Source organism: Maridesulfovibrio ferrireducens, assembly GCF_016342405.1.
Classification (GTDB): domain Bacteria; phylum Desulfobacterota; class Desulfovibrionia; order Desulfovibrionales; family Desulfovibrionaceae; genus Maridesulfovibrio; species Maridesulfovibrio ferrireducens_A.
Genome location: NZ_JAEINN010000011.1, coordinates 1 through 163,286 on the forward strand (window position 1 = coordinate 1; position 163,286 = coordinate 163,286).

General features: G+C 43.8%; 149 protein-coding genes. 73 read left to right on the forward strand and 76 right to left on the reverse strand.

Translation table 11 applies throughout. The annotated features are described in order from the left end of the window. Positions 1-208: 208 nt before the first annotated feature. Positions 209-595, reverse strand: coding sequence for a Fur family transcriptional regulator (locus tag JEY82_RS12330; RefSeq protein WP_304085852.1), 387 nt, complete (start codon positions 593-595; stop codon positions 209-211). Between the two features lie 231 nt (positions 596-826). On the opposite strand from JEY82_RS12330, the gene JEY82_RS12335 reads away from it, so the two are divergent. From JEY82_RS12335 to acs, 3 genes are read left to right on the forward strand one after another with little or no spacing between them, the layout of a single operon-like run. Then, positions 827-1,693 carry a LytTR family DNA-binding domain-containing protein gene (locus tag JEY82_RS12335; protein ID WP_092157767.1) on the forward strand — a complete coding sequence of 289 codons (867 nt, stop codon included), beginning with the start codon at positions 827-829 and terminating at the stop codon, positions 1,691-1,693. A gap of 2 nt (positions 1,694-1,695) precedes the next feature. Further along, the gene (locus tag JEY82_RS12340; protein ID WP_304085854.1) at positions 1,696-1,863 is read left to right on the forward strand and encodes a hypothetical protein; all 168 of its coding nucleotides are present in this window, start codon (positions 1,696-1,698) and stop codon (positions 1,861-1,863) included. Further along, entirely contained in the window at positions 1,850-3,733 is a 1,884-nt protein-coding gene (acs, locus tag JEY82_RS12345) for an acetate--CoA ligase (RefSeq protein ID WP_304085856.1), read from the forward strand. The genes JEY82_RS12340 and acs overlap by 14 nt, the downstream gene beginning before the upstream one ends. Before the next feature lie 105 nt (positions 3,734-3,838). Here the strand turns inward: acs and JEY82_RS12350 are convergent, their stop codons facing one another. The 3 genes from JEY82_RS12350 to JEY82_RS12360 are packed head-to-tail and all read right to left on the reverse strand — an operon-like array spanning position 3,839 to position 7,597. Further along, entirely contained in the window at positions 3,839-4,516 is a 678-nt protein-coding gene (locus JEY82_RS12350) for a DUF47 domain-containing protein (RefSeq protein ID WP_092157763.1), read from the reverse strand. A 22-nt stretch (positions 4,517-4,538) separates the two neighbouring features. Continuing rightward, positions 4,539-5,774, reverse strand: coding sequence for an inorganic phosphate transporter (locus tag JEY82_RS12355; RefSeq protein ID WP_304085859.1), 1,236 nt, complete (start codon positions 5,772-5,774; stop codon positions 4,539-4,541). A gap of 47 nt (positions 5,775-5,821) precedes the next feature. Further along, positions 5,822-7,597 (reverse strand): ATP-binding protein, encoded by a 1,776-nt coding sequence (locus tag JEY82_RS12360; protein ID WP_304085860.1) that lies wholly within the window; start codon positions 7,595-7,597, stop codon positions 5,822-5,824. A 361-nt stretch (positions 7,598-7,958) separates the two neighbouring features. On the opposite strand from JEY82_RS12360, the gene JEY82_RS12365 reads away from it, so the two are divergent. Next, positions 7,959-8,201, forward strand: coding sequence for a phage regulatory CII family protein (locus JEY82_RS12365; protein WP_092157759.1), 243 nt, complete (start codon positions 7,959-7,961; stop codon positions 8,199-8,201). Positions 8,202-8,216: 15 nt separating this feature from the next. Here the strand turns inward: JEY82_RS12365 and JEY82_RS12370 are convergent, their stop codons facing one another. Further along, positions 8,217-10,925: a cyclic nucleotide-binding protein gene (locus tag JEY82_RS12370; RefSeq protein ID WP_304085863.1), complete on the reverse strand. Its 2,709-nt coding sequence runs from the start codon at positions 10,923-10,925 to the stop codon at positions 8,217-8,219. Positions 10,926-11,091: 166 nt separating this feature from the next. On the opposite strand from JEY82_RS12370, the gene JEY82_RS12375 reads away from it, so the two are divergent. After that, the gene (locus JEY82_RS12375; protein WP_304085865.1) at positions 11,092-13,020 is read left to right on the forward strand and encodes a glycosyltransferase family 39 protein; all 1,929 of its coding nucleotides are present in this window, start codon (positions 11,092-11,094) and stop codon (positions 13,018-13,020) included. Positions 13,021-13,044: 24 nt separating this feature from the next. After that, entirely contained in the window at positions 13,045-14,082 is a 1,038-nt protein-coding gene (gene rlmN, locus JEY82_RS12380; protein WP_304085867.1) for a 23S rRNA (adenine(2503)-C(2))-methyltransferase RlmN, read from the forward strand. An 80-nt stretch (positions 14,083-14,162) separates the two neighbouring features. On the opposite strand, the gene serB is transcribed toward rlmN, so the two are convergent. Then, positions 14,163-15,374 (reverse strand): phosphoserine phosphatase SerB, encoded by a 1,212-nt coding sequence (gene serB, locus JEY82_RS12385; RefSeq protein WP_304085869.1) that lies wholly within the window; start codon positions 15,372-15,374, stop codon positions 14,163-14,165. A 174-nt stretch (positions 15,375-15,548) separates the two neighbouring features. Here serB and JEY82_RS12390 point away from each other — a divergent pair, with 174 nt between their 5' ends. From JEY82_RS12390 to JEY82_RS12410, 5 genes are all read left to right on the forward strand, one after another. Further along, entirely contained in the window at positions 15,549-16,940 is a 1,392-nt protein-coding gene (locus JEY82_RS12390) for a sensor histidine kinase KdpD (RefSeq protein ID WP_304085871.1), read from the forward strand. A 451-nt stretch (positions 16,941-17,391) separates the two neighbouring features. Beyond that, entirely contained in the window at positions 17,392-18,078 is a 687-nt protein-coding gene (locus JEY82_RS12395; RefSeq protein WP_092157747.1) for a S24 family peptidase, read from the forward strand. 191 nt (positions 18,079-18,269) lie between these two features. After that, the gene (gene panB, locus JEY82_RS12400; protein ID WP_304085873.1) at positions 18,270-19,124 is read left to right on the forward strand and encodes a 3-methyl-2-oxobutanoate hydroxymethyltransferase; all 855 of its coding nucleotides are present in this window, start codon (positions 18,270-18,272) and stop codon (positions 19,122-19,124) included. 53 nt (positions 19,125-19,177) lie between these two features. Then, on the forward strand, positions 19,178-19,447 hold the full coding sequence (locus tag JEY82_RS12405) for a hypothetical protein (protein WP_304085875.1): 270 nt from the start codon (positions 19,178-19,180) through the stop codon (positions 19,445-19,447). 6 nt (positions 19,448-19,453) lie between these two features. Further along, positions 19,454-20,419: a hypothetical protein gene (locus JEY82_RS12410; protein WP_304085877.1), complete on the forward strand. Its 966-nt coding sequence runs from the start codon at positions 19,454-19,456 to the stop codon at positions 20,417-20,419. A gap of 102 nt (positions 20,420-20,521) precedes the next feature. On the opposite strand, the gene JEY82_RS12415 is transcribed toward JEY82_RS12410, so the two are convergent. The 3 genes from JEY82_RS12415 to JEY82_RS12425 all read right to left on the reverse strand — a co-directional run bounded on the left by JEY82_RS12415 (position 20,522) and on the right by JEY82_RS12425 (position 24,333). Next, a complete protein-coding gene (locus tag JEY82_RS12415; protein WP_304085879.1) occupies positions 20,522-21,688 on the reverse strand; it encodes a hypothetical protein in 1,167 nt (388 codons plus the stop codon). Positions 21,689-21,761: 73 nt separating this feature from the next. Next, positions 21,762-22,358 carry a 3'-5' exonuclease gene (locus JEY82_RS12420; RefSeq protein WP_304086108.1) on the reverse strand — a complete coding sequence of 199 codons (597 nt, stop codon included), beginning with the start codon at positions 22,356-22,358 and terminating at the stop codon, positions 21,762-21,764. Between the two features lie 373 nt (positions 22,359-22,731). Next, positions 22,732-24,333 carry a peptide chain release factor 3 gene (locus JEY82_RS12425; protein WP_304085881.1) on the reverse strand — a complete coding sequence of 534 codons (1,602 nt, stop codon included), beginning with the start codon at positions 24,331-24,333 and terminating at the stop codon, positions 22,732-22,734. A 418-nt stretch (positions 24,334-24,751) separates the two neighbouring features. Between JEY82_RS12425 and JEY82_RS12430 the strand changes: the two genes are divergently transcribed. Beyond that, positions 24,752-25,726, forward strand: coding sequence for a hypothetical protein (locus tag JEY82_RS12430; RefSeq protein WP_304085883.1), 975 nt, complete (start codon positions 24,752-24,754; stop codon positions 25,724-25,726). A 6-nt stretch (positions 25,727-25,732) separates the two neighbouring features. On the opposite strand, the gene JEY82_RS12435 is transcribed toward JEY82_RS12430, so the two are convergent. The 4 genes from JEY82_RS12435 to JEY82_RS12450 form a co-directional block, all read right to left on the reverse strand. Beyond that, entirely contained in the window at positions 25,733-32,125 is a 6,393-nt protein-coding gene (locus JEY82_RS12435; protein WP_304085885.1) for an AAA family ATPase, read from the reverse strand. Between the two features lie 140 nt (positions 32,126-32,265). Beyond that, the gene (locus JEY82_RS12440; RefSeq protein WP_304085887.1) at positions 32,266-33,231 is read right to left on the reverse strand and encodes a nickel/cobalt transporter; all 966 of its coding nucleotides are present in this window, start codon (positions 33,229-33,231) and stop codon (positions 32,266-32,268) included. Continuing rightward, positions 33,228-33,788, reverse strand: a complete 561-nt coding sequence (locus tag JEY82_RS12445; RefSeq protein ID WP_304085888.1) for a DUF1007 family protein — start codon at positions 33,786-33,788, stop codon at positions 33,228-33,230. The genes JEY82_RS12440 and JEY82_RS12445 overlap by 4 nt, the downstream gene beginning before the upstream one ends. 199 nt (positions 33,789-33,987) lie before the next feature. Further along, a complete protein-coding gene (locus JEY82_RS12450) occupies positions 33,988-34,569 on the reverse strand; it encodes a TetR/AcrR family transcriptional regulator (protein ID WP_304085890.1) in 582 nt (193 codons plus the stop codon). Between the two features lie 273 nt (positions 34,570-34,842). Here JEY82_RS12450 and JEY82_RS12455 point away from each other — a divergent pair, with 273 nt between their 5' ends. Continuing rightward, positions 34,843-35,142 (forward strand): hypothetical protein, encoded by a 300-nt coding sequence (locus JEY82_RS12455; RefSeq protein WP_092157725.1) that lies wholly within the window; start codon positions 34,843-34,845, stop codon positions 35,140-35,142. A gap of 39 nt (positions 35,143-35,181) precedes the next feature. Here JEY82_RS12455 and JEY82_RS12460 read toward each other — a convergent pair whose 3' ends face one another. Beyond that, positions 35,182-35,802 (reverse strand): TetR/AcrR family transcriptional regulator, encoded by a 621-nt coding sequence (locus tag JEY82_RS12460; protein WP_304085893.1) that lies wholly within the window; start codon positions 35,800-35,802, stop codon positions 35,182-35,184. A 233-nt stretch (positions 35,803-36,035) separates the two neighbouring features. Here JEY82_RS12460 and buk point away from each other — a divergent pair, with 233 nt between their 5' ends. The 5 genes from buk to epsC all read left to right on the forward strand — a co-directional run bounded on the left by buk (position 36,036) and on the right by epsC (position 41,402). Further along, on the forward strand, positions 36,036-37,148 hold the full coding sequence (gene buk / locus JEY82_RS12465; protein WP_304085895.1) for a butyrate kinase: 1,113 nt from the start codon (positions 36,036-36,038) through the stop codon (positions 37,146-37,148). Positions 37,149-37,381: 233 nt separating this feature from the next. After that, on the forward strand, positions 37,382-38,218 hold the full coding sequence (gene nifU, locus JEY82_RS12470; RefSeq protein WP_304085897.1) for a Fe-S cluster assembly protein NifU: 837 nt from the start codon (positions 37,382-37,384) through the stop codon (positions 38,216-38,218). A 1-nt stretch (position 38,219) separates the two neighbouring features. Beyond that, a complete protein-coding gene (gene nifS / locus JEY82_RS12475; protein ID WP_304085899.1) occupies positions 38,220-39,407 on the forward strand; it encodes a cysteine desulfurase NifS in 1,188 nt (395 codons plus the stop codon). Between the two features lie 164 nt (positions 39,408-39,571). Then, complete coding sequence (gene cysK, locus JEY82_RS12480; protein WP_304085901.1) at positions 39,572-40,495, forward strand: cysteine synthase A; 924 nt, start codon at positions 39,572-39,574, stop codon at positions 40,493-40,495. A gap of 10 nt (positions 40,496-40,505) precedes the next feature. After that, a complete protein-coding gene (gene epsC, locus JEY82_RS12485) occupies positions 40,506-41,402 on the forward strand; it encodes a serine O-acetyltransferase EpsC (protein ID WP_304085903.1) in 897 nt (298 codons plus the stop codon). 106 nt (positions 41,403-41,508) lie between these two features. On the opposite strand, the gene JEY82_RS12490 is transcribed toward epsC, so the two are convergent. The 7 genes from JEY82_RS12490 to JEY82_RS12520 all read right to left on the reverse strand — a co-directional run bounded on the left by JEY82_RS12490 (position 41,509) and on the right by JEY82_RS12520 (position 48,265). Continuing rightward, the gene (locus JEY82_RS12490; protein ID WP_304085905.1) at positions 41,509-41,709 is read right to left on the reverse strand and encodes a hypothetical protein; all 201 of its coding nucleotides are present in this window, start codon (positions 41,707-41,709) and stop codon (positions 41,509-41,511) included. 62 nt (positions 41,710-41,771) lie between these two features. Then, on the reverse strand, positions 41,772-43,106 hold the full coding sequence (locus tag JEY82_RS12495; RefSeq protein ID WP_304085907.1) for a MerR family transcriptional regulator: 1,335 nt from the start codon (positions 43,104-43,106) through the stop codon (positions 41,772-41,774). 117 nt (positions 43,107-43,223) lie between these two features. Further along, the gene (locus JEY82_RS12500) at positions 43,224-43,631 is read right to left on the reverse strand and encodes a hypothetical protein (protein WP_304085909.1); all 408 of its coding nucleotides are present in this window, start codon (positions 43,629-43,631) and stop codon (positions 43,224-43,226) included. Between the two features lie 71 nt (positions 43,632-43,702). Next, complete coding sequence (locus JEY82_RS12505; protein ID WP_304085913.1) at positions 43,703-45,349, reverse strand: AMP-binding protein; 1,647 nt, start codon at positions 45,347-45,349, stop codon at positions 43,703-43,705. Between the two features lie 18 nt (positions 45,350-45,367). After that, positions 45,368-45,925, reverse strand: coding sequence for a helix-turn-helix domain-containing protein (locus JEY82_RS12510; protein WP_304085915.1), 558 nt, complete (start codon positions 45,923-45,925; stop codon positions 45,368-45,370). 105 nt (positions 45,926-46,030) lie between these two features. Then, entirely contained in the window at positions 46,031-47,677 is a 1,647-nt protein-coding gene (locus JEY82_RS12515) for an AMP-binding protein (protein WP_304085917.1), read from the reverse strand. Positions 47,678-47,698: 21 nt separating this feature from the next. Next, positions 47,699-48,265, reverse strand: coding sequence for a helix-turn-helix domain-containing protein (locus tag JEY82_RS12520; protein ID WP_304085919.1), 567 nt, complete (start codon positions 48,263-48,265; stop codon positions 47,699-47,701). Between the two features lie 328 nt (positions 48,266-48,593). Here JEY82_RS12520 and JEY82_RS12525 point away from each other — a divergent pair, with 328 nt between their 5' ends. Then, positions 48,594-49,346, forward strand: coding sequence for a lipopolysaccharide assembly protein LapB (locus JEY82_RS12525; protein ID WP_304085921.1), 753 nt, complete (start codon positions 48,594-48,596; stop codon positions 49,344-49,346). A 23-nt stretch (positions 49,347-49,369) separates the two neighbouring features. On the opposite strand, the gene JEY82_RS12530 is transcribed toward JEY82_RS12525, so the two are convergent. The 6 genes from JEY82_RS12530 to hisS form a co-directional block, all read right to left on the reverse strand. Beyond that, complete coding sequence (locus JEY82_RS12530) at positions 49,370-50,653, reverse strand: transcription antitermination factor NusB (RefSeq protein ID WP_304085923.1); 1,284 nt, start codon at positions 50,651-50,653, stop codon at positions 49,370-49,372. Between the two features lie 17 nt (positions 50,654-50,670). Continuing rightward, positions 50,671-51,489, reverse strand: coding sequence for a DUF116 domain-containing protein (locus tag JEY82_RS12535; protein ID WP_304085925.1), 819 nt, complete (start codon positions 51,487-51,489; stop codon positions 50,671-50,673). Positions 51,490-51,491: 2 nt separating this feature from the next. Continuing rightward, positions 51,492-52,505 (reverse strand): methionyl-tRNA formyltransferase, encoded by a 1,014-nt coding sequence (fmt, locus tag JEY82_RS12540; RefSeq protein ID WP_304085926.1) that lies wholly within the window; start codon positions 52,503-52,505, stop codon positions 51,492-51,494. After that, the gene (def, locus tag JEY82_RS12545; RefSeq protein ID WP_304085928.1) at positions 52,469-52,990 is read right to left on the reverse strand and encodes a peptide deformylase; all 522 of its coding nucleotides are present in this window, start codon (positions 52,988-52,990) and stop codon (positions 52,469-52,471) included. Before def ends, fmt begins: the two co-directional genes overlap by 37 nt. Before the next feature lie 164 nt (positions 52,991-53,154). Next, positions 53,155-54,978, reverse strand: coding sequence for an aspartate--tRNA ligase (gene aspS / locus JEY82_RS12550; RefSeq protein WP_304085930.1), 1,824 nt, complete (start codon positions 54,976-54,978; stop codon positions 53,155-53,157). Positions 54,979-54,997: 19 nt separating this feature from the next. Beyond that, positions 54,998-56,230, reverse strand: a complete 1,233-nt coding sequence (gene hisS, locus JEY82_RS12555) for a histidine--tRNA ligase (RefSeq protein WP_304085932.1) — start codon at positions 56,228-56,230, stop codon at positions 54,998-55,000. 238 nt (positions 56,231-56,468) lie between these two features. Between hisS and JEY82_RS12560 the strand changes: the two genes are divergently transcribed. Then, positions 56,469-56,939 (forward strand): DUF2628 domain-containing protein, encoded by a 471-nt coding sequence (locus JEY82_RS12560; RefSeq protein WP_304085934.1) that lies wholly within the window; start codon positions 56,469-56,471, stop codon positions 56,937-56,939. Positions 56,940-56,981: 42 nt separating this feature from the next. Next, on the forward strand, positions 56,982-57,896 hold the full coding sequence (locus JEY82_RS12565; RefSeq protein WP_304085936.1) for a caspase family protein: 915 nt from the start codon (positions 56,982-56,984) through the stop codon (positions 57,894-57,896). A gap of 1,199 nt (positions 57,897-59,095) precedes the next feature. Here JEY82_RS12565 and JEY82_RS12570 read toward each other — a convergent pair. Then, complete coding sequence (locus JEY82_RS12570; RefSeq protein WP_304085938.1) at positions 59,096-60,091, reverse strand: tRNA (adenine-N1)-methyltransferase; 996 nt, start codon at positions 60,089-60,091, stop codon at positions 59,096-59,098. A 430-nt stretch (positions 60,092-60,521) separates the two neighbouring features. Between JEY82_RS12570 and JEY82_RS12575 the strand changes: the two genes are divergently transcribed. From JEY82_RS12575 to hemW, 5 genes are all read left to right on the forward strand, one after another. Beyond that, positions 60,522-61,502, forward strand: a complete 981-nt coding sequence (locus JEY82_RS12575) for a radical SAM protein (RefSeq protein WP_304085940.1) — start codon at positions 60,522-60,524, stop codon at positions 61,500-61,502. A gap of 57 nt (positions 61,503-61,559) precedes the next feature. Then, positions 61,560-63,026, forward strand: coding sequence for an Rne/Rng family ribonuclease (locus JEY82_RS12580; RefSeq protein WP_304085943.1), 1,467 nt, complete (start codon positions 61,560-61,562; stop codon positions 63,024-63,026). A 93-nt stretch (positions 63,027-63,119) separates the two neighbouring features. Further along, complete coding sequence (locus JEY82_RS12585; protein ID WP_304085945.1) at positions 63,120-63,674, forward strand: epoxyqueuosine reductase QueH; 555 nt, start codon at positions 63,120-63,122, stop codon at positions 63,672-63,674. 112 nt (positions 63,675-63,786) lie between these two features. Continuing rightward, positions 63,787-64,623 carry a universal stress protein gene (locus tag JEY82_RS12590; protein WP_304085947.1) on the forward strand — a complete coding sequence of 279 codons (837 nt, stop codon included), beginning with the start codon at positions 63,787-63,789 and terminating at the stop codon, positions 64,621-64,623. A 31-nt stretch (positions 64,624-64,654) separates the two neighbouring features. Continuing rightward, complete coding sequence (hemW, locus tag JEY82_RS12595; protein ID WP_304085949.1) at positions 64,655-65,851, forward strand: radical SAM family heme chaperone HemW; 1,197 nt, start codon at positions 64,655-64,657, stop codon at positions 65,849-65,851. 1 nt (position 65,852) lies between these two features. On the opposite strand, the gene rnhA is transcribed toward hemW, so the two are convergent. From rnhA to JEY82_RS12610, 3 genes are all read right to left on the reverse strand, one after another. Beyond that, positions 65,853-66,317 (reverse strand): ribonuclease HI, encoded by a 465-nt coding sequence (rnhA, locus tag JEY82_RS12600; protein ID WP_304085951.1) that lies wholly within the window; start codon positions 66,315-66,317, stop codon positions 65,853-65,855. A 24-nt stretch (positions 66,318-66,341) separates the two neighbouring features. Continuing rightward, positions 66,342-66,914, reverse strand: a complete 573-nt coding sequence (locus tag JEY82_RS12605) for a TPM domain-containing protein (RefSeq protein ID WP_304085953.1) — start codon at positions 66,912-66,914, stop codon at positions 66,342-66,344. Between the two features lie 107 nt (positions 66,915-67,021). Next, positions 67,022-68,389 carry a phosphomannomutase/phosphoglucomutase gene (locus tag JEY82_RS12610; protein WP_304085955.1) on the reverse strand — a complete coding sequence of 456 codons (1,368 nt, stop codon included), beginning with the start codon at positions 68,387-68,389 and terminating at the stop codon, positions 67,022-67,024. A 265-nt stretch (positions 68,390-68,654) separates the two neighbouring features. Between JEY82_RS12610 and hflK the strand changes: the two genes are divergently transcribed. The 3 genes from hflK (at position 68,655) to glf (ending at position 71,867) form a co-directional block, all read left to right on the forward strand. Beyond that, positions 68,655-69,731, forward strand: coding sequence for an FtsH protease activity modulator HflK (gene hflK / locus JEY82_RS12615; protein ID WP_304085957.1), 1,077 nt, complete (start codon positions 68,655-68,657; stop codon positions 69,729-69,731). After that, positions 69,731-70,588, forward strand: a complete 858-nt coding sequence (hflC, locus tag JEY82_RS12620) for a protease modulator HflC (protein WP_304085958.1) — start codon at positions 69,731-69,733, stop codon at positions 70,586-70,588. Before hflK ends, hflC begins: the two co-directional genes overlap by 1 nt. A gap of 154 nt (positions 70,589-70,742) precedes the next feature. Next, positions 70,743-71,867, forward strand: a complete 1,125-nt coding sequence (glf, locus tag JEY82_RS12625) for a UDP-galactopyranose mutase (RefSeq protein WP_304085959.1) — start codon at positions 70,743-70,745, stop codon at positions 71,865-71,867. Between the two features lie 119 nt (positions 71,868-71,986). On the opposite strand, the gene JEY82_RS12630 is transcribed toward glf, so the two are convergent. From JEY82_RS12630 to JEY82_RS12645, 4 genes are all read right to left on the reverse strand, one after another. After that, on the reverse strand, positions 71,987-73,429 hold the full coding sequence (locus tag JEY82_RS12630) for an HAD-IIB family hydrolase (RefSeq protein WP_304085960.1): 1,443 nt from the start codon (positions 73,427-73,429) through the stop codon (positions 71,987-71,989). A 160-nt stretch (positions 73,430-73,589) separates the two neighbouring features. Then, positions 73,590-74,261 (reverse strand): (d)CMP kinase, encoded by a 672-nt coding sequence (gene cmk, locus JEY82_RS12635; RefSeq protein WP_304085961.1) that lies wholly within the window; start codon positions 74,259-74,261, stop codon positions 73,590-73,592. Continuing rightward, complete coding sequence (gene hisC / locus JEY82_RS12640) at positions 74,261-75,355, reverse strand: histidinol-phosphate transaminase (protein ID WP_304085963.1); 1,095 nt, start codon at positions 75,353-75,355, stop codon at positions 74,261-74,263. The genes cmk and hisC overlap by 1 nt, the downstream gene beginning before the upstream one ends. A gap of 171 nt (positions 75,356-75,526) precedes the next feature. Beyond that, entirely contained in the window at positions 75,527-75,967 is a 441-nt protein-coding gene (locus JEY82_RS12645; protein WP_304085965.1) for a universal stress protein, read from the reverse strand. A gap of 286 nt (positions 75,968-76,253) precedes the next feature. Between JEY82_RS12645 and JEY82_RS12650 the strand changes: the two genes are divergently transcribed. Then, positions 76,254-76,736, forward strand: coding sequence for a hypothetical protein (locus JEY82_RS12650; protein WP_304085966.1), 483 nt, complete (start codon positions 76,254-76,256; stop codon positions 76,734-76,736). 202 nt (positions 76,737-76,938) lie between these two features. On the opposite strand, the gene dsrP is transcribed toward JEY82_RS12650, so the two are convergent. The 6 genes from dsrP to JEY82_RS12680 all read right to left on the reverse strand — a co-directional run bounded on the left by dsrP (position 76,939) and on the right by JEY82_RS12680 (position 82,534). Further along, a complete protein-coding gene (gene dsrP / locus JEY82_RS12655) occupies positions 76,939-78,111 on the reverse strand; it encodes a sulfate reduction electron transfer complex DsrMKJOP subunit DsrP (RefSeq protein ID WP_304085967.1) in 1,173 nt (390 codons plus the stop codon). 12 nt (positions 78,112-78,123) lie between these two features. Then, positions 78,124-78,909 (reverse strand): sulfate reduction electron transfer complex DsrMKJOP subunit DsrO, encoded by a 786-nt coding sequence (gene dsrO, locus JEY82_RS12660; protein ID WP_304085968.1) that lies wholly within the window; start codon positions 78,907-78,909, stop codon positions 78,124-78,126. Then, positions 78,909-79,286 (reverse strand): sulfate reduction electron transfer complex DsrMKJOP subunit DsrJ, encoded by a 378-nt coding sequence (dsrJ, locus tag JEY82_RS12665; protein ID WP_304085969.1) that lies wholly within the window; start codon positions 79,284-79,286, stop codon positions 78,909-78,911. Before dsrJ ends, dsrO begins: the two co-directional genes overlap by 1 nt. A gap of 3 nt (positions 79,287-79,289) precedes the next feature. Further along, entirely contained in the window at positions 79,290-80,897 is a 1,608-nt protein-coding gene (dsrK, locus tag JEY82_RS12670; protein WP_304085970.1) for a sulfate reduction electron transfer complex DsrMKJOP subunit DsrK, read from the reverse strand. 62 nt (positions 80,898-80,959) lie between these two features. Beyond that, entirely contained in the window at positions 80,960-81,955 is a 996-nt protein-coding gene (gene dsrM, locus JEY82_RS12675) for a sulfate reduction electron transfer complex DsrMKJOP subunit DsrM (RefSeq protein WP_304085971.1), read from the reverse strand. A 48-nt stretch (positions 81,956-82,003) separates the two neighbouring features. Then, positions 82,004-82,534 carry an RsbRD N-terminal domain-containing protein gene (locus JEY82_RS12680; protein ID WP_092157630.1) on the reverse strand — a complete coding sequence of 177 codons (531 nt, stop codon included), beginning with the start codon at positions 82,532-82,534 and terminating at the stop codon, positions 82,004-82,006. Between the two features lie 427 nt (positions 82,535-82,961). Between JEY82_RS12680 and sfsA the strand changes: the two genes are divergently transcribed. Further along, positions 82,962-83,669: a DNA/RNA nuclease SfsA gene (gene sfsA / locus JEY82_RS12685; RefSeq protein WP_304085974.1), complete on the forward strand. Its 708-nt coding sequence runs from the start codon at positions 82,962-82,964 to the stop codon at positions 83,667-83,669. 88 nt (positions 83,670-83,757) lie between these two features. On the opposite strand, the gene JEY82_RS12690 is transcribed toward sfsA, so the two are convergent. The 6 genes from JEY82_RS12690 to JEY82_RS12715 all read right to left on the reverse strand — a co-directional run bounded on the left by JEY82_RS12690 (position 83,758) and on the right by JEY82_RS12715 (position 89,742). Then, positions 83,758-85,263 carry a catalase gene (locus tag JEY82_RS12690; RefSeq protein WP_304085976.1) on the reverse strand — a complete coding sequence of 502 codons (1,506 nt, stop codon included), beginning with the start codon at positions 85,261-85,263 and terminating at the stop codon, positions 83,758-83,760. A 405-nt stretch (positions 85,264-85,668) separates the two neighbouring features. Further along, on the reverse strand, positions 85,669-86,157 hold the full coding sequence (locus JEY82_RS12695) for an acyl-CoA thioesterase (protein WP_304085978.1): 489 nt from the start codon (positions 86,155-86,157) through the stop codon (positions 85,669-85,671). 54 nt (positions 86,158-86,211) lie between these two features. Continuing rightward, the gene (locus JEY82_RS12700; protein ID WP_304085980.1) at positions 86,212-86,448 is read right to left on the reverse strand and encodes a hypothetical protein; all 237 of its coding nucleotides are present in this window, start codon (positions 86,446-86,448) and stop codon (positions 86,212-86,214) included. A 428-nt stretch (positions 86,449-86,876) separates the two neighbouring features. Continuing rightward, positions 86,877-88,040: a hypothetical protein gene (locus JEY82_RS12705; RefSeq protein ID WP_304085982.1), complete on the reverse strand. Its 1,164-nt coding sequence runs from the start codon at positions 88,038-88,040 to the stop codon at positions 86,877-86,879. Between the two features lie 66 nt (positions 88,041-88,106). Beyond that, on the reverse strand, positions 88,107-89,180 hold the full coding sequence (locus tag JEY82_RS12710; protein WP_304085983.1) for a (Fe-S)-binding protein: 1,074 nt from the start codon (positions 89,178-89,180) through the stop codon (positions 88,107-88,109). Then, entirely contained in the window at positions 89,173-89,742 is a 570-nt protein-coding gene (locus tag JEY82_RS12715) for a hypothetical protein (protein ID WP_304085985.1), read from the reverse strand. Before JEY82_RS12715 ends, JEY82_RS12710 begins: the two co-directional genes overlap by 8 nt. Positions 89,743-90,028: 286 nt before the next feature. On the opposite strand from JEY82_RS12715, the gene ffh reads away from it, so the two are divergent. The 13 genes from ffh to smpB all read left to right on the forward strand — a co-directional run bounded on the left by ffh (position 90,029) and on the right by smpB (position 99,881). Beyond that, on the forward strand, positions 90,029-91,531 hold the full coding sequence (gene ffh, locus JEY82_RS12720; RefSeq protein ID WP_304085987.1) for a signal recognition particle protein: 1,503 nt from the start codon (positions 90,029-90,031) through the stop codon (positions 91,529-91,531). Between the two features lie 69 nt (positions 91,532-91,600). Then, positions 91,601-91,837, forward strand: coding sequence for a 30S ribosomal protein S16 (gene rpsP, locus JEY82_RS12725; RefSeq protein ID WP_304085989.1), 237 nt, complete (start codon positions 91,601-91,603; stop codon positions 91,835-91,837). 75 nt (positions 91,838-91,912) lie between these two features. Continuing rightward, complete coding sequence (locus tag JEY82_RS12730; protein ID WP_085102901.1) at positions 91,913-92,146, forward strand: KH domain-containing protein; 234 nt, start codon at positions 91,913-91,915, stop codon at positions 92,144-92,146. Between the two features lie 35 nt (positions 92,147-92,181). Beyond that, entirely contained in the window at positions 92,182-92,715 is a 534-nt protein-coding gene (gene rimM / locus JEY82_RS12735; RefSeq protein WP_304085993.1) for a ribosome maturation factor RimM, read from the forward strand. A 43-nt stretch (positions 92,716-92,758) separates the two neighbouring features. After that, positions 92,759-94,069: a tRNA (guanosine(37)-N1)-methyltransferase TrmD gene (trmD, locus tag JEY82_RS12740; protein ID WP_304085995.1), complete on the forward strand. Its 1,311-nt coding sequence runs from the start codon at positions 92,759-92,761 to the stop codon at positions 94,067-94,069. Between the two features lie 48 nt (positions 94,070-94,117). Further along, positions 94,118-94,465, forward strand: a complete 348-nt coding sequence (rplS, locus tag JEY82_RS12745; protein WP_092157606.1) for a 50S ribosomal protein L19 — start codon at positions 94,118-94,120, stop codon at positions 94,463-94,465. A gap of 147 nt (positions 94,466-94,612) precedes the next feature. After that, positions 94,613-95,281, forward strand: a complete 669-nt coding sequence (locus JEY82_RS12750; RefSeq protein WP_304085997.1) for a ribonuclease HII — start codon at positions 94,613-94,615, stop codon at positions 95,279-95,281. After that, positions 95,263-95,685 (forward strand): YraN family protein, encoded by a 423-nt coding sequence (locus tag JEY82_RS12755; RefSeq protein ID WP_092157601.1) that lies wholly within the window; start codon positions 95,263-95,265, stop codon positions 95,683-95,685. Before JEY82_RS12750 ends, JEY82_RS12755 begins: the two co-directional genes overlap by 19 nt. Next, positions 95,627-96,469, forward strand: a complete 843-nt coding sequence (rsmI, locus tag JEY82_RS12760; protein WP_304086000.1) for a 16S rRNA (cytidine(1402)-2'-O)-methyltransferase — start codon at positions 95,627-95,629, stop codon at positions 96,467-96,469. Before JEY82_RS12755 ends, rsmI begins: the two co-directional genes overlap by 59 nt. 29 nt (positions 96,470-96,498) lie before the next feature. Further along, a complete protein-coding gene (locus JEY82_RS12765; RefSeq protein ID WP_304086002.1) occupies positions 96,499-97,254 on the forward strand; it encodes a PTS system mannose/fructose/sorbose family transporter subunit IID in 756 nt (251 codons plus the stop codon). A gap of 49 nt (positions 97,255-97,303) precedes the next feature. Further along, a complete protein-coding gene (locus JEY82_RS12770; protein WP_304086004.1) occupies positions 97,304-97,621 on the forward strand; it encodes an HPr family phosphocarrier protein in 318 nt (105 codons plus the stop codon). Next, on the forward strand, positions 97,621-99,405 hold the full coding sequence (ptsP, locus tag JEY82_RS12775; RefSeq protein ID WP_304086006.1) for a phosphoenolpyruvate--protein phosphotransferase: 1,785 nt from the start codon (positions 97,621-97,623) through the stop codon (positions 99,403-99,405). The genes JEY82_RS12770 and ptsP overlap by 1 nt, the downstream gene beginning before the upstream one ends. An 8-nt stretch (positions 99,406-99,413) precedes the next feature. After that, a complete protein-coding gene (gene smpB / locus JEY82_RS12780) occupies positions 99,414-99,881 on the forward strand; it encodes an SsrA-binding protein SmpB (protein ID WP_304086007.1) in 468 nt (155 codons plus the stop codon). A gap of 100 nt (positions 99,882-99,981) precedes the next feature. On the opposite strand, the gene JEY82_RS12785 is transcribed toward smpB, so the two are convergent. Further along, complete coding sequence (locus tag JEY82_RS12785; RefSeq protein WP_170830286.1) at positions 99,982-100,140, reverse strand: hypothetical protein; 159 nt, start codon at positions 100,138-100,140, stop codon at positions 99,982-99,984. A 179-nt stretch (positions 100,141-100,319) separates the two neighbouring features. On the opposite strand from JEY82_RS12785, the gene JEY82_RS12790 reads away from it, so the two are divergent. From JEY82_RS12790 to JEY82_RS12815, 6 genes are all read left to right on the forward strand, one after another. Then, the gene (locus JEY82_RS12790; protein WP_304086009.1) at positions 100,320-101,198 is read left to right on the forward strand and encodes a LysR family transcriptional regulator; all 879 of its coding nucleotides are present in this window, start codon (positions 100,320-100,322) and stop codon (positions 101,196-101,198) included. Between the two features lie 20 nt (positions 101,199-101,218). After that, positions 101,219-102,607, forward strand: a complete 1,389-nt coding sequence (locus JEY82_RS12795; protein ID WP_304086011.1) for an FAD-binding oxidoreductase — start codon at positions 101,219-101,221, stop codon at positions 102,605-102,607. Next, positions 102,607-103,743, forward strand: a complete 1,137-nt coding sequence (locus JEY82_RS12800) for a (Fe-S)-binding protein (protein WP_304086013.1) — start codon at positions 102,607-102,609, stop codon at positions 103,741-103,743. Before JEY82_RS12795 ends, JEY82_RS12800 begins: the two co-directional genes overlap by 1 nt. Positions 103,744-103,821: 78 nt before the next feature. Then, complete coding sequence (secA, locus tag JEY82_RS12805) at positions 103,822-106,335, forward strand: preprotein translocase subunit SecA (RefSeq protein ID WP_304086014.1); 2,514 nt, start codon at positions 103,822-103,824, stop codon at positions 106,333-106,335. A 92-nt stretch (positions 106,336-106,427) separates the two neighbouring features. Continuing rightward, positions 106,428-107,027, forward strand: coding sequence for a MarC family protein (locus JEY82_RS12810; RefSeq protein WP_304086015.1), 600 nt, complete (start codon positions 106,428-106,430; stop codon positions 107,025-107,027). A 30-nt stretch (positions 107,028-107,057) separates the two neighbouring features. Then, positions 107,058-107,279 (forward strand): hypothetical protein, encoded by a 222-nt coding sequence (locus JEY82_RS12815; protein ID WP_304086017.1) that lies wholly within the window; start codon positions 107,058-107,060, stop codon positions 107,277-107,279. A gap of 106 nt (positions 107,280-107,385) precedes the next feature. Here the strand turns inward: JEY82_RS12815 and JEY82_RS12820 are convergent, their stop codons facing one another. From JEY82_RS12820 to sat, 13 genes are all read right to left on the reverse strand, one after another. Continuing rightward, positions 107,386-107,877, reverse strand: coding sequence for a YfcE family phosphodiesterase (locus tag JEY82_RS12820; protein ID WP_304086018.1), 492 nt, complete (start codon positions 107,875-107,877; stop codon positions 107,386-107,388). 6 nt (positions 107,878-107,883) lie between these two features. Further along, entirely contained in the window at positions 107,884-108,816 is a 933-nt protein-coding gene (locus tag JEY82_RS12825) for a VacJ family lipoprotein (protein WP_304086019.1), read from the reverse strand. 17 nt (positions 108,817-108,833) lie between these two features. After that, positions 108,834-109,484, reverse strand: a complete 651-nt coding sequence (locus JEY82_RS12830; RefSeq protein ID WP_304086022.1) for a phospholipid-binding protein MlaC — start codon at positions 109,482-109,484, stop codon at positions 108,834-108,836. A gap of 39 nt (positions 109,485-109,523) precedes the next feature. After that, entirely contained in the window at positions 109,524-109,970 is a 447-nt protein-coding gene (gene mlaD / locus JEY82_RS12835) for an outer membrane lipid asymmetry maintenance protein MlaD (RefSeq protein ID WP_304086023.1), read from the reverse strand. Between the two features lie 19 nt (positions 109,971-109,989). Next, a complete protein-coding gene (locus JEY82_RS12840; RefSeq protein WP_304086025.1) occupies positions 109,990-110,829 on the reverse strand; it encodes an ABC transporter ATP-binding protein in 840 nt (279 codons plus the stop codon). A 9-nt stretch (positions 110,830-110,838) separates the two neighbouring features. Further along, positions 110,839-111,651 carry an ABC transporter permease gene (locus tag JEY82_RS12845; protein WP_304086026.1) on the reverse strand — a complete coding sequence of 271 codons (813 nt, stop codon included), beginning with the start codon at positions 111,649-111,651 and terminating at the stop codon, positions 110,839-110,841. Between the two features lie 216 nt (positions 111,652-111,867). Further along, positions 111,868-112,482, reverse strand: a complete 615-nt coding sequence (locus JEY82_RS12850; protein ID WP_304086028.1) for an HD family hydrolase — start codon at positions 112,480-112,482, stop codon at positions 111,868-111,870. A gap of 65 nt (positions 112,483-112,547) precedes the next feature. Continuing rightward, positions 112,548-113,732, reverse strand: a complete 1,185-nt coding sequence (gene argJ, locus JEY82_RS12855) for a bifunctional glutamate N-acetyltransferase/amino-acid acetyltransferase ArgJ (protein WP_304086030.1) — start codon at positions 113,730-113,732, stop codon at positions 112,548-112,550. 158 nt (positions 113,733-113,890) lie between these two features. After that, entirely contained in the window at positions 113,891-115,795 is a 1,905-nt protein-coding gene (locus JEY82_RS12860; protein ID WP_304086031.1) for a SurA N-terminal domain-containing protein, read from the reverse strand. A gap of 104 nt (positions 115,796-115,899) precedes the next feature. Beyond that, positions 115,900-117,816 carry an aconitate hydratase gene (locus tag JEY82_RS12865; protein ID WP_304086032.1) on the reverse strand — a complete coding sequence of 639 codons (1,917 nt, stop codon included), beginning with the start codon at positions 117,814-117,816 and terminating at the stop codon, positions 115,900-115,902. A 70-nt stretch (positions 117,817-117,886) separates the two neighbouring features. Beyond that, positions 117,887-118,147, reverse strand: coding sequence for a hypothetical protein (locus JEY82_RS12870; RefSeq protein ID WP_304086033.1), 261 nt, complete (start codon positions 118,145-118,147; stop codon positions 117,887-117,889). Beyond that, entirely contained in the window at positions 118,107-119,810 is a 1,704-nt protein-coding gene (locus JEY82_RS12875) for a chorismate mutase (protein WP_304086034.1), read from the reverse strand. The genes JEY82_RS12870 and JEY82_RS12875 overlap by 41 nt, the downstream gene beginning before the upstream one ends. 181 nt (positions 119,811-119,991) lie before the next feature. After that, entirely contained in the window at positions 119,992-121,269 is a 1,278-nt protein-coding gene (gene sat, locus JEY82_RS12880) for a sulfate adenylyltransferase (RefSeq protein ID WP_304086036.1), read from the reverse strand. 890 nt (positions 121,270-122,159) lie between these two features. Here sat and aprB point away from each other — a divergent pair. The 11 genes from aprB to JEY82_RS12935 all read left to right on the forward strand — a co-directional run bounded on the left by aprB (position 122,160) and on the right by JEY82_RS12935 (position 135,723). After that, entirely contained in the window at positions 122,160-122,645 is a 486-nt protein-coding gene (gene aprB / locus JEY82_RS12885; protein ID WP_304086038.1) for an adenylyl-sulfate reductase subunit beta, read from the forward strand. Positions 122,646-122,712: 67 nt separating this feature from the next. Further along, complete coding sequence (gene aprA, locus JEY82_RS12890; protein ID WP_304086040.1) at positions 122,713-124,704, forward strand: adenylyl-sulfate reductase subunit alpha; 1,992 nt, start codon at positions 122,713-122,715, stop codon at positions 124,702-124,704. A 162-nt stretch (positions 124,705-124,866) separates the two neighbouring features. Then, entirely contained in the window at positions 124,867-126,105 is a 1,239-nt protein-coding gene (locus JEY82_RS12895) for a CoB--CoM heterodisulfide reductase iron-sulfur subunit A family protein (RefSeq protein WP_304086042.1), read from the forward strand. A gap of 6 nt (positions 126,106-126,111) precedes the next feature. Continuing rightward, entirely contained in the window at positions 126,112-128,412 is a 2,301-nt protein-coding gene (locus JEY82_RS12900; RefSeq protein WP_304086044.1) for an FAD-dependent oxidoreductase, read from the forward strand. A 14-nt stretch (positions 128,413-128,426) separates the two neighbouring features. Beyond that, positions 128,427-129,647, forward strand: coding sequence for a quinone-interacting membrane-bound oxidoreductase complex subunit QmoC (gene qmoC, locus JEY82_RS12905; protein ID WP_092157550.1), 1,221 nt, complete (start codon positions 128,427-128,429; stop codon positions 129,645-129,647). 21 nt (positions 129,648-129,668) lie between these two features. Further along, positions 129,669-130,349 (forward strand): hypothetical protein, encoded by a 681-nt coding sequence (locus tag JEY82_RS12910; protein WP_304086047.1) that lies wholly within the window; start codon positions 129,669-129,671, stop codon positions 130,347-130,349. 573 nt (positions 130,350-130,922) lie between these two features. Continuing rightward, entirely contained in the window at positions 130,923-131,678 is a 756-nt protein-coding gene (locus JEY82_RS12915) for an ABC transporter ATP-binding protein (RefSeq protein ID WP_092157546.1), read from the forward strand. A 27-nt stretch (positions 131,679-131,705) separates the two neighbouring features. Next, complete coding sequence (locus JEY82_RS12920) at positions 131,706-132,839, forward strand: branched-chain amino acid ABC transporter substrate-binding protein (protein WP_304086051.1); 1,134 nt, start codon at positions 131,706-131,708, stop codon at positions 132,837-132,839. Positions 132,840-132,905: 66 nt separating this feature from the next. Then, positions 132,906-133,808 (forward strand): branched-chain amino acid ABC transporter permease, encoded by a 903-nt coding sequence (locus JEY82_RS12925; RefSeq protein ID WP_092157542.1) that lies wholly within the window; start codon positions 132,906-132,908, stop codon positions 133,806-133,808. A 28-nt stretch (positions 133,809-133,836) separates the two neighbouring features. Further along, positions 133,837-135,006, forward strand: coding sequence for a high-affinity branched-chain amino acid ABC transporter permease LivM (livM, locus tag JEY82_RS12930; protein WP_304086110.1), 1,170 nt, complete (start codon positions 133,837-133,839; stop codon positions 135,004-135,006). Positions 135,007-135,009: 3 nt separating this feature from the next. Next, positions 135,010-135,723 (forward strand): ABC transporter ATP-binding protein, encoded by a 714-nt coding sequence (locus JEY82_RS12935; protein ID WP_304086053.1) that lies wholly within the window; start codon positions 135,010-135,012, stop codon positions 135,721-135,723. A 124-nt stretch (positions 135,724-135,847) separates the two neighbouring features. Here the strand turns inward: JEY82_RS12935 and JEY82_RS12940 are convergent, their stop codons facing one another. Further along, positions 135,848-136,291 (reverse strand): hypothetical protein, encoded by a 444-nt coding sequence (locus JEY82_RS12940; protein ID WP_304086055.1) that lies wholly within the window; start codon positions 136,289-136,291, stop codon positions 135,848-135,850. Between the two features lie 399 nt (positions 136,292-136,690). Here JEY82_RS12940 and JEY82_RS12945 point away from each other — a divergent pair, with 399 nt between their 5' ends. Next, entirely contained in the window at positions 136,691-136,882 is a 192-nt protein-coding gene (locus tag JEY82_RS12945; protein ID WP_092157534.1) for a ferredoxin, read from the forward strand. A 51-nt stretch (positions 136,883-136,933) separates the two neighbouring features. Here JEY82_RS12945 and JEY82_RS12950 read toward each other — a convergent pair whose 3' ends face one another. After that, entirely contained in the window at positions 136,934-137,689 is a 756-nt protein-coding gene (locus JEY82_RS12950) for an ATP-dependent sacrificial sulfur transferase LarE (RefSeq protein ID WP_304086058.1), read from the reverse strand. A 200-nt stretch (positions 137,690-137,889) separates the two neighbouring features. Between JEY82_RS12950 and JEY82_RS12955 the strand changes: the two genes are divergently transcribed. The 6 genes from JEY82_RS12955 (at position 137,890) to JEY82_RS12980 (ending at position 142,990) form a co-directional block, all read left to right on the forward strand. Then, positions 137,890-139,080, forward strand: coding sequence for a hypothetical protein (locus tag JEY82_RS12955; RefSeq protein WP_304086059.1), 1,191 nt, complete (start codon positions 137,890-137,892; stop codon positions 139,078-139,080). Between the two features lie 29 nt (positions 139,081-139,109). Further along, positions 139,110-139,274: a hypothetical protein gene (locus tag JEY82_RS12960; RefSeq protein WP_304086061.1), complete on the forward strand. Its 165-nt coding sequence runs from the start codon at positions 139,110-139,112 to the stop codon at positions 139,272-139,274. 28 nt (positions 139,275-139,302) lie between these two features. Then, a complete protein-coding gene (gene fliJ / locus JEY82_RS12965; protein ID WP_304086063.1) occupies positions 139,303-139,740 on the forward strand; it encodes a flagellar export protein FliJ in 438 nt (145 codons plus the stop codon). Beyond that, positions 139,697-140,341: a MotE family protein gene (locus tag JEY82_RS12970; protein ID WP_304086065.1), complete on the forward strand. Its 645-nt coding sequence runs from the start codon at positions 139,697-139,699 to the stop codon at positions 140,339-140,341. The genes fliJ and JEY82_RS12970 overlap by 44 nt, the downstream gene beginning before the upstream one ends. 101 nt (positions 140,342-140,442) lie before the next feature. Next, the gene (gene truA / locus JEY82_RS12975; protein WP_304086067.1) at positions 140,443-141,246 is read left to right on the forward strand and encodes a tRNA pseudouridine(38-40) synthase TruA; all 804 of its coding nucleotides are present in this window, start codon (positions 140,443-140,445) and stop codon (positions 141,244-141,246) included. After that, positions 141,194-142,990 carry a hypothetical protein gene (locus JEY82_RS12980; protein WP_304086069.1) on the forward strand — a complete coding sequence of 599 codons (1,797 nt, stop codon included), beginning with the start codon at positions 141,194-141,196 and terminating at the stop codon, positions 142,988-142,990. The genes truA and JEY82_RS12980 overlap by 53 nt, the downstream gene beginning before the upstream one ends. On the opposite strand, the gene JEY82_RS12985 is transcribed toward JEY82_RS12980, so the two are convergent. Together JEY82_RS12985 and JEY82_RS12990 are read right to left on the reverse strand one after the other, a co-directional pair. Next, the gene (locus JEY82_RS12985) at positions 142,991-144,940 is read right to left on the reverse strand and encodes a FapA family protein (RefSeq protein ID WP_304086072.1); all 1,950 of its coding nucleotides are present in this window, start codon (positions 144,938-144,940) and stop codon (positions 142,991-142,993) included. A gap of 142 nt (positions 144,941-145,082) precedes the next feature. Further along, positions 145,083-146,324, reverse strand: coding sequence for a BPL-N domain-containing protein (locus tag JEY82_RS12990; RefSeq protein WP_304086074.1), 1,242 nt, complete (start codon positions 146,322-146,324; stop codon positions 145,083-145,085). Positions 146,325-146,518: 194 nt separating this feature from the next. Between JEY82_RS12990 and JEY82_RS12995 the strand changes: the two genes are divergently transcribed. The 4 genes from JEY82_RS12995 (at position 146,519) to JEY82_RS13010 (ending at position 152,505) form a co-directional block, all read left to right on the forward strand. After that, positions 146,519-149,173, forward strand: coding sequence for a valine--tRNA ligase (locus JEY82_RS12995; protein WP_304086076.1), 2,655 nt, complete (start codon positions 146,519-146,521; stop codon positions 149,171-149,173). Positions 149,174-149,204: 31 nt separating this feature from the next. Next, complete coding sequence (cobA, locus tag JEY82_RS13000) at positions 149,205-150,719, forward strand: uroporphyrinogen-III C-methyltransferase (RefSeq protein ID WP_304086078.1); 1,515 nt, start codon at positions 149,205-149,207, stop codon at positions 150,717-150,719. 178 nt (positions 150,720-150,897) lie between these two features. Beyond that, complete coding sequence (gene purN, locus JEY82_RS13005) at positions 150,898-151,581, forward strand: phosphoribosylglycinamide formyltransferase (protein ID WP_304086080.1); 684 nt, start codon at positions 150,898-150,900, stop codon at positions 151,579-151,581. An 18-nt stretch (positions 151,582-151,599) separates the two neighbouring features. Then, a complete protein-coding gene (locus JEY82_RS13010) occupies positions 151,600-152,505 on the forward strand; it encodes an aminoglycoside phosphotransferase family protein (RefSeq protein WP_304086082.1) in 906 nt (301 codons plus the stop codon). 14 nt (positions 152,506-152,519) lie between these two features. Here JEY82_RS13010 and amrA read toward each other — a convergent pair whose 3' ends face one another. The 4 genes from amrA to JEY82_RS13030 are packed head-to-tail and all read right to left on the reverse strand — an operon-like array spanning position 152,520 to position 155,799. Then, positions 152,520-153,077, reverse strand: a complete 558-nt coding sequence (gene amrA, locus JEY82_RS13015; RefSeq protein WP_304086084.1) for an AmmeMemoRadiSam system protein A — start codon at positions 153,075-153,077, stop codon at positions 152,520-152,522. Continuing rightward, positions 153,074-153,331: a cysteine-rich small domain-containing protein gene (locus JEY82_RS13020; protein WP_304086086.1), complete on the reverse strand. Its 258-nt coding sequence runs from the start codon at positions 153,329-153,331 to the stop codon at positions 153,074-153,076. The genes amrA and JEY82_RS13020 overlap by 4 nt, the downstream gene beginning before the upstream one ends. 1 nt (position 153,332) lies before the next feature. Beyond that, positions 153,333-155,471: a SpoIIE family protein phosphatase gene (locus JEY82_RS13025; RefSeq protein WP_304086089.1), complete on the reverse strand. Its 2,139-nt coding sequence runs from the start codon at positions 155,469-155,471 to the stop codon at positions 153,333-153,335. Positions 155,472-155,484: 13 nt separating this feature from the next. Continuing rightward, positions 155,485-155,799 carry a DUF4389 domain-containing protein gene (locus tag JEY82_RS13030; protein ID WP_304086091.1) on the reverse strand — a complete coding sequence of 105 codons (315 nt, stop codon included), beginning with the start codon at positions 155,797-155,799 and terminating at the stop codon, positions 155,485-155,487. A gap of 190 nt (positions 155,800-155,989) precedes the next feature. Between JEY82_RS13030 and JEY82_RS13035 the strand changes: the two genes are divergently transcribed. Next, the gene (locus JEY82_RS13035; RefSeq protein ID WP_304086093.1) at positions 155,990-156,259 is read left to right on the forward strand and encodes a hypothetical protein; all 270 of its coding nucleotides are present in this window, start codon (positions 155,990-155,992) and stop codon (positions 156,257-156,259) included. On the opposite strand, the gene JEY82_RS13040 is transcribed toward JEY82_RS13035, so the two are convergent. From JEY82_RS13040 to JEY82_RS13070, 7 genes are read right to left on the reverse strand one after another with little or no spacing between them, the layout of a single operon-like run. Continuing rightward, a complete protein-coding gene (locus tag JEY82_RS13040) occupies positions 156,234-156,635 on the reverse strand; it encodes a secondary thiamine-phosphate synthase enzyme YjbQ (protein ID WP_304086095.1) in 402 nt (133 codons plus the stop codon). The genes JEY82_RS13035 and JEY82_RS13040 overlap by 26 nt on opposite strands. Positions 156,636-156,637: 2 nt before the next feature. Next, complete coding sequence (gene cobM / locus JEY82_RS13045) at positions 156,638-157,396, reverse strand: precorrin-4 C(11)-methyltransferase (protein ID WP_304086097.1); 759 nt, start codon at positions 157,394-157,396, stop codon at positions 156,638-156,640. Positions 157,397-157,399: 3 nt separating this feature from the next. Then, entirely contained in the window at positions 157,400-158,620 is a 1,221-nt protein-coding gene (gene cbiE / locus JEY82_RS13050; RefSeq protein WP_304086098.1) for a precorrin-6y C5,15-methyltransferase (decarboxylating) subunit CbiE, read from the reverse strand. 48 nt (positions 158,621-158,668) lie between these two features. Beyond that, positions 158,669-159,769 carry a cobalt-precorrin-5B (C(1))-methyltransferase CbiD gene (gene cbiD / locus JEY82_RS13055; RefSeq protein ID WP_304086100.1) on the reverse strand — a complete coding sequence of 367 codons (1,101 nt, stop codon included), beginning with the start codon at positions 159,767-159,769 and terminating at the stop codon, positions 158,669-158,671. A gap of 12 nt (positions 159,770-159,781) precedes the next feature. Then, a complete protein-coding gene (gene dinB, locus JEY82_RS13060; RefSeq protein WP_304086102.1) occupies positions 159,782-160,960 on the reverse strand; it encodes a DNA polymerase IV in 1,179 nt (392 codons plus the stop codon). Between the two features lie 44 nt (positions 160,961-161,004). Further along, positions 161,005-162,381 carry a cobyrinate a,c-diamide synthase gene (locus tag JEY82_RS13065; protein ID WP_304086104.1) on the reverse strand — a complete coding sequence of 459 codons (1,377 nt, stop codon included), beginning with the start codon at positions 162,379-162,381 and terminating at the stop codon, positions 161,005-161,007. A 27-nt stretch (positions 162,382-162,408) separates the two neighbouring features. Further along, positions 162,409-163,152, reverse strand: a complete 744-nt coding sequence (locus JEY82_RS13070; protein ID WP_304086106.1) for a tetratricopeptide repeat protein — start codon at positions 163,150-163,152, stop codon at positions 162,409-162,411. Between the last annotated feature and the right edge of the window lie 134 nt (positions 163,153-163,286).

Here is a 163,286-nt window from a genome sequence, read left to right on the forward strand (position 1 = left end):
CTGATGAATTTGAAATCAACTGTCAGGAAAATATTTTTGTGGCTTAACTAACTGTCCAGAAAAGTGTGGCAGGATCATTCGGTGTTATTAAGCTACACTACTATTAAAAGTATCAGCTAATAAAATTGCTGTCAGTTTTTTTTTATAAGTTATTACCTGACAGCAATCTCGCTATCGTATAAATAGAGTCGGCTTTAAGTTGTTACTTCTAACAACTGTTTTTGCATTCCGGGCATAATCCATAGTATTCAATTGTACATCCGGTAATTTTATACCCTTTAGCTTCAAGTTGGTCCGGGATCGGGACATTCACATCAAAAGTGATGTCGTCGACTTTGCCGCACTCAGTACATCTCATGTGAGGATGCGGCATAGCATTCCCGTCGAACCTGTTTTTTCCGCCGGATTCGATTTTTAGGATTACTCCGTTTGAAGCCATCAACTCCAGATTTCTGTAAACAGTACCCAGACTGATGTTGGCAATCCTTTTTCTAACCAGCTCATATAGTTCATCGGCTGTCGGATGGCATGTGACACCCTTTAATTCTTCAAGAATCAGTTCTCGTTGTTTTGATCTTCTTTGTCCTATTTTCATAATGACCTCTGTCAATACTGATAGTAATAATTCTTGTTAGTGTCAATAGCTTTTGAGATTATTAGCTTGTTTTAATGGAGGAAACACAAAAATATTGCATTAATATGAATGAACGTACTTTAGCTTGATATTATAAATTAACCATTATGAAGATTAACAGATCTCTTGCAGTCATCAACAATTAGAGCTATCCCTTTAATAATTAGATTAATTTGTTATTAAGGAGAAGTTTTGCCCAGCCTCAAGACTTTAATTCTCCACCCGGACGCAGAGGTCCGCTCGGTTATCCGGCAGAGCCTGCGCGGTGTGAAAGTTGTGCGTGTTCTCGGTGAAACGGTACTCGCTGACGAAGCTCTCGAGCTGCATAAAGAAGTTGGTTACGGTATTATTTTTGTTGCCCTTGATTTTCCTGAAGGGATCAGCGGAATAGAACTGGCGCAGGCTATGGGGGCCAGCAAGAATAAACCGGGCCTTATTTTTATAGCTGAAGATGAGACCAAAGCTTATCAGGCTTTTGAGCTTGGAGCTGTTGATTATCTCATCTGGCCGCCTGATGAAGAAAGAATGGCTAAGACTGTCGAGCGTATTTCCAGATTTAAAAGTCATTTCCGCGAGGTTCCTGAACCTTCGGACTGGAAAGAGTCCGGTTCCGGCGTTGAAACAGGCGAAGAAACTTTACAGCTCCCTCTTGAAGAGGAAGAGCAGGACCGATTCCTGGCCGCTCTAAAGCATGCATGGGATTATTCTCAGACCCGTCAGCCGGAAATTGAAAAGCTTCCCGTTAATCAGGACGGGCGCATGATTCTTATCCCGTATACTCAGATAATCTTTGTAGAAGCTTACGAAGATTATTCCTATGTACATACCGCAACTCAAAAATTTCTGACTTCACACAGGCTTAAGACACTTGAAGAGCGTCTTGAGCCTCACCGTTTTTTTAGAGTTCATCGCAAATATCTGGTAAATCTTGAGATGGTGACGGAAATAGCTTCTCTTCCCGGTAGCAATTTTATGTTGCGTACGGCAGGGCGTACTCGTATCGAGCTGCCCATCAGTAGAAGACGAATCGGTAAGCTGAAACAAATATTGGGGATGTAGTGATGCCGTTCATCGAATTTCCTCCGCCGTTTGTCGAATATGATATGCAAAGATCTACCGGTATGTGTATTAATGAAGCTGGAAGAATGACTGTCGTTTTTAAAAAGATATTTTCAATTGAGGTTTGCTTGGGCGCATCAACAAAGGGAGTGTGGTATGAGTCATCCTGAAGTTCTGGATAGCCTCCTGCACGAAGAGCGGGTTTTCAGACCCTTGCCGCAGATGATAATCGAGGCCGGTATAAATCCACAGGATTTACGGGCTGCTCGTGATCGTGCGGATTCTGACCTGTGTGCCTTTTGGGAAGAAGCTGCCGAAGAACTGGACTGGTTCACTAAGTGGGATCAGGTGCTCGACGACTCAAAAGCACCTGATTATAAATGGTTCACAGGGGCCAGATGTAACATCGTTTACAATGCGCTTGATCGTCATATCGAGACCGTTAATAAAAACCGCCTTGCCCTTATATGGGAAGGTGAGCCGGGCGATTCCCGCCAGTTTACATATTATGAACTCTACCGCGCGGTAAACAGATTCGCCAACGGGTTGCGTGCACTTGGCGTAAGTAAAGGGGACCGAGTTGTTCTCTATATGCCTCAGCTCCCTGAAACAGTTATTTCAATGCTTGCCTGTGCTAGAATCGGAGCGGTGCATTCACTTGTTTTTTCCGGCTTTTCCGCAAAACATCTTCGTGAGCGGATTAGAGAAATTCAGCCACGCGTTGTGGTCACTGTTGATGGTTTTTACCGTAACGGGCAGGTTATCAGGCTGAAAGAAGCCGTTGATCACGCACTTCTTGATAGTCCGGCGGAAAAGCTTGAGTCAGTGGTGGTTGTTCATAGGGCGAACGTTGAAGTGGATATGGATTCAGCCAGAGATTATTGGTATGAAGATATTGTCCGACACGAGCGGGCTCATGCCTCCTCTGAAATAATGGACTCCAATGATCCGCTCTTTATTCTGCATACCTCGGGGACAGCGGGGAAGCCAAAGGGAATCATTCATTCTCACGGTGGCTACATGGTCGGTGTGCATAGAACGTTCAAATGGGTCTTTGACCTTAAGCCGACAGATATTTTTTGGTGTTCTGCTGATCCGGGCTGGATAACTGGTCATAGTTATCTGGTTTACGGGCCGCTTTTAGCGGGCACTACCACTGTAATGTATGAAGGGCATGCCCTTTATCCACAGGCCGACAGGCTTTGGAATATTATTTCTAAGTACGGTGTTTCAATTTTTTACACTTCTCCTACTCAGATTCGTACTTTAATGCGATTCGGGCATCGTTATCCGGATCAGCACGACCTTTCCACTCTGCGCATTCTCGGGGCGGTCGGGGAGCCTTTCAATCCTGAAGCATGGATTTGGTTTTACGAAAATATTGGGAAAAGTCAGTGTCCCGTTCTTGATACATGGTGGCAGACCGAAACAGGTATGATTATGATCAGCCCTATGCCTGTGTCAGTGCTTAAACCCGGTTCCGTAACACGGGCTCTTCCGGGAATTGACGCGGATGTTGTGGACTTGGAAGGTAATTCTGTTCCTGCCGGTAAAGGTGGATTTCTTGTAATCAAAAAGCCATGGCCTGCCATGTTCAGTGCTGTTTTAAATGATGACCGCGCACTGGTGGATCATTACTGGGGAATTATTCCGGGGATGTTCTATGCCGGAGATGTGGCTCGCAAAGATGAGGATGGCTATTTCTGGATTCAGGGCCGCGCGGATGACGTGCTTAATATTTCAGGGCATCGCGTAGGTTCAGCAGAAGTAGAAAGCGCTCTGACGAGTCATCCTGATGTTGCCGAAGCCGTTGTTATCGGGGTGCCGGATAAAATCAAGGGAGAAGTAGCAAAGGCTTTTGTAACCCTTATTTATGACGCTATGGAATCTGATGAGTTACATAAAGAACTTGTAGATCATATTCACCGCGAGCTTGGACCCATAGTTGTAATTAAAAGCATCGAATTCTGCGATGAATTGCCCAAAACTTCAAGCGGTAAAATTAAACGGATGGCTTTAAAAGAAAGGGAAGATTCATAGATCGTCCCGTTGCTTTCTGGACGAGCTGGGAAAGTTATTTCTTAGCAATAAGGCCCCTGAAAACATAGTTTTCAGGGGCCTTATTGCATGATATATAATGAGAATCTATCGGGCTAGCATAGCGCGAAGGATATCTGCACATCCTTCAGCTTCGTGAGCCATTTCGCTTAGGCAGTCTACAAAGTGCATAAGCTGGTAGATGTCTTTAAAATCCATATCAGATTTATAGATCTTGTCGGTTAGAGCCTTTCTCAGTTCAACCGCTTTGGCATAATGCCTGCGGACTTTTCTGATCTTTCTTTTGGTATTTGCACGATCAAGGGAAGTCCCGTCGTTGAGTTCGATGGTTGCCTTGAGTGCCGGACCGAGACGCATAGTGGTATCGTTAACTTCTGAAAGAAGGATAATTAAATCTTTCTGATAGATTTCAGGGATACTGACCTTACGCATGCCGAGCCAGTGAAGAGCTTCCTGTGCGTAGTCGAGGATGTTGTCCTGACTGCGTGTGTAGTTAAAGAACAGAGTCTTATCAACAGACATGAACATACTGTGCGGCAGGTGATTACGAATAGATCTTTTGATCTTGTCGGCTTCACTTTCTACCTTGTCGATCTGAGCAATAAGATCTCCGAAATCTTTGCAGGTTGAATCCCCTGTTACATAGCATTCAACTGAGTCATTAATTATTTGAATGCATTCAGCAATTTTATTGTAATGCTTTGTTAATCCTTCCATAGGATTTTTAGAAACTATAAGAGCTAGAAAGGGCAGACGAAAACGCATATTGGCCTCCTTAAATTTAATATTATAAACAAATCCACTTGAGTACTGTGAATATGATAATGCTTGTAAGTGCTGCGATAGGTACAGTTAGTACCCAATAAAGGACAATTTTACCAAGAATTTGAAAATTAACCGCAGAAAAACCTCTCGCCAGACCTACTCCGACAACTGAACCTACAGCCGCATGGGTAGATGATACAGGAAGACCCATGTTTGAAGCAATCAGAACTGTTGTTGCTGCACCAAAATCAACTGCGAATCCTCGAGTATTTGTAAGTACAGTGATTTTTGTGCCGACTGTTCCCATTACTTTGTAACCGAGAAGAGCAATACCTATCGCTATACCTACTCCACCCATGACCAGCAATCCGAGGGGAACATCTGCTTTGGCGAGGAGTACATGTTGTTTTGATATGAGATAGATTGCAGCCACTGGGCCGATTGCGTTGGCAACATCATTCGCGCCCTGAGACAGTGCCACATAACAGGATGTTCCGATCTGGAGTTTTCTGAATGTTTCTTCGACAGCTTCAGCTCCCTGCTCAGGATCTCCTACCAGTTTATTAACAGCCAGTTTTCCGCCAAGCCAAACAACTCCGGCAATAGCAAAAGCAAGTGCAAGCGAGCCGAAGAATGGAAGGTTTAAACTCTTGCCGACCGGTGTTTTATATAAAAAGGAAAGAGCGATAAGCAGAACCGTTAATCCCATCCATATTGGAGCCCATTTTTTGGCTTGATGAATAAAGTCTTTTTGAAAAAGAATTGTTTTTCGAATATGAGTGAATATAAGATAAGCGATGGTTGCAGCGAAAAAAGGTGAAATAATCCAAGACATAACGATCCCGACCATTTTCATCCAATTTACTACATCCGGTCCGCCTGCAACAAGTCCAAACCCCAGAATACTACCCACAATGGAGTGGGTCGAAGATACCGGCAGGGCTGTAAGTGTCGATATTAAGACCCATAAACCCGCAGCTAATAACGCAGAAAACATGCCTACCATAACTATTTTAGGGTCTGCTATTACGTCTGCGTTGATGATTCCTTTACTAACCGTTGCAGTAACTTGCGAACCTAGGAATACGGCTCCGGCAAAGTTTAGAGTTCCTGCAATGAGGACCGCCTGTTTAATGCTGATAGCTTTTGCCCCAACCGCAGACGCCATGGAGTTCGCCACGTCGTTTGCACCTAGGTTAAAGGCCATCATGAACCCTGCGAACAGGGACAGGTAGAAAAACACATCATAAATATCCATTAAAGATAAACCTCTTATTGAAAACTTATAAAGTTTTGTCGGCGTGATTAGCCGTTTGCTACCGGGAGCTTCACACAAAATGAGGAGCCGGTTCCGGTAGTTGTATCAGCAGGGCTTTCAACCCATATGTCACCATTGAAGTTTCGAACAAGACTGCGACAGATAGCAAGTCCCAATCCTGAGCTGCCGTTTTCGACAGCATTTTCATCCAATTTAAAGAAACGTTCGAAAATTCTTTCAGCATCGGAAGGAGTAATTCCTGGGCCTTCATCAATAACTTTTGTAGTTATCGAGTCTCGCTCCAGTTCTGTTTCTATTTTGATAGAGCTGTTTTCCGGAGCATATTTGATAGCATTTTCCAGCAGATTTTCAAAAATCTGAATTAATCCTTCATCTGTTCCTACAACGGGATTCTCAGCAATATGTCCTGTTGTTATCTGAATTTTTTTTGCGGCAGCTTGTTTTGTCAGATTGTTAATGCTGTGAGTAATAGTTTCATTCAGACTCGTCGGTTCTGAACGAAGCTTTTTGCCGGAGTATTCGCTGCGGGCAAGTGCAAACATGCCTGTAATTACTTTTGACATGTGGTTGGCATTGTCGAGAATTATGTTCAAAAATTTTGAAAGAGTGTGATTGTCCTGCGGTGGATTGTCTATAATGGTTTCAGTATATCCTTTGATGCTTGTAAGCGGAGTGCGAAGCTGGTGCGAAGCATTGGATACAAAGTCTCTAAGTACCATTTCAATCCGGCGGACTTCACTGATGTCATGGAAAACAAGAATTAATTTGCGGCGACTATTGGAGTCATTGAAGGAACATATCGTGACGTTCATTGAACGGCCGTCAGGAAAGTCTAAAATTATTGAGTCGGATTTGACGTTGTTTAGATTGTTGATGATGGCGTCGACGGAGTCCTGTATTTCATGACGGGTGAGGACTTCAAGAGGCATGCGCCCTTTGCTGTTTTTTGTCTCTGGAACAATTTCGATCATGGAGCGGTTTACAGATTCAATTTTACCGTCCGTGTCAAGAACCATGATGCCTTCCTTCATGTTGTCAAACATGGCATCAAGCTTGTTTTTCTGGTCTTCGATTATTTCTATGTGGCCTTGGATTTTACGGGCCATTGTATTGATCGAATCCGCCAGCAGTTGATATTCACCGCCGGGGATAATTCGGATACGCTTGCTGTAGTCCCCTTCGCCGATAGCCCGTGCTGTTGCGGAAATTTCAGTTACAGCTGCGGCAGTCCGTCTACCTATATATATGAGAAGCAGTGCTGATCCGATGGCGATCAGCAGCAGGACGAGAGCAAAGTTCCATTTTACGCGATCCAAACGCTCGCCGATTACGGAGTAGGGTAACGCCAAACGCAGAAATTCACCCTCTTTGCTCATGGTTTTTGCGACATAAAGCATGCGGGTATCGAGCGTGGTGCTGTATCTTATGTTTTCGCCTGAACCGCTTGCTTCAGCAGCAATAACTTCGGGACGATTGGAATGGTCATCGAGTTTGGAGAGTCTTTTTTCTTGAACTTCGGAGTCAGCTAAAACTTTGCCGTCTTTAATATATGTAATTCTGATTCCAAGATCATGCCCCAGTTCCGTTACTTCTTTTTGGAATGAGGATGTACCCGGGGATGTTTCGCTTTTGCTGATTTGTCTTCTTACAGAATTGAGCAATCGAGAAGTGTTCTGGCCGCTTGAATTGGCAAGTTCTTCAGCCACTGTTCCGTAATAAAACCAGAAAGTAAGCAACAGGGCGCAGAGCATTACTGCCCAGCCCCAGAGTAGGATTTTCATATGTAAAGATTTCTTGGGCAACGCTCCCTCCAAACCTGTGTGCTTCTTTAAGATCCCGCATCATTCACGTGTCTTGTTACAGAGCAGTAACAATCACGTTAAAGTGGTTAGGTCAAGTTCTGAAAAAAACACGGCTAAAGCTCTGAGCCCTTATAATCAGTGATGTTTGCTGCAATTGGTATGTAAATATCAATTGTTACAATTTAGTGACAATTTTGCCTTTCGAATAAGTATCTCATTTCCGAAAAAAATAACACTAGAATGTATGTACAAATACAAGCATAGTCAGACATGGTTTTGTCCTGTTGAATGTTTAAAATTTTTGAGATATAAATAAGTAGTTTGGTGGGTTAATAACCAAGATAGAAAGAGGGTTAACGCAATGTCTGAAAGGATTGAAAGAGCAATACAGGAGCTTGTAATAAACGGACCGGTTCCTTTAGAAGTTCTTGCTGAAAAAGTGGGCAAAAGTCCTAAGACCTTGCTGCGTGAGGTGAATCCTGACGATCCGAAGGCAAAACTTGGAGCCGAGACTCTGATGGAAATTATGATAATTACCGGAAGGGTTGAGCCTCTTAAGTTGATGGCCGAAGAGATGAATTACACTCTGGAGTCTGAAGATTAATTTATTTTAACAAGGCTATTGCTGTTTTTCTTTCGTTTTTGCGGGAAGCAGCCATGGGTTGCTTCCATATGAAAAGTTCAATTGTAGCCCTTCAAGATTGTCATAATCTGAATCTGTTACGGATGTTTCTTTAAGCAGAACATGCAGTGAACCTGATTGACTGGAAATATTTACTACTGAGTTCTCATCAGTTTTTTCGGGCTTTGTCCCGAGTATCTCTTGCGCCGCCTGTTTCAGTTCCATAGTCTCTACTTTTTCAATATAGGCTAAAAGTTCCGTTTCAAGTTCTTTTTGTGGAAAGGATGAAACTGTCTTTCCTAGAGTCACAGCCTCTGGAAAGTCAGGAGAATTGTCCATAGCTTCATCATAGAGGTCATCAGCCTCACTTTTTTTACCGAGAGTCAGATATACGCAAGCTTGATTATTTAACAATCTTCCTTTTTCGGGACTGTTGCTTAGGTCTATAGCCAGATCATAAAGAGATTTTGCTCTGATAAGATTTTCTTCTGAGTTCATATATAGACCGACTATTGCCAGAGCATCGGCTTGAAGAGCGACAACTCTGCTTCTATTTTCTGCATCGGTAGCAATGGACACAACCGCTGCTTCAGTTGCTTCAGCAAGCTCTTTAGTCGGCGATATTGCCATTTCTCTTATAAGCAGGTTGAGTTGTGCAATTCTTGGTTTCAACCCGATACTGTTGACGAGAGGGAGTATCAGCATTTTTCTGATTGAATCTCTGTCTGTTGAAAAGGTTGAAAAGAAATAGTTAGCTGAAAGTATTTCTTCAGAATCAGGAAGCTCATTTTTTAAAAGATCTGTCTGCATAAACATGTTTTCACATGCCGCATCGTTTTCCATTGTTGTATAAGAAAGCCATTCGTCAAGAACAGTTATCCCGGATTTTATAAGTAGAGCCTGAGCCTTGTTGAATTGTTCATAACCCTCGGCATAAAGGGTGGCTTTGGGTAATAGAAATCTGGTGGCGGCGGCTTCTTCCGAATGTCTGCCTTTGATGCGAATGGTAGGTAGAGCCTCTCCGGCGATTCTTTTCAGCGTGTAGGCAAGAGCTAATTCGTAGAAGAAACGGTCACGTTGCTTCAGTTTAGAACCCCTTTCAATATAAGGGCGTGCTGAATAAAGGTTGCCTGTTCTTTGGAAAGCAAGTCTTCCGAATCCGGTGAAAGGCCTTGCATCGTCAGGGCGTTCTTCGTGAAGACGATGAAACAGAGGTTCAGCCAGATCCGGTCTGTCCAGAAGAATTAAAGCATCCCCTTTTTTTAGTTGCAGTCTGAAGTCGTCATCATCGGTAATGGCTATGACTGTTTCACATAATGCGGCCCAATGGGGCATCATTTTAATTTGTTTTTGAATAAACAGGTTCAGATTAGGTTCTGCAAGCAATGGACGAAGCAGTGCTGACGCTGTGTCTCCTGAACTGCGATCGAGGTTACTGTACTGAGTCTGCGCTGTGAGAATAAGCATTTCCGGTGAAACAGGAAGGGAGGAAACAGATATGGCTGCTTTAAGCAGCGGGGCAGATCTTTTAATATCTTCCGCCTTCAACGCTTGTTCGCCAAGAGAAAACAAAACCCACGGGATAGTCGGAGCATGAGGGCTTTCAGTATATAATCGGGAGGCGAGACTTGTTTGTGTTTCTGCCGCAGCACTATAGGATTGATTTATAAATTCTATACGCTCAAGGGTTTTTTCCATTGTGTTGGATTCTGAAGTCGTTAAGGGTAACTCCCTTTGCAGTTGCGTAGTTATGTTCCTAACTGTTTTTGAATCAAGAACTGAGCAAAGCTTCAAGAGAATGATGCACATGTTATTGCATGAGCGGTTATAAGAATAAATTTTATTTCGAATGGCAGAAGCAACACAGATTAAATATTCAAGGTCTTCAGGTGTATATTTTGAGTCACTCAGCTCAAATTTAGCGAGGGCTTTTTCTGCTTCGTGAGCAATAAAGCCGATGGAGCTGGTACTGCAGATTTTTTGTGCCAGAGCTTCGGGAAGTTCTGGAAATTTTGGTAAATCGTTTACAGGCGGGCCAAGAATATTATCAAGAACAGCTTTTCCGGGACCGGGCATGCTGTTTGCTATAACCATAACTCCTTCTTTTACTGTGATTTTGAGCTTACGTCCTTCTGGTCCGGGAGTGATATAGAGTTGTGCATTTTCGAATAATCCACAATTTTCAAGAATGATTCTTCCAGCTATAAGTTTTTCAGGAGAAGCGGTTTCACCGGGGCGTATTTGCGCTAAGGCCATTATTGCATTCGGTGTGAGTCTTGAATCTCCGAAAATTTCAACGGAGGTTATTATCTGGTTCGAAAGCAGTTTTTCGACAGATTTAGAAAGTTTAGATGCGGCAGGAGCGGTATTTGTGCCTCCGATTTGTTTTCCATTGAAGAAAACTTCCGGTTCAAGAGAAAAACGGTCAGTCAGCAGTGCAGAGTATGAAGTTCCTTTCTTGTTTTTTTTAACAATTCCAGCAAGAGTGTAGCGGACGTCGTTTTTGACATCGGAACTGTTGCTGCATGAGAAACCCGCATCCGTAAGGGCTTTAATGAGGAATTCTTTAAATTCTGATGCCGGTTGACCTGATTTATCTTTAAAATCGTCGATTGCAATGGTAGGCGAGGCTGTAGCCGCAATCGCATTGAATGCTAATAACATGGTAATAAAGCAAAACAACCGTAATATAGATTGAAAACGCATGTCAGCCTCTTTTAATATAGGATAAGGTCTAAGTTCTTAACTAACCTATGATGCTTATTTAATCCAGTGCCGTGCTTTTCGACTTGACTTGGAAAATTTGATAGAGCTTAAGCCCCGCGGGGGGATCTCTTTTTTTAAGACTAAATTTTTTTAGGAACATATATATATGAATTATGATTCAAAGCACGGTTCTGATGATTTCTGTCAAAAAAACTGGAAAATTCTTTTAGGTTTACTACTGCTGTTTTCCTTTGCGGTTTCTTTTTACGGGGTATGTCTTAACTATTTTTATGATATTGATGAACCTAAATACGCTCGCGCTGTTTATGAAATGTTTTCGCAGGGCAATTTCCTTGCCCCTATGTTCGACGGTATGCCCAGAATGGAGAAGCCGCCGCTTACCTATTGGGTGATGTATCCTTTTGCCTGGCTGGCTTCGTTAAACGGTTTCAGCGGCAATACTCTTTTCTTTTTAAGAATGCCGACAGTTATTTGTTCAATGCTCATAGTCGTAGGTACTGCTTTTACGGGTAGAAGGTTGTTCGGTGCGGCAACAGGACTGCTTGCGGCCGTAATGATCCAAAGCTCGGTGCTTTTTAAATTTATGTCAGTAATGATGAAGGTGGACGTTGTGTTCGCCTGTTGTGTTACGTGGGCTACTTACTGCTATCTACTTAGATATCTTGGAGATAAGCGTAAAGTGGTTTCTATCGGCGGAGCAGTTATTACAGCTTTGGGTGTTCTTGCAAAAGGACCGTTCGCATTTCTCCCGCTGGCTGGATATGTTCTGGCTGTCGGCATCAGACATAATGTCCGCGCGAAGCACGAAGCTGGACAACCCGCTTCCTTTTTATCGTCCATTAATTTAGGCGGGATTATTACTGCCAAGTGGAATGATCGCAAAATTTTACTGATCTGGTTTCTGGCCGGATGTATACCTTTCGGACTTTGGCTGTATGCAGCATGGATGAGCAGCGGCTTTGACTATTCACAAGGGTTGGTCGGGCAGTTTTTCCACAACACTTCAACTTCAAGTTCAAAGTTGGTTGATAAGCTGGGACGGCTTGATCCTTATTTTGATACTCTGACCGTAATTTTCTTCCCTTGGGGCGGGTATGTTTTCGGGGCAGTGTTTGGAATTTGGAAATCTATTAAAGAAAAGTATGACGAAAGATATGTTTTTATGGTCTGTGTTTTTCTTGTATATCTTTTAACTTTCACCCTGCTGTTCAAACTCAAGTCTAATCGTTACATGCTGCCGGTTCTTCCGATACTTTCCATTCTTGTTTGTGACTGGCTGGTGAATGCCAAACGGGATAAATCATATAGAACGCTTTTCGAAATGGGTTTTATATGGCTTTGTTCCATGGGGGCGATGCTCTCGTATCGATCTTTCAAGGCGATGAATGTTTCAGTCAACCTCGCAGACGGCGTTCCGGTTGAACAGTACATGGATACCATGATTCCGTTTTTCCTCGCTTTCGGATGTTTTTTTCTGATTCTGCTTGTGGTCAGTATTAAGCAGACTGAACGTCCGGCTTTGCATATAATAGGCGGTGCGTTGGCTATCGTTGCCATTATGCCTTTTTATTATAGAACGTTGCCGTCGTATGTCTCTATCAGCGAGAACAAGCCTCTGCCTATCATGGGACAGGCTTTGACTGACGGGCTTAAAGAAATAACAAAAGGGAATACACTTATTCTGCACAGGCCCTTTTTCATCAAGACTTTTCCTGATGTTGTTTACTTCTTGAAAAAGCTTGATAACGGCTCAGGTTGCATGTACTCGCTCGGCTCAAGTGTTCCTCCCGCTGAAATGTTGCAAGCAATTGCAACACCAGAGAAGGCTGCGGATCTCTTTAAAAAAGAGCATCCGGATGCTGAAAAATATCCTGCTTATAAGTATTTTAAAGAAACAAAATTTGACAGCGCCGTTATGCTGTTAAGTTCTTATGATTATATTCAGTTTTATAAGTTTTTTGAGGCACTTCCTCCAATGATTAAAGATATGTTAGTCGTAGAGGAAATGAATATGCTTTCTGTTAAGTGGGTGAATGAACAGGTTTGGATAGTCAGGTTTATTCCTAAACAATAATTTTAAATAATAAGATATTACATTATGATTGATATACTGAGTCTTGATTACGAAGAGCTGGAAGCATTTATTTCGGTAGAGCTCAAAGGGCCTAAATTCAGAGTTAAACAGATTTGGCAATGGCTGTGGCAGAAAGGCGTAGGCAGCTTTGACGACATGACTAATATTGCCAAGGGACTTCGTGAAAATTTAAAAAGTAAAGCTGTATTGCAGCATCCCGAAGTTGACACTGTCCAGACAAGTAAGGACGGAACAATTAAAATTTTGCTGCGTCTTACTGACGGAGCATTGGTTGAAACCGTTCTAATTCCTATGGAAGGTCGTTACACTCAGTGTCTTTCAACACAGGTTGGCTGTGCTATGGGCTGCACCTTCTGTAATACCGGACTTATGGGCTTTGAGCGTAATATGACCATGTCCGAAATTCTCGGTCAGGTTTTAGTCGGCAGGGCGTATTTACAGAAAAAGAATCTCAACCCGCTTAAAAACTTAGTTTTCATGGGGATGGGCGAGCCTTTGCTGAATCTCGATGTACTTATCAAGTCGCTAAAAACTTTGAATAATCCGGACGGGCTTAGTTTTGTGCCTCGTCGTATAACGGTTTCTTCGGTGGGATTTATAAAGCCGCTTGAAATTCTTGGTGAATCCGGTTTGACTCTTCCCGCAATATCCCTGCACGCTCCGACTCAGGAATTGCGCGCAAAGATTATGCCTAAAGCGGCGCAAACAGATATACACGAATTGCTTTCGGCAATGGATAGATATCCGCTTAAACCCCGTGAACGGGTGACGTATGAGTATCTTCTTCTCGGCGGAGTTAATGACTCGATTGGGCATGCCAAGCAGCTTGTGCGTCTTTTAGGACATCGTAAGTGCAAAGTGAATCTTATCGCCTACAATCCGGGTGATAAGCCTGTCTACAAAGCTCCGGACCCGGCACAGGTTTTGGCCTTTGAAAAATATTTATGGGATAAAGAAATTACCGCAACCATTCGTAGATCAATGGGGCAGGATATTAAAGCCGCATGCGGACAGTTGAAAGCGGATAGAAAAGACAGCTAAAAAAAAGCCTCTTAAAATTATTTGAGAGGCTTTTTTTATTAAGATTCTGTTGATTACAAAATATATTTTTTGAACAGAGATTAATCCGTTTCACGATCGCGAAGGCCTACTAAATACAGAATTGAATCAAGTCCGAAGTGTGAAATGGATTGGCGCGCATCCTGCCTGACTTTCGGTTTGGCATGGAAAGCAATGCCGAGGCCCGCAATTGAGAGCATGGGCAGATCGTTTGCTCCATCTCCCACAGCAATTACCTGCTGAAGACTGATTTTTTCTTTTTTTGCAATTTCAGTTAGCAGTTCGGCTTTTTTGGGACCGTCTACAATGTCACCGATGACATTACCGGTCAGCTTGCCGTCGATAATTTCAAGCTCGTTTGCGTATATATAATCAACACCCAGATGTTTTTGGAGTTTTTTCCCGAAATAGGTGAATCCTCCGGAAATAATAGCTGTTTTGTACCCAAATTTTTTTAGGTTTGAGATAAGGCGCTCGGCTCCTTCTGTGATAGGCAGGGTTTTAGCGATATCCTCCATCACTGCTTCGTCCAGTCCTTTAAGTGTTGCCAGTCTCTGGCGCAGGCTTTCTTGAAAATCTATTTCACCGCGCATAGCTGCTTCGGTAATGCGGCTGACAACCTCTCCGGAGCCGGCGGCTTTTGCCAATTCGTCGATAACTTCAGCCTGAATAAGAGTCGAGTCCATATCAAAAGCGACAAGTCTTCTGTTGCGGCGGAAGGCGTTGTCTTCCTGCAAAGCAATATCAACTTGTTCTTCTGTTGCCATGGTCAGGATTCTTGCACGCATTAAGTCAGGATCAAGCGGAGTACCGCGGGCGGAAAATTCAACACAGGCATGTCTTGGAGCAGGTTCTCCATTCATGGGAATTCTGCCTGACAGCCGGTGGATGAAATCTATATTAAGGCCGTTTTCAGCTATAATGTCAGATACTTTTGAAATCAGACGCCCAGTCGTTTTGTTTCCGACCAGAGTAATGATATGTCTGGGCTTGCCCTGTGCGTCGACCCATTCTTTGTATCTATCGCTTTCAATGGGCTTAAATTTAACATTAACACCCAGCTCATAACCTTTAAACATAAGGTCTTTGAGTACCGGAGCGGATTCTGCTTCGCGAGGCAGTCTTATGAGAACTCCGAGTACCAGCTGGTTGTGGATTACAGACTGACCGATATCAAGGATATCAATGTTGTAACCCGCCAGAACTTCTGTCAGAGACGAGGTCAGGCCGGGTTTGTCTTCACCGGATATTTGAATAAGGATAATTTCAGGCATGTTCATTCCATGTTGATCAGGATGGCGGACTTTCTCATAAAATCAGTCTGCCGTAAATAACATGATACTTCATCTATAAAAAAAGAGTAGTTCGGCTTGCTCCTTTTCTGTCTGGGCCGTATAGTATCACAGAGTAGTTTAACGTCCCTCCTTATAGACCCGCAGGAATAAGTTATGAATGATGCAAAAAAAAGTGCTGATGTTTATTCAATTAAGACAAAAGATGCACTTGGTGTCGGTGTACACCTGATTTCGGAGGTTGGGCCGGAAGAACTGTTAATTATACAGCGCCGTGTTCATGAGAAGATGGATGATTACAAAGGTTACAGCTTTTCGACGGTAGAGAAGCGTGCTTTGATGATATTTTTTGATTTAGCTCAAGAATTTGAAAAGCTTGAAGAGTTTTTCACAGTATGTACTTCTGTTCCTAAAGTCCTTTTCGGCGTTGATTGCAGGCTTTATATTGCAATTGGAAAGGACGAGTTTGTTCCGGTTGGCGGCACAGAAACGAAATCTCCGATTTGTACCTCTGTGCCTCTTGAAAAAGAGTTTAAAGGGGGCCATCTTTTTATTCCCATCCGCGGAAATCATGACCTTATCGGCCAACTTGATTTTAAGCCGGCCGGAGATGTTATCGGTTGTTTTGAAATTTATAATTTTAGTGATCTTTCTGCTCATCAGTCTCTTTTCTTTGAAAAATATGTTAACCGTATCGGTTTTCAATTGCATAGTAAGCTCTTACGTCGCAAAGGGCAGGAACATCTCGAGTTTGTCCGTAATCTTGTTAAAGACGTAGGGCATAACGTTATTGTTCCTAATATGTATTTTAAATTGTTTTATAATAGACTTAGAGACCGTATTGAGAACATTCAGAAGCTTAGTGATGAGCTGAATAGCAAGTCTTCCGGCGAAATAAAAAATGAACTTAATACGTTGTATGCCGGTTTGGTTTCTCAGTTTAATGAAATTCACAGTCATTATGAGCAGACAAGTCTGTTTCTTGAAACTTTACTTAGACGCAGACATTTTGAAGAAGGGCGCTACATAGTTGAGAAGAGGCCGTGTAACCTTCTTAAGCAGATAATCGAGCCGCAGTTGGAACGATATAAATCACGCTTTGAGGAGCGGGGAATCAGGATTGATATGAGCATGGGAGGCGTGCCTGATCGTGAAGTGCGCATTGTTGCCGATGTCGGTTTGATCTCTCAGGTTTATGCGAATCTTTTTTCAAACGCGGTTAAATATACCCGTGAAGTCGTTTTGCACAATGGCAGTCATGACAAGTTCACCGCATACGGTTGGGATCATCTCAAGAAATTTTTTGAGAATGGATGGGATGGTTTAAAGCTGAATGTGTTTACTTCCGGTCCTCCTCTTTCTTTAGAAGATAGTGATAAGTTGTTTCAAGCCGGATTCAGATGTGAAAATACAGGAAGTGAATATGGTTCCGGGCATGGTTTGTTTTTTGTAAGGCAGGTCGTGGAGCTTCATGGGGGGAAAGTAGGATATGAAAGCGGGGAGCGTGGGAATAATTTTTATTTTATTCTTCCTTTTGGACCTGAATAATACATTCCAACTAAGACCTGTTGAAAGTTCTCATATAGAATAATTTTTTGGCAGAGGATTATAAGCTCTTAGATTGTTAAATTCAGAATATTGAGTTTTTTTCTTGAAAAGTGCAACGTCCGATTTTTATTTATATTTTCCCCAAAAATATTTTGACAACAAGTTTGTTGAATTTGTTTTATTGTATAATGTAGGTGTTGCTGCATGCTTTTCAGTGTTAGATAAGATGTTCAGCTATTTTTAAGGCGTGTATCTATATAGATTCATTTTTAAGACTTCTCGAAATATCGCATTTGTGTTGGTTTTGTTTGTTTGTGTGTAGGGTGAGAAAGATTATCACTTCATACATATGAGTTGCGGTTAAGCGGTTTTATAGTGTACCTGTGCATTATCTTTTTCGGAAACACAGCCAACTCCAGATAAATAGCCTGACCCGTAGGAGGATATATATATGTCTAAATGGTTCGACGAAACATTAGAAAGAATTAAAAAAGCAACTGGAACAAGAACTCAGGTTCAGCTGGCTGAGATTTTAAACATCAGGCAGTCAAGTATTTCCGATGCTAAAAGACGCAGTTCTATTCCAGCGGAATGGTATATTAAATTATACAAAACTCATGGATTGAATCCTGAGTGGCTTTCCGATGGTGTTGAGCCCGTATATATGAAGCCGGGTAAAGGCAAAATTTCAGCTGATAATATTCTGAGTGAAACAACCGCACAGTACGGACAGGTTCCGTCAAGAGGAAGGGTTGTTCCTGTTTCTTCAATGGCCGGCGAAGAGTCCGGTTCTGAACAATGGGCACCGCAGCAGGTCGGGGAATTGAATATCCCTGAGACATTTTACAGACCTTCTATGGTTGTTCTTAAAGTAGAAGGTTCTTCAATGGAGCCAGCCATTAGAAGAAATGCTTTTGCGGGAGTCGACGAGACTCAGAAGCGGCTCATGGCCGGTGATATTTATGCTGTCCATGTTCCTTATCAGGGTGTGGTCATCCGCAGGGTCTTTTTTGATCCTGAAAATTCACGCTTTATTTTACGCCCGGAAGACCCTCAGCATCCCGAACTGTACATAGCTGTTCAGGATCAGAATAAGCTGGTTGTCGGACGTGTTGTCTGGGTTATGCAGGAAGTTTAGTTCTATCTTATCAGTATCTTTTAAAAGACCCGGATTTTCCGGGTCTTTTTTTTGCCTTGTGAACTTTTTCCTTTAACTTGACGATTAGGCTTGCTCTTGCTCAAGTGATTTCGCTTCTGTTAATTTGGAATCTTTTTGATTATAAGTGCGCCCCTGTGCGAGATCATTAAATTTATATATGAGGTCATGGTATGAAAAAAGTTACAGCTCCTGCAATCATAGACTTGAAAGGTAAGAGAAAAATCACAGCAATAACCGCTTACGACTATTCTTCGGGACAAATTGCCGACGCTGCGGAAGTGGATATGATTCTTGTCGGAGACTCATTAGGGATGGTTGTTCTAGGTTACGAAGACACTCTGTCTGTTACTATGGAAGATATGCTTCATCATACGGCGGCTGTTTCACGCGGGGCTTCAAGGGCGCTTATTATTGGAGACATGCCTTTCATGTCTTACCAGCCCTCTGTTAGTATGGCGGTTGAGAATGCTGGAAAATTTTTAAGCAAGACTGGCGCGCGTGCCGTTAAGCTTGAAGGCGGGTTTCCTTTTCTTGAGCATGTTCGCGCAATTGTCAGTTCCGGCGTGCCTGTACAGGGCCACATCGGCCTGACTCCTCAGCATGTTGCCCGGTTTGGTGGGTTTAAGGCTCAGGGTAAGACTGCCCGTTCGGCAGCGGCCCTTGTTGATGAAGCTCTTGCGCTTGAAGCTGCCGGATGTTTTTCAATTGTGCTTGAAGCCATTCCCTCTGAAGTTGCGCAGGAGATTACGAATCGTGTTTCGATTCCTACAATAGGCATCGGGGCAGGACCTGATACAGACGGGCAGATTTTAGTCTATCACGATATTTTGGGCCTTTTTGATAGATTTGTACCTATGTTTGTTAAGAAATTTGCTCAGCTTCGCGGTGATAGTATCGGCGCGATAAAGACTTATTGTGATGAGGTTTTTGCAGGGGAGTTCCCGGGAAAAGAAAACTTTACTAATATGAATGCTGACGAATTGAAGATATTCAAAACTTTGCTTATGGAAAATAATAAGAATTAAGCGTTCGGTTGCAACTGTAGTTTCTTGCACTTTTCTTAAATATGGAGGTTGTTATGGCAATTGCAGTTTTTGATATTGGACTATCTGTGGAAGCGGTTTCGCTTTTTCTTATGATTGAAAGCCTTGAAGGCGGCAAGATCGATGCATCACAGAATTGCATAGCTCCCCGTCAGGTTGTCACCGCTAAGAACTGTCTTGAAAAGTGGAATGCTGATGAAGGCGATTTTCATAGTGCTGTAAAGGAGCTTGTCGCGCGGAATGTTATTTCTGATGATCATTCTGAATTCAAAATATTAAGTTCTGATGTATGGATAACAAAGTAGGTTTAATTGTCTTTTTCTCCTGAAATTTTATGGAACGGTCTGGGATGGCCTCTGGTCCGGCTCGTGATGTTTATCAGTATTGGTCTTTTGGTTGGGAATATTCTGGAAGGGCTTCGCTGGACAAGGGCTATGGGTAAAGTTGCCACTCCTCTTATCCGCATGGGAAGGCTTAAAGATATCAGCGGAGCCAGCTTTGCTTTGGCTTTTTTTTCAGGAGTTGCCGCTAATTCCATGCTTTCGGAAGCTTATGATAAAGGTGAAATATCTGATAAAGAATTAGTTGTTTCTAATCTTTTCAATAGCTTACCGACTTACTTTCTGCATATGCCCACGGTCTTTTTTATAGCCGCTCCTTTTATCGGGCGGGTTGCTTTTATTTATGTAGGGCTGACGCTTCTCGCAGCATTTCTTCGTACCGGGCTGATTATTCTGTGGGGCCGCATGTCACTTTCCCCGGAAGGATGTTGCGGCAGTATCTCAGCAAAGTTGAAAAGTCAGGAACCTCGTGATTTAGCTGCTGTCGCGTCTACAGCATTAAAGAGACTGCGCAAAAGGTTGCCACGTGTAATTTTTATTACGGTCCCCATTTATACGGCATTCTTTTTCTTGCGCCATTATGGCGTGCTTGCTTCTTTTCAGACTTTTTTAAGTGAACACTTGAGCTTTCTATCGTGGCTTAATCCGGAAATTTTCGGAATAGTAGTCTTTAGTCTGGCGGCTGAGTTCACGGCAGGACTGGCTGCGGCGGGTTCTCTTCTCGGGGCAGGTACGCTGGGGCCTCGGGATATTGTTCTGGCTTTGATGATCGGTAATATTTTATCAACTCCTATGCGGGCGTTGCGTCATCAGCTTCCATATTATGCGGGAATTTTCAAAGGCAGAATGGCTTTGAAGCTGATTGTTTACAATCAGGCATTGCGAGCTTCAAGCTTGTTTGTTGTAGGGGCTGTTTATTTTTACGTGACCAGTTAGATTCTTGTCTGAAATGGAAAAGAAAAAGCCTATCTCTTTTTACAAGGGATAGGCTTTTATCATTTTGACGGTACAGACGACTTAGGTAGTCAAATTATCTGTTTACTCTTTGAATTTGCAACGTCCGTTCTTGGTACACTGAATTTTGCCCAGAGTTGCGCCTGCCTGAGATTTTAGCATGCATCTTTGGTAAGGGCTGCCGGAATAAGCATAATAGCTGTTGAGCGCGCTATAAAAGCTTTTTAAAGATTTTCTGGATTTCCCTTCAATGGCTTTATCGTCAAGTGTGACAAAAAGAGTTGAACCTCTTAGAATATTTTTTAGAAACAGTTTTTCACCTGACGATGTCTGAACGTTTAAAAAATTGTTTAGTCCACGCAGTTTGGATTCATATGAATCAAGCTTGCTCGTATATAGCGTTAAGGCTGGATTCAGGTTCTTGAGAGCTTTGTAACCATTTATATTCTGCTTAATATGATAGCTTGGAATTGATTGAACATAATTCATCAAAAGAGTTTCTTCGGTATTGCCCAAATTCTGTTGATATTCCGTGGGGCAGGAATAGCCTTTGCGGTTCAGTTCAGAATCATAGAAAAATAGACAGAGTTCTTTTTTAGGTCTGGGAGTAATTTTTTCAACTTTATCAAGAAAAGCTAAAGATGTTTTTTGAGGAGTGTCATCATCTGTGATGAAAAGATAAACATCGCGGTTAATTTTCAGATCGTGAATGTTTTTATCTTTAGCCGCTTCTCTAAGGCATTTTTTGATAAAGTTATTTCTGGTTTTTTGAAGGTCACTGCGTTCTTTATAGTGCTCCACTCGAGCTGCGTAATAACTGTTGAGCGGGAACAATTCTGCCAGTCTAGTGTAACCCTTAAGGTTTTCTTCAACCTGAACAGGGCTGAGTGCGTAGACATGTTTATACAACAGTTTTTCAATCTCTGCGTTGCTCAGATTATCGGCAGTTTTTGTTTTTACAGAAAGGAGGTTGCTGTTAAATACGGCAATGGGGAATGATTTGAAATCACACCCCGTAGAAGAAGTGCGACTATGAAGAGCTGTAATGCGTGAAGCAATTTTAATGGATTCAGCTTTATCTGAAGTTGCCAGTATTGTGAGAAATTTGCCGTTTTCCTGAATAGTCGTTTGAACGCCGGGAATATTAGTCAATTCCGTTTTCAATAAATTGTCACAGTCGTCCTGCGCAAATGCGGAGGTTGCGGTGAGCAAAATAAAAAACGCTATAATGACGGGGAATTTACCTTTCATTGTAATGTGAGACCTTACTTAGGGGTGTTTTGATGCCCGGTTTTGAGAGTTGCAAGTCCTACAGAGAGTGGGTTTAAAGAGCTCCCATTTCCTGAAATTTTAAATAGATTTCTCTGCTTACCCAAGCATCGGTCGCTGCATACGTGATTTGTTGCGGAGAGAGATCTTTGCGCCCCCAGTTAGAGCATTGAACTCCTTTGGAAATGCGGAAGCCGAGCAGATTGGCAGCAAGATTACGAAGTCCGTTGGTCTGCATTTCAAGAGATCTTGCAAGATCCCCCAGATCAACAAATCCTTTTGCTTCAAAGTGAGAAACTTGTTTCAGCTCTTTTACATCATTTATAACTGCAACTCCGGTTTTAATAATATTGGCGGAGGAAAGCAGTTTTTTTATTTCGATTGATAGCGGAATGTGATTCAGGTGCAGAAGGTAAACACAGTTGGCTGTCGCAAGCTGAATCAGTGATGGAGGATACGAAAGCCCTTTGCGGAAGACAGGTCTGGTTTCTGTGTCAAATCCAAGTAATCCTGATTCACTTATTTCAGCGATAATTTCAGGGATGTTTTCTTCACAATCAATAAGCTTGATAGGTCCTTCGTACTGTCGCAAAGGAAGCTCGTTGATTTCCTCTTTAGTAATTTTTTTCTTATATTTTTCAGGTAATTGCATAAGGTTGAAGGGTCTGTTCCTGACGGTCGGTTTATTAGTTCCCGCCAACCCGTGATTTGTCAGGCTTAAAGAGCCTGAAAGATCACGGTCCGGCAGGATAGGGTAACAAAAAGCGGCTAATTTTAAGTCGCATACAGCCAAAGTTGTGTTAAATACCGAGCAAAAAATATTTCGCAGATTGTTTGTCTGCTGTAATTTTTGTTCTTTCTTGTTTTTTGCGCTGCCTCTGACATCCGGTTTTAACTATATTCAACGCGGATAATTGAGTTAGAGCTTGTAATAATCACCTAGTTGGATATTAGCCTATGACGGCTTCGTCAACCCCGTGTAACAAATTTGATGCTTATATTTTTATGCGGGGTTGATTAAAAGACTATTGATGCTCTCTTGTTTTTTGGAAAGAGATCTTCGGCCATTCTTCTTCCGCCTGTTGTAATCTCCACTGGCTGGGGGCAAGAAAGGTCAGATTGTTATCTCCGTCAAGAGCTACAAAGCGGGGATAACGCTTTTTAATTCCTTCCAATTCTTTAATATCGTCACTGGAAAGCCATCTTGCCGTGTGAAATTCTACTGGTTCGTAAAGTGCTTCAACGCTGTACTCACCTTTCAAGCGGGACATGATTACTTCGAACTGGAGCAGCCCGACAGCTCCGAGAATATTATCGTTGTTGCCTAGAGGTTTGAAGAGCTGAACCGCGCCTTCTTCTGCTAGCTGGTGCAATCCTTTATTGAGCTGTTTGCTTTTCAGCGGATCTTTAAGGCGAACTCTGCGAAAATGTTCAGGGGCAAAGTTCGGTATTCCGGTGAATTTCAATTCTTCCTTCGAAGAAGTAAAGGTATCACCGATTTTGATGGTTCCGTGGTTGTGAACACCTATAATATCACCGGGCCAGGCTTCTTCAACTCCTGTACGGTCCTGAGCCATGAAGATAGTTGCATTGGCAATTTGAAAATCTTTACCGATGCGATGATGGCGGACCTTCATTCCTCGGGTAAATTTACCTGAACAAATGCGCATGAACGCTATGCGGTCACGGTGCGCGGGGTCCATGTTGGCCTGTATTTTAAAGGCAAAGGCTGAAAAATCGCTTTCAAAGGGTGAAACATCGCGGGTTGTGCTTGCTCTGGGGCCGGGGCAGGGAGCCAGTTCAACAAAAGAATTCAGCATTTCCTGAACACCGAAGTTGTTGATGGCGCTACCGAAAAATACAGGAGTCTGCTTACCTGCGAGATAGCGTTCTTTATCAAAAGGGTAACCGGCACCTTGTAGCAGGTCCAGTTCTTCGCGTAGTTGATCAGCTTGAGATCCAAGCAGTTCATCAAGGCGCGGACTATTCAGATCAGTTATGACTTCCCCTTTTTGAATAGAGCCGCCGTGAGTTGCAGAAAAAAGGTGAAGTTCACCTTTATGCATATTGTATGTTCCTTTGAAATCTGAACCCATACCAATGGGCCAGCTCAGCGGAGCGCACTCAATTTTTAAAGTTTCTTCGATGTCGGCAAGCAGGTCAAAGGGATCGATCCCTTCACGGTCCATTTTATTAATGAAAGTGATGATGGGGGTATCGCGCATGCGGCAGACTTCCATCAGTTTTTTTGTCTGATTTTCAACACCCTTTGCGCAGTCGATAACCATAAGAGCTGAGTCTACTGCTGTTAATACCCGGTATGTGTCTTCGGAGAAATCCTGATGGCCCGGTGTATCAAGCAGATTGATTTCATAATCGCGATAATTAAATTTCATAACAGAAGTTGTTACGGAGATACCGCGCTCCTGCTCCATTGCCATCCAGTCGGATGTTGCGTGGCGGTTTGCTTTGCGGGATTTTACTGTTCCCGCCATCTGAATAGCTCCACCATAAAGGAGCAGTTTTTCAGTTAAAGTTGTTTTACCTGCGTCAGGGTGGCTGATAATGCCGAAAGTGCGTCTGCGCTCAACTTCTTTTTTGATAATTTTATCTACTTGTTCCTGCATGAGAATATGTCCTTTACCGGGCTTTGCCAGTGTGACTTTTGATTGTGTTTTTTAATAAGCCCTTTGTCTTTTTCAGGGTCTTGAAAGTCCGTATCAGGATTAGCGCAAAGGTCAAGTGCAAGTTTTTGCTCCGTCGGTGCAAAGTATAGCTCAATTTTTGCTTTTTAGATTGCTTTAGTTTATTTGTTAGCAGCTGAAATATTTTACGGAATTCGTATTTTATTGAACTGTAATTGTTTTAAAATGGTTGTAATATTACCTTCTCGTATTCAAACTGTGATCCGGTTTGAATCTGTTTCTTGAGAAAAAGACCTGCCAGATGATGTGATTTGTGGAAATGGATTTAAAATCAGGTTATACTTAAGCAGTATCGTCAGCAGCAGGAATTCATTTATTATTTTAGTCGGGGTGTTTAGCAATGATTCAAAAAGCCAGTCTCCGTTTGTTGCAGCGTCAGGCAATGCCAACAACGGTTCTTTCAAATGATATTTATAGGAAAACTTCACTCCTCAATGATATTGAAGAGGCGGGGGACGCTGGCACCGAATTAGACGGCCCATTGCTGCTGAATATCCTCGTGAAATTTTTTCATGCCTATGTTTATCCGGGGTCGCATGAAAGAGTGCTTACCCTTGAAGAAATCTCATTGCTTTTTGATCAGTTTGTACATCGCAGGCTTGGAAGTGATGTTCTTGAAGGATGTTTAGATATTCGCAAGACATTGCTTTCATATGGTTTTGCTTTGTGTATGCTGGCCGATTTACCCAAGAGTGCGCATATCTTTAAAGCTATTGCAGAAGGGTCTACAACCTTAGACGGGAATACTTTCACGGGGCTTGATATAGGTTCGGGAACTGGCATTTTGATGCTTGCAATGAGTGTTTTTGCAAAAAGAAATGGTTTTTCAAGTACGTCCTTGGTCGGAATAGAGCGCAACCAGATTGTAGCTGAAAGAACAAATGAAATTATGGGAAGAATGGGATTAGGTAATATTATAGTTGCTGATGCCAAAAAAAACGACACTTACGGATTTCTTGAAGATAAAGAAATTCATTATGTGACTAATGAAACTTTGCCGAGCGTTAACAGAAGTCTTTGGAAAGAAGATTTTATTTTTATATGCAAGACTCTTTATGATGGTTTTTATTCTCAGATAAAGAATGCTAATTTCTTCCCGGATTCTGTTTTAGTTGGGCGGAGTTCAACAGATATGCTTACGGTTTTAAACAGTAGTAACGGTTTCCAGTTGGAAAGTGGCGATTATCCACTCAGGCTTATGAAGCCTTATGCTATCAGTCTTTCAGGAAGTATGATTCCTTTGGAATCCATAGGGCATGCGTATGAAAAATATATACCGGAGGTTTGGAAAACAGTTCTGACTCGTCGCTGGTAACAGTGGTTATTTTTCGAGGTAATCTTCGAGGATAGAAATTAATTTTTTCTTTTTTATCGGCTTTGCCAAGTGATCTGTACATCCGCAATTTATACATTTCTGGGCATCTTCCAGAAAAGCGTTGGCGGTTAATGCTAAAATTGGAGTTATCTTTTTTTTGTTATCCAGTTCAAATTGCCTGATAGCTTTGGTTGCTTCGTACCCGTCCATTACGGGCATCTGGATATCCATAAGAACTAAATCGTAGTTTCCAAGTATATATTTTTCCAGTCCTTCCTTGCCGTTTTCTGTCATAGTAATTTGGTAGGGGCTTTCTTTCAGATACAGATCCACGACCCTCCGATTGTCTTCGGAATCTTCAATCAGAAGAATGGAAGCCTCCTTTTCCCTGAAGGAGTCTGTCCGATTTGTTTCATTTTCAAAGTTAAGATCAAAGTCATTCAGGTCTTCAATTATTTTTTTATCTGAATCTGATTCATTGATTTCATTTGCGATACTTCTAGGTGATACGGGTTTATGAATATACGAAGCCCCGAGCTGTCTGGCTCTTACCGTTGCTCTGGGCACAGGTTTGGCTTCAATTAGCATGATCAGTGACCAGCCTTTGCATAAATCTTTTTTCAGTGTTCTTAAGACATCAAAACTATTTGCATCCCATGCCGGTTCTCCAATTATAAGAGCTTTACGGCTGCTTTTTGCAAGAGACAGTTCCGCAGCCGTTGTTGTTGCCTGATTCATTGTTTCGGCAACGCTAACGGATGCACCTAAATCTGTTAGGGCGTTTTTCAGATATTTTCGAGATGGATAATTTTTATCAATTAATAGAATTGAGATTCCGTTCAAGGGGAGTGATTTATGTTGATTTTGTGGAAAGGTAAGCTGCATTGTAAAAGAAAAGGAAGAACCTTGGTCTTTCTGACTGCTGACGAATAGTCCTCCGCCCATACATTTTACCATTTGCATGCAGATTGATAAACCAAGTCCTGTTCCTCCAAACGTTCTGGTCGTGGAGGAGTCTGCCTGAGAAAAAGTATCAAAAATCTGATTCATTTTTGAGTCCGGGATGCCTATGCCCGTATCCTTTATGATAATTTTGAGCATTCCTGTTTCAGTTATAGATGCTTCGTAGGTTACTGAACCTTGGTCAGTGAATTTAAGGGCATTCCCTACAAGGTTTACGAGAACCTGTCTTATTCTGGTGGGGTCTCCGTTAATTATTTTAGGCAATTCGGGTGCAATATACCAAGATAGGTCAATACCTTTGCTTTGTGCTCTCAGTGCGAAGATGGAGCCGATTTCCTCGAAAATGTCTTCTAGTTCGAAGTCTATTTTTTCAAGTGTTATCTGTCCTGCTTCGATCTTTGAAAGGTCTAGAATGTCGTTTATGAGCAGAAGAAGGTTCTCTCCTGCATTTTTGAATATCTTTACGTAGTTTTTTTGAGCTTTGCTAAGTCTTGACTCCCATAGCAGATCAGCCATTCCGAGAATTGCATTCATAGGAGTCCTTATTTCGTGGCTCATGCTGGCGAGAAAATCACTTTTAGCCTTATTTGCTGCGTCTGCCGCAACTTTTGCACGCTCGAGTTCTCGAGTTTTTTTCTGTTCGGTAATGTCTTCAATAACCCCTTCCATCCATTTGGTTTTTGAATTTTCGTCCAAGTATAATGAAGCCGTTATATTTACCCATATCGGAGTTCCATCTGTTTTTTGCATCTGCACTTCTTTGTCGCGCACGCTCTTTCCACTGAGCAGTTCGTTGAGAATTGAATAGTGGTTTTCTTGATGAATAAATAAAGATTTTATCGGGGTCATGTGGAAGCTGTCCCAGTCTGAATAGCCGAACATTTTAGCTAAGGCCCGGTTGCCTCTGATCAGTTTGCCTTCAAGGCTGGCTTCAGCTCGGTATACTCCAACGTTAATACTTTCCAATAGTGTGCGGTACTGTGTTTCAGACTCTCTGAGATCTGAATATAGACTTGCATTCTGGATTGATATGGCCGCTTGAGAACAAAGCAGATTTAATACTTCGAGCCGTTCTTCGGTGAAAACCCCGGGGCTGAGATTGTTCTCAAGATACAAAACTCCACGCATAACTTGTTGATTAATGATCGGCATTGCCAAAACAGATTTAGGAGAATGTTTAATTATGTAGCTGTCGATGATAAAAGGGCCCTGTGAACTTGCGTCTCTTAGAACAATGTTGTCTTTTGATCGGAAAACGTAGTTAACAATGCTTTCGCAATATGAGCTTGCTTTAGGGGTAGATTTTACTTGTGTCGATATTCCGTGTTTGGAAACTTCGGCATGAGCGACCAGTTCCAGCGTGTTTTTATTATTAAGTAGAAGAGATGCTTTTTGTGCTCCGGCGTTTTCAATAACAATGCGCATTAACTTGTCGAGCAATTGTTCAAGGACTATTTCTCCTGAAATAGCAAGAGAGGCCTTCATTACAGCGGAAAGATCTAAAGAATAAGAGCTTTTTGTCTTGCAACAGGCCTGTTCAGACTTTGTTTCCATGAGAGAAGGGGTGAATTCTTCCGGCAGTGAATGGTAGTCTGTTATTAATTGGTTAACCTTTGCAGAGGCTCCCCAGTTTTTATAGTGTTCGCAGGCTTCGTCTATTAAAGATATCCCGGTCCGCTTACTGCCAATTGTGAAATGAAATTTAGCGGCCAGTTCACATGAAAGGGCTGCAAAATTATTAAATCCGTTCCTTATGCTTGTGCGGATAGCCTCTTCGTAAAGACGCAGAGCAGAGCTTGATTGCCCTGTTAGTGAATGATGCTCAGCGCTTGCAAGAAGAAAAAGATGACTGAAATTTTCAGGGCAATTTTGTTCCCATATTTTAAGTTTAGCCAGTGAATTTTTTATGCGTTTCTTGAATGTTTTTTGTTTGGGAACTGAGGAGTCGTTGTAGAGAGCGGTCATATTGATGACACTGAAAAAATGAAAAATTGGAACATTAAGCATTCCAAACAAATATTTCTCAATGTTTTTTTGTATGTTTTCAATTTTTTCAAGAGCTTGCTGATTGTATCCGAAAAAAGAGAGGGTGATAATTTTAGATATTTTGGCCCAGTATTCAATTACTTCAGATCCATTATTTTTGGCCATTCCGATTAGTTCTTTTTCATGGAAAGATTCGTCGTTTAAAAAACCGGGAGTATGGGTTGTGCCTTCAAAGCTTTTGGACATTTGCTTAATTAACTGGAGAACTCCTGTTGTGAATTGGTTTGGGGTGTTCTGAAGAAAGTTTAGGTATTTATCAGCATTCGTCCTTACATCGGACAGAGAGGAGCCTTGAAGAAATTTATAGTAGACTGCAAAGTAGCTGGCATATCTTCCGTAGGTTGCATCTCCATTTAATTGTCCGGATTGAAATGCTGTTTCAAGTGTGCGGATATTTTGAGCTATCGGGACGTGCCAGTGATCGTGAGCACATCCTCGAAGCATGTTTATTTTTGTGTCCAGTTCGTTGTTTCCAAACTGTTTGTTTAAGCCGACTGCGAGTTGTGTATATTTTTTAGATTTTTCAAAGGAGAAATCTTTAGCCGCTAAAAACATTGCATAAAACATATATCCAAATGCAGATGAAGGTGCGTTGCCGTATTTTAAAGAAAGCCGGAGCATTTTTAGTACAATGAAAAACACAAGCTGTTTATTGTACATGTATGCCGGAGTAATTATGTGCATTAAGAGCTTCATTATTTCCAGTTGTTCAGGATCTTTCATTTTAGGGAGATTATAAAGATCTTCGACTGATTTGTTATGAAGCAGTGTTCTTGTTTTGAGCAGTTCAGAGATCCGGGCAAACTTACCCGGATGTTCAGGAAGGTTCATGCTGAACAATGTCAGGAGTTCAAGAGCCATTTTGACTGCGTCTTGATACCTGCTCTGATTTGTATAACGCATTATTTTAGTGAGCTTAATTTTTAAAATATCGTGTTTGTTTGCAGCCTTTTCAAGTATGGTTGTAAAAATCTCTTCAGCATGTTTTGTCCCGTCGTTCAGGTATTCACATTCCAGCCAGTCAAGGTGCATGTCAAAAGTCAGAGCGTAGTTTTTTATCCAGCAATCCTGATTGAGTAACTGAATTCCAGTAGCAAAGTAATTTGCAGCCAGATCAAAGGCAGAACTTCTTTTAGCCTTTTTGCCCGCACGTCGAAAAATGGCTGAAACTTGATACCGTTCATCTTCTTCTGTTAATTCGGAAAGGCTTTCTTTGAACTGCATTGCAACATCGAAAATGATCTCTTCTATTTTTGAATCATCGAAAATTCGCAGCATGTTGCGCCCGATTTTTAAATGCAGGGCAGTTTTTTCTTGTTTCGTGAGCATGGAATATGCAGCCTGCTGGACTCTGTCATGCATGAAAGAGAGTTGAGGAGTCCATTTGAGATCAGAACTGATAAGGTCTGCACCTTCAGGGGACTCTTCGCTTGAAAGGAGCAATCCATTGCGGAGCGCGATATTTAAAAAAGAGACGATTTCCTCTTTAGAAAGATCGGTGACCGCAATTAATGTATTCATGTCGAATTTACCGCCTATGCAGGAAGCGGTCTTTAAAATTTTTTGATCGTCCGGTGCGAGATTCTTGATTTTTTCGGCCATGAGTTCAACGATATTTCCATCCATGGAAATTTTGCGAATGGCTTTAACATCCCAGTCCCATCGGGTTTTTTCATAGTTGAATTTTATCAGTTCAGCCCTGTAAAGATTACGAATATATTCGCGTACAAATAAAGGGTTGCCACCTGTTCTGTTGAATATCAGTTTTGCAAGTTCGCTGGCACGTGACCGTTCTGTTCTAAAGGTTCGGCTGATGAAGCCTAAAACATGTTGTTGTTTAAGCCTGTTAAGAGGGATTGTTATAATGTTGGGGGGCCCCGTAAGCATATCACGGACATCGCTGTTCAACGATTGGCTGTCTCTGTATGCCCCGATAAACAAAAGGTGTGTAGTTTCTTTGTCGGCAATCAGTTCTGTGATCAGGGCGGTTGTTGAAGCATCCGCCCATTGTAGATCATCAATGAATAGAACCAGAGGGTGATCCAGATTTGGAAAAATTTTAATAAAATTTTTAAAAACCAAGTTAAATCGGCTGCGAGCCTCTGTTAGGGGCAATTTTGCAGGTGGCGGCTGTGGCCCGATAAGCAATTCCAGCTCGGGGATGACTTCGGTAATGAGTCCCGCATTTGAGCCCAGTACTTTGATAATGCATTTTCCCCACGCATTTATTACGGGGGTTGAATTTGTTAATCTCTTACGGATTAATTTCTGAAAAGCCTGAATCAGCGCGCTGTACGGAATGTTACGTTTGAATTGATCAAATTTACCTGAAATGAACTCTCCACGAGCTTCGTCGACTTGTTTGTGAATATCATTGATGAGAGATGTTTTTCCAGATCCAGGTTCTCCCTTGACCATGACCACTTCACAACTGCCCAGAGCTGATTTTTTGAAAGCTTTCAAAAGAAGGTGTTTTTCTCTTTTTCTTCCGAACAGTCTGCGTGAAAGGGTGAATGTGTCCGAGATGTCTTTATCCCCAGCCTTGAATCCTTCAGGAAGAAAAGATTTTTCACATATTTTTAAGCAGATTTTTAAATCTTGTTTTATTCCGTGGGCGGATTGATATCTATCATTCGGGTTTTTCGCCAGAAGCTTTAAAATTACAGCGGAAAGCTGTTCCGGTATTTCTGGGTTTATCATGTCAGGAACAGGCGGTTCCTGCGCAAGATGGCAATGTATGAGTTCCGATGCATCTTCTGCTGAAAAAGGAAGTGAGCCTGTGAAAAGTTCATAAAGAGAAATTCCAAAAGAGTAAAAGTCCGATCTGTGATCAGATTCTTCACTTATTCTGCCGCTTTGTTCCGGAGAAATATACGGAAGAAAATTATCTGAAACTAATCCTATAGTTATCCCTGATGCGCTGTCCGGGAAGCGTGAGCAACGTTGTAAGCCGGTCATGACAACTTCATGCATGTCACGGGATACCGCAAAACAGTCAGGTTTAACGTTTCTATGCAGGAATCCTTTCGAGTGGACGCAATTTAAAGCTGTCAGAGCTTTTATTGCGAGAAGGATTTTTAGTTTAAGGTCAATGTCTGTATTTATAATAAAATTATTAAGTAAAGAGTAGCCCTTGTCTTCAAGGATGAGAGCTAGGGAATTATCTGTCTGGTGGAGAGCTATAGGATATATTGCTCCCTGTTTTCCTATTTCCAGTGAAGTCGCATATTCATTTTTTATTTCAGATAGCAGTTTGTGTGAGGGAAATTTTGAAGTCGGATATTTGATAAGGACAGTAGATCCGTCGTAATCTCTCACAGCTCTGCATAAGGAAAGTTCATCTTCTTTAAAAAGGGGACCGACTTTTTCATAGCCGACGAGATCAATCATAAAAAACAGCTCCCCATAGTTAGGTGACCGCATTAGATTTTTATCTTGAATTTAAAGGAATCAAATTATTTTGTATCATTAATGGAGTAGGCTGTCATGAAAAGAGTGGGAATCTTGCGGACGAATTTGGCGTATTTGTTTTAGAGGTGAGAACTCAGCATGAGGGCTCCAAAGGAAATAATTATCAGTGAGCCGGAAAGGGATATAGCTGTGTAGAATATTTGAGCCTTTTTACCTCTTGCGGCACGGTCCATAACGGATCTTGCTTTAGCGGCGGTAAGTGCAAAAATTGAGGTAGTCAAAGCCATTCCTGTTGCAAGGAAAAGCATGGCAGTCAATCCGACCCACAAAATTCCGGAGGATAGAGTATAAACAAGAATAATTGCAGCTCCGGGACACGGAACAAGTCCTGTTACAAACGCAACAGTAGTGATTTCTTTTAGTGAAGCGCACTTGGTCGGTTCGGAGCGGTTTTCCTGATTTCTTTTGAAGAAGGATCCGATTACTCCAAACAACATCCATAGTCCGATGAGTAAAACCAGCGCAAAGCTTGCTGTCTGTAAGTGATAGTTGAAATTTTCAAAACCGGACATTCCGCTACTGAGAAGTAAATATGCAAGGCAGACAGCCACAGTCGCAGATCCCACATGTACGAGGGTGATTACCCAGGACATGAACACTGCTGTGTATATTGTCCCGCGGCGTGAAAGGAAATAAGCGCAGACCACAGATTTACCATGTCCGGGGCCGACTGCATGGACAACTCCGTATGCAAAGGAAAAAAGTAGAAAAAACCAAAAGGATTTCCCAAAGGAATTTCTTTTAATGTCACGGGAAAAGAAAGTCAGTTTGGCTCGTATGTCCTTTTGCAAAAGGATTACTTTTGTCATGGCAGAGTCGTAAAAACTTTTGGAGCGATCTTTTTTGATCTTGATGGAATCGGAGGTTTTTTTTGCTTCTTCTGCCTTTGAACTTGTCGACTGAACAGAGTCTTTTTTTTGAGTGAGAAAAGGGTTGGTCGCAGCAATCGCCGCAGGGGTAAACGCAGTTGTGGCAGTGACGAGTATCAGAGGCAGTAAGAGAAAGAAAATTATTTTATATTTCATTTGGGGCCAAAGGTAAGAAAGGCTGCTTCAGGTGCCATTTGAGTTATCGGAGATGTAAGTTCTTCGACAATATCAAAGTCCAGTTGAGCGTCCAGTGTCTCCGGGAGGTTTTTGATTTTATTTTTCGGATCAATTTGAAACGCAGTATAAAGGGTTTCATCGCGATTAGTTGCTACGATGGTATGTTTTTTATCATTTTCTTTAACGTTGCAGGGAATAAAAAAATTATAAACAAGGGTGTGTCCTTCAATCGAGGGAATAAACTCGGTTGCCTCTGTAATCGTATATGGCTGTCCGTCAACTAGGATTGTTGTGAAGTAATTGAAGTTTTTGAGATTAACAAAAGCACCTTCTTTAAGGGCTTTTGCCTCTTCTTTGGAAAGTTTATTATTGTGGTCGGCGTCGAATTCTCCAAGGATCATGGACGCAAACATTTCATCGAACCACCATTTTTGTCTGACTCCTTTTAATCCAAGTGAATCGAATTCAAAGGTTAAAGAGCTGTCCACAAAAACATGCGGGTGCGCAATTGCCTGATTCGGGACGAATAAGGTCAATAGTAAGGTCGTAATTACAAAAAACAGCGGGAGTGAATAACTGATTTTTTGTAACAGGTGCGCGATGATATTTTTCATACGGGAACAATGGAAGAGGACATTGATTGTGTCAAGTTTAAGAAGGCTGCTCTAAATAGAAAAGGTCTCTAGCACATATGTACAGAGACCTTTCTTTCCGGCTGTCTTTTTTATAAAACGATTAGCGTGATCTGATACTTCTGGTAACAAATTCAGTTGTTTCTTCGTACAAGTTAGGCAGATCGTAAGGAGACAGGAATCTGGTTCTGACCGTGCCGACAATGTTGGAATAAATGATAGTGGTGGTATCGTCGATGGATAGTTCCCTAATGGAGCCGTCTTCGATTCCCCGGTTTACACATTCGCGGATAATATTTAGAAGCTGCTGGAATTTAAGAGCTATTCTGGTCCGGTCCATGTCTATTTGCACATCACTGAAAGGGGAGCAACGAAGCAGGATAGGAAAAGTATTGCGATGTTTCAAAGTGTAGTACAGGTAACTTTTCATGAAGGCTGCAACCCCGTCAATTCCTGAGGTTGTCTCACTGATTTCTGCATTCAAATATTCCATGAGGTCTTCTACCATGGCAATACCGGCGGTAAGAAATAGTTCTTCTTTTGATCCGAAGTAATGCGAGACAAGGCCGAATGCCACGCCAGCCCGCTCAGAAATCATTTTAACGGTAGTTCCTGCATATCCGTAACGCCCAAAGGTTTCCTGAGCAGCGTAAAGGATAGCATCTTTTTTGTTTTTACCTTTCATAGACTCTCTCTGGCAAAGTTGAGGTTGAAGGTCTTTTCAACGATTCGATGTGTTTAATAGTATTCTTTCGTTTTCCGGTCAAATTATCTGTTTAATATCTTGATACAAAATAAGCATGTATACGATTAGGTTTGCTTAATGAGATTGAACTGTTGTAGCTTTTTTAACTGATAAAGAAAGAGTTGCCTGTTATCTTTTGAAATTAAATGTTAATTGAATCCGGTTTTTTGTTATACTGGATCTGTTTGTTCTTAAAAATAAGGAGGAATTGCTATGTCTGGGTTCAATGTAAGTGATATACCGATTTTGTTGTTGATTATAGGGGCCACAATTATTCCGATATGGTTAGGTCTCAGGTTAAGAAAAATCAAACCGCGAATTCTTTGGATAGGCATGCTGCTTTGTTTGTTGTTCGGTCCATTGGGGCAGGTTTATGTTAAGGGCTGTATCCCGTGGATACTTATTCTTCTGGGAGTGTTGATTGGAGTGCAGCAGTTGCTTCCTCCAAATTTCGCAATGATTATTATGCTGCTTTCTTCCCCGCTTGTTATGTTTTATCGGCTAAGCAGGTAGAATAATGGCTGGTAAAATCTTTTTTACCAATTGAAATTTTTACGGGAAAAGTAACCCCTTGAGCATGCAATGCATCGCATGCTCAAGTCTTTCCCAGCCTATTTCGTCCTGAAGGCTTACTCCGCCGTATGTCTTGGTATTAAGCGAGCGAATGGCAAGATACGAAATTCCGCCCCCGAGCAGGGCGACGGCTGCCGCGAGATCAACTTCATCAGGTACGTCCGGTCCTAAATGCTCAAAGAACTCCAATGCAGTTCTAACCCTTACATCTTCAAGCTCTTCTGATAAGGCAGAGCGTTCAAGCATTTCCCAAGCCAGTATTCTTAGGGTTTCAGGTCTTTCTTCAAGTTCTTTGCGAAGTGAAAGAAAAAAGGCTCCGACCTGCTTTTCCGGGCATATGTCAGGGAATTCATCAGGGGTATTCGCTAAAAGTTCTTCTGTGCTGGGCCAATAAAAACTTGATTCGGCAAGGTCGCTTAAAATATTTTCAATCCCTTTATAGTAATGGAAAATAACTTTTCTCGAAATGCCTGATCTCAATGCGATTTCATCGGCAGTGAGTTTGTTGAATCCTGTTTGCGCCAGACATTTGTATGTTGCATGAAGAATTTTTTTGCGTGTAGCTGTAAGTGTATTGATAGGAACAAGTTTAAAGGGCATTTGAGTCCGCCTGCAGAGTTTTAATAATGACCTGAAAGAAATGGTTTTTTTTTAAACGTATTATTTGTTTGACCTTAGTCAATGATGTTTCATTATAAGTTTATGTAAGTTAGCACGCAGAGCAGAAAAAGCCATCAGCGTTATTGCAGCCAAAAAAAATAAACTTTAAACTTTTTGTTTTTTCTCGCATAGTAACGATATCAAAATTTGAATTATTCTTACGGGGAAAAGTAATGACGCAAAAAATTCTTGTTATAAATCCAGGTTCAACCTCTACAAAGGTTGCTATTTTTTGTGACAATGAAGTTTGTTTTGATGCTGAAGTGCGGCATCCTCGAGATATTATTGATAAGTATGCAACAGTAATGGACCAGAAAAGTTTCCGCACTGAGCAGGTTTTATCTCTTATTGATGAGTCACTAAAAGAAGGACAGCTTGATATCGTCGTCGGTAGAGGCGGTTTGCTTAGAGCTATTCCTGGTGGGCCTTATTTAATAAATGATGAAATGATTGCTGATCTTGAAAGTGCAAAATACGGTGCTCACCCTTGCAATCTCGGTGCAATGATTGCCCGCGATTTGGCAGCAAAATGGGGCGTGCCTGCTATGATAATGGACCCGGTTGTTACAGACGAGATGGACCCGGTAGCTAAAATTACGGGTTTTCCGGAAATTACCCGCAGAAGTGTTTTCCATGCCCTCAGTCAAAGAGGTGTGGCCCGGACTGTTGCCGCCAAGCTCGGCATTGAATATGAAAAAGGGAAATTTATTGTGGCCCATTTAGGGGGCGGAGTTTCTATCGGAGCTCATAGAAACGGACGCGTTGTCGATGTGGTAAATGCTCTAGACGGAGAAGGTCCTTTCAGCCCCGAGAGATCTGGCAGTTTGCCTGTTTTGACCGTGCTTGAACTTCTTGCTTCAGGAAAATTTTCTTATGATGAATTGCGTAAAAAGGTTACTTCCGGTTCGGGACTTCTCGGGTTGCTGGGAACCAATGATCTGCGTGAAGTAGAAGCCCGTATTATTGCGGGAGATGAAGAAGCAAGGCTTGTTTTTGATGCACTGGCTTATAATCTTTCAAAATACATAAGCTCATTTGTTCCGGTTTTGATGAAAGAGGACTCGGCTAAAAAACCTGTGACTGCGATAATTCTTACAGGTGGAGGAGCCAAAAGTCTTCGGCTTGTTAATGCTGTTGAAGATATGGTCGGTTCTATTGCTAATGTGCATGTTATAACCGGATTGGAAGAGATGGAAGTTATGGGTCGCGGAGGGTTGGCTGTTCTTCGCAATGAACTTGTTCCTGCTGAATATTTCGCCGCCGTTTCTTCGGAAAAAACAAAGTAAGGATATTATTCTTGCGTACAGAAAAGTTTGAGAGTAGTATAAATCATACCAAAATGGTGGGAAATAAGAGTATGCAGTTTAACTCTGCTAAAATTGAAGCAAAGATTAAGATGTTTTTTTGTCTTCACAATAGCTGAGAAGTGCGTATATTTTAAGTATAACAAAGCCGTCCGGCCTGTTCTGGAATGTGGCTTAAAAATATTCATCCCTGCAATCGGGACGTGGAGAATATCATGTGGGAATATACTGATAAGCTTAAAGAACATTTTTTGAATCCGAAGAATAGCGGTACCATTGATGATGCGGATGCTGTCGGTGAAGTAGGAAGTCTTTCCTGCGGAGACGCATTACGTCTTTTCCTTAAGATAGATGACGAAGGCCGTATTGAAGATGCGAAGTTTCAGACATTCGGCTGTGCCAGTGCCATTGCCTCAAGCTCGGTGCTGACTGAGATGGTAAAGGGAATGACTGTCGAGGAAGCTGAGAAGGTCACCAATAAGGATATTGCTGAGGCCCTCGGCGGACTGCCTAAGGAAAAGATGCACTGTTCTGTTATGGGACAGGAAGCTCTCGAGGATGCAATCAGACGTTACAGAGGGCTGGATGCTGTTCCGGCGCCGGAAGGAGAAATAGTCTGTAAGTGTTTCGGTGTGACTGACGTGCAGATCAAGCATGCGGTTGTTGAAAATAAGCTCACCACCGTGGAAGAAGTTACCAACTTCACCAAGGCCGGCGGGGGCTGCGAAGACTGTCACGGCAGGATTAAGGAACTTATAGATGAAATCCGCTTTGGTGTAACAGAATTAAAGCCCGTCATTGAAAAGCCGGCTAAGCTCACTAACATCAAGCGTTTTCAGCTTGTTACACAGACAATTGACGAAGAAATCCGTCCGGCCCTTCATAAGGATGGCGGAGATATAGAACTTATTGATATTGAAGGGACGGTAGTAATTGTTTCTTTACGTGGTGCCTGTGTTGGCTGCCCCTCCAGTGGTGTGACTCTTAAGGATTTTGTTGAGCGCAGACTGAAGGAAACCGTGGAAGACGCTATAACTGTCCGGGAGGCTTAAGATGCGACCAGTATATCTCGATAACAATGCCACAACAATGGTCGCTCCTGAAGTCAGGGAAGCAATTCTTCCTTTGCTTGAGGATGAATACGGAAATCCGTCCAGCATGCACGGTCTCGGCGGCAGATCTGGAAAGTTGTTGTCTGAGGCGCGGGAAAAGATCGCTGCCGGGTTGGGTTGCAGTCCGTCGGAGATTATATTCACCTCTTGCGGAACAGAGGGTGATAATACTGCGATTCATTCTGCGATTGAGTCGCAACCTGACAAGAAGCATATTATCACTACCCGTGTAGAGCATCCGGCTGTCTTGAATGTTGCCAAGCATCTTGAGCGCAAAGGGTATGATATAACTTTGCTCGGTGTTGATTCTGAGGGCCGTATGGACCTTGATCAGCTTCGCGATTCGATCAGACCTGATACTGCTCTTGTTTCTGTTATGTATGCTAATAATGAGTCCGGCGTTATTTCTCCCATTGAAGAAATGGTTGAGATTACAAAGGAACGCGGCGTTCTTTTTCATACCGATGCTGTTCAGGCAGTAGGCAAGATTCCTCTTGATTTGAAGAAGTTAGCGGTTGATTATCTGGTTTTGTCAGGACATAAGATTCACGCTCCGAAGGGAGTAGGTGTTCTCTTTTTGCGTCGCAATACTCCGTTCAGACCCTTTATGCTGGGTGGACATCAGGAGCTTGGGCGCAGGGGCGGCACTGAGAATATTCCGGGTATCGTAGGACTTGGTGTGGCTATGGATCTTGCCGTTAATCATATTGAAGAAGAGAATACCAGAGTTCGGGCAATGCGCGACAGGCTTGAAAAGGGCCTTATGGCAACTATTCCTGATGCCATGGTGAACGGTTTTGAAGCCTCAAGACTGCCTAATACTTTGAGTATTGCGTTTAAGTATATTGAAGGAGAAGCAATGCTCCTCCTGCTCGACCAATTCGGTATCTGTGCCAGTTCCGGTTCAGCTTGTACTTCGGGAAGCCTCGAGCCATCGCACGTTCTACGCGCAATGGGCGTTCCGTTTACTTACGCTCACGGATCACTCAGATTCTCCTTGTCGGTGTACAATACTGATGAAGATATTGATCTGGTACTTAAGGAGCTTCCTCCGATTATCAGCAGATTGCGTGAGTTTTCACCGTTCAGACGCGGTGATGAAGGGCTGGACTGGGTAGAAGATCATTAAAATGGATGTTCAAAAAAGTTTATTTGCGCGGACGGGAAACATTTTGAGCAAGTTTCTCGTCCGTGTTTTTTGGAGCAGGAGTTGACTCGGCAAAATAAGTTGCTACCTATATATGTCAGACGGAACAGTCTGCTATATAAGCACTAAAATTAAACGAGGGACAAATGAACATACATGAATCAATGATTTCTCTAGTAGGCGATACTCCACTGGTTAAACTTAACAGTACGGCAGAAGGCTGCGTTGCCACAGTTGCTGCCAAGCTTGAGTTCTTTAATCCGTGTTCGTCCATTAAAGACCGGATCGGTGTTTCTATGATTGAAGAGGCCGAGAAACGCGGTGACCTTAAAAGGGGGGCTGTCGTTGTTGAGCCTACCAGCGGAAATACCGGGGTCGGTCTTGCCTTTGTCTGCGCCGTAAAAGGGTATAAGCTTATTTTGACTATGCCGGAAAGTATGAGCCAGGAACGCAAAGACCTGCTTAAAGGTTTCGGAGCGGAACTTGTTTTAACTTCGGCCCCTAAAGGCATGACCGGAGCTATCAATAAAGCCCGCGAAATTGCCGAAGAAAATCCCGGTTCATTTTTGCCCATGCAGTTTGCTAATCCCGACAATCCCAAAGCACACCGTACCGGAACCGCAGAAGAAATATGGCGGGATACTGATGGTAAGATAGATATTTTTGTGTGCGGAGTCGGTACTGGCGGAACGATTACTGGAGTCGGTTCAATTCTTAAAAAATATAATCCTGCTATAAGGATCGTAGCTGTTGAGCCTTCTAAATCTCCAGTTCTTTCTGGCGGCGCTCCTGCTCCTCACGGAATTCAGGGTATCGGGGCCGGGTTTGTGCCTGAAGTGCTCCAGACAGATGTTATTGACGAGATATTCAAAGTTGACGATGCTGATGCTCTGGGTATGGGACGTAGGCTTATGCAGGAAGAAGGCATTTTATGTGGCATTTCCGCCGGGGCAGCGGCTCATGCGGCTGTTGAAATCGCAAAACGTGAAGAAAACAAAGATAAGCTGGTCGTTTTCATCGTTCCCGATACTGGAGAACGTTATTTAAGTACCGCACTTTTTCAGGATTAAGGTCAATAAAATGGTAACTAAGCTCGGTGCTCCAATGTTGTCGGATGTAGTGGATGCTCTTTGTGAGGAAGAATCTTATCAGGCTGTTTATCATATGCCTGAACATGATCGCCCGATGCCTTCGCTTGAAGCTTTGGGTGAACTCGTGGAACGCCTTCGGGCGGTGATTTTTCCCGGCTATTTCGGAGATTCAGAAATACGCCCTGAAACTATGCGCTATCACGTCGGCGGTAGTCTTGATATTGCATACAGGCTGCTCGTGGAGCAGATTTCACGCGGGCACTGTTTCTTTTGTAGCACAGACGACCGTACCTGCATTGATTGCGAGGTCGAGGCCAAGCGTGTTGCCGGTGAATTTATGTCGAAGCTTCCGCAGATCCGCAAACTTTTGGCAACTGACGTGCAGGCTGCTTACGTTGGTGATCCTGCCTCCAAAAGCCCGGGCGAAACTATTTTCTGTTATCCAAGTATTACGGCTCTGACTCATCACCGCATTGCTCACGAGCTTTATAAGCTTAAGGTGGATTTGATTCCCCGTATTATCGGTGAAATGGCTCATTCTAAGACCGGCATTGATATCCATCCAGGTGCACAGATCGGGGAACATTTTTTCATTGATCATGGAACGGGTACTGTTATCGGGGAAACCTGTATTATCGGGCGTAATGTTCGTCTCTATCAGGGTGTAACCCTTGGAGCAAAAAGCTTTCCGCAGGATGATTCCGGCACACTCATTAAGGGCATTGCCCGTCATCCCATAGTCGAAGACGACGTGATTGTTTATTCAGGCGCAACTATTCTGGGCCGGGTTACTATCGGTCAAGGTTCAGTTGTCGGCGGTAATGTTTGGATTACGAGATCTGTTGAAGCCGGTGAAAGATTGCTTCAAAATAAATGTTCTTTGTGATTGCAGCTAACTGACTTGAATTTATTATTTCAAAGTATTGAAAGGCGGAAAGTTAAAACTTTCCGCCTTTCTTTTTTATAATCCGCGAGCATTATTCAAGATAAAGTTATGATTTGGACCACTCTCGAATTTGTTTAATTTCATTTTCCGGAACATGTAAGTGTTCTAAAAATTGCTGATGAACAGCGGGATGAAGTTTTTCAAATGCAATGTGCCAGCGGTGCATGTCCTCGTCACCGAATCCGGCTTCTCGGAATATTTCGGTCCACTGTTCTTTAGTAAAATTTTCAGAATTATTGATACTCATGTCATTATCCTCTTGATTAAATATAAGATCAGGTTTGTTGGAATGATCAGCGTTTGCGTTTGTTATTTCTTTCGTGCCAAATAAAAAGCGTAACCCTGCGAGTCCGGGTATTTGCGCATCATATCCATTTCTTTATTAAGATTTTCAGAAAGTATATTCACCTCTGAAATCTCTTTATGTTCTTCGACAAATTCAGGAAGGTTCTTAGCCATTTCTGCATAATATTCGTCCCACCAGTCAGTTGCAGGCTGAATGAAATGTGCTATCATTTCGTAACCATGTTTTTCAAAAAGTTTGATATTTTGCTCAATGGTTTTCATTTCAGGATAGCTTTCCGTCCAAAATTTAAAGGCTTCTTCCGGTCTGTTCTCGCTTGTCCAGACCAGTTCTGATACTGCCAGAAATCCATCAGGTTTTAAAAAATCTCTCATTTTAGACAGTCCGTTTTCAAATCCCATGATAAAGAGAGATCCTTCGGACCAGATTATGTCAAAGCTTTCGGGAGCGAATCCAAGATCGTTCATATCCCCGATAGTGGTTGTTATTCTATCTTCACACCCAGTTTCACGCGCTTTGTTTTTGAGTTTTTCGAGCACAGCTTCGCGGTTGTCTAAAGCAGTAATGTGCCCTGTTGTGTTTTTACAAAGGTCAATAGTATGAGTGCCTGTTCCGCACCCGATATCCAGAATGTTTATATCTTTTTTCAGCGGCCCGAGGAGCGAAAGGGCTTTTAAGGTTGATTCGGTGCTGCCTGGCCCAAGCTTTGGCATTTGGTCAAAGAATTTAAAAAATAAGTTCATATATCTCTCACTTGCGTCTTTAATCTTGATAATAAGTTGTGGTCCAACTGACCATTTACGGATAAGCGCAATTTCATCTTTAGGTATCTGGAGATATTCCAGAAATTGCTGATGCTTATCCGGGTGTGATTTTTCAAAAGCCTTATGCCATTCGTGCATATCGTCTTCACTGAATCCAGAGCTTCGAAGTAATTCTGTCCAAAGTTCTTTGCTTAGTTGTCCTGAGATATTCACGTTAGGAGTGTTTTTCAAAATACCTGAAATGAACTGCCGTTGCTCGTGCAGGGAGCCGATTTCGTCGTTTAAATCTTTAAGTCTGCTCTCAAGAATTGACGAAATTTCATTACCCGGAGCATCAAGAATTTTTTTGATGTCTTTTAACGGAATTCCGGCTTTTCGATAATGACAGATTTGAGAAAGCCGTTCCTCCTCGTCATTTGAATAAGTCCGGTAATCACCTTTCAAATGTGAAGAAGGGGAAAGCAGTTCAATTGAGTCATAGTAAAGAAGAGTGCTGCGGGACAGCCCGAATTTTTTGGCTAGTCTTCCTATTGTCCGGTTTTTCGAATTCGTTTCAGTTATATTTTTTGTTTTCATGCAGAGCCTCATTCGTGTTTATCAGCTGATGTTGAAAACCATGTTGCACTGTAAAGCTATAGACAGGTCAAGTGGGAAAGATAAAAAAAGCCTCGACCTAAGTCGAGGCTGATCAAGTTACTTTATGTCGTTCATTATTTCAGGAGGCGTTTCTTCAAGGTCTTTTAATTCCGGGTGACGTTTATAAAAATCTTTCAGAGGCTCTAAGGGGATTTTGCATTTTGAACAAAAATCGTCTTCTGGAATGTAGTCAGCTATAAAGACTTCACCGCATTGAGGACATATTTTGTCTTCGTACGTCTCTATTTTCTTGATTTTTTTAGGTTTTGTATAAAAAAGACTATAATATAAAAAAGCTCCGCCTACAGCCGTAAGGCCTAAGCGGAGAGGCATGCTGAAAGTGTAGCCCCACAAATGTGGTAAAGGTAGATCACTTGAATAGGGTTTGCTCCAAGTTATCAATAAAATTGCAGCAAGCGTGGTGGGTAGCTTTTGTATGAAAACTAAAATTTTGTCTGTGTTCATATTTTTTAATACAACAAAAAACCCCTCCAAAGCAAATGCAATGGAGGGGTTTAAGTTGTTCTTGAACGTCTTTATTTATACTTTTCTTCGTCTTTAGCTCTGATTTCAGCCCGTTTAATTTTGCCGCTGATAGTCTTGGGCAGTTCGTCCACGTATTCGATAACTCTGGGATACTTGTAAGGAGCGGTGACCTTTTTTACATGGTTCTGTAGTTCTTTGGTGAGTTCCGCAGATCCTACAAAACCATCGGCGAGAACAATTGTCGCCTTAACTGCCTGACCACGTACAGGATCTGGAACACCTGTTACTGCTGATTCAATGACGGCAGCGTGGGTAAGGAGTGCGCTTTCTACTTCAAAAGGCCCGATGCGGTAACCTGAACTTTTAATGAGATCATCAGTTCTGCCGAGGAACCAGTAATAACCGTCTTCATCCATCCAAGCCTTGTCGCCGGTCTGATAGTAACCGTCTACCATCACGCTTGCGGTTTTTTCAGGCTCGTCCAGATATCCGTTGAACAGTCCAACCGGTTTAGCAGGATCAATTCTTACGCAGATCTGACCTTCTTCACCGGCAGCACATTTGTTACCTTCCACATCAATCAGAGCGATGTCCCAGCCGGGGCAGGGCTTGCCTATAGAACCAGGTTTCGGAGTCATGTGGGGGAATGTTGCAATCTGTAGTGTAGACTCAGTCTGACCGTATCCTTCGTAAAGAGGCTTACCTGTTGCTTCTTGCCACGCTTCAAAGACAGAAGCGTTGAGAAGTTCTCCTGCGGTGGTGCAGTGAGTCAGGGCTGAAAGGTCATATTTAGTGAGATCTTCACGAATCATGAATCTGTATACTGTGGGAGGTGCGCAAAAAGATGTTACTTTGTGGTCGGCAATAATCTGCAACAGCTCCGCAGGGTTAAACTTACCCCGGAAATCCCATGTGAAGACAGTCGCGCCGGCCATCCACTGTCCGTAGAATTTGCCCCAGACAGCTTTTCCCCAGCCTGTGTCGGCAAGGGTCAGATGAATGTTGCCGGGTTCTAGGTCGTGCCAGTATGCGCCTGTTGTGTAATGTCCAAGGGGATAGGTGTGAGTATGTTCCACCATTTTAGGCTGCCCGGTGGTTCCTGATGAAAAGAAAATAAGCAGAGCGTCGTCACCGCCTGCGCTGTTTGCGGGACGTGGAAAGGAGTCTGAATTTTCAGCGCAGAGACCGTCTATGTCCAGCCAGCCTTCCGCAAGTTTGCCTTTGCCTGCCTGAATGAGAACCTTTAAGGAGGGGCAGCTTGCGTTTGCTTCTTCAACTCTGTCTGCAACAGAATCTTCCGCAATAATACATTTGATCTTTGCAAAATTAACACGGAATTCAATGTCCTTAACTGTCAGCAGATTGGGCGAAGGAACGGGAACTGCACCTACTTTGTGACAGGCAAGCATTGAAACCCACCAGTCTATGCGGCGATACAGAATAACCATGACTCTGTCGCCTTTGCCTATTCCTGCTTTTGTAAGACCGTTGGCGAGTCTTGAAGATGCTTTGGAGAAGAATTCGAAATCTTTTTCAGTGCGGACACCATCAGGGTCAATGTGAATCATTGCCAAACGGGTAGGGTCTTCCGCTGCGGTTTTATCAACAAAATCAAAAGCGAAGTTGAAATTATCGGGAACTTCTATTTTGTATTTCTCACAGAACTCCGGATAGGAGCTGAATTTTTCTTTTTGCATGTTATGCTCCTGATCGGGTTATAAAATTACATCCAGCATGCGGGCTGGTTCTCCGTCTAAACCGCGCAAAGCATGAGGAGTATTTGAATCGAAATATAGAGAATCACCGGCTTCAAGTTCAAGTATGTTGTCGTCCAGTCTCAGTTCGAGTCTGCCTTCAAGCACATAAATGAATTCCTGTCCGCGATGAGTGGTAAAATTCATGTCAGCAGGTTTTTTAGCAGGAACATTAATCATGAAAGGTTCCATGCGTCTGCCGACAAAGGTTGAAGCAAGGTTCTTGTAGTCATAGTCCTTACGCCTGTCGACGTTGAAGCCTTTGCCCTTGCGGACCAGAGCATAGTTTTTGAGATGGGCTTCATTACCGGAAACCAGAACCGTAAGTCCTACTCCGCATACGTGTGCTACATCCATGAGGTAGCTTACAGGGATTTCAACTTCACCTGACTCATATTTTTCAGCCAGAGCTGTTTCTACCCCGACTTTTTCAGCCAGTTCCGCCACGGTCATGTCCACGGCATCTCTAATGCCTCTGAGTCGCGGAGCAATTTCTTTGTATGCCTGATCATTACTCATACAGTCTCCCTGATATGGGTGAATCCGATTAAAAGAACCGGGGGTTTTGCCGGATTTAAGCAAAATTCCCCGTAATATTTATATAAAAATATTCCTTTGCAGCCGTTAAGCGTCGGGGAACATCTCTTCGGCAAGCTCTCTTAGCTTGTATTTTTGTATTTTTCCGCTTGCTGTCATGGGGTAAGCTTCAATAAATGTAATGAATTTAGGAATTTTATATCTTGAAATCTTGCCTCTGCAATAATCTACAACATCTTCAGGAGTCATATCGACTCCGTCTTTAAGAATGATGAATGCTCCGACCTGTTCCCCGAATTTCTTGCTTGGGACTCCGGCAACCTGAATATCGAGTATTCCATCCATTGTGTAGAGGAATTCTTCAATTTCACGGGGGTAGATATTTTCACCGCCGCGGATGATCATATCTTTGAGTCGTCCGGTAACAGCAAGATAACCCTGCTCATCCATAACTCCGAGGTCGCCTGAATGCAGCCAGCCGTCAACATCGATGTTTGCAGCAGTGGCTTCGGGGTTCTTATAGTACCCTTTCATCACATTATAGCCGCGACAGCATATTTCACCTGTATCACCGACAGCGCATTGATTACCTGTTTCGGGGTTGAATAGAGCTACCTCTATTTCAGGCATTGCGCGGCCCACTGATGCTGTTCTGCGGTCAATGTCATCGTCCATGCGGGTCTGCGTCATAACCGGAGAGGCTTCGGTCAATCCGTAACATATGGTGATATCGTTCATGTTCATTTTGTCCATGACTTTCTTCATCACTTCAACAGGGCAGGGAGAACCGGCCATAATTCCGGTACGCAGAGATGAGTAATCAAATTTATTGAAAAGCTTGTGATCAAGGATGGCAATAAACATGGTAGGCACCCCGTAAAGGGCAGTGCATTTTTCCTGATCAACAGAAGCCATGACTAACAGTGGGTCAAACCCTTCGAGAATGACGAGAGTTGTGCCGTGATTGACAGCGGCAAGAACTCCGAGCACACAGCCGAAACAGTGGAACAGTGGAACCGGCAGACAAAGCCTGTCGTTCGAAGTAAACCCTTGATTTTCTCCGATCCAGTAGCCGTTGTTGCCTATATTGTAGTGCGTAAGCTGTACGCCCTTGGGGAAGCCTGTGGTCCCGGAGGTGTATTGCATGTTGATAACATCATGCGGGTCGAGAGTAGCTTGTCTTTCTTCGTATTCTTCGTCTGAAGTCACAACAGCGAGGTTGATAACTTCGGGCATTGAGTACATACCGCGATGTTTTTCCTGTCCAAGAAAGAATACTCTTTTGAGGTCTGGAAATTTTTCGCTCTGAAGGTAGCCTCTTTCATGAGTGCGCAATTCAGGAATAAGATCATAAGTTGTATGGATGTAGTCTATGTCTCTGAATCCATCGATTATGACGAGGTTTTCGCACTCGGACTGCTTGAGCAGGTATTCCAGTTCAGTCGTACGATAGAAAGTATTAACGGTAAGCAGAATGGCACCAATTTTGGCTGTGGCAAACTGCAGAGCCACCCAGTAAGGAACGTTGGTTGCCCAGATAGCAACTTTCTCACCTTTTTTGATGCCTAGAGCCATGAGCCCCATAGCAAGCTCGTCTACCAGTTCGCCGAATTCGCTGTAAGTGAGTCTGAAATCGCGATCAACGTAAACAACTGCTTCATTATCCGGCCATTTTTCAACCGCTTCATCAAGTAATGCCCCGAGAGTGATTTCCCTGAGGTGTGATTTTTCCATGTGATTCTCCACCTTATTCTCTTATTCAGGGAAATACAGAACTGCGTATATTTCACATTTTTTGTCGCCGTAAGCAGCAACGCTGTGAGGAACTACAGAATTGAAATATGTGCTGTCGCCTGCTTCTATGACGCTTGTTTTTTTGCCGTAGACAATTTCAAGCTGACCGGAAACAACAATGATAAACTCTTCTCCTTCGTGAGAAGTGAGTCTGTGTTCTTCGTTGCTTGGTTCAATCTGGATAAAAAAAGGTTCCATGTGACGGTCACTTTTTCCTTTACCAAGGGAAAAGTACTTCATAGAAGCGGTTTCTTTTTTCTCTGAATGCATGGTCAGTTCTTCCTGACGCTCATCTAAACGGACGATTAGGGGGTCTTTGCTGACATGGTCATCAAGAAAAGTGCCGAGTCTTACACCGAGAGCTCTTGCAATTTTAAGTAGCGGTCCGAGTGAGGGGTATTTGTCTTTTTCTTCGACGGCTTCGAGAAAATCAACTCCAAGCCCTGTGCGTTTCGAGAATTCTTCGAGGCTGATGCTCTGTTTTTCTCTGAAAGTTTTAATACGATGTCCTATTTTAGCTTTTGTCATACTGCCCTCTGCTGGTCTATGTCCGCTTTTTACGGGATTGTGCATAAATAATGGTAAATCGTTAAGCAATGAGTACTTACATTAACAATATAATTTTGTCATTAGTCCATAGCGTAGCGGGAATTTATTAAAATGATATGATCACTCGGGCGCAGGGTAAAACTTAGCGAAGTAAAAATGAAGAGATAAATTGCAAATTTATAAGATATTTTTATAACTGGTTGGAGTAAAGCTTCTTTCACACTGTTTGGTTACATTTGTTAGTGGCTTTCCTTAAAGAAATTATCTATGTTTATCGCTACATTTTGAAAAAATAAAGGAAACATCAATGGCTGCTGTAGATGATAATAAGGGAAGAAAAAAGATTCAAGGTGTCTTTTCCAGTCAGAACGTACAAAAGATTGGAACCGGGACAACTGTGCGTCGTACAATCAGTAAGATGTATTGGATGGCGACAGAAATGGATGATGGAAATGTAGAAGTTCAGGCTCTTAATACCAATTATATTCCTTCCGGTCCTAAAACAGCGGTCACAATGGAAGAATTTCTTTCAAAGTATTCTCCTGAGCCGGAGTTTTATGTTTCTACAGTTTATCCTAAAATGAAAGAGCTTAGCGGAACTGTTCAGCGTGGTGAAAAAGCTAGACAGGCCGGAGCAACGTACAGTGCCGAGTTTGAATTTCAAAATGCATTAGGTGTGGATGAAGATAATGTCCGCGCAAATTTCGGTTTGGGACTTACCTATATGGAGCGCGGAGAATCCAGCAAAGCTAATGATATATTTGAAAGGCTCGTGGGTCTTGATGCCGCATTTGAAACCGAGCATAAGCATCTTTTTAACGAGTTCGGTATTAATTTGAGGAAGACCGGAATGCAGGATCAGGCCATAGATTATTATAATCGGGCACTGGAAATGACCTCAAATGACGAGAACCTGCATTACAATATGGCTCGAGCTTATTTTGAAAAAGGCCTTCTTGACAAAAGTGTTGAACATCTGGAGAAAGCTCTCAGCCTTAATCCTGATCATCCTGAAGCCCAAAAATTTCTGGATTATATCAAGAGTACGCAGAACAACTAATAGCTCTTTTGCTTAGACTGCGTTTATATTTTTTCAAGCAGAGCAGAATAGAAAAATTCTTTAAGCTGTGAATCCGGAGATGTTGTCCATTCCTTTTTCAGACGGGTATCTTTGTTCTTTTTTAAAAAATTAGCGATTTGCCCGTGGTTTTCCGCAGGATTAAGTGTGCAGGTTATGTATGCTAAAAATCCACCTTTGCGAACAGTTTTCCAGCCATTATCAAGTATTTTAGACTGCAAAAGAACCAAAGATTCTGTATCTTCAAATGAGCGTTTGAACTTAGTGTCCGGTCTTCTTGAAAGGACACCGAGACCTGAGCAAGGTACGTCGAGCAGGGCTGTGCCGACGGTTCCAGCAGCAATCGGTGGATTGATTGCAGAGCCTCTGAAGGCCGCAATAGAAGGGAATTCTTTTTTCAAAGCAGTGAGCCTTCCGAGGTGTGGATCACTGGCGAGAACCGGCTTAATGTCATTGTGCATCAAGTATCGTGATTTACCGCCGCGACCGGAGCATGCATCCCATACAGGAGTGGGCCAGCTTGAAGGTTCAAGTATGGAAAGAGCAACTCTTGCCGCGTAACTTTGTCTGAAAAGAACTTTATCCGGCAGTCCTTCCAGCACCGTAGGGCGAACCCCTGAATGAAAGGCAAAAGCTTCTCCGTCAGAAGCAATAAATTCTTTTTCTAAAAGTAGGGCCGCCGCCGCGTCCTGTCCCGCATCATCTGATGTATCAATTGCAAATCCGGCAGCAGGAGGACAAATTTGAGCCTCGAGGTATTGAATCGCCGTTTCTCTGCCGTAACTGTCAATCCATAACTCAACAATCCATTGCGGACATGCGTAGTAAGCGGAAAGAGCTTTCATTTCATTGTGGAGATTTCTGCGGAAAAAATCGATATCCACACCGTCTTCAGCAAGTCTTGCAACTTTACGAAGCACAGCATTTGCGAGACCTCCGAGTTTACCCCGGGTCAGCTTTTTTACTGAATCAACGCCCCAGTCTACAGATGCGTAGGCGGGAACATCCATGTGCAGGATTTCATATGAAGCAATTCCTAAGACTTGAAGAACAGGTGCAGGAAGTCCTTCCGGTCTCGAAAGAAAACAGCCCAGCACGTGTTGCAGGCGGATTCTCATTCGTAGATAGCCGTATAGAACTTCGGTAATAAAACCGCGGTCTCGTCGAGCCAGATCGTTTGATGAAAGGGCAGAGTCCAGTATGGCCTGAGCATCCATTCCACTATCAAGAGTTTTGGATACACAATCAAAAGCCAGCCCTCTGGGCCCCGGCAGGGATAAATTTTTCATCTGATAGATTCCGTTTTTTAGAGGCCGCTAAGGGGTGTCATGCCGACATTTTTTTCTGCGTCGACAGGTAATTTTTCAGCTTTAATAAAATTTCGCAGTGCATTTTCAACTGCTATAAGAGATACTTGTGTGTCAAGGCAAGGCCCGTGTGGTCGTTCATTAAGAACTCCGAAAACCGGCAGCGGATAAGTGTCTTGAATTCCGCTGGCAAGATCCCGTTCACAGGCAATCGCTATAATCAGTTTCGGTCTTTTCTGGACAACTATACGCCTTGCGATGGTTCCGCCGGTTGCTACAGCGAAATGGGCACCGTATTTATCGCGAAGTTCAAGAAGCCCCTTGATGGTGCAAAGTCCGCAACGCTTGCAGTTGTCCACATCGTAAGTAAGGCGCATGTCACAACGGCTGTTTTGCAGGCAATGCGGAGTAAGCATTAATATTTTATCAGGGTCACAGGTTCCGGCTTTTGACTGAACCAGTTCGTTGTTAACTTTGATAAAGGACGCTCTTATTTTACGTTTGGAGAGGCCGAAGACTCTACCCAGTATGGTCATAAGCGGCAGAAAAAGTTTAATCGTAAGGCCCCGTGCTTTCGTGGAAAAAGGGAAAGTTTTTCCAAGAACCACATTGGCGAGTAGAGCCAGATAGGCCCATCCGACGAGCAATATGAGAATTGTAACGATTACACCTAATATCCATGAAGCCCATGAACCGAAGGCGGAAATACCGACATACGGCACATACCACAACGAAGCTAAAAACAGGCAGAGCAGAATGCATGTGCCAGTAATCAGGCCGATGAACAAGCGTTTTTTAGAATCTTTCTCGACACTCACTTTTAGCAATCCGAACCGGATGTCTGTCCATCCGTACTAGTTGGTTGTGTATGTAATTTGCTCATATATCCACACATGAAAGCACGTCCGTCCATGGCTTTTTTGCCAGCCGGTTTTACCTTTTCTGCAAGGTATATTTTGTCTTTACAGGCTATTTCCAGAAAACCGTCATCTTCACCGAGAATTGTTCCCGGAGTAGTGTCTACGGCTTCTTTATCGCTTATTTTGCCGGGAGTGATGACCAGACGAACCGGTTCTTTGTCGTTTTCGGCCTGCCAGAAGAAATAAGCACCGGGTGACGGGTGCATTGCGCGGATCTGATTATGCACATCCTTTGCATTTTTATTCCAGTCTATCAATCCGTCTTCTTTTGTAAGCTTGGCGGCGTAAGTGGCGATTTCATCATCCTGTTTTATTATAGCTAATTTGCCGGTATGATAACGAAGAATCGTTTCCATTATCAGCGGTCCGCCCATTGCAGCCAGTTCGTCATGGATTTTTCCGGCGTGGTCGTTCCACGCAATTCCTAACGCTTGCTGGAGCAGCATGGGGCCTGTATCAAGCCCTGCTTCCATTTTCATGATAGTGATACCTGTTGCGACGTCACCGTTTTGGATGCAGCGCTGAATAGGAGCAGCCCCCCGGTATTTGGGAAGCAGAGAGCCGTGTACATTGATGGGCAATACCGCAGGTATATCCAAAACTTCCTGAGGAAGAATCAGTCCGTACGCAGCCACAACAAGGAAGTCCGGCTTTAGTGAACGCAGCTGTTCAATATCAGCCTTGTCCTTGAAATTGAGCGGTTGAAACACAGGTATATCATGTTTCAGAGCTACTTCTTTCACAGGAGAAGGCTTAAGTTTGTGGCCTCTTCCGCAAGGGCGGTCAGGCTGGGTATAAGCTCCGATTACTTCGCAACCGTCCCACTCCTGAAGGTATTCAAGAATGGTGGACGCGAAGTCCGGAGTGCCCATGAAAACTATTTTCCAGCGTGGTTCTTCTCTTGTTGCTGCCATTTTTTGATCTTCTTATCGTACATTGCTTTTTTAAGACGGCCCACTTTGTTTACTATGAGAGTTCCGTCAAGGTGATCTAATTCGTGCTGAAGAACGATTGCCAGAAAGTCGTCTGCTTCAATTCTGATATCTTTCCCGTTTTCATCCATTCCGGTCACAGTAACTTTTTCGCTGCGTTTGATGACGCAACTGAAAGAAGGACAGGAGAGGCAGCTTTCTTCGGAATCTACTTTTCCTTCGCTGTCAATGATTTGAGGGTTGATAATTATCTGCAGATCTTCTCTGTTTTTAGGGCCTGATGGATCAATTACAATCAGGCGGAGCTTTTCTCCGATCTGCGGCGCTGCCAGACCGACTCCGTCATCTTCGTACATGGTTTCAACCATGTTATCGATGAGCTCTTTAAGCTCAGGAGTAATCTTTTCTACAACGGCGCATGGATCTGCAAGATTAGGATCAGGATATTTGAGAATATCGAGTTTCATAGTACTTGAGATTTTCCTTGGAAATTCCGTACACAAAGTGTTCGGGATTCCCGTAATTATTAAAGGCTTACAGTCGCTTTTTTTGCGGCTTTGACATTCCGATCTGCTCTGTGCAGACCGGAATGCTATCTTTTTATCGTTTGACTTGTAAAGAGGCTCTTGGTTTAAGCTTCTTTCTTTTCGCGGAGTCTGATTCCAAGGTCGCGAAGCTGAGTGCTTGCAACGGCTGAAGGTGCTTCAGTCATCAGACAGGTAGCCTTCTGAGTTTTAGGGAAGGCTATAACGTCTCTGATGGATTTTGCTCCGCATAGTATCATAATAAGTCTATCCAGACCAAAGGCAATGCCTCCGTGAGGCGGTGCTCCGAATTTAAGGGCGTCCATGAGGAATCCGAATTTGGAACGGGCTTCTTCTTCGCCAATACCGAGAGCTGAAAACATTTTTTGCTGCATTTCAGGGGTATGGATACGGATGGAACCGCCACCTATTTCGTAACCGTTAATTACGAGGTCATATGCACGGGCAAGAGCTTCTCCCGGATTTTCGCTGATGGTATCCATCTGTCCAACCTGCGGAGAGGTGAAAGGATGATGTCTGGCAACGTAGCGTTTTTCATCAGGGTTGTACTCAAGCAGCGGGAAGTCGGTAATCCATAATGGAGCATATGCGCTCTCATCAATAAGCTCAAATCTTTCACCGATCTTAATTCTAAGTGCTCCAAGTGCAGCATTTACGATATCAGTTGATCCGGCCTGGAAGAAAAGAATATCTCCAGCTTTTGCTTTGGTAAGTTCAGAAAGCTTTGCAATTTCTTCTTCGTTGAAAAACTTAACAATCGGAGACTGCCATTCGCCATCTTCTTTAACTTTAATCCATGCAAGTCCTTTGGAACCGTAGATTTCAACAAACTTAGTGTATTCGTCGATTTCTTTACGGCTGAGCTGCGCTCCGTTTGGAACATGCAGAACTTTGATCAGTTCAGATTTAGCAAAAACTTTGAAGTCAGAACCTTTAAAAATCTGAGTAGCTTCGAGGTGTTTCAGTTCGAAACGTACATCAGGTTTGTCCACACCGTAATCGCGCATTGCGTCAGCATAGGTCATACGCGGGAAAGCAGAAGGAAGCTCTTTTTCAATGGTTTCGGTGAAAACTGTGCGGATCATGTTTTCAGCCATGCCCATGATTGTTTCTTCGTCAGTGAAGCTCATTTCAATATCAATCTGAGTGAATTCAGGCTGACGGTCTGCGCGAAGATCTTCATCTCTGAAACATTTAACGATCTGGAAATAACGGTCGAGGCCGGAAACCATGAGCATCTGTTTAAAGAGCTGCGGAGACTGCGGCAGAGCGTAAAATTCACCGTTGTTCATGCGGCTCGGGACCAGAAAGTCGCGTGCTCCTTCAGGAGTACTCTTGGTGAGAACAGGTGTCTCAACTTCGAGGAATCCAAGTCCGTCAAGGAAGCGGCGAACAGACTGTGCGGCCTTGTTGCGCAGGATAAAGTTCTTGGCAAGGATAGGGCGGCGCAGGTCCAGAAAGCGATATTTAAGACGGAGCTGTTCAGCCGCGTCTGTACGGTCTTCAATGGCGAAAGGAGGAGTCTCAGAAGTATTAAGAAGTTTCCATTCATCAACGATGATTTCAATTTCACCTGTTGTCAGAGCTTTGTTGATCATGCCGTCGGGACGGGCTCTGACCTTACCCTTGATAGCAACAACGTATTCTGAACGGATAGCGTGAGCGCGTTCGTGAACATCTGTGTTGTGCTCGGGGCTGAAAACAACCTGTGTAAGACCTTCACGGTCACGCAGATCGATGAAAATAAGTCCGCCGTGATCGCGGCGAAACTGAACCCAGCCCATGAGCAGGACTTCTTCACCGAGGTTTTTTGCGGTTACTTCATTACAATTGTGAGTTCTTTTCCAGCCTCCAAGGTCTTCAATCACTCGGTATTCGTCGTAACTGCGTTCTTCATTTTGTTCAGACATGGTAGTCTCTCCCGGGATTTTATTTGAAATATTCATCACGCGGCAGGGATTCCTGTCCGCCTTCGATCATGTCTTTGACTGTGACCGTTCCGTTCTCAACTTCGTCCGTTCCGAATATAAAACATTTCTTTACAGCAAGCTTGTTTGCCTGACGTAATTGACTTTTCATACTGGTGGCGACAAAAGCCGCTTCTCCTTTGAGTCCTGATTTGCGCAGTTTTTCTGCAAAAATCAAGGCATCTCCGGCCGCTCTCTGATCAACCAGAGCTATGTAGAAATCAAGTTTTTCTTGAAATTCTCCGTCCAGCAGCATGGCCAGTCTTTCCATTCCGCAGGCAAATCCTATGCCCGGAACCTGTGCTCCGCCGAGACTGTGGACCAGTCCATCATATCTTCCGCCGCCTGCAACCGCAGTCTGTGCGCCGATGTCGCCGGAAGTTACTTCAAAAGTTGTTCTCTGGTAATAGTCGAGACCGCGAACGAGTCGTGGATTCAGAGTGTAGTCCAGTCCCGCTTCATTAATAAGAGCAATTACCGCATCAAAGTGATCTCGGCAATCTCCGCAAAGGTGATCCGGGATGGATGGAGCGTCTTTTGTAAGCTCTTTGCAACCTTTGCTTTTGCAGTCCAGAACTCTGAGTGGATTGGTTTTGACGCGACGGGTGCAGTCTTCACACAATTTATCCTGATCCACTCCGCTGAAATAATCATCAAGAGCCTTTCTGAAAACAGGTCTGCATTCAGGGCAGCCAAGTGAGTTCAGCTCGAAAGAAAGTTTGCTAAGGCCGATTTTGTTGAGAAAAGTTGAGAGCATGAGCAGGACTTCCGCATCCGCCTGAGGCTGGCTGGCTCCGAAAACTTCTGCATTTATCTGATGAAACTGGCGCATGCGTCCAGCTTGAGGCCTTTCATAGCGGAACATAGGACCGACAGTGAATAATTTGCTTACTTTGCCCGGCTGATAAATTTTATTTTCAACATATGCGCGGACAACACCTGCGGTGGCTTCAGGACGCATTGTGAGCGAACGGCCTTTGCGATCAGGAAAAGTATACATTTCTTTTTGCACAACATCAGTTTCTTCACCGATGGAGCGGCAGAACAGCTCGGTTTTTTCGAGAATTGGAGTTCTCAGTTCTCCGAAACCGTAACTTGAAAAAACGTCTCTGGCTGTTTTTTCCATGAAGGCATATTTTGCACTTTCTTCAGGGAAAAGGTCTGCAACACCTTTGATTTTTTGTATTTTTGCCATAATTCTTCTCTTTGCGGATTTTCGGGGTAAATAGGAATAAAACCGGCCCGATCCCGGTTCGGGGCGTGGAACCAAATCTCGTTAGTCCAATATGGTGCGAATGTCAAAAAAAGCAGGCTTTGCGGGATTTTTATGTATACTGGTGTTGCCAATTTTTTCTGCGTGCGGCATTAAGCGGATGATGTTAAAATATAGATTAAAAACTTAGACAGTCCCGAAAATTCACGGAGAATATATTATGAACATGATAACTACTGATGATTATGCAAGTTTTATCGGTCCCAATGCTGGTAAATATTTATTTAATTTTGCAAAATTTCAATCCCTGCGGGACGGGTTTACTGTCACTTGGCACTGGCCTGCGTTTTTGTTCGGTTTCTGGTGGTTTTTATACCGTAAAATGTATTTTTGGGCATTTGTCACATTTTTATTAGGATTTTTGCCTTTTGGTAACTTAATAGCTCAATTCGGATATGGGCTTAGTGCGTACTTTTTATATTACAGGGATAGCACTGCTAAGGCTTATGCGGTAATGTCTACATATCCGGGGCAGAATACCCGCATGATTTTAGAAGAGACTGGCGGGGTGCATGGCTGGGTTAAAATCGTGGGAATTCTTTGCTTCTTCCTGCAACCGGCATGGATCTTTGTTGTTTCACTATTGTTCGGCGGAGCTTTTGTCTGCTCATTTCAGCAGGTGATGATGTAAGTTTGGGTTAGTATTTATTTTTAGCTCTGTGAGGGGAGATATATGAAAAAATTATTGTTATCGAAAGTTAATTTTTATTTCTTCGTGTTTCTAACCGGTTGTTGTCTGTTCTTCGGTTCAGCCCAACCCTCACAAGCTCAGTCAAGGCTGGCCCTCCTTGTGGGGAATGCTGCTTACAAGAACGGCCCGCTCAAAAATCCCGTGAATGATATCAATGCAATGTCCAGCGCTCTCAAAAAATCAGGGTTTGAAGTGATGGTGCTGAAAAATGCGGATCGTGCTCAAATCGGGAAAGCTATAGATGAATTCGGCCGTAAACTTACAAAAAAAGATGTAGGTCTGTTCTATTTTTCAGGACACGGGTTGCAGGTTAAAGGTCGCAATTACCTTGTCCCCATCGGCATGAAAGTTCAGGGCGAAGCTGATGTTCAGTATGAAGCCATAGATGCCGGAAGGGTGCTTGCTAAAATGGAAGATGCCGGCAACAGAATGAATATCGTAATTCTGGATGCGTGCCGGAATAATCCGTTCAAGCGTAGTTTCAGGTCCGCTCAAAATGGTCTGGCCCAGATGGATGCTCCAACCGGATCTTTCATAGCTTTTGCCACCGCACCGGGAACGGTCGCTCTCGACGGTAAAGGTTCGAATAGCCCTTATGTTTCACACATGGTGAAAAATATGGGTAAAAAGAATCTAACTATCGAGAAGTTTTTTAAAACAGTTCGTATCGGGGTCATAAAAGATACAAGCCGTAAACAGACTCCGTGGGAATCTTCATCACTGGTGGGTGATTTTTATTTCTCGGGTAAAAGTGCGGAGGCTCAGACCCAATCGCAGCCGAGTACAGTGCAAAGTAACAAACCTCCACAGAGTCAACCTGCTCCGACTCCAGACCCTAGACCAGCTAAGCCTAAAAAGTCTAAGGACGATCAAATACTGGATATGTTGCTGAACTAAAAAATTGATATGTGTTGATTGAGATCACGACATAACCTGTCAGATTTTGTCGCATGTATTTATTATCCTATTATTAGTGGAAATGGTGAAATCTCTCAGAATCAATGATTTTGAGAGATTTCGTTTGTTAACCCTAATGATGGGATTTTTTTATGAATAAACAGAGATATTATGTTTTACAGAAGAAGAGAAGGGAAGAATTGAATCCTTCGGATCGGATTTACATGGCAGATTAAGAGGGGTATACGGTTGCGGCTCTAATGTTGTGAATAATGTAGAAGTTTTGTCATGTTAAAAGCCAAGGATGGAAGGGTGAGGATCTTTCCCTAGTTTTTGAATTCAGGTGAAAAGGGTGGACTTGTACCGTCCTGGAATAAGTTTTGTAATTGGCTTGTTCGGAAGTGCTTGGAGTCTTATACTTCAAGCTTTTTTGCGTTGTTTTCAATGGAGATTAGTTCATGTCATTAAGAGATTCGTTTGTTCCATATGGAGAATCTGTAATTGTTGAGTCCCTTTATACAAGCATATTTACGAAAAGCCAGATTCTTAAATTGTATTTAACATACTACTTGTTGCCTAATTTATATTGGTTTCATATCTAATATGTTTAATGTTTGAAATTAGATCATTTCTTATTATGGTGTCGGATATTAAAGTTATTTATGTGATAAAAATTGCAATGTTTACGCTCTTTCTAATGTTGTCATCTCTTTATGCACTGAAAAGATATTTACGGTCTGAGTATCGTGGGTTAAATTTTAAATACTTATTTTTGTTTTCAATGTTTTTTTGTGCTCCTTTATTTATATTTATAGAAAATTATAGGCTTATTTTGCTTAGTAAATTGTATCTTTTCCCCGCAAAGATAATGCAAGGTATTGATGAAAATCTATTCATTCTGGTTATAAATCAAATGGCCTTAATTATAAAGTTTATTGCACTAATATTGTTTTTAAAAATGTTCATAATAGCCGTTATTAAACAAAATAATCTGAACATAGCCAGATTTGAAAAAGAGACTCAGTAATATGATGGCGACTCCAAAATATAATATTCTCACACATGACAGGTTTAAGACTCAGACGCGATTGTTTGGATTGTGTCGTTTTGAATTAAGAAATCGATTTTAGCTCATAAAAAAGGGCTTGGAGTGTAATCACTCCAAGCCCTTTTTAAATTCTATATTAACTGAAAGCGATTTAGGCTTTATCAGTCGTTTCTTCTGTCGTCTCGTCATCTTTTACTTCTGGAGCGGCTTCCGGAGTTGCGGCTTCAGTTGCTTCGACAGCCGGAGCTTCGGTGACAGTAGTTTCTTCTGTCTGAGCTTCCTCTGGCGGGGTCGTTTCTGCCTGATTTTCAACTGTAGTTTCTGCTATCTCAGGTGTAGCTTCTTTTTTTTCTTCTGTTTTCTGATCGTCACCTGACATTATGGAACTATCAAGGGAGCGGGCGAAAACAAGGAAGCCTGTGTGAGCGACCATGCGGTCATCAGGGCGCAGTCTTTCTGCGACAGGTTTCCAGCGGCGAAGAAGAATTTCAACAACTTCAATGTCAGTGAAAGGGCCTTTATCAAGTCCGGCGATAAGTTCGCTGACCTGATTAGTTGTAGGCAGCAGGAATCCGAGCATTGATCCGGGGATAACGGCTTTAGGAATGTGGTGCAGGTAGTCCCATGGAGTGCGGACGTCGAGGAAAAGAGCATCACAATCTGTTGCCTGAAAGCCTTCTTCAATATCAAGATTAAACTGTTCAACGCGATGTGACAGTCCTGACCATTCAAGATTTTTGCTGACAAGTTTAAAGAATTCAGGACGGCGTTCATGGGTATAAACTTTACCGGTGTCACCTACATAATAGGCTAAAGCGGTTGTCAGGCCACCTGATCCTGAGCCTGATTCAATAACTCTGCATCCTGGACCGATTCCCAGTTTAAGCAGAAGATATCCGATTTCTTTCGGATACATAATCTGAGTCTGACGTTTTACGCCTTTGATCAAATCATGGACTGTCGGCTTAAGAATCTGGTACTTGCGCCCCAAGTGGGTCTTAACCATTCTTCCATATCCTGCAGCGATGACGTCTTCCATAAGGATTTTGCCATCGTGGGTATGAATATCATCCCCATCCTTTACTACGCGTAAATAACGCTTGCCCTTGGGGTTTATGAGCAGTACCACTTGTCCAGCATTAAGCATTGACTTCCTCCTGAATGAATATTCCGCCGGATTACGGTTGAAACGCGCGTAAGTCAATCCCTGACTTTTATAATATTGGGTTGTAATATTGGTCGGGGAGCACTTAAACGCTCTGCCTTATATATTCAATACCGATTTATTGCCCTGCCTAATTTAAATTTTATTTTTTTTGAACTGCCGGAATTGTTGATAAAAACATTAATCAGCAAATTGTCGCGGCATATATAAAATCTTGAGTTTTTAATGCAATAGGACTAGTGGTAATGTGTTCAAAGAAAGTTGTGTTTTTTAGCATGTGATTATTTTTTATTTAAGATTTGAAGATCAGTCTGTAAATACAGTCTCTTTGAGTCTTTTTAGAGGTTTTGATCGACGAGATTGGAAGATAATTTCCATAAAATTGAATTTTTTGCTTCTTGACGGATAGAATATGGGTTATAAGTATATCTTCGGGCCGGTTTTTTCCGGTAGAATAGGTCGTTCGCTTGGTTTGGATCTGCTTGGAAAACGGATTTGTTCCATGGATTGCGTTTATTGCGAAGTCGGAGCGACAGAGTTTCTGGTGAGTGAGCGCAGGCCTTATGTTTCCGCTACTGCAATTCTTGATGAGCTTGCAAGCTGGAAACAGGAAGGACATCTTTTGCCCGATGTGATTACTCTCGGAGGTCTTGGGGAGCCGGTTCTCAATTCCGATTTGCCCGAGATTATCAGTGGAGTTAAAAAACTTTTCCCGTCTTTGCCCGTGGCTGTATTAACAAACGCCACCCCGATGACGGACCCCGAAGTTCGCAGAGAACTGCTGGAAGCAGATATTGTGCTTCCGTCGATGGATTCTCTTGTTGCTTCGGAATTTCGGGCCGTAAACAGGCCGTGTAAAGGAATTGATCCTGAAGACGTAGCTAAGGCTCTGATCGAATTCCGTAAGGAGTTCAAAGGTAAGATTTTTCTGGAAGTGCTCCTTTCAAGGGGATACAATGATTCGGCTGAAAATCTTTCTAAAATGAAAGCTTTTTGTTCTGAACTCTCCCCGGACCGCATTGATGTGGTCACACTTTCGCGCCCCGGAACTCTAGAGGTTGCTTTACCGGTTGATTCCGGGACTTTAGATCTTTGGAAAAAGGCTCTTGATGCCGCGCCCTGCACTGACAGGGATTGCGGTTCCGATGAAGGCGCAAAGGGAAGGAACGGCTCGGATACATCCGTCCATGTGCAGGATGGAGACTCCGCAGCATTTGACCGGATTCAGGCTTCTCTCATGCGTAGACCGCAGACAGCGCAACAACTTTCAAAAGCCCTTGAAATCTCCTTTGATGGAGTGATACAGGTGATTGAAAAGTTGGAGAACAGCGGCAAGTTGACCGTAAGGCAGACAGGTGATGAAATTTATTACAAGTTTAAGCCGGATGGTTGATACGTGATTTAAGCTTCTGAATCCGTGGAATATTTAAACTTTTCCCGGAATTAGAAAATGACAAACAAGAAAAGAAAAGAAAAAATGTTTATAAGCGTCCTGCCTGAAGAACAGGTAGAGGTTGCGCTGACTCAGGAAGGTCAGGTCATCGAGTATTATGTTGAAATGCTCCATCAGGCCAAGACCAAAGGAAATATTTATAAAGGATATATCCATAACATTGATGCCGCGCTTCAAGCGGCGTTCATCAACTACGGAGCCGAACGTAACGGTTTTCTTCAGGTTGATGAAATTCACCCCGAATACTATCAAGGAACCTACACGCTCAAAAAAGGGCACAGGTATCCTTTATTGCAAAAAGTTTTAAAGCCCGGACAGGAAATTTTTGTTCAGGTTGTTAAAGAACCTACCGGTAAGAAAGGTGCGTTTTTATCATCGTATCTGTCTATTCCGGGGCGCTATTTTGTGCTTACTCCCGGAAGAGAGCAGATCGGTATTTCCCGTAAGATCGAAGACGAAAAAGAACGTACCAGACTTAAAGAAATTATCGATTCAGTTAGTCCCGGTGACGGTGTAGGTGTTATTGTCCGCACTGCAAGTATGGGCCAGAGCAAATCTGCGCTGACCAGAGATTTTAAATTCCTTACCAGACTTTGGAATGACATCAGAACAAAGGGGCAGGATCTTCAGCCTCCGGCTCTCGTGTATGAAGAAATGGGACTGGCATCACGCTCTGTTCGTGATTACCTTTCTTCCGATGTAACTGAAATATGGGTGGATGATAAAGACACGGCAGATCAGGTGCAACAGCTTGCCACATTGTCTTTCCCGAGACGCAATAATCTGGTTAAACTTCATTCTGATACAGATAAATCTCTTTGGGAACGGTTTAATCTGGTTAAACAGATCGAGCAGATCTACGGACGCGAAGTAAATCTTCCTTCCGGCGGCAGGCTTGTTTTTGACCAGACAGAAGCTCTTACCGCGATTGATATCAACTCCGGTAAGATCGGCGGAGAACGTAATTTTAAAGAGATGGCGCTCAAGACGAATAAAGAGAGTGCTGAAATGATTGCCTGCCAGCTTAAGCTCCGTGATCTCGGCGGTCAGGTGGTAATCGATTTTATTGAAATGAAAGATCCCAAGCATTGCCGTGAGGTTGAAAAAACCATGCGCTCGGCTCTTAAGACTGATCGCGCACGGACGGATGTGGGTCGTATTTCGCGCTTCGGACTGATGGAACTTGTTCGTCAGCGTTTAGGCTCTTCCGCCATCGCAGTCAGCACTGAACCCTGCCCTTGTTGTCAGGGAACAGGTATGCGGCGTAATATGGAATGGCAGTCTATGCAGGCTCTGAAAGATATTTATAGAATGCTCAGAAGGCCGGGCTGCACCTCTCCTCTCAATTATGAAGCGGAAGAAGAGCTTGCCTTGTATCTTTTGAATCATAAACGGCCCGCAATTGTTAATTATGAAAAGGCGTTTGGCACCAAGATTAATATAGAGATTCAGTGGGCTGAATAATAAATGTAATATGTTTTTAATAAGGCAGTGTTTTTGCTTCAGAGCAGGAACACTGCCCTTTTTTATTTTAACCGAACTGCGGAGTTCTGCATAATGGCTTCCAAAAGAATATTGCTTCACGCTTGTTGCGGTCCTTGCTCAATTACAACGATTGAAATTTTACGAGAGCAGGGTTTTGAAGTGTCCGCTTTTTTTTACAATCCTAATATTCATCCACTTAAGGAATATGTCCGGCGCAGGGATACTTTTTTGGAAGTTGCTGATAAAATGGAACTTAAGGTTATCGGCAGCACTACAGAGTATGATTCCCAAAAGTGGTTTAGGAATGTATCCTTTCGTGAGGAAAATCGTTGTTTTCATTGTTATGCAGACAGGCTTGAACGTACGTTGTCTCTTGCAAAAAGAGGACGTTTTGATTTTTTTACAACGACTCTCCTTTACAGTAAATTTCAAAAACATGACCGCATTGCAGCGCTTGGCCGAGACATGGCAGGGGCTGGCAATTGCGAATTTTATTATTATGATTTTCGCGAAGGCTGGAAAGAGGGTATAGAGCGCTCTAAAGAATGGGATATTTATCGTCAGCAGTATTGTGGATGCCTTTTTAGTGAAAATGAACGTTATGCTAAGGATCTGAAAAATTCCTAATCAAATATTATGTTGAACTCTCGCTATTTATAAAGAGTTGTGGCAGTTTCTTAAGATATTGTGAAAGGACGAAAGCGCGACATTTAAAAACAAGGCAACAGGATGGATGAGCATGGAAAAGCATCTTCTGGTTTGTGTATGTGATGATGGAACCGTATCGTATTCAGTCAGATTTATAAGAGAATTTTTTAATTCTCCGTGTGATGTTCGTTTAACTCTTTTTCATGTAGCGCCTCACGGGGGCTCATGGGGTGTTCATAATTCTGCTCAAAAGGGTCGAAAATTACTTGAAAAAGTTAAAGATGATTTTATAGCCAACAGTTTTTGTAAAGAAAACAAGATCGATATAAAAAGCATCAGCTCCAGAGGGGGCGTTGCCAGAGAAATAGTTCAGGAAGGACATAAAGGAATGTACGACGCTGTTGTCTTCGGGCGGCAGGCTACATTTATGTTTGAAGAGTTATTTGATTACAGCGTTGCGCACAGAATGATATGGGAGGATATAACCTTCCCGTTGTGGTTCTGCAAATGTCCGCAGGAAATTCCTAAAAAGGATGTGTTGCTGTGTCTTGGTGACGGTGAACCTTCACAGAGAATTACGGATCATGTCGGGTATCTTCTTAGTGATGATTCGGTCCATGACATAACTCTTCTGCATGTGCAGAAGTCTAAAATGGCAAAAGCTGAAAATTCAAAAAAACTGTTTGCAGTTGCTCGCGAGCATCTTAAGGCCAACGGAATTGAAGACACCCGTATTACTGAGCGTGTAGTTGAAGAGACCAATGTGGCAAAGGCCATACTGACTGAAGCTGCAAAAGGTCATTATGCCGTGGTTGCTATAGGCCGAGATTTTCATGACAAAACAGCTAAAGAGAAGATACTCCCTGAATCTGTCAGTGTTAAACTTCTACGAAAACTTGAGGGTGCCACTCTTTGGATCAGCAAGTAATAGTCATTATATACGGAAGGGTAAAATTCTAATGTCTCTCATTCCTGCATTTTTTAACGCCCCTCTGCTGCAAGGCGATGGAAAAGAGGCGAAGAATCTTCTTGTTTATATTCATGTGCCGTTTTGCGTGCGCAAGTGTAATTATTGTGCGTTTCATTCGCAGATTTTTAATCAGGTAACTTTTGCATGGTACCTTAAAACGCTTCTGGCTGAGATTGAGCTTTGGGGACGCAGACTTAAAAACCCGAAAATAGGAACAATCTATTTAGGGGGCGGAACTCCAAGCCTTATCCCTCCTTTTCAGCTTGAGCTGATAATGGATGCGCTTCGTAAGCATTTCACTTTTGTCCGGGGGATGGAAATAACCATTGAGGTTAACCCCGATTCTGCCAATGATGAGTCTTATTTTAAGAACCTCCTTTCCATGGGATTCAATCGCTTGAGTATAGGGTTTCAAAGTCTTGATGACCGAAATCTTGTGGTGCTCGGCAGACCTCATTCTGCCAGACAGGCCGCAGAAACTTATTACATGGCGCGCAAAGCAGGTTTCGGCAACATCAGCATAGATCTCATGTGGGGCTTACCCCGGCAGAAAATGAAAGACTGGAACAACGAGCTTAAGGCTGTAGTAAAGCTTAAGCCTGAACATATTTCGTCTTATGGGCTTAGTATTGAGCCTAATACTGTTTTCGGGAATAACAGGGAATCAGTTGAGCCGGAGCTTCCGCCGGACAGTGAACAGGCTCGTATGTTTATATACGGAGCGGAATTTCTTGAAGGAATGGGATATATTCAATACGAAATATCAAATTTCGCGAGGATGGGTTTCACTTCCCGTCACAATCAGGGCTATTGGGACAGGCTGGATTATCTGGGGCTTGGGCCTTCTGCCGTATCCACGATAGGTAATCGCAGATTTACCAATCCAATTTATATGGATGAATATGATGCCGCTGTGCGCGGCGGATTTCTCGGTGAAGATTTTGAAGAAATTACAGATGTGATAAAAGCTCAGGAACTGGTAATGCTGAGTCTGAGAACTACACGCGGCCTTAAGCTCTCAGACTACAAGGATATGACTGGCAGAGATTTGATGAAAGAGAAGAATTCGATCATAACCGCGTTGCATCAAAACGGACTTGTCCGCATAAGTGCTGGCTTCCTAAGACTTACGAAGAACGGAATGCTGGTCTCCAACTCTATATTGCAGTCTCTTGCGTTTGATTAGCCTATTCTTCCTCGTCCTGAATCAAATCTAATGAACCGGCGGCGTTGCGTGCAAGGTCGTCACAGCGTTCATTTTCCGGATCGCCGGAATGGCCTTTGACCCAGCGGAAAGTAACGTTGTGTTTTTCCATTAATGGAATGAACTGCTGCCAGAGATCCTTATTTTTCACAGGTTTCTTGGCCGCTGTTTTCCAGCCGTTTTTAAGCCAGTTATCCAGCCATTTTTTTGTGAAAGCATTTTTTACATACTGTGAATCTGTATAAAGTATGACGTCGCATGGCTCTTTAAGTTCTGTGAGGGCTGCAATCACAGCGCGCATTTCCATACGGTTGTTGGTCGTATGTTTGTAGCCTTGGGATAGTTCATTGCGGTGTTCATTGAAAAGTAGAACCGCGCCATATCCACCCCGACCAGGGTTTCCGAGACAGGAACCGTCGGTGTATATGGTAATTTTCTTATTTGACATCAAAAAACCTTATTAATTAAGTAGTTATTCTTTTACTGGAGAGGATTCAGGGTCGTGCAAATCTCTGTTGTAATCTTTCTGTTGCTGAGTAGCTTGAGGCTGAGAACTGTCCACGCTGATTAATTTTTCCCAAATCATGGCAAGAGCTGTTTGCAACGCCACAGGCCACTTATCGTTTTTGAAGTTGCCTGTAAAATGATTATGCTTAAGGTCATTAATAAAATTTGCACCCAGCGCGTGACGCACGAGTCCTGGAAAATAAAAAACAACCTGTTCGTATTCTGGAGAAAGTCCTATAAAAAGTTCTTTAGAGTCAGGTGTTATTTCGGGAATTTTACCTGTCATGATATGCACTTTTGTCGTTACTCCGAATTCAGAGCGCATACTTCTTATAAATCCATTTATAAAATCCCGGTCAGTTTTGCTTAATGTTTTGGTTTGATCCCAAATGGAGTTTCTTCCTTGAAGTTTTTCAAGGGTGCGTTCATTATTTTGCCAGAAAGCCCAGCCTACGATTATAAAAATTACAATCATTCCGAGTAGTCTCAGAACTTTTTCTTTGCGTGAGTTGCCTTTGGGGACTATATTTAGAGCCATTTGGTATCCCTTTTCGATAGTTGATAAATTGCTTCTGCACCATGTTTAATAAAACTGTATGCACGTATAATAGCAAGTATTAACTGTGCTGTAAAAGTCAGCACGAACTAAGAACTGAGTTCATCTGTCAAACGGGTTAAAAGCGATTCAACTATAGTTCTGATTTGTGTCAGACGTTCAGGTGAAGAAGCTTCAAAGCGTAGAGTTAATGCCGCTTGTGTGTTGGATGCTCTGATAAGCGCCCAGCCATCTTCGAAAAGAATCCTTGCTCCGTCTATGTCAATAACTTCGTATTCTGTTTTAAATTGAGTGGTTGCCAGTTCGACAAGTTCAAATTTAATCTTTTCGGGACAGTCAATGCGCAGTTCCGGTGTGAAAAAGGTTTCAGGCCAGTCTTCAAGCATCTTCGAAAGTGGTTTTTCTTCCTGTGAAAGAATTTCAATTAACCGCAATGCTGCGTATAAACCGTCATCAAACCCGTAGAAACGATCGGCAAAGAATATATGCCCGCTCATTTCTCCGCCGAGTCCCGCGCCGGTTTCAGCCATTTTAGCTTTCATAATTGAATGGCCTGTTTTCGCCATGAGAGGTTTACCCCCATGCTTGCTGATATCTTCGAACAGCAAGTGACTGCATTTGACATCCGCAACGACCATTTCTCCGGGGTTTTTGCTCAGCATGTCCCTTGCGTAGATGGCGAGAAGACGATCTCCAGGCATCAGTTTACCAGTCTCATCAACGGCTCCTATCCGGTCGGCATCACCGTCAAGGCCGATCCCGGCTTCTGCTCCATGTTCTACAACGGCTTTCAGCAGATCGCCCATGTAAGCTTCAACCACAGGGTCGGGATGATGGTTGGGGAAGTCTCCGTCAGGCTCACAGTATAAGGGAATGACTTCTGCTCCAGCTTGCCTGAGCAGCTCAAGTGCAATGTGTCCTCCCGCGCCGTTGCCACCGTCCAGCACGACTTTTACAGGTCGTTTCAGTTTTATACCTGAAAGCAGATCTTCGATGTAATATGGAATGATATTATGAAATGATCCCATTCCGGTCCCGTCAATAAAATCATTATTTTCCATAAGCTCATAAATATCTTGAATGTCCCCGCTGTGGATGGTTGTATCCTCTCCCCATATCTTGAAGCCGTTAAATTCAGGAGGATTGTGGCTGGCGGTGATCATTACTCCGGCTTTGTAGTTCAGTTTTTTTGCCGCAAAATAGAAAGCCGGACTTGGCACCATATCCAGAAAAAGGACATCAACTCCCGACATGTTGAGTCCGCGTATAATAGCCGTCTGGTAGCCGGGAGAACTGTGCCTGCAATCATGCCCGATAACAGCGCGGTCCCATCCTTTGCGTCTGAACCATGTTCCGCATGCGCGTCCAAGATTCTCGACCCATTCTTCGTCAAAATCAACGTCTACAACTCCGCGTATATCGTATGCTCTGAAAATTTCTTTGTTAATGGCTTTCATGTATTGAAGTCTCCAAAAAGATATGAATTGTTGATTTTGCTTAGTAGACAGTATTCGTAATGTTAATACAGGTAAAAACATTAATCGCTAATATGTCAACTGTGACCTGTTTTTAGGGTAGTTGGCTGTATTATTTGTATGTTCCGTCAAAAGTTGTGATTATAAGGGCTCTTCAAAGAAATTGTTACTGCTGTTTTTTGATAATCTTACCGCCTAATGTCCGATCTTCCTTGACCTGCTCCATTGTGTCGCATATCAAAATAACATGAACTGGGACTGGGATAAACTATCGGAACAACGGCAGAGGAACACTGGCTCTAAAACGCCGGGTGTGGATGAAATAAATTCCACGATCAAAAAATTTCGCGGAACCGGATTGCCGGGCGGAAAGTATGTCATAATCGGAATTATTGTGCTTTGGTTTCTTTCAGGAGTCTACATTGTAGAACCTGATGAAGTTGGAGTGGTAACCCGGTTTGGTAAATACGTTGCCACCACTAACCCCGGACCGCACTACCACCTACCGGTTCCTATTGAATCGGTAATGAAACCGCAGGTCACACGCATCAGGCGTGTGGAAGTCGGTTTCCGTTCCTTTGGATCTTCCCGCTCATTCACACAGGGGCAGTCCCGGAACGTTCCCGAAGAATCTCTGATGCTGACAGGTGATGAAAACATCGTTGATGTTCAATTCATCGTTCAATATCAGATTAAAGATCCTGTTGAGTACCTTTTCAAGGTAACCAATCAGGATAAGACTCTTCAGGACGCAGCCGAAGCAGCCATGCGTGAAATTATCGGTAAGACCAAAATTGAATTGGCACTTACTACTGGTAAGTTACAGATTCAGACTGAAACCAGAGCTTTATTGCAGTCCATTGTGGATTCGTATGAGCTTGGTGTGAATGTGCTTGCTGTGCAGTTGCAGAATGTGCATCCGCCGGCTGAAGTCGTTGAGGCCTTTAAAGACGTTGCAAGTGCTCGTGAAGATAAAAGCCGTTACATCAACGAAGCTGAAGCATATCGTAATGATATTCTGCCGAAAGCTCGTGGGCAGGCCGCTGTTATCCTGAACAAAGCTGAAGCGTACAAGGAAACTAAAGTACGTAAAGCAGAAGGTCAGGCTAAGAGATTTATGGCTGTTTATCGCGAATACACAAAAGCTAAAGACGTTACTGTTAAACGTTTGTATCTGGAAACCATGGAAAACATCCTTTCCAATCCTGATGTGACCAAGGTTATTCTTTCAGATAGTGCTGCTAAAAGAGCGTTGCCGTTTCTGTCTTTGGACGGAGGGTCGTTCCCCGTTAAATCTGTAACTAATAAGAAGGGGGTAAAGTAATGAGTTTACTTAAAAAAAGCTCCGCACCCCTGGCAATATTACTTATATTTTTAGTTTTGGGAGTTGCGCAAAGTGCCTTTATTGTAAAGCAGACTGAGAAAGCAATCGTATTGCAGCTTGGTAAGCCTAAGGCCGGACCTCTCGGACCGGGACTTCATTTTAAACTCCCGTTCGTTCAGAACGTGATTTATTTTGATTCACGCTTGCTTGAGTATGATGCTCGTCCTGCTGAAATTCTGACTAAAGATAAGAAGAACATGGTTGTGGATAACTACTCCAAGTGGCGCATTACTGACCCCTTGCAGTTTTATCGCACAGTTACTTCTATTCCCCGTGCTCAGGCTCGTCTTGATGATATCATCTATGCTGAGCTTCGAGTCGCTCTTGGTGGATATACCTTGATTGAGATTATTTCCAGTGACCGTACTTCTATTATGACAGAGGTTACTCAGAAATCTAATGAACTGGTTTCAGCTTACGGTATCGAAATCAATGATGTACGTATTAAACGTACTGATCTGCCTCCTGAGAACGCCCGTGCTATTTACGGACGTATGAGGGCGGAACGAGAACGTATGGCGAAGCAGTACCGTTCTCAGGGTAGTGAAGCATCAGCCCGCATCACTGCGCAAGCTGATAAAGAAAGAGCAATCACTCTGGCTGACGCCAACCTCAAAGCAGAAATTCTTCGAGGTGAGGGTGATGGAATCGCTACTAAGACATACGCTGACAGTTTCGGAAAGGCTCCTGAATTCTACGAATTCAAGAAGTCTCTGGAAGCATATGAAAAAGGGTTCAAGGACAACACACGGATCATCCTTTCACAGGATAATCCATTCTTGAAATACATGAAGTAGTTTAGATTATTATAAATAATGTGGGGGGAGTTATAAAAGGCTCCTCCCATATTTAACTGCTCAAAATGTTGATTGCTTCGTAAAGTGATAATCAGTGGTTTCTCTAAGAAAATATGTTTCTTGAGAAACCTTTTTTTATATGGGAGTCCGAATTATGTCGCATAAGTACGTGGTAGTCGGAGCAGGGATAACTGGTTCAGTCATAGCGCGGCGCATTGCAGAAGAGTGTGGAGAGAAGGTACTTGTTATCGACAGTCGCAACCACATCGGAGGCAATTGCTATAGTCGTTTTGATCCTGATACCGGGACTGAAGTTCATAGCTACGGAACTCATATTTTTCATACTTCCGAGCGTAGAGTTTGGGATTATCTGAACCGCTTCACGGAATTCAACAGCTATCGACATAAAGTTCTGACTACCTATAAAAATCGCACTTACCATATGCCTGTAAATTTGCAGACGATTAATTCTTTTTTTAATCTGAGTTTACGGCCGCATGAAGTTGCCGGATTCATTCAGAAGCAAAGCGAAAAAGAGAACATCACCGATCCTCAGAATTTAGAAGAAAAGGCCATCAGCCTTATCGGTCGTGATCTTTATGAAGCCTTTGTCAAAGGGTATACGCTTAAGCAATGGGAATGTGATCCGCGTGAACTTTCCGCCGATATTATCAGTCGATTGCCGTTTCGTCATACTTATGAATGTGATTATTTCACCTGTCGCTATCAGGGATTGCCGTATCAAGGGTATGGCAGGATGTTTGAGAATATGCTGGATCATGAGTTGATCACTGTTCAGCTTGAAACAGATTTTTTTGATATTCGTAATGAGTTACCGGAAGATTGTACGGTTTACTATTCCGGTCCTGTTGATCGTTTTTTTGATTACTGTCACGGGGAGCTGACTTGGCGTTCACTGAGATTTGAATATGAGACAGAAGATGTGGAAGATTATCAGGGAACATCGGTTATGAATTATGCCGATATTGATGTGCCCTATACCCGCATTCATGAATATCAGCACCTCCATCCGGAAAGAGAAAACAAGAGCGGTAAAACCGTCATTTCGCGCGAGTTCTCCATGAAGTGGAAGCAGAGGGAAGAACCGTATTACCCAGTCAACACCGCAGAGGACCGCAAGGTATTGGAATTGTATCAGGCAGAAGCTCAAAAATTACCGAAGGTGCATTTTACCGGAAGGCTCGGACAGTATAAATATTACGACATGGATAAGGCCGTGCTGGCGGCTCTTGATATCGAACTAAAAACCCTCTCCTGAAATATTTCAGGAGAGGGTTTTTTAATTGTAAATTAAGCCTTGTATTACGGGGTCTGGTAACAATTATTTTTATTAAATAAACGAACTCATTTTTTCTGGTTCGTCAGTGTTGCTGTTTACTAATATTGAGCCAGCCATTTACTAGGAATTTCCCAGCTTCCATCTTTTGCTGAGTCAACAAGAGCATCCAGCAGTTGTGCAACTCCGTTGTCGATGCAGGAAGGAATATGCAGGTCGGCGGCTGGGAGGACGTCTTCAGTTGCGTTGGCAACAGCTGCGCTAAGCCCCGTAACGCCGAACATGGTAAGATCGTTTTCACTGTCGCCGATTGAGATACTGTTCAAATCAGACCAGCCGGCTTCATTCATAATATGCATGGCTGCGGCATGTTTCCCATGCGCTTGGGGGCATATTTCTAGAAACCCATCAGCAGTACGCACACAGGCAAGTCCTTGCTTGGCGGCAAGATCTCGAACGAAAGCGCATCGTTTTCTATCATTTTTATGGGAGAAGGTAAGAACTTTGAATATTCCGCCTTTGTCCGGAGTTGTGCCCGGTTGTGGAAGAATTTCTCCGACAAACTTGTAAGAGTCGATTTCAGCCTCAGTTAATGGCGATCTGGTCCAGATGCCACCAGCAACATAGGTTGCGTAGTGGATTCCTTCTGCAATAAGAATGTCTTCAATAGCTTTGTAATTTTCGACCGTGGGGCCGTAAGAAGTAAGGTGATCATCTTTAATGATCATCGAGCCGTTTACCCCTGAATGCGGGCCTTCCATGCCTGATTCACGTAGAAAATCGCGGATGCTGATAAGATGCTTACCGGTAATAAGGGACATTTTGCCACCTGCTTCAACATATCTGCACAATGCCTCGGTTGTGGCTGTGTTGATCGTTTGGCCCGGATATATGAGCGTGCTGTCAATATCGCAGAAAATCCATGGCAGGGACGTTTGTTGTTGGTTGGAGATAGCTTTAACATAAGCTGCCTGCGTTGCCCGTGCTTTCGGAAGAGTCCACTTGGCTGTTTCCTGAGCGTACTTACTGGCTCCGGGTCTTTTTTTAAACTCACTTATTCTTTGTCCGAAAGAAAAAGATTGTCCCACTGGCGAAGTTCGGAAATCACAATAGCTGACACCTTTCAGTGTGTGGTTGTTTTCAGAAGGATCAGGGAAATTTTTATATATATTTTCAATTTCAGGGTAGAAGTAGATATCTCGTTGTGTGCTGGAGTGCCATAAAACCGCTTCTATGACTTCTTCTTGCGCTCCGACATGTGCAAGGAAGGCTGCACCGTCTAAAGGGTGAAATCCGGTCTGTCCCAGCTTTTCAGAGTAGCCGATGTCATGGAAAAGCGCTGCAGTAATCAACTTGTCAGCTTGTTTTTTGTTTAATCCTGTTTGTCTGGCGATTCTTTCAGCTGTTCGGGCAGCTTGTTTCATATGAGCAAAGCGTGTCGAGTTTGCGGGGAAAAATGAACCGACAAGATCTTCTGTTAGAGGCTGGTTTACTATATTTGAAATATTTGGAAACAGTTCTTTTAATTTGCAGGAAAGGTTCAAGGAATTCTCCGATTGATTATTCTTAAAGGTAGGTTGAAAGTTCAGCTAAATGAGTAATGGCGCGTCCGTCAAAGTCAAGTTCTGTTGCTGTTACAAAAGAATCAGGCCGCTTGAATATAGTGATTCAAGCGGCCTGATATATTGAGTTTGTAAAATATAATTAAGCTGATATTTTTTTAACTTCCGCGACAAGTTTTTTAAAAACTCCGTCGATATCAAGCTTTGTTGTATCAACAATGATAGCATCATCCGCGGCTTTCAAAGGAGCTTCTTTGCGGTTGCGGTCTTGATCGTCTCTTGCGCCGATTTGTTCAACCAGTTCGGTGAGATTTGCAGGTTTGCCCATTTCTTCAAGCTGAGAAAAACGTCTGCGGGCGCGTTCTTCTAAGTCCGCATCAAGGAAGAATTTACAGGGAGCTTGCGGGAAAATAACCGAGCCCATATCTCTGCCTTCTGCAATAAGAGAGGTAGTATTTCCAATCTCGCGCTGTGCTATTTTCTGGAAAGCTCGGACGGCTGGAATCTTCGCAACGTTAGAGGCCCACATGCCCACTGTTTCTGTGCGAATGTCGTTTGTTAACGCCGTTCCGTTAAGGCTGAGCACAGAGTTGCTTCCCGAACCGGACAGAGTGAACAAAAAGGATTTAAGAGCTGTCTCAATTTTAGAGCTGTCCCAGTCCCATGAACCTTCGCCCAGTTTCCAAGCGGTTGCTCTGAACATTGCGCCGGTATCCAGATAGGCAATCTCAAAATGATCTGCGAGACGTTTAGCAAGTGTGGATTTACCTACACCGGCAGGTCCGTCGATAGTTATGATGAAAGGGACCGCCATTACAGAAGCTCCTTGAGGTTTTGTAAGAATATTTTATTTTCACGATCCGTACCCATATTCACACGAATATACTCGCCGAGGCCGAAGCTTTTAAGCGGGCGCACAATAAGACCGCGTTTTAGAAGTTCTTCAAAAACTTCTCCGGCATCGCGTGTGGGTTTGAACATAATAAAGTTTGATTGCGAAGGCAGAACTTCACATCCCATAGCTTTAATTTCGTCTGTGAAGAGCTTTCTGCCGCGCAGAACAACGTCAAGAGTTTCATTATAGAACGCGTCGTCACCGAGAGCTGCAATAGCTGCTTCCTCTGCAAGGAGGCTGACGGTGAAAGGAGCACGTGCGCGGTTGATGTAACCGGCAAGCTCTGTACTCATTATGCCGAATCCGACTCGCATTCCAGCCAACCCGAAGGCTTTAGAGAATGTTCTGAGCAGGACTATATTCGGAAATTCATTTAACAGCGGACGCATGTCATATTCTTCCGCAGGGGTTGCGAAATCAATGTATGCCTCGTCTATGGCAAGGATCGTCTGTTCGGGAATAGTCATGGCCATTTCGCGGACTTCTTTTGCCGTGACTGCAAGCCCCGTCGGGTTGTCAGGAGTCGTTACAAAAATTATGGCTGTTTTATCTGTAACCGCAGCAGCCATCGCTTTAAGAGGTTGTTTGTGACCTGCTTCGCGGGGAATCTGTCTGAAATTTATACCGCAAAGACGAGACATAAGGCTGTACATGCTGAAACAAGATTCATAGGTCAGCACTTCGTCACGGCCGGGTTCAGCTTTAACTCTAATCAGCAGGTCGATAACTTCGTCAGAACCGTTTCCGCATATGATGTTTTCTTCAGCAAATCCGAACCGCTTTGCAACAGCTTTGTTCAGGCGGGGGTTGCCGTTATGCGGATAACGAAAAATATTCGGGGCATGACGTGTTATTGCTTTTTGAGCGAGTGGTGAGGCTCCGAGCGGATTTTCATTGCTCGCGAGTTTAATAACATTATCCAGACCGTACTTCTCTTTGATCTCTTCGATGGTAAGTCCAGGAGCGTAGGGTTTGGTCTCCATCACGTCAGGGCGGACTTTGATAGGGGACATGCTGATATCCTTTTTCTTTTGATTATTAATACGGGGCGAAGTTCTCTAGTAGTTTGGAACATGTTTTTTGTCAAAAAAAAGCCCTCTTATCCGTTTGGATAAGAGGGCCGCTTGCAGGTTTATGCCTTGATAGTTGTCGGTATCGTATCGGCTTTAACTTTAAACGACTAGTTATTCAGGTCTGACGGTAAGCACAGGGCATTTTGCAGCTTTAACGACCTTTTCTGCAACGGAACCGAATAGAATACGATCAATTCCTCTTCTGCCGTGGGTTCCCATGATAATCATGTCGACTTCTTCAGCTTTAGCGAGAGTTAAAATTTCTTCAGCTGCGTAACCGGTCATTACCTTTCCATCAACCTTTGCATCTTTAAAGTTTTCTTTTATGAAGGTTTCCATGGTTGTGTCTGCTCCGGTAACAATCTCGCCGACAAAGTTTTCAATGGAACTTGGCGGAACATGGAATCCTACATATTGATCCAGCGAAGGAGCAACATATAGGCAAATAATTTTAGATCCCATAGTCTTGGCAAGAGTGTTTGCATAATCAGCTACTACCGGGCTGTGTTCCGAAAAGTCCACTGCGCAGAGTATCTTTTTGATGGTAATCATAAATATCCCTCCGGATTATTTAGTTGTGCAAATGAGTTAACTATATGGAAAAATCTTTCTTTAATTAAATATTAACTGATTATTCATGATATGGACAAGCTTTTTCTTATGTTTTATCATTGTTTCAGAGAAAAACAGATTTAGTTCCGATTATTTTATGATCTAGGAAATAATTTCCGGTCTTTATTTGTATAAAAGGTCATTAATTCAGCTGGTTGTCTAAAGTCTAGACTTTGGCATGATGATTGCAAAATTAGTGTGAAACCAAAGGCTGAGGAGTAAAAAGATGAAGATTCGTCCTGATCAGATTGAGGCTTTGCAGCAACATCAGCAGCAAGCTAATAAGACTAAGAAGGTAAACGGGACGGCATTTGGGGAAGTTTTGAATCAAGAAGCCCAGCAAGTAGAGGGGCAACAGACTTCAAATCTTCCTCCGGTTCCGGGTCTTCAGTCCATTAATCCCCTTCTTCAAATGCAGCAGGTCGCATCCGTGCAGGCTGCAACACTGAATGAAGGCGAGTTTGTCGGCAAGATTGAAAATCTTTTCGGAGAGCTGGAAAACTATGCCAAGCATCTCGGTTCCCCTGATTCTGGTGGGCTGAAGAATGCTTACAAGACTCTTGAAGGTGTTCAAGGTGGTGTTGAATCCCTTAAGAAGGATTGGCCGGGCGTAGCCAGTGAGAATCCTGAATTGAGCAGTATTGTTAACGAACTCGAAGTAATGGCGATGACCGAACAAATCAAATTTAACCGCGGAGATTACGTTTAGTCGAGCTTTGACTGAACACCGGAGAACTTGACAGTTCTTTGAGCGTCTCCGTAAGCGTGATTAAAATCACGCAAAAAACCGAATATCCAGATGGGTGTTCGGTTTTTTTATGTAAAAAAAGTGCTGCTAATTAAATACAAAAAAAGCCCGTTCCAATAAAGGAACGGGCTTTTTTAATTACCTAAGAGGTGAGCTGACCTGATTATTCAGGTTCAACAAGCTCGCCAAGGTCGCGCTTGATGTCTGTGGCAATCTTATAAAGGATTGTCAGAGTCAGTGCACCGAGAGCGTATACCATCATGGAAATCATCAATTCTTTGCCGGTAGGCCAGTAAGTGGTGATTTCGTTGAATGGGTTTGGAGTAAGACCACCGATCAGCAGTGCGAGACCTTTATCGATCCATGTTGCAATAACGAGGAGGATAAGTGCCCATGGCAGTAGCTTCTGATTGTCGCGCAATTTAGGCGGAACAAGCAGGGCTAAACTGATGAATGCAAATACTGTTGCTGTCCACATCCAAGGAACCAGTTCAGTGTGTCCATGGCTACCTACGAATAGGTATGCGAGGGAATGAGTATGACCTGGGATATTGGAGTAGAATGCAGTGAACACTTCAAGCAGGAAGAAGAATACGTTCACGAGCATTGCATAAGTAATGATCTTTGTAAGTGTGTTGATTGCTGCTTTTCCTGGATCGTAAGCAGTAACCTTGCGGGTAATGAATACAACCAGAAGAAGAATAGCAGGCCCGGCACAGAATGCCGAAGCTAGGAAGCGGGCAGCCAGAATGGCGGTGAGCCAGTAGTGACGGCCAGGAAGTCCTGCATACAAGAACGCGGTAACCGTATGAATAGAGAACGCCCATACGATGGATGTGTAAGCCAGAGGCCTGATCCATTTTGGCGGTTTCACACGCTGGCGTTCAGATTCTAAACATGTCCACCCGATAACTACGTTCAGGAGCAGGTAACCGTTAAGAACGATCATGTCCCAGAACAGGATTGAGTTAGGAGTCGGATGGAAAATGATGTTCAGCATACGCTGAGGCTGCCCGATGTCTACGATAATGAAACCGAGACACATGACAACAGCTGCAATAGCCATGAACTCACCCATTATTACCATGCCTTTAAACTTCTTATAGTGATGGAAGTAGTAAGGCAGAACGATCATAACACCGGAAGCGGCGAGACCGACCAAATAGGTAAACTGGGCAATATAGAATCCCCAGGAAACATCACGGCTGAGGCCCGTGACGGTAAGTCCTTCCTGTAACTGATTCACATATACAACGAAGCCTGCGCCGATAATAAGAAGCAGGAAGAAAATCCAGCTCCAATATTTCGGGCCGCCTTTGAGTGCTTTTTCGAGCATATCAGTTTCCCCCTAAATGATGTAGTACACGCCGGGCTCGGTGCCGGCAGCGGGGTTCCTACGGATGGTGAAGTTCTCCCTAAGAACCTTTCTGACGTTTGAATCAGGGTCCTGGAGATCACCAAAGGTCATCGCGCCACTGGATTTTTCCACACAAGCGGGCATTTCGCCAACGGCGAGACGCTCTACGCAGAAGTTGCATTTTTCAACAACACCGCGCATGCGGGTGGGGAACTTCACGTTGATCTTTTCCATGTCGAGATGGAGTCTTGGATCCATGAAGTTGAAGCTACGAGCACCAAAGGGGCAAGCAGCCATGCAGTAACGACAGCCGATGCAGCGATGGTAATCCATTGCTACGATTCCGTCAGCACGCTTGAAGGTCGCCTTTGTGGGGCAGACGCGTACACACGAAGGGGTTTCGCAATGGTTGCAAAGCAACGGGAATTTGCGTTTTTCAAGCTCTTCCGAAGGGAAGTTATTTGTTTGATTCGGGAATGTTTCGGAATAAGTACCTTCCCACAACCATTTGATGTCCTGTTTACCGGGAATCGTTGGAACGTTGTGGATGTGGTGACAAACTTCAGCCAGAGCGTTTATTGCTTCATCAGTGTTGAGCTTGCGGGTGTCGATAACCATAGCCCAGCGTTTGGCATGTTTGGAGTTAGCGTTGACAACAGCATGTGCTTTGCCATGTCCGCCTCCGCCTGATGCCAGAGCTGCAGCTGTGGGAGCAAGACAAAGTCCTGCTGCCGAGAGACCTGCAAACTTGAGGAAGTTTCTTCTACTCTGTTTCATTATTTTGCCTCCTTTGGAGGTACGTGGCAATCCCAGCAGTATGGGGTTACACCAGCGTCAGTATGACATTTGTCACAGAATTGCTCTTTGCTGGTATGACATTCCATACAGGTATTCTGGAGACTGATAGTGTATTCCTTGCCGTTTGCACTGATATATGTCCGTTTGCCTTCACGAAGAGCCATGTCTCTCCACTCGTCAAGAAGCTGCATATGTGATGTACGCATTTCTTCTTTGGGCGCGACACATTCTTTCGCATTTTTTGGCAGTTCGACCTTAGGCTGCTCGTACGTTCCTCCCATATTGAACCAGAAAGGAAGAGAAACGAGGCCAAGGAAAATAACCAGACCAGCTATTATTTTTCCACCGTATTGCATCTGTTATTCCTCCTTCTTAGGCAGAGGGTTCATGCGAAGGTCAGTTTCTCTTTCTTTCTCGCCGTCGAGAATTAGAGCATTACCGACAAGTTCGTGAACACCGCAGATGTCAACGCCCGGAGCCCAGTAGTCGGCAAGTGGAATAAGCGTTGCACGGTCAATTGCACAGATACAGGCCATCATGTTTACATCATGTTCTTCCTGTACTGATTTCAATGCGTTGCCGCGTGGCAAGCCGCCGCGCATGCGTATTTCCATGATTTCGTCAGTGTTCAGACCGGAGCCGCCTGCACAGCAGAATGTTTGCTCACGAATGGTCTGTTCAGGCATTTCATGGAAGTTTTTAACAACGTTATTGAGAACGTAACGAGGCTCGTCCAGAAGACCCATGGCCCGAGCAGGGTTACAGGAATCGTGGAAGGTTGCGCGAATATGATCGTTTCTGGTCGGATCGAGTTTCAGCTTATTATGTTTCATAAGGTCAGCTGTGAACTCGGCGATGTGAACCATCTTAGTCTGGGCAGCGCTATGGAAAACAGTACCGGTGATCGGGCTTTTAGGAACTTGCAGGAAGTCCGCGGGGCCGTTCATTGTATCCATGTACTGGTTGATTACGCGCCACATGTGACCGCATTCGCCGCCAAGGATCCATTTGGCTCCAAGGCGTTTTGCTTCAGCGTACATCTTTCCGTTGAGTTTCTTCATCATGTCCGCAGATGTGAACAGACCGAAGTTACCGCCTTCAGAGGCATAAGTGGAAAGAGTATAGTCCAGGCCGATATGATCGAAGAGCATCAGGTAACCCATAAAGGTGTAGATGCCCGGGTCAGCAAAAACGTCACCGGAAGGAGTGATGAAGATAACTTCATGCCCCTTTTCGTTCATTGGAACGTGCAGTTTTTTGCCTGTGATTTCTTCGATGTCGTCAACCATGAATTCAACGATGTCTTTGAAAGCGTGTGGCTGGATACCGAGATGGTTACCTGTACGGTTACAGTTGGCAACCGGCTCCATGATCCAGTTAATATTCACGCCGCAAAGGTGAAGCAGTTCACGTGCCATCATTGTTACTTCAGCTGTATCGATGCCGTAAGGGCAGAACAGCGAGCAACGGCGGCACTCAGTACACTGGTAAAAGTAGATGAACCACTCTTTAAGAACGTCTTCGGTCATAACTCTGGAACCGGTGAGGGTTGTCAGAATTTTTCCGGCCATGGTGAAGTCCTTACGGTAAACAGAACGCATAAGTTCTGCACGAAGGACCGGCATGTTTTTAGGATCGCCGGAACCGATGAAAAAGTGGCATTTATCGGCGCAAGCACCGCAACGCACACAGACGTCCATGAATACTTTAAGAGAACGGTATTTATCCAGTCTCTCTTTGAATCCCTGATGGACAATGTCCTGCCAGTTTTCAGGGAGTTTCCAGTCCACGTCAGCAGGAGACCATTGGCGTGGGTTCGGGAAACCTAAGTATTCGAGTTTATCTGCCTTAGCAGGGTAACACCAGTTCCCGGGAGAACAGTCTACCGGAGTATCCATCCAACCTGTGGAAGGCGGTGTATAGTTAATGCTTTTAAAAAGCTCATCAGCTTTTGGGAGGTCAGCCATGTCAACTCCTCAACAAAAGGTATTATAAGGTCCAACCAACACATAAAGTCCGCTGGACTTTATTATGCCTCTTTGTCCACAGGGAGACCCGCTTCAATCATAGGTTCCCTGAAGTCGTCTTCATAAGCCTCATAGCTATGTGGCTTGATGTTCGGATCATTCCAAGGGTTCTCGTGATGCTTAATGCGGGAGTTGTTAGGCATATTCCTTGTAGGAGAAAGGAAGATACCGCCTGCATGCATAAGCTTGCTGAATGGGAAGTAAATGAGCAGTGTACAGACTAATAATAGGTGTACATAGAAAGATACATCCACATTTGCGGGAATTACTGGGTTGAAGGTTACAAGTCCCATAGTCAGCTGTTTAATAGCCATAACATCTACTTTTGCGATAAAGCGCATGTAGATACCGGAAAGCCCGATGGCAATAATGAGCAATAGTGGGAAATAGTCAGTAACCAGAGAAATGTAACGGAGTTTAGCGTCCCAAAGTCTGCGTGCGAGCAAGAAAGCCACACCGACAATGATCAAAAGATCACTCATGTACATTCTGGGTGTTCCGATCTGCATGATCCCGTCAAGCATTTCAACCCAGCCGATACAGGCGGGAATCGGTTCAAAGAAAAGTCTCATGTGCCTGATTACAATAAGCAGGAATGAGTAGTGAAACAGAAGTGAAAACAGCCACAGCCATTTGGCGGAAGCATATGTCACTTTGCCGTCTTTGAGAGCCACTTTTGTGTTCCGGAACAAAGAACGGAAACAGCAGACCTCAAGAAACATACGGATAAAAGTTTGACACGGAGTCACGGGGTTGTCGAACTTGTTGTGATGGATGAAGTCCAAAGACTTCTGCTGTCCGCCCGTGGTCGGAATACAAAAAGGAACAGGGCTTTTCGCCCATTTAATCATCCGGTAAGCAAAACCTACCAGAAATACGGCAACAGCTACCAAAGGTAAGCCGATGCCGAAGAGTTTTGCCATATGCGCTGTTTCTACTCCGAAAAGAGCCAGCAGCACTAGGGCAAAAACTAAAACGAGTGAGTACAAAGCGTTCATCTACCTTCACCTCGCTTATAACGTTTGGCTTCCCGGGGAAGCCGGCCACTACACCTGTCCGGCCCCTTTGGCCGAAGCATCCTCGATTTCGTTGACCCGCCTTAAGAGCATGTGGTGAGAGCGTTTCACTTCACCAATTCTCATTTGCGTGATCAAATCCCTATTCTTGGTATAGATGTCGAACGCGATCAGACCCAGGTTATCAACCCTGGTCTCAAACGCGAGCAACTCGTCAAGTCTACCTTCCTTTTTAAGATCCTGCATAAACTCATCTCTCAGCAGTTTCTTAAAAAGAAAAACAAAACTTAAAGCTCTTGATGGTGCAAATTCCTGAACAGCCCTTATTTTAATCAGGTCTTCCAGGGATTTTGCAATTGCGTCTACATCTTTCCACTCAATAATAAGGTCAAAAAGTTCTCTCGTGACCCTTTGAGTAGTAATTCCGACAGGATTTGTGAACTGATCGCTGTTGCTCTTCCATATCTTCTGAGTTGTTTCAGGATAGGAAGACAGGACCAAATCAAACCATTTTTTAGTCAGAACATTTCTTTTTTCTAACAATCTTTCTTCAAGGTTCATTGTAAGTTCCTGAATTAATTGTCTACGACAGAAATAAGGATCCTCAAGCTCTTGCTTAGGTCTTATAAAATTTTCCGGCCTGACAATGAGGCTGGAAATGTGAATTCTGTCACGCTGTGACTAACAGCACGATATTCCAGATACCTAGTGATTCGTCAAGGTATTTTCCAGATATAATGACCCCCTTAGAGGTATGAAACTCTTTGTGTAACAAGGATTTTAATCTCTGAATAAGGAACCATACCAATAAGGAAACTGCGTGTTTTAGGTAGGGCTTATCACGTTTGCGAGATAATTAATTCTTTTTTTGTCAGGAGTTTTCGTGCATTCAAAATTTACAGATAATTTTTTTGAGAATAAAATATTATTATTAGTTAAATGACCCGGGGTATTTTTTTGAGGTGTAGGATATATACATGAGGGGCAGATGTCTGAATCATTGATTATTTATCCGGAAGGCTGCCGGAAAGCTGTTTTTATAAAAAGATATAAAAGATTTACCGTCGAAGCTTTACTTGATGGTGAGGTTATATCTATCCATACTAACAATACAGGCTCTATGCTTGGCTTGCTGCGGGAAGGGCAGGAGATATTTATTTCTCCGGCATTGAATCCGGCTCGCAAACTTAAATGGACTCTCGAGATGGTTAATCTGTCAGGTTCGTGGGTTGGCGTGAATACCTCTGTTCCGAACAAAATGATACAGAGAGCTTTTGAGGTTGCGGTTTTGCCTGAATTGAAAGGGTACACCGCAATAAAGCGTGAGGCTGTAGTCGGCAAAAGCCGTATTGATGCAAAATTTACCGATGAGTCGGGACGTCTGCCGGATTTATGGGTTGAATGTAAAAATGTCACTCTTGTAGAAGATGATGTGGCCTGCTTTCCTGATGCACCCACTGAACGGGGGCAGAAACACCTTGTTGAATTGATGGCTCTTGCCGCTGAAGGGTATAGGGTCGCGATGTTCTTTTTTGTTCAGCGTAATGATGGAAAATGTTTCGGTCCTGCTGATTTTATAGACCCCAAATATGCAAAATTATTTGAGCAGGCTCTTGCGGCGGGAGTTGAATGCTGGCCGTATCAGGCAGAACTCAGTGAAAAAGGAATTTCAATCGGTGAGAAAATGAAGTTTTAATGTGGCTATAATAAGCTGATATAAAACAATTAAAAAGTCCGGAAAATTTCATAAAATTTTCCGGACTTTTTTTAAGTTTATAAGGCGGTTAAGAAGCTGTAGCCTTTACTCTGTCGGCCTGATTCATATTTGCCAGCTTTTCAACTTTAGCAAGATCAAGCTCAAGCCCTTTTGCGATGCGGGTGCCATAGTCTTTATCTGTTTTATAGAAGATTGCAGCTTGTCTGAGCTGGATGCGTTTCTGTGCTCCGGTCAAATGTCCGATAATATTTCTCGTCAGATTTACCCGGTCCTGTTCACTCATAACATTGCGATACAGATTGCCGGCCTGAACAAAGTCATCGTCTACAAGTTTATAACTATGTTGCGCTGCATTGCCTTCGATCGGCAGTGGAGGTTCAAGAGCCGTTTCATCCGGTTCAGCTCCTTCGAAGCTGTTCGGCCAGTAGTTAGGTCCACCGCCTCCGCCATCGTCTACACGCATAGCTCCGTCGCGCTGGTAATTAAGCTCAGGAGCGTTTTTTGGCATATTTACAGGGATTAGGTGGTAATTTGTTCCAAGTCTGTGGAGATGGGTGTCGTGGTACGAAAACATGCGTCCTTGGAGCATCTTGTCAGGTGAGGCTCCGATGCCGGGTACAAGATTGCCGGGGGTGAAGGCTGCTTGTTCTACTTCGGCAAAATAATTTTCCGGATTTCGATTCAAGACCATCTTCCCTATAGTGATGGGTGGTACTTCGGAGTGAGGCCATACTTTGGTAATATCGAAGATATCCCATTTGAAATCTTTGGCTTGCCGGGGAGTCAGTATCTGCATTTCCAGCGTCCATGACGGGAAGTCTCCGTTTTTAATAGATTCATGCAGATCCCGGGTGGCATGATCCGGATCTTTGGCACACATCGCACCGGCTTCGGCCGCAGTCATGGTTTTTGAGCCTTGATCTGTTTTAAAGTGATATTGGACCCAGACGTATTCACCTTTTTCATTGTACCATTTGTAGGTGTGGCTCGAGTAACCATTCATATGGCGGAAAGTTATAGGGGTTCCTCTGTCCGAGAAAAGAATAGTTACCTGATGAATTGATTCAGGTGTGAGGGATAAGAAATCCCAGAACATGTCGGGATCTTTTAAATTGGTTGCAGGATTACGTTTTTGGGTATGTATGAAATCAGGAAATTTCATTGGGTCGCGAATAAAGAAGACCGGGGTATTATTGCCGACCATATCGTAGTTGCCTTCTTCGGTGTAAAACTTGATGGCGAAACCACGCGGATCACGCTCAGCATCAGCAGAGCCTTTTTCTCCTCCGACTGTTGAAAAGCGCACAAATAGATCAGTTTTTTTGCCAACTTCAGAGAGGAAGGCTGCTTTTGTGTATTTGGTAACATCAGCAGTTACTTCAAAATAGCCGTATGCTCCGGCTCCTTTGGCATGAACTACGCGTTCAGGGATGCGTTCGCGGTCGAAGTGGGCCAGTTTCTCTATAAGGTGCATATCCTGAACTAAGACCGGGCCTTTTTCTCCGGCTGTTTGTGAGTTTAGGTCGTCACCCACAGGCTTCCCGAAGGCTGTCGTAATTTTCTTTTTTTTCATGGCAGAACTCCTTTTTATTTGTGTAAACGGTTGGTTCTTTATCAGCCTTCCTTGTATCACTCTGAATGAGTAATTGGAATAGTAATTGAGGATTTGCATGAAGAGCGAACAAGTGTTTGGTTGAGAATTTTTCTTTACGTCTGAAACAAAAGGGAAAATCCCTATTCTCTTAGTGTAAAAGAATAGGGATTTTCAGACCTGACGGGTGTTGAAAAGCTTGGTGCCCGGCCGGGACCGAGTTAATCCGACCGGACACCATAGGAGCTGGATGCCGAAATTTTTGCCGGGAGGGTGGAGCTCCCGGCATGAAACCAGTCTCGGAGTAGCTTGCCTCATGAAATTAGGGGCAACATGCAGAACGATGACTTTGGACGAGTTCTACATTTGTTCGAGCTGTTAAATATATTAATCAGTTGAGGGGTTACGTTCGCGCATCAGTTCCTGCTTACGTACAGCTCGCCGTTCAACTGCTTCTTTGTTTCTTCTATGATCCACGCCTGTCTCAAGGGTAAGTTGAGGTACAAGGGAAGGTTTTCCGTCTTCGCCTATGGCAACAAATGTCAGATACGCTGAATTTGTATGCCGCAGTTCTCCTGTAAGAAGATTTTCAGCTTCGACCCGCACTCCGATTTCCATTGAAGTTTTACCTACCATATTCACGTTCGCATGAAGGTTGATAAGCTCGCCGACATATGCGGGTCTCAGGAAGTTCATCCTGTCAATAGAGGCTGTGACCACAGGTTTACGTGCATGACGCATGGCGCAGGTGGCAGCAATGAGATCCAGCTGTTTCAGAAGAACCCCGCCATGAAGGTTGCCAGCTGGATTTGTATCCTGCGGGAGCACTCTGTAGGTTGTGTATGCTCTGCTTTCACTGACTTTTTTTTCTTTCATTGAACTGTTCCTGATCCTGAGTTTCTTTTGATGTGATATTTTTATATTACAAAATTACCGGATCTTACCATACTCTACCCTTGCTTCCCATATCATTTTAGCAATTCGTTTACCTAGGTCGAGCTGCCTTGTGCTCAGGAGAGCTTCGGCTGCTTCCCGGTTTCCCCCGGATTTGAGCAACGTAGCAGACTCCAAGTCTCTGAGATAATTCTCACATTCCCGGATTAGCTTGGAGAGGTTCATCGCCTCCAGCTCAATAGGTATCCTTACGGATTTTACTTTTTTACTCATGTTTTTGCTTCGTTGATAATACTTTTGCCAGATTGGGTAGAATTGTCAATACATTTGTAATACAAATTGAAAATAAATAAATATTGTTTAGTAATGCCAAATAAAGTTTTTATTAATTATTTTTTGATGAATAAAAGTAGTTCAAAAGTAATACGAAACAACGTCAATAAACACCTTAAATAGTAACTATAAAAAGCTACAGTTTGTAATTTGATTGCTAATGTCTAGTTTTAGTAAGGTGGCTGGTGAGTTTGGTTGTTTTAATAAAGTTTTTTATTTTAAATACTTAAAAAGAACTAAGTCTTTTTTTAGTAGGCGTGAGTGTTCAAGGTATATCTTTGTTTTAAAAGCCAAGAGTCAAAGCCTTTTGCTCGTGAATACTAGAAAAATTTTCCAAGAGAGGTAATAATGGAGCGATAATGAGGAGTTTATTCGAACTGGAAAGAGCGCACTGGGGGTCGGGTTGCGCATATAAAAGCCATGATCAAAACAATGCCGGTGGCTGGACTGTAGAAGAGGGGGGAAAAGAATCCTGTGATAATGACGGCAGTAATAAGAGAGGCCATGGTGTCCGAAGAGTATTTTATGGAAAGTGTGGTTGCAATTGCGGACGCTCCGGCTATTCCTGCAATCCCCCATGCTGTCAGAATGTGAAGCCATATCGGAGTTACGTGGAAGATATAAGTTCCTGAACCAGTCCATGCAAAATTTTGCTTATGCCATAGTTCCCATATCGAAGCCGGAATGTTCAGCGGTAAAGGCACTGAGAGAGGATGACCTGTCAGAAGTCGGGATGGAGTTTTTTCAAATAGGTCTAAAATAGAAAACCAGAGCCAATAGGCTGGAAGGTCGTTTGGATTGAAAAAGGTCATTTCATGTGAAGCAAGTGCTAGAAAATTAAAAAGTACAAGAGTCAGCACGAGAATGGTTTTCTTGATAGCTCCTTTTGGGCCGAAAAATAAAAGAACCAGAACCGCCGCAAAGCCGGCATCCCTGCTCAGAGTGCACATAATTCCTGTAAATATCAGGAGTCTTGTGGTCTTAAGTTTTGAAGGTTCATGCAGTGTTGAGCATAATCCGGCCAGCAGAATAGGTCCGGTCAGTTCAGCGTTTCCAAAAAGATTAGGAGGGGCTGTAAGTCCGCTCAGTAAAAAGAGATATAGAAAGTTGCAGATGATAAGAACAGCAAGCCATGATGCCCAGAAGTAGAAGTGTTCCGGCTTGGGTATAGAAAAATTAGTTATCCAGAGTACAATCACAAGCCCGTATAACAAAGGGCGTATTTCCATGAGAAAGGGCAGTGAGGGCGCCAGCGGAAACAGCAGTGGCGTAAAGATTTTAGAAAAAGCCCAAAAAAGAAGGACACAGGGAATACCTGCTTTAAGCCAGAGAGGAAAAACAGGGGCTTGTTTGTTTTTGTAAGGTTCAACCAGAAGTCCAAGTACTGCAAGCCCTGCGACAAGTATTTCTGCAAGGTTTTGAGGCGCAGCGGAACCGTTCATGCCGTAGGCTGCCAGTAAAATCGGCAGACCTAAGCTGAAAAGGGCGACAGGAAATTCGGAGGCTGAAACGGCTTTGTTATTGGAATTCATTTGTAAAAGGCTGTTACCTTGATCTTTTTAGTATGAGAAGCCCTAAAAAAAATAAAAAATAAATGGTTAAGCAAATCGTGCTGAAATTCTGAGTTTTAATCTGTTGAAATAATTGAACGGGAATCGTGGAAGGATGGGAGTCTCTTTTCTTTTTACAAAAAGCAAATCAAGTATATGTGCTACAGGTTCTGTGTCGGAAAGATAATTTGTGCATCCTGCGCAATAGGTGACCATGGGGGCGCCTGTTTGCGCGGCTTCAGCTTTTCGTTTGTTATTCCATTCCTGTGCGAAAGGTTTGTTGTGAAATCCTACGCCTCCCCCTTCACCGCAGCAGATTGTTTTATCTCTGCTGTGATCCATTTCGATCAGGGTGACCCCGTTTTGAGTTAAGAGTTTTCTGACGCTTTCCTGTAAACCTGATTCAAAGCGGGTGACGCATGGATCATGTACCGTTGCTTTTTGAAGCCAGGGTTTATTGAGGGAAATGTTTGAATCAAGTAATTCTTCGTAAATAGATACAATCTTAAATGAAGGGGAAAATCCTTTGAAAGTTATGTGGCAGTTAGGGCATGCTGTCAGGATTTTAGTGATTCCTTGAGATTCAATAAATTTAGATAACTCTGAAATAGTCTCGGCATGAAAATCGGAAAGTCCTAGCATTTTTGAAGGCTTAGAGCAGCAGTTAAGAATTAATCCCAAAGAAGGATCACGTTGTTTTAAGGCTGAGTATGCCGCGCGGGTTGCCTCGGGAAACAGAGCAGGCAATGTGCATCCCGGAAAGAAAGCGGTTTTGCATCCATCGGGTAGGAGGTTGTCTTTGAACGGGAATTTGCCCCCTATTCGTTCGTAGCTTAGAAGAGGCGAATAAGAGTCAAGACCGAGTAAAGAGTTTTCCTGAGCGTGATTACGGAGCATCTCAAACATTTTGGATGGCTGAGCATCTACCGGGCAGACTGAGTCACACAGCGAGCAGGCAGAGCAGTTGTATGAGTTTATCGCCGCTTCGTCATAATTCAGTGCGGACGCAAGACATTCTTCTGCTATTTTGTCAGGTGATCCGTATTCCTGCAAAAAAAGACACTCGGAAACACATTCTCCGCAACCGATGCAATTCTCAGATGTAATTTTTATATTAGACAACCTGACAGCCCCAGATTTTAACACGTTTGTTGACATATTCGGTGCATTTCCCTTTGAGGTGAACTTTTACTCCGGGTTTCATGTTGCTGACAATTGCAGTTTGATCTTCTGTAAAATGGCAGATTACTTCAGCGGTATAATTGGATATTCCTTTTAGCCCGATATGTAAATCTCCAAAGTTTTTAGCGGAAACATCAACGACTTCGCCGGTAATTTCAATGACTTCATTTAAATACTTACCACTTGCAACCGTATTGTTTTCGACAAAGTCGATATAGAGCTTATATGAGCCTACGCGAAGTTTTGGCTGGCTAGTTATGACTTCATTTGCTATCCGTGCATGCCATGAGCTGAGGGTTTCTTTTTGATGAGGGTTTGTTGGTTGTTGGGCAGTCGGGCCAAGCTTTTGTGTTTTTTGAAGATCGACTCGGTTTACGAGCTGTCCTGTCGAGTCAAAAACGTCCGCTGTCGGCTTCCCGTCATTCGATATATATATTTTTGATCTGACACGGCCCATCGGGTCTACCAGATGGAATTCTTCTGCTTTAACTATGTTGCTCATTCGCATTTCTCCCTGTATCGCTCGTTAGCGTGTCGGATGACATGGTATTTAATTTACTAAGTCCTTGCTGAAAAAGGCAAGAAATAATGTAAAATTTTGTATTTTGGGCTGCTGATAACAGTTTTTTGTTTTTAAAAAAATTGATAGTGGTCTTCGAGCTTGACTTGGAGAAGCAAAAACCTTAACACTCAACCCCTTTCTTTACGCAATCTTTATTGGTCACTGAAGAGGTGGATTTTTAGTGATTATTGTGCGTAAAAATGCTCAAGCCGGCGGAGTAAGATAATTGTTCGATAGCCTATCAGATAGACTTTCCGAAGCCTTCAAAAATTTCAAAGGGCAGGGCCGACTGGATGAAAAAAACATCCAGGCCGGAATGCGTGAGGTTAGGCTCGCTCTTTTAGAAGCGGACGTTAACTTCAAAGTCGTCAAAGAATTTGTTGAGAAGGTAAAGGAACGGGCCTTAGGACAGGAAGTCCAGAAAAGCCTCTCTGCCGGACAGCAGGTCATCAAGATCGTCAATGACGAACTGACCGAGTTGCTTGGTGGAGAACAGGAAGGACTGATTCTTAAAGGTAAACCTGCCAAAATTATGATGGTCGGGTTGCAGGGTGCTGGTAAAACGACTTCTGCAGCAAAGATAGCCTTGTATCTTAGACGCAAGAAGTATAAGCCCTATCTCGTTCCAGCTGACGTATACCGCCCTGCTGCTATTGAACAGCTTACTGTACTGGCTAAGCAGCTGGATCTTCCCGTATACCCTTCAACTACTGACATGAATCCGGTGGATATCTGCCGCGATGCTATTGTCAAAGCGGAAGAGGCGGGATGTGACGTACTGCTTCTCGATACAGCCGGACGGCTGCATATCGATGAAGTGCTCATGGATGAACTTGCTGCCATTAAGGAAGCATGTTCGCCTGACGAAATACTTTTCGTAGCAGACGCAATGACAGGACAGGACGCTGTCAATGTTGCTGCAACGTTTGATGAAAAGCTTGATGTTACCGGTGTGGTACTGACTAAAATGGATGGAGACGCCCGAGGCGGTGCAGCTCTTTCTATCAAGTCTGTTACCGGCAAGTGCGTCAAGTTTGTCGGCGTGGGTGAGAAGCTTTCCGAGCTTGAACTCTTCTATCCAGACAGGGCTGCCTCTAGAATTCTCGGAATGGGGGACGTCCTTTCCCTGATCGAGAAAGCTCAGTCCGTTATGGAAGAAGGGGAAGCTGAGAAGCTTACTGAAAAATTCCGCAAGGCAAAATTTGACCTTGAGGATTTTCGTACCCAGATGCGTAGAATGAAGAAGATCGGTTCTATGGGCAGCATTATGAAGCTCATTCCGGGACTTGGCGGATTGACCAAACAGCTTGGCGATCTTGATATGCCGGACAAGGAACTGAACAGGATAGAAGCAATCATCTCCTCCATGACTCCGGAGGAACGCAAAACTCCTAAGCTTATCAACCCTAGCCGCAGGCAGAGAATTGCTAAAGGTTCGGGTGTTGAGGTTTTGGAAGTTAATCAGATGCTCAAGAATTTTGATCAGATGAGCAAGATGATGAAAAAAATGATGGGCGGAAAAGGCGGAAAAGGCGGAATGCCTCAGATGCCGAATATGCCCGGAATGCCCGGATTAGGCGGTGGCGGTATGCCGGGATTACCCGGTATGGAAGGGATGGAAGGCATGGAAGGAGCTGGTCAGCCTTCAAAAGAGAAAAGCAAGAAAACCCTGCTCGCCCGGAAAAAGAAAAAGCTCAAGAAGCAAAGTCGCAAGAAGAACAAAAAATAATCTTTTTTGGCCTTACTTGCATTTTATTAATGAATCTCTTAAATTAAGTTTATATGGGGGAAGTACACAATGGCTTTAAAACTAAGATTGACACGTATGGGGTCCAAAAAACGCCCTTTTTATCGTATTGTAGCAATTAACAGCAGCACAAGACGCGATGGTCGTCCTTTAGAATTCATAGGTTACTATAATCCTATGGTTGAACCTGTTGAACTTAAGATCAACATGGAAAAAGTTCAGGCTTGGATGGATAAAGGCGCAAAACCAAGCGATACTGTTAAAGCACTTCTTAAGAAAAATTCTTAAAGTTAGTTCTCACAACGGTTCGATTCTTTCTTCACTCAAGGTTTACTCTCGACATCTGAAGCGGAGGTTGTTGGCATGTTGAAGGATTTAGTAGAATTCATTGCGAAATCTCTTGTTGATAATCCCGATGATGTAGTCGTCACCGAGATTGAAGGAGAGCAGACATCTGTAATCGAACTCAAGGTCGCGAAAGAAGACTTGGGTAAAGTTATCGGCAAGCAGGGCCGCACCGCAAGAGCGATGAGAACTTTGCTTGGTGCTGCATCAACCAAGGTGAGAAAACGTTCTGTTCTAGAAATTCTAGAGTAGACGGCTTCAACCCGGACCATAACCAGTAGGCTGCTATGGACTTGCTACTAGTTGCCGAAGTGGTCAAATCACACGGTCTTAGGGGGGAAGTTTGCATCGATTCCCATGCGGACTCCCCTTTTTCCTTCGATGAGGTGTCTACCCTTTATTTACAAAGTAAAGGACAGAAACCCCGTCGATTTGTTGTGCAATCCTTTCGGAGGCACAAAGGCCGCGCTTTAGTAATCTTTAAAGGCATCAATGACCGGGATAAGGCTGATACCTTACGCGGCATGGATGTCTTGGTGCAGAAGGAAGATCTCCCTGAACTCAGGGATGATGAAGTCTACATGTACCAGTTGAAGAATGCTGCCGTCGAACTTAAAGACGGAACAGCGGTTGGGACCATTTCGGATTTTCTTTTTGCGCCGGGTCAAGAGACTTGGGTGATCTCGTCTTCAGAAGGAAAAGAAATTCTTTTTCCTGCTGTTGCTGAGTTTGTATTGTCTGTGGATGTAGATGCGGGAAAGGTTGTGATCGATCCGCCTGAAGGGCTGCTTGATCTGTATCTGAACGCGCCTGCTAAATAATGGGACGACCCTATGTCTTTTAAAAAAGCCGGTTAATTAGTCTGTGAATTTCAATTTGATTACGCTTTTTCCGGAATTTTTCGATTCCCCGCTTTCGCATGGTCTTATGAGTAAGGCTGTCGAAAAAGGAATCGTTTCATTCAATACTGTCAATCCCCGCGATTATGCTGTTGATAAGCATAAGAGCGTGGATGATCGTCCTTACGGGGGCGGGCCGGGTATGGTAATGTTTCTTGATCCGATAGCCCGCAGTCTGGATTCTGTGGGTATCAAGCCTGTCGTTCAGGGAGGCTGTGGTAAAGGTAAAAGGTTGCTGATGCTGTCGCCGAAAGGACGTCCGCTTACTCAGAAACTTGCTACTGAACTTGCCGGAGAAGAGGAACTGACTCTTGTCTGTGGACGGTATGAAGGAATTGATGCTCGTTTTGAAGAGATATTTCCTGTTGAGACTGTCTCTGTCGGAGATTTTGTTCTTAACGGAGGCGAAGCCGGAGCATTGTGTCTTATTGAAGCTGTTGCCCGATTGCTGCCGGATTTCATGGGCCATTCTGAATCAGGGACCGAGGAAAGTTTTTCTTCGGGACTTTTGGAGTATCCGCACTACACCCGTCCCGCTGAATATGAAGGACTGAAAGTGCCGGAGATTCTCTCTTCTGGGAATCATGCTCTGATTGAAGAATGGAGGAAAAAAAGGTCTCTTGATGAGACTTTGGATTCCCGCCCGGAATTACTTTCCGAAGCTGACGGCTTAAAAAGGGAAGATGTTCATTATTTACGGTCAATACCCCGTAAACGTTTAGGAAAACATCTTTCAATGGCTTTAGTACACTATCCAGTGCTAAATAAATTTGGTGAAAAAGCAGCTGTTTCTTTGACAAACCTCGATATTCACGATATGTCCCGCGTTTCCCGCTCTTACTCATTGGCAGGGATGTATGCGGTGACTCCTATCGAGGACCAGAAGAAGTTGGCTGACAGAATAATTTCTCATTGGACCTCGGGACCGGGTAGCAAAACTAACCCGGACAGAGCCGCCGCTCTGGCAAAGGTCAGTGTGATGGACTCCCTGATCGATGTGGTGGAGCATATTGAGTCGGGAACGGGTAAAAAACCGATACTGGTGACAACCAGTGCTCGGGGCGCGGGTAATGTGACTCCCCGTCAGGTCCGTGAAATGCTTTATGACAATCCTGTGTTACTGGTCTTCGGAACAGGGCATGGGTTGGCTCCCGAAATTCTTGAAATGGCAACGGGCTGTCTTAGACCGCTTCGTTTCATGGATGGATACAATCACTTATCAGTAAGAAGTGCGGTAGCGATAACGGTTGACAGGCTTTTGGGAGACGCTTGGTAGATTTCGTTTTTTGATACCGCAAATTGAATTTATATAAGGAGTAGCAACATGAATGTAATTACAAAGATCGAACGCGAACACATGCGTCTTGATATGCCTGCATTTAAAGCAGGGGACACCGTAAAAGTACATCTTCGTATTATCGAAGGTGAGAAAGAGCGTATCCAGGTTTTCCAGGGTGCTGTTCTTCGTTTCCGTAACGGTACAACCGATTCAACTTTCACAGTACGTAAGATCTCCGACGGTATCGGCGTAGAACGCGTATTTGCAGTACACTCTCCATACATCGAACGTATTGAAGTTGTTACTGAGGGTAAAGTTCGTCGTAGCCGCATTTACTATCTTCGTGACCTTAAAGGTAAAGCAGCACGTATCAAATCAAAGAACGCTTGGTAGCACCCGAAGATTTAAATCTTCGCGGTTCACTCATCCGGGCAGTCTGTCCGGCGGAGTAAGCAACTACGAGTTGAAAACCGTCTCTCCCGGATCGCAAGGTTCAGGAGCAGACGGTTTTTTTGTTGGATTTACGACGGAGCAATCAGGATGTCGCAAGGATTATTGCACGGAATATTGCCGGGACTGGCTGATGAAGCCGGACTTATCGCAGGAATTGATGAGGCGGGCAGAGGATGTCTGGCTGGTCCAGTTGTGGCGGGCGCTGTTATTCTTCCCGCTGAGTATGATCTACCGGGGCTTACTGATTCTAAAAAACTCAGTGAAGCCGCGCGCGATGTGCTTGCTGATCAAATCCGTGAACAGGCGGTATGCTGGTCTTTGGGAGTTTGTCGGGCACAGGTGGTCGATCAGATAAATATTCTTCAAGCGACATTCAGAGCTATGGCCCGTTCGGTGATTCATCTTAAAGTTCGTCCTTCAATTTTGCTTATTGATGGAAATAAGACTATTCCGGTAAGTCACTTTAATGGAGCGGCAGGGTATCAGCAGGAATGGATAATCAAAGGTGATGAAAAAATACCCGAAATTTCAGCCGCATCAATTCTTGCTAAAACTTTCAGAGATTCTCTGATGGTTAAGCTGGAAAAAAGATATCCGGGATACGGCTTTGCTATTCATAAAGGGTACGGAACCAAATTTCATATGGATGCAGTTCGGGAAAATGGTCCCTGCCTGATCCATAGACTTACTTTTAAAGGCGTGCTTCCTGAAAAGAAGAAGTCAGGGCAGGAGAGTTTATGTCTCCCCGGCATTTAGATTTCGGCGAGGCCGGAGAAAAATTTGCTGCCCGCTATCTTGAGTGCAGAGGGTTTTCTCTCCGCCACCGGAACTGGCGTTGGCATCAATGGGAACTGGATATCGTTTGCGATGGTCCGGCTGATTCTGACGGTGTACGTGATCTTGTTTTTGTAGAAGTGAAGACCAGAGCCGGAAATTCCGTGCAAAAAGGATTGCAGGCGGTGACTCCTGCAAAATGCCGTAAATTAGTAAAAGCTGCTTCACATTATTTGTCGGCAATGGACCTATGGCATAGACCGTGCCGTTTTGATCTCGTTATTGTAAATGATGCCGGAAACGGCATGAACGCGGAGCACATAAAAAATGCCTTCGAAATCTCCGACTTTATGGGTAGTGGCAACACCGCTTGGCAACCTTGGTGATATTTCAGATCGTGCAAGAAAGATTCTGGCTTCGGCAGATGTTATTCTGGCCGAGGATACACGCAGAACCGGAAAACTGCTGACTAATCTTGATATCAAGGGCAAAGGTTTTATCAGTCTTCACGATCATAACGAAGAAAAACGCATAGCAAAGGTTCTCGAGTTTTTTGATGAAGGCGGCAATGCTGCTCTCGTTTCTGATGCCGGAACACCTCTTATGAGTGATCCCGGTTATCGTCTTGTCAAAGCTTGCCGTGAACATGGCGTAAAGATCGTTCCTGTACCTGGGCCTTGTGCCCCTGTTACGGCTTTGAGTGCTTGTGGACTTCCTCCGTACCCGTTTGTTTTTCTGGGCTTTATGCCTCGCAAGGACGGGCAGATGACTAAGCTTTTTGAAGTTCACGGAGCAACGGGTGCAACGATAGTCTTTTTTGAACGGAAATCGAGACTGCGTGAAACTCTGGCTGTGGCATACAGAGTGCTTGGAGACAGAGACTTTGTGATTTGCCGTGAGCTGACTAAAGATTATGAAGAATTTATTTCAGGAACCTTGTCCGGTCATGAAGATGTTTCAGCTGAACTTAAGGGTGAGATAACGGTCGTCGTGGGGCCTCCGGTTATAAGCGGTCCGGCCAGCGAAGATGAAATTTATCGTCTCATAGATCAAGAAATGTTGTCAGGTGAAAAACCGAAAGTTGTAGCCCGAAGAGTGGCAGATCGAGTTCAGGGGTGGACAGCCAAAGCTGTCTATGAAAAAGTGACTGAAAGAAAAACAAATAGTTAGGTCGTTAGAGTTGTACGGTGAAAGTGGACGTGAATGAAAAAATAAAAGATAAAAAGTCTCTAGGCCGGGCTTGTGCCAGGTGCTTTTTGCGCAGTTATTTTGTCGGCGCGGGGTTTAATACCCGCGGATTGCAGAATATCGGTTTCTCTTACGCCATGCAACCCGGGCTTGAAGCTATTTACTCGGATTCATTGGAGTTGTCTAAGGCTCGTAAGCGTTATGTTAAGCATTATAACTCTCATCCGTTCTGGGCTCCACTGTTGATTGCTATTTTTCTGGCTGTGGAAATCCAGATTAAAGACGGCAAGTTTCCAGTTTTGCTTTTGAATAAAGTTAAAAATACGACCAGTTATACACTTTCTGCCATCGGTGATTCTGTCTTTGCCGGAAGTGCCCTGATTTTTTGGGCGTTAGCCACGATATCTCTTTTGCTTGCTGGCAATACTGTTCCGGCTATGTTACTCGGGTTGATATCATTTGTGGGTTTACAGGTATTTAAAATATATATTTTCTGGGGCGGATTATATAAGGGCCTCGGTTTTTTGGATCAATTGAAAAGGTGGGATCTGATCAATTGGGGAGAACGGCTGAAATATGTTAATGCGTTCGTTCTTTTAATAATTTGGACCCAATTATGGCCTTCGGGTATGGGAATTTTCCAGTGGTATGGCGGAGCCGTAATATTAGGCTCTCTAGGGTGGTTGATCGCAACCGGAAAGATTTCCAGAGAAGTTATTGCAGTTCTTTTTGTAGTAGCGAGTTTGTTTCTAATAAACTTAATTTAAGTTAAGACTTTTGCGTTTGCAGAATTATGATATAAAGGAATGGTCGAAAATGATTGAGAATAGCGCGCTGCGGGAAGGTTTCCCTGATTCGGAGAACGCTGTAGCCCGGACTGTTATTGTAGTTAACCAATTGGGACTGCATGCTCGTCCGGCGGCGCGGCTTGCACAGGAAGCTCAGAATTTTCAGGCTGAGATTGCAATTATTTGTGATTCTCAGGAAGTGGATGCTAAGAGCATTCTTGACATTCTGACTCTTGCAGCTGCACAGGGAAGCACTCTTGAATTGAGGGCCGACGGTATTGATGCCGATGCAGCTCTTGATTGTCTGGAAGAAATGTTTAAGTCAAAATTTGGAGAGGAAAAGTAGTGGCCAGGGAAGTCGTTTCAGGCATTTCCGTTTCAACGGGTATTGCTATCGGTAAAGCCTATTTTTTGAATCGCAGCATCTCTTCGAGGTTGCCGCGACAGACTGTGCCTGTGCACATGGTTGCCGATGAAAAAGAGCGATTGACGTATGCCTTTACTGAAGCAGTTAAAGAGCTTGCGGCTGTCCGTGAAAAAGTTCCTGCTGAACTGAAAGAGCATCAGCTTATTATTGATTCTCATTTGATGATGCTCAAGGATCCTAAGCTTTCCAAAAGAGCCACAAAATATATTGATGATCTTTGTATTAATGCAGAGTGGGCACTTGATAAGGCTGTAAATGATCTTGATAAAACTTTCGGTGCGCTGGAAGATAAATATATCCGGGAACGCATGCAGGACGTGCGCCAGGTAGCTCAGAGGGTTCAGACTAAGCTTATAGGCGGAGAAGCGAGCGTAAGCCCTATTCAGGGGCGTGCAGTGCTTATGGCTCACGACTTGTCACCTGCTGACACCATCGAGTTGGAAATCAATAAGCTTATGGCTTTTGTTACAACTCTCGGCGGTAAAACGTCTCATACCGGAATTTTAGCCCGTACTCTTAATATCCCTGCTTTGGTAGGTGCTGAGAAGCTTGAAAGCTGCGTTGTTGATGGTGACCTTGTCATTGTGGATGGCCTTTCGGGTAAAATTTTAGTTGATCCCGATGAGGATGAACTCGAACATTATTACAATTTACAGAATCAATTCGAAAGTTATCAGGCCACTATTATAAGAAGTTGTCATCTTCCGGCTGAAACCGAAGACGGTTACAGAGTTCAGGTTTTAGCTAATATTGAACTTTTTGAAGAAGTTTCAGCTGTTATCGATAATGGCGGAGAAGGGATCGGGCTGTTCAGAACAGAGTATGCCTATTTGAACCGCAGCAGTCTGCCCGACGAAGAAGAGCTTTGCGAAAAATACACTGAGCTTGCTGCTATTATGTCACCCCGTAAGGTTGTTTTGAGAACTCTTGACCTTGGTGCTGATAAATTTATGTCTTATTTCGGTCCGCTTGATGAGGCTAATCCGGCCATGGGACTCAGAGCGGTCAGGTTTTGTCTGAAACATGAAGAACTTTTTCATACTCAGTTGAGGGCTATTTTGCGGGCAAGTGTGCATGGCAACGTGTCGCTCATGTTCCCAATGATTTCCGGGCTGAAAGAAGTCCATCAGGCAAAAGCAGCCTTAGCCCGCGCCCAGATAGAGCTGACAGCAGAAGGCATTCCGTACGATCATGACATGCAGGTAGGTGTTATGATTGAGCTTCCTGCTGCGGTGATGATTGCAGAAATTTTGGCGCAGGAAGTCGACTTTTTCAGTATCGGAACAAATGATCTGATTCAGTACAGTTTGGGTATCGATCGTACTAATCCGCATGTTTCTTATCTTTATCAGCCTTTGCATCCGGCGATAGTACGCTCCATCAAGTATGTTGTTGACGCGGGACATAGAGCAGGGATAGGCGTAAGTCTGTGCGGAGAAGTCGCATCTGATCCGTATTGTGTGCCTATTTTGATGGGTATGCAAATTGACAGTCTCAGTCTTACTCCGCAGGCAATTCCGGGAATTAAGCGAATTTTACGTCAACTTGGAATGCCTGAATGTAAACAGCTGTTGAAAGAGGTTCTGCAGTGTCGCACGGTTGCTCATATTAACCGTCTTGTTACTGAAAATATTTATAAAAAATATCCGGAAGAGCTAATCTTTTTTGCTTCGCTTCTGGATAATGAAGATATCGCAGGTTAAAATTTATTATGGCTAAAGCTAAAAAGAAAAGTCCTTCTTCCATCGCACGGAATAAGATTGCTCGTCGAAATTATGATTTTATAGAGACTTTGGAAGCAGGTCTTGTACTTGTGGGAACAGAGGTTAAATCTCTGCGCCAAGGGCAGATCAGTTTTAATGACGGGTATATAAATTTTAAAGATGGCGAAGCATGGCTGGTGGGTATTCACATTGCGCCCTACGATCACGCTGGTCATTTACAGCATGACCCGGACCGTTCGCGTAAGCTGTTGCTTCATGATCACGAAATTATAAAACTACAGGCAAAGTCCGAGCAGAAAGGGCTGACTGTAATTCCTGTGAGCCTTTATTTTTCTAACGGCAAAATTAAATTACAGATAGCTCTTGCCAAAGGTAAGAATGTTCATAGTCGTAAAGAAGAATTGAAACGGCGTGATATAGCAAAAGACACGGCCCGCCAGCTAGTCAATTATTGATCTAGCGGACGAGCCGTAAAAACTTTTACCACCCCTTGCCGGTAGGTGGATAAAGTAGGGTATGGGATAGTAATCTTTCGTCCGTCAAGGAGCGAAATTTTTACTGAAGTCTCGAAACTAAAACGGTGAGGGCCATTGTAGCTCCGATCCAGAAAAATAGTTTAATCGTGCCGGTTACGGGATCGAGTCTTTTATAGCCAGAAATGCTGTCTTCGGGAGTTAATATTTCCATTACGAAGGTGCTGACGCTGTTTCCCATGACGATTCTCCTCTGTCGTGATGTTGATTTAAAAAAATCACGAACTTGATGAATTGTTAATGCCTGTTTTATTTCGTTCTATCCAACGGGAATAATAGAACCCCCCCTTTAAGTTTATCGATAGACCTTGAAACCAATTTCGGACAAATTTAAAGAAGATTATATAAGCTGCCTGAATTATGGAACTATACCAAATAAAAACCTTTGTGGTTGTCGCTTGTGAAGGCAATTTAACCCGCGCCGCTAAACGGCTTCATGCCAGTCAGTCGACAATCAGTTTGCATATTAAATCTCTTGAGGAAGAACTTGATGTATGTCTTTTTTTGCGTACTCCCAAGGGAATGGTTTCTACTCCGGAAGGCGAGGTTCTTCTGAAAAGGGCTCAGGATGTTCTTGATTCTGTAGAAAAAATGCAAGCTGAAGCTAATTCTCTTCGCGGCGATGTGTCCGGAGAAGCCCGTGTGGGATTGCAGACTTCACCTGTTTATTTAAGAACCCCCCAGCTTATTAAGTGCATTAAAGAATATTATCCCGGCCTTAATCTACAATTTATTCAGAATCATACATGGACTATCCGGCGTGAAGTAGTGGGTAGAGCTATTGAGGGCGGCTTTTTTTATTCGGTATATCCGCCTGATGAAATGGAAGGGATTATTTTAGAAAATACTGTGCTTAGAGTTGTAGGGCCTGTCTCTTGGCGGGATAAGATGGAAAACGCCAAATGGGAAGATCTTGCAAAACTGCCGTGGATTTGGACTCCCGCCGAGTGTTCATTCAGTCAAAAATTGAACGAAAAGTTTCATTCTCTCGGGCTTGAGGCCAGTAAATCTATGATCGCTGACAGCGAGGACGCACATAATGCTTTGGTGCGTTTTGAAAACGGGGTAACTGTCATGCGTGATGATGAAGCTCGCGAAGGGGAAGAAGGCGGGTCTTTTTATATATGGCCCGGCGGGCATCTCGAAGTGGGATTGTATTTTGGATTTCATAAACAACGCATGGCTGACCCGATTGTAAAAGCTTTGATTGACTGTGTTGAAAAAGTCTGGAAATCCTGAGCTTCTTCGGTGGAGAATCAATGAAATTTTATCCAGAAAAATTATCCAAAGCACAACGTAAGTTTTTAAAAGAGCTTTTCCCTGAAGGTGAAAGCGGCTTTTCGGATGGAGAGCTTCTCTCTTGCGGAGTTGATGCCAGTCGTAAGCATGCTAAGCCGCTTGCGCTTGTTAAGCCTCATTCTGTTAAGCAGGTATCGGAACTTCTGGCTTGGGCGCAGAGAGAGCGTATGCCTATTTATCCACGGGCAAGAGCCACAAACAAAGTCGGTGGTTGTGTTCCGGTTAAGAACGGTGTTGTTGTTTCCATGCTGGGGATGAATTCTATTTTAGATATTGACCCGCAGGATTTTGTCGCAGTTGTTCAGCCCGGAGTCATTACTGCGGATTTGCAGAAAGCCGTAGAAGAGCGAGGATTGTTTTATCCTCCCGACCCCGCAAGTCTTAAAATTTCAACTATCGGTGGGAATATTTCTACATGCGCCGGTGGAATGCGGGCTGTTAAATACGGAGTCACGCGTGATTACGTGCTCGGCCTTGAGGTGATTATTCCCGGAGGCGAGGTCATTCACACTGGCGGGCGTACGCATAAGAATGTTGTTGGGCTTGATCTAACAAGACTGATGGTCGGTTCCGCAGGATCGTTGGGGGTGATTACTCAGGCGACACTTAAATTACTTCCTCTTCCTGAAACATCCGCATCTGTTCTTATCGGTTTCGAGAATTTACCCGGCTGTTTGAAAGGTGCTGAAGCTGTTTTCGGGTGCGGGATTTTGCCTACAGCTATGGAACTTATGGATCGCAATACGCTGAAAGCTCTTAAACTTCATTCCGATGTACCTTGGCCTGAAGAAACGGGAGGAGTGCTTCTTCTTAAAATTGATGGCTCCCATGAATCCGTTGAAGCTGATCTCAGGCAGATTGAAAAAGCTCTTTCAAATGAGCCTACTACTTTCCTTGAAAAGGGGAGCGGAGAGGATCAGGAACGGCTGTGGGAATTACGCAGAGTTATAAGTCCTGCTGCTTTCAATCTTGCTCCTGATAAGCAGGGCGAAGATGTTGCCGTGCCGCGCGGAAAAGTTGCACAGGCTATTGAAATTTATCATGAAATTGGTAAGAATTTTGGTCTTGTTGTTATGTGTTTCGGTCATCTGGGTGACGGGAATATTCATGTCAGTGTGATGTATGACAAATCTGTTCCCGGTCAGTCTGATAATGCGTTAAAGGCGAAAAAAGCCATATTCAGCAGCACTCTGTCGCTTGGCGGAACACTGTCTGGAGAACATGGTATCGGTTTGACGAAAGCAGACTATCTCGGAATGCAGATTGGTGATACCGAATTAAATCTAATGCACCGAATTAAAAACGTTTTTGATCCGTTGAATATAATGAATCCCGGGAAGGCTGTTTAATGGCTGTGTCCAAAAGCTGTGTTCAGTGCGGTAAATGTCTTGAAGTCTGTCCCCTTTTTAAGGTTACAGGGCGGGAAGAACTGACTCCGCGAGCAAAATTTTTCTTGGAAGGGTTGAATCCTTCCGAAGGTTTAAACGAAAAAGATTTTAAGTCTCTAGCATCCATGTGTCTTTCTTGTGGAAGGTGTGAAAATATCTGCCCGCAAAACATGTCCGGTCCTGATTTGGTATCGTCATTAAGAGCAGAGTCCAAAGGCTTTACTAAGACTTGCTGGGATTTATGGCTTTCGAAGCCCGGGTTTATTTGGCCTATGGTGGCAGCTTTATCAAAGTTTTCTCCTGCTAATCTGCCGGAGCCTGTCGGCTCTGCTAAAAAAAGGATGGAAGCTCTTTTCGCAAAAAGTCCCAAACCTTGGGCTAAGCTTGTTCCCGATATTAAATTTGAAGAGCAGAAAGTTGTACTCTTTGAAGGTTGTGTCGGCAGGTATGCACGCAGGGATTGGACTCGTAAGGCAGAACACTTTATGGACGGCCTAGGTTTGGTCAGGGCTGATAAACCTGATTTTGTCTGTTGCGGGTCGTCTTATGGTGGTGCCGGGCTGCTTGACCGGCAATGCAAGGCTAGAAAGGCCAATATCACAGCATGGAAGAACTCAAATTTTCCGCTTGTCATCATTTTCTGTACTACCTGCCTGAAAGGGCTTAAAGAATATTCTTTGGCCGATTTTGACGGAGATAGAGAGCTTCATAATAAATGGGTTTCATGTCTCATTCCGTTGTCTTCTTTGTTGTTAGATGCGGATGTGACACTCTTAGAAAACAGTCCACAGCAGGTAATTTATCATAAACCCTGCCATGCACCTCAGCCGGATTCAGATCAGGCATTAGTTGAAGCTGTCGCGGGTGAAAAGTTGATGCCTGTCAACAGTGATCTTTGCTGCGGATTCGGTGGAATTCTACAGCTCGGTGCACCTGAACTTTCGAAGCAGGTGGGATATTTTTGCATAGATGCGCTTACAAAATCAGTATCACCCGGAGCACATATTTTGACGGGCTGCTCAGCCTGCGTTATTCAGCTTGCAACTCTAGCAAAAGCTGATTTTTTTACGGGTCATTGGCTTGATATTTTGGAATAAAGACTTATTTGGGAACAGTTGCTCGTTTTCATTGAAGAAAAATACGCGGGAATCGCCGCCGAGAAAAAAGGATATTAAATGTTTAACGCCATAGTTTCGACGATATTCGGTTCCAGTAATGAAAGGTTTATTAAAAAGCTTAAACCGCAGATTGATGCAATTGCTTCATTTGAACCGGAAATGGAAAAGCTGACTGATGAACAGTTTCCGCAGAAAGTTGCTCAGTGGAAAGAAGAAGTCGCAGCGGGAAAAGATCTTGATGATATCCTGCCGGAAGTTTTTGCTTTAGTCCGTGAAGCCGGAAAACGTTCTCTTGGCATGCGTCATTACGATGTACAGATGGTCGGTGGTCTGGTTTTGCACGGTGGAAGAATTGCGGAAATGAAAACTGGTGAAGGTAAAACCCTCGTGGCTACTTTGCCTGCTGTTCTTAACGCTATTTCCGGTAAAGGTGTTCACCTTATCACCGTCAATGACTACCTTGCCACTCGTGATGCGGGTTGGATGGGTAAACTTTATAATTTTCTAGGTCTCACAATCGGTGTTGTCGTTCATGGTCAAACTGATCAAGAACGGCAGGACGCTTACGCATGTGATATCACTTATGGTACGAATAATGAGTTTGGTTTTGATTATCTTCGTGACAACATGAAGTTTTACAAAGAACAGCTTGTTCAGCGTGAACTGAATTTTGCTATTGTTGATGAAGTTGACTCCATTTTAGTTGATGAAGCACGTACTCCGCTTATTATTTCCGGTTCCTCTGATGAAGCAACCGGTATGTATGCTCAGGTTGATACCATCATCCCTCTTCTTAAGCGGGACGTTGATTTTGAAGTGGATGAAAAAGGTCACTCCATAACGATGACTGAGGAAGGTGTTACCAAGTGCGAGCAGATTCTTAAAATTGATAATCTTTACGATTCTCAGCATATTTCATTTCAGCATCACATAATGCAGGGGATCAAAGCTCATCATTTGTTTTCGCGAGATGTTGATTATATCGTAAAAGATGATCAGGTTGTCATTGTTGATGAATTTACGGGCCGTTTAATGCCTGGCAGACGCTTTTCAGATGGATTACATCAGGCTTTGGAAGCAAAAGAAGGCGTAAAAGTTGAGTCTGAAAATCAGACACTTGCTTCTATCACTTTTCAGAATTACTTCCGCATGTATAACAAGCTTTCAGGTATGACCGGTACTGCGGATACTGAAGCCGTTGAATTTTCGCAGATTTATAATCTTGACGTCATTGTAATCCCTACTAATACGGAGATGGTCCGTAAGGATTACCCTGACTCCATCTATAAGACGCAGATGGAAAAATATAACGCTATCGCGAACGAAATTGCTACTCTTTATAAGAAAGGTCAGCCTGTACTGGTTGGTACTGTTTCCATTGAAAAATCTGAGTTGATTGGATCTCTGCTTAAAAAACGGGGAATTCCGCATGACGTGCTGAATGCAAAGCAGCACGAAAAGGAAGCTGAGATTGTAGCAGAAGCCGGCTTCAAGGGGCATGTCACTATTGCTACGAATATGGCTGGTCGTGGTACTGACATTGTACTCGGAGAAGGCGTTAAGGAGCTTGGCGGGTTGCATATTATCGGAACAGAGCGGCATGAATCCCGTCGTATTGATAATCAGCTTCGAGGTCGTTCCGGTCGACAGGGTGATCCGGGAAGCTCCCGTTTTTATCTTGCTCTTGATGATGACCTGATGAGACTTTTCGGCTCTGAGCGTATTGCCGGCATTATGGATAAGCTGGGAATGCAGGAAGGGGAGCCAATTGAGAATAAAATGGTTTCCAAAGCTATTGAAAATTCTCAGAAGCGTGTTGAAGGTCATAACTTTGAAATACGTAAACAGTTGCTTGATTATGACAATGTTATGAATCAGCAGCGTGAAGTTATATACTCACTCCGTCGTGAAGTTATGAATTCTGAAGACATGGATGACATGATTTTCGAGTTCGTTGAAGAACTGCTGGATGAAAGCTATTATCCGGTTGCTGAGGCCAAAGGTAAACCTTTGGATGAAGAGACTGTGGAAATGGTTAGAATGGGTCTTGACGAGGTCTTCGGGTTCAACCGCAAGGTTGAGTTCAAAGAAGGTGTGCCGGATCGTGAGCAGGCTGAGGAGTGGATTAAAGACATTCTTGGTGAACTCAAAAGCAACGCTGAAGATCATTACAATGAAATTCAGCGCTATTTCATGCTTGAATCTCTTGACCGTAACTGGAAAGATCATCTTCTGAATATGGATCATTTGCGCGAAGGTATAGGTCTTCGTGGATACGGACAGAAAGACCCTAAGCATGAGTATAAACGTGAAGGTTTCGAACTCTTTCGGGAAATGCTTGAGCGCATAAAAGAGAATACTGTGAAAGCTCTTTGCCATCTTCGAATTGAAGCCGAAGTTCGTGATGAAGAGTTTCAGCATAAAGATCAGAAGGGGCTTGAGTATTCCGATAAAGAAGAAGGCGAACCAAAGAAAAAACAGCCGGTGCGACGATCCGAACCCAAGGTTGGTAGAAATGAAAATTGCCCTTGTGGAAGCGGAAAGAAATATAAGAAGTGTTGCGGTAAATAGTTGCTTTTAGATTAGTAGACTAAAACCCCTGACGGCTTCTGCTGTCAGGGGTTTTTTTATAACATTAAAATTATGTTCAGGTGGGAATAACGATGCTTGCAGTATTTTTTCAAACATATTTAAAATTGTTTTTTATCCTAACCCCGTTTTTTGCTATATCTGCATTTTTATCTCTGACGCAGGATCTGAGTCCTGCGGAACGGAAAAAAACAGCTGTAAAGGTTACACTGGCGGTAATAATAAGCTCTCTCGTTGTTTATCTCTATGGACGTTATATTTTTGAATTGTTCGGCATCACTCTTGATGCTTTCAGAATTGGAGCAGGCGCGATCCTCTTTCTGTCTGCAATGAACATGGTCGGCGGTGGCGGGAAAAAATTTGAAGCCGGCAATGATGATGATGATATTGCAGTTGTTCCTTTAGCTATTCCTATTGTAGTAGGTCCGGGGACCATTGGCGCTCTTCTCGTAATGGGGTCAACTGTTCAAGGTCTGAAAGATCAGGCTTTAGCTTGCGCAGCTCTCCTAAGCGCGGTATTAACAGTCGGTGTTCTTTTGTTTGTATCTTCGGGTCTTAAGCGTTTACTTGGTAAGCGCGGACTGAATATTTTAAGCAGACTGACCGGACTGTTAGTCGCCTCTATTGCAGCTCAGATATTTTTCACTGGACTGCGAAATTTTATGCTGAATTAAGTTACCGCTTATTCAAAGGAGGAATTTTAGATGGACAGCAGCAAGACTCTTACAGAGAGATTTTTGGTGGCTCTTTTTAGACGGGGACAAGCTCCTTACCTTCCTATTTCGTACCTTAAGGAGCAGGGAGATAAAGTGCTCAGCAAAGGTGAAACTGATAAGCTTCTCACTATGCTGACAGAAATGGTTAAGCAGGGTTCTCTTGAATTGAAAGACGGAGAATATAAACTTCTCAATGATCCTTTTGCGTAGCATCCGAAGTCTGGATTCAGTATATATTTTGTTGTAATTATTTTAGAAGTCTTGGAAAAGTTGTGAGCCGTTGAAGTTTTCTTCAGCGGCTTTTTCTTTGATGAAATTAGTCGACAGGGATAAAGGAACAGAAAAGGTTCATATTTTCTGCAACTTCTAGAATAGCAACACTCGGCGGCTTGTTATCGCGAGGTGAGGTAAGGCTCCCGGGGTTCAGCATTTGAATGCCATTAACAACCGACCAGTCTTGAATGTGAGTATGTCCGTAGCAGAGAAGGTCAAAATCAGGACTGAAGGAATTAGCTACATTCCTCGATACTTGAGAGCGGTTTCCCCATCCGTGAGCAATTCCGATCCTGAGTCCTTGGAAAGAAAGTGATTCTAGTGGGCGCAGTTGGTCCGAGAGCTTCCAGTCGTCACAGTTACCCAGCGCGGCATAGAAATTGGGATGCTGGCAGAAGAATTGCCAGACTGAAAAAGAAACTAAATCACCGCAATGAATGAGCAGATCTGCATCTGCCAGATGTTCATTAAAAATCTCCGTGAGTCTGGAATCAGGCTCACGGAGATGTGTATCAGAGATAACAGCTATTTTCACGTCTGTTTAGTTCGTCGGCTGAGTTTCCGCATTAGGGTCGGTCACAATGCTTGAAGTCGGAGCAGGACGTCCGCGTTTAGCGTCATTAACTTGCTTTGTTCTATACTGCAAATATGCGTTTCTTAGAGCAAGGTAAGGATCAATCGCACCCTCTTTAAGGGATTCATATTCACCAAGGTGGAATGAAAGCTTGTTGATCTGGTTGTAAGCTCCGGCTGAAACGGAATAGTACCAAGGAATACCGAACCACCAGAAAGGATTGAGCACGAATGTATCAATTCCAAGTCCGACAGCATCACGCACTGTAGATGGTCCAAGAACCGGAATAACAAAGTAAGGGCCATTCGAAATTCCCCATACTCCGAAAGTCTGTCCCATGTCTTCATTACCTAAGTAGAGAGGCATGGTAGACTGCTGTGATCCTGCAACATTACCGAGACCACCCATACCGATTACGGTATTGGCTACGAATTTAGATGTTTCAGCGCCGGCAGTGAAAAATTTGGCTTGAAGCAGACAGCTTGTTACGCGAACTGGGTAAAGTAGGTTCTGGAAAAAGTTGTTTATCCATGTTCTCGGGCGAAGAGGCATGACATACATGTACCCTTGCGTTACGGGTTTAGTGATTTTAAAGTACATAAAATCATTAAACGTAAACATTGCCCGGTTGTAGCCTTCCCATGGGTCAGAAGCACCTGTTTGCTGCTGTGTTTTCGCATCGCCCCAGATGTCGTCATCGAAATCGTCATCGGTTGGAGCTGATCCGTTCTCTTTCTCTACTGCGCCGATAATCCCGGAGCCGACTTGCGCGACAAGTATAGGGTCATCACTTTCTGCGGATCTTACCTGTGAGGGAAAGGTCAGCAGGATGAAGGTCAGCACTAAAAAGGCTAGAAGCGCATTTGAAGCTGAATTTTTTAAGGTCATGGGCTTTTTCATTATTGATTGAAGTCCGTTTATTTTTTTTCTTGTTGGTCTTTTAATTCATGGCACTTCTGTTCGAGGCGCGTAAACAGTTCTTTTTTGCTTGTTTCGAATTTATCATTCGAACTTGTGTCAAGTATTCCAGCAAATTGGGATCTGTAATTGTTGACTAGACTGATTCCTTCGATTTTTACATCATAAACATTCCAAGCATTATCGATTAATTTGAGACGATAAATGACAGGTATGGCTTCTTTGTTTGTAAGCAATCTAGTGTCTACTTGAGCGTATTTTGCCTTTATTATAGTCTCTTTGTCAAATGAGACTTTTTCATTGGTATAATCTTCGATTCTACCGAGATAGGTTTCTTCAAGCAATTGAGTGAAAAGAGAAATAAACCTGTCTTGTTCTTCGGAGGAAAACTTAAGCCATGGCCTGCCTATTGTCCTTTTTGACAGCTCGCGAAAATTGAAAAAGCTTTTGACTGCTTCACGTACTTTCGCATTCATTTCATCCTGCTTATCAACAACACCTTTATATTGAGGGTCATTAAGGACATTAATAACGCTTTGTACGCCGGAACGCAGCCGTTCCAGTGGTGAATTTGCGGTTGCGGCGAAACATGCGAGTGACGCAAGGCTCAAAAGCAGGAGGAAAATGGATATGGTTGTGATTCTTTTCATATATATATTCGGGTATGAGTTCTTGTGATGTTTATTTTATTAGACCTTGCCAAAAACATATTTACTTATCAAGTCTTCAATATCGATCGCCGATTCTGTCTCGATAATCGTTCCACCAGGTTCAATGGGGTCTCCGACACCGCCGAGGGCTATTTTTACATACTTATCGCCTATCAACCCGCTGGTTTTTATAGATGCAATTGCATCGTCCGTAAGCTCGATCTTATTTTCAAGACTGAGTCCCACAATCGCTTTTTGAGTTTCAAGGTTTAAGGAAATATTGTCGACAAAGCCTACTGGAACTCCCATTATTTCAACAGGAGCATTTATCCTGAGACCGGATATATCGTTAAAACTGGCACTCACGTGATAGTGGCTGTCTGATAAAATGCGCACGTCTCCAAGTTTAACACTCATATAGACTATCAGCAGCAGTCCAATGAGTACGAAGAGTCCAACAGTTGTTTCTTTAGAGTATTTTTTCATGACTGAATCCATATTATTATCAATTATTATCCTGATCACCAAGATATCTGGTGCAGTCCATTTTCATCACTGAAGGGTCGAGAGGGGGCATTGTTAGTCTTGGTGCTTCCCTTTTTTGCCCTTGTCTATCAAGGAACTGTCGTAAATAGGGGTTTTCCGTTGCTAAAAGAGATTCCTTGCTTCCTTCGAAAAGAGCCTTGCCTTCACCGAGAACAAGAATGTGGTCTGCAATTGTTTTCATGCTTGCAAGGTCGTGACTGACAACAACGATTGTCATATCAAAGCTTTCTTTAAGCTCCAGAAGCAGTTCATCCAGTTCCGCAGAATTTATAGGATCAAGGCCTGATGTAGGCTCATCACAGAAAAGAATGTCAGGGTCCATAACCATGGCCCTTGCAAGTCCTGCTCTTTTTCTCATTCCACCTGAAAGTTCATTTGGAAAATAGTCAATGAAAGGTTCAAGTCCGACAAGATTAAGTTTCGCTTTAACAACTTTAGAAATTTCAGAGGACTTAAGTCGCGTATGTTCTCTGAGCGGAAGAGCCACGTTATCAAATAAATTTAAAGAACCAAGAAGAGCACCATCTTGAAAAAGTACGCCTATGCGTTGTTTTAGACACCTGAAAGCCTTTCTTTTTAATGTTAAAATATTGTGTTTGCCAAGAAAAACTGCTCCTCCGAGAGGTGTGTTCAGTCTAAGTATATTTTTTAGCAACGTTGATTTTCCGCATCCTGATCCACCGAGGATTACGGTAACACCGCCACCGGGCAAAGTTGCATTAATGTTATTAACCACAGGCGTTCCATCATATCCGATGGTCAGGTTTTCAATGCGTATATCAGGTGCTGAGTTTTTCATGAAGAGTAATTAAAAAAGTAAGGAGGTCAAAATGTAGTCAGACACAAGCACCATTACGCAGGACATTACAACCGCTGTGGTTGTTGCCTGGCTGACTCCTTCGGGTCCTTTTCCATCTTTCCGGAAATGGGTGAAGTATCCTTGAAAGCAGCAGACAGTACAGACGAGAACAGCAAAAACAAGAGATTTAGCAAATCCGGCAGAAATATCTTCCCAGCTAAGCGAGGTGTAAACTCTATGAAAATAAACGCCTGAGTTGCCGCCAAGCAGGGCAACTCCGGTTATATAACCGCCTACAATCCCGATGAGATCAAAAAGAGCAGTTAAAATCGGGAAAGAAATAAGTGAAGCGATCAGTTTCGGACTTACCAGATAGTTGATGGGGTTGATGTCCATCAGTTCAAGCGCATCAATCTGTTCGGATATGCGCATCACCCCGATTTCAGCTGTCATTGATGAGCCGGCGCGTCCTGTGAGCATTATTGCCGTCAGGACTGGTCCTAACTCGCGGACTAGAGAAAGAGCTACCGCAGCTCCCAGAAAGCCTTCAGACCCGAACTTAGAAAGAGCATAGTATGTCTGAAGACCTATAACCATCCCCGTAAACACTCCGATTAAGGAGATAACGGTTATAGATCTGACTCCAATAAAATAAAGCTCTTTAATAATTTTCGGGAAAATGGACAACGAACTGAAAACATGCAGAATCGCCTCGAAAAGGAAGATGCACATTGCACCGGCTTCTCCGAGGATATTAAGGCTGATCCTTCCCACTAGTGCGAAGGGCTGTATAATCTGTTTGTCTGAGGCAAAATGCGGCATTTGTGTCTATATTTTTGTTTGTTTATATATTCTTATTGAATGAAGTCGTGTTAATCATGATTTTACATCAAATCCTTTCAGAGCAAGCTCTAGTCTTAGCATAATGATCTGGAAAATAAAAGTAGCTGTAGGCAGGAAAGCCTTAATTTTTATAAGCATAGTTTAAATATAGTTAGGAGAAAAAACAGCGCGTCAAGAAGTGGAAGGAATAATCAACTATTCCTCGTCGTCCGGACCGCTTTTATTTTCCCACCAACTCGGGGGCGGTCCTAGATACCACCATTCTTTATGATCAGTCTTAGAAATGGTTTCAGCAAGTTTTTTACCTTGTTCAGTGCGCAACCGTTTAAGGGCGGAATCCATCCATGTGGCCGCGTATGGATTCCCCATATCGTGTTCTTCTTTGAGATTTAAAATAAAATCTATCTGATCAGCATCCTGAGCAAGTAGTGATTCAATTGATTCACATTTTTCAAGTTCTTCCCAGTGTGGATAAATTTTATCCTCAAGGCCTGTTCCTTCGAGGGTATGACGCAGGGCTTTATCACGATAGCTTCTGTTGTATATCCGGTTGACGTAGTTGAAGTCTCCGGTGCGGGCTTCATGCAGATCGTGGAAAAGACACATGAAAACAGTGCGGGCCATGTCCGCCTCAGCCATATCTGCAAGGACATATCCAAGAACGGCAACTCTGTATGAATGATCCGCAACAGATTCAGAGCCTGATCCTAGAAACTGGTAGCCTGTGCGCGGAGTTTTTCTAAGCATGCCGACTTCAAAAAGAAAGTCGGCCAGTCGTGTCATTTTGTCGCGACTTTTAATATTTTTCATAATAGTAATTCTCAGTAAAAACGTCAGCCTGTGTTTGACAGGCTGACGTAAAATTAAAAAATAGATTAGGAACGATAGTCGGCATTAATGCTGATATATTCGTTGGTGAGATCGGACGCCATAAGCCGGGCTGTTCCGTCTCCGTCACCTAAATCTATGATGATTTCTATGTCCTGTTTGCGCATGATCGGGTCAAGCAGGGCGTCCAAGTCGCCTTCGACCGGTTTGCCTTCCTTGAAAACGGTGATCTTACCGAAACGAAGAGTTAACATGTTTGGATTAAATTCTGCTCCGCTTCGTCCGGCCGCTGCGACGATGCGGCCCCAGTTAGGATCTTCACCGAACAGAGCTGTCTTTACCAATGGAGAGTTGCCTATTGCGCGCGCAATAAGTTTTGCATCGTCATCACTGCGGGCGCCGGAAACTTTTATAGACATGACTTTTGTTCCGCCTTCAGCGTCCTGAACAATCATGTAAGATAACGACTGACATACATCGAGCAGTGCTGCTTCAAGCGCATCCTGTGTTTCAGGTGAATCAGCTTTATAGTTTGAAGCTCCGTTTGCAAAAGCCATAACTGAATCGTTGGTACTTGTGTCACCGTCAACGGTGATGCAATTGAAAGATTTATCAATGCAGCGTTTGAGGGCTTCCTGCCACCAGACAGGATCTACTTCGGCATCGCAGATAATAAATCCGAGCATGGTTGCCATGTCCGGGCAGATCATGCCGGCGCCTTTACACATGCCCAGTATTTGAGCCGAACCATTTTCAGATTCTACTGAACCCCATGCAAGTTTGGGGAATTTGTCAGTTGTCATGATGGCTTTAGCGGCCTGCACAGGATTGGATTCACCCAGAGTTTCAACAAGACGAGGCGCGGCGAGTTCCCATTTATCCATATCAAAACGCGGTCCGATAACACCAGTTGATGCAGGGAGCAGGTCGGAGGATTTGAGGTTCAGACCTTTGGCAACAAGTTCAAGTGTCTTTTTGCAATCGGTAATTCCTTCCGCTCCGGTGCAGGCATTAGCCTGTCCCGCATTGATTAATGCTCCACGAACATAAGGTGAATTACTAAGCGTCTCTTTACAAACCGTTACGGGAGCAGCCTGAAATTTGTTTTTTGTAAATACACCTGCTCCGGCGGCGGGAGTTTCGCTGAGGATCAGGGTTAAATCATTTCTATTAATATACTTGAAACCTGCGTTAATGCAGGAAAATTTGAATCCTTTAGGAATGGACAGCATATGTGCATCTCCAGTTTGTTTTGTTCGCTTGCTTGAAAAAGTATAAGTTTGAAGGTCTTAGTTACGCTTTTGGCGACTCATCTGCAAGAGTGTTGCTGCTCAAAAAAAAGAGTCTGTTCCCGTAAGAACAGACTCTTTAACTAATCGTTAACTAGAGATTAATTATTAAGAATGTCCGGGCGGACAACTTCGACTTTTGCTTTGGATCGCAATTCTGTCATAAATGAATTAATCATTTCATTAGCCTGCTGGCGTTCGAGGCTTGTGAGGATAGCTTGCTTCTGGCTTTCCCATGTTTCTTCACTTGGAGGAATGGTTTCATCAAGTCTTGCGACAATATAGCCTCCGGGAAGTTCAAAAGCTTGCTTCAGCCAAGTGTTTTTGGTTGACGCAAAGGCAGCTTCAGTCAGCTTAGGATTCATACCAAGACCGGGAATAAAACCGTCTCTACCGAAAGGCTCAGAGGTTTTGAGGTCTTTTTTGATTGATTTAAGTTCCTGCTCAGCTGTTTCCGGAGTGGAAAGCTTGCCCATGATAACAGTTGCTTTAATTTTTGCCATCTCCATTGCCTGCTGTTGAGCAAGAAAGTCATTGATGTCTTTCTTAACTTCTTCAAGCGGGTTGAGAGATGCCGGAATTTCTTCAACTTTCTGAGCTATGAGATATCCATTATCTACTGCAACAGGCATTTCAGTTGAACTTCCTTTAGGAAGACCTATAATTGTTTTTGCTGCGTCTTCAGTCATGCCGAACGCACGGGTGAGGTTCTCAAGGGTTGCTTTTTCACTTTTCTGAATTGCAACTCCAAGTTCTTCGCCGACGGCGTCAAGTTTCATGCCTGAAGCGAGGAGGTCGATTGCATGGTCAAGCTTTGAGCTGATTGAATCAGCAGCTTTTTCTTGAGCAATTGTGTTTCTAATTTCAGTTTCAACCTGATCGAAAGCTTTCTGTCCAGATTCGCGGGTGTCGTCGACTTTTATTATGTGGAAGCCGAAGCGTGTGCGGACAGGTTCACTGATTTGACCTTTTTTAAGTTTGAAAGCTGCATCTTCGAAAGGTTTAACCATTGCACCGCGGCTGAACCATCCGAGTTCTCCGCCTTTTGTTTTGCTTGGGCCTTCGGAATATTTTTCTGCAAGCTTGGCAAAGTCTCCGCCAGCTTTTATTTTTGCTAGAATTTTCTGAATTTTATTTTCTGCTTTTTTAATGTCGGCAGAACTGGCATTTTCATCGACAAGCAGAAGAATGTGACGGGCTTTAATCTGTTCATCCTGCTCAAAATGATCTTTGTTTGCTGCATAGTAACTGCTCAGCTCTTCAGGGCTTACATCTTCATAGACAGACAATTCTTCAGGAGTGAAGGAAATATATTCAATTTTACTGCGAGTTGGGACAGTAAAGCTGTTGGGGTTAGCCTTGTAGTATGCTTCAATTGCAGAGTCTTCGATTTTTGCTTTGTCAAGAAAGTCAGCACCGGAAACATAATAGTAATCGATCTGAGATCTTTCGCCTGCCCAGTTGAAGAGCGCGCGAGCTTGAGCTTCGGTAGGGACAGCTGGAATTGCTACATATTCCTGAATCTTCTGAATAAGATTGCTGTTACGCATATCGTTTTCAAAAGTTGAGGCAGACATTTGTCTACCCTGTAGGTAGTTTTGGTAACGTGATTTATCAAACTTACCATCGGCAGTTGTAAAAGCGGGTATTTTGCTGATCTCGTAATAGAGTTCGCTGTTTGAAATGGAAATTCCAAGACGTCTAGCTTCAGCTTCAAGAATTTTTGAATTAATAATTTGATTCAGGATCGCTTTTTTAAATTCAGGAGACTGGAGCTGATCAGGATCAATATTAGGGTCTTGTTCTCTGAGAATCTCAGCAGTCTGGCGATAGATTTCAACGAATTCCTGCGTGGGGATCGGTTCGTCATTTACGTAAGCGATGACAGGATCAGTGTTGCCGTCAAAACCGCTCATGCCGAAGGCAAAAATGAAAACCAGAATGATGATACCGAATAAAACTTTAATGCCCCAGCCTTGGGCATTTTGGCGCATAATGTCCAGCATGACGTCTCCGTACTCCAGTTAGCAGTTCGTACTGCTTTAAATGTTGGTATACATGTAAGACACAGCAATCAAATAGTCTTTGATCGCTGTGTCATTCTCATTTATTATTTTTTGCCTACGTAATTAAGCAGGCCGCCGGCTAAGATTATAGCCAGTTCTTTTTCCGAAAGATCGTTCTCGACTTTGATCTTGATACCGTCTGCAGTGGTCATTTCGGTCACTCCGCCCGGGGTCAAGGATGTAGTTTCGAGGGATAGACCGCTTCCTTCGGATAGTTTGTCGTAATCGCTCTTGTTAGATAGTACAAGGGGTAGAATGCCGAAATTGATAAGATTTGCTCTATGGATGCGTGCAAGGGACTTAACAATGACAGCCACAACACCAAGGTGACGTGGCCCCAGAGCAGCGTGTTCGCGGCTTGAGCCTTGTCCGTAGTTTTCTCCGCCGAGGATTATTCCGTTGTCAGAATTTTTCATCCTGCTGACGAAGTTTTCGTCAACGCGGCTGAAAATGTATTCGCTGATGGCAGGAATGTTTGAACGCAGAGCTGTGATCTGTGCTCCGGCAGGGAGAATATGGTCAGTTGTGATGTCGTCACCGACTTTTAGACGTACTTCAGAAGTGATTATTTCAGGTAACGCTGAAAATGATTCAAGAGGTATAATATTAGGACCGCGAATGATCTCTACATTCTCATCGTTTTCAGGAGGGAAGATGAAAAGGTGGCGAATAGAAGGAATCTCAGCAGGAAATTCGATCTTTTCCGGTGGAGTTCCCCATGTTGCAGGGTCTGTGAATTCGCCTGCAAGAGCCAGTTTGGCTGCGGTCTGAGGAGACGCAAGGTAAACCTTGGCATCCTGAGTTCCGCTGCGACCTTCAAAGTTGCGGTTGAAAGTCCTTACGCTGACTCCGGCGGAGACAGGAGACCCGCCCATGCCTATACAGGGACCGCAAGTACATTCAAGAAGTCTTGCTCCTGAATCAAGTAAAGGCCCGATAAGTCCTTCGGACGCGAGCATTTTTAACACTTGCTTCGAGCCGGGGGAGATCATCAGATCAACACCCTGAGGAAGCTGGTTGTCTTTTAGAATCAGTACTGTTGTCTTGAGGTCTGAATATGAAGAGTTGGTACAGGAACCGATTGCAGACTGGCTGACTTTAAGACCGGCAAGAGATTTAACACTTACTACGCGGTCTGGCATATGAGGCTGCGCTACTAACGGTTCAAGTTCGGAAAGGTTGATTACAACGGTATCAGAATATGTTGCATCTTCATCCGCGATAAGCTCGCTGAAATCTTCTTCGCGGCCCATGGCTTTGAGGAATTCTTTTGTCTGTTTATCACTTGGGAAAAGGGAAGTTGTTGCTCCGAGTTCTGCGCCCATGTTAGTTATAACCGCGCGTTCAGGAACTGTCAGAGTTTCAACACCTTTGCCACCGAATTCAAAGACTTTTCCTACGCCTCCTTTGACTGTGAGCAGTCCAAGGAGGTGGAGGATGATATCTTTAGCGGTGGCCCAGCCGGTCAGCTTTCCGGTCAGTTCGACCTTAACAACTTTAGGCATGGGGATAGAGTAAGGCTGGCCTGCCATAGCAAGAGCTACGGATAACCCGCCTGCGCCCATAGCCAGAGAACCGAGTCCGCCGGCAGTGGGGGTGTGGCTGTCAGAACCGATCAGAGTTGCACCCGGTTTAGCAAAATTCTCGAGGTGCAGCTGGTGGCAGATGCCTGTTCCTGCTGGCGAGAAAACTACTCCGTATTTGGCAGCTACTGTTCTGAGATACTGATGGTCATCAGGGTTGCGGAACCCCATCTGTAAGGTGTTGTGGTCAACATAACTCACAGAAAGTTCAGTCTGTACTTTGGCAATACCCATGGCTTCAAATTGTAGATACGCCATGGTTCCGGTGGCATCCTGAGTCAATGTCTGGTCGATTTTAAGGCCTATTTCAGAGCCTGATTCCATTTTCCCATTTATAAGATGGCTGGAAATAATTTTTTCAGTAATATTAAAACCCATGATGCCTCCAAAGTTGCTTATGCGCTATTCTAATTTAAGAATAAACAGACCTGTTCAATATGATTTAGGATTAATACTCGGTCATTCCGAGTTTGATCCGATTAATTTTTTTTCTGCGAGAGTCTATTTCGACTTCGAGACGAAGTTTGTCTCTTTGACTCTCAAATATTTCTTGTGCGAAATAAATACCCTTAATAGGGTCTTCGCTTTTGAGAAGTTCCTGAATTCTATTTATGCATGCTTCAAGTTCATTTTTAAAAGACTCAATAGCTTCTTCTATTTCAGGAATACTAATCAATTTTGATTCTTCTTCTGTTTGATTTTGCGTCATCGTTCAGCTCCTTCACTTCGGGGTCTTTCAATCCGTCAATTTCAGGAAGACTATTGTAAAGAGTCCAGTAACGAGGCCACAGTTCGGTGATATCTCCGGGGTTCAATAAGGAAAGTCCCGGGCGAATCCAGGCCATCAGTCCCAGAGCTATTCCGAAATAAGGAGTCGGAGCAGTCCAAGCATCTTCCCATTCCAATCTGCCGGGAGTAATCTGAACTCCGTCTTCGGTGCGGGCGTATTGAAGTCCGAGGCGTTCGAGCAGTTCTATGCCCTGTTCAAACAATGTCACGTCTTTAATTCCCTGAAGTGAACACTGAGTTCCGGAGTTAACAGCAAGTGCAATTCCGATTGGGAAAAGTTTTGATGCTTCTCCGAAGTCAATATTTACCGACTGTGGCTGTTCGCCTTTGGTGGAACTGATTTCAGTATCGGAAACCTTTACAACCAAGCCTCCTAAAGTAAGAGCTTTAAGAGCATCTTTCGCTTTAGGTGAATTTTTCGGCCATGTTCCTTTGATAGTTACATTCCCGCCGGCAAAAGCGGGGATTGAAAGTAGAGCTGCACTCAGTTCCGGGTCCAGAGCAATGTTTGGCTGCTCAGGGAAAGAAAAGGAGTTGCTGAAAGGAACTGTACATTCTGTTTCAGTAAGAACAGCTTTGATACCGCAAGTATTAAGAACTTCGACTGCATCACGTATTTCAGAGATTCCAGCCCAGTTTTTGTCGAATTTGAGGTTCATACCTTGTGGATATGTCCATCCTGCAAGAGTAAGCGCTGCCGCAAATTTGGGTGGGGTCTCTTCAGTCAATGTGAGAGAAGAAACCATATTTCCACCGCACTCAAGTCTGGCGGGCAGTCCATGGCTCTGAAGATCAAGAGTGTTGAGGCGGGCTCCAAGTGGTGACAGCAATGATGTCAACTGTCTGGAGTCATACTGTTTAAGAATGGGACCGCCTGCAATTTTAAACTTGCCGGGAGATTTCAGCCCGAAAGCAAGAATAAGATACAAGGTCATTTCGTCATCGCCTGCGAAGACAAGTTTATCTTCGAAGAAAACTCCTTCGCCAGAGCGGGATTCGATAGTATCATTTTCCCATGAAATGTGAGCTCCAGCCTGATTGAAAGCTTTAGCAAGCTCCGTCAATTGATCATTAACAGACAAGGGAGACATTTTGGCGTCAGCTGAACACATCGCAGCAAGGGCAATCCATAGCTGTGACTGGAAAAGAGAGCATGGGCCGTCAATGGTGACTTTTACAGGTCTTCTTGGCGGTGATAGCGAATAAGAAGGCAGATTGCGGTTTTCAGGTTTGGCTACACAAGTATATGCGAGAGTGTTGAGTTGTTCGAAAACTCTGCGCGCAGCCTTGAGATTAAATTTTTCATCTGCGGACTTTGTTGTCCAGATTTCAAATATACGTCTTTCCATATCCGGGTCAGCGAGAGGCAGACCTTTCAATTTACGTTTAGAGGCCGCTTTACCCATAAGGGTGTTTCTGCGTGAAATCATTGAAATTAGACGTTCGTCAAGGTCTCTAATTTCATGGAGGAGAGACGGTTTGCGCGGAGCATCGCCACCGGATCTACCGGGTCTATCGGATCTATCGGATCGACCAGGTCTATCGGATCTATCGGGGCTATCAAATTTTTTGTAATTGGGCATTTTTTGTTCCTGATGAGTGATATAGGGAAGAACGCCTTTCTAGCCTGAAACTCGCCGATGAGCAAGCCCCAAAGATATGACAATATATGCTGTATTTATATAGTTGAAAATACAGCAAAAGAAAAGGGAGGAAGCGGTAACCGCCTCCTCCCTATAAAAGCAAGTAGTGGTACTACTTTAATTACATTGCGTCGCCGGAAGCTGCGCCCTGCATTTTGACTTCAACTTTTTCAGTGAGGCCTTCGTAGTAAGCACGGAGAATAACGAGAACTTCTTCGCGACCGAAGTGATCAACAACTTCTGCGCCGTCGGAGAGAGCTTTACGGAGTTTAGTTCCGGAAAGGATTACGCGTTCTTCTTTGTTATGTGGGCATGTGCGGAGAGAAGCCATGCCGTCACATTTGTAACAGTAGAAAGTCCAGTCGATTTTCATTGGCTGACAAAGAAGTGCTTTGCCTGGTTCTGGGCATGCTTCGGTTGCATAAGGAATTTTGTCGAAAATTTCCTGAGCTTCGAACAGGCCGTAGAAGTCACCAACACCAGCGTGGTCACGACCTATCAACATTCTGTTAACGCCGTAGTTCTGACGGAAAGTTGCGTGGAGCAGACCTTCACGAGGACCAGCGTAACGCATATCAAGAGGGTAACCAGCCTGAATAACGTTGTCTTTAACAAAGTATTTTTCAACGAGAGTGTCGATTGCTTTAACACGAACGTCAGCAGGAATGTCTCCTGGTTTCAGGTTACCGATCAAAGAATGGATCAAGCAACCGTCGCAGACTTCAATAGAAATCTTTGCGAGGAATTCGTGTGAACGATGCATTGGGTTACGAAGCTGAAGTGCGGAAACGATGGACCAGCCTTTTTCTTCAAAAGCTGCACGAGTTTCTGCAGGACGGAGGTAAACGCCTTTGTACTGTTCAGGGTATTCGCCTTCGGAGAGAACTTTAACAGGACCAGCGATGTTGAATTTTTTCTGAGCCATAACCATCTTGACACCTGGGTGGTCTTCAAGAGCTATTTTCCAGAAAACGTCATCAGCAGATTCTTCGCCTTCGCCTTTGAATACTTTTTCACATTCCCATTTCTTATCTTCATCAGTCATTTCGTAGACTTCTTCGATCTTCATGGTAGCGTAAACTTCGCCTTTACGGACGAGAGCGATTTCTTCACCGACTTTAACGTCTTCGTCAACGTCAAGTGTTACAGGAACTGGCCAGAATGTGCCGTCTGCCATCAGAAAGCTTTCACAAACGCCTTTCCAATCAGCTTTTTTCATGAAGCCGTTCAGAGGGCTGAAACCACCACAACCCATCATGATAAGGTCACCCTTAGCACGTCCGGAAATTTCGATCTTTTTGAGACCTTCAGCTTTTTTCTGTTCTGCTGCGAGTTCTGCGCCTTCGAGAAGGCAACATACGAGACCTTTTCCACCGTGAGGGGCTACGAGCTTAGACATGTGTGTCTCCTTACTTGTAATTATTTTCAACACCTGGGCCTGTCCGCGGAACCATTAGAGGAATATATCTCCGCCTCTTAAATGAGGTCTGCTCTTCCATATTATAGAAGGCACGGTCCGCAGAACGAAATTTTAAAACAAGTATTATTAGTAGAGCTCATTCAGATACAAAGCGCATCGTTATTTGCTTTTTCATAATTCTTAAATGGACTTATGAATCCTTTGTGAAAGAAATGTCAAGGGCAAAATTAAAAGGAAAGCATTTTTTTCACAAAGTGTCTTTTGGTCTGACTGCAGTGTTGGAGTTAATCTGTTTTAATTTGAGTGTTTATGCGTCACGATGAAGGGGAGAATGGTCTTATTAAGTTGTTTGCTGCTTACCATCGATTGAGAACAGTATTGAATTAAATCTTCCAATTTAATTTTAACGATAGATTCAGGTGATGGCTCGCAGCCAAAACCGCTTCTAGTTTAGTATTTATATAGAATTATGTGTAATAAAGTCTAGATAAGGTCTGGGTAAAATCCAAATGATTTTATTTCAATTACGGGATGTTAGGTTAAAAGTTAACTTTATGTAACAAACTTAAAAAAAGGCTTGCAATGGAAGGCTGGAATGAACTAAAAGCTCTGAATAATAGAACACGCTTAAGCGCTTGTTTTGGTCTCATCTAAATTATCGTAGCGCTTTCCGCTTCTCCAAAATGTTGTTTTCTCTCGGGTTGCAACTGTTCGTTGAAATGAGCTTGTTCTAAATTTCACTTTCGTCTTGACACCTTTTGTCGGGCTTGATAGTCAATTGACCTCGAGCCTTGAACTTAAAGGCAAGAATATAAATGGTTAAGGATGTTGTCGGTGATTGATAACTTTAACTTTTAGGAGGACTAGGTATGCCGACCTTTGTCAATCCGGAAAAGTGTGATGGCTGCAAGGGTGGAGAAAAGACCGCCTGTATGTACATCTGCCCGAATGATCTCATGATATTGGACCCCGAAGAAATGCGGGCTTACAATCAGGAACCAGATGCATGTTGGGAATGTTACTCCTGCGTGAAAATTTGTCCTCAGGGCGCTATCGAAGCTCGTCCTTACGGCGACTTTGCACCTATGGGCGGAACTTCAATTCCTATGCGTTCAGCTGAAGACATTATGTGGACTGTTAAGTTCCGTAATGGTGATGTTAAACGTTTCAAGTTTCCTATCCGTACTACACCAGAAGGCTCTATTAAACCTTACGAAGGTAAACCAGAACCAGCTGACCTCGATAGCGAACTTCTTTTCACCGAAACTGAACTTGCTGTACCGCAGGTTGTTTCCGGAACTAAACTTGAAGTTGGCGATGCAGGTAAGACTTTAGTAATAAAGGATCTGCTTTAATCATTAATTCGTTGTTCGCAACATTTTGATTAAATCTAAGAAATTTGTAACCTACCAAGGAGGACACATGCCTCTGCTCCCTACTAAAGAAGCTGCCAAGGGCGTTGCGCTTGCAGAACCAGAGCTTATAGAAAAAGACGTTGATCTTCTTCTCGTCGGTGGTGGTATGGGTAACTGCGGTGTTGCTTACGAAGCATGCCGTTGGATCCAGAAAGTTGGTGGAGATCTCTCCATCATGCTTCTCGACAAAGCCGCTATGGAACGTTCCGGTGCTATCGCACAGGGTCTTTCCGCTATTAATACATATCTCGGTGAAAACAATGCTGACGATTACGTCCGCATGGTTCGTACTGACCTCATGGGCATCGTCCGTGAAGACCTTATCTTTGACTTAGGTCGTCACGTTGATGATTCCGTTCATCTTTTTGAAGAGTGGGGCCTTCCTTGCTGGATCAAAAAAGATGGTAAAAACCTCGACGGTGCTCAGGCAAAGGCTGCTGGCCTCTCCCTGCGCAACGGCGACGCTTGCGTTCGTTCCGGACGTTGGCAGATGATGATCAACGGTGAATCCTACAAGTGTATCGTTGCTGAAGCAGCCAAATTGGCTCTCGGCGAAGATGGCTACATGGAACGTATCTTCATCGTAAAAATGCTCCTCGACGCTAATGAGCCAAACCGCATCGCTGGTGCTGTTGGTTTCTCCACTCGTGAGAACAAAGTATACGTATTCAAGTGCAACGCAGCTGTAGTAGCTTGTGGTGGTGCTGTAAACGTTTACCGTCCTCGTTCCACTGGTGAAGGTATGGGTCGTGCATGGTATCCAGTATGGAACGCAGGTTCCACTTATACTATGTGTGCTCAGGTTGGCGCTGAAATGACCATGATGGAAAACCGCTTCGTACCTGCTCGTTTTAAAGACGGTTACGGACCTGTTGGTGCATGGTTCTTGCTTTTCAAAGCTAAAGCAACCAACTATAAAGGTGAAGACTATTGCGAAACAAACCGCGCAATGCTCAAACCTTATGAAGATCGTGGATACGCTAAAGGACATGTAATTCCTACTTGTCTCCGTAACCACATGATGCTTCGTGAAATGCGCGAAGGTCGCGGTCCAATTTACATGGATACCGCTACTGCGCTTCAGAACACTTTCAAAGAACTCTCTCCCGCTGAGCAGAAGCACCTTGAGTCTGAAGCTTGGGAAGATTTCCTTGATATGTGTGTTGGCCAGGCCAACCTCTGGGCATGTATGAATATCAAACCAGAAGAATCTGGTTCTGAAATCATGCCTACTGAACCATACCTTCTCGGATCTCACTCCGGTTGTTGTGGTATCTGGACTTCCGGTCCTGATGAAGACTGGGTTCCTGAAGATTACAAAGTGAAAGCTGATAACGGTAAAGTCTACAACCGTATGACTACTGTTAACGGTCTCTTCACTTGTGCTGATGGTGTCGGTGCTTCCGGCCATAAGTTCTCTTCCGGTTCACATGCTGAAGGCCGTATCGTTGGTAAGCAGATGGTTCGTTGGTGTGTAGATCACAAAGACTTCAAACCAACAATCAAAGAAAATATTGCTGACCTCGCTAAAGAATTGTACCAGCCTTGGTATACTTACGAAGCAGGCAAATCTATTTCTACTTGCCCAATTGTCAACCCTAATTATATCACTCCTAAGAACTTCATGATGCGCCTCGTAAAGTGCACCGATGAGTACGGTGGTGGTTGTGGAACAATGTACGTCACTTCCGGCGCTCTTCTAACTACAGGTTTCAAGCTTCTTGGAATGCTGGAAGAAGATAGTCAGAAATTGGCTGCACGTGACCTCCACGAATTGATGCGTTGTTGGGAACAGTTCCACAGATTGTGGACTGTACGCCTGCACATGCAGCACATCAGCTTCCGTGAAGAATCCCGTTATCCTGGATTCTACTACCGCGGAGACTTCATGGGTCTTGATGACACCAACTGGAAATGTTTCGTAAACTCCAAATACGATGTTGAAAAAGGCGAAACCGTCGTTTTCAAGAAAACATACCACCAGATCATCCCTGTTTAATATAGGCATGAGACTACGCGGCTGCGGGCTTAACGGCCCGCAGCCGTTCTTATCTGGCGGGAGCGCTGAAATGGTCTGAATCCGAATTGCGACCAAAGCGGTCGGTGTCCGGATTTGGGCCATTTTATGGCTAAGGCCTCAAAGAGTTCAGGAGGATAGAGAATGTCAAAAAGCATACTTGTCGTTGGTGGCGGGTTCAGCGGAATAACTGCTGCACTCGAAGCCGCTGAAGTAGGCCATGAAGTCTTCATCGTAGAGAAGGCGCCATTCCTGGGTGGCCGAGTGATGCAGCTGAATAAGTATTTTCCAAAGCTGTGTCCCCCTTCCTGCGGTCTGGAGATTCAATTTCAGAGAATCAAAAACAATAAGAACGTAAAGTTCTTTACCTTGGCTGAAGTAGAATCCATCAGTGGTTCTAAAGGGGATTTTGAAGTCAAAATCCGCATCAAGCCTAGGTATGTCGGTCCCGGCAGTATTGATTTAAACGAAGTCATCGCAAAACTTTCCAATAACGTTACCGATGAATTCGAATTCAAACTCTGTGACCGTAAAGCCCTTTACATGGATGTTCCTTTTGCGTTCCCCGCAAGATACGTCCTTGAAAAGGAAAACTGTACTGATGCTGACCTCAAACTTCTCGAAGGAATCGATGCTATCGATCTCAAAGACGAAGAAAAGGTCATCACTCTCAATGTCGGTTCCATCGTTTATGCTACCGGTTGGAAGCCTTACGATGTAACTAAACTTTCAAATCTTGGTGCTGGAACTGTACAGAACTGCATTACTAATATGCAGATGGAACGTCTTGCAGCTCCCAGTGGTCCTACAAGCGGCATGATTGTCCGTCCTTCTGACGGTGCTCGGCCAAAAAATGTCGCGTTCGTACAATGTGCGGGTTCACGTGACGAAAATCATCTCAATTACTGTTCATACATTTGCTGCATGGCTTCTTTGAAGCAGGCCGCTTATGTTCGTGAGCAGTACCCTGATGCAAAGGTTACTGTTTATTACATCGACCTTCGTACTCCGGGCCGTTACGACAAATTTGCCAAACGTATTCTTTCTGATGACAAGATCAACGCCGTTAAAGGTAAGGTCGCTGAAGTTATCGAAGTTTCCGGTTCTGGCAATGTTCTCGTCACAGTTGAGGATGCTGAAACCGGTATTAAGGCGCAGAATGAGCATGATCTCATTGTCTTGGCTACCGGAATGCAGCCTAGTCTCGCAGGTGTTCCGGTTCCTTCCGGAGTGCAGGTTGATGATCAGGGCTTCATTATAGGCGGAGAAGAACAAGGCATTTTCGCCGCCGGGTGTGCAAGGCAACCTCTGGACGTCACAAAGACAGCCCAGTCTGGTACCGCCGCCGCTCTGAAAGCGATTCAAACGGTGATAGGGAGGTAAGTCGACATGCCCGAAAAAATCGGAGTTTATTTCGACCAAGCAAGCATTTCTCCTTACCTTATAGCTGAAGACCTTGCTGAAGTAGTCAGTAAGGTTTGCGCAAGCGAGTGTCCGGTGATCAAGTGTCACCCGAGACTAAACAGCGAAGAAGGAAGAAAGCTTATTCAGGAAGATATCGACGCTGGCATCGTCGATGCAGTCTGTATCTGCGGCACAAGCCCTCGCGTGGATTGGGACATTTTCAACTTTGATAACGTCATGGTTGAACGTGTTAATCTGCGTGAACAGTGCATCAAGGTTTTCAGGAACCCTGACGGCACATTGCCTGATCCAAACGGAGAAGTTCCTGAACTCCTCAAAATAATGGCAAATGAATATGTCAGAATGGGAATCACTAAACTAACCAAAGGTAACACCTCTGAAAATCAGATTATAGGTTCTACTAAGGTTGTTATGGTTCTTGGTGGTGGTTTTACCGGTCTTACCGCAGCTCTTTATGCAGCAAAGACCAACCACGACGTAATTCTGGTTGAGAAAGCTGATGCTCTTGGCGGTAAAGCTGCCACTATGTATAAGACTTTCCCACTTTCATATCCCTATCTCGAAGCTCATGAAACCGGAATTGAAGCTCTGATTGCTGAAGTTGAATCAAACTCCAGAATTAAAGTTCTCAAATCCGCACATCTTGATACTCTTGAAGGTGCTCCCGGTGATTATACAGCCAGCGTAACAGTTGGTTCCAGCAAAGAAGAACTGCCCGTTGGCGCACTTGTTCTTGCTACCGGTTGGGTTCCTCAGGATACTAAGTATGTTGAGCCTATGGGTTACGGTTCTTCCAAAGTTGTTACTGCTGCTGAATTTGAAGCAATGGTCAAAGCAGGAAAAATGGACGCATCGTCTGTTGCTTTTGTTCTTGATACACGCCTCAGTGAAGCAAAGTTTGCAGCAGAAGAAGATGCTTATGCTAATCGTTCTGACGAGCAGGTTGCTTCTGATGAAGCTGACGCAAAAGTAGCGGCTGATGCTGCAAAAGTAGAGGGTGAAGAAGACGCATTCGTTTACGAGGATATGGAATCCTATAAACATCTTCCTTACAGCGCAGAACTCAGCAGTCTTGTAGCTCTCAAGCAGGCCAACTACGTTCGTGAAATGAACTCAAACGGCATTGCATACATCATCTATGACCACATGATGGTTCCGGGTGTGAATGAGCGTTACTACCGTGCTGCCCAGGATGATCCGGGTATCATGCTGACCAAAGGTACTGTTACTTCCATTACGGAAGAGGGCAGTTCCATGGTTGTTGCTGCAAGCAATACTCTTCTCGGTGAAAATATTGAAATTCAGGCTGATCTGGTCGTTGTTCCTACAGGCATGGTTCCAACCACTGCTCACGATCCGACCATCAACCTCGTATATAGACAAGGACCTGCATTCCCCGATCTCCAGCAGTTCGCAGGATATGCAGACTCCAATTACATCTGTTTCCCTTATGAAACTCGCCGTACCGGTATTTATGCCGCCGGTTGTGTTCGTCAGCCCATGACAATGGGACTTGCAAGGGAAGATGCAGCCGGTGCTGTTCTCAAAGCTATTCAGTGTATCAACTCCGCCAATCATGGCGTAGCTGTTCATCCTCGCTCTGGTGACAATACCTATCCTGTATTCAACTTCATGCGTTGCACACAGTGTAAACGTTGCACAGAAGAATGTCCTTTCGGTGCACTTGATGATGATGAAAAAGGAACACCAAAGCCGAATCCGTCACGCTGCCGTCGCTGTGGTACCTGTATGGGGGCCTGCCCTGAGCGTGTAATCGGATTTGACAATTATAATATCGACATGATCGGCTCCATGATTAAGCAGGTTCAAGTTCCTGATGACATGGAAGAAGGTGGTCCTAGATTTATCGTGCTTGCTTGCGAAAACGATGCTTACCCTGCACTCGACATGGCTGCCATGCGAGGTAAAGGCTGGTCCCCTTATGTTCGTGTAATTCCTGTTCGCTGTCTCGGCTCTGTGAATACCATCTGGATTGCAGATGCTATGAGTAAGGGTATTGATGGAGTTCTGTTGCTCGGATGTAAGTACGGTGAAGATTATCAGTGCCACTTTGTGAAAGGTTCTGAACTGTGTAACCGCCGTATGGAAAACGTTGCTGATTCTCTCAAGAGACTTGGCGTCGAACCTGAACGTGTTGTCCAGTCCGAACTCGCCATTGACGAATACGACAAGGTTTCTGACCTTATCGATACCTTTGTTAATGACATGATCAAGATTGGTCCCAACCCGTTCAAGGGCTACTAGGAGGTAGACGCGATATGGAAAAAGATGTTCGCATCAAACCGGATCTGCAGTTTATCAAAGAGCTCCAGGAAGTCGGTGGAGACGCAGTCAAAAAGTGCTATCAGTGCGCAACTTGCAGTGTAGCCTGTCCTCTGTCGCCTGCTGACAACCCTTATCCGCGTAAGGAAATGGTCTGGGCTCAGTGGGGCCTTAAAGATAAACTTGTTAAAGATATCGATATATGGCTTTGCCATAATTGCGGAGCATGCTCCGACCTGTGTCCACGTGGCGCACGTCCAGCTGATTTGCTCGCAGCTATGCGTAATCTAGCCTATCAGAAGATAGCTACCCCAACCTTTATTGGTAAGTGGATGAGCTCTCCGAAACATCTGCCGAAGCTTATTGCTATCCCGGCAGCTATTTACATGGTGATTTGGTTCATCATGGCAGGAGTTCGTGGTTCCTTCTTCCCTCTTAAAGATGGAAAAGTCGTTTACGGGCATCTTTTCCCCGGCGATTTTACTATTGACCCGATCTTCATGATTGCTTTCGGTTTCATGGTTTGGACCTTCTATAAAGGAGTCAAAAACCTTATCGGATCATTCGCAGATCAACCAAAGGTCTTTGCTGTTGGTGATAAATCTGAAAGACCAAGTCTTTTGGTGTGCTTTGTGGATGTTTGCAGAAATGAACTTCTGACACATTCCAAATGGAAAGAATGCGGTGAATCCGATGAAGCTGATGAACAGAAGTTTAATGGACATAGATTCCTTATGCTCGCATTCATCTGCTTGATGGTAGTAACAGGCATAGTTGCTGTTACCCATTGGGGAGGAAAGGTTATACCGTTCCTTACCGCTATCGGTCATACTCCGATGCCTCTGTGGCACCCGGTTAAGATTCTTGCCAACATTGGCGCAGTAATGCTCGTTTATTCATTGTTGCTGCTTACCAAACGTCGCTTGAATCAGGATGATTCCTCGCATGTATCTACCTATTATGACTGGTACTTACTTGGACTTATCTGGACAATTGCAGGAACTGGTATCATGTGTGAATTGCTTCGCCTCTTCGGCATCGCGATTCTTGCATACCCCATGTACTATGTGCATCTTGTCGCCGTGTTTATGATGTTTGTCTATCTGCCGTGGTCCAAGCTTGGCCATCTGGTCTACAGGACTGCAGCTTTAACTTATGCAAAACACATCGGCCGTCTACCAATGCCGGTCCGTGAAGAAAAGACTTTTACTCTGTAATAGAGCAAGGAGGATTTAACCATGTCTGAAGCACGTAAAACTTTCCCCATGAGCACATTTGTAGCTTATGTTAAAGGTGGCGAAAGCAACAACTCCGTTCAGGAACTTCTGTCCTATATGACACAGAAGGATATTGACGCTGAATTCGAACCTTTTGCAGCAGCTCTTGCAAAAGCTTGGATTTATGAACAGCATCCCGAACTAGCTAAAATGAAAACCGGTCAAGTTGCAGGCCTTGGCGAGAACGTCTCTGTAGGCGCTCTTCCAAGTGACGTGATGGTACAGGTTGACAGCATTTTCACTAAACTTGCTGACTACCGTTCTACCGCTGTAGCACAGGCTGATATTATTAAAGATCTTGAAGTTAAGCTTGCAGCAGCAGAAGGAAAACTTAGTGTTTCCGATAAAGCTCTCGCTGAATTCAAAGGCAAATGTGAAGCTTTTGAAGCTTCCGGAAAAGGCGAAGGCGACAAAGTCATCGTTACTTCTCAGGCTAAAGTTGAAGAGTACATCGGCAAAGTTGATGAACTTCTCGCTTTGATCGAAGACGTTAAAAAGAACGGTGTTGTAACTGTTGCTGCCGGCGCACCTGCTGACGGCGCAGCTCCTGCAGCTGGAGGCTCTAATGCTCCTGAAACAGGTGGAGCTCCTGCTGATTCTTTCGGTTTCGGTAGTGACCCATTCGGTGACTCCTCTTGGTAGAGCTATCTACCCGTCTTTAGCCTTTTAGGTTGAAGTTTTTAAAAGCCCTGTCCGCATTAGCGGACAGGGCTTTTTTTTGCCGAATTATATATGGCAATAAGCTCAACAGCTCGTACTAATTTCATTCGAGACAGTTTGGTTCATTCTGTTCGAATATACATCAAATGGATAGAAAACAGAGCTGATTTTACTTAAGTAGATTGGTAGTAGAATAAAATATTTGTTTTACCTTGTTAAATAAACGTTTGATAAAGCAAAGGTGGATCATTTAATATAGAGTGATTCAAAAAAGTAGATTGTAAATGATATTTGAAAGAAAAGAGGAATGATGCTATAGAATTTCACTGGATTATCGAATGCATCCATCTTTATTTAATAATAAACTTGATTCGTTGATCGCTTTTGTACTCTGATGTATTAATATTCCTCGTTATTGTATAAAGTTAATGCAGTATTAATGTTTGATGAATCAATAGATATGCGAATAATTAATCATTAGAACGGGCTAGTACGGAATAAAAATCGTACAAGTACTTGATCCCGAGAACAATAAAGTGTATAGGTGTTACCAATATGGCAGAACTACATTTACACGACGTGAGCGTCCGTTTTGGCGGATTGCAGGCTTTGTCAGAGGTTAACTTCTCTCTTATGCCGGGGGAAATTGTAGGGCTTATCGGTCCCAACGGTGCAGGTAAAACAACTGTGTTTAATGTTATTACCGGAGTGTACAATGCTTCCGGTGGTGATGTTGTTTATGATGGTGGGAGTCTTCAAGGGCTCAAGCCGTATCAGGTTCTTGCAAAGGGCATCGCCCGTACTTTTCAGAATATTCGTCTTTTCCAGAATATGACAGCTCTTGAGAACGTAATGGTTGCTCAACATTCCCGCACTGGGTGCGGGGTGCTTGGCGCAATTTTTCGTACACCTCGTCAGAAGCGTGAAGAGCAAAGAATTAAAGAAAAGGCAATGGAAGAGTTACGGTTTGCCGAACTGGAGGACTTCGCTGATGAAGTCGCATCCAACCTTCCTTACGGTCATCAAAGGCGGCTTGAAATAGCACGCGCTTTGGCTTCAGAACCGAGTTCGGTTCTGCTTGATGAACCGGCGGCAGGACTCAACCCTGCTGAAAGTTCCGAGTTAATGGAAACCATTCGTAGAATCTCCGGTAGAGGGATAAACGTGTTGATGGTGGAGCATGACATGAAAGTTGTTATGGGAATCTGTCAGAGACTTGTTGTTCTTGATCACGGAGTAATGATTGCAAAGGGAAATCCTGAAGAAATTCAGAAAAATCCTGCTGTAATTGAGGCATATCTCGGTAATTAACCATATTTACTTTTGGGAGGCGCTTTTATGAAACGTTTATTTCTGACCGTTTTGCTGGCCGCGGCTGTAGTAATGCTCGGCTCCGGCATAGCATTCGCAAAAACACTCAAAATCGGCACAATGGGTCCTCTAACCGGCCCTTACGCAGCTGATGGTAATGATATTAAGAACGGTGTCTTAACTGCTGTTGAAGTTGTTAAAGCCAACGGTGGCATTGCCGGTTTTGACGAAATTGAAGTTCTTCCACAGGATACTGCATGCGAACCCCGTCAGGCAGTAGCCACAGCAAATAAACTGATCAACGAAGGCGTAAACGGCGTTGTCGGATCATATTGTTCGAGCGCAACTCTCCCCGCATCTGAAGTTCTTGATGAAGAAAGCATCATCATGATTACACCTGCTTCCACTAACGAAAAAGTTACTTCCCGCGGTCTTCCTTATATGTTCCGCATGTGCGGGCGTGATGATGATCAGGGTGCAATCGCAGTAAAGTTTATGATCGAAAAGTTAGGAGCTAAATCTATCTACGTTGTAGATGATAAAACTGCTTATTCACAGGGACTTGCTGACGGTGTAGAAAAAATGAGTGCTGCTGCTGGATTGAAAGTTCTTGGCCATGAGCATGTGAACCAGGGCGATAAAGATTTTTCAGCTATTTTAACTAAAGTAAAAACAGAAAAACCTGACGTATTTTACATGAGTATGCAGAATTCAGCTACCGGTGCGTTGATGCTTATTCAGGCAAAGCGCATGGGTATAAAGGCTGCTGTTCTCGCACAGGATGCAGTTTATCATCCTCAGTTGATCGAAATTGCAAAAGATGCTGCTGAAAATGTATATCTTACTTTTGGTTATATTAATGACAACGCTCCCGCATACAAAGAATTCTATTCTGCATATCAGCCTAAGTTCGGTAGTCCCGGTGCTTATTCCGGTTATGCATATGACAGTGCTATTGCATACTTGAAAGCAGTTGAAGCTGCCGGTTCCACTGATCCTGCTAAAGTTAAAGCTGAGCTTATGAAGCTTGATTATGAAGGTGCTACAAAGCACGTTAAGTTTAAAGCTAATGGAGATTCCGGTTCTAACTACATTATCCGTACTGTTAAAGACGGAAAGTTCAGTAATTACTGGAACCCAGCAACTGGAGAGCTTTACTAGAGTTTAAGCAATGACCGGCCCCCGTCTTAATTGACGGGGGCTATTACGAACAGCCCCCGGATATCCATGGAATATTTTATTCAACAACTCATCAATGGTATAACACTCGGTAGCGTATATGCGCTCATCGCTCTCGGTTATACTATGGTGTATGGCATTATTCAGCTCATTAACTTTGCTCATGGCGAATTTTTTGCGGCTGGCGGTTATGTAGGCGTTATTTTCATGAGTTATCTTGTGTCTCAGGGGGCTCCTGCATGGGTTTGTCTTTCAGGATCTTTGATTCTGGCGATGGCATACTGCGCAATGCTTGCTGTGGCTGTAGAAAAGGTAGCTTATAAACCACTGAGAAACTCATCCAGACTTTCTGTTCTGCTTTCCGCATTGGGTATGTCAATTTTCCTTCAGAACGGCTTGATGCTTACTCAGGGTGTGTACGACAAACCCTATCCTACCGAGTTGACTCAGGGTGGTTTTGAACTTGGTAATGTAATGCTTTCGTACATGCAGCTTTTTATTGTAAGTCTGACAGCATTTTTGCTTGTGGCTCTTAATGTTCTTGTTTTTAAAACCAGAATAGGTAAGGCGATGCGCTCTACTGCGCAGGATAAAGTAATGTCTGCGCTTGTTGGAATTAATGCCAACCGTACAATCAGTATCACTTTCGCAATAGGAGCCAGTCTTGCTGCTGCAGCCGGAATAATGGTCGGGCTTTATTATGGTTCAGTTCGATACGATATGGGGTTTGTCCCCGGCATCAAGGCTTTTGCTGCCGCTGTATTAGGTGGTATCGGGAATATTACCGGTGCGATGATCGGTGGCTTTATTATCGGAATGGTAGAGATTTTTGCCGCAGGTTATATTTCAGGTGAATATAAGGACGTATTTGCGTTCGTGATACTTATAGCGGTTCTTTATTTCAGACCTTCAGGAATCATGGGAGAGAACGTTGACGATACCAGAGTTTAAAAAACACTGGACTTCCTTAGGGATAGGAATGGTCTGGCTGTTCATCCTGTTGTGGCCCCTGCTTGGCGTTAAGCCTGAAGGCCTTGAGATTGCCGGAACATTTAATGTCTGGTGGAGAATCGCTTTAGGCTGCTCATTTATATTGTTTTTGTATCAATTAAATAAGGGCGGAGCATTTAAGTTTATATCCAGACCTGTGTCAGCAGTAGCGGGTAGCATGAAAAGTGCTTCTTCTGTTGTGCCTCTTGCAGTCTGGTTTGTTATAGGCATTGGTTGCGTTGCCTTATTGCCTCAGCTCACCGGGCGTTATGCTCAGGATGTCGCGATAAACTGTATGATCTACGTTTGTCTCGGCCTTGGCCTTAATGTGGTTGTCGGTTTGGCAGGGATGCTAGATCTTGGATATATCGCATTTTACGGCATCGGAGCTTATACTTACGCGATACTCTCAGTTCAATTTCAGCTTTCATTCTGGATTTGCTTGCCCATAAGTGCTGCTGCGGCGGGCTTAGGAGCATGGTTGATCGGTTATTGCTCTATGAGAATGAGGGGAGATTATCTGGCTATCGTGACGCTGGGTTTTGCTGAAATTGTGCGCATGGTGCTTAATAACTGGATGAGTCTGACCAATGGACCTAATGGGATAACCGGTATTAAGGCTCCCGGATTTTACTGGTTTGACTTTACCAATGGCATGACTCTGGAACACCTCTGGCTTAAAAAACTTTCACTTGTATATTATGTGATACTTCTTCTTGTAGTATTTACGATTATCGCAGTTTATCGCTTACAGCATTCCCGTATCGGTAGAGCATGGGAAGCTATTCGTGAAGATGAAACAGCTGCGGAAGTTATGGGCGTTCCCACCTTTTACATGAAGCTTCTGGCGTATTGTACAGGGGCGTGTTTCGGTGGTCTGGCCGGAGCATTTTATGCTGCACGGATGAGATTTGTAAGCCCTGAATCTTTCACTTTCCTTGAATCTGCAATGGTGCTTTCCATGGTTGTTCTCGGGGGTATGGGATCAATTCCGGGCGTTATTCTGGGAGCTTTAGCACTTATAGCACTTCCGGAAATATTCAGAGAATTTGAATTATATCGCATGCTGGTTTTCGGGGGAGTAATGACTCTTATGATGCTCTTCAGGCCTCAGGGACTTTTACCACCCACACGTAAAATGCGTGCTGGAAAGGATTAAGTCATGACTGAACCAATATTAGAATTACGGGACATTAAGTCCGGATATGGTAGCATTAAGGCCCTCAAAGGGATTAGTCTTAAAGTTTATGAAGGGGAAATTGTATCGATTATCGGCGCGAATGGTGCGGGTAAGAGTACAACTCTCATGACTATATGTAATATTGTTCATGCCACAAGCGGCGACATCTTTTACAAAGGTAAAAGGATAAATCAGGTTGCATCTGATAAATTGCCTGCAATGGGACTTTGTCAGGTTCCTGAAGGGCGCAGGATTTTTCCGCGTCTGACTATTGAAGAGAATCTCGATATGGGGGCTTTTTTCAGAAATGATAAGGAAATTGAAGATGACAAAGAAAGAGTCTTCGGGATGTTTCCTATCCTTCGTGAAAGATGCAGGCAGGCCGGCGGAACTTTGTCAGGCGGAGAGCAGCAGATGCTTGCTATCGGCAGGGCTTTAATGAGCAGACCGAAAGTTCTTTTACTGGATGAGCCTTCTTTGGGACTTGCTCCGCTGATTGTTAAGCAGATTTTTGATATTATCAAAGAGATTAACAAGCTCGGGACGACAATTATTCTGGTAGAACAGAATGCAAAGGTGGCGCTGAGTATGGCCAACAGAGGTTATGTTCTTGAGACCGGGCATGTAGTTATGGAAGATGAAGCTCATAAGCTTTTAAACAATCCTGATATTCAAAAGGCGTATCTCGGCGAATAACTCTATTGTTTCAGATAATTAGTTTGCATTTTTAAAAGTCTCTCAAGCCTCAACGGATTGAGAGACTTTTTTTTATTCATCTATGCACTTTTCAGAATTAGCTATGGGAAAGCAAAGCAGCGAACTAATCCTTATTCCCTTTCTTGCCAGCTTTTTTGGCTTTTTTTGTTTTTTTGTATTCTTCTCGTTCTTGTTCTTTCTTTGTTTTTCTATCTTTACGATTTTCTTTGTCAGATTGTTTTTTTATTTTACGATCATCATCTAATTGTTCGCGTTTAAGTTGTTCTTCTTTTTTACGTTCTTTGCGTTCTTCTTTTGCCTCATCACGGGCTGCTTTGTTGTCAGACTTGCGCGTGTCATGTTTTATTTTTTTTTCCTCTTTTCGAGTATCTCGCTTTTCTTTTTTTTCTGTTTTCCGCTTTTCCTTCATCTCTTTTTTGTCATTATTCTTTGCTACAAGTATGAATTCTTCTGTTTTCGCACTTGAAGTCATTGATGAATAAGCTGAAGTTGCAGCAGCAAGAAGGAGACAAGATCCTAAGAAGAAAACAAACAATAAATTTTTCATAATAACTCCTTTATGTAGTTAATAGAGAATACTATTTATACTATACTATTTATTAATTGTTGAAGCAAAATAAAATGCAAATATTTTATAAGAGTGAACGTAAAAGTAAAAAATATCGTTCGTTTAAGTTGTAAAAAGGGCTAAATATAATGGACCTTAGGAGCTGGAGAGGAATGAGAGTCTATTTCAGGATTACGAGAATTAAAGGGAGTATAGATTCTTTTCCTTCTATTCTTGTTACTGATGAGTTATAAGATAGAAAAATATTTACTATGTACAATTTCAAGCGCATTTGAAATGTTGGAACCTACAGGAAAGACTTGCAAAGCATAAGCTGTTTGTGCTTAATTTGTTTCGTCTATTAATATTATACTTCCTGCAAAGATCTGGAGGCTTACAATGGCTAAGAAAGTAGTAATTGATCAAGATGAATGCATCGGTTGCGAAACTTGTGTAGAACTTTGTCCTGAAGTTTTTGCACTTGATTCAGATGGCGAAAAAGCTGAAGTGATTAAAGAAGATGCTGTCGATTTGGACTGCGTTCAAGAGTCTATGGATTCTTGTCCTGTGGAGTGTATATCTATAGAATAAAAGGATCACTCGTCTGTTGAACAGAAAGGCATCTTTGTTAGGTGCCTTTTTTTATGTTTTTATAATAAATTGAATATCTTTTTGAATCACTTGCGGCAGTAACGTTGTCAGTTTTGACTTTATATTAAATTCATCAAGCGGCGAGTCAGATCCGTATTCTATTTGAAATTTATTCCCATCTATTCTAGCGCGGCACCATCTTGCCCCTGCTTCAAACATGCATTCCTCAGTTCTTTCTATCATGAAGAGTTTTTTTGCTGTTAAAGGAATTCCTGTTTCGATTCTAGTTGCGAGACAGCTGTTAGAAGGTCGGTTAAGTGAGAGCAATTGTAAGAAGCCGGCCGCTTCGATGATATTTTTTTTAGTAAATCCGGCAAGAGCTAAAGGCGAAATTACGGATGCTTCACGAATGGCTTTTAAGCCGGCCCGGTCAACAGGGTCGTCAGCGTGACTGCCGTCAAAAAGCGGACATCTGTTAATGGTATCGATAATAGCCTTCTTGCAATGGTAGCAGCGATATTTTGTATTATCGCTGATGAGAGAATTTTTAAGCACCGAGATCTTAATGACTTGGTGGTTAATACCGATAGAGGCTGCTGATCGGCAGGCGAATGAAATGTCACGCTTCGCAGTAAGTTCAGAATCAATTGTTATGGCAAAAGCTTTATTTCCTAAAGCATCAAAGGCCGCCTTAGCTACCAAAGAGCTGTCAATTCCACCTGAAAAGGCAACAAAAGCTCTTTCATATAATTCGAATATCTTGAGTAGTTCTTTGTATTGTTTTTGAATAATATGTGAATTCGTCATGGGCATCTATTTTGCTTGATTATAGTTATGTGCATGTAGAGTTTACTGATTTTATAATCAATAAAACCCTTGATGCGTAAGGGTTGCCAATACGGGAATAAGTGCTTATTTAGTAAAGATACACGTTTATAAACTGCTTCATGTAAAGCGGAAAGGTAAATAAAAAAATGCTCATTAATTTAAGCCCGATGTGTCTCCGGGTGTTTTCAAAAACTGCAGTAATGCTCGCAGTTCTTATAGTTTCAATGTTTATTTTCGGCAATAGTAATGCCGAGTGTTCTGCTTTTTTATCAAGTAAAAAAGACAAAGAAAAAGAGCAAGTTAAGCTTCCAGAACCTGTGTCTGAAGGTATCGATTATCTTTTGGATACTTTGTCGGTTAAAACAAAAGATTTTGACCCGGGCAAGGTAAATGCTTTGATCCGTTACGTGGATGAATCTGCTCCCACTGATAAAATAATCAAACTTCCCAAGTATGAGTCTGCTAACGGTGCCGGAATGCGCATCAACGTAAAGGCTTCTTTAAAGAGGATTCTGGAATATACATATAATCCGGAAATCCCCGGCTACGCAGTTTACCCTTCGGTTATCCGTCTAAGCGGCTGGTATCCTGACAGTGAGTTTTTTGCAGACAAAGGTAAGCCTTGGAAATCTCTCAACGACTGCGAAGTTCCGAAAGTCTGGCGCGGGAAAGAATTTGAGGTGAATACTCCGGATTCTTTCGGCGGCGCATATTACAGATATGACCTGAACCGTCTGCTCGTGCTTATGAAGTACGAAGGACGTAATGTTTTCTTTTCGATTGCCAGACAGGCTGATAAGTCTAGCGTCGGAATGAAAGGTCTTGTCATGGACGATAACCAGTGGAATTATTTCTATAGTGGAATTCCCGGTCTGACTGCCGGAGGCATGGGCTGGATGGATACTTTTATGTACGATTCCATCTCTGTTTCAGTCTATATACAAGATAAAAATAATCCTGAGTATACTGTTAACTATCTGTTCAAGTGGCTCCGTGCCGGTTGGGCAGGGCTTAATGTTGTCCGTCCCAAACATATATTTGAAGGCAGTCAGCGTTTTGCCAATGCCTTTCGTGCATTGATGGAATCAAAAGAACTCCCTGAAGCTGCAGTTTTTTCTGAAAAAGTTAAAGGGATTGAATCCATGTCAGATCAGAAAATTGATAAGTATATTTCAGAATACTCAAAAAGCATAGAAGCTCTTGCCGGAAAGAATCCAGTGCTTTCCGATAAATTCCCTGAAATCTACACAAATGGGAACTATGCTAATTCGTTTACAAGAGAAGAGCGCATCGGTATCCTTGTAAAGGAATACGTTAAACGGGCTATGGGCAAACAGTGCTTGATTTATGACGCGGTTGTTCAGAATTAATTCTGCTTCTTTTTTATAAGGAAGGTTTTATGATTTATTTAGAAAGTGAAGCTAAATTTAAATATTGTCCGTACCTTATGACAAGTGATGATAAAATGAAATTCTGTCAGGGGACCATGTGTATGATGTGGCGTTCCTGTGATGGCAATAAAGGGTATTGCGGCCTTGCCGGCAAACCTGAAGAAAGTAAATAGTTCTGCTTAGTTGGGGTAATTGTCTATAATGCCGAAGCCTTATGCTTTTAAGCTTGAAAAAGTTCTCGATTTTAGAAAGCAAATCGAGGAACAGGCTCGTTTGGCTTTAGCCGAAGCCCATAAACTGCACACTGAACACAAAAAAGTCGTCTTCGAAATCGAAGAAAAAAAGAAAAATAACCAGAAAAAAGAATACGAGAAGCTGTCCGCTGATGATTTGTGGCTGTGGCGGCAGTATGATGATGCTTTGACTAAAGATCTGTATTCGGCACAAAATCGTCTTAAGCAATTGGCCCTTAACTTGCAAAAATGCCGTACAGAAGCTGTTCAAAAGTCAAAAGACCGTAAGTTGCTGGAAAAACTCAAAGAGAATCAGGCGAAAAAATACTATGAAGAAGAAAATCTTAAAGAGCAGAAAGAGTATGACGAAATGGCAACGCTTCGGTTCAAGTCTAAGACTTTCTAAGATTCTTGTATGCTTGGTTTTATTAGCTTTTCTAAAGCTTTCTCTTATCGGTGCTTTAGGTTTTGATTTGGAAACTCCCACTAAAAATGTGGTTGAAGCCGTAATTGAAAGCAGTGTTGTTCGTGACGCAGTTTCTGCTCCGGAAGCCATTGCTGCAGAGGCTAAAGATAAGCCTGCTGCTGAAGAATCGGCGTCCAAAGTGGATAAGCGTTCTGAAAGGATGCCGGAAGCCGACTGGAAGGCTCTCAAGAGCAAAGAGGACGAGTTGGCTCGTAAAGAGAGATCTCTTCGTACTCTTGAAAAGAATTTAGATAAAAAACTTGCTGAACTTAACAGTCTTGAAACTCGTCTTAAGAAAATGCTTGCTGATGCTGATGTTCTCAAAGATCAGAAGATTAAACATCTGGTCGGGGTATATACAGCTATGAAGCCTAAGAGTGCAGCTTTGGTCATTGAATCGCTGGATACTGGTTTGGCTGTCAAGATTTTGTCTGGCATGCGTGGACGTAATGCCGGTGAAATTCTCGGATTTGTTGCACCGAAGAAAGCTGCGGCTCTTTCCGAAGAGTTGACCAAGCTTCAGGTTCCTCTTGGAAATTAGCAGTCTGAAGTTTTATAAATAAGTTTTTAATAATTGCTCCAGCTGTATTTTGCGGCTGGAGCATTAATATTTGTATAGATAAGGGCTTAGTCGGTTTAAAATTGAAAAGAATCAAAATAACTATTGCTTACGATGGTACTAAGTTTTGCGGCTGGCAAATTCAGCCGGGAGTACGGACTGTTCAAAATGAGCTTGAGAAAGCGATTTCGCGGATAACCGGTGCTCCTGTACGAGTATACGGATCAGGTCGCACTGACAGCGGTGTTCATGCTCAGGGGCAGGTCGTTCATTTTACGTTGCCTGAAAGCAGGGCTGAAGTCCCATGGCAGCGGGCTTTGAATGCTATTATGCCGGACGACGTGACAGTCCTTGATGTGGCTTATGTCGATGAATCTTTTCACGCTCAGTTCAGTTCAATTCGTAAAACGTATGTTTATACTCTTTGGCTGGAAAATAAATTTTTGTTCCCATGTCGCCGAAATTATGTGTGGGGATGCGGTCCGCTTGATATTGATGCTCTTGATACCGCCATGAAATATTTCCTTGGTGAGCACGATTTTGCTTCTTTTCAGAATGTCGGAACTCCGGTAAAAAATACGATCAGAACCATTCTTGATTTTGTTCGCCTTCCCGGTGAAAACGAGCATGAAATTAAGTTGCAGGTGTGCGGGACAGGCTTTTTAAAACAGATGGTGCGTAACATGGTGGGCTGTCTCGTGGATATAGGCCGGGGTAAAGCTGAGCCGGGTTTTGTCCGATCAGTGTTAGAGGCGAAAGATAGAACTTTAGCACCGGCCACAGCTCCTCCGCAGGGGTTGTGTCTTTCTCACGTGTATTACGGGGAGCCGAAGAGTGGCGGACCTGAATCTGGACGGAACGAATCTCGTATTGACGGGACAGTCTGAGACTGTTGAATCTCCACAAAGAACATTAATAAGTTCTTATTGGGATGACAGGTTCTCTCGCGCTGCGCTTAAAAATAAATATGAATCAACCGGCAGTTCCACAGTCATGGAAGTGCAAAGCCGCATCAAAAGTTTAAGCGAGTCCCTTGGTAAATTCCGTTGGTCTGACGATGGGTTTGGTTTGAATGATGCCCGTCTGGTTGTAAATGATCCTTTCCTTGATAATAAAATTTCAGCTTCTGTAACTCCGAAAAATGAGTTTGCCCGTTATTACCGCATGTACTCCCGTGGTTTTACGGGAGGTTCCCGAACGTCTCTTGATCCGGGAATATATAAATTTGATATGTCATACGGCTCCGCAACCAAGGAGCTGAACATTACCATTGAAAGCGGGATGGATAATGACACAGTTCTTGAAGCCGTCCGTGACGCGGTAAACGAAAGCACTCTTCCTGTTCAGGCTCGTAAAATTACACAAAATGTTCCGGGAGCAAATCTTGACGATCTGCTTGGAGTCGGCTCGTCTTTGGCCTTCTCTGTGAATACCGCCTACAGCAACAATAACAGTGATATCGTCGGTGGTTATGACGGCAGCACTGAAAGTGAAATTAACAGTCAGCTTACATTCAGCGACACCAGCGGGCACCTTATCTCCCACCTCAAGCTTGATGGCACGTTGCTGCCTATTGGGTCCGCAAAAGAAGGGCGTTACGATCTATCCGGCACAATGGCTGGATCTGTCTCGGAATTTGTGAGCAAAGGCTTTGACATTAATGCTGTATCTACTTTGACGACCGGCTCTCACTCCATAGGTTATTCCATAGGAGAAGAGTCGGGAACGATTGATTTCAGTGTTGAAGATGGCGACACATGGGAGGTCGTTTTAGGCAGTATCCAAAGTGCAGCCGGTGGAACATCAGAAAAGATTACGGCTGAAGTTATCGATACAAAACTTCCATCCCCTGTATACACCGGAGATGATTATTATCTGATCGACGGGAGAGCTGTGTCCATAACGGCTGTCTCTCCAAAACTCGGTGAAAGACTGGTTCTTGAGCCTGACGCAGGTATGGAAGTTCTGGGGCTGAATGTTACATCTCAGCCCGGCACAGATTCGGTTATGGTGGTTAACGGAGTTAGCGAAATCCGCGCTCCCGGAGAATTTGCTCTCGATCATGGCCGCGTTATTGTTGAGCTTGAAGAGTCTTTCGGCGACACTCTGCCTCTGCGGGTGGTGGATGCTGTTTCTCAGATGGAAGAAAATATCGGATCATTTACCGATGCTTACAATGACTTGCGTAAAACTATACTGCCGTCTGAAGATCTTTTCAGAGAAGGCTTTGCAGATATGTGGCGCAAGCCTATTGATGATAATCGAGTTGATTACGAATGGATGGGGCTTAGAGAAGCTGAGAAGGATAAGGTCCTCTGGTTCGATTCAGATGTGTTTTATTCCGCAATAGGCGCTGAGCCGGAAAAGGTTCGCGATCTTTTAGACGGCGTGGAAAATGGGCTGGTTCCGCTCTGGGAAGAAATTAATGAGAATGTCTTAAAAAATAAAGTCAGCACTTATTTGATACCTGAAACTTCTTTGCCCGGGCCGTGGTTGCCAGAACCCTCACCTCGTACAGAGCTGGAATTGGAACAGAAAAGAGAGTTGGTTGATACATTTGATACAGCGCTTAGCTTTGATTTTGATAAAATGCCGGAAAGTACGGGAAGATTGATTTCCCGAAAGGGGTGACTAAAGGTTTACAGCAGCAATCGTTCTGGTCGTTGAATCAAAATAGAATTTAACTCTGTTCATGGGCTGGGTAACTGTAAGGGCTTTGCCCCCGATCTTTATTTGCACGCCAGGATGAACAGCCCTTTTGGCTCTGATAGATAATCTTTCCAGTGATTGATAATAATCAGCAAGGTCGCGGGACAGTTTGTTGCGGACCTCTTTCAGTTTACGTTTGATCTGGGCACGCAGAATAAGAATTTTTTCCATTTGCTGAATTTTATCTGATGGAGTTTGCGCTAGAATGTCTTCGTCGGAATCCTGCCCGATTGCAGCGTTGATCTTCATTAATCTGTCTCGAAGATCTTCTCTCTCTTTAACTTTTTCTTTGTTAACAGGCGGCCTTGATATTATACTCAAAACTGTCTGAACACCAATGTCAGAGCCTAGTTCGTTGGCCTCTATGCCCGTTGCAGAAGCAATGGCCCCCCCCAGAATAACGCCCTTACCTGCGGTAGCCGTGATAGCCCCTTTGCAGCGTACAAGGCAATTACTGAGTTCATGAGCTATCGTGAGTCCGTCTCCGCAATCAATGCGGGCATTGGCCGCGAATTGAGCTGTTATGTTATTACCCGCTTTCAGATGTCCTTTCCCGGCCATGATGATGCCGCCGCTAACGTCTATATCTCCGCCTGCGTGAACATCCGCTCCCTCAATAGATTCTTTGACGAGAATATGTCCGGGGACATTTACGACAAATCCTTCACGGATTGATCCCGTAACATGCACGGACCCTTTTTCGAGTCTGATATTCCCGGTGGAGTAGTCAACGTCTCCCTGTGTTACAAGAACATCTATTACAGAGAGTTCTCCTTTTTCCAGATGAACCATGCCGGTGGCTAAAGCTTTGTATGTTATTCCGTCAGGCATGGGCGCAACGTGCGCGCCCGGTTTAATTTCGAAAGGCTGACCGCCGGGAGGAGGAGTCAGTCGCCCGTATACATCTTCACCTGCCTTGCCTTCTACAGGAGGATGAATTTTGCCGATGATATCTCCGGGGTTCACCATAGGGTGTGTGCCCCTTTCTTTGAAATCTATACGATCATTATCAAGTGATGTGCCGATAGACTTGGTTTCTTCTCTTTCATATTCAAACCAGCCGTTTTTGCCTGCAATCGGTTCAGTTCCTTTTGCAATAACTGACTCTTGCGCAATTCCGGTTTCTCTGGCTGTTTTAAGTGCAGATTCTCCTGCTACCAGTAGAAGCGGGCGTGAAATTCCGATGGCTTGCAAAGCGGGTTCTATGCGTTGCAATGTAATGGTTGCGCCGAAGCAGTCACGGGGAAAAAGTGTTGCTCTGACCTGCATTGAATCTGCTGAAACGTGAATAAGAGACTCAACATAAATTTGATTGTCTATTATCTGCACTAATCCATACGTGTCCGAAACAAGAGCATTTATTTCTTTGTCGTGAGAGCAGCCTCCACCTGCAGCAACTGTAATGTTTTCGGGAGTGGTTGTTTTTTGTGTGGGAATTTCTTCGCCCAGAAGATTGGCACCTTTTGAAGCTTTGACGGGAGGGACCAGTGTTCCGAAAATCATACCTGGTAAAACAGGAAATCTGAAATCAGCATCGCCTATAATCGTTCCGTCTTCAGGTTCTTGCGGGTATACTCCGCGAACAAGTGCAACATTCAGAATGGATTTTCCTTCATTTGCTCTTTGCAGCGCGAACCTTGCGCCGTCGGGGTCCAGCTGCCCTTTATAGCCAGCCTTTTCAAGTTCTTTTTCCATTACTTCGATAGAAAGAGGTGCACCGTTGCCCTGCGCAGGGGTATAGCTTGAGATGAAAGCTGCCATTTTATCGGCGGTAATACTAAATTCCAGCTGAGCATCATGGCTTTTTTCTTCCTCTGTTGCGGAGGAAGAGCGTAGTTCAGAACCTCTTATAGTGGATTCTTGGTCAGCCATTTAAATTAAACTCTTTTTGATTAAAAATTATAAGCAACGTTTATAGTATATTGATAATACTATCCCAATAAAGTTTACATTATATCATGTTGCCAGTTTGTTCAACAAAGATAGGCAGGTATTCTTTCTATAGGTGTTGCGATTAGTCTTTGTGAATAACCCAGACAATCTCTTCCAATGTGGAGAGCAGTTTTGCATACATTCCTCCTGCGCCGGGAGGAGGGCCGAAGAGAGCATTACGTTGCTCTTGCAGCCCCTTCGGGAACACCGTGTCCGGTTCAAGACTGCGCATGGTCATCGCAAATCTTTCGGCTAGCAGATATCCTGTAACTCCTTTTTTAAAGATTTCCATGTCTCTTAAAAAATCATCTTTACAGGAAGACCACATTTGCAGGGCTTCATCGTTGGGTTCAAGTGACGTAACTTCGCAAAGCAGAGCGTAAAGGCTGTTTAAAGCTGCTCCCGGAATACCTCTGCGCCATCCCAATAGCCATGGATTACGCCAGAAGAGCAGGAAATGACCTTGTCCGGTCGCGATGATTGTTTCCATTGATTTGCGTACGGCGGTTAGCGCCGGGTCGTTCCATAATACTGGAGTGTCAGCCAGTTCCCATGCTGGAACCGGAGGTCTTTTGGTGTGAGGCTCATTTTGCATCTGATCCAGTATATGAGACAGCCATGTGTTGGCTTGCGGGGAGGCCGGTGTTTCAAGGTGAGGGTAGCTGAGAATAAATCTGCCTTTACCGAATTCTCCGGAAACAACTGCGGGCCGGTCTTGTAAAAACTTTGGCATTAAGCTGATCCCGTAAAGATTCTCCCAGTCGCTGAGAGTTCCTTCAGGCAGTGAACCGACGCAAAGATCCGCCACCCAGAAGTCCGGGCCGGGTTCTCCGTATCTTCCGAGTGCCGTTGTGGGGCTTTTCCCCTGTGGCGAAAATTGTCCGGGCCACCATACAGGAACAAGAGCTTCTTTACCGAGGGAGTCTGGAACAAGCGGATGGTCTTGATTTAAGTTTAAATGTATATGTCCGCTTAAAAAATGATGAAGTCTATTTTCAAATCCTTTGCGTTCCCAGCAGGTGAGACACAGCCCGCCTGCACCGGAAAGGCCGAGGCCCGCGCCTCCGCAGAAGCCCAAGTAGTTTCCGCCTTCGCTTACATAGCGCTGAACAGCAAGGATTCCGGGTCCGCCGAGTCTACCGGCTTTGCCTTTTGCCCAGCCGCCCGGAACGATGAGAGCCTTTGGGGGCTTGCTTGAAAGCAGTCCCTGCGCTATTTGATGCCCACGTACTAACTGGTAGTCTATGTTCCATGCTTTCAGTGCCCGCTGGATCAGAAGTCCCCAGATGTGGGAGTCGTCCCATAGTATATAGATACTTGACATGTTCGAGTCTCTCTATAAGTGTGTAGCGCAAGTTGACAATGTAACAGATTGGCGGTGAGTCTGACCGTTGAAACCACGTTAATGTCAGGCTGTCAATGCACATCATTTATTAATTATTTCATTACTGAACACAACTTAGCATCCGAATCGAAAAACCGGAAGGCTGAGAATTAAGATAATATAGGAGTCCTGTTATGGCTGAATCTAACCTGCCTAAAGGTTATGAACCTTGGGATGTTGAAAAAAAATGGCTTGATCACTGGGAAGAAAATAAAACATTTACTCCTGATCCCGAAGCTGACGGTGATCCTTTTTCTATAGTTATTCCTCCGCCGAACGTAACAGGCGTTTTGCATATGGGCCATGCTCTCAACCTGACCTTGCAGGATATCCTTTGCCGGTACCAGAGACAGCAGGGTAAAAATGTTTTGTGGGTCCCGGGCACTGACCATGCCGGTATTGCCACCCAGAATGTTGTTGAGCGTCAGCTTAAGACTGAAGGTCTGACACGTGATGACCTCGGCCGTGAAAAATTTATTGAACGGGTCTGGGACTGGAAAGAAGAGAAGGGTGGACACATCCTCAAACAGATTCGTCGTATGGGCGCTTCTGTTGACTGGAGCCGTGAATGTTTCACCTTTGATGAACAGCGCGCTAAAGCCGTCCGTGAAGTTTTTGTTAAGCTTTTTGATGAAGGGCTGATCTACAAAGGTAATTACATCATCAACTGGTGTAACCGTTGCCACACTGCTCTTGCTGATGACGAAGTTGAGCATTCACCGAAGCCGGGTCACTTTTATAATGTCCGTTACAAACTTTCTGACGGTTCCGGTGAGTTGATCGTTGCGACAACCCGTCCTGAAACCATGCTCGGAGATACCGCTATCTGCGTTAATCCCGAAGATGAACGTTTCAACCACTTGATCGGTAAGACTGCAATACTTCCGCTTGTAGGCCGCGAACTTCCTATTATCGGCGATACATATGTTGATATGGAATTCGGAACAGGCGCACTGAAAGTTACCCCTGCTCATGATATGAATGACTGGGAACTTGGCCGTAAACATAATCTTGAAGTTATCGCCATCTTTAATGACGCAGGAAATGTTAACGAAAACGCTCCTGAAAAATATCAGGGACTCTACAAAGACGAAGCCCGCAAAGTAATTGTTGCGGACCTCGAAGCTGAAGGTTCTCTTATTTCTATTGAAGATCATGAGCATTCTGTCGGTGAATGTTACCGTTGTAAGTCTGTGATTGAGCCTCATGTTTCAGAGCAGTGGTTTGTTTCAATGAAACCTCTGGCTGAAAAAGCTCGCGCAGCCGTTCCGAACGATACTCAGATTTTTCCTCCCAACTGGGAAAAAGTTTATTATGACTGGCTCGACAATATTCGTGACTGGTGTATTTCCCGTCAGATTTGGTGGGGACATCGTATTCCGGCGTGGACTTGTGAAGAGTGCGGTGAACTTATCGTTACTTTGACCGATCCTGATAAATGCACCAAATGTGGAAGCTCCAAGATTACTCAGGAAGACGATGTTCTTGATACATGGTTTTCTTCTGCACTCTGGCCTTTTTCCACTATGGGATGGCCTGACAATACTCCCGAACTAGCTAAATATTACCCCACATCCGTGCTGATCACAGGATTTGATATTCTGTTTTTCTGGGTCGCACGCATGATGATGATGGGAATTCATTTTCAGGATCAGGTTCCTTTCAAGCATGTTTATATTCATGCTCTTGTCCGTGATGAAAACGGCAAGAAAATGAGTAAATCTACCGGTAACGTAATTGATCCTCTTGAAATGAGTGGTAAATACGGAACGGATGCTCTGCGTTTCACCCTGACAGCTTTTGCAGCTATGGGCCGCGATATCAAGCTTTCAGAATCGAGAATTGAAGGGTACCGTCATTTTGTAAATAAAATTTGGAACTCAGCCCGGTTTGCGCTGATGAATTTTGACGGCAAGAAACCCGAAGCCTCTATTGATGATGCAAAGGGACTTGCTAATAAATGGATTCTGCACCGTCTGGAAGAAGTTAAAGATTCCATGCGCGAAGGAATCGAAGGGTATCGTTTCAATGAAGTTGCTCAGACCATGTACAGATTTATCTGGAATGAGTTTTGCGACTGGTATCTTGAAATGATCAAACCTGACCTTTACAGCGATGACGAATCGCGCAAAGCCCCGACTTTGAAAGTTCTGTGGACAGTTCTTTCCGAAACAATGGTTTTGCTGCATCCCGTCATGCCGTTTGTAACTCAGGAAATCTGGTCTGTTCTTCCCGGTATTGAAAATGAAGACATTGCAACCGTTCTTTATCCTGAAACAAGAGATCATTGCCGCAGTAAAGAAGCTGTTGTGCAGATGGAACTTTTCCAGGGCATCGTTTCGGGTGTTCGTAATATCCGCACAGAGCTTTTGATCGCACCTTCCAAGAAATTGGAAATGATCATGCGTACAAGCTCCGATGAAGCTTTGAGCCTTATTAATGATAACGCTGAGCTTGTAAAATTCCTTGCCCGTCTGGAAACCGTTGAAGCCGGACCGGATATGCGCGGACCTGAGGCTTCCGGCACCGCAGTTGTTCAGGGTAATGAAATATTTATCCCTCTCGCCGGTGCTGTCGACTTTGAATCCGAGCTTGCAAGACTGGATAAAGAGTTTGCCAAGCTGGACAAAGATTTGATTGTGATAGAAAAGAAGCTTTCAAATGATGCTTTTGTAAACAACGCTCCGGATGCGGTTGTAGCGCAGGAACGTGAAAGGCTTGCTGAAATTGATGATAAGAAGCAAAAGCTTACCGAGCTGAAAGACAGACTCGTAAGTGTAATGAAATAGCCACGATAGTTATAAAAAACAGGATGTATATATGGGCATAGTATATCTCATCGGTGCGGGTCCCGGAGACCCCGGTCTGCTGACAGTTAAAGCCAAGGAAATTCTGGAATGTGCAGATGTCCTTATTTATGACTATCTGGCAAATAAAGAATTTATTTCTTACTGCAAAGAAGGCGCAGAAATTCTTTATGTAGGTAAAAAAGGCGGCGATCATACTCTTCCGCAGGATAAAATTAACGAGCTTATCGTTAAAAAAGCGAAAGAAGGCAAGGTTATTGCCCGTCTCAAAGGCGGCGATCCTTACGTTTTCGGACGCGGCGGAGAAGAAGCTGAAGAGCTTGTCGAAGCTGGGATTAAGTTTGAAGTAATTCCCGGTATCACCGCCGGTGTTGCCGCAGCTGCTTATGCCGGAATTCCCGTTACTCACAGAGATTTTACTACTTCCGTATGTTTCATCACCGGACACGAAGATCCTACCAAGGAGAAGTCCGGTCACAACTGGGAAGTTTATGCTAAGTCCAACAGCACTTTAGTTTTCTACATGGGTGTTAAAAATCTGCCCATGATTGCGGAAAATCTGATCAGCAACGGACGCGATCCCGAAACTCCTGTTGCTCTTGTTCGCTGGGGAACTCGCTGTAATCAGCAGAGTTTTGTTTCCACTCTGGAAAATGTTGCAGAAGAAGCCGCGAATCGTAAATTTAAAGCTCCTTCCATCATTATTGTCGGCGGAGTTTGTTCTTTGCATGACAAACTGGGCTGGTTCGAAAAGAAACCTCTGCTTGGTAAAGGGGTTGTTGTCACCCGCGCTCGTGAACAGTCGAGCGGACTTGTTTCCACTCTCGGCAAACTGGGTGCATGTGTTCATGAATTCCCTACCATCACAATTATGCCTATGGCTGATTATGCGCCTGTTCAGAAAGCTATCAGTTCTCTTTCCGATTGGGACTGGCTTATATTCACATCCGTCAATGGTGTGAAACATTTCTTTTTGCAGCTTGAAGAAAGCGGTCTTGATGCTCGTGTTTTTGCCGGGCTCCAGATTGCCGCAATCGGACCTGCAACTGCTGCTACGCTTGTCTCAAAAGGTATCAAACCTGACTTTGTGCCTGAAAAGTATATTGCAGAAGGCGTTGTTGAAGGGCTTCTCGAAAGAGGTATTAAGGGCAAAAAAGTTCTGATCCCAAGAGCCTTGATTGCGCGTGAAGTATTGCCTCAGGAACTTGAAAAAGCCGGAGCGCATGTTCAGATTCTGCCTGTTTACGAAACAGGTCTTTCTGAAAATGATCCAGCTCCAATCTTGGAAGCTCTTGAAAGCGGTAAAATTAATTACCTCACTTTCACCAGTTCCAGCACGGTTGAAAACTTTTTCAACCTGGTTGAGCCTGAGCATTTTCACAAATTCAAAGATTCAGTTAAAATAGCCTGTATCGGGCCTATCACAACCAAGACCCTCGAAGGGTTCGGGTTTGAGCCGGATATTCAGCCTGAAGATTACACGATTCCCGGACTGGTCGACGAACTGGTCAAAGAATCCGCAGAGTAAATTACCAAGGAGGAGCGTTTGCTCCTCCTTTTTTTATGCCTCCGGCGATTTAAATTGTTTTTTAGTGGGGCTAGAGGCAATAACCCCTTTTTTACTGATAGGGTTTCCAAAGGGGATTATCTCCTTTGGTTCAGCTGAAAGCGAAATCATCTATTCTTAATCGTTTTGGAGTGCTGCTGTGAGCAAATTACCAATTGCTGTACTTATTTCCGGCGGAGGTTCCAATCTTCAGGCCTTGATCGACAAGGTGGAAGATGGAACACTTGATGTCGATATTAAAATGGTTCTTTCGAATAGAGCCGGAGCTTATGGGCTTGAGCGGGCTAGAAAGCATTCTATACCTACCTGCACTCTCAGCCATAAAGATTATAGCAGCCGTGAAGAATTCGACGGTGAAATGGTGCGTGTTTTAAAGGGCGCAGGAGTCGAAGCGGTCATCATGGCTGGATTCATGCGTATTATTACTCCTGTTTTTTTAAGTGCTTTCCCCGGTAATATTATTAATATTCATCCAGCCTTGTTACCGAGTTTTGCAGGTGCAGGCGGACAGGTCGAAGCGTCCGAATACGGGGTACAGATTTCAGGTTGTACTGTTCACTTTGTAGACGAAAAAATGGATCACGGGGCGATCATTATTCAGGCCGCAGTTCCGGCCATGCCCGGTGAAGATGTTGAAACTTTGACCGAACGTATTTTGCAGGTTGAGCACAGAGTTCTGCCGCAGGCGACAAAGTGGCTGGCAGAAGGAAGGCTAAGCGTCGAAGGACGGTTTGTAAAACTCACTCCTGCAAATGTTGCTAAAGCTGAATTGAATACAGATTTTCCCTGTCTGATTAATCCGCCTTTGGAAGAAGGATTTTAATATTTCATAGGAGTAGCAATGCTCGACCCGCTTGAACCTTGGGCGCGGAAAACTCTTCGCCGTCATACTGAAAAAAATATTCCGGGCAGTCCTGAAAGAGCTATATCCCGCTCTGTCATAGAAGATACCAATAACAATTTATGGTTGATGGAACGCATCGCGACTAAACAGATTGAGAGCCGCTCAGCCATTGCGCGTAATTTACAATCCCTTCACGATTCAGGTCTTGATAAACTATTGCTATATCAATTGACCGATGAAGAATCTTATATCGCCGATATCATGGGATTTCCTTGGCAGCTTTCACCATATTATGAATCAGATGAACTGCCACGGCCCGAATTTATTTATGATGCGGAAAGGGGGGAGGTGCTTGCTGAATTTCTTTGCTCATTGCGGGAGCATGGGAAGGGTAAAACCTTCGAGAAAGGGTCTGTCCCTTTTGATTTATTGGAGTATACAACAACGCTGGTCAAAACTATTTCTGAGCGTGAGCCGAAAGTTTTTGAAAGTCTGGAACCTATTTGCGAGAGACTGTTTCCTGAGATGGAAAAGTTTCCATCATTGCCGACAGCTTTTTGTCACGGTGATTTTCATCCGCTTAATGTCTTGTGGAAAGGCAAAACTGTCGGTGCAGTAATAGACTGGGAATTTTCAGATATGCGTCCTGAAATATATGACGTGGCAAATATGGTCGGGTGCGTGGCTTTTGAAAATCCTGACGCATTTGATTCGGGGCTGATTCCGGCTTTTATGAAAACTCTCAAGCACGACACTGATATTGCCCCGGAAAGCTTTGCAATGCTCCCTTACTTCATCCCGGCACTGCGTTTTGCATGGCTGTCCGAATGGCTGCGCAAAAAAGATTGGGAAATGCTGTCCATGGAATTAGATTTCATGGAAATATTGCTGGATCGCACCTGAGGTTATAAACTCCCCTAAAAAACCACAGCTTCAAACCACAGTATGGTGGTGGCTTCATCTTTCCACGCCGTAGGTTCCATTCCGGCTTTCTGGCAAGTTTGAGCTAAAAACTGCTGACGATTCCACTTCCATTCAACGGCAACCTGCGGCAACAGTAGTCCCGTATTTCTGCCTCTTTGCACGATTAGACCGTGTTTTCCGATCTCTATTTGATCAGTGTCGGGGCAAACGCTTAGAGGGCTTAGGATTGAAATTTCATAGTCCAGCTTTTCATACTCCCCCAGAGTGAGCATTGGAAATCTGGTATCTTCAAATGCTGCCGCGCGGGCCATAGCCCATACTGTTTTATAGAGTGGTCCGCTTCCTTGAACATTACCGATACAGCCGCGAAGATGTCCGACAAGTTTCAGGGTAACGAAAGCCCCGAGATTCTCTTTCAGATGAGCAGTCGGCGGCTCCGGTATTTCCTGTTCCTGTCCGTCCCGCAATTTACTGACAATGCTCAGTTTTACGAGTTCTTTCAGGTAATCTTTTTCTTCATCACTTAGCGTGAAACTGAATTCATCTGTCATGCTGTCTCCTTACTCTGTTCTCTCTTTTCTTTCAGCTTGCTGATGATATAATCATAACCTTCGGGACGGTGTGGGAGGGTGCAGTTCAAACAGCTTTTGATACCGTTTTTGATCTCAGGTTTTCCTCCGCAATTTTTCAGATGATAAAGCGGACAGAAGCAGAACATGCAGTTGAATTCGAAGTCGTTTTCAACTTCGTGACAGGGGAAATAACGGCACTGGTGATTTCTAAAAAATTTGAAGCTGTTTTCCATGTTACGACTCGCAATTCAGTTGATTAACTTTGATAATGACGAGAGTTATGTCGTCTTCCTGTTCCATGCCGTCTTGAAATTCAACAACAGCATTTATTATTTCGTTTTGAATTTCAGATGCTGGTTTCGCGGCGCTTTTCATAATCAGATCGTCAAGTCTTTGTCTACCGAACATTTCGTTGTTGCTGTTGCGGGCTTCCCATATGCCGTCTGTTCCGATGAATATTATTTCACCTTGCGAAAGATTAACTTTGTATTCTTCATATTCGCTTTCTTCGAAGATGCCGAGAGCGAGCATGGGCTCTCCGATAAGTTCCTTTTTTTCACCTGTGGCAGGAGTGTAGATCATGGCTGGATCATGACCGGCTCTGACGTAAGTCGCTGTAGAGTTATCCGGTGAAATCTCCATGCAGAAAAGAGTCATGAATCTTCCGGTTACACCTATGTCGTGACAGAGTAGTTTGTTAACGTCGGCAATTCTTTCGGGAAGGGGGCCATTGTGAGTTGATGCATGTTTGAGGTGCGCACGGCCTGTCGCCATGAGCAGAGCTGCCGAAACTCCGTGCCCTGTTACATCACCTACCAGTATCCCTGTTCCGCCGTCAGCTGTGACCTTATAGTAGTCAAAGTAATCCCCTCCGGTTTCATCGCAGGAAATGCTGATGCCTGAAAGGTCTAGCCCTGCAATTTGGGGCGAAATTTCAGGAAGCAGATTATTATGAACTTCCTGAGCAAGTTCCATTGATTTACTTATACGCAGATGATCTTGGAGTTTAGGAATCATCGAATTAAAAGCATTAGCAAGGGTTTGCCGTTCATCCCGGGTGTTAATGTCCACGTGTACTGAAAGGTCGCCATCAGCAATTTTTTTTGCAGCATCGGTCATCAGAATCAGAGGGCCGATGATTTTTTTACTTCCTAAGTAGGCAACAAGCGCAACCAGAACCAGAATAATAAAAGCCGCAGTTCCTACTGCAAGGTAAAGATTCTGGCTGAGGTCCAGCGTTTGTTCTGCTGCGGCATCCGGGATTTCTGTTATGACGTGTTCAGGAACAATCAGTACATAGCTGCCTTGTCCTCTGAACGGCGCGTAAGCCCAGACGGAATCAATTCCGTTGTGAGGCATTCTTATTACATCGGATTTTCCGTTTAAAATATCCTGTGTTGTTTTAGCCAGTTTTGCTTGATTTGAGGATTGCAAAAAATTGATGTCGTTTGGACGTTGGGCACGCCACGAAATCGATTTTTGTTCATGTCCAGCTTCTGCCCAGATCCGAAGCTTTGTCTCGTTGTTTGAGATTGCCGGGCCCACCACAAAAGCTTGAATTGCAGAGGACCATTGTGATGACAGATCATTTTTACGCAGCATTTCAACCAACTGAATGTCGATTGCTGCAACTCCCAGAATTTTACCACCTCTGCCTTTAATAGGCATAGAAATAGTGTAGATCTGCTGTCCTGTACTTACATCGATAAATCTGTCCCATACAAGTTGATTAGTCTCAATGGCTTTTGTAAACCACGCTCTTTTTCGCGGATCATAGTCTGCCGGATAATTGCCGTGACCCGGGTATGCCATATGCAGACCTGAATTAAGAGTGATATAAATACGGTGCAGAGCTGTTCCCGCCTCTGCAAAAAAAGATTTAAGTTCAGGTTTTAAAAGATTCAGCCGCGCAATATTCTGATCTTTTTTAAGGAGTTGTTTGCCATTTGGGAAAAAGAATACAGGTTCTTCTAAGCTTATTGAAGAAGGTGTCCGCAAACCTGATTCATTAATTATAAAATATTGATCTGAGGGGGCTAAGTCAAAAGGCTGTTTACCTTTTGTTTTAAAGTCCTCTGAAAAAAATACTTCGGGCAGTCCGTTTACAGGGTCATTCAGTACATCTTCAGATTCTGCTACAATCGCTTTCAGCGCGAATTCAAGGGATACTGCCTGCTGTTGTACCAGTTTGGCAGAATCCATTGCGGATTGGCGCATTTCACCCTGTAGGATGTTGATCATGCCGGAGCGCAGTCTTTCAGACTGAGTCTGGCCGAGATCAAGAATCCCTTGTCTGCTAATGATGGAGACAACAAGAAGCGGGACTAGACTGAAAGCCAGTAGTAGCGAGAATAGTTTTGTACGTATGCTCATAGTTCTTTAAATTTTAGGAGAAGTCTATTCTGGAAACAGGAGATTCACATCTTGTTGTTTCAGGTAGATCGGAAAACGGGAAAGGTTTCATATTATCGTTTAATGTTGCGTAGCGTAATAGCTGATATGTGTAGGTGCTGAGTCTGTTTCCGAATCTGCGCAGGGGGGCGGAAGATTTTCCTAAGATTAGCAGGTAAGCGTATTGAAACATAACGACTGCTTGAAGCAGAAGCCTGACCAGCTCAAAAGCGATCATACAAACAATGGTTCTTAGTAAGCGTTTCAGTATATCAAGGCGGTTGTTTTTAAGATCTTTGAAGTTGTCCATATTTATTCCTGCATCCTTTTATAAAAAGTTCACAAAAGGTTATTAAAAGTGTTAGATTAAAACTAGCTCCGAGATTATTATGTAATCTGTTTTGCAATAGATAGTACCTTCTTTGTTTTCAGACGGCAATGAAGGATTGATAATTGCATCACAACTTATAGTTTCTATTTCTATCTATGGGAGGCGTTTGATGAACACTATGTTGCTGGAAGAATTGGTAAGAAGAAAGGCGCAGTCTTTCAGGTCTGACGGAGCCTCGATTTCAGAAGCTCTTGATCGTGCCGGAGAAGAAATTTTAACTCGTTTCGGAGCGGGCCGGGGGCATGGTTCGCGTTTTTGTTTGCGTATTTGCCTGCAAGCGGCAAAGGCGCGCATAGCACCGGAATGTCAGAGTGAATCAAATAATGCGGAGGGTGACAAAAAGCTCCCGCTGATTAATCACTCGATGCGAGCCATTTGACCCACAGCTTTCTATTTCTGGGGCCGTCAAATTCGCAGAAGAATATTTTTTGCCATGTGCCGAGCATAATTTCTCCGCCTTCCACAATAAGCATCTGTTCGGGGCCGAACATGCTGGTCTTAATGTGCGCGTCGCTGTTGCCTTCTGCGTGTTGGTAGTCTCCGGCGTGCGGAACCAGTTTCCGCAAATTCACGATTATGTCCCTGACAACGTCCGGATCAGCCCCTTCATTTACCGTGACAGCTCCGGTTGTGTGCGGGCAATATAGAAGAATAGCCCCTGATGACCACCCGTTTTTACGAACGATCTTTCTCACCGCTCCGGTGATGTCTATCATTTCATCTCTGACATTTGTTCTTATATCTATAGTTTCCATAATTAAACTTCACCTTTTCTGAACATATGGCTGAATCCTGAATCGTAAAGCAATGATTCCGTTTCTGCGTTTTTGCCCGGAAGAATGAGAAAAATAGTCTGTCGTTTGAAACCGTTTTCTTCCGCAGTTGCGGCAAGTTTACTCAGAGTAGTTTCAACGGATTTTTCTTCGGGCCAGCCGATGCGGTAGCCTATGATTACGGGTGTTTTTGCGCTCATACCGCCTTTGATAAGCTCTTCCTGAATTCTTTCAGGATTGCCTGCGGAGAGATAAATAGCCATTGCACTGCCATGAGCCGCAAGTTTTTCAAGGTTTTCACTTTGCGGAACAGGGGTACGTCCTTCCATGCGGGTAATGATAAGAGTCTGCGTGCCGTTCGGGACGGTAAAAGAGGCATTGGAAGCCGCCGCCGCCGCACATGCGGAAGTTACGCCGGGGATAATTTCATATTCAATTGAACTTTGTTTCAGCAATCTGGCCTGTTCTTGTATTGCTCCGTAAAGGGAAGGATCTCCGGTGTGAACCCGGGCAACTGTTTCGCCCTTTAAAACATGCAGGGTCATAAGGCTGTTAGTCTCTTCAAGTGACATTGCCGCAGAATTTTCAATGCGCGCACTCGGTGAAGCTTCGGCAATTACTGATTCCGGCACAAGTGAGCCTGCATAAAGAACAAGTCCTGCCTCGCGGATAATGCGCTGTCCTTTTACTGTGATAAGTTCGGGATCGCCCGGTCCGGCTCCAATGAAATATACTTTGCCCATAATTTACGCCTCTGGCTTGTCAGCCCACATTATTGTGACAGGATTTTGTGCTTTAAATCGGATATCTCCAGCTAGCTTGTCCGAGACACTGGCTTGAAGCAGCATTGCTTGCCACTGCCAGCCTAAGTTTTCAAAAATTTCTTTTGTGCGCTGAACAGAACCCATAAGAATGGCGTGCACTACAATTCTTCCACCCGGTTTCAAGCGAGCGGTTGCTTCGCTGATAGTAGCACTGTCCTTGCCTATTCCGCCGCCGATGAAAATACGGTCCGGTTCCGGTAGGTTGGCGAGTGCTTCCGGCATTGTTCCTTGAATCGGTTCAACTGTGAACGCTCGGAATTTGCGGATATTTTCTTTTATCATTTCAAATCGTGCAGTGTCTTTTTCTACAGCAAAGACTTGTGAATTTTCAGCAAGAAAAGATGCTTCAATAGAAACGGAACCGCACCCTGCGCCGAGGTCCCAGATAGTCTGTCCTTTGTTCAGTCCTAGCAGGGCGATTCCTGCCGCGCGAACGGGAAGTTTTGTTATCAACTCTTTCTGACGCGTGAAATCTTCATCATTGCGCCCTATAACTGGATGTTCGTTAAATGTTGACTCAACTGTCAGCATTACAATGTTAAGGTCTGGGCAAGTGAAATTTATAAAATTTTCCAGCGGTCCTGTTGTGATTGTTTCCGAATCCGTACCCAGTTCAGCCAGAACGGTCATGGTGTAGCCGTGAACACATTTTTCAAGCAGGGCGCGAGCAATTACAGAAGGGGAATTGATGCTGTCAGTATAAACCGCGCAATCTGCTTTGCGTTGCAGCGATCCGAACAATGGTGAAAAATTGGTTCTGCCGTGTAGGGAAATTATGTCTATATTTTTCCAAGTCTTACCAAGTCTTGAAGCCCCAAGCTGAACCGTGGAAGTGCAAGGGGTAACGCAGACATTGTTATTACCAAGGTGCCTGATCATGCTTTCGGCAATGCCGAAGAGTAACGGGTCTCCGTCAGCCAGCAGCACAATTCTTTTGCCTGATTGGCGTCGTTCCTCAAGTTTTTCAGCAAAGGCTGCAACCGGCGAAAAGAAGGGCAGGAGTTCGCCTTTAAAGTCGGGGAATTCGTTCAATAACCGTTTTCCGCCAGCCAGCACATCAGCTTCCTCGATAATTTTACGTGAGGATTCCATCGGTTCGAGACTGCCGGGATGCAACCCTATTATTTGTACAACGTGTTTCATTTCAGTCTCATACACGGGAATTTAAAGATGTAAAAGCGGCTAAAATTGCTAACGATTGTCGTCATCATTGTTTAGTAGATTACCATCAAAATCGAACAGGTGGTACTTGATTGTCATATGTTTTTTTAACGTAAACAATAATGCGTTTTTTTCAGCCTTAACAATCAGCATGTCTATGAATACTTTTTTTGAGCTTTCGGGGATCATGTCAAAAACTTGTAGTGCAGTATTGGCTCCGGCAATTTCTGTTGTGATTGCAGGGGCGATATTTAAATCATCGCACCATTTAGCAAGCAGGGCAAAATCAATGCGCCAATCTTTGGCGTGTGTGTATGGAAATCCCATGGCGTGCTTGACCAGCTTGCCTATGAAAATTGACCAATGAACTTCGCATATCCCTTTTGTTTCTGCTTCCAGCATGGACCCGTTGAAAAAATCAGCGGCCTGAATCATTGCCAGTTGCGGTGTTTCGGGAAAGCGTTCTAGATAGAACCGTTCGCTTCTGCGCCCTGTTGTGAAAATTATTTCTTCAATTCCTGTGGCTTTTGCAACGTTGACTGCCAGTGCAATGGACGCTTCCCATGAAGCATGGCTGAACGGGCGAACTATTCCCTGTGTTCCTAAAATTGAAATTCCGCCCAGAATTCCGAGCCGTGAATTCATAGTCTTAAGCGAGATTGCTTCACCTTGCGGCACTTCAATGCGGACTTTGATCGTCCCGCGCAATTGCGGAGCTGTTTCAGAGAGTTCTTTTAAAATTCCGGTAATGATCTGTTTACGCGGGGCAGGGTTAATGGCTGGTTCACCGACAGGGACAGGCAGTCCGGGCTGGGTCACTTTGCCGACTCCTATGCCTCCTGAAATTTTAACGCGTACATCATCGTTTCCTTTGATATGTTCGACTACAGCATGAATCTCATGTCCGTTTGTAGCGTCGGGATCATCTCCGCCGTCTTTAATTACTATGGCACGAGCATTTAGTCCTGACAGTTCTACACGCTCAACGGGGATAACTAGAGATCCCTTTTCAGGAAGGGGTGTTTCTATGGAGTCAGGCTTAGAGCCACCGAGCAGAACTCGAAGAGCACTCATTGCCGCAGCTGTTGCGGCGGAACCTGTAGTGAATCCTTCTCGGAGATTTTTTTTCATAATCTCTATCCTCTATTTACCGGAAGAAAGTTTTAACAGACTGCCGCGGGTGAGCATTGCATTGCCGAATTTTTCGCGCACTTTATCTACCGCTTTATCGAGATCTTCGAGTTTTTTGTCATCACTTAAATTCTGTTCCGGTGTCAGCAGTGAAAGTTGTTCACTACGTTCATCAAAATTAGATATTCCTATCCCTATCAATCTTACTGGTCCGAGGTAGCCTTCCGTATCAAGAATGGCGCAGCCGGTTTTAAAGATCGTTCCCGCATTGGATGTTCTTTGGTCAAGAGTTTTACTGCGGGTAATTTGTCTGAAGTCAGGAAACTTAACTTTTAGAGTTATGGTCCGGCCTTTAAGCCCTTTTTTGCGAACATCCGCGGCGATGCGTTCGGACTGTTTTAGCAGCCATGTTTTTAATATCTGCGGATCACGGACATCCTCCCCGAAGGTGTTTTCGGCACTGGATGATTTCATTTGCCCGCCGACAGCTACGGGAGTGGGATCTATTCCGGCTCCTTTGGCATGCAAAACAAGTCCGCGTTCGCCGAATCTTTCTTTCCAGAATTCAAGTGGATATCTGCGCATGTCTGCGGCATATCTGATACCGAAAGAGTGCAGGCGGGGCAGGGCTTTTTTACCTACACCGGGTATTTTTTCAATAGGTAGTGTTATTAAAAACTGATCTACTTCGTGAGCTTCGATAATGGATATTCCGGCTGGTTTTTTTAGATCAGAGGCTATTTTAGCCAAAAATTTAACGGGTGCTATACCGATGGATGCGGTTAATCCTACGGTCTTGAATATATCCTGCTTTACACTTTCTGCCAGAGCAAGGGGCGGGCCGAATATTTTTCCAGTTCCGGTAATATCAAGATATGCTTCATCTATTGAGGCTTGCTCGACAATCGGGGAGTAGTTTCCGAGTACGTTCATGACCTGATTCGAAATTTCTTTATATCGAGCCATCCTTCCCGGGACAAGAATCAGGTGAGGACAGAGTTTTAATGCTTGATGAGAGGGCATTGCTGAGTGGACGCCGAATTTTCTAGCTTCATATGAAGCGGTACTCAGCACCGACCGCTTGTGCGGGCTTCCTATGGCAATGGGTTTTCCTCGAAGTTCAGGATTATCCATCTGCTCTACGGATGCGAAAAAAGCATCCATATCAAGGTGCATAATATATTTTTGCATGATTTTGCTCAGATTATGAAAAGAGGCCGTTTTGATGCGGTTGATTAAATCTCTTCCTGTCGGGAAAAGTTAATACATGCCTCAACAAAATTTTTGGCAATATCAGGATTGCTTGCAAAGTGAAGATGGATATAACTTCCCAAGGTATTGCCTTCTGTGAGGAATCCTTCTTTCTTTGGTTCCCCTTTTCTACTGCGGACAATAAAGCATTTATTCAGATCTTCCGGCATGTCTTCCAGTGCTGAATAATGAAATTCATGTCCTCTGGCGACAGTTCCGATCGGTCCTAATATGCAGTCTTCGGCAATCTCTATTTCTTTATAACCCAGCGCCTGAAATCGGTTCTGCATGGTTGATCGGAAAGGGAAGATTCCGCACATTGGAAAAACCCTATCCCCTTTTGAGATAGAGTCCATCAGGTACATAAAACCTCCGCACTCGGCATAGATAGGTTTGCCGGATTTGGAGAATTCTGCAACGGCTCTGCGCAGACGGGTGTTTTGAGCAAGGTCGAAGGCTGATAGTTCAGGATAACCTCCGCCGAGGTACAGTCCTGAAAGATCATCAGGCAAGTCTTTGTCCTTTATGGGCGAGAAAGGAACAAGTTCTGCCCCGGCATATCTGAGCATACGAAGATTTTCATCATAGTAAAAAGAGAAAGCCTCATCCTGCGCAACCCCGATTCTAGTGTGCGGAATCATGGGAAGCTCGTCAAAACGGGGAGGCATCGGGATGTCAGGCAGGGCTTCTAAAATTGTATCAAGGTCGAGGTGTTCTTCAACCCAGTCGGCAAGGGCAGAGTATTTACCTTCCAAGTCTTCGAGATGCTCAGCTGTGATAAGTCCAAGATGGCGAGAAGGTGTTTCGATTTCGTTTCTTCTGGGAAGACATCCTACCAACGGAATGTCAGTGAGCGAAATGGCTTCTTGAAGAGTTTGTTCGTGGCTTTCACTGCCGACTCTATTAAATATAACTCCGGCTATTGCAGTCTCCGGGTCAAACTCGCTGAACCCTTTTATCAGTGCCGCTGCGGATCGTGCCATTGCTCGGGCATCCACAACAAGTATTATCGGTAGATTGAGTTCTTTTGAAAGGTGGGCGGTTGAGCCGGTTTCTTCCAAAGCTGAAAACCCGTCGAAAAGGCCCATTACACCTTCAACAATACAGGCATCAGCATCTTGGGAATGCCGTGAAAATATGTCCCGCAGCACTTCTCCTGAAAGCATCCAGCCGTCAAGGTTGTGGCAGGTTCTTCCTGCCGCTCGGGAGTGATGGCCAGGATCTATAAAATCCGGGCCGACCTTGAAAGGTTGGACTTTCAGACCCTTGCGTGCGAAAGCCGCCATCAGCCCGAGGGTGACGGAAGTTTTGCCGCATCCGCTGTGTGTGCCTGCGACGATAAAGCCTTTAATAGAGTTCATGATCCCTCTATAATGCTTTTTGTCGAATCAGCCCAGCTTCTTTTTATCAAGATAAGCGACAAATTTCTTTGCTTCTGCAAAGTCAGCATTAAGTTCCAGGCAGGAGTTTAATTCTTTACGCGTTTTGGCGTAATCTTTCGCTTCAAAATATGCTCTTGCAAGGTTGTAATGCAGGTTCTCATCATCAGGGCTGAGGGAGAGTGCCTTGCTGTAATATTCTATTGCCTGCGGGATCATTTTTGATTTTCGAAGACTTATTCCGAAATCATTGAATAAATGCTTGTGTTTGGCTTCAAAGGCGGCGTCCATAGATATCAGCCGTGCAAAAACATCGTTTGCACGTTCTGTTTCACCTCTTTCCATAAAGCAGAGGCCCACACCGAAATTTCCACGGACGTTTAATTCGTCCACTTTTATAGCGCTTGTATATTCCATTTCCGCACTGAAGGAATTGCCTTGTTTACGATGTCTATCCGCGCGGGCAAGGGTTTTCTGTAAGTTCTTCATGTTCGGAAGAACTTGTTTGTGGTACATTTCCGGTTCAGGGGTGTAGTCTGTCAAAAGTTGGTCGCGAGCGATTTTTTCAGAATTCCCGGTGGGTACAAATTCGTTGTTCAAAGGGCGAACTTCGAAGAGGTCACTTTCAATCTGTTCAACAAAATAATAGCCTATTTGTGCAACTCTTCTAGTTGTTGTACCTGTGCCGACCTTGGCAATTTTCTGGCAGGAAAAAACGCCTGTGAGATCGTGAATTGTGTTGGAATCAGTCATTTCTCTGCTCCGCGGATAAGATGAAAACTTTTGATAATATCGTACCGATATTTTAGGTCCTAGATTCAACTAGTAAGTGCAACTGTTGTTTAAGTCTCTAAATACTTGATTTGGCGTTTTAAAATCAAGACATT

Excerpts from the sequence above, each read along its gene's own strand:
- JEY82_RS12330 (WP_304085852.1), bottom strand. The coding sequence starts at position 595 with ATGAAAATAGGACAAAGAAGATCAAAACAACGAGAACTGATTCTTGAA.
- JEY82_RS12340 (WP_304085854.1), top strand. The coding sequence starts at position 1,696 with ATGCCGTTCATCGAATTTCCTCCGCCGTTTGTCGAATATGATATGCAA.
- acs (WP_304085856.1), top strand. The coding sequence starts at position 1,850 with ATGAGTCATCCTGAAGTTCTGGATAGCCTCCTGCACGAAGAGCGGGTT.
- JEY82_RS12350 (WP_092157763.1), bottom strand. The coding sequence starts at position 4,516 with ATGCGTTTTCGTCTGCCCTTTCTAGCTCTTATAGTTTCTAAAAATCCT.
- JEY82_RS12355 (WP_304085859.1), bottom strand. The coding sequence starts at position 5,774 with ATGGATATTTATGATGTGTTTTTCTACCTGTCCCTGTTCGCAGGGTTC.
- JEY82_RS12365 (WP_092157759.1), top strand. The coding sequence starts at position 7,959 with ATGTCTGAAAGGATTGAAAGAGCAATACAGGAGCTTGTAATAAACGGA.
- JEY82_RS12370 (WP_304085863.1), bottom strand. The coding sequence starts at position 10,925 with ATGCGTTTTCAATCTATATTACGGTTGTTTTGCTTTATTACCATGTTA.
- JEY82_RS12375 (WP_304085865.1), top strand. The coding sequence starts at position 11,092 with ATGAATTATGATTCAAAGCACGGTTCTGATGATTTCTGTCAAAAAAAC.
- rlmN (WP_304085867.1), top strand. The coding sequence starts at position 13,045 with ATGATTGATATACTGAGTCTTGATTACGAAGAGCTGGAAGCATTTATT.
- serB (WP_304085869.1), bottom strand. The coding sequence starts at position 15,374 with ATGCCTGAAATTATCCTTATTCAAATATCCGGTGAAGACAAACCCGGC.
- JEY82_RS12390 (WP_304085871.1), top strand. The coding sequence starts at position 15,549 with ATGAATGATGCAAAAAAAAGTGCTGATGTTTATTCAATTAAGACAAAA.
- JEY82_RS12395 (WP_092157747.1), top strand. The coding sequence starts at position 17,392 with ATGTCTAAATGGTTCGACGAAACATTAGAAAGAATTAAAAAAGCAACT.
- panB (WP_304085873.1), top strand. The coding sequence starts at position 18,270 with ATGAAAAAAGTTACAGCTCCTGCAATCATAGACTTGAAAGGTAAGAGA.
- JEY82_RS12405 (WP_304085875.1), top strand. The coding sequence starts at position 19,178 with ATGGCAATTGCAGTTTTTGATATTGGACTATCTGTGGAAGCGGTTTCG.
- JEY82_RS12415 (WP_304085879.1), bottom strand. The coding sequence starts at position 21,688 with ATGAAAGGTAAATTCCCCGTCATTATAGCGTTTTTTATTTTGCTCACC.
- JEY82_RS12420 (WP_304086108.1), bottom strand. The coding sequence starts at position 22,358 with ATGCAATTACCTGAAAAATATAAGAAAAAAATTACTAAAGAGGAAATC.
- JEY82_RS12425 (WP_304085881.1), bottom strand. The coding sequence starts at position 24,333 with ATGCAGGAACAAGTAGATAAAATTATCAAAAAAGAAGTTGAGCGCAGA.
- JEY82_RS12430 (WP_304085883.1), top strand. The coding sequence starts at position 24,752 with ATGATTCAAAAAGCCAGTCTCCGTTTGTTGCAGCGTCAGGCAATGCCA.
- JEY82_RS12435 (WP_304085885.1), bottom strand. The coding sequence starts at position 32,125 with ATGATTGATCTCGTCGGCTATGAAAAAGTCGGTCCCCTTTTTAAAGAA.
- JEY82_RS12440 (WP_304085887.1), bottom strand. The coding sequence starts at position 33,231 with ATGAAATATAAAATAATTTTCTTTCTCTTACTGCCTCTGATACTCGTC.
- JEY82_RS12450 (WP_304085890.1), bottom strand. The coding sequence starts at position 34,569 with ATGAAAGGTAAAAACAAAAAAGATGCTATCCTTTACGCTGCTCAGGAA.
- JEY82_RS12455 (WP_092157725.1), top strand. The coding sequence starts at position 34,843 with ATGTCTGGGTTCAATGTAAGTGATATACCGATTTTGTTGTTGATTATA.
- JEY82_RS12460 (WP_304085893.1), bottom strand. The coding sequence starts at position 35,802 with ATGCCCTTTAAACTTGTTCCTATCAATACACTTACAGCTACACGCAAA.
- buk (WP_304085895.1), top strand. The coding sequence starts at position 36,036 with ATGACGCAAAAAATTCTTGTTATAAATCCAGGTTCAACCTCTACAAAG.
- nifU (WP_304085897.1), top strand. The coding sequence starts at position 37,382 with ATGTGGGAATATACTGATAAGCTTAAAGAACATTTTTTGAATCCGAAG.
- nifS (WP_304085899.1), top strand. The coding sequence starts at position 38,220 with ATGCGACCAGTATATCTCGATAACAATGCCACAACAATGGTCGCTCCT.
- cysK (WP_304085901.1), top strand. The coding sequence starts at position 39,572 with ATGAACATACATGAATCAATGATTTCTCTAGTAGGCGATACTCCACTG.
- epsC (WP_304085903.1), top strand. The coding sequence starts at position 40,506 with ATGGTAACTAAGCTCGGTGCTCCAATGTTGTCGGATGTAGTGGATGCT.
- JEY82_RS12490 (WP_304085905.1), bottom strand. The coding sequence starts at position 41,709 with ATGAGTATCAATAATTCTGAAAATTTTACTAAAGAACAGTGGACCGAA.
- JEY82_RS12495 (WP_304085907.1), bottom strand. The coding sequence starts at position 43,106 with ATGAAAACAAAAAATATAACTGAAACGAATTCGAAAAACCGGACAATA.
- JEY82_RS12500 (WP_304085909.1), bottom strand. The coding sequence starts at position 43,631 with ATGAACACAGACAAAATTTTAGTTTTCATACAAAAGCTACCCACCACG.
- JEY82_RS12505 (WP_304085913.1), bottom strand. The coding sequence starts at position 45,349 with ATGCAAAAAGAAAAATTCAGCTCCTATCCGGAGTTCTGTGAGAAATAC.
- JEY82_RS12510 (WP_304085915.1), bottom strand. The coding sequence starts at position 45,925 with ATGAGTAATGATCAGGCATACAAAGAAATTGCTCCGCGACTCAGAGGC.
- JEY82_RS12515 (WP_304085917.1), bottom strand. The coding sequence starts at position 47,677 with ATGGAAAAATCACACCTCAGGGAAATCACTCTCGGGGCATTACTTGAT.
- JEY82_RS12520 (WP_304085919.1), bottom strand. The coding sequence starts at position 48,265 with ATGACAAAAGCTAAAATAGGACATCGTATTAAAACTTTCAGAGAAAAA.
- JEY82_RS12525 (WP_304085921.1), top strand. The coding sequence starts at position 48,594 with ATGGCTGCTGTAGATGATAATAAGGGAAGAAAAAAGATTCAAGGTGTC.
- JEY82_RS12530 (WP_304085923.1), bottom strand. The coding sequence starts at position 50,653 with ATGAAAAATTTATCCCTGCCGGGGCCCAGAGGGCTGGCTTTTGATTGT.
- fmt (WP_304085926.1), bottom strand. The coding sequence starts at position 52,505 with ATGGCAGCAACAAGAGAAGAACCACGCTGGAAAATAGTTTTCATGGGC.
- def (WP_304085928.1), bottom strand. The coding sequence starts at position 52,990 with ATGAAACTCGATATTCTCAAATATCCTGATCCTAATCTTGCAGATCCA.
- aspS (WP_304085930.1), bottom strand. The coding sequence starts at position 54,978 with ATGTCTGAACAAAATGAAGAACGCAGTTACGACGAATACCGAGTGATT.
- hisS (WP_304085932.1), bottom strand. The coding sequence starts at position 56,230 with ATGGCAAAAATACAAAAAATCAAAGGTGTTGCAGACCTTTTCCCTGAA.
- JEY82_RS12560 (WP_304085934.1), top strand. The coding sequence starts at position 56,469 with ATGAACATGATAACTACTGATGATTATGCAAGTTTTATCGGTCCCAAT.
- JEY82_RS12565 (WP_304085936.1), top strand. The coding sequence starts at position 56,982 with ATGAAAAAATTATTGTTATCGAAAGTTAATTTTTATTTCTTCGTGTTT.
- JEY82_RS12570 (WP_304085938.1), bottom strand. The coding sequence starts at position 60,091 with ATGCTTAATGCTGGACAAGTGGTACTGCTCATAAACCCCAAGGGCAAG.
- JEY82_RS12575 (WP_304085940.1), top strand. The coding sequence starts at position 60,522 with ATGGGTTATAAGTATATCTTCGGGCCGGTTTTTTCCGGTAGAATAGGT.
- JEY82_RS12580 (WP_304085943.1), top strand. The coding sequence starts at position 61,560 with ATGACAAACAAGAAAAGAAAAGAAAAAATGTTTATAAGCGTCCTGCCT.
- JEY82_RS12585 (WP_304085945.1), top strand. The coding sequence starts at position 63,120 with ATGGCTTCCAAAAGAATATTGCTTCACGCTTGTTGCGGTCCTTGCTCA.
- JEY82_RS12590 (WP_304085947.1), top strand. The coding sequence starts at position 63,787 with ATGGAAAAGCATCTTCTGGTTTGTGTATGTGATGATGGAACCGTATCG.
- hemW (WP_304085949.1), top strand. The coding sequence starts at position 64,655 with ATGTCTCTCATTCCTGCATTTTTTAACGCCCCTCTGCTGCAAGGCGAT.
- rnhA (WP_304085951.1), bottom strand. The coding sequence starts at position 66,317 with ATGTCAAATAAGAAAATTACCATATACACCGACGGTTCCTGTCTCGGA.
- JEY82_RS12605 (WP_304085953.1), bottom strand. The coding sequence starts at position 66,914 with ATGGCTCTAAATATAGTCCCCAAAGGCAACTCACGCAAAGAAAAAGTT.
- JEY82_RS12610 (WP_304085955.1), bottom strand. The coding sequence starts at position 68,389 with ATGAAAGCCATTAACAAAGAAATTTTCAGAGCATACGATATACGCGGA.
- hflK (WP_304085957.1), top strand. The coding sequence starts at position 68,655 with ATGAACTGGGACTGGGATAAACTATCGGAACAACGGCAGAGGAACACT.
- hflC (WP_304085958.1), top strand. The coding sequence starts at position 69,731 with ATGAGTTTACTTAAAAAAAGCTCCGCACCCCTGGCAATATTACTTATA.
- glf (WP_304085959.1), top strand. The coding sequence starts at position 70,743 with ATGTCGCATAAGTACGTGGTAGTCGGAGCAGGGATAACTGGTTCAGTC.
- cmk (WP_304085961.1), bottom strand. The coding sequence starts at position 74,261 with ATGGCGGTCCCTTTCATCATAACTATCGACGGACCTGCCGGTGTAGGT.
- hisC (WP_304085963.1), bottom strand. The coding sequence starts at position 75,355 with ATGTCCCCTATCAAAGTCCGCCCTGACGTGATGGAGACCAAACCCTAC.
- JEY82_RS12645 (WP_304085965.1), bottom strand. The coding sequence starts at position 75,967 with ATGATTACCATCAAAAAGATACTCTGCGCAGTGGACTTTTCGGAACAC.
- JEY82_RS12650 (WP_304085966.1), top strand. The coding sequence starts at position 76,254 with ATGAAGATTCGTCCTGATCAGATTGAGGCTTTGCAGCAACATCAGCAG.
- dsrP (WP_304085967.1), bottom strand. The coding sequence starts at position 78,111 with ATGCTCGAAAAAGCACTCAAAGGCGGCCCGAAATATTGGAGCTGGATT.
- dsrO (WP_304085968.1), bottom strand. The coding sequence starts at position 78,909 with ATGAAACAGAGTAGAAGAAACTTCCTCAAGTTTGCAGGTCTCTCGGCA.
- dsrJ (WP_304085969.1), bottom strand. The coding sequence starts at position 79,286 with ATGCAATACGGTGGAAAAATAATAGCTGGTCTGGTTATTTTCCTTGGC.
- dsrK (WP_304085970.1), bottom strand. The coding sequence starts at position 80,897 with ATGGCTGACCTCCCAAAAGCTGATGAGCTTTTTAAAAGCATTAACTAT.
- dsrM (WP_304085971.1), bottom strand. The coding sequence starts at position 81,955 with ATGAACGCTTTGTACTCACTCGTTTTAGTTTTTGCCCTAGTGCTGCTG.
- JEY82_RS12680 (WP_092157630.1), bottom strand. The coding sequence starts at position 82,534 with ATGAACCTTGAAGAAAGATTGTTAGAAAAAAGAAATGTTCTGACTAAA.
- sfsA (WP_304085974.1), top strand. The coding sequence starts at position 82,962 with ATGTCTGAATCATTGATTATTTATCCGGAAGGCTGCCGGAAAGCTGTT.
- JEY82_RS12690 (WP_304085976.1), bottom strand. The coding sequence starts at position 85,263 with ATGAAAAAAAAGAAAATTACGACAGCCTTCGGGAAGCCTGTGGGTGAC.
- JEY82_RS12695 (WP_304085978.1), bottom strand. The coding sequence starts at position 86,157 with ATGAAAGAAAAAAAAGTCAGTGAAAGCAGAGCATACACAACCTACAGA.
- JEY82_RS12700 (WP_304085980.1), bottom strand. The coding sequence starts at position 86,448 with ATGAGTAAAAAAGTAAAATCCGTAAGGATACCTATTGAGCTGGAGGCG.
- JEY82_RS12705 (WP_304085982.1), bottom strand. The coding sequence starts at position 88,040 with ATGAATTCCAATAACAAAGCCGTTTCAGCCTCCGAATTTCCTGTCGCC.
- JEY82_RS12715 (WP_304085985.1), bottom strand. The coding sequence starts at position 89,742 with ATGAGCAACATAGTTAAAGCAGAAGAATTCCATCTGGTAGACCCGATG.
- rpsP (WP_304085989.1), top strand. The coding sequence starts at position 91,601 with ATGGCTTTAAAACTAAGATTGACACGTATGGGGTCCAAAAAACGCCCT.
- JEY82_RS12730 (WP_085102901.1), top strand. The coding sequence starts at position 91,913 with ATGTTGAAGGATTTAGTAGAATTCATTGCGAAATCTCTTGTTGATAAT.
- rimM (WP_304085993.1), top strand. The coding sequence starts at position 92,182 with ATGGACTTGCTACTAGTTGCCGAAGTGGTCAAATCACACGGTCTTAGG.
- rplS (WP_092157606.1), top strand. The coding sequence starts at position 94,118 with ATGAATGTAATTACAAAGATCGAACGCGAACACATGCGTCTTGATATG.
- JEY82_RS12750 (WP_304085997.1), top strand. The coding sequence starts at position 94,613 with ATGTCGCAAGGATTATTGCACGGAATATTGCCGGGACTGGCTGATGAA.
- JEY82_RS12755 (WP_092157601.1), top strand. The coding sequence starts at position 95,263 with ATGTCTCCCCGGCATTTAGATTTCGGCGAGGCCGGAGAAAAATTTGCT.
- rsmI (WP_304086000.1), top strand. The coding sequence starts at position 95,627 with ATGCCTTCGAAATCTCCGACTTTATGGGTAGTGGCAACACCGCTTGGC.
- JEY82_RS12770 (WP_304086004.1), top strand. The coding sequence starts at position 97,304 with ATGATTGAGAATAGCGCGCTGCGGGAAGGTTTCCCTGATTCGGAGAAC.
- smpB (WP_304086007.1), top strand. The coding sequence starts at position 99,414 with ATGGCTAAAGCTAAAAAGAAAAGTCCTTCTTCCATCGCACGGAATAAG.
- JEY82_RS12785 (WP_170830286.1), bottom strand. The coding sequence starts at position 100,140 with ATGGGAAACAGCGTCAGCACCTTCGTAATGGAAATATTAACTCCCGAA.
- JEY82_RS12790 (WP_304086009.1), top strand. The coding sequence starts at position 100,320 with ATGGAACTATACCAAATAAAAACCTTTGTGGTTGTCGCTTGTGAAGGC.
- JEY82_RS12795 (WP_304086011.1), top strand. The coding sequence starts at position 101,219 with ATGAAATTTTATCCAGAAAAATTATCCAAAGCACAACGTAAGTTTTTA.
- JEY82_RS12800 (WP_304086013.1), top strand. The coding sequence starts at position 102,607 with ATGGCTGTGTCCAAAAGCTGTGTTCAGTGCGGTAAATGTCTTGAAGTC.
- secA (WP_304086014.1), top strand. The coding sequence starts at position 103,822 with ATGTTTAACGCCATAGTTTCGACGATATTCGGTTCCAGTAATGAAAGG.
- JEY82_RS12810 (WP_304086015.1), top strand. The coding sequence starts at position 106,428 with ATGCTTGCAGTATTTTTTCAAACATATTTAAAATTGTTTTTTATCCTA.
- JEY82_RS12815 (WP_304086017.1), top strand. The coding sequence starts at position 107,058 with ATGGACAGCAGCAAGACTCTTACAGAGAGATTTTTGGTGGCTCTTTTT.
- JEY82_RS12825 (WP_304086019.1), bottom strand. The coding sequence starts at position 108,816 with ATGAAAAAGCCCATGACCTTAAAAAATTCAGCTTCAAATGCGCTTCTA.
- JEY82_RS12830 (WP_304086022.1), bottom strand. The coding sequence starts at position 109,484 with ATGAAAAGAATCACAACCATATCCATTTTCCTCCTGCTTTTGAGCCTT.
- mlaD (WP_304086023.1), bottom strand. The coding sequence starts at position 109,970 with ATGAAAAAATACTCTAAAGAAACAACTGTTGGACTCTTCGTACTCATT.
- JEY82_RS12840 (WP_304086025.1), bottom strand. The coding sequence starts at position 110,829 with ATGAAAAACTCAGCACCTGATATACGCATTGAAAACCTGACCATCGGA.
- JEY82_RS12845 (WP_304086026.1), bottom strand. The coding sequence starts at position 111,651 with ATGCCGCATTTTGCCTCAGACAAACAGATTATACAGCCCTTCGCACTA.
- JEY82_RS12850 (WP_304086028.1), bottom strand. The coding sequence starts at position 112,482 with ATGAAAAATATTAAAAGTCGCGACAAAATGACACGACTGGCCGACTTT.
- argJ (WP_304086030.1), bottom strand. The coding sequence starts at position 113,732 with ATGCTGTCCATTCCTAAAGGATTCAAATTTTCCTGCATTAACGCAGGT.
- JEY82_RS12860 (WP_304086031.1), bottom strand. The coding sequence starts at position 115,795 with ATGCTGGACATTATGCGCCAAAATGCCCAAGGCTGGGGCATTAAAGTT.
- JEY82_RS12865 (WP_304086032.1), bottom strand. The coding sequence starts at position 117,816 with ATGGGTTTTAATATTACTGAAAAAATTATTTCCAGCCATCTTATAAAT.
- JEY82_RS12870 (WP_304086033.1), bottom strand. The coding sequence starts at position 118,147 with ATGACGCAAAATCAAACAGAAGAAGAATCAAAATTGATTAGTATTCCT.
- JEY82_RS12875 (WP_304086034.1), bottom strand. The coding sequence starts at position 119,810 with ATGCCCAATTACAAAAAATTTGATAGCCCCGATAGATCCGATAGACCT.
- sat (WP_304086036.1), bottom strand. The coding sequence starts at position 121,269 with ATGTCTAAGCTCGTAGCCCCTCACGGTGGAAAAGGTCTCGTATGTTGC.
- aprB (WP_304086038.1), top strand. The coding sequence starts at position 122,160 with ATGCCGACCTTTGTCAATCCGGAAAAGTGTGATGGCTGCAAGGGTGGA.
- aprA (WP_304086040.1), top strand. The coding sequence starts at position 122,713 with ATGCCTCTGCTCCCTACTAAAGAAGCTGCCAAGGGCGTTGCGCTTGCA.
- JEY82_RS12895 (WP_304086042.1), top strand. The coding sequence starts at position 124,867 with ATGTCAAAAAGCATACTTGTCGTTGGTGGCGGGTTCAGCGGAATAACT.
- JEY82_RS12900 (WP_304086044.1), top strand. The coding sequence starts at position 126,112 with ATGCCCGAAAAAATCGGAGTTTATTTCGACCAAGCAAGCATTTCTCCT.
- qmoC (WP_092157550.1), top strand. The coding sequence starts at position 128,427 with ATGGAAAAAGATGTTCGCATCAAACCGGATCTGCAGTTTATCAAAGAG.
- JEY82_RS12910 (WP_304086047.1), top strand. The coding sequence starts at position 129,669 with ATGTCTGAAGCACGTAAAACTTTCCCCATGAGCACATTTGTAGCTTAT.
- JEY82_RS12915 (WP_092157546.1), top strand. The coding sequence starts at position 130,923 with ATGGCAGAACTACATTTACACGACGTGAGCGTCCGTTTTGGCGGATTG.
- JEY82_RS12920 (WP_304086051.1), top strand. The coding sequence starts at position 131,706 with ATGAAACGTTTATTTCTGACCGTTTTGCTGGCCGCGGCTGTAGTAATG.
- JEY82_RS12925 (WP_092157542.1), top strand. The coding sequence starts at position 132,906 with ATGGAATATTTTATTCAACAACTCATCAATGGTATAACACTCGGTAGC.
- livM (WP_304086110.1), top strand. The coding sequence starts at position 133,837 with ATGGTCTGGCTGTTCATCCTGTTGTGGCCCCTGCTTGGCGTTAAGCCT.
- JEY82_RS12935 (WP_304086053.1), top strand. The coding sequence starts at position 135,010 with ATGACTGAACCAATATTAGAATTACGGGACATTAAGTCCGGATATGGT.
- JEY82_RS12940 (WP_304086055.1), bottom strand. The coding sequence starts at position 136,291 with ATGAAAAATTTATTGTTTGTTTTCTTCTTAGGATCTTGTCTCCTTCTT.
- JEY82_RS12945 (WP_092157534.1), top strand. The coding sequence starts at position 136,691 with ATGGCTAAGAAAGTAGTAATTGATCAAGATGAATGCATCGGTTGCGAA.
- JEY82_RS12950 (WP_304086058.1), bottom strand. The coding sequence starts at position 137,689 with ATGACGAATTCACATATTATTCAAAAACAATACAAAGAACTACTCAAG.
- JEY82_RS12960 (WP_304086061.1), top strand. The coding sequence starts at position 139,110 with ATGATTTATTTAGAAAGTGAAGCTAAATTTAAATATTGTCCGTACCTT.
- fliJ (WP_304086063.1), top strand. The coding sequence starts at position 139,303 with ATGCCGAAGCCTTATGCTTTTAAGCTTGAAAAAGTTCTCGATTTTAGA.
- JEY82_RS12970 (WP_304086065.1), top strand. The coding sequence starts at position 139,697 with ATGACGAAATGGCAACGCTTCGGTTCAAGTCTAAGACTTTCTAAGATT.
- JEY82_RS12985 (WP_304086072.1), bottom strand. The coding sequence starts at position 144,940 with ATGGCTGACCAAGAATCCACTATAAGAGGTTCTGAACTACGCTCTTCC.
- JEY82_RS12990 (WP_304086074.1), bottom strand. The coding sequence starts at position 146,324 with ATGTCAAGTATCTATATACTATGGGACGACTCCCACATCTGGGGACTT.
- JEY82_RS12995 (WP_304086076.1), top strand. The coding sequence starts at position 146,519 with ATGGCTGAATCTAACCTGCCTAAAGGTTATGAACCTTGGGATGTTGAA.
- cobA (WP_304086078.1), top strand. The coding sequence starts at position 149,205 with ATGGGCATAGTATATCTCATCGGTGCGGGTCCCGGAGACCCCGGTCTG.
- JEY82_RS13010 (WP_304086082.1), top strand. The coding sequence starts at position 151,600 with ATGCTCGACCCGCTTGAACCTTGGGCGCGGAAAACTCTTCGCCGTCAT.
- amrA (WP_304086084.1), bottom strand. The coding sequence starts at position 153,077 with ATGACAGATGAATTCAGTTTCACGCTAAGTGATGAAGAAAAAGATTAC.
- JEY82_RS13020 (WP_304086086.1), bottom strand. The coding sequence starts at position 153,331 with ATGGAAAACAGCTTCAAATTTTTTAGAAATCACCAGTGCCGTTATTTC.
- JEY82_RS13025 (WP_304086089.1), bottom strand. The coding sequence starts at position 155,471 with ATGAGCATACGTACAAAACTATTCTCGCTACTACTGGCTTTCAGTCTA.
- JEY82_RS13030 (WP_304086091.1), bottom strand. The coding sequence starts at position 155,799 with ATGGACAACTTCAAAGATCTTAAAAACAACCGCCTTGATATACTGAAA.
- JEY82_RS13035 (WP_304086093.1), top strand. The coding sequence starts at position 155,990 with ATGAACACTATGTTGCTGGAAGAATTGGTAAGAAGAAAGGCGCAGTCT.
- JEY82_RS13040 (WP_304086095.1), bottom strand. The coding sequence starts at position 156,635 with ATGGAAACTATAGATATAAGAACAAATGTCAGAGATGAAATGATAGAC.
- cobM (WP_304086097.1), bottom strand. The coding sequence starts at position 157,396 with ATGGGCAAAGTATATTTCATTGGAGCCGGACCGGGCGATCCCGAACTT.
- cbiE (WP_304086098.1), bottom strand. The coding sequence starts at position 158,620 with ATGAAACACGTTGTACAAATAATAGGGTTGCATCCCGGCAGTCTCGAA.
- cbiD (WP_304086100.1), bottom strand. The coding sequence starts at position 159,769 with ATGAAAAAAAATCTCCGAGAAGGATTCACTACAGGTTCCGCCGCAACA.
- dinB (WP_304086102.1), bottom strand. The coding sequence starts at position 160,960 with ATGCAAAAATATATTATGCACCTTGATATGGATGCTTTTTTCGCATCC.
- JEY82_RS13065 (WP_304086104.1), bottom strand. The coding sequence starts at position 162,381 with ATGAACTCTATTAAAGGCTTTATCGTCGCAGGCACACACAGCGGATGC.
- JEY82_RS13070 (WP_304086106.1), bottom strand. The coding sequence starts at position 163,152 with ATGACTGATTCCAACACAATTCACGATCTCACAGGCGTTTTTTCCTGC.